Source organism: Geodermatophilus sp. SYSU D00814 (genome assembly GCF_054050055.1).
The window spans coordinates 1-163,388 of record NZ_JBJGYP010000009.1; the positions used below are offsets into that span (position 1 = coordinate 1).

A 163,388-nucleotide genomic window follows, 5' to 3' on the forward strand; every position below is an offset into this window, starting at 1 on the left:
CCCCCCCCCCCCCCCCCCCCCCCCCCCCCCCCCCCCCCCCCCCCCCCCCCCCCCCCCCCCCCCCCCCCCCCCCCCCCCCCCCCCCCCCCCCCCCCCACGGGTCTGGCGTGGTGCAGGTGTCAGGCGGCGGTGCCGCCGAACATCCGCCGCCAGCCGCGCCGGGTGCGCTGCCCGGGGTCCTCACCGGGCGCGGCGTCCTCGACGGCGGGTGCGCCGTCGGGGGCTCCGGGCACCGAGGGGACGGCGTCCATGCGGGCGGTCTCGCGGGCCTCGTCGAGCGAGCCGGGCCAGCCCAGCCCACCGCCGGTGGTGGTGTCCCCCGGCCAGCCCAGGCCGCTCTCGGTGCCCTCGTCGCCGCCGCCGTCGGTGGCGACGTCGCTGGCGGAGGCGTGCCGGGTGCCGGGTGCCGTCCCGTGGCGGGCGAGCGCCGCGGCGACGATGGGGTCGGTGCCGGCGTCGTCGGCCGCAGCGTGCCTACCCACAGCGGACCTCCGAGCGCGATCCCCCCGTGCGAGCGGTCATGGCGACAAGTGGAGCACGCGGGCGCCGCGTGCGGCGGACGTCTCCCCCTCGCGAGGGACGGGAGTGGCGTGCTGGGGCGGGTGGGACGCGATTCAGTTGACCCCGCCGTAGCTGTGCAGCCCGGTGGAGACCATGTTCACGTACAGCAGGTTGAACACCATGACGCCGAGGCCGACCACGTTGACCCACGCCGCCGGGCGGCCGCGCCAGCCGGCCGTGGTGCGGGCGTGCAGGTAGGCGGCGTAGACGACCCAGGCGATGAAGGCCCACGTCTCCTTGGGGTCCCACCCCCAGAAGCGGCCCCAGGCGCTCTCGGCCCAGATGGCGCCGGCGATGACGGCGAAGGTCCAGATCGGGAAGCCGAAGACCGCCGTGCGGTGCGCGACCCGGTCCAGCGTGGCCGCCGACGGCAGCCGGCCGAGCACCCCGCCGTCGGCGGCGCCGCCCCGGGCCTCGTACCGCGAGCGGACCAGGTACAGGACGCTGGCGATGCCGCTGACGAAGAAGATGCCGAAGCCGAGGATCGCCGTGGACACGTGCACGGCCAGCCAGCTCGAGCGCAGGGCGGCCACCAGCGGGCCGCTCTGGACGTAGAGGAACAGCCCGATCGCCACCATGCTGAGCACCACCGGGCCCAGCACGAACAGGCCCAGGTGCCGCAGGCCCGGCGAGCGCACCGCGAACACCAGGTAGGCCACGACGGCGACCAGCACCACCGCGGTGGCGAACTCGTACATGTTGCCCCAGGGCAGCCGGTCGGTGGCCAGCCCGCGGGCGACGAGGACGCCGGCGTGGGTGAGCGCGCCGACGGCGGTGAGCAGCACCGCCACCCGGCCCCAGCGGCGCACCGCCGGAGGGTCGGCGGGCGGCGCGTCGGGGCGGGACGGGCCGGCGGGGGCGCCGGTCGTGGTCGTGCCGGACGCGGCCGCGCCGACGAGCTCGTGCTCCCGGGCCGGACGGCGGCCGAAGGCCAGCTGCGCGCAGAACGCGACGACGGCCAGCGAGTAGAGACCGACGCTGGTCGAGAACAGGGTGTCCGACAGGGCGGACAGCTGGTCGGCACTCACGCGCGTGCGCCTCCGGTCTGCGGTGCGGCCCCGTCGGACGGCGGGGTGCGGGTCGGGGCACGGGCGGCGAGGACCGCCCGCAGGTCGTCGGTGAGGGCCGCGAACCGCGGCGCGCCGTCGCCGCTGCCGCGGGTGAGCGCACCGACGTCCAGCACGGTACCGCCGCCGGGACCGGCGGCGGCGCGGGCGAAGACGCGCTCGCGGCGCAGCAGCAGCATGCCGAGCAGGCCGGCCAGCACCGCGACCGCGGCGCCGAGCACCCACAGCTGGCCGGGGTCGTGGGAGACCTGCACCGCGGCGAACTCCGAGTAGCCGGTGAAGGCCACCGTCGTGCCGTCGGGCAGCGTCATCGACTCCCCGACCGACAGGTTGGCCCGGCCGACCTCGGCCAGCCGGCCGCGCTCGATCTGCGAGGCGTCGAGGGAGTACACCGACTGCGGCAGCCCGGAGTCCAGCCCGAGGTAGCCGCGGAAGGCCACGACGGCGACCTGCGGCGCCAGGGGGCGGGGGTCGATCGAGGTGAGGACCCCGGCCTGCACCAGGCCGGTGGGCGCGAAGAAGCCCTGCAGCGCGAGCTGGTCGTCGGCGCCGGCGCCGAGGTCGGGGAGCTTGAGCGCGCCCTCGCTGGCCATCGTCGACTGCTCGGTGGGCAGGAACGGCGCGGAGACGTCGTCGAAGGTGGTGCCGTCGGGCAGCGTCACGGTGAACCGCGGGCTGAAGCCGTGGCCGGTCACGTACACGCGGTCGCCGTCGACGCGCAGCGGGTCGTTGACGCCGATCGTCGTCGGCCGGCCCTCCTCGCCGGGGGCGCCGTAGGTGACGTCGGCGGTGAACGACGCGGCGGTGAGGTCCTGCTCGTACTCGGCGCGGAAGTCCTCGAGGCCGACGCACAGCGGGGAGAGGTCCCCGCTGTCGACCATCGCACCGGCGGAGTAGGTGTCGTACTGCTGGAACGCGTTGCAGAACCGCTGGCCCTCGGTGACCAGGATGCTGCCCTCGTAGCCCCACAGCTTGCCGCCGGCCAGCCCGAGCAGCAGGGCGACCAGCGCCAGGTGGAACACCAGGTTGCCGGTCTCCTTGAGCAGCCCCTTCTCGGCCGACAGCTCGGCGACCCCCTCGCGCTCGCGGCGCACGACGCGGAAGCGGCGCACCCGCAGCTCCTCCTCGACGGCGTCGAGCGCGGCGGCGGGCGGCAGCGGCGTGGGCAGCTGCGCGGCGTCGGGCAGCCGGGTCAGCCGGCGCGGGGCCGGCGGCGGCGGGGTGCGCAGCGCCCGGGCGTGCTCGAGCGCGCGGGGCAGCACGCAGCCGATGAGCGAGACGAACAGCAGCAGGTAGACCGCGGCGAACCACGGCGAGCTGAAGACGTCGAAGAGGTAGAGCCGGTCGAGCACCGGCGCGAGCGTGGGGTGGTCGGCGAAGTACTGCCCCACCGCGCTCTGCGACAGCGACCGCTGCGGCAGCAGCGAGCCGGGGATGGCGGCGAGCGCGAGCAGGAACAGCAGCACGATCGCCGTGCGCATGGCGGTCAGCCGGCGCCACTGGCGCAGCGCGAAGGCGCCCAGGCGGCGGGCGGCGGAGGGACGCGCGGGAGGCGTCGGCGGGGTCGGCGCGGCCTCGGGCCGCGGCGGGGCGGTCGTGGTCACAGCCCCTCCTCGCTGGCGCTCGCCGGAGCTGCACCCAGCCGTGCTCTGCACCCGTGTGACCTCGCGAGCTCGGTCACAGTGCGGACTCCCCCAGCCCGGTGACGGCCAGCCAGGAGCGCAGCCAGCCCATCATCTCCGTCCACGCGCCGGTGACCAGCAGCAGCCCGACGACCACGAGCACCGCGCCGCCGAAGCGGGTGACGGCGCGGGCGTGCCGGCGCAGGAACGCCGTCGCCCCGACCGCCCAGCGGGCGCCGAGGGCGACCAGCACGAACGGCACGCCCAGGCCCAGGCAGTAGGCGACCGACAGCAGCGCGCCGCGGCCGGCGGTCGCCTCGGTGTAGGCCAGCGAGTAGACCGCCGACAGCGTGGGGCCGAGGCACGGCGTCCAGCCCAGCCCGAAGACCACGCCGAGCAGCGGCGCGCCGGCCAGGCCCGCGGCGGGGCGCACCGACAGCCGCGCGGTGCGCTGCAGGAACGGCAGCTTCCCGAGGAACGCCAGGCCGACGACGATGACGACGACGCCCATGACGCGGGTGATGACGTCGTCGTACTGCACGAGCAGCCGGCCCAGCCCGCCGAACGCGGTGCCCACGGCGACGAAGACGGCGGTGAAGCCGAGGACGAACAGCAGCGCGCCGAGCACCATCCGCCCGCGGGGCGAGCGCTCGTCGGTGCGCACGGCGGTGGCCGTGGCTCCCGTGCCCGCGGGGGCCGGGGACGGGGCGCGGGTGCCGCTGCCCACCAGCCCGGTGACGTAGGACAGGTAGCCGGGCACCAGCGGGAGCACGCACGGCGAGGCGAAGCTGACCAGCCCGACCAGCGCGGCCACGGCGGCGGCCACCAGCAGCGGGCCGTCGGTGACCAGCGCGGCGAACTCCTGCCCCACCTCAGCCCTCCCCGAGCAGCGCGTCGAGCACGGCGCGCAGGTCGTCCTGCGCGACCGCCCCGGTGTAGACGGCGGCCACCCGGCCGTCGCGGTCCAGGACGATCGTGGACGGGATCGCGGTCGCGGGGTAGTCCCGGAAGGCGAGCGCGACCTCGCCGGCGGGGTCGTAGAGCGAGGGGAACTCGATGCCCTGGCTGTCGACGAAGGCCTGCGCGAACTGCTCGTCGGCCTCCTTGACGTTGAGCCCGAGGAAGGCCACGCCCTCGTCGCGGACCTCGGTGTAGACCTCCTGGAACTCCGGGGTCTCCACCCGGCAGGGCGGGCACCACGAGCCCCAGAAGTTCAGGACGGCGACCTGCCCGGCGAGCTCCTCGGAGGTCCAGTCCCCGCCGCCGAGCAGCGTGCCGCCGAAGTCGGGGGCCGCCGCCCGCTCGGCGGCCGGGATGACCTCACCGGCCGGGGTCGCGGCGACGAAGCGGTACTCGCCGCCGTTGGTGACGTCGGCCCGGCCCTCGCCGGTCGTGCAGCCGGTGAGGAGGGCGAGCGCCGCAGCTGCGGCGGGCAGCAGGCGCCTCATGCCCCGGGGACCGCGTCGGGGTCGGTGGCGCCGGCGGGCTCGGCGTAGTCGATGCGCGCGACCTTGTCGCCCTCGTAGGTCACCGACGTGACGCTGGCCAGCCCGCACTGCCGGCGGCGCGGGTCGTGGGTGTAGCGGCGGCCCTCCAGGTGCAGCCGCAGGGTCCAGATCGGCAGCTGGTGGCTGACGCAGACGGCGGCCGACCCGCGGGCGGCGTCGCGGGCGGCCTCGACGGCGGCGAGCATCCGGGCGGCGATCTCGACGTACGGCTCGCCCCACGAGGGCCGCACCGGGTTGCGCAGCCGCCACCAGTTCGCCGGCGACCGGAACACCCCGCGCCCGCCGGCGACCCGCAGGCCCTCGAAGGCGTTGCCCGCCTCGATCAGCCGCTCGTCGACGTCGACGGGCAGGTCCAGCGCCTCGGCGACGGGCGCGGCGGTCTGCCGGGCGCGCTCGAGCGGGCTGGACACCAGGAGGGTGACGCCGCGGCCGGTGAGCCACTCGGCGGCCCGCTGCGCCATGGTCTCCCCGGCGGTCGAGAGCCGGTAGCCGGGCAGCCGGCCGTAGAGCACCCCGTCGGGGTTGTGCACCTCGCCGTGGCGCAGCAGGTGGACGACGGTGGTCTCCATCAGGGCTGCAGCTCCTGGGCGTCCTTGGCGTCGGCGTCGGACGGGGCGTCGGCGCGGTCGGCGGCCGCGGCCGCGCGGGCGGCGGCGGGCAGCGCGTCGAGCACCCGCTCGAGCGCCTCGTCGTCGAGCGCGGCGTTGACGAACCACGACTCGAACGCCGACGGCGGCAGGTAGACGCCGCGGGCGAGCATCTCGTGGAAGAACGCGCGGTGGGCAGCGGTGTCCTGGGTGCGGGCGTCGTCGTAGTCGCGCACCCGGCGCTCGTCGGGCACGAAGAAGACCGAGAACATCGACCCGGCCTGCTGCACCCGGTGCGGCACGCCGGCGGCGAACAGCGCCGCGCTGGTGGCGCCGCGCAGGGTGACCGCCACCCGGTCGCAGCGGGCGTAGACGTCGTCGGTGCAGTGCCGCAGCGTGGTGAGCCCGGCGGCGACGGCGACGGGGTTCCCCGCCAGCGTGCCGGCCTGGTAGACGGGGCCGTTGGGCGCGAGCTGCTCCATGAGGTCGGCGCGCCCGCCGAAGGCCGCGGCCGGCAGCCCGCCGCCCATGACCTTGCCGAAGGTGAACAGGTCGGCGTCGACGGGGTCCAGGCCGTACCAGCCCGAGCGGGACACCCGGAAGCCGGTCATGACCTCGTCGAGCAGCAGCAGCGCGCCGTGCTCGGCGGTGATGCGGCGCAGCTGCGCGTTGAAGCCGTCCAGCGGCGGGACGACGCCCATGTTGCCCGGGGCGGCCTCGCTGACCACGACCGCGATGTCCGGACCGTGCTCGGCGAAGACGGCCTCGACGGCGGCGACGTCGTTGTACGGCAGCACGATCGTGTCGGCGGCGGCGCCGGTGGTGACGCCGGGGGTGTCGGGCAGGCCCAGGGTGGCCACGCCCGAGCCGGCGGAGGCCAGCAGCGCGTCGACGTGGCCGTGGTAGCACCCGGCGAACTTGACGACGATCCGGCGGCCGGTGGCGCCGCGGGCCAGCCGCACCGCCGAGAGCACCGCCTCGGTGCCGGAGTTCACCAGGCGCACCCGCTCGACGGGGGCGACGCGGGCGGCGATCTCCTCGGCCAGGTCCAGCTCGCCCTCGGTGGGGGTGCCGAAGGAGAACCCGCGGCGGGCGGCGGCGGTGACCGCCTCGACCACGGCCGGGTGGGCGTGGCCGAGGATCATCGGCCCCCACGAGGCCACCAGGTCCACGTAGCGGCGGCCGTCGGCGTCGGTGAGCCACGGGCCGGAGCCCTGCGCCATGAACCGCGGGGTGCCGCCGACGGCGCGGAAGGCGCGCACCGGCGAGTTGACCCCGCCCGGGGTGACGCGCTTCGCGCGGTCGAACAGGCCGGCGGAGACCGGTGCCGCGTAGTCGTACCGGGTGGTGTCCAGCGAGGTCACGGCCCCAGTGTCCCCCTGTCCCGGGACCGCCCGTCGGGCGCGTCGGGGTCGGCGGCCTGTGACGTGCCACTCGCCGGCACGGCGGCGGGCACGGCGGCGAGCAGCGCCCCGGTCAGCGCGGCGGGGTCGCGGGTCGGCACCAGGACGGTGCGCCCGTCGGTCAGCCGCAGCGGCAGCCCGGTGCGCCCGCGCGGCAGCGACCAGCCGCCGCCGAGCACCGGGGCGCCGGCGTCCACGCCCGCCGTCCCCTCGCGCACGGCGCGCAGGTGGGCGGCGTCGACGTCGGCCAGCGGCACCCGCTCGCGGCCCACGGTCAGCGCGCTGTCCGGTCCCCGGCCCCCGACGCGCACCGTCCACGCGCGGCGGGCGACCGAGCACAGCGCGGCGGCGACGCCGAGGACGACCACCACCGTGAGCGCCCAGACCGGCACCGGCAGGCCCGGGCCGGGCAGCAGGCCGTCGAGCAGGCCGAGGACGGCGAGCGCGGCGGCGGCAAGCCAGACCGGCCGCCGGCTGCCGCCGGGCTCGACGTAGCTCACCGGCGCAGCAGGCGCGCGGCCTCGACCGCCCAGTAGGTGAGCACCTGGCCGGCGCCGGCGCGGCGGATGGCGGTGAGGGTCTCCAGGATGGCGCGCTCGCGGTCGATCCAGCCGTTGCGGGCGGCCGCCTCGACCATCGCGTACTCGCCGCTGACCTGGTAGGCGCTGACCGGGACGTCGACGGCGTCGGCGACCCGCACCACGACGTCGAGGTAGGGCAGCGCCGGCTTGACCATGACGGCGTCGGCGCCCTCGGCGAGGTCCTGGGCCACCTCGCGCAGCGCCTCGTCGGCGTTGGGCGGGTCCATCTGGTAGGTCGAGCGGTCCCCGAACTGGGGCGCGCCCTCGGCCGCCTCGCGGAACGGGCCGTAGAAGCCCGAGGCGTACTTGGCGGCGTAGGCGAGGATCGGCGTCTCGGTGAACGCGCTGGAGTCCAGGGCCCGGCGGATCGCCGCGACCTGCCCGTCCATCATCCCGCTGGGGGCGATGACGTGGGCGCCGGCCTGGGCCTGCGCGATCGCCACCGCGGCGTAGCGGTCCAGCGTCGGGTCGTTGTCGACGACGCCGGCCGGCGTCACCAGCCCGCAGTGCCCGTGCGAGGTGTACTCGCACAGGCACAGGTCGGCGAGGAGCACCAGCTCGTCGCCGAGGTCCTCGCGCAGCCGGCGCAGCGCGACGTTGACGACCCCGTCGGCGGCGTCGGCCTGCGAGCCGATCTCGTCCTTCTCGGCCGGGACGCCGAACAGGATCAGCCCGCCGATGCCGGCCTCGGCCGCCTCGTGCGCGGCCTTGCGCAGCGAGTCCAGCGTGTGCTGCACGACGCCGGGCATCGAGCCGATGGGCACCGGCTCGTCGATGCCCTCCTTGACGAACACCGGCAGCACGAGGTCGGCCGGGGCCACCCGCGTCTGCGCGGTGAGCCGGCGCAGGGCGGGCGTCGACCGCAGCCGGCGCCCGCGCGCGAAGCCCGGGCTCGACCCGCCCTGCGCCGGGCTCACTGCCCGGCCTCGGCGCGCCGGGCCTCGGCGAACGCGGCCAGCGCGTCGACCAGCGGGGCGACGGCGGCCGTCTCGGGCTGCACGTCGACCCGCAGCCCGAACTCCTGGGCGGTGGCGGCGGTGGCCGGGCCGATCACCGCGACGACGGTCTTGGCGTGCGGCTTGCCGGCGATGCCGACCAGGTTGCGGACGGTGCTCGACGAGGTGAAGCACACCGCGTCGAACCCGCCGCCCTTGATCGCCTCGCGCACCGGCGCCGGCGGCGGCGCGGCCCGCACGGTGCGGTAGGCGGTGACGTCGTCGATCTCCCAGCCGCGCTCGACCAGGCCCGCGGCGAGGGTCTCGGTGGCGATGTCGGCGCGCGGCAGCAGCACCCGGTTGATCGGGTCGAGGACGTCGTCGTACTCGGGGAAGTCGGCCAGCAGGCCCTCGCTGGACTGCGCCCCGGTGGGCACCAGCTCGGGCACGATGCCGAAGGCGCGCACCGCGTCGGCGGTCTGCTCGCCGACGCAGGCGACCTTGACGCCGGCGAAGGCCCGCGCGTCCAGGCCCAGCTCGGCGAACTTCTCCCGGACGGCGCGCACGGCGTTGGCCGAGGTGAACACGATCCAGCCGTAGCGGCCGGTGACCAGACCCTTGATCGCGCGGTCCATCTGGGCGGCGCTGCGCGGCGGCTCGACGGCGATGGTCGGCACCTCGACCGGCACCGCGCCGTAGGCCCGCAGCCGCTCGCTCATCTCGCCGGCCTGGTCCTTGGTGCGGGGCACCAGCACCCGCCAGCCGAACAGCGGCCGGCTCTCCCACCAGGAGAGCTTGCCGCGCTTGTCGACGGCCGAGCCCACGGTGGCCACGACCGCACCGGTGAGGCCGCCGAGGTCGGCGGTCTTCTCGGCGACGGCGCCCAGCTTGGCGACGACGCTCTTCTGCCCGGTGCCCGAGCCGCCCGCGGTCACCACGACCGGGGTGCTGCCGGACAGCCCGCCCTCGACCAGCCGCGCGGCGGCGTCGGGGAGCTGCTCGGCGCCGGCCTGCAGCACCACGGGGGCGCCGAGCGTCGCAGCTGCGCCGGCGAGGGCCGGCAGGTCGACGTCGCCGTCGCGCAGGTCGGCGGTCAGCGAGGTGCCGCCGAGGGCGACGCCGGCGAACGCCGGGACGGCGGTCGACGGCGCGACGCCGGGGACCACGTCGAAGGGCACCGAGGTGCGGCCGACGGCGAGCACCTCCTTGACGGCGTGCTCGGCGGTGTAGGGGTCACCGGCGACCAGCCGGACGACGACGTCGCCGTTCTTGGCGGCGGCGACGGCGCCCTTGGCGACGTCGGCCGGCTCGCCGCTGACCGGGGTCGGGTCGACCTCCGGGCGGCCGTCGCGGACGGCGTCGACGAGGGCGGCGGGGACGTCCGGGTCGACGAGCACGACCGTGGCCTCGGCCAGTGCGGCCGTGGCCCGGGCGGTGAGCATGCCGGGGTCGCCGGGGCCGGCGCCGACGAAGACGACGCGGCCGGGGGTCTTGCGGAAGCGCGTCATCGCGAGCTCCTGGTCCTTTGCGGGTGTCGAGGCCCTCGGGAGGGCGTGTGCGGGGTCTGGGTGGGGGCCCGGCGGGTCACCGGGCGGCCGCCACGAGCGCGGCGGCGCCGCGGTCGAGCAGGTCGGCGGCGAGCTCGCGGCCGAGTCGTTCGGCGTCGCCGACCGGGCCGGTCACCACGCCGCGGACGCCGTCGCTGCCGTCGAGCGCGGTGACCGAGGCACGCAGGTACAGCTCGGGGCCGTCCTCGCCCTCGGCGAGCTCGGCGTGCGCGGCGACCGGGGCGCTGCACCCGGCCTCCAGCGCGGCCAGCGTGGTCCGCTCGGCGAGCACGGCGGCGCGGGTGCCGGGGTCGTCGAGCGCGGCCAGCAGCTTCAGGGTGCGCTCGTCGTCGGCGCGGCACTCGACGGCCAGCGCGCCCTGGGCGGGCGCGGGCAGCACCTGCAGCGGGTCGAGCACCTCGGTGACCACGTCGAGCCGGCCCAGCCGGGCCAGGCCCGCGCGGGCGAGGACGACGGCGTCGAGGTCGCCGGGGACCACGCGCGCCATGCGGGTGTCGACGTTGCCGCGGATCGGCACGACCTCCAGGCCCAGGCCGAGGGCGCGCAGCTGCGCGACGCGGCGCGGCGCGCCGGTGCCCACGCGGGCGCCGGGCGGCAGCTCGCCGAGGGTGAGCCGGTCGCGGGCGACCAGCGCGTCGCGCGGGTCCTCCCGCGGCGGGACGGCGGCGATCACCAGGCCGGGCTCGGGCGCGGTGGGCAGGTCCTTGTAGCTGTGCACCGCGACGTCGACGGTGCCCTCGAGCAGCGCCTGGCGGATCGCGGTGACGAACACGCCGGTGCCGCCGAGCTGCGCGATCGCCGCGGCGGAGCGGTCGCCCTCGGTGCTGATGTGCACCAGCTCGACCGGCACGCCGCTGGCGGCGGTGAGCGCGTCGGCGACGGTCTGCGACTGGGTGCGGGCCAGGCGGCTGGCCCGGGTGCCCAGCCGCAGCGTCGCGGTGGTCTGCGCGCTGGTCCGGGGGGTCACGGGGCACCCCCGGGGCGCAGCTCGTCGGGGTCGACGGCGACGGCCTCGGCCAGCCGCGGGCCGTCGGCGGGCACCTCGGCGTCCAGGCCCAGGCCGAACAGCGCGCGCAGGGCGTCGGCGTAGTCGACGCCGCCGGGGGTGCTGGCCAGCTCCTTGACCCGCACGGTCGGCTCGTGCAGCAGCTTGTCGACGACGCGGCGCACGGTGCGGGCGATCTCGTTGCGGGCGCGGGCGTCGAGGTCGGGCAGCCGGGCGGCCAGGCGCAGCAGCTCGGCGTCGACGACCTCGGCGGCCTGGCTGCGCAGCGCGGAGACGGTGGGCGCGACGGCGGCGGCCTGCCGCTCGGCGCGCAGCAGCGCGGTCTCGGCCTCGATGAGCGCGTGCGCGGCGTCGACGTCGTCGGCGGCGACCGGCCCGGTGCCCCCGGTGGCCGACCGCTCCCCCTGCAGCAGCGCGAGGTCGACGACGTGCACGCCGGGCAGCGCCGCCACGCCGGGGTCGACGTCGCGGGGCAGCGCGAGGTCGACGACGGCCAGCGGGCGCCCGGCGCGGCCGGTCATCGCCGCGGCGACGACGTCGGTGCCCACGACCAGGCCGGCGGCGCCGGTGCAGGTGACCACGACGTCGGCGTCGGCGATCGCCGAGCGCAGCTCGGCCATCTCGGCGGTGCCGCCGTCGACGGCGGCGGCCAGGCGGGCCGCGGACTCCGGGGAGCGGCTGGCGACGGTGACCAGCGCGCCGCGGCGCGACAGCGTGCTGGCGGCGAGCGCGCCCATGGAGCCGGCGCCGACGACGAGGGCCGGGCGGCCGGCGAGCGGGCCGACGCGGTCCTCGGCGTGGTCGAGCGAGACGGTGACCAGCGAGGCGCCGGCGCGGTCGATGCCGGTCTCGGAGTGGATGCGCTTGCCCACCCGCAGGGCGTGCTGGGCGACCGGGTGCAGCGACCGGCCGACGGTGCCCTCCTCCTGCGCGAGGGCGTAGGCCGCGCGCAGCTGGCCGAGCACCTGGGTCTCGCCGACGACCATCGAGTCCAGGCCCGCGGCCACGGTGAACAGGTGGGCGACGGCCTGGTCCTCGTAGTGCACGGTCACGTAGGGGGTGAGCTCCTCGACGCCGGCCCCGGACTGGCGGGCCAGCACGCGGCTGACCTCGGCGACGCCGCCGTGGAAGCGGTCGACCTCGGCGAAGACCTCGACCCGGTTGCAGGTGGCCAGGACCAGCGCCTCGCTGACGTGGTCGTTCCCGACGAGCTCGTGCAGCGCCTTGACCTGGTCGTCGCGGGTCATGGCGAACTGCTCGAGCAGCGCGACGGGCGCGGTGCGGTGGCTGATGCCGACGGCGAGCAGGCTCATGCCATCCCCCCGGCGGGGGCGAGGGCCTCCAGCGGGGCGCCGGGGACGGCGCCGCGCTGCTTGTCGAGGAAGGCCAGGACCTGCAGCTCGACGGAGAGGTCGACCTGGCGGACGTCGACCCCCGCCGGCGCGGTGAGCGTGACCGGCGCGAAGTTCAAGATGCTCCTCACCCCGGCGGCGGTGAGCCGGTCGGCGACGCCCTGGGCCACCTCGGCGGGGGTCGCGATGACCCCGATCGTCGCCCCGGTGGCGGTCACGACCTCCTCGAGCTCGGTCTCCGGCCGCACCGGCAGGCCGCCGATCCGCTGGCCCACCCGGGCCGGGGAGGCGTCGAAGAGGCCGACGAACTCGAAGCCGCGGGTGCCGAACCCGCCGTAGCCGGCCAGTGCCGCGCCGAGGTTGCCGATACCGACCAGGACGCACGCGTGGGCGGTCTCCATGCCGAGCACGGTCGCGATGCGGTCGCGCAGGGTGGCGACCTCGTAGCCGACGCCGCGGGTGCCGCAGGGGCCGAGGTGGGAGAGGTCCTTGCGCAGGCCGGCCGGGTTGACGCCGGCCGCCGAGGCCAGCTCGCCGGAGGAGACGGTGCCGCGACCGGTGTCGGCGAGGCCGCCGAGCACCCGCAGGTACACGGCCAGCCGGGCGACGGTGGCCTCCGGGATCCGGGGCCGCGACTGCATCACGGGCCTACTCCACAGCGGTCGCGCCCGGGCGACGGCGGGAGCCGAGGAGGGCGGGCGACATCGGGGATCCGGGCGGTCGGCCGCCCGGTGACCCCCACGGTAACCGCTTGTGAACGCGCGAACAAAGTCGCAGGCAGCCCGACGGGGCCCGGGCCTGCGCGGATGCGCGCCGCTGTGGCCGACACCATACGAGGACCCCGCGTCCCCCACGCCTCGCCGGCTCGGCGCGGGCCCCTGACGCGGGGCCGTTCCAGCCGGTCGCCGGGTGGATCAGCCGGTGCCGAGGTCGCGGCGCAGGCGGGGCACGTCGACGGTGAAGTAGGAGTGCTCGCGGCCGTCGAGCAGCACCACCGGCACCCGGTCGCCGTACTCGGCCTGCAGCTCCGGGTCGGCGTCGACGTCGACCTCACGGCTGGCGACGCCGGCCTCCGCGGCTAGCCGCGCCAGCGTCTCGGCCGCTGCGACGCACAGGTGGCAGCCGGCGCGGGTGAGCAGCTCCAGCCGCGGCGCCGGCTCAGCCACCGGACACCTCCGCCGGTCCGGCCCCGTCGAGGGTCAGGCCGAGCTCGCGCAGCCGCGCCCGGCTCACCTTGCCGGTCAGCGAGTGCGGCAGCGCCGGCCGGACCACCACCGACGAGGGCACCTTGTAGCGGGCCAGCGACGCGGCGGCGTGCGTGCGCAGCTCCGCGGTGTCCACCTCCGCGCCCGGGGCGGGCACCACGACGGCGACGACGGCGGCGCCGGTGCGCGGGTCGGGCACGCCGATGACCGCGCTCTCGGCGACGGCGGGGTGGGCGTCGAGGACCCGCTCCACCTCCGCCGGGTAGACGTTGAAGCCGTTGACCAGCACGAGGTCGCTGCGGCGGTCGAGCAGGTGCAGGTCGCCGTCGGCGTCGCGGTACGCGAGGTCGCCGGTGGCCAGCCAGCCGTCGGCGTCCGGCCCGTCCGCGCCGTCGGGCCAGAAGCCGGAGAAGAGGTTGGGGCCGCGCACCCACAGCTCCCCCGGCCCCTCGCCGGCGTCCCCGCCGCCACCGTCGCCGGTCTCTCGCAGCGCCACCTCGACGCCGGGCAGCGGGCCGCCGATGCACGCCGGCTTGGCCCGGCCGGTGGCCAGCGTGCTGGCCACGACGGGACCGGCCTCGGTGAGGCCGTAGCCCTCCCAGACCTGCAGGCCGGCACGGTCGCGCACCGCCCGCCAGGTCGCCTCCGGCAGCGGCGCGGCCCCGGAGGAGGCGGTGCGCACCGAGGCGAGGGCGCGGCGCAGGCCGGCGTCACCGCCCTCGGCGTCGGCGACGGCGAGCCAGGCCTGGTACAGCGGCGGCGCGCCGGGGACGGCGGTGACCCGCTCGCGCTCCACGACGGCGAGCGTGGCGCGCGGGTCGAAGGCCGGCACGAGCACCGCGCAGGCCCCGGTGGCCGCGACCAGGCCGAAGCCGGCGTTGAGGCCGTAGACGTGGAACAGCGGCAGGACCACCAGCACGCGGTCGTCGGGGCGCACCGGCGGCGGGTCCAGCGCCAGGCACTGCCGCTGGTTGGCCCGCAGGGCGCCGGCGGTGAGGATCGCGCCGCGGGGCCGGCCGGTGGTGCCGCTGGTGTAGGCGAGGAGGGCCGGCGCGGCGGGGTCGTCGTCGTCCGGGGGTGGCGGGCCGTCGGCCTCGGGTGGGCCGGCCACGACGGGCACCCCGGCCAGCGGCTCCCGGGCGGCGGCCGCCACGAGCAGCGCCGCGCCGGAGTCGCGCAGCACGTGCTCGAGCTCGGGGTCGGTGTAGGCGGTGTTGACGGGGACCACGACCAGGCCGGCGCGCAGCGCGCCGAGCGCCGCGCGCAGCCAGTCGACGCCGTTGGGCAGCTGCACGGCCACCCGGTCCCCGCGGGTGAGGCCGCGCGCGGCCAGGCCGGCCGCGGTCCGGTCGACGAGGGCGTCGAGCTCGGCCCAGGTGAGCCGGGTGCCGCCGTCGACCACGGCCGGGGCGTCGGGGCGGCCGACGGCCGCGGCGCGCACCAGCGCAGCGAGCCCCGTCGGGGCCGCGGCCCCGGCTCCGGAGTCCGGATCGGGCCCTGTCACGGGCACCTCCTGGCAGGTGGGCGGGTCCCCGCGATGCTGTCACCGCGGCTGCCGGCCCGCAGCACCCGCGACCGGCGGTCTCCCCCGCACGGGTGCGGATAGGGTCGGGCGGGCCGCCCGCGCGGCGGGCCACTGCGACCAGGGGGGTGCCCGTGCCGGGACTGCCGTTCCGGCGTCGTCGGGGCGAGGACGCCGGGGCGCCGTCGGAGGAGGAGATCCGCGCGCACGTCGCGGGTCTGGCGTCGGCCGCGGCCGCCGAGGTCGAGCCGGTGCCGGTCGTCGTCGCCGACCGCACCGCCGCCGCGTTCTTCGACGTCGACAACACGATGATGATGGGCGCCTCGCTGTTCTGGTTCGCCCGCGGCCTGGCCTCCCGCAAGTACCTGAGCTCCCGCGACATCGCGCGGTTCGCCTGGCAGCAGGCCAAGTTCCGCGTCGCCGGCAACGAGAGCGCCGGCGACATGCACAACATCCGCGAGAACGCGCTCGCCTTCGTCGCCGGCCGCGAGGTCGAGGAGATCACGCAGGCCGGCGAGGAGATCTACGACGAGCTCATGGCCGACCGGATCTGGTCGGGCACCCGCAACCTCGCCCAGCAGCACCTCGACGCCGGGCAGCGGGTGTGGCTGGTCACCGCGACCCCGGTGGAGCTGGCCCGGATCATCGCCCACCGGCTGGGGCTGACCGGGGCGCTGGGCACCGTGGCCGAGGTCGTCGACGGCCGCTACACCGGGCGGCTGGTCGGGGAGCTCATGCACGGGGAGGCGAAGGCCGAGGCGGTCCGGGCGCTGGCCGAGCGCGAGGGGCTGGACCTGTCGCGCTGCACCGCCTACAGCGACTCGGCCAACGACCTGCCGATGCTGTCCCTCACCGGCACGTCGATCGCCGTCAACCCCGACACCGAGCTGCGCGCCGTCGCCCGCTCGCGCGGGTGGACCGTCCGCGACTTCCGCACCGGCCGCAAGGCGGCGCGCATCGGCGTCCCGACGGTCGCCGCGGCCGCCCTGACCGGTGGGGTGGTCGGCGGCGCGGTCGCCCTCCGCCGTCGCAACTCCTGGCCGTGGTGAGCTGCTGGAACGGCCCTCGTCAGGGGCCCGCGCCGAGCGAGCGAGGCGTGGGGGGACGAGGGTCCTTCCTCAGCTGAAGACGGAGGAGCGCTGCAGCAGCAGCTGGTAGATCGACTGCTGGATGGTCTCGCGGACCTGGTCGGTCAGGTTGAACACCAGCATCGGGTCCTCGGCCGCCGCGGGCCCGTAGGACGCCGTCTCGATGGGGGTGCCGAAGGCGATGAGCCACTTCGACGGCAGCGGCACCAGCCCGAGCGGGCCCAGCGCGGGGAAGGTCGGCGTCACCGGGAAGTAGGGCAGTCCCAGCAGTCGGGCCAGCGTCCGCGCGTTGCCGATCATCGGGTAGATCTCCTCGGCGCCGACGATGGCGCACGGGACGATCGGCTTGCCGGTGCGCAGTGCCGCCGTGACGAAACCTCCGCGGCCGAACCGCTGCAGGGTGTACCGCTCGCGGAACGGCTTGCCGATCCCCTTGAACCCCTCGGGGAAGACGCCGACCAGCTCGTCACCGCACAGCAGCCGCTCGGCGTCCTCGGTGCAGGCCAGCGTGGCGCCGAACTTGCGGGCCAGGGAGCCGACGGCGGGCAGCTCGAAGACGAGGTCGGCACCGAGCAGCCGGAAGCGCCGCTGCGCCGGGTGGTCGTCGTGCAGCGCCACGGTGGTCATCAGCGCGTCGACCGGGACGGTGCCGGAGTGGTTGGCCACGACCAGCGCGCCGCCGGTGGTGGGCACGTTCTCCACGCCGTGGGTCTCCACCCGGAACCAGCGGGAGAACAGCGGGCGCAGCAGCGGCAGCAGCACGTGGTCGGTGAGGTCGGGGTCGAAGCCGAACTCGTCGGTCTCGTACTCGCCGGTCAGCCGGCGGCGGAGGAACTCCAGGCCACCGGCGACCTGTTCGTCCCAGCTCGGGTCGCCCGGCGGCGGGACGTGCGGCTGCTCGTCGTCGGGACGCAGCGGGATGACGCGCGCCTCAGGCATCGCGCACCGCCCGCAGTCCCGGCGAGGCCGGCGCCGGGCGCAGCCGGCCGTGCACGGTCGTGCCCACCGAGGAGGCGACCGAGCCGGCGCGGGAGACGACCTGCTGGGCCCGCGTGGTGGCGTCGGCGACCAGACCGGGCGGCACCACCGGGGGGACGGTGCGCGCGAAGTCGGCCAGGGCCTCGGCGGTGGTGTAGCGGGGCGCGTAGCCGAACTCGGTGCGCAGCACCGTGGTGTCGACGACGCGGCCGAAGTTGAGGAAGCGCATCTGCTCGGGTGAGTAGTCGACGCCGCCGAAGCGCCGGGTGAGCCGGCCCAGCGACCCCAGCGCCGGCGAGGGCACCGGCAGCTGCAGCCGCCCCAGCCGGCGGATGACCTGCGACAGCAGCAACGTGCCCTCTCCCCCGACGTTGACCGTTCCGGTGAACCCGCCGGTGGTGGCGCGGGTCAGCACGCCCAGGGCGTCGTCCTCGTGCAGCAGCTGGACGCGCGCGTCGTAGCCGAGCGCCGTGGGGACCACCGGCATGCGCAGGAACCCGGTCATCACCGAGTCGATGCCCGGGCCGATGAAGTTGGTGAACCGCAGGACGGCGACCCCGACGTCGGGACGGCGGCGCGAGAAGGACCGCACGTAGCCCTCGATGTCGAGGCTGTCCTTGGCGAAGCCGCCCGAGGGCACCCGGCGGGCCTGCATGGCCTCGGTGAAGACGGCCGGGTCGCGCGGCGAGGCGCCGTAGACGGCGCTGGTCGACTTGAGCACGAGCCGGCGCACCGACGGCGCCCGCTGGCAGGCGGCGAGGAGCTGCATCGTCCCGATGACGTTGAGCTCCTTCATCGGCCCCCGCCCGCCGGACCCGGCGGGGGTGGAGCTGATGTTCATGTGCACGACCGTGTCGACGGCCGCGGTGCTGATGACCTTGCCGATCAGCGGGTTGCGGATGTCGGCCCGCACGAACTCGGTGCGGCCGAGGCGGCGCAGCGACTCCGCCGACGGGGGGACGGTGTCGACCCCGATGACCCGGTCGATGGCCGGGTCGCGAGCGAGCTCGGCCGCCAGCGCACCACCGAGCCACCGGCTGACACCGGTGACCAGGACGACCGCGGGCGGCACGAGCCTCAGCTCACTTCTTGTTGCGACGCTGCACGCGGGTCTTCTTCAGCAGCTTGCGGTGCTTCTTCTTCGCCATCCGCTTGCGGCGCTTCTTGATGACCGAACCCATGTCCTGCTCCCGACGTCGTGGCCGCGGGGCGTCGGCCGGTGACCGCAGGGGTCGGAACCGGACGCCACGCGAGTGTGGATCAGCTCGTGTGCGACGGCTCCGGCCGGGGCCGGGGTTGTCGCTCGGCGCCCGAGCCTACCCGGCGCCCCCGCGGCGGCGTTGCCGCGGGAACCGGGCCGGACGGATCCCACCCGCGGAGCGGGATGGGGGCGTTGTCGCGCCGAGCGGGCCCCGGAGGGGTCCGCACCGGCATGGCGACGGGATGGAACGTCCTCGCTGCAGGGTCCCGCCGCGAGCCTGGTGACGAGATGGAACGGCCCGACCGCAGGGTCCCGCTGCGAGCTCGCGAGCAGTGGGGGGCGGTCGGGTCCTTCAATCAGGCGATGTCGGTGTAGGCGTCGCGCAGGTAGTCCTGGACGGCGCGCTCGGGCACGCGGAAGGAGCGGCCGACGCGGACGGCGGAGAGCTCGCCGGCGTGGACGAGGCGGTACACGGTCATCTTGGAGACGCGCATCATGCTGGCGACCTCGGCGACGGTCAGGAAGGTGACCGCGGCGCGCGGCTGGGGGACGACCGGGCGGCCGACCGGCACGGCGGCGGGGTGCTGGGGGCCCACGGGGCGGGCCACGGCGGCGGCCGGGATCGGGCGGGCCATCGGGCGCGGGCCGGGGACGGCCGGGCGGACGTAGGCGGCGGTGCTGCGCTGGGGCATGGTCATCTCAAGTCTCCGGACCTAGCACGAGTCGAGCGTCGGCTTCCCCACCGACTACGGGACTCACACGTGCTGATACAGAGAGTAGGGGGACCCGCGTGACAGAAGCGATGGAAGAAACGAACAGGCGGAACGGTCCGTCCTCGTCAGAACTACACCTGTGCAACTCGCTTCACAGCCGTGTCGGCGCGTCGACGGAGAGATGTGTCGACACGACTACGCAGCGTCCAACCTCGGTGGGCTGAGCGGAGGTAGGTTCACCGGCTCCCGTCTGCCCGGCCGAGTTCGACCGACCGCTGCGCCGCCGCCTCGATGGCCGCGATCAGCGCGGAGCGGACCGAGTGGCGCTCCAGCTCGCGGATGCCGGCGATCGTCGTCCCGCCGGGACTGCTGACGGCGTCGCGCAGCTGGGCCGGGTGCTCGCCGGACTCGCGCAGCATCACCGCCGCCCCCAGCGCCGTCTGCACGACCAGCTCGCTGGTCAACGCCCGGGGCAGGCCGAGGAGCACGCCGGCGTCGACCATCGCCTCCACCAGGTAGAAGAAGTAGGCCGGGCCGCTGCCCGACAGCGCCGTCACCGCGTCCTGCTGGTACTCCGGCACCCGCGCCACCCGGCCCACCGTCGACAGCAGCGCCTCGGCCTCGTCGAGCTCGGCGTCCCCGGCCGACGCCCCGGCCGACAGCACGCTCATCCCCTGGTCGACCAGCGCCGGGGTGTTGGGCATGACCCGCACGACCGGCACCCCCGGCGGCAGTGCCGCCTCGATCGCCGCGGTCGGGAAGCCGGCGGCGATGCTCACCACCAGGTGGCCGGGGTCGACCGACGGCGCGAGCTGCTGCAGCAGCCCCGGCAGGTCCTGCGGCTTGACCGCGAGCAGCAGCACCCGCGCCCGCGCGGCGGCCTCGGCGACGTCGACGACGTCGACGCCGTAGCGCGCGGCGAGCTCGGCGCCGCGCTCCGGGTGCCGTTCGGAGACGACGACGCCATCGGGACCCGACCGCCGCACCAGCCCGGCCAACAGCGCCTCGCCCATCTTGCCGCCGCCGAGGACCGCCAGACCCCGTCGCCCGTCCATCGCCCGCTCCCGCCTGTCGAGGTACCCGGTCCGGACCGTAGTGCTCGGGCGTGTGCTGCCCCGGGGGCACGGGTAGCCGCGCCCGCATGGCTGGAGAACTGGACGGGATGAAGGTGGCCGTGCTCGCGACCGACGGCGTCGAGCAGGTGGAGCTCGAGCGGCCGTGGCAGGCGCTGGAGGAGGCCGGTGCCGAGCCGGAGCTCGTGTCGCTGGAGGGCGGCACGATCACCGCCTACCAGCACATCGACGCGGGCGACCGCAAGAAGGTCGACACGACGGTCGGCGCCGCCGACCCCGACGGCTACGCCGCACTCGTCCTGCCCGGTGGTGTCATCAACGGCGACTTCGTCCGGGCCGACGCCGACGCCGTCGCGTTCGTGGCGGCGTTCTTCGAGGCGGGCAAGCCGGTGGCGGCGATCTGCCACGCGCCGTGGGTGCTCGTGGAGGCCGACGTGGTCCGGGGACGGCGGATGACCTCGTGGCCCTCGCTGCAGACCGACCTGCGCAACGCCGGCGCGACGTGGGTGGACGAGGAGGTCGTCGTCGACGGCGCCCTGGTGACCAGCCGCAACCCCGACGACCTCGACGCGTTCTGCGCCGCGCTCGTCGAGCGCTTCGCCCGGGCCACCGAGGACGACGCCGACGACGAGTGAGGCCGGGCGCCTCAGGTCGCGGCGAGCAGCCCGGCGGCCGGGGCGATGGTGAGCAGCGTCCCGGCGAAGACCAGCACCGCGATCAGCCGCGGGCCCGGCGACTCGCGGCCGGTGCGCCGTCGCCACGCCGCGACGCCGGCGACCAGGCCGGCGACGGCCAGCGGGGCGAGGACCACCGCCAGCTGGGGCAGCTGCTCCCAGACCACGGTGGACAGGAAGTAGGTGCCGACGCCGGCGGCGAGGGCGAGCACCAGCTCCCCGGCGAAGCGCAGCCACGCCAGCGCGCCCTCGCGCGCACCCAGGGGCTCGTCGAGGACCTGGGTCTCCCGGGCACGGGTGACCGGGATGGGCCCGGTGGCGGGGGCGGGCTCGTCGGCGCCGGGTACGCCGGGCTTGCGCGACGGGCGGATCCCCGGGATGGCCGCCGTCGAGGGCCCCTGCGGGCCGCGGCCGGCCGGGGACGGCGGCACGCGCCCGGTGTCACGTCCGGTGTCCCGGCCCGTGTCACGGCCCGTGTCACGGCCCGTGTCCCGTGCGGTCTCGCGGGCGGGGCGGGAGGTCTCGCGCGCGACGCGGCCGGTGTCGGAGACCCGCCCGGTGTCCGAGACCCGCCCGGTGTCGCTGGCGCGCCGTCCCGGGTTGGGCCGGTCGGCGTCGGTGTCCGGGTCGCGCTGGCGCTGCTTGATGGGGAGGTCGCCGGTGTCACCCCGCCGCCGTCGGGCGCTGCGCGGTGCCTCGATGCCGGCCTCGCGGAGGATGTCGGCCAGCGGCCGCCCGCCGGTCTCCGGCCCGGGCCCGGCACCGGGCTCCCGGCGGGGCACTGCCATCACGCGCCTCCCAAGGTGTCGAGCCGGCGGAGGATGACGCCCTCCCGCAGGGCCCACGGGCAGATCCGGACGGAGGGTAGATCCAGAGCCTGCATGGCGGCCTGCGCCACCACGGCACCGGCGGGCACCTGGTGGGCGCGGTCGGGCGACACGCCGCGCAGCTCGGCCAGCGCGCCGGACTCGATGCGGGACACGAAGCCGATGAGCTGGTCGAGCCCGTCGGCGCTGAGCTCGCGCGGCACCCGCATGCCCGCGGAGTAGGGCGCGGCGCCGGTGAGCCGGGCCAGCGTGCGGAAGGTCTTGCTGGTGGCCGCCACGAGGTCCGGCGGCCCGGCACCGTGGAGCTTCTTCACCGCCGGCCTGAGCACGTCGACGGCGTGCTCGCGCAGCGCGGTGAGCGCGGCGAGGTCGGGGCGGCCCCCGGTCGCGGCCTCGGGCAGGAACCGGCGGGTCATCCGGCCGGCGCCCAGCGGGAGCGACAGGGCCACGTCGGGGTCCTCGTCGGTGCCGGCGGCTAGCTCCAGCGAGCCGCCACCGATGTCGAGGACCAGCAGCCGGCCGGCGCTCCAGCCGTACCAGCGGCGCACGGCGAGGAAGGTCAGCCGGGCCTCCTCCTCGCCGCTGGTGACCTGCAGGTCGACGCCGGTCCGCTGGCGGACCCGGGCGAGCACCTCCATGCCGTTGCGTGCCTCGCGGATGGCCGAGGTGACCAGGGCGAGGACCTCGTCGCAGCCCTCCTCCTCCGCCTGGACGCACGCCTTCTGCACCGCCTTGACCAGGGCCTTCTCGCCCTCCTTGGACAGCACGTCGTCCGCGCCGACGTGCTCGGCCAGGCGCAGCAGCCAGCGGTCGTCGTGCTGGGCGGTGGGCTCGGCACCGCGGTGGGCGTTGACCACGAGCAGGTGGACCGTGTTCGAGCCGACGTCCAGCACCCCGAGCCGCATGCGCCCAGTCTGCCGGGCCGCCCGGCGGCCGGCCGACGCGGTCGCCGGCCGGTGCGGTGCGTGCACCCGTCGCTGTCCGCCGGCCGCCGGCACCACGACCCGTGCACGGCCCCCTCCGGAGGCTCGCGCCGAGCGGAGCGAGGCGTGAGAGGGAGGGGGTCCTTTCTCTAGCCTGGCGCCGTGGAGGACGTGCCGCCGGAGGTCGACCCGGACTTCGCCCGCGAGTGGGTGGAGTTCCCCGACCCGGCCGACCCGCGGCACCGGGTGCGTGCCGACCTGACCTGGCTGTCCTCGGCCTGGACCTGCGTGTTCGGCCGCGGCTGCGCGGGCGTCGTCCCGGGCCGTGCCGACGACGGCTGCTGCAGCCATGGCGCGTTCTTCAGCGACGAGGACGACCTCGCCCGGGTCACCGCCGCCGTCGCCGACCTCACCGACGAGGACTGGCAGCTCGCGCCGCTCGGGCGCGGCGCCTGGACCGAGGAGGACACCGCCGACGACGAGGGCGGCGTCCGCTCGCTGCGCACCCGGCTGGTCGACGGCGCGTGCGTGTTCCTCAACCGGCCCGGGTTCCCGGGCGGGACCGGCTGCGCGCTGCACCGGATGGCCGTGCGCGAGCAGCTGCACCCGCTCTACACCAAGCCCGACGTGTGCTGGCAGCTGCCGGTGCGCCGTGAGCAGGAGGAGGTCGAGCGGCCCGACGGCAGCACCGTGCTGGTGAGCACGATCGGCGAGTTCGACCGCCGCGGCTGGGGGCCCGGCGGCGCGGACCTGCACTGGTGGTGCACCGGGTCCCCCGCCGCCCACGTCTCCCCCGAGCCGCTGGTGGTGACCTACGCCGCGGAGCTGACCGCGCTGGTCGGGCCGGCCGCCTACGCCGAGCTGCGCCGGCTGACCGAGGCGCGCCTCGACCTGGGGCTCGTCGCGCCGCACCCGGCCAGCCCGGCACCGGTGCCGCTGACGCTGCAGCGGCGCCCGCCCGGCTCCTGACCGTCCTCCTCCGTCCGGGTGCGGCGGCCCCCGGACGTCACCCGGCGCCACTACCCTTCCCAGGACGACCGCGACGACCGGACGGCGAGGACAGTGAGGGACGGACAGGCGGCGCAGCCGGGCACGACCCGGTCGGGGTCGTCACCGAGCGGGCACCGCGCCGACAACGCGCTGCTCGCGCTGGTGCGGATCCCGGTGTTCCGCCGGCTGTGGGCGTCGATCGCCGTCTCCAGCCTCGGCGACTGGCTGGGCCTGCTGGCCACCACCGCGATGGCGCAGCAGCTCACCCGCGACCAGTCCACCGCGGTGCAGGGCGTGGCGATCTCCGGCGTCATCCTCACCCGGCTGCTGCCCGACCTGCTGCTCGGCCCGCTGGCCGGCGCGCTGGCCGACCGGCTCGACCGGCGCACCACCGTCGTCGTCGGTGAGCTGCTGGCCTGTGGCCTGTACCTGTCGATCGCGGTCAGCTACGAGCTGACCTGGCTCTACGTCGCCCAGTTCCTCGTCGAGGCCGTCGGGCTGTTCACCAACCCCGCCAAGCAGGCGATCTGGGTGGCGATCGTGCCGCGGGAGCGGCTCGCGGTGGCCAACCAGATCTCGCTGTTCAGCGTCTACGGCGCGGTCCCGGTGGCCTCGCTGCTGTTCGCGCTGCTGTCGACCGTGGCCCGGGTGTTCCCCGGCAGCGGGGAGGGCAGCGACGCGCGCACCGCGATCGTCATCGCCCTGGTGTTCAACTCCGTGAGTTTCGCGATCTCGGCGTGCACGGTGTTCCTGTCCCGCCGGCTCATCCCGCCCACGGCCACCGACCGCGCGGCGTCGACCAACGTGTTCTCCCTCGTCGTCGAGGGCGTCTCGTTCCTGCGCGGCCAGCCGCTCATGCGCGCGCTCTACGTCGGCGTCATCGGCGCGTTCGGCGCCGGCGGCCTCATCATCGGTGTCGCCCAGCTCTACATCGCCACGCTCGACGCCGGCGCGGCCGGGTACGGCGTGGTGTTCGGCATCGTCTTCACCGGCCTGGCGCTCGGCATGCTCACCGGCCCGCGGATCCTGCCCACGGTGCCGCGGCGGGCGCTGTTCGCCCGCTCGATCGGGCTGGCCGGCGTCGCGCTGCTGGCGATGTCGCTCCTGCAGGACTTCGTGCTGGCCACCGCGGCGGCCTTCCTCGTCGGCCTGTTCGCCGGGGTCTCCTGGATCATCGGCTACACGCTCATCGGCTTCGAGGTCGAGGACCGGCTGCGGGGGCGGGTGTTCGCCTTCGTCGTCTCCTCGGTGCGGATCGTGCTGCTGCTGTCCGTGGCCGTCGGCCCCGGCCTGGCCGGCCTGCTCGGCACGCACGAGCTGCGGGTGGGCGAGCTGGTGCTCACCCTCACCGGCCCCGGCCTGACCCTGCTCATCGGTGGTGTGCTCGCGCTGCTGGTCAGCGCCTACGCCGTCCGGCAGGTGGCACCGCGCGGCCGGTCGCACACCCGGCCGCGGGACATGCTGCGGCTGCTGTGGGGCAGCTCGGACATCCTCTCGGCCTCCTCCAGCGGCGTCGGGCTGTTCGTCGTGGTGGAGGGCGCCGACCGCGACCTCACCCGCCGCTACACCGCCGACCTCGCCCGCGTGCTGCGCGGGCACGGCCACCCCGTCGTCACCACCCACGAGCCCAGCGACACCGCGCTCGGGCGCCAGGTGCGCCAGCTGCTCTTCCCGCCGGCACCGGAAGCCGCCCCCGGGCAGGGGGTCACCGACGACGAGGGCCGCCCGGTGGCCGCCTACACCGCCGCGCTGCTGGCCGCCGCCGACCGCGCCGAGCACGTGGCCACGGTGATCCGCCCGGCCCTGCAGCGGCGCCAGGTCGTGGTGTGCACCCACTACGTCGACACCTCGATCGCCTTCCACGGCGCCGGGCAGGGCCTCGACGCCGACCGGATCACCCGCACGTCGCTGTGGGCCACCCGCGGCCTGCTGCCCGACCTCACCGTCGTGGTCGACTCCCCCGTCACCGCCGGCCCCGCCGGCGTCGACGCCGACGCGGTGCGCGCGGGGTTCCTCGCCCGGGCCGACGCCGCGCCCGACCGCTACGTCGTCGTCCCCGGGGAGCTGCTCGACACCGACACCCCGGCCGACGGCGACGGGCTGGTGTCGCCGGTGGTCAGGCGCCGGCTCGCCACGCTGATCGCCCAGCGCTACCCCGAGACCCCGCCCGGGGAGAGCGGGACGGGCACCGAGGGACCCGGTGACGGCGGCGACCCGCCGGTCGGCGCGGGCCGCACCGCTCCCGGGGGGAGCACCGGTCGCTCCGTAGGCTGACCGGCGTGACTGCCCCGGTGACCTCCGAGCCGGTGACGTGGACCGCCGAGGACACCGAGGAGGTCGACTGCTGCCTGTGCGGCGTGCGCGGCCGGCCGGTGCACGACCTCGCGCCCTTCGGCGTCGTCCGCTGCCCCTCGTGCGGGCTGGTGTTCGTCAGCCCCCGGCTGCGCCCGGAGGCGCTGCAGCGGCTCTACGACGACGTCGGCTACTTCGAGGGCGGGGTGTACGGGGACGCCGCCCAGCAGCCCCGCCGGCTCGACCCCGCCATGCTGCTGCAGCGCACCTGGACCGCCGGCCGGCTGGCGCTGCTCGACCGGGTCCGCGGCCGCGCCGCCGGTGGCCGGCTGCTGGAGGTCGGCGCCGGCTACGGGCTGTTCCTCGACGCCGCGCGGGCGGCCGGCTGGGACGCCAGCGGCGTCGAGCTGTCCCGCACCGGCGCCCGGCACGCCGTCGAGACCCTCGGCCTCGACGTCTTCTGCGGCCAGCTCGCCGACGCGCCGCTGACCCCGGGCTTCGACGTCGTGTGCGCGTGGGACACCGTCGAGCACGTGCCCGACCCGCTCGCCTTCTGGCGGACGGCGCGCTCACTGGTGGCCGACGACGGCGTCGTGCTGTTCTCCACGCCCTACGTGTCCTCGCTGCCCGCCCGGCTGCTGGGCACCCGCTGGTGGACGCTCAAGCCGGCCGAGCACATCTGGCACTTCACCCCGCGCACCCACGCGATGCTGCTGGCCCGCGCCGGTTTCGCGCTCACCCGGGTGGTGCGCAGCCCGCTCGCGCCGAGCAACGCCGGGCGGCTGGACTCGCTGGTCGGCGTCGCCCGTCCGATCCCGGTCGGCTGACCGGCCGGTCCTACGCCGCAGAGCCCTCCCCCGCCGGCACGGCGGCCGCGGCCCGGAACGTCTGCCGGTAGGCCCGCGGGGACACGCCCCGGCGGCGGGCGAACTGCTCGCGGAACCCTGCCGCCGTGCCGAAGCCGACCAGCCGGGCGATCTCCTCCACGGGGGCGTCGCTCTCCTCGAGCAGCGCCTCGGCCGCGGCCAGCCGCTGGGCCAGCAGCCAGGCGTGCGGCGTGGTCCCGGTCGTGGCCTTGAACCGGCGGGCGAAGCTGCGCGGGCTCATCAGCGCACGCCGGGCCAGCGCCTCGACGCTGATCTCCTCGGCCAGGTGCGCCCGCGCCCAGTCCAGGACGACGCCGAGCAGGTCGTCCTCGCACCGGGCGACCGGCTCGTCGATGTACTGCGCCTGCCCGCCGTCGCGGTGCGGCGGCACGACCATCTCGCGGGCCAGGGAGTTGGCCGCCGCGGCGCCCCACTCACGGCGGACGAGGTGCAGCAGCGCGTCGACGCCGCTCGCCGTCCCGGCGCCGGTGATGATCGTGCCCTCGTCGACGTAGAGGACCCGGGGGTCGACGTCGACGGCCGGGTACCGGGCGGCCAGCTCACCGGCGTAGCGCCAGTGCGTGGTGGCCCGCCGCCCGTCGAGCAGGCCGGCGGCCGCGACGACGAAGGCGCCGGTGCAGTGGCTGACGATCTGGCCGCCGCGGGCGTGCACGGCGCGCAGCGCGTCCAGGACCGACGCCGGGACGGGCTGGGACAGCTTCTCCCACGCGGTGACCAGGACGATGTCGGAGACGGCGAGCCGCTCGAGGCCGTGCTCGACGTAGAGCGCCAGGCCGGTGTCGGTGCGCACGACGCCGGGGCGGTCGGTGACCACCGCGAAGTCGAAGAGCGGCATGCCGAAGCGGCGCTGGTCGTAGCCGAACACCTCGGCGGCGACCCCGAGGCCGAAGGCGCCGAGGACACCGTCCCCGGCGAGCAGGCTGACGACGAGCGGGCGGTCGGATCCGGTCACACGCACAGCATGGCAGAAAAGACGCGCACTGTGTCGTTCCTGCCACTCGTCGGTTGACGGTCCACGGCGCAGGCTCGTCGCATGTTGCTGATCACCTGCCCCGTGACCCGGACCGACGAGCTGGTCGCCGACCGGCGCATCCGGTCGGTCACCAACCACCCGACGCACATCGCCCTGGGCGTGGAGTGCCCCTCCTGCGGGAGCGTGCACGTGTACCGGACCGGACGCCGCTGGGAGTCCCGGCCCGCTGCCGCCGCTCGACCTGCGCCGGAGCTCGCCCCCGCCTAGGATCGAACACATGAGCGAATCGAACGTCAACACCGGGCAGGCCGGCGACCCCACCGCGGAGAAGGACCCGTCGGACTGGGTGACCGGCGACGAGCCCGCCACCGGCGCCCAGAAGAGCTACCTGCACACGCTGGCCCGCCAGGCCGGCGAGGAGGTCCCGGAGGACCTCACCAAGGCCGACGCCTCCCGCAAGATCGACGAGCTGCAGGACGAGACCGGCCGGGGCGACTGACGCCCCGGCCTGGTGACGTGCTGGAACGGCCCCTCTGCAGGGTCCCGCCGCCAGCTTGCGAGTGGCGGGGCGCAGAGGGGTCCTCCTAGGTCTCGAGCTTGTAGCCGAGGCCGCGGACGGTCACCAGGTACTTCGGGTTCGCCGGGTCGGGCTCGATCTTGGCCCGCAGCCGCTTGACGTGGACGTCGAGGGTCTTGGTGTCGCCGACGTAGTCCGAGCCCCACACCCGGTCGATGAGCTGCCCGCGGGTCAGCACCCGGCCGGCGTTGCGCAGCAGCAGCTCGAGCAGGTCGAACTCCTTGAGCGGCAGCGCCACGGGCTCGCCGTCGACGGCGACCACGTGCCGCTCGACGTCCATCCGCACCGGGCCGGCCTCCAGCGCGCCGTCGGCCGGGGTCTCGACGTCGCCGCGGCGGCGCAGCACCGCCCGGATGCGGGCGACCAGCTCGCGCGCGGAGTAGGGCTTGGTGACGTAGTCGTCGGCGCCCAGTTCCAGGCCGACGACCTTGTCGACCTCGGAGTCCTTCGCGGTGAGCATGATGATCGGGACGTTGCTCCGGGAGCGCAGCGCCCGGCAGACCTCGGTGCCCGGCAGGCCGGGGAGCATGAGGTCGAGCAGGACGATGTCGGCCCCCGCGCGGTCGAACTCGGCGAGCGCCTCGGGCCCGGTGGCCGCGACGACCGCCTCGAACCCCTCCCGCCCGAGCATGTAGGACAGCGCGTCGGAGAAGGACTCCTCGTCCTCCACCACCAGCACGCGGGTCATCGGTGTCCTTCCTCCTGGAGTTGCCCGGCAGCGGCGTCGGCGGCTTCGGTGGTGTCGTGGCGGTCGGCGTGGTCCTCGACCGCCAGGGGGATGCGCAGGGTGAACGTGGAGCCGAGGCCCTCCTCGCTCCACACGCTGACCGAGCCGCCGTGGTTGCTGGCCACGTGCTTGACGATCGCCAGCCCCAGGCCCGTGCCGCCGGTGCTGCTCGCCCGGGACTGGTCGACGCGGTAGAAGCGCTCGAACACCCGCTCGCGGTCGGCCCGCGGGATGCCGATGCCACTGTCGGTCACGGCGATCTCGGCCGAGCCGCCGCGCGCCCGCGCCCCGACGGCGATCTTGGTGTTCTCCGGGCTGTAGGCGACGGCGTTGGCCAGCAGGTTGGTGACCGCCGTCGTCAGCTGTGACTCGACGCCGCGCACCACCAGCCCGCGCCGCCCGCCGACGGCGATCGTGATGCCCTTCGCGGCGGCGGCCAGGCCGGTGCGGTCCACGGCCTCGGCGATCACGGTGTCGACGTCGACCGGCACGAGCTCGGGCAGCGGCTCGGCGCCCTGCAGCCGGGACAGGTCGATCAGCTCGCGCACCAGCTTGGCCAGCCGGTCGGCCTCGTGCGCCATGCGGGCGGCGAAGCGCTGCACCGTCTCGGGGTCGTCGGCGGCGCCCTGCGTGGCCTCGGCGAGCAGGCCCAGCGCGCCCACCGGCGTCTTGAGCTCGTGGCCGACGTTGGCGACGAAGTCCCGGCGGACGGCCTCGACCCGGCGGGCCTCGGTGACGTCCTGCAGCACGAGCGCGACCGGGCCCGGCACGACGGTCGGGGCGGCGTCGAGGGAGATCCCGTGGGCGCCGACCAGCCGCGAGCCGCCGCCGACGATCTCGCCGGGCAGCGCGACGTCGGCCCGGCGGCTGCCGGCGGTGTGCACCTCGCGGACCAGCCCCTGCAGCGCCGGCACGAGCAGCCGCCGGTCGCGCACGACCCCCAGCGCCCGCGCGGTCGGGTTGGCGACGACGACGGCGTCGTCCTTGTCGAGGATGAGCACGGCGGGGTCCATGAGGTCCAGCAGCCGGCGGGCGAGCGCGGCCTCGCGCGCGGCGTCCCCGGGGTCGGCCTCGGCCGGCTCCGCGGCGGACCGCCGGCGGATCACCAGGGCGACGACGGCCCCGAGGACCGCGCCGGCGACGAGGCCGCCGAGGGCGGCCAGCAGGATCACGCCGCCGATGCTAGGCCGCACCCCCGGCCGGGCATCCCCCGTCTGAGTGGCGGCAGAGCCACTCAGGGCGATTGTTCACGCCCGGGTGCCCCCGCGTTCACCGGCCCGGACCTGCACCCTCCCGCGCACGACCTACCCTCGGGTGCAGGGCGGCGCACCGAGCAGACGGTGTCCGGACGGCGGGGGCCCGGCGTGCGGCCGGCCGACGAGGAGGACCCGTGCGCGAGCACTACCGCGAAGAGCTCGAGGACATCAACACCTGCCTGGTCGACATGGCGAACTCGGTCGGCTCGGCGATGAGCAAGGCGACCACCGCCCTGCTCGACGCCGACGTCGCCCTGGCCGACCTGGTGATCGCCGGCGACGAGCACGTCGACGCGGTGCGCGAGAGCATCGAGGAGCGCTGCTTCACCCTGCTCGCCCGCCAGCAGCCGGTGGCCACCGACCTGCGCACCATCACCACCGCGATGCGGATCGTCGCCGACCTCGAGCGCATGGGCGACCTCGCGGTGCACGTGGCCAAGCTGGCCCGGATGCGGTTCCCCGAGTCGGCGGTGCCGGCCGAGGTGCGGCCGATCTTCCTCGAGGCCGGCCACGTCGCGCAGAGCCTGGTGACCAAGACCGGCGCGGTGATCGCCAAGCTCGACGTGCGCGCGGCCACCGAGCTGGAGAGCGACGACGACCTGATGGACGCGCTACACCGGCAGCTGTTCACCGAGCTGCTGAGCCCGGGTTGGCCGCACGGCATGGAGTCGGCCATCGACATCACGCTGCTGGGCCGCTACTACGAGCGGTTCGCCGACCACGCCGTCAGCGTCGCCCGCCGGGTCGTCTACCTGGTCACCGGCGAGCGGGAGATGACCGCGGTATCGACCTGACGCCGGACACGACGAGGGCCTCCCCACCGGCGGTGGGGAGGCCCTCGTCGTGTCCGGCTACTTCTTGCCCTGGTTCCGGACCGCCTCGATCGCGGCCGCGGCGGCCTCGGGGTCGAGGTACTCCCCACCCGGCTTCACCGGCCGCAAGTCGGCGTCGAGGTCGTAGCGCAGCGGGACGCCGGTGGGGATGTTGAGCCCGACCACCTCGTCCTCGCCCATGCCGTCGAGGTGCTTGACCAGCGCCCGCAGGCTGTTGCCGTGCGCGGCCACCAGCACGGTGGCGCCGCTGCGCAGGTCCGGGACGATCGCGTCGTACCAGTACGGCAGCATCCGCACGACGACGTCGGCCAGGCACTCGGTGGCCGGGCGCACCTCCGGCGGGAGGAAGGCGTAGCGCGGGTCGCCGTCCTGGGAGAACTCGCTGCCCGGCTCGATGGGCGGGGGCGGGGTGCTGTAGGAGCGCCGCCACACCATGAACTGCTCCTCGCCGTACTCGGCAAGGGTGGCGGCCTTGTCCTTGCCCTGCAGCGCGCCGTAGTGCCGCTCGTTGAGCCGCCAGGAGCGGCGCACCGGGATCCACTGCCGGTCGGCGGCGGACAGCGCCAGCTCGGCGGTGGTGATGGCGCGCCGCAGCAGCGAGGTGTGCAGCACGTCGGGCAGCAGGCCGTGCTCGGCCAGCAGCTGCCCGCCGCGGGCGGCCTCGGCGCGGCCCTTCTCCGACAGCTCGACGTCGACCCAGCCGGTGAACAGGTTGGCCTTGTTCCACTCGCTCTCGCCGTGGCGCAGCAGCACGAGGGTCCCGGGGGCGGTCTCCGCAGACGTGGTCACGCGCCCATCCTGCCCGACGGCGTCCTCAGGCGGTCAGCAGCGGCCAGAGCACCCAGGTCTCGTAGAGGACGACGGGCAGCAGTCCGACCAGCAGCCAGGGACTGCGCACCCGCCGGGCCGCACCCCAGCGCAGCGCCGCCACCAGCGCCACGCTGCAGGCCGCCGCGATCCCCAGCCACAGCGCGGTCGCGGCGACGTCGACGACGACGAGCTGGGCGAGCACCAGCTGCACCGCGCACAGCAGCAGCGGGTAGACCAGGCCCGAGGCGGCCACCACGCCGATGAGCGCGCGACCGAGCCGCTCCTGCTGCGCGGGGGACTCCTGCACGCCGCCCACGCTAGGCCGACGACGGCGCCCGCGCGCCCGTCCGGCGGCCCGGCAGCCAGACGAGCACGACGACGGCGGCGACGGCCGAGGCGGTCGCGGTGCCGACGGCGGTCAGGTGCATGGCCGAGACGAAGGCCTCCCGGGCGGTGTCCTCCAGCCGCAGGGCCGCGGCGGCGGTGGCCTCGTCGCCGTCCGCCCGGGCCTGCGCCGCCGTCGTCCGGGCCGCCTCGAGGGTCGCCGCGATGGAGGTGCTGGCCTCGGCGCGGGCCGGCGCGGGCAGCACGTCGACGGCCCGCCCGACGTTCGCGGCGTAGGCGGTGGCCAGCAGCGAACCGAGGATGGCCACGCCGAGCGCGCCGCCGACCTGCCGGACGGTGTTGTTGACCGCGGCACCGGCACCGGCCTTCTCCCGGGGCACCACCGACATGATCGACTCGGTGGCCGGCGCCATGACCGCGCCCATGCCCAGGCCCTGCACGCTCAGCGCGGTGACCAGCAGCCACAGCGGCGCGGCCTCGTCGAGCAGCTGGAAGGCGAGGAACGACAGGGTGATGAGCACGAACCCCCCCGCGCAGACGGCCTTCGCGCCGAACCGCTCGGCCAGCCGGGAGCTGCGCGGCGCCATGAGCGCCATCCCGAGCGCGACCGGGATGAGCGCCGCCCCCGACTGCAGCGGGTCGTAGCCGCGGGCGCCCTGCAGGTAGTAGACGAGGTAGAACGTGGCGCCCATCAGCGCGAAGAAGTTCAGGCCCAGCGCGGCCGCCGCGGCCGAGAACGCGGGCAGCCGGAACAGCGAGACGTCCAGCGCCGGGTGCGACGAGCGCCGCTGCAGCCAGACGAACAGCACCAGGAGCAGCGCGCCGCCGACCAGCGGCACCAGCACCCCCGGCGTCGCCCAGCCCACCCCGGAGCCGGCGTGGATGATCCCGTAGACCAGGCCGGCCAGGGCGGCGATGGACAGCAGCACCCCGGGGACGTCGAGCCGGCCGGGGAACGGGTCCCGTGACTCGGGGACGAACGCGAGCGTCCCGGCGATGCCGAGCACGGCCACCGGGACCCCGATGAGGAAGATCGCGCCCCACCAGAACGTGGTGAGCACCGCGCCGCTGGCCAGCGGGCCGCCGGCGACGGCGAGCCCGGCGGTGGCCGCCCAGATGCCGATCGCCCGGCCGCGCTCCCCGGCCGGGAAGACGTTGGTGATGACGGCGAGGGTGGTCGGCTGCACGGCCGCGCCGCCGACCCCCATGACCGCCCGCCAGGCGATGAGCTCCAGCGGGCTGTCGGAGAACGCGGCGAGCACCGACCCCGCGGCGAAGACGCCCAGGCCGATCAGCAGCACCCGGCGGCGGCCGATCCGGTCGCCGATGACGCCCCAGGAGAACAGCAGGCCCGCGAAGACGACGATGTAGGCGTCCACGGCCCACTGCAGTTCGCCCTGCGTGGCGCCCAGCTCGCGCTGCAGCGTCGGGATGGCCACGTTGAGCGTCGTGTTGCCCGTGATCACCACGAGCAGGCAGACGGTCATCGTGGCCAGCACCCACCAGCGGCGGGCGTAGCCGGGGCGCTCCTCGGCGTCCGCGACCGTCCCGTCCCGCTCGGTGGCGGTCATCCCCCGCCGTCCGGGGGGTCCCCTCCCCCGTCGCCGGGCCGGTCGGCACGGCCGGCCTGCGCGAAGGCGGCGAACGCCTCGAGGTTGCGCAGGGACTCCCCGCGCCGGACCCGCCACTCCCACTCACGGCGGATCGACGTGCCGAACCCGATCTCCAGCAGCGTGTTGAACGAGTCGTCGGCGTAGCTGAGCACCGCGCCGAGCACCCGGTCGAGCTCCTCGGGGGTCACCGCCGCGTGCGGCAGCCGGCCGGTCAGGTACACGTCGCCGACCCGGTCGATGGACCAGGCGACGCCGTACATGCGGGCGTTGCGCTGCAGCAGGTGGGCCCACATCTGCTCACGGTTCTCGTCGGGCTGGCGGCAGACGAACGCCTCGACCCGCAGCGCGTGCTCGCCGACGACGAGCCCGCACACCGTCTTGAGCTTGTGCGTGCCGGGCAGCTCGACCACCCAGCGGCCCGGCGCCGGGTGCTCGTGCACCAGCTCGGCCTCGCGCAGCGTCCGGTCGATGACGGCGTCGAGCCGGGCCACCACGTCGGCGCGGGCCGGCCGCGCCCCGCCGTCCGTCCCGTCCTCGCTCACCAGGCCACCTGCGTCCCGAGCGGCAGCCCGACCACCGGCCGCAGCGCACGGCGGGCGGCGCCGGCCATCTCGGCGGCGGCCGAGGCGTAGGCCGCGACGAGGGCGTCGGCGGTGCGGTCCCAGGAGAAGTCCGCGGCGTGCCGGCGGGCGCCGGCGGCCAGCAGCGGGCGGCGGGCCAGCACGGCGCGGATGGCGGCGGCGTAGGCGGCCGGGTCGCGGCTGCCCACGAGCACCCCGGACACGCCGTCGCGCACCGCCGTCGGCAGGCCGCCGACCGCGGCGGCGACCACCGGCGTGCCGCACGCCTGCGCCTCCAGGGCGACGAGGCCGAAGGACTCGTTGTGGCTGGGGACGACGGCGACGTCGGCGGCCCGGTAGTACATCGCCAGCCGGTCCGGGGGCTGCGGCGGGAGGAAGCGCACCAGGTCGGCGATGCCGAGGGAGGCGGCCAGCTCCTCGAGCTGGCGCGGCGCCTCCAGGCCCGAGCCGCTGGGCGCCCCGACCACGTGCACCTGCAGCCGGGCGCGCAGGTCGGGGTCGTCCTCCAGCATCCGGGCGGCGGCGGCGAGCAGCAGGTCGGGCGCCTTGAGCGGCTGGATGCGGCCGACGAAGGTCAGCACGACGGCGTCGGCGGGGACGCCGAGCGCGCGGCGGGCGGCCGCGCGGTCGCCGGGGGTGAACCGGTCGAGGTCGACCCCGGGCGGGACGACGAGGGTGCGCCGCGGGTCGGCCCCGTAGTGCTCGACGAGCTGGCGCGCCTCCTCCTCCGTGTTGGCCACCAGCCGGTCGGCCTCGGCCACCACCTGCTCCTCGCCGATCACCCGCAGCCGCGGCTCGGGGTGGTCACCTGCGGCCAGCGCCGCGTTCTTGACCTTGGCGAGGGTGTGCGCGGTGTGGATGAGCGGCACGCTCCAGCGGTCGCGCGCCAGCCACCCGACCTGGCCGGAGAGCCAGTAGTGCGAGTGGACGACGTCGTAGTGCCCGGGCTCGTGCTGGGCCTCCTCGCGCAGCACGCCGGCGGTGAAGGCGCACAGCTGGGCCGGCAGCTCCTCCTTGCCCAGGCCCTCGAACGGGCCGGCGCTGACGTGCCGCACGGTGACGCCGGGGCTCATCTCCACGACCGGCGGCAGGTCGCTGGAGGTGGCCCGGGTGAACACGTCGACGGCGATGCCGCGGGCGGCCAGCCGGCGGGAGACCTCGACGATGTAGACGTTCATGCCGCCGGCGTCGCCGGCACCGGGCTGGTCGAGCGGGCTGGTGTGCACCGAGACCGTCGCCACCCGGCGCGGCGCACGGTGCGACAGGAGGCGGCGAGCAGGCACCCCGACCTCCCGCCTCGTCCCCGTCCCGGGCGCCGGTCTCGACACCCCTGTCGTCTTCCCATCCTGCAACAGCGACAGGATGACCACATGCCCGGTGTCACCGACGTCTCACCCTCCGGCCCGACCCCCTTCCCGGGAGCCGGGCGCACCGCCGTGGTCACCGGCGCCTCCAGCGGCATCGGCGCCGCGACGGCGGAGAGGCTGGCCGGCGAGGGCTTCGACGTCGTGGTGGGTGCCCGCCGGCAGGACCGGCTGACCGCGCTCGCCGAGCGGATCGGCGCCCGCGCGCTGCCGCTCGACGTCACCGACCCCGCCTCGGTCGAGGCGTTCGCCGCCGAGCTGCCGCGGGTCGACGTCCTGGTCAACAACGCCGGCGGGGCGTTCGACGCCAGGCCGGTGGCCGAGGCCGACCTCGACTCGTGGGCGCGCACCTACGACGTCAACGTGCTCGGCACGGTGCGACTGACCAAGGCGCTGCTGCCGGCGCTGCGCGCCTCGGGCGCCGGGGACGTGCTGTTCGTCGGCTCCACGGCCGGGCTGGTCAGCTACGAGGGTGGTGCGTCCTACACGGCGGCCAAGCACGGCGTGCACACGCTGGCCGAGACCCTGCGGCTGGAGCTCGTCGCCGAGCCGGTGCGCGTGGTGGTGATCGCGCCGGGGATGGTCCGGACCGAGGAGTTCTCGCTCATCCGCACCGGCAGCCAGGAGAAGGCCGACGCCGTCTACCGGGGCGTGCGCGAGCCGCTGGTGGCCGAGGACGTCGCCGACTGCATCGCCTGGGCGCTGACCCGGCCGCACCACGTCAACGTCGACCTGCTCGTCGTCCGCCCCCGCGCCCAGGCCGCCCAGCACAAGGTCCACCGCGAGGCCGACTGACCGCCGAGATCACGTGATCCCGACCCCGGGGAGGCGCTGACGCGTCGAGACCACGCGATCTCGACGGGGAGCCGCCTACAGCCGCTGGGGCTCGGGGACCAGCGTCACGCCGAAGCGGTCGTGGACGGCGGCCACGACCCGGTCGGCGAAGGCCATGAGCTCGGCCGCCGTCGCCCCGGGCTCGGTGGTCAGCGCCAGGCTGTGCCGCGACGACGTGCCGACCCGCCCGTCGCGCGTCCCGCGGCCGAAGCCCGCCGACTGCACCAGCCACGCGGCGCTGAGCTTGAGCATCCCGTCACCGGCCGGCCAGCTCGGGCAGCCGGGCACGGCCTGCTCGGCCGGGACGACGGGATTGGTGAAGAACGAGCCGGCGCTGCGGGTGTCGGGATCGGCCGGGTCGACGACCATCCCCTTGCCGCGGCGCAGGTCGAGCACCGCGGCGCGGACGTCGGCCAGCGGTGCCCGGCCGCCGAGGTCCACGCCCAGCCGCTTCGCCAGCTCGGCGTACCCCACCGGCCGTGACAGCGGTCCGGGGTCGAGGGCGAAGGAGACGGTGAGGACGACGAACCGGCCGGGCTCGCGCTTGAAGCGGCTGTCGCGGTAGCCGAAGTCGCACTCGTCGTTGGACAGCGTGCGCTCGGTCTTCTCGGCACGGTCGTAGACGCGCACCGCGGTGATCGTCTGGGCGACCTCCTGGCCGTAGGCGCCGACGTTCTGCACCGGCGTGGCGCCCGTGGAGCCGGGGATGCCCGAGAGCGCCTCCATCCCGGCCAGCTGCTCCTCGACGGTGCGCGCGACCAGGTCGTCCCAGTCCTCGCCGGCCTGCACCTCGAGGACGTCGCCGCGCCGCTCGACGCCGCGGCTGCGCACGGCCACGACGTCGCCGTCCCACCCCGCGTCGGGGGCGACGACGTTGGAGCCGCCGCCGAGGACGAGCAGCGGCCGGCCCGCCTCGTCGGCCTCGCGGACGGCGGCGACCAGGTCGGCGGCGTCGGTGACCTCGACCAGCCGCGCCACGGGCCCACCGACCCCGAGCGTGGTCAGGTCGGCGAGACGGGCATCGGAGCGGACGAGCACGATCCCACGGTAAACGGGCCCGGGCGGTGGCCCGGGGAGGCGGACTACCCTCGGGCCCGGTGAGCGAGGACGGCAGCGAGCACAAGCGCCGGGCGAGCCTCACCCCGCGCCGTGCCGGGCCGCGGCTGGCCGCCGGCCGCGCCCGGGCGCTGGGCCTGCCGACGCGCGGCACCACCAACGCCAACCGGCTGCGCCGGGTCGACCGCTGGATCCTCGCCACCCAGGTGCCGCGGCTGCGCGACGCCGCGCGCCCGCTCGTGGTCGACCTGGGCTACGGCTCGTCGGCCGTGACCACCCTCGAGCTGGCCGACCGCCTCGCGCCGGAGGTGCCCGGGCTGGAGGTCGTCGGGCTGGAGATCGACCCCGCCCGGGTGGCCGCCGTCGCCGAGCACCGCGACCCGCCGCGGGTGGACTTCCGGGTCGGCGGCTTCGAGCTCGCCGGGCTGCGGCCGGTGCTGGTGCGCGAGTTCAACGTGCTGCGCCAGTACGACGAGGCCTCCGCGGCCCGGGCGTGGGAGACCACCTGCGCGGCGCTGGGTCCCGGCGGCCTGCTGGTGGAGGGCACCTGCGACGAGTGGGGACGGCGGGCTAGCTGGGTCGCGCTCGACGCCGACGGGCCGCTGACCCTCACCCTCGCCGCGCGGGTCGCCGACCTCGACCGGCCCTCCGACCTCGCCGAGCGGCTGCCCAAGGCGCTGATCCACCACAACGTCCCGGGGCAGCCCGTGCACGACCTGCTGCGCGCCCTCGACGCCGCCTGGGCCGCCGCGGCCGGCCTGTCGACGTTCGGGCCGCGCCAGCGGTGGGTCGCCGCCGTCCAGACGCTCGCCGACGAGGGCTGGCCGCTGGTCGGCACGACCCGGCGCTGGCGGCACGGCGAGCTGACCGTCCGCTGGTCGGCGGTGGCGCCCCGGTGAGCCGCGGCGCCCGCCCGCCGGTGGTGCCGCCCGGCCCCACCGAGGTCGACGGCGGCACCGCGGAGCTGCTCGGTGACGCCGACCGCGACGGCTCGTGGGTGCTGGTGGTGGAGGGGACGCCGCAGTCCCACGTCGACCTCGACGACCCGGCGCACCTGGAGTTCGAGTACGTCCGCCGCATGGGCCACGTGCTCGACCTGGCCGCGCCCGAGGGCGAGCCGGTCGACGCGGTGCACCTCGGCGGCGGCGCGCTCACGCTGGCCCGCTACGTCGCGGTGACCCGGCCCGGCTCGCGGCAGCGGGTGGTCGAGGCCGACCAGCGGCTCACCGACCTGGTCCGCGCCCACCTGCCGCTGCCGCGGGGGGCGCAGGTCCGGGTGCGCGCCGCAGACGCCCGTGCCGGGCTCGCCGCCCTCCCGAGCGCGAGCGCCGACGTCGTCGTCAGCGACGTGTTCGCCGGGGCCCGGACGCCGGCGCACCTGACCACCGTCGAGTACGCGGCCGAGGCGCGGCGGGTGCTGCGGCCGGGCGGCGTGCTGACCGCCAACGTCGCCGACGGGCCGCCGCTGCGCTTCGCCCGCGGCCAGGTGGCCACCCTGCAGGCGGTGTTCGCGCACGTCTGCGTCCTCGCCGAGCCCGGCACCCTGCGCGGCCGGCGCTTCGGCAACCTGGTCACCGTGGCCTCCGACGCGCCGCTGCCGGTGGCCGCCCTGACCCGGCGCTGCGCGGGCGACCCGATGCCCGCCCGGGTGGTGGCCGACGACGACCTGGCCCGCTTCGTGGGCAACGCGCAGCCGGTGCCGGACGCGCAGGCGGTGGCCTCCCCGGAACCGCCTCCGGGTGTCTTCAGCCGCTGACCAGGGTGTTCCCCGATGCCCCGGGCTCCCGGCCGCGCCTAGGGTCGGGACATGACCTACCCCGCACCTGCTCCCCGCCGGCTCGCCCGGGACACCCGCAACCGGATGATCGCCGGCGTCTGTGCGGGCATCGCCCGCCGCTACGGCATCTCCACCGGCGCCCTGCGGCTGGCCTTCGTGGTCTCGTGCATCCTGCCCGGGCCGCAGTTCATCGCCTACCTGGTGCTGTGGGCGTTCATGCCGCGCGACGACCGGTACTGACCCGGCCGGCGCGTCACCAGCTGCTGTTGCCCCGCTGCACGCCGCGGACGGCCGGGCGCACGTCGACGAGGTAGACGACGGCGGCGATGACCGCGGGCAGGCCGAGGAACGTCATCGGCCCCTGCAGGTAGATGACCACCCCGGCCAGCGCGGTGATGCCCGCCCAGGCCGGCTTGGTGAGCTTGCCGGCGGCCACGTACCCCGCGGCCGGGCGGATCACGGCGTCGACGAACGCCCAGACGGTCAGCGCCAGCGTGGCGTAGTACAGCGCCAACAGCAGCATCCCGTCGAAGGACATGTCCCGGAGGGTACCCGCCCGCGGCGGTGGCGGGCTCGCTCCGACCGGGGGGACACCCCTGGGACGCGACAGGGCCCCGGAGCGCACACGTGCAGCTCCGGGGCCCTGGGTCGTGACCCTGGGTGCGGCCCTCCTGCGGGGTCCCGCCGCGAGCGTGCGAGCGGCGGGGGCAGGAGGGTCCTTCCTCAGTCGGTGGTCTTCTTGGTGGTGCGGGTGCGGGTCACGCGCGCCGAGGTGCCCTTGGCGGCCGACGAGCGGGCCGCGGGGGTGCGCTTGGCCGGCTTGCGGGCGGCCTTGGCGGTGGCCTCGTCGGCGGCCTCGACGGTCTCCTCGAGGGTGGCCTTCGCCTGCTCCGCGGTCTCCTCGACGGCGGCCTCGGCCTTGGCGGCGGCCTTGGTGGTGCGGGCGGCGGCCTTCTGGACGCGGGAGGTGATCTCGTCGGAGGCCTCGGTGACGGCCTCGGCGGCCTCCTCGATGACCTCCTCGACGGCGTCCTCGACGGTGTCGACGGCCTGCTCGGCGCGCACCACGAAGCGGCGGATGCCGGGCTGGCGGCGCAGCTCCTGCAGGACGTCGGCGCCGCGCTCGGCCAGCGCCTCGACGGTGCCGGCGGCCTGGGTGCGGGCCTGCTCGACGAGCCCGGTCACGGTGGTGACGACGGCGTCGGGACGGACGACGGTGACCAGCTGGCGGGCGCGGTCGGCGGCCTGCTCGGCGCGGGTGCGGGCCTCGCGGGTGGCCAGGTCGACCTGGACCTGGGCCTCGCCGGGGAGGGCCTCGGCGCGCGAGCGCAGCGTGGCGAGGACGGTGCGGGCCTGGGTGACGGCGAGGTCACCGGCGCCGACGGCGACCAGCAGCGGGGTGCGGCCGCGCTCGGCGACCTGCTCGAGGAGGTCGGTGGCGGTGGTCATGCGGTCTCCTTGGAGGGGTTCGGGTGGTCCCCGGGCGTGCGGCTCCGGGTGGCGTCCGCGGGCACGGGGGAAGCGGCGGCGTGCTCGCGGACGTAGGTCTCGTACAGCTCGAGCAGCACCGCCTTGTGCCGCTCGGAGAGCTGGTCGTCGGACCGGATGGCCGCGACCGTGTCGGGGTTGCCGGCGCGCCGGTCGAGGATGCCCGCCTGCTCGTAGAGCGTCTCGGCGGAGATCTGCAGACCCTTGGCGATGGCGGCGAGGATCTCCGCCGACGGCTTGCGCAGCCCCCGTTCCACCTGCGACAGGTAGGGGTTGCTCACCCCTGCCGTGCGGGCGAGCTCGCGCAGGGACACCCGGGCGGCGCTGCGCTGCTCCCGGATGTACTCCCCCACCTGCGAGCGCACGGTCGAGACCTGCTGGGCCTCGGCCGCGACGGTCTCCGCGACGCTGCCGGCGAGCTGGTCCACCTTCTCGCGGACCGACCTCACCTGACCGCTCACGAACTCGCCGGGGGTCTGCACGTACTCAACGGTAACCAGGGGTGCTAGCAGTTGCAAGCGCAGCTGCTAGCACCCTGCCGTGAGTCGCCTCACACCCGGCGTGTCGCCGTCACCCGGCCAGGACGACGGCCGGCCGGACCTCCCCGACGACGCCGTCGCCGCCGGTCACCGGGGTGGTCGCCCACGGGGCCAGCACCTCCTCGCCGACGCCGAGCCGGCGGAGCGCCGCGGCCAGCACCGGCGCCCGCCCGCGGTCACCGCCGTCGTCGAGCTTGACCGCCACCGCACCGCGGCCGGGCAGGGCGGCGACGTGCACGCCGTCGGCACCGCCCTTCACCAGCAGGCCGGGGACGGCGGTCATGAGGTCGGTGTCCTCCCGGCCGGTGCCGGCGACGTACCAGGGGTGGGCGCGGGCCGCGTCGGCCACCGCGCGCTCGGGGCCGCCCTGCGGGGCCTCGACCAGCGAGCCGACGCCGCGGGCCAGCCCGGTCAGCGACAGCCCGTGCTGCGGCGCGCCGCACCCGTCGACGACGACGGCGGCCACCGGCTCCCCGGCCGCGGCCGACAGCCGGGCCTCGATCGCCTGCTGCAGGGGGTGCTCGCGCTGCAGGTAGCCGTCGGTGGGCCAGCCCGCCGCGACGCAGGCGGCCAGCATCGCCGCGTGCTTGCCCGAGCAGTTCATCGCCAGCCGCTCGGGTGCCCGGTCCGCGACCAGCCAGGCCGCGCGGGTGGGCTCGTGCCCGGGCAGGGCGGCCGGGCAGCCGAGCGCCGAGGGGTCCAGGCCCGCGGCGGCGAGGATGCCCGCGGCGAGGTCGCGGTGGCCGTCCTCACCGAGGTGCGAGCCGGCCGCGATCGCGAGTTCCGGGCCGGAGCGGGGGCGCCAGCCGGCGGCCAGGTAGGTGGTGGCCTGCACGGGCTTGTTGGCCGACCGCGGGAGGACCGGACGGTCGACGTCGCCGGCCGACCAGGTCACCGCACCGTCGGGGCCGACGACGACGACGGCGCCGCGGTGCACCGACTCGAGGAATCCCGAGCGCCACACCTCGACGAGGACCGGGGCGTCGGGCCAGCCCGTCATCGGCCCTCGGCGGCGAGCAGCGCGGCGACGTCGGCCTCGCCGTTGCGGTACCGGCGGGCGAGCTCCCCGGCGAGGGTGTCCATGACCTGCTGCACGCCGCGGCGGCGCTCGGACAGCGACCCCTCGGCCGCGGCGAGCGCACGGGCGGCGCGCTCGAGGTCGGCGTCGGGCAGCCGGGCGACGTCGGACAGGTCGACGTCGGGGGTCAGGCCGTGCACCCACGACTCGTAGACGTCGGGCGAGGCCGGCTGCAGCGTCTGGTGCCGGCCGAGGCCGTGCGCCGGGCCGCGCCCCTTCTCGGCGAGGATCTCCGGCAGCAGGTCGACCAGCGAGCGGCCGTCGTGCTCGGCGCGGCGCTGCAGCTCGCGGCGGACGATGTCCAGCCGGCCCTGCAGCAGCCGCCGCGTGTAGGAGAGGTTGACCTCCTCCTGCTCGGCCCGGCGGCGCAGCTGCCGCACGTCGGACATGGGCCGCCGCTCGACGTCCCGGAGGAACGCGGGGTCGAGCAGCTCGTCGACGGCCGCGCCACCGGCGGGCGTCGGCTCGGGGCTCAGCGAGGTCACCGCCCGATGGTGGCAGACCGGACGGCCCGGACCCGGCCGCGGGCGGCCGCCCGGGTGTCGTCGACCGCGGCCGGGACGTCGTCGGGGTCGACGACGGCGCGCGAGCCGCCCACGGTGAGCTCGGCGTCGGGACCCACCGACTGCTTGACCAGCGCCAGCGCGACCACGCCGAGCTCGTGGTGGCGCACCACCGTGCCGGCCCGGCCCACGTCGCGGGCACCGGAGCGGACCGGCGCGCCGGGCGCGGGCAGCTCCTCGCTCACGCCGTCGAGGTGCAGCAGCACCAGCCGCCGCGGCGGGCGGCCGAGGTTGTGCACCCGGGCGACGGTCTCCTGCCCGCGGTAGCAGCCCTTCTCGAGGTGGACGGCGGTGGTGAGCCACTCCAGCTCGTTGGGGATGGTGCGGTGGTCGGTGTCCGCCCCCAGACGCGGGCGGCGGGCCTCCACGCGCAGCGCCTCGTACGCGTCCAGCCCGGCGGCACCGGCGCCCGCGGCGGTGAGCGCGTCGGCGGTCTCCACCAGCCCGGCGCGCGGCACGAGCAGGTCGAACGCGGTCGCGCCGCCGTCGCCCAGGGACGGCATCCGGCGCACCCAGCCACCACCCGGCAGCGCCGCGACGGCGTACGGCGCCTCGGGCGCGGGCAGTGCGGCGGCGCCGAGCACCTCCGGCGCCCGCGGGCCGACGAGGGACAGCAGCGCCCAGGCGTCGGTGACCAGCGCGGGCTCCACGCGCAGCATGAAGACCATCCGCTGCAGGAAGGCCAGCAGGGCGGCGCCGGTGCCGGCCTCGACGTCGGCCCAGGTGGTGCCGCCGAGCTCGGCGAGGACCAGGTGGTGCTCGACGTGGCCGTGCGGGGAGAGGACGAGCGCCTCGGTGCCGGTGCCGTCGGCCAGCCGCTCGAGGTGCTGGCTGGTCAGGCTGTGCAGCCAGGTCAGCCGGTCGGCGCCGGGGACGGTGAGCACGTCGCGGTCGCTGCGGTCGACCCAGCCGGCGCCCTCGGCGAGCAGCCGCTGCTCGCGCAGCGGGTCCCCGTAGTGGACGGCGACGGAGTGTGCGGCCACGGTCGCGCCCTCGGCGACGACCGCGCCCGCTCGCGCGGCCAGTGGTGAGGTGGTCATGCGTTCTCCGTCCCGGCTTCCCTGCACCGACGGCACGTCCCCGACAGCGCGACGTGCCCCACGTCCACGGTGAAACCCAGGTCGGCCGCCAGACGTTCCGCCGCGGCGTCGAGCAGGCCGGGGTCGGCGGAGGAGATCTCTCCGCACGAGGCGCAGACGACGTGCAGGTGCGGGTGCTCCGAGGAGTGGTAGACCGGCGCCCCCTTGCCCAGGTGGGTGTGCCAGACCAGTCCGAGCCGCTCGAGCAGCTCCAGCGTGCGGTAGACCGTCGAGGTGTCCGGCGCCGCGCCGCCGGGCCCGGCCTGCTCGCGCAGCCGCACGCCGATGGCCTCGGGGGTGGCGTGGTCGAGCTGGGAGACAGCGGCCAGCACCTGCTGGCGCTGCGGCGTCAGCCGCAGTCCGCGCGCCCTCAGCCGCTCGGCCAGCGGCGCCGTCCCGTGCTCGGATCCCACGGTGAGGAGCGTAGTTCCGGCCCGGCTACGCCACGGCGCTGCGGGAGCCGGCCAGCACGCGCTGCAGCGACTCCAGGTACCGCGGCGGGATGCCGTGCTCGCCGCGCGGGGGCAGGAACCGCGCCACCGTCGCGCCGGTGACCTCCGCGGCCGCGGCGGCCTCGGCGCCCAGCAGCCGCACCACCGGCGCGTCGCCCCAGGACCGGCTGGCGGCCAGGTGCGCCATCGCCGCGGCGCTCTCGGCGCGCTCCCCGACGCAGTCGAACGGCTTCTCCGTGGCCCACAGCCTCCGGAACCCGTCGGCCAGGGACACGTCGGCCAGCGGGTTGCCCCCGAACACCTCCTCCGCCTCCGCCGGGGTCAGGAACACGGCGAAGCAGAGGAAGGTGAACAGGCACTTGTCGCAGTGCAGGCACCAGCGCTGCTCGGCCTGCCCACCCAGGTGCCGCTGGGTGTAGGAGCGGTTGCAGCTGAGGATGTCCGCGCGCAGCGGCAGCGCGGCGACGGCGGCGACCGTCGCCAGCTCCGACAGCTGCCGGGTCAGGCTGAAGTATCCGGTGCCGAGCTCGGCGGCGGCCGCGGTGAACAGCCGCTCGAAGGCGAAGGACTTCGAGTACTGGTGGTTCACGCTGACGCCGTCGACGGTGAGCGTCTCCTCGTCGGCGGAGCGCTCGTTGGCGAACACGACGGGGTCGTGGCCGCCGAGGACGGCGACCAGCGTGGCGATCGCGGAGTTGATCGCGGTGACCGGGACGTGCCCGTTGAGGCCGCCCTGGGCGGTGCGCTCGGCCAGCAGGGGGTCGAGCCGGCGGCGGACCTCGAGCAGCGGCACGCCGGCGGCGCGGGCGACGTCGCGCTGCGCGCCGGTGGGGTTGACCGCCAGCGCCGTCCCGTCGGGGATGACGACGAGGGCCAGCGCGGAGTCCTTGCCACCACCGACGGGCAGCAGCGCGCCCCGGGTGCCGGGGGACGGCGCCGGGCCGGCCGGGCGGACCTCGACGTCGAAGGCCACGCGGTGCGGCACGGGCAGCCGGTTGACCGCGGCGAACTCGCCGAGGCCGTCGGTGTAGGCGGCCTGCGCGACGGCGGCCTGCGCGGCGGTGACCGGCCGCTCGACGACGACCCGGCCGGGGGCGGCGAGCTTGTAGTAGCTGGTGCCCATGACCAGGTGCACCAGGTCGAGGGCGCCGTCGAGCCGGTCGGCGTCGACCTCACCGCCGAGCAGCGCCGGGTCGAGGGTCAGCCGTTCGGTGAACTCGTCGTCGCCGAGCCGGTAGGTGAAGGCGGCCTCGCCGGTGGCGGGGTCCAGGGTCCGGCCGGCGACGACGAAGGCGCCGCCGCCGGGCCGGTCAGAGACGCTCGGCGCCGGCGTCGGCGAGGACGTGCTCATAGGTGGCTGCCAACTCCTCGAAGTCGCGGTAGCGGTTGTAGCTGGGGGCGCCGGGCGAGAGCAGCACGACCCCGCCCGGCGGGGTGCCGGCGATCGCCGCGGCCACCGCCTCGGCCAGCGACTGCGCCTCGGTGAGGCGCACCGCCGCCCCGGCGGCCTCCCGGCGGACGTCGTCGGCCAGCCGGGCCCCGGTGTCGGGGACGGTCACCACGGCGACCTCCTCCCGACGGGCCACCAACGTCGCGGCCAGGCCGGTGTAGTCCAGGCCGCGGTCCTGGCCGCCGGCGATGAGCGTGACCGGCCGGCCGGCCAGCGCGTCGAGCGCGGCCAGCACCGACACCGGGGTGGTGGAGAGCGTGTCGTCGACGAAGGTGACCCCGCCCAGGGTGGCCACCGGTGAGAGCCGGTGCGGCAGCGCCCGGAAGGCGGCGACCGCGTCGGTGACCGCTTCGGCGGCGGCGGCGAGGTCGAGGCCGAGCAGCGCGCAGGCGGCCAGCGCGACGGCGACGTTGCTGCGGTTGTGGGCGCCGGGCAGGTGCACCGGCTGCGCGCGCTCGGCCAGCCCCGGCGGCAGCACCTCGGCGGGGTCGACCAGCTGCGCGGGGTCGAGGTACCGCAGCGCCACCGGCCGGGCCTGCGCGCTGACCACCACCGACCGCTCGGGGCAGGCGGTGAAGACGCGCAGCTTGTCGCGGAAGTAGGTGGCCTCCCCGCCGTGCCAGTCCAGGTGCTCGGGCGCCAGCGAGGTCAGCGCGCCGCGGCCGGAGAAGTCCGGCACGGCGGCGGCCTGGTAGCTGGAGATCTCGACGACGAGGGTGCGGTCGCCCACGTCGGCCAGGACGTCGAGCAGCGGGGTGCCGATGTTGCCGGCGTGCACGGCCGGGCGGCGGGCGGCGGTGAGGACGGCGGCGGCCAGGGCGCTGGTGGTGCTCTTGCCCTTGGTGCCGGTGACGCAGAGCACCGGCACCCCCCGCGCCGCGGCCTCGGCCAGCGCCATCCCGGTGCCGGTGGTCACCACGGTGCGGTCGGCGAGCAGCCGGGCGTCCTCCCGGTAGGGGCTGATCCCCGGCGAGCGGACGACGACGTCGCAGCCGGCGAGGTCCGCGACGTCAGTGGTGGCGGTGACGCCCTCGGGCAGGGACGCCGGGTCGACCGGCCGGTTGTCGGCGACGAGGACGCCGGAGGCTCCGGCGGCCAGCGCGGCCCGCACGGCGGCGCGGCCCTCGCGGCCGTGGCCCCAGACCCCGACGCGCCGGCCGGCCAGCTCCGCCGGGCGGAGGGAACGCTCCCGCGGGGGCGGTGCCGGGCGGGGGTCCACGGCGACCACTCTACGGACCGGCCCCGTGCACGGACGGCGACGACGGGAGGCCGCCGCTAGGCTGTCCCCGGGTGTGCCGGGAAGTCTGGTCGGCGGTGTCGTACCCGACCCACCGCCCCGGAGCCGCCCCGTGACCGTCCCCTCCCGCCCGCACGGATCCACCCGCGTCCTCGCCCGCGGCTCGTGGGCCGAGACCAGCCGGATCGCGGACATCCTGCGCAAGGAGACCGTCGGCGGCGTCCTGCTGCTGATCGGCACCGTGATCGCGCTGGCCTGGGCCAACTCGCCGTGGTCGGCGGCCTACGAGGCGCTGCGCGACACGCGTGTCGGGCCGGCCTCGCTGCACCTGGACCTGACCCTGGGCACGTGGGCGGCCGACGGGCTGCTCGCGATCTTCTTCTTCGTCGCGGGGCTGGAGCTCAAGCGCGAGTTCGTGGCCGGTGACCTGCGCGACCCGCGGCGGGCGGCGCTGCCGGTGGCCGCCGCCGTCGGCGGGATGGCCGTGCCCGCGGTGATCTTCGTGCTCGTCAACCTGGGGGGCGGGGACGCCCTGCGCGGCTGGGCCATCCCGACGGCCACCGACATCGCCTTCGCCCTCGCCGTCCTGGCCGTGATCAGCACCCACCTGCCCAGCGCGCTGCGCACGTTCCTGCTCACCCTCGCGGTCGTCGACGACCTGCTGGCCATCACGATCATCGCGGTCTTCTACACGACGTCGCTGGCCGCGGGCTGGCTGGCGCTGGCCCTGCTGCCGCTGGGGGTCTTCGGCTTCCTCGTGCAGAAGCGGGTCCGCTCGTGGTGGCTGCTGCTGCCGCTGGCGGTGCTCACCTGGGTGTTCGTGCACGAGTCCGGCGTGCACGCCACGGTGGCCGGCGTCCTGCTCGCGTTCACCGTGCCGGTGGTCCGCAGCGAGGCGGCCGGCGGGCCCGGCGCGGGCCCCGGCCTGGCCGAGCACCTCGAGCACCGGTTCCGCCCGATCTCGGCCGGCGTCGCCGTCCCGGTGTTCGCCTTCTTCGCCGCCGGGGTCACCGTCGGCGGATTGTCGGGCCTGGTCGAGTCGCTCGGTGACCGGGTGACGCTCGGGATCGTCGCCGGCCTCGTCGTCGGCAAGCTGGTCGGCATCCTCGGGGCCAGCTGGCTGGTCACCCGGTTCACCCGGGCCGAGTTCGCCGACGACCTCGGCTGGCCCGACGTGGTGGGCCTGGCGCTGCTTGGCGGGATCGGCTTCACGGTGTCCCTGCTCATCGGCGAGCTGGCCTTCGGCGTCGGCAGCGAGCGCGACGAGCACGTCAAGGTCGGCGTGCTCATCGGCACCCTGCTGTCGGCCCTGCTGGCCACGGTCGTGCTGCGGCTGCGCAACCGCCGCTACCGGCAGATCTGGGAGCTGGAGCAGGTGGACGCCGACCACGACGACATCCCGGACGTCTACCAGCGCGGGCCCGACACGCCCGGCGGACCGGCGGCACGCGGCGGTTTCGCCGACGGCTGAGAAACGTCGTTGCCGACCCCGGAACCGCGTCGTACCGTCGAGGTACACGAGAGAGGAGGTGGTCCGTACTTTGCATGCTTATCGGACTCGTGAGGTGGCTGTCCGCTAGCCGCCGTCCAGATGGGCCGCCCGTTCGGAGTGGAATCCGAACGACGGCATGATCGCCCGTCCGTCGTACGGCGGCGAGCGAGAACCGGACAGTCACCCGACCCCCGGGCCGCCGACACTTGTCCAGTCGGCCCGCGAGCAGCCTCCCCTCGGGGACAGGCGCCGCGGAACAGCCCGGGGGTTGTCCGTTCCCCGGGGAGGGAGCCGCGCCCCGTGTCCATCGTCGGGCGCACCGCGCCGGCCGGCCGCTGGATCGCCGAGGCCGTGCGCCGGGCTCCCCCCGACACCGTCGCCGCGCTGCTGCCGGCCGGCTTCGCCGCGCACGCCCGGGTGTTCCACCCCGCCGTCCGCTACGAGGGCGACGACGACGTCCACGTCCGGTGGGACGAGGTCGCCGCGGCCAACGGCACCACCCCGCACCGGCTGATGCAGTGGCCCGGCATCACCGGCTCCTGGGAGTACCTCGCCGAGGCCGACCAGCCCGGGCTGTGGAACGACGCCCCCGCCGAGGGGCACCTGCCCGCGCACGTCGCCCGCGAGATCGCCGCCGTGCTGGCCGACCGGACCACCACCCCCGGCGAGTGCTGGTTCGGGTGGGACGACGGCGGCGCCGCCGACCTGCCGCGACTCCTGCTGCCCCGCGCCGACCTGCTGCTCGTGCCCGGCCCGGTGGAGCGCGCCGCGGCGAACTTCGCCCCGGAGCCGCGCGAGCAGAGCGCCGCGTTGTGGTGGCCGGCCGACCGCGCCTGGTGCGTCGTCACCGACCCGGCGCTGACCAGCACCTACGTCGGCGGCAGCGTGGCCGCCGTCGACGCGCTGCTGGCCAGCCGGCTCGAGGTCGCCCCCGCCCTGCCCGGCGACCCGGTCACCCCCGACAGCGACCCCGTCAACGTCGTCGACCGCGAGGCCTGAGCCGCGCGCTCAGGCCCGGGACGCCACCGGCGCACCGGCGGTCGCCGCGAGCACCTGTGGCCAGGGGGTGGCGGTCAGGCCGAAGGTCTCGGTCGTCGCGGTCGCGTCCAGGACGTACTCCTGGTCGAACTGGTGCCGGACGTCGACGACCTCGCGCATCATCGGCGAGAACACGCCGACGGCCGACAGCACCGGCCACGGGATGCCGCTCACCGGCACCGGCGGGACACCCATCGCGCCGGCCAGGTCGGCGAGCGCCTGGCGCTGCGAGCGCGGCGGGCTGCTCGGCACGTGCCACGCCCGGCCCAGCGCGCGCTCGTCGGTGCCGAGGACGGCCAGCGTGGCGGCGACGTCGGGCAGGTAGCTCCAGCTGCGCGGCACGTCGGGGTCGCCCACCACCCAGGCGCGACGGCCGCGGCGCAGCGTCGCCAGCTGGCGCACCAGGTGGGACTGCGCGGGCGGGACCTGCGGTCCCACGAAGTCGGCGGCGCGGGCCTCGGTCACCCGGGCGCGGCCGGCCTCGTGCGCGGCCAGCGCCTCCCGCCACATGGCCACCCGCACCCGACCCTTGGTGTCGGTGGCGGCCAGCGGGCTCTCCGGCGTCATGGGCCCGGTGGGGCGGCCGTAGCCGTAGAGGTTGGACATCGTCACCAGCACCGCGCCGGTGCGCTCGGCGGCGCTCAGCAGGGCGGCGGCGACCGGCGGCCAGTCGGTGGCCCAGCGGTGGTAGGGCGGGTTGACGGCGTTGTAGAGGGCGGCCGCGCCGGCGGCGGCCTCGGTCAGCGCCCCGGCGTCGGCGGCGTCGACCCGGCGGTGCTCGACGGCGTCGGTGGAGGTGCCGCCGCTGCGGGAGAGCACCCGCACCCGGTGCCCCCGGGCGGCCAGCAGCTCCGCCGTCGTCGTGCCCACCGGGCCCTTGCCCACGATCACGTGCAGTGCCATGACGGCTCCTCGTCCGGTCCGACGAGAGCGGTGCTCTCGTTCGAGAACGACGATCCCGCTCCGCCCGCGTGCTGTCAAGAGCAGTGCTCACACTTGCGTGCACCGCTCGCGAAGCGTCATCATCGGGACGTGCCCACCGCCCGCGAGCGCGTCCGCGCCGAGATCACCGCCGAGATCACCGAGGCCGCGCGCCGGCAGCTGGCCGAGGTGGGCGCCGCGGCGCTGTCGCTGCGCGCCGTCGCCCGGGAGGTGGGGATGGCCTCCTCGGCGGTGTACCGCTACTTCCCCAGCCGCGACGACCTGCTGACCCGGCTGATCATCGACGGGTACGACGCCGTGGGCGCCGCGGCCGAGGCCGCCGACGACCCCGCCGCCGCCCCGGAGCAGCGGTGGTCGGCCGTGTGCGCCGCGGTGCGCGACTGGGCGCGCACCCACCCGCACGAGTACGCGCTGCTCTACGGCTCGCCGGTGCCCGGCTACCACGCCCCCCGGGACACCGTGCCCGCGGCGTCGCGGGTCGGCGTCGTCCTCGGCCGCGTCCTCGGGGACGCCGCCCGCGCCGGGCTGCTCACCGGCGACGGCGGCCGCGAGCCCGGCCTGCTCGGCGACGCCGCCGTGGAGGTCCTGGGGCAGGACGCCCCCGGCATCGACGACGCCGTCCGGGTGCGCGCCCTGCTGGCCTACTGCGCGTTGTTCGGCACGGTCGGTTTCGAGCTGTTCGGCCAGCTGGTCGGGTCGGTCGAGGACGCCGACCGGTTCTTCGCCCGCGCGACGGCCGAGCTGGCCCACCTGGTCGGGATCGGCCCGCGGCCGGTCAGGACGGGTTGAGCCGCCAGAGGCGGTGGGTCCACGGGACGTCGTAGCCGAGCACGTAGGCGGTGTACGGGGCCAGCACCAGCGCCGACGTCCGGTCCCCCGCGACGGAGGCCTGCAGCAGGCCCAGCGGCACGAGGAACGCCAGGACCCCCAGGAAGCCGTTGCGGGTGCTCCGCCGGCCGAAGAAGGCCGCGTTCCACAGCTCGTTGCCGGCCAGGACGGCCATCGCCAGGCGGTACGAACGCCGGTCCCCGCGCCGCGCGGCCCGGTGCACGACGACGCCCATCACCAGGTAGTACGCGCCCCCGACCGCGTAGAACCCGGGCATCGGGAGCTGGGAGGCCGGGTGCCGGAGCCCGCGGAACCACCGGAGCGACTCGCGGCCGACGAGGGCGTTGCCGGCCACGGCCGCCCCGACGACGGGGAGCAGCGTCTCCTTCCCGGGCCCGCGCACGCCGCGACCCTAGAGCCGCGCCAGCTCGGCCTCGAGGTCGTCGAGGCCGAGCGAGCCCTGCGACAGCGCGGCCATGTGCCACGCCCTGAGGTCGAAGTCCGCCCCGCGGGCGCGCTGGGCGGCGGCCCGCCCGGCCAGCCAGGCCCGCTCCCCGAGCTTGTAGCTGATCGCCTGCCCGGGCAGCCCGAGGTAGCGGATCAGCTCGCTGTCGAGGAACGCCGGGTCGCTGCCCAGGTGGTCGCCGGCGAAGGCCCGCGCGAGCTCCGGCGTCCACGGCCGGCCGCGGTGCGCGGCCAGCGCACCCTCGGCGTCGTCGGGGACGGGCAGCCCGAGGTGCATGCCGATGTCGATGACCACCCGGATCGCGCGCAGCTGCTGGGCGTCGAGGTAGCCCATCCGCGCGCCCGGCTCGGTGAGGTACCCGAGCTCGTCCATGAGCCGCTCGGCGTAGAGCGCCCAGCCCTCGACGTTCGCGCTGACCGACCCCAGCGACGTCTGGTAGGTGGACAGGTCGCCGGCGACGTAGACCCACTGGGCCAGCTGCAGGTGGTGGCCGGGGACGCCCTCGTGGTACCAGATCGAGACCAGGTCCCACAGCGGGAAGCGCTCGCGGCCCAGCGTCGGCAGCCAGGTGCGGCCGGGCCGGGAGAAGTCCAGCGCGGGGCGGGTGTAGTACGGCGCCGCGGCGCTGCCCGGCGGCGCGATCATCGCCTCCACCCGGCGCACCGGCTCGGCGAGGTCGAAGTGCGTGCCGTCGAGCGCGGCGATCGCCTCGTCCATCATCGCCTGCAGCCGCTGCCGGATCGCCTCGACGCCCTCGACGGCCGGACCGTGCTCGTCGAGCCAGGCCATGGCCTCGCGCGGGGTCGACCCGGGGCGCAGCGCCTCGGCCTCCGCGCGCTGCTCGGCCAGGATCCGCCGGTGCTCGGCCCAGCCCCAGGCGTAGGCCTCCTCCAGCCCCTGGCCGGCGCCGAGGTCGGAGCCGTTCCAGCGCCGTGCGGCCAGCGCGTAGCGGTCGCGGCCCACCGCGTCGGGGGTGCCCTCGGCCTGCGGCAGGTAGGTGTCGCGGAGGAAGTCGCGGACCTCGGCCACCGCCGCGTCGGCCGAGCGGGCCGCGGCGTCGAGCTCGCCGCGCAGCGCGTCGGGGCCGCCGGCGGCGAGCCCGCCGAAGAACGGGCCGGTCAGCCACTCGTCGAGCTGCCCGACGACGGTGGACACCTGGCGCGGGGCGACCAGCAGCCCGCGCCGGGCGCCCTCGCGCAGCGTGTCGAGGTAGCCGCGGTAGGCCTCGGGGATGCGGGCCATGCGGCGGGCGACCACCGCCCAGTCGTCGTCGGTGGCCGTCGGCATGAGCAGGAACACCTGACGGACCGAGTGCACCGGGCTGAACAGGTTCGACAGCGCGCGGAAGCCCTCCCCGGCCTCGTGCGCGGCGAGCTCGGCGCCCAGCCGCTCGCGCAGCAGGCGGGCGCAGCGGCGCTCCACCGGGTCGTCGTCGAGGGAGGGGTCGGCGGCCAGGACGGCGTCGAGCCCGGCGAGGGTCCGCCGGGTGAGGTCGGCCTCGGCCGCCAGCCCCTCCGGGCTCAGGTCGGGCAGCCGGTCGTCGCCGGGCCGGGTGCCCAGCGACGTCGCGACGATCGGGTCGAGGTCGCAGACGGCGTCGACGTAGCCGTCGGCGACGCGGCGGGGCGTGTCGACCGACCCGCCCACCGGGACGCTCACCGCAGCCGCTCCAGCCGGGCCGACATCGTCGGCCGCAGCGGGGTCTGCGAGCCGGCCCGGTCGATCGCGTACATGAGCGCTCCCTCGACGATGCCGTAGAGCCGCACCGCGCGGGCGGCGTCCGGGGCGTCGGGCGTGCGGGCCACGACGTCGCTGGTCAGCTCCCAGCTCGTGGTGGTCCGCGCCCGCCCGACGTAGAGCTCGACCAGGCCGTCGGGGCTGGTCACCAGCAGCTCGACGTCGTCCTCGCCGCGGGGCCGCCAGAAGCCGGACTCCCGGACGGCGGGACCCTCGACCCGGCCGTCGTCGCCGATGAGCCAGGTGCGGGACTCGTAGGCGAGGAAGTCGCGGCCGTCGTGGGCGAAGCGGATCCACTGGCCGAAGCGCCGGTCGCCGTCGTCCCCGCCGGCCAGCACGCCCTCGCCGTGCCACTCCCCCAGCAGCGGCAGCACCGCCAGCAGGTCGTGGGCCACCTCCGGCCCGGAGCGGACGTCGACGGTGTCGGCGACGGGCAGGTCGGTCGGGCCGGTCACCGGCCGGCGTCCCGGGGAGGCATGCCCGCCACCGTAGCCGGGCGCCCGGTCAGCGGCCCCGCGCGCTGCGGCCCGGACGGGAGCGCTCGCGGCGGGGGCGCCCGCCCGGCCGGGCCAGCCGCCGGGCGGCCGCGAGGCAGGCGAGGCCGGCCAGCGCGGCGAGCGCGACGAGGACCCACGCGGCGACCACGGCGGCCACGGTAGGCGCGCCCGCGTGCTCCCGGCCGCCGGACCCGCCGGGACGGGCACGATGGGCCGGTGCCGTTCACCGGGAGCCACCCCGCCGCGGTGCTGCCCTTCCTGCCGACCGGGCTGCCGGCGTCCGCGCTCGTCGCCGGGAGCCTCGCGCCCGACCTGCCCTTCTACCTGCCCGGCCGGCCCGGCTGGCCGACGCACACCCCGCTCGCGGTGGTCACCCTCGACGTCGCCCTCGGTGCCGCGCTGTGGCTGGTGTGGCACGGCCTGCTGGCCGCGCCGGCACTGGCCGCCGCCCCCGCCGGGCTGCGCCGCCGGCTGACCGCGCGCCCGGGCCTGCGCGCCCGTCTCGGGTCGCCGCGGGCGGGCGCCGCGGTGCTCGCCGCGCTGGCGCTCGGCGCGGCCACCCACGTCGGCTGGGACCAGTTCACGCACTGGTGGGGGTGGGGCACCCGGCACGTGCCCGCACTGGGCGCACCGGTGGGGACCTTCGCCGGTGAGGACTGGTTCGGCTACGACGTCGCCCAGCACGTCAGCACGGTGCTGGGCGCGGCGGTCCTCGCCGGCTGGCTGGTCCTGTGGTGGCGCCGGACGCCGTCGCGGCCCGGCGACCTGCGCGGCACCGCCTGGGCGGTGTGGGCCGGGCTGCTCGCGCTGGGGGCCGCGGTGGGCGTCGGCGCCGCCGTCCGGGCGCCCGACGTGCTGCGGGCCGGCTTCGCGGGGGCGACGGCGGGCGGGGCGGCGATGGCCGTCGCGGCGGTGCTGGGCGCCGCCGCCTGGCACGCCGCCCGACACCGCGGCTGACGCCCGGGGAGGGTCCGGCACCCGCCGGGGCCGTGAGGCACGCTGGGGCGCAGGCACCCGCCGGACCAGCGGAGGAGGACGGCACCATCGACAGCCCAGGCGCTCCGCCGGACCTGCACGCGGTCGAGGCCGAGCTGGCCCGGACGGCGGCCCGCTACGAGCGGGTCCTGGCCAACGTCGCCGACGGCATCTACGGCCTCGACCGCGCCGGGCGGGTGGAGTTCGTCAACCCGGCCGCCGAGCGCATCACCGGCCGGCCCGCCGCCGATCAGCTGGGGCGCGACCAGCACGACCTGCTGCACGGCGCCCGCGCGGACGGCTCCCCGTACCCCCGCGAGGAGTGCCCGGTCTGGCAGGCGCTGGCCACCGGCCGGACGGTGTCGGCCGACGCGGAGGTGTTCTGGCGCGCCGACGGCACGGCGGTGCCGGTCGAGCTGATCGCCGTCCCCACGGTGGAGGACGACGAGGTGACCGGCGTCGTCGTCTCCTTCCGCGACCTCACCGACCGGCTGGCCGCCCTCCGGCAGGCCGAGGAGCTCCGACGGCTGGCCGAGCAGAACGCCGCCCAGCGGGCGCTGTCCGACCGGCTGCAGCAGGCGCTGCTCACCCCGCCGCCCGAGCCCGACCACCTGCACGTCGCCGTGCGCTACCGCCCGGCCGCCGACGGCGCCCAGGTCGGCGGCGACTGGTACGACGCCTTCCTGCAGCCCGACGGCGCCACGGTGCTCGTCATCGGCGACGTCGTCGGGCACGGCAGCGACGCGGCCGCCGCGATGGGGCAGCTGCGCGGGCTGCTGCGGGCACTGGCCTACGACGAGGAGCGGCCGCCCTCGGTGACGCTGGCGCGGGCCGAGCGGACCGCCCTCGGCCTGGCGGTGTGCACCCTGGCCACCGTGGTGCTCGCGCGCATCGAGCGGCACCCCGACGTCCCGGTCGCCGGCACCCGGGTGCTGCGGTGGAGCAACGCCGGGCACCTGCCGCCCCTGCTGCTCGACCCCGACGGCACGAGCCGGCTGCTGGCCACCCGGCCGGAGCTGGTGCTCGGCGTCGACCCGCACGCGCGGCGCACCGACGCGACGGCCGACATCCGCGACGGCCAGACGCTGCTGCTCTACACCGACGGCCTCGTCGAGCGCCGCGACAGCGACCTCGACGCCGGGCTGGCCGCGCTGCAGGAGGCGCTGCGCGACCTCGGGCGGGTCCCGCTGGAGGAGCTGTGCGACACGCTGCTGGCCCGGATGGTGCCCGCGCCCGGCGCCGACGACGTCGCGCTGGTCGCCGTCCGTGCGTACCCGGAGGACCGCCCGCGGCCGCCCGAGGCCGGCCCGAACCGGCTGCCGCCCGGCGTGCCCTGACCGGCGGCCCTCAGGTCCCGGCGCGCAGCCGCCCTCAGGCCTCCGGGCGCAGCAGCCGGAAGGCGTGGCCCCAGGTGCCGGTGCGCACCCCGTGGGCGACCCAGGCCATGCACATCGGCTCCAGCCACCGGCTCGCCTCGATGCCCCCGAGGTCGACGACGTCCCAGCCGGTGTCGCGCAGCAGGCCGGTGACCGTGGCCTTGGCCGCCTCGTCGTCGCCGCCGATGAACATCGTCGGCGGCCCGCCCGGCAGCTGCGGGTCGACCATCAGCGCGTTGCCGACGGTGTTGTAGGCCTTGACCACCCGGGCTCCGGGAGCCGCGCGCTGCACCTGCTCGCCGAGGGAGTCGGTGTGCCCGACGAACAGCCGCGGGGCGCCCCCGGAGGCGTCCAGCGGGTTGGTGGCGTCGACGAGCACCGCGCCGTCGAGCGCGTCGGCCAGGGAGCCGACCAGGTCGACGGCGGCGTCCCCCCGCACGGCCAGGACGACGAGGTCGGCACCCCGCACCGCGTCCTCGGGCCGGGCGACGGGCAGGTCGCCGACCGCCTCCTGCCGCGTGCCGACGACCACGTCGTGCCCGTGCCGGCCGTACCCGCGCGCCAGCGCCTGCCCGACCTGACCGCTGCCCAGGATGCCGATGCGCATGCCGCGCAGTGCACTCCCTGCGCACCGCGCGGGCAAGCCACCCGGACACGACCGCGCCCGCCCCGGCGGCTGCCAGGGCGGGCGCGGTCGCGGAACGGGCGGCTCCGTCGTCCTCCCGCACCGCCGGGCGTCCTCCCTCACCGCAGACCGTGAGGGAGGACGCGCCACGATCAGGTCACCTGATCGTGGCGCGGGCCCTCAGTCGAGGACGACCGTGGTCTCGGTCAGGCCGACCTCGGCGGAGACGACGCGCTCACCGCGGCCGACCGGGGCCAGCGAGCGCAGCTTCCACTTGCCCGGAGCGGCGAAGAAGCGGAACTCGCCCTCCGGGCTGGTGACCACCTCGGCGGTGAACTCGTCGGTGGCGTCGAGCAGCCGGACGTAGGCGCCGGGCACCGGGGCGCCGTCGAACCAGACCTGGCCCTGGATCACCGTCTGGGTGTCCAGGTCGATGCCGGCGAGCGCGCCGCCCTGCTTCGGGGCGCCGCACACGCTCAGGCCCCCTTCTCGATCGGGACGCCGACCAGCGAGCCGTACTCGGTCCACGAGCCGTCGTAGTTCTTGACGTTCTGCTGGCCGAGCAGCTCGCGCAGCACGAACCAGGTGTGGCTCGAGCGCTCGCCGATCCGGCAGTAGGCGATGGTGTCCTTGGACTCGTCGAGGCCGGCGGCGGCGTAGAGCTCGCGCAGCTCCTCGTCGCTCTTGAAGGTGCCGTCCTCGTTGGCCGCCTTGCTCCAGGGCACGTTCACCGCGGTGGGGATGTGGCCGGGGCGCTGCGCGCCCTCCTGCGGCAGGTGCGCGGGGGCGACCAGCTTGCCGGCGAACTCGTCGGGCGAGCGCACGTCGACCAGGTTCTGCTGGCCGATCGCGGCGATCACCTCGTCGCGGAAGGCGCGGATGGAGGTGTCGGCCTCCTGCGCCCGGTACTGGGTGGCGGGGCGCTCGACGGCGTCGGAGGACAGCGGTCGGCTGTCGAGCTCCCACTTCTTGCGGCCGCCGTCGAGGAGCTTGACCTGGTCGTGGCCGTAGAGCTTGAAGTACCAGTACGCGTAGGCGGCGAACCAGTTGTTGTTGCCGCCGTAGAGCACCACGGTGTCGTCGTTGCCGATGCCCTTGGCGCTCAGCAGCTGCTCGAACTGCTCGCGGTCGACGAAGTCGCGGCGCAGCGGGTCCTGCAGGTCCTTCTTCCAGTCCAGCTTGACCGCGCCCTCGATGTGGCCCTTGTCGTAGGCGCTGGTGTCCTCGTCGACCTCGACGAAGACGATTCCGGGCCGGCCGAGGTTGTCCTGGGCCCAGTCGGCGGTGACGAGCACGTCGTTGCGGCTCATGGGGGGTGTTCCTCCCTGTGGTGGGTGTGCGGCGGTCAGGCGGTGCGCGCCGGGCGGAGCCGGCGGACGGTCGGGAACGGCTCGCAGCCCGCGCGCACGACGACGGTGCGTGCGGGGCTCAGGAGCATGGGGATGGCTCTCCGGACGGCGGTCAGGGCACGTCTGGGCGGAGCAGGGCCGCCCTCAGGAGGCGCGACACAGGCAGCTGCCGACGCGGCACAGGTCCACTGTGCGGCGCGAGGTCAGCAGGGTGCCCACGTGACGAGGGTAACCGATCAGGACCGCGTGCCCGTGTGGGCGTCGACGAGGGCGGCGAGCTCCCGGGGGTGCGGGGCGCCGCTGCGGCGGCCCAGCAGGCGCCCCTCCCGGTCCAGGTAGAGCAGCGTCGGCGTGCGCCGGACGTCGAGCGCGCGGACGGCGTCGAGAGCGCTCTCGGCGTCGACGTCGAGGTGGGCCAGTCCCGGGCGGGTGGCCGCCAGGTGCTGCAGCCGGGCGCGGGTGGTCCGGCAGGGCCCGCAGAACGCCGTCGAGAACTGGACCACGGTCAGGTCGGCCTGGCCGGGTCGGAAGCCCAGCCCCTCGAGCACGGCGGGAGTCATCCCCCTGGCCAACCCGGCCGGTCCGGTGGGCATTCCTCAGGACACGCGCAGCACCGTGTCGGTGGCCTCGACGGCGACGTCGACCCCGTCATCGGCGGGGCGGACGCCGGTCAGCCGCAGACCGAAGGGCAGCGCGACGGGGTAGCGCAGGTCGAGCGCGTCGTCGGCCCGGTCGACGACGGCGTCGGGCACGTCGACGCCGGCCGCCGCGGCCTCCTCGACGTCGACGACGAGGTCCTGCCCGTCGAGCGACACCCGGCCGACGGCGGTGAGCGGCACCGTGTACCCGAGCACCTCGACGGTGCGGGTGACGCGCAGCCCGTCGCCCTCGCGCTGCAGGACGGTGCCGGCGCCGAGCCGCTCGGAGAGGAGGGCGTAGGACAGCGTCGCGGTCCCGTCGATCCGGTCGACGGGGACCTCCTGCACCGAGCCGGAGAGCACGTCCGACAGCGGTACGTGCACCCCGCGCAGCGTGACGTCGGCGTGCGTCCCCGCGGGCCGGCCGAGGTCCTCGGCGGTCAGGGAGATGCGGACGTCGTCGTAGGTGCCCGACACCGCCTGGGTGAGGAAGGGCCAGCCGGCGACGTCGACGTCGGGCGTCCCGGCGAGGTCGCCGCCGTCGCGCAGCGCGGCCGCGACCCGCTCCTCGGCGACGCCCTCGGCGATCGGGTCGGCGACCAGCCCGGCGACGAGCAGCAGCGCGACCAGCAGCGCCAGCAGGACGAGGAGGGTGCGCACGCCGATCAGACGACGGCCAGCGCCAGCAGCGCCGGCGCGCAGACGGCCAGCGGCAGCAGCCCCTCGACCGCCGCCCCCGCGACCGCGGGCACCCGGCGGCCGGCGTCGGCGAGCAGGAAGGAGGCCGCCGTGCCGGCGAGCGCGGCGACCAGGCCGAGGACCACGCCGGTGGTGATCCCGGAGAGGGCGTCGACGAGCGTGCCGGCGCCGCTGCCCAGCAGGGCCACCGCGACCGCGGCGCCCACCGCGGCGAGCAGCCCCGGCACACCGCGGGAGGCCTCCTCGGCGAGGGCGGGGTGCGGCAGCACGGCGTCGACCAGCAGGCCGGCGGCGAGGCCGGCCGCCACGACGAGCAGCGGCGCGGTGGCGGGGGTGTCGGCGTCCCCGGCCACGTCGGGCAGCAGGAGCAGCGCCAGCGCGCACGCCGACGCGACGAGCAGCGCCACCGAGCCGAGCGAGCCGACGACGTCGGTGCGCGGCGGGCGGCGCAGCATCTGGTGCACGACGGCGGCCAGCAGGGCCGGCCCGGCCACCGCCAGCAGCACGCCCGGGCCGGGGTCCTCGACGCCGACGACGAGCAGGTCGGCGGCGACAGCCGCCGCGACGGCCAGCGCCACCGCGCCCCGCGCCCCCGCCGGGGCCAGCGCGAGCGCCCATCCCAGGGCCAGCACGACCTGCAGCAGCAGCACCGCGCCGAGCCGGCCGTCGTCGCCGGCCACCTCCGGCGCCCAGACGACGGCCACGGCGGCGGCCGCCACGAGGACGGCCGCGACGACGTGCCGTCCGCGCGTGGCGGTGCCGCTGTCCAGCGCGGTGGTCACGTCGCCTCCTGCCCGCCGACGGCGGGTCCGCGCACCGGCCCCCGCTCGTCCCCGATCGTCGCAGACGGCCTCGGCGCGCCGCGCCGCACGAGCCGGGTGGCGCGGCGTGTCCGTCCCCCGCGCGGGTCGACGCGCTCGGGTGACCTCGGGGTCCGGCCCGCGCGCCTCGGTTATCCTGCGCACTCGGTCCGACAGCGCCGTCGACACCCTCCCCGAGGAGACGACATGCGACTCGTGCTCATGACGGCGGCGCGCCAGGCGACCACCGAGGTGCTGCCCGCCCTGGGGCTGCTCGGCCACCAGGTGCGCGTGGTGGCGCCGGAGCTGTCCAGCCTGCTCGACGGCGACTCCGGTGACGTCGTGCTCGTCGACGCCCGCCACGACCTGGTCCGCGCCCGCGCGCTGTGCGGGCTGCTGTCCTCCACCGGCGTGGCCTCCGCGCTGGTCGCCGTCCTCTCCGAGGGCGGGCTGGTCGCGCTGTCGGCCGACTGGGGCGTCGACGACGTCCTGCTCGACACCGCGGGCCCCGCCGAGGTCGACGCCCGGCTCCGGTGGGCGACCGCCCGCCGGCTGGCCGCGGCCACCCCGGTCGACGGCCCCGACGGCGGCGTGACCCAGGCCGGCGAGCTGGTCATCGACGAGCACAGCTACTCCGCCAGGCTGCGCGGCCGGCCGCTGGACCTCACCTACAAGGAGTTCGAGCTCCTCAAGTACCTCGCCCAGCACCCGGGCCGGGTGTTCTCCCGCGCCCAGCTGCTGCAGGAGATCTGGGGCTACGACTACTTCGGCGGCACCCGCACCGTCGACGTCCACGTCCGGCGGCTGCGCGCCAAGCTCGGCACCGAGCACGAGGCGCTGATCGGCACCGTCCGCAACGTGGGCTACAAGCTCGACCAGCAGGTCGCCGACGCCACCGCCGCCGCGGCGCGCGCCTCGGCCGAGCCCGCCGAGCCCCTCGCCGAGCCCCTCGCCGAGGGCTCCCGCCGCACCGCCCCCCTGCGCTGAGCACCGCCGCCGTCCGCGACACCGAGCGGCTCGCCCCCGCCGAGACCGCGGCGGTCCTCGCGCTGCTGCGGGCCGCGGCCGCCGCCGACGGCGTCCGCCCGCTGTCGGAGGAGGCCGAGCTCCGGCTGCAGCACGGCGGCCCGGCCGGTGGCCGGGACGTGCTGGCCACCGGCGCCGACGGCGCCCCCGTCGGCTACGCCCGCCTCGAGCTGGGGGGACCGGACGGCGAGGGCGACGCCGAGGCCGAGGTCGTCGTCGCCCCCGTCGCCCGCCGCCGGGGTACCGGGCGGGCGCTGCTGGCCCGGCTCGAGGAGCTCGCCGGGGACCGGCCGCTGCGGGTGTGGGCGCACGGCGACCTGCCCGCCGCGACCGCGCTGGCCACCGGCCGTGGCTACACCCGCGCGCGGGTGCTGCTGCAGATGCGCCGGCCGCTCACCGACGCCGACTCGGACCCGCGCCCGGCGCTGCCCGACGGCGTCGACGTCACCGCCTTCCGCCCCGGCCGCGACGAGCAGGCGTGGCTGCACGTCAACGCCCGGGCCTTCGCCACCCACCCCGAGCAGGGCTCCTGGACGGCCGATGACCTGCGGCTGCGCGAGGCCGAGCCCTGGTTCGACCCGGCGGGCTTCCTCCTGGCCTGGCGGGGCGACCGCGACGCGGGCGGCACGCTGCTCGGCTCGCACTGGACCAAGGTGCACCCGCCCGGCGACGCCGGCCCCGACCCGGTCGGCGAGGTCTACGTGCTCGGCATCGACCCGGACGCCCAGGGCCTGGGCCTCGGCCGCGCGCTGACCGACCTGGGGCTGGCCCACCTGCGCGGCCTCGGGCTGGAGCAGGTGCTGCTGTACGTGGAGGAGGACAACGTCCCCGCGGTCGCGCTCTACGAGCGCACCGGCTTCACGCGGCACGCCGTCGACGTCTCCTGGCGGCGCGTCCCCTGAGCCGCTGGCCGGTGGGCAACCGGCCCTTCCTCCCGCACCGGACGTGCCCGGCGCCACCCGAACCGCACGCGTTCACCTCCCGGACGTGGCGTCGCCCTCACCCGGTCGGGAAAGGCTCGGGCGGCGTTCACCGGCCGTTCACCGATCCACCCGGGACCGGCCACCTCGGCTGCCTACCGTCGCTGCCCGTCGGGTCCTCCCGTGCCCGGCGACCGGTCCGGTCCCCCCTTGCGAAAGGCACCGAGTTGAAGCTCAGCAGCAGGTCGCGCGCCGCCGTCCTCTCGACGACGCTGGCCGGCACTCTCGCGCTCGCCGCGTGCGGCGCGGCCAACGAGTCCGAGGGCGCGTCGGGCGGCAGTGGCGGCGGCAGCAGCGACTCCAGCGCCGCCGAGCTCAGCGGTGACCTCGTCGGCGCCGGCGCCAGCAGCCAGCAGGCGGCCATGGAGGCCTGGCAGGCCGGCTTCGAGGGCGAGCACCCCGGGGTGCAGTTCAGCTACGACCCGGTCGGCTCCGGCGGTGGCCGCGAGCAGTTCATCGCCGGGTCCACCGACTTCGCCGGCTCCGACGCCGCCCTCGACGACGAGGAGCTGGCCGGCGCGCAGGAGCGCTGCGGCGGCGGTGAGGTCTTCGAGCTGCCCAACTACATCTCGCCGATCGCGGTGGTCTTCAACCTCGAGGGCGTCGACGAGCTGGACCTCTCGCCGGCCACGATCGCGCGCATCTTCGCCGGCCAGATCACCACCTGGAACGACCCGGCCATCGCGCAGGAGAACCCCGACGTCCAGCTGCCGGACACGGCGATCACCCCGGTGCACCGCGGCGACGACTCCGGCACGACCGACAACTTCACCGACTACCTGTTCCAGACCGCCGGTGACGTGTGGACCTCCGAGCCCGACGGCGTGTGGCCGCTGCCCGGCGGCGAGGCGGCCAACGGCACCTCCGGCGTGGTCGAGGTCGTGACCAGCACCGCCGGCGCGGTCACCTACGCCGACGCCAGCCGCGCCGGCGAGCTCGGTGTCGTCAACGTCGGCGTCGGCAGCGAGTTCGTCGCCCCGTCCGCCGAGGCCGCCGCCGCCGTGGTCGAGAACTCCCCGGCCGTCGAGGGCCGCGGCGAGTACGACTTCGCCATCGAGGTCAACCGGCAGACCGAGGGGTCCGGCGAGTACCCGATCGTCCTGGTCAGCTACCACATCGGGTGCGTCCGGTACGACGACCAGTCGACCGCCGACAACGTGCAGGCCTTCATGTCCTACGTGATCAGCGAGGACGGCCAGCAGACCGCGGCGGAGAACGCCGGCAACGCCCCGATCTCCGACACACTGCGTGAGCAGGCGCAGACCGCGGTCGACGCGATCAACGCCGGCTGACCGGAGCACTCCCCGGTGGCCCGGGGCGTCGGTGACGCCCCGGGCCACCGCCCCGCCCGGAGACGGGCTCCCCCGCACTCCCGATCGACCCCGGAGCAACGGTGACCGCCACGAAGGCCCCCGCCCCATCCCCGTCGCCGCAGCGCGCCGTCCGCCGGCTGGGTGACCGCGTCTTCGCCGGCAGCGCCAAGGGCTCGGGCGTCTTCATCCTGCTCGTGCTCGCCGGCGTGGCCGCCTTCCTCATCAGCGAGGCGATCCCGGCGCTCACGGCCCCGGCGGAGTCGATCCCCGGCGGGGAGGGCCTGACCGGCTACGTCGCCCCGCTGATCGTCGGGACCCTGCTCGGCGCCGTCCTCGCGCTGCTGGTCGCCACACCGCTGGCGGTGGGCATCGCGCTCTACGTCACCTACTACGCGCCGCGGCGGATCGCCGCCACCATGGGTTACGTCATCGACCTGCTGGCGGCGATCCCGAGCGTCGTCTACGGGTTCTGGGGGCTCGCGGTCCTCGCGCCCGCCCTCGTCCCCTTCCACCGGTGGGCCGCCGACGACCTGGGCTGGCTGCCGTTCTTCGCCGGACCCGCCTCGGCCAGCGGCCGCACGATGCTCACCGTGGGCCTGGTGCTGGCCGTCATGATCCTGCCGATCATCTCGGCCATCGCCCGCGAGGTGTTCAGCCAGGCGCCGGCGCTGCACCGCGAGGCCGCCCTCGCCCTCGGCGCGACCCGCTGGGAGATGATCAAGATGGCCGTGCTGCCCTACGGCCGGTCCGGTGTCATCGCCGGCGCGATGCTCGGCCTGGGCCGCGCCCTCGGCGAGACGATGGCGGTCGCCATCGTGCTGTCGGGCGGCGCCGGCGCCACGCTGAACCTGATCGGCAGCTCCAACCCGTCGACGATCGCGTCGAACATCGCCCTGCGGTTCCCCGAAGCGACCGGCATCGACGTCAACACGCTGGTCGCCAGCGGCCTCGTGCTGTTCGTGATCACGCTCGCGGTCAACATGCTCGCCCGCTGGATCGTCAACCGGCGCGCCGACTTCTCCGGAGCCAACTGATGAGCACCGAGACCCAGTCCCCCGTCCGGGTCACCGGTGAGCCCGGGGCGCCCATCCGCGCGCGGCGCCGGCTGCCCCGCTCCGCGCCCCTGGGCCTCTACGCCGCCGGGGTCGCGCTCGGCGCCGCCCTGTCGGCCCTCACCGGCTTCAGCGTCGCCCTGACCGTCGTCTACGGCGCGGTCCTCGGCACGGTGGCCGTCTACGCCGGGTCCCGGGCCGTCGAGGGCACCCGCAAGGCCACCGACCGGCTGGTCACCGCCCTGGTCACCACCGCGTTCGCCATCGCGATGATCCCGCTGGTGTCGCTGGTCTACACCGTTCTCGAGAAGGGGCTGGCGCGGTTCGACGCCACCTTCTTCACCAACTCGATGTACCGGGTGGTCGGCGAGGGTGGCGGCGCCTACCACGCCATCCTCGGCACGCTGATCATCACCGGGCTGACCGCCGTCATCTCGGTGCCGATCGGGCTGCTGACGGCCGTCTACCTCGTCGAGTACGGCCGGGGCCGGCTCGCGCGGGCCATCACGTTCTTCGTCGACGTCATGACCGGCATCCCGTCGATCGTGGCCGGCCTGTTCGCCTTCGCCCTGTTCACGCTGCTGTTCGGCAACGACGTCCGGCTGGGCGTCATGGGCGCGGTCGCCCTGTCGGTGCTGATGATCCCGGTCGTCGTCCGCTCGTGCGAGGAGGTCCTCAAGCTCGTCCCCAACGAGCTGCGGGAGGCGAGCTACGCCCTCGGCGTCCCCAAGTGGCGGACGGTCGTGAAGGTGGTCCTGCCGACCGCCGTCGCGGGGCTGGGCACCGGCATCACGCTGGCCGTCGCCCGGGTCGTGGGCGAGACCGCGCCGCTGCTGGTGACGGTGGGTCTGGTCACCTCGACCAACCTCAACCCGTTCGACGGGCGCATGGCGACGCTGCCGGTGTTCGCCTACTACCAGCTGACCCAGCCCGGGACCGCCACCCAGGCCTTCCTGGACCGGGCCTGGACGGCGGCTCTCCTGCTCATCATCCTGGTCATGGCCCTCAACGTCGTGGCCCGCCTGATCAGCCGCTTCTTCGCCCCCAAGACCGGTCGCTGACCGGATCGATCCCGGAGGATCAACACGTGGCCAAGCGCATCGAGGTCTCCGACCTCAACATCTACTACGGCAACTTCCTCGCCGTGGAGGGTGTCAACGTCTCGATCGAGCCGCGCAGCATCACCGCACTGATCGGGCCCTCGGGCTGCGGCAAGTCCACCTTCCTGCGCTCGCTCAACCGGATGCACGAGGTCATCCCCGGCGCCCGTGTCGAGGGCAAGGTCGTCATGGACGGCCAGGACCTCTACAGCCCCGACGCCGACCCGGTCGACGTGCGCCGCCAGATCGGCATGGTCTTCCAGCGGCCCAACCCGTTCCCGACGATGTCGATCTACGACAACGTCATCGCGGGCAACCGGCTCAACAACCGGAAGATGAAGAAGCCCGAGAGCGACGAGCTCGTCGAGCGCTCGCTGCGCGGCGCCAACCTCTGGAACGAGGTCAAGGACCGCCTCGACCGGCCCGGCTCGAGCCTGTCCGGCGGTCAGCAGCAGCGGCTGTGCATCGCCCGCGCGATCGCCGTCGAGCCCGACGTGCTGCTCATGGACGAGCCGTGCTCCGCGCTGGACCCGATCTCCACGCTGGCCATCGAGGACCTCATGGCCGAGCTCAAGGACCGCTACACGATCGTGATCGTCACGCACAACATGCAGCAGGCGGCGCGGGTGAGCGAGTCCACCGGCTTCTTCAACCTCAACGGCGTGGGCCAGCCGGGCCGGCTCATCGAGTTCAACCCGACCGAGAAGATCTTCAGCAACCCCGACCAGAAGGCGACCGAGGACTACATCTCCGGTCGCTTCGGCTGAGCGAAGGACCCCCTCGCCCCCGGGCCGTCGCGAGTGCGCTCGCGGCGGCCCCGTCGTGTGTGCACACACCGCGCCCGGGACGCCCCGCGCACTGCGCTGTGTGCACAGGACGCGGGCGTCAGCTGCAGGAGGCGGGGCCCGTGGTGGTCGCCGGGTCGGCGGGCGGTGCCGTCGTCGCCGCGGCCTCCGCGGCCTCCGCGGCCGGGGCGGGCGCCGGGGCGACCACCTGGACGGGGACGACGCGGTCGTAGCCCGGGCCGATGACCAGCTGCACGGAGTCGCCGACGGCGTCGCTCTGCTGCAGCACCGCGCCGGGGACGGCGGCGGCCACCGTGCGCGCCGGCTCCAGTGCCGCCGGGCCGTGACGGACCACGGTCTCGTTCACCGTGCCGGTCTCGTTGCCCACCTGGCCGACGGTGAAGCCCTGCTGGCGCAACTGGTCGGCGACGGTGGAGGCGAGCCCGCGGGTGGCGGTGCCGTTGAGGACGTCGACGGTCACCGCGGCCGGCTCGACGGTGGGACCCTGCGGGCCGGGGGTCTCGGCCGGCGGCTCGGGCGCGGGCGCCGGCGTGGGCTCGGGGGCCGCGGCGGTGGCGGCGGCGATCGCCGGAGCGGCGAGCTCCTCGGGCACCCGGCTGTCCTCGATGACGCTGTCGAACAGCGAGCGGACACCGGGACCGTCGAGCACGACGTACGCCTGCTCGCTGCCCGCGGGGACGTGGCCCACCTGGGCGACCGGCAGGCCGGCGCGCTGCACGGCGTCGGCGTCGAGACCGCCCAGCGCCGTGGCCAGGGTGCGCAGGTCGCCCAGCGTCGTCTGCTCGTCGACGGTGAGGGCGTCGGCGGCCCGGGTGAGGAACCGGGTCAGCTCGACGGTGTCGGCCAGCGTGCCGGCGCTCACGGCCGCGCGCAGCGTCGCCGTCAGCAGCAGCTGGGTGCGCTCGGCCGCGGCGGCGCCGGTGACGTCGGACCCGGCGTCACCGGGGGTCAGGTAGCGGGTCGCGGTGTCCCCGGTCAGCCGCGAGGAGCCGGCCGGCAGCGGCCCGGCGGAGGCGGCGTCGGCCGGGCCGACGGCGGGCAGGCACACGCTCACCCCGCCGACGGCGTCGACCAGGGCCGGCAGCCGGCCGAGGTCGACGGCGAGGTAGTGGTCGACGCGCAGGCCCGACACCTGCTGGACGGCGCGGACCAGGCACGCCGGCCCGCCGTCGAGCAGCGCGGTGGCGAAGGCCTCGGTGACCGGCTCGCGGACGGTGCCGTCGCCGGTCCGGCACGCGGGGGTGTCGACCAGGGCGGTCGGCGGCACGCTGACGAGGACGGCGCTGTCCCCGCCGGCCGAGGCGTGCACGAGCAGGGTGGTCACCGACGCCGGCCCCTCGGTGCCGGGCAGGCCGGTGCCGACGACGAGGTAGGTGGTCGACCCCTCCTGCAGCTGCGGGGCGATCACCTCGGGCCCGTCGGGGGTCAGCGCGGCGACGCGGGCGATGCCCTGGTCGACGTAAACGTAGAGGCCTAGGTGGTAGGTCAGCGCGAGGCCGACGACCGCGGCCAGCGCCAGGCCCGCGCGGACCAGCCGGCGACGGAACGGGCTGCGCGGCGGCCGGGGTGCCGCGCCGCGGCGGGTGCTGCCGGCGCCGGACACCGCCGGGGCGTCCAGGCCCGGGATCGGCGGGACGGGCGCGGAGCGGTGCACACCACCGGGCAGCGGCGGCACGGGACCCGAGCGGTGCACGGCACCGGGCAGCGGCGGCACCGGGCCCGAGCGGTGCACACCGCTCGGCAGCGGCGGTACGGGTCCCGAGCGGTGCACGGCACCGGGCAGCGGCGGCACCGGGCCCGAGCGGTGGACCGCGCCGGGCAGCGGCGGCACCGGCTGGGACGGCTGCACGCCGTCGCCGGCCGGAGGCAGGGGCGGCACCGGCTGGGACCGCTGGACCCCGGCGGGGGCGGCGGGGACCGGCGGCAGGCCGCGGCGGGGGCCCGGGGTGTCGTCCACGGCGGGGCGGAGGTCGGGCTGCGGGACCGGTTGCGAGGCCGATTGCGCGGCGGGCGGGGGCACCGGCGGCTTCGGTCCGCGGTGCGGCGGCAGGGACTGGCCGGGCTCGAGTGGGATCGGCACCTCGCCGGTGCGGCGGGCCGCGCGCCGGCCCGTGGCGCTGCCGGACCGCGCGAGGAGCTGCTCGACCGTGATCGGTCCGGACGCGTCGGGCCCGCTGCTCCCGGCCCGGTCGTCCCGCCCCCGCTCGTCGCCCACCGGTGTCGACATCCCATCGTCGTCGTCCGTGTCACGTCGCCCGCGCGACGGCGGCCGATCATTGCGCCCCGTGCTCGCGCCAGCACTCCACGATACGGCCCACGGACTCCTGCGGGAGCCGACGCGCGGGAGGACCGCGGGCCGGATCCCCCCGGCGCGCACCCGGGCGGGTGGCGCCTCACGCCGCGGCAGGGCGGCGCGACCTGCGCGGACGTAGCGTCGGCGCGTGCGGCTGCCCTCGATCCCCGGTCCGTCCGACGTCCTCTCCGCCGTCGAGAGCCTGCGCGACGGCGTCGGCGAGGCGCTGGCCCTGCTGCCGCGGGTGACCGCGGCGGTGGGCCGCCTGGAGGGCCTGCTCGACCGCGTCGACCGGGCCGTCGGCCGCGTCGAGGACCTCGCCGAGCACGCCGACCGCGCCATCGCGGCCGTGGGCGCCACCCGGGAGCGGGCCGACGCCGAGATCGCGGCCGTGGACGCCACGCGGCGACGGGCGGACGCGGAGATCGCCGCCGTGGACGGGACGCGGCAGCGCGCCGACGGCGCGATCGATGCCGTCGGCGCCACCCGGCAGCGGGCGGACGACGCGATCACCGCGGTCGGCACCACCCAGCGCCGCGCCGACGAGGCCATCACCGCCGTGGAGAGCACGCAGAAGCGCGCGGACGACGCGATCACCGCCGTCGGCACCATCCAGCAGCGGGCCGACGACGCGATCACCGCGGTGGCCGGCACCCAGCAGCGAGCGGACGACGCGATCACCGCGGTGGCCGGCACCCAGCAGCGAGCCGACGACGCCATCACGACCGTGCGGCAGATCCAGCAGCGTGCCGACGACGCCATCTCCTCCGTGCGGCAGATCCAGCAACGCGCCGACGAGGCGGTGGAGGCAGCCCGCTCGACCACCGACCGCGCGGGCGACGCCGTCGAGCGGACCGAGGGCCTGGTCGGCCGGATCGACCCGCTGCTGGCCGGTTACGAGGAGCCGCTGGCCCGGCTGACGCCGGCGGTGCGCCGGCTGGCCGAGACGGTGGAGCCGCACGAGGTCGAGGCGCTGGTCGCGCTCGTCGACCGGCTGCCGACCCTCGTCGACTCGCTGGACCAGACGGTGATCCCCGTCCTGTCCTCGCTGGAGAGCGTCGGGACCGACGTGCACGACCTGGTCGACACCATGCAGGACCTGCGCCAGGTGGTGAAGGGCTTCCCCGGCTCGAAGCTGTTCCGCCGGCGCGGCGCCGAGGAGATCGCGGAGAACGAGGAGAACGACGAGGAGGCCCAGGAGCGGCTGAGCTCCTGAGCCTCCTCCTCGGCGGACCTGCCGGTCAGGTCTCGGTCGGGTACCCGAGCGCGCGGACGACGTCGCCGATGCGCTCGTAGCTCTCCCCCTCGGGCAGCCGCTGCAGCTCGATCACCACCACGTCGGGCGCCCGGTGGTCGAGCGCCGCCTCGACCAGGCCCGGCCCGTCGTTCGGGAAGTCGGCGCGCACGAGCCACCGCGCCAGCTCGGCGCGGGCGACCACGGCGTCCTCGGTCATGCCCACCGGGACCCCGCCGATCAGCGTCCCCTCGGGGTCGCCGTTCATGTCCGGCTCACCCTCGGCCACCGGCTCGACCTCGCGGAACTCCTCCGCGCGCGTCGCGTGGTTGCCCTTGAGCATCCCCTGGATCTCGTGCTCGATCTCCTCGTCGAGCCGCGGGTTGTGCTTGTTGCTGCGCGATGACGCCCCGGCGAAGCGGTCGTCGGTCTCGCTCACGGTGTCTCTCCTCTTCCGGTGCGGCTCACTTCTCGTGCAGGGCCGACGGCTTGTGCACCGCCGTCTTGCCGCTCTTGTCGCTCTCCACCTCGTACTGCGGGTCGTCGGCGCTGGCCTTCACCTTCCGGCCGCCGGCCTCGGTCTCCTCGGTGATCTTCTTCGTCACCGTGCCCTCGGTCGTGCTCCCGTGGCTGTTCCAGGTGACGTGGTCACCCTTCGTGAAGTCGTCGGCCATGTCCGTCCTCCGTCGGCGTCGGGTGGGTCCCTCCCCGGTGCCCCTCCCGTCCGGGGGGCACACATGGGCACCCGCACGCCCGCCGCGGATCCGGACCGGGATCCCGATCACCCCCCGGCGGAGGAGCGCCACCCGATCGGGCAGTGCCAACCGGCGTCCGATCACGTAGCGTTGCCGTCGACGGGGGCGTCCGGGTGAACCTGCTGCTGAGCGTCGAGCAGTGGTGACGCTCGGTGACATCCCTCCGTCCTCGATCGCCGGCCCGGTCGACCCCATTCCCCCGGGGTCGGCCGGGTCGGCCCCCACCGGCAGCCGGTGCCTACGCTCCCGTCGTGACTGCACCCGGGGACGCCCGCGCGGCCGACGTCCTCACCGTCGTCTCCGTCGCCGACCCCACGCCCTCGGTCCGCCGGGTCGTCCTCTCGGGCACCGCCGAGGCCGTGGCCGCCGCCGGGCCCACCGTCAACCTGCTGGTGCCACGCGTGGGCGACCCGGACCCCCGCTGGCCGGCCGTGGCGCGCGACGGGCGGGTCGTGTGGCCGGTCGGCGCCCACGGGGTGAGCCTGCGCAGCTACACCGCACGGCGGCAGGACCCGCGGCGCGGCGAGGTCGAGATCGACTTCGTCCTGCACGGCGACGGCCCCGCCGCCGCCTGGGCCGCCGCCGCGGCTCCGGGCGCGGTGCTGGGGGTGGCCGGCAGCGGCCCGCTCGGCGACCGGCCGGCCGGCACGCTGCTGCTGGCCGGGGACGAGACGGCGCTGCCGGCGATCAGCCGGATCCTCGCCGCGGCCGCTCCGGACGCCGTCGGCACCGCACTGCTCGAGGTGGCCGGGGCCGAGGAGGAGCAGCCGCTGGCCGCGCCGGCCGGCGTCGAGGTGCGCTGGCTGCACCGCGGCGGCACCCCGCCGGGGGAGGGCACGCTGCTGGCCGACGCCGTCGCCGCGCTCGGACGCCCCGCCGGGGACGACCTGTTCGCGTGGGTCGCCGCCGAGTCGGCCGCCGTCCGGGCGGTGCGCGGGGACCTGCGCGGCCGGTGGGGGCTGTCCCGGGCGCAGCACCACGCGATCGGCTACTGGCGGCGCGGCCGGGCCATGGCGCCGGCCGGCTGACGCAGGACGGACGACGTCCAGCGACCTCACAGGTACCCTCCAGGGCGGCCGCAGCAGCACCACGCACGGTGGGCACCATGACGACGGTGACCAGGCGTCCGACGGGAGATGTCGTGACGGGGACGCGCAGCGCTCGATCCTCGGCCCCGGAGGCGCGCCTCCTGGTGGTCGACGACGAGCCCAACATCCGCGAGCTGCTGTCGGCGAGCCTGCGCTACGCCGGGTTCGAGGTGGCCACGGCGTCCGACGGCCAGCAGGCGCTGGCGCTGGCCGCGTCGTTCCGTCCCGACCTGCTCGTCCTCGACGTGATGATGCCGGGGCTCGACGGCTTCGGGGTGGTGCGGCGGCTGCGCGAGAGCGGCCGGCACACCCCGGTGCTGTTCCTCACCGCCCGGGACGCGGCCGAGGACAAGGTCTCCGGCCTGACCCTCGGCGGTGACGACTACGTCACCAAACCCTTCAGCCTCGACGAGGTGCTCGCCCGCATCCGGGCGGTGCTGCGCCGCAGCACCGGCCAGCAGCGCGCCGCCGAGAGCCCCCGGCTGTCCTTCGCCGACATCGAGCTCGACGAGGAGTCGCACGAGGTCGTCAAGGCCGGCGAGGTGGTGAGCCTGTCGCCCACCGAGTTCAAGCTGCTGCGCTACCTGATGGCCAACGCCGGGCGGGTGCTGTCGAAGGCGCAGATCCTCGACCACGTGTGGAACTACGACTTCAACGGCGAGGCCAACGTCGTCGAGTCCTACATCTCCTACCTGCGGCGCAAGATCGACACGACCGAGCCCCGGCTGCTGCACACCATCCGCGGGGTCGGCTACACGCTGCGGCTGCCGCGCGGTTCGTGAGCCGACCCCCCGGCGCGACACCCTGGACCCGCGGCGGCCTCCGGCTGCCGCGGGTCCCGCTGCGCATCACGCTGGTGGTGCTGCTCCTGGCGCTGGTCACCCTCGCCCTGGTCGCCACCGGCCTGACGGCGACCTCGCTGCTCAAGCGCTACCTCGTCGACCAGCAGGACCAGGAGCTGCAGAGTGCGCTGCGCCAGGCGCGCGAGTCCGACGACGTCGTCGTCGCCTGCCTGCTCGGTGGGCAGCAGCGGCTGGTCACCTTCGGCAGCTACGTGGCCTGCGGGGTTCCCGGCGACGCGGAGCCGGTCGTCATCTACGGCCCGCTCGCCGACGGCGCCCTGCCCGACCTCGACGTCGCGCAGGTGATGGCGCTCGCCGACGCGGCCCACCACGCGCCGCGCGACAGCCCGGGCGGCCCGGCGGCGTACTCGGTCCGCTCGGTCGACGGGGACACCCTCTGGCGGGTCACCGCCGAGACGCTGCCCAACGGGCTGACCGTCGTCGTCGGCGGGGACCTCGACCGCGACGACCGGGTGATCGGCCGGCTGGTGACCATCGAGGTCGTCGTCGGCCTGGTGGTGCTGGCCGCCCTCGGCCTGGCCGGCTACTGGCTGGTGCGCAGCAGCCTGCGCCCGCTGGCCGCCGTGGAGCGGACCGCGCAGGCCATCGCCGCCGGCGACCTGTCGCAGCGGGTCCCCTCCGGGGACGGCCGCACCGAGGTGGGCCGGCTGCTGCAGGCCCTCAACGGCATGCTCGCCCGCATCGAGAGCGCCTTCCGCTCCCAGCAGGCCTCGGAGGAGCAGGCGCGCGCCTCCGAGGAGCGGATGCGCCGCTTCGTCGCCGACGCCAGCCACGAGCTGCGCACCCCGCTGACGTCGATCCGCGGCTTCGCCGAGCTCTACCGGCAGGGCGCCGCGGGCAGCCCCGAGGAGGTGGCGCGGCTGATGCAGCGGATCGAGAGCGAGGGCGCGCGGATGGGCCTGCTCGTCGAGGACCTGCTGCAGCTCGCCCGCCTGGACCAGCAGCGGCCGCTGTCGCTCACCCCGGTCGACCTCGCCGAGCTCGCCGGCGACGCCGTCCACGACGGCCGGGTGCTGCAGCCGGACCGGCCGCTGGCGCTGCACGTCGACGACGCGATGACCGAGGTGCCGGTGGTGCTCGGCGACGAGGCGCGGCTGCGCCAGGTGCTGGGCAACCTGGTGACCAACGCGCTGGCCCACACGCCGGAGACGGTGCCGGTGACCGTCTCGATCAGCGAGGACACCAGCGGTGGCGGGGACCGGGTGGTGCTGCGGGTCGCCGACGAGGGCCCGGGCATGGCGCCGGAGGACGCCGCGCGGGTGTTCGAGCGCTTCTACCGGGCCGACGCCTCCCGCAGCCGCGCCGCCGGCGGCACCGGCCTGGGGCTGTCCATCGTCGCGGCGCTGGTCGCCGCGCACGGCGGGGACGTCTCGCTGGACACCGCCCCCGGCCGGGGCGCGGTCTTCACCGTCCGGCTGCCCCGCTCGGGACCCGACCTCGGGACCGCCGGGGTCCCCGCCGAGGGCCCCGCGCCCGCGGACGTACCGTCCGCGGGTGACCACTGACGACGACGGCGCCCCCTACGACCTCGACCTGATGGCGGCCGTCACCGAGCTGGGCGACGCGCTGCGCGGCCTGGTGGAGGCCTCGGTGCGCACCACCGTCCCGGCCGCGGAGCTGCGCGCGGTCGCGGCCACGGCGCGCGCGGCCGGCGCCCGGCTGGCCGCCTCGACCCGGCCGGCCACCCAGTTGCCGGCGCTGGACGACCCGGTGCGGTTCCGCCGGGTCTACAACCCGGTCACCGGCGTCGGCAGCGCGCTGGCGCCCCCGCTGGTGCTGCGCGAGGAGCCCGGCGGTGTCGTCGGCGAGGTCTCCTTCGGCCTGACCCACGAGGGCCCGCCGGGCTACCTGCACGGCGGGATGAGCGGCCTGGTCATGGACCAGGTGCTCGGTGCGGCCACCATCCGCGCGGGCCTGTGGGGCATGACCGCGCGGCTCGAGCTCGACTACCGCCGTCCGGTCCCGCTGGGCACCCCGGTCGTGTGCCGCGGCCGGGTCACCGGGTCCGGCGGCCGCACGTCCGTCGTCACCGGCTCGATGGCGCTGGCCGCCGAGCCGGACCTGCCGCTGGTGGAGGCGCGGGCGGTGTTCGTGCTGCCCCGCGAGGAGCTGCGCGCCGCCTACTTCTCCGAGGTCACCGACGCCTCCGGCCGGCACGCCCCGCCGCAGCGGCCCACCGACGCGACCGCGCCCGCCCCGGGCGGCGACCGGTGAGGGACGTCGAGGTCGCCGCGGCCGCGGCGCGGGCGGCCGCCGGCGTGCTGGTGGGGCTGCGCGCCGGCGGGCTGACCGGCCGGGCGCTCGGCGACGCCGGGGACGCCGCGGCGCAGGAGGCGATCACCGCCGTGCTGGCGCGTCACCGGCCCGACGACGTCGTCTTCAGCGAGGAGGCCGCCGACGACCGCAGCCGCCTCGGGGCCGGGCGCGTCTGGATCGTCGACCCGCTCGACGGCACGCGCGAGTACGGCGAGACGGACCGATCCGACTTCGCCGTCCACGTGGCGCTGTGGGCGTCGGGTCGGCTGAGCGCGGCCGCCGTCGCGCTGCCCGCCGTCGACGAGGTGCTCCTCACCGACCCCGCTCCCCCGCCGCCCGCGGCGGCGCCCCGCCGGCCGCGGATCGCGGTCAGCCGGACGCGCCCGCCGGCGCAGGCCGCGGCCGCGGCGCGGGCGGTCGGCGGCGAGCTGGTGCCGCTGGGCTCGGCCGGGTGGAAGACGACGGCGGTGGTGCGCGGCGAGGTCGACGCCTACGTGCACGCCGGGGGCATGTACCAGTGGGACTCCGCCGCCCCGGTCGCCGTCGCGCAGGCCGCGGGGCTGACCGCCGTCCGGCTCGACGGGTCGCCGCTGCGCTACAACGAGCCCGACCCGTCGCTGCCCGACCTGCTGGTCTGCCGGCCGGAGCTGGCCGCCGACCTCCTGGCCGCGGTGGGCTGACCCGCGTGGCGGACACTGGCGGGGTGACGCTGACGACCGACCACCGGCTGACCCAGCTGCAGACGCTCGAGGCCGAGTCCATCCACGTCATCCGCGAGGTGGCCGCCGAGCTCGAGCGCCCGGTGCTGCTGTTCTCCGGCGGCAAGGACTCGATCGTCATGCTCGAGCTGGCCCGCAAGGCGTTCGCGCCGGCCCGCATCCCGTTCCCGGTGATGCACGTCGACACCGGCCTGAACTTCCCCGAGGTCCTCGAGTTCCGCGACCGGCGGGTGGCCGAGCTGGGCGTCGAGCTCGTCGTCGCCTCGGTGCCCGACGCGATGGCCCGCGGCCTGGTGCGCGAGGAGCCCAACGGCTCGCGCAACCGGATCCAGACGCCGGTGCTGCTCGAGGCGGTCGAGGAGCACGGCTTCACCGCGCTGTTCGGCGGGGCCCGCCGCGACGAGGACAAGGCCCGCGCCAAGGAGCGGGTGTTCTCCTTCCGCGACGAGTTCGGCCAGTGGGACCCGAAGAACCAGCGGCCGGAGCTGTGGGACCTCTACAACGGCCGGATCCACCTCGGTGAGTCGATCCGCGTCTTCCCGCTGTCGAACTGGACCGAGCTCGACGTCTGGCAGTACATCGCGCGCGAGTCCATCGCCATCCCGCCGCTGTACCTCGCGCGGGAACGGGAGGTCGTCGAGCGGCAGGGGATGCTCTACGCCGTCAACGAGTTCGTCCGCCCCCGCGCGGGCGAGCCGGTCTCCCGGGCCACCGTCCGCTACCGGACCGTGGGCGACGCCAACCTCACCGCCGCGGTGCGCTCGGAGGCCACGACGGTCGAGGAGGTCATCGCCGAGATCGCCGTGACCCGCATGACCGAGCGCGGCGCCACCCGCGGCGACGACCGGGTCAGCGACGCGGCGATGGAGGACCGGAAGAAGGAGGGCTACTTCTGAGCCGCCGGCGCCGGCGCCGGTAGCGCAGCAGGACGACGACGGTGACCGCGAGCAGCAGCAGCCCGGCCGGCCAGCCCACCGCCTCCGGCGCACCGACGCCGAGCGCCTCGGCCACGACGTAACCGACCGAGTACCCGGCCACCACGACCAGCAGCACCGGCACGAGGAACACGAGCCCGCCCACCGCCGCTCCTCCCCGGGGGGTCGGTGACCCCGCCGCCACCAGCGTCCCCGACGACGGCCCCGCGCGCCGCCGACCGCGGACCGCTGGGGAAGATGGAGCGCATGTCCGAGCAGTCCGTCGTCGACGTCCACTCCGCCGCCGCCGAGCAGGCGGCCGAGATCGCGACGGCGCGCCGGGACATCCTCCGCATCGCCACCGCCGGCTCGGTCGACGACGGCAAGAGCACCCTGATCGGCCGGCTGCTCTACGACAGCAAGGCCGTCTTCGAGGACCAGTACGCGGCGATCGAGCGGGCCAGCCGCGGCGACTACGTCGATCTCGCGCTGCTCACCGACGGCCTGCGCGCCGAGCGGGAGCAGGGCATCACCATCGACGTCGCCTACCGCTACTTCAGCACCCCGCGGCGCACGTTCATCCTCGCCGACACCCCCGGGCACGTGCAGTACACCCGCAACACGGTCACCGGCGCCTCGACGGCGGACCTGGCGATCGTGCTGGTCGACGCCCGCAAGGGCATCCAGGAGCAGAGCCGGCGGCACGCCTACCTCGCGGCGCTGCTGCGGGTGCCGCACCTGGTGGTCGCCGTCAACAAGATGGACCTGGTCGGGTGGTCGCAGGAGGCCTTCGAGGCGATCCGCGACGAGTTCCGCGCCTTCGCCGCTCGGCTCGACGTCCCCGACCTGACCGTCGTGCCGATCTCGGCGCTGCGCGGGGACAACGTCGTCACCCGCTCCGACGCCGCGCCCTGGTTCGGCGGCCCGGCGCTGCTGGAGCACCTGGAGTCGGTGGAGGTGGCCGGCGACCGCAACCTCACCGACGTCCGCTTCCCCGTCCAGTACGTGATCCGGCCGCAGTCGGACGCCTTCCACGACTACCGCGGCTACGCCGGCACGGTGGCCAGCGGCGTGCTGCGCCCCGGCGACGAGGTGCAGGTGCTGCCCGGCGGCCGGACGACGACGGTCGCGGCCATCGACGGCCCCCGCGGCCCGGTGGACGCCGCCTTCCCGCCCATGGCGGTCACCGTGCGGCTGGCCGACGACCTCGACGTCTCCCGCGGCGACCTGCTCTGCGCGCCGCAGGGCGCACCCGAGGTGACCCAGGACCTCGACGCACTGGTCTGCTGGATGGCCGACGCGCCGCTGCAGCCGCGGCAGCGGCTGGCGGTCAAGCACACCACCCGCAGCGTGCGGGCGGTGGTCAAGGAGGTCGTCCACCGGCTCGACGTCAACACCCTCGAGCACGAGGAGGAGGCCGGCGAGCTCGGCCTCAACGACATCGGCCGGGTGCGGCTGCGCACCACCCAGCCGCTGTTCGTCGACGACTACACGCACAACCGGGCCACCGGCCGGTTCATCCTGGTCGACGAGGCCACCAACGCCACCGTCGGCGCCGGGATGCTCGTCCCCCACTAGAGGGACCCCCGCGCCCCCCGCCGCTCGCACGCTCGCGGCGGGGCCCTGCACGGGGGCCGTTCCAGCACCTCACGTGCCGGCTGGGGAGCCGTCCACCTCGTCGCGCCAGCTGTGCACCGGCGTCCAGCCGAGCACCCGCCGGGCGCGCTCGCTGCTCATCAGGGCCTGGGTGCCCTCCACCGGGCCGCGCACCGGGACGCCGGGGAACTGCTCGGCGGCGAGCTCGGCGCTGGGCCGGCTCATGACGGTGTCGGCGTTGGCGATGACGAAGACCTCCGCGCCGCGGCCGGGGTGGTCCAGCGCGGCCAGCACCGCACCGGCGCCGTCCCGCGCGTCGATGTAGGACCACGCGTTCCACCGCCGCAGCGCCGGGTCGGCGTCGAAGGAGGGGAACTCCGCGTAGTCGGCGGGGTCCATGACGTTGGAGAAGCGCAGCCCGGTGATCGACAGCTCCGGCCGCCACCGGGCGAACTGCCGCGCCATCTCCTCCTCCAGCGTCTTCGACAGCGAGTAGGACGAGTTGGGGGTCGGCCCGCAGCCCTCGTCGAGGGGCAGGTAGGGCGGCGGGGTGTCGAACGGCAGTCCCAGCACCGTCTCGCTGGAGGCCCACACCACGGTGTCGATGCCGGCGACGCGGGCGGCGGCGAAGACGTTGTACGTCGTCGTCACGTTCGCCGCGAACAGCGTCGCGTCGGGCCGCAGGCCCGGGGCGGGGAGCGCCGCCAGGTGGACGACCGCGTCCGGGGCCGGCCACCGGTCGTCGACCCCGGTCAGCACGCCGACGGCCTGGCCGTAGTCGGTGAGGTCGGCCCGGGTCCAGGCGACGTCGGAGCGGCCGGGGTGCACGAGGTCCACGACCGACACCCGGTGACCGCGCTGCACGAGCAGCTCGACGACCGCGCGGCCGAGCTTGCCGCTGCCGCCGGTCACCAGGACGTGCCGGGGACGGCCGGCCCGCGGGTCGGGGGTCCCGGTCACCGGGGAGGCTCCCCGGCGGAGGAGGTGCTGCTGTGGGGGTTGATGGCGTTCCGATCCGAGCGTCGGTCCCGACCGCCGGCTCCGGCCGTCGGGTGCCCGGCGCGCGCCGGGCGGCGGTGGGGGACCCCGGCCGGAGGGCCGGGGCCGCCCCGTCCTACTGCTGGCTGTCGGCGTCCGGCGGCGCCGGGGCCTGGCTCGCGTCGCCGTCCCAGTCCTTGCCGGCCTGGTAGGCGTGCCCCGAGGCGCTGTCGGTCTGGTCGGCGACGGTCTGCGCCATCTCCTCGTCGGACAGGCCCTCGCCGGCGGCCTCGGTGTGGCTGCTGGGCTCGCTCATCGCGTCTCCTCCGTCGGGCGGCATCGGTCCCCCGGGCCCTCCCCGGTGCGCCCGCGCGCGAAACGCGGCGCCGGTCTCAGCCCTGCCCGGGCTGCAGGGAGAACCACACCCGCTTGCCGCCGTCGACGTCCTCGACGCCCCAGTCGTCGGCGATGGCGTCGACGATCTGCATGCCCCGGCCGCGGGGCTGGTCGCCGCGCAGCTCGCCGACGACCGGGCGCACGGCGCTGCCGTCGGCGACGGCGATGCGCAGCCAACCGTCGGAGTACTCGAGCTCCAGGGACAGCACGCTCTCCCCGCCCACGTGGTCGACGACGTTGGCCACCAGCTCGGTGACGAGCAGCTCCACGTCCGCGCCGTCCTGGGGTGCGTCCCAGGCGAGCAGCACCTCGCGGGCGAGGTGCCGGGCCACCGGGACGCTGCGCGCCGAGGGTGGGAGGTCCACCCGCGCGGTGAGTGTCGACATCGAGGTCTCCCTGGGCCGGGCACCGGGGGCCCTGATGCGTTGTGCACGACTGAAGCGGCCCGAGCCTGACAGGTCGGCGGACGGGTCGCAACGACCGCTTGCGCCGGAAGGGGACGTTGCGTGCCACGGGCACTGCGTGCAACGAGGGGTTCAACAAGATAGCGTGCAACCGACCCGGCGGGAGCCGACCGCCGGCGGAGACGGGGAGGACGACCCGTGACGGCAGGACCGCAGCCGGCACCGGACGAGCCGGTCGGTGATCCCGGGGCCGCGGAGGACACCGCCCTGCGGGCCCTCGAGGACCTCGTGCGCGCGATCGACCGCTGCGCCGCCGAGCTGCAGGAGGCGCGCACGCGCGCCGAGCTGCTGCTCTCCGAGCGGCGGGCGGGCCGGTCGTGGCTCGACATCGTCACGGCCGAGACCCGCCCGCTCGTCGTCGAGCGGGTCAGCACGGTGCTGTCCGGGCTGGCCGGCGCCGGCTCGGCGTGGCGCCGGGCGCAGGCCCGCGCGCTGCAGGACGAGCGGGTGAGCATCAACCGGATCGCCGCCCTCTACGGCGTGACCCGCCAGCGCATCTCCGCCCTGCTGCGCGAGTGACCCGCCGGGGCCTCAGGCGATCAGGGCGTCGATGGCCTTGTAGAGCCGCTGCTCGGACACCGGGCGCGGCGTGCCGATCTGCTGCGCGAACAGCCCCACCCGCAGCTCCTCGAGCATCCAGCGGATCCGCGCGACCGGGTCGTCGGGAGCCCCGGTGGGCGGCACCTGCCGGCGCAGCTGCTCGTACTCGGCCGTGACCGCGGCGACCTGGTCCATCCACAGCGCGTCGCGCGCGGCGTTGGCCGGCAGCTTCTCCAGCCGGTGGGCCATCGCCCGCAGGTAGCGCACCAGGTCGGGCAGCCGGCGGCGGCCGGCGTCGGCCACGAAGCCGCGGTGCAGCAGGCCGCCCATCTGGCGGCGCAGGTCGGCGATCGCCGCGTCGGGCACCCGGCGTCCCGGCGCGGCGCCGATCGCGACGGCGACCTCGCGGGCCTGGGTCAGCACCGCCTCCACGCGCCGGACGGCGTCCTGCGTGAGCGGCAGCAGCTGCTGGCGGGCCGTGGCGACCAGCGCGGTGAAGGCGGCCTCGTCGCGCGGCGGCCCACCGGCGGCGGCGACCAGCTCGTCGGCCGCGGCGTCGACGCAGTCGTCGACCAGCGCGGGGATCTCGCCGTCGGGGTTGAACTGCAGCGAGAGCCGGGTGCTCGGCGACATGCCCTTGACCACCTGCCGGGTCGGCGAGCCGGCCACCAGCACCAGCAGCCGGCGTGCGCCCCGCCAGGTCAGCCGGGTGGCCTCGGCCTCGGTGGCCACCACCCGGACGCCGGCGGTGGCGCCCTCGTCGACCAGCGCCGGGAAGGCGGTGACCACGTGCCCGCCGCGCCGGACCTCGACGGTGCGGGGCAGCTCCCCGATCGTCCAGGCGGTCAGCCCGGTGCGCTCCAGGTCGGAGGCCGCGCGGGCCAGGCTGGCCCGGGCCTGCGGCGCCACCTGGGCGCGCAGCCGCGGCAGCTCCTTGCCCGTCGCCAGCGCGCGGCCGGCGTCGTCCAGCACGCGGAAGGTCGCCCGCAGGTGGTCGGGCACCTGGGCCGGCTGCCAGGCGTCCGGCGGGACGACGACGCCCGCCGACCGCCGCAGCTCCCGCTCGAGCGCCGGCAGCAGCGGCTCGGTCGGCGCGATGCGCGGCAGCACCTCGCGGACCCGGTCGGGGATGGGCACCAGCGCGCGGCGCAGCTGCTTGGGCAGCGTCCGCAGCAGCGCGGTCACCAGCTCCTCGCGCAGGCCGGGCACGGTGAAGGCCAGCGACTCCCCCGACGTCTGCTCCGTGACGGTGTCGAGCACGGCCAGGGGGACGTCGACGGTCACGCCGTCCTGCGGCGTCCCGGGGGCGAAGGCGTAGGACAGGGGCAGGGTGAGGCCCTGGGTCAGGGGCACCTCGTCGGGGAAGTCCTCGACCCGCAGCTGCCCGGCCGCGGCCGCGTTGGTGAGCACCTCCGGCGTGAGGGTGAGCAGGTCCGGCGTCTCGTGCCGCGCCCGCTTCCACCAGCGGTCGAAGTGCCGGGTGGAGACGACGTCGGCCGGGACCCGCGCGTCGTAGAGCTCGAACAGCGTCTCGTCGTCGACGCGGATGTCCCGGCGGCGGGCCCGCTCCTCCAGCTCGGCCACCCGCTCCAGCGCGCGCTGGTTTTCCGCCCAGAAGCGGTGGTGCGTCGTCCACTCGCCCTGCACCAGCGCGTGCCGGATGAACAGCTCGCGGGACACGACCGGGTCGATGGAGCCGTACTGCACCCGCCGGCCGACGACGAGCGGGATGCCGTAGAGGGTGACCCGCTCGCTGGCCACGACCGAGCCCCGCTTGGCGTCCCACCGCGGCTCGGAGTACTCGCGCGTCACGAGGTGCCCGGCCAGCCGCTCGACGTCGTCGGGGTCGACGCGGGCCACGGTGCGGGCGAACAGCCGGCTGGTCTCCACCAGCTCGGCGGCGACCACCCACCGCGGCGGCTTCTTCGCCAGGGGGGTGCCGGGCGCGATGACGAAGCGGGCCCCGCGGGCGCCGAGGTACTCCCGCCCGCCCCGGCGCCGGTCGCCGTCCCGTCGCTGTGCTTCCTGCCCACCCCGCCGCCCCGACGGTCCCTCGAGCTGCAGGCCGACCTGGGACAGCAGACCGGCGAGCAGCGAGACGGAGATGCCGCGCTCGTCGGGCTCGGCGGCGAGGTCGCCGACGGTCATGCCCAGCCGCCGGGCGGTGCCGCGCAGCTGGCCGTGCAGGTCCTGCCACTCGCGGATGCGCAGGTAGTGGAGGAACTCGCGCTTGACGGTGCGGCGGAAGGCACTGCCCGAGAGCGCGTCCTGCTGCTCGGTCAGGTACCGCCAGAGGTTGAGCAGCGTGAGGAAGTCGGAGTGCTCGTCGGCGAACCGGGCGTGCGCCTGGTCGGCGGCCTGCTGGTGCTCGGCGGGGCGCTCGCGCGGGTCCTGGATGGTCAGGCCCGCGGCGATGACCAGCACCTCCTCCAGCACGCCGCGGCGGTCGGCCTCGACCACCATGCGGCCCAGCCGCGGGTCGAGCGGGAGCTGCGCGAGCGCCCGTCCGGTGTCGGTGAGCCGCCCGTCCTGCAGCGCCCCGAGCTCGTCGAGCAGGGCACGGCCGTCGGCGACGGCGCGGCGGTCGGGCGGGTCGACGAACGGGAAGTCCTCGACCGCGCCGAGGTCGAGCGCCGCCATCTGCAGCAGCACCGCGGCCAGGCTGGTCCGCAGGATCTCCGGGTCGGTGTACTCCGGGCGGGCGTCGAAGTCGTCCTCGGTGTAGAGCCGGATCGCGACGCCCTCGGCCACGCGGCCGCAGCGGCCCGAGCGCTGCCGCGCCGAGGCCTGGCTGATCGGCTCGATCGGCAGCCGCTGCACCTTGGTCCGCGCGCTGTAGCGGGAGATGCGGGCGGTGCCGGGGTCGACGACGTAGCGGATGCCCGGCACGGTCAGCGACGTCTCGGCGACGTTGGTGGCCAGCACGATGCGCCGCCCGGTGTGCGGCTGGAAGACGCGGTGCTGGTCGGCGGTCGACAGCCGGGAGTAGAGCGGCAGCACCTCGACGCCGGGGAAGCGCTCGGTGAGGCCGTCGGCGGCGTCGCGGATCTCCCGCTCGCCGGCCAGGAAGACCAGCACGTCGCCGGGGCCCTCCGCCGCCAGCTCCTCGACCGCGTCCCCGATCGCGGTGACCTGGTCGCGGTCGGGGTCGGCGTCCGGGTCGTCGGGGTCGACCACCGGCCGGTAGCGGATCTCGACCGGGTAGGTGCGGCCGCTGACCTCGACGACGGGGACCTCGGCGCCGTCGACACCGAAGTGCTTGGCGATCCGGTCGACGTCGATCGTGGCCGAGGTGATGACGACCTTGAGGTCGGGCCGCTGCGGCAGCAGCTGGGCGAGGTAGCCCAGCAGGAAGTCGATGGTGAGGCTCCGCTCGTGCGCCTCGTCGACGATGATCGTGTCGTACTGGCGCAGCAGCCGGTCGTGCGCGATCTCGGCCAGCAGCACGCCGTCGGTCATGAGCTTGACCAGCGTGCCGTCGCCGACCTGGTCGGTGAAGCGGACCTTCCAGCCCACTGCCCCGCCCAGAGGGGTGTCGAGCTCCTCCGCGATGCGCTCGGCCACCGTGCGGGCGGCGATCCGCCGGGGCTGGGTGTGCCCGATCCGGCCGCGGACGCCGCGGCCGAGCTCCAGGGCGATCTTGGGCAGCTGGGTGGTCTTGCCCGAGCCGGTCTCCCCGGCGACGACGACCACCTGGTGCTCGCGCAGCGCGGCGGCGATGTCGTCGCGGCGCGCGCTGACCGGCAGCGCCTCGGGGTAGGTGACCGCGGGGACGGCGGCCCGCCTGCGGGCGACGCGACCCTCGGCGGCCGCGACGTCGGCGGCGATCCGCTCCAGCGCCCGGGCGCGCGCGGCCTCGTCGCGGGTGCGGCGCAGCCCCTCGAGACGGCGGCCCAGCCGGTGCTCGTCCTCGAGGGTCAGCGCGGCCAGCCGGGACCGGAGGTCCGGGAGGGTCGCGGTCACGGCGGTGCTCGGCTTCCTTCCAGGGGGCGGGGAGCGGGACCGCTCCGCCGCCAGGATGGCATCGGGAAGGCCCGCGCCGTGCGGCGTCCGGGGCCAGGGAGGACAACGGCGGCGGGCGCGTCCCTGTTCCGCCGTCCGCGCCACCGGGTACCCGGCTCTCCACGCCGTCCGACCTGACCGCGTGCACCGTGCAACTGGTTGCATGCACGGCGCAACGGCTTGTACGGTGCACGTACAGCCCTCCTCCTGCCCGGAGCTCCCCGTGCCCGCTTCCCCGCCGGCCGCCGTCGGGACCACCGCCCCTCGTCGGGCGGCCGAGGTCCGCCGGCTCGCCGAGCAGTTCCCCCGCCTCATCCGGCTGGTCCACGCCTTCAAGTCGCTCCCGTCCGCGATCGACGGGCGCGAGCGCGCGGCGCTGGTGCTGCTCTTCCCGCTCACCCGCCTCGGGCCGCTGCGCCAGAGCGCCCTGGCCGAGGTCGTGCACGCCGACCCCTCCACGGTCAGCCGGCACGTCGCCTCGCTCGTCGAGCAGGGGCTGGTGCAGCGGGTGGCCGACGAGAACGACGGCCGCGCCTCCCTGCTCGTCGTCACCGACGCCGGGCACGCGGCCGTGGAGCGGCTGGCCGAGGAGCGCGCCGCCCAGCTCGGCACGATGCTCGCCGACTGGTCCGACACCGACCTCGCCACCCTCACCGGGCTGTTCGGGCGCCTGCTCGACGACCTCACGGCAGCGTTGCCGTCCGATCCCCGCTCCCCCTCCGCACCTCCCGTCCCGAGAGAGCAGTCATGAGCCAGACCACCGCCCGCCGGGCCGGCGGGCCCGGCGGCGCCCGCGCCGCGGCCGCACCGGACGCCTCCGGCGCCTTCACCCACCGGCAGATCCTCACGATCCTGTCCGGCCTCATGCTCGGCATGTTCCTGGCCGCGCTCGACCAGACCGTGGTCTCGACGGCCATCCGCACCATCGCCGACGACCTGCAGGGCTACGACCTGCAGGCCTGGGCGACGACGGCGTTCCTCATCACCTCGACGATCGCCACGCCGCTCTACGGCAAGCTCTCCGACATCTACGGCCGGCGGCCCTTCTACCTGTTCGCGATCGCCGTGTTCGCGATTGGCTCGGCCCTCTGCGGCATCGCCGACTCGATGTACCAGCTGGCCGCCTACCGCGCCGTCCAGGGCATCGGCGCCGGCGGCCTGATGTCGCTGGCGCTGGCCATCATCGCCGACGTCGTCCCGCCCCGGGAGCGCTCGAAGTACCAGGGCTACTTCATGGCGGTGTGGGGCACCTCGAGCGTGCTCGGCCCGGTCATCGGCGGGTTCCTCGCCGGGCAGGGGTCGATCCTCGGCCTCACCGGGTGGCGGTGGATCTTCTGGGTCAACGTGCCGCTCGCCGTCGCGGCCTTCGCCGTGGTCGTGCGGGTCCTGCACCTGCCGCACCAGCGGCGCGACCACCGCATCGACTGGCCGGGCGCGCTGGCGCTGGTCACGTTCCTCGTGCCGCTGCTCATCGTGGCCGAGCAGGGCCGCCTGTGGGGGTGGACCTCGGGCCGGGCGCTGAGCTGCTACGCCATCGGCGCGGTCGGCCTGGCCGCGTTCGTCCTGGCCGAGCGGGCCTACCGCGACGACGCGATCCTGCCGCTGCGGATGTTCGCCAACCGCACGTTCTCGGTGAGCAGCGCGTCGAGCATCGTGCTCGGTGCCGGCATGTTCGGCGGCATCCTGCTGCTCCCGCAGTACCTGCAGGTCGTCCACGGCTCGAGCCCGACGGTCGCGGGCCTGCAGATGCTGCCGCTCGTGCTGGGCATCATGACCGGCGCCATGACCTCCGGTCAGACGATCGCGCGGACCGGCAGGTACAAGGTCTTCCCGCTCGTCGGCGTCGTCCTCATGGTCGTCGCGCTCGTCGCGCTGTCCCTCGTGGTCGGGGCCGACACCTCGATCTGGACGCTGGCGCCCTTCATGCTGCTGCTCGGCGTGGGCCTCGGCTTCAACATGCAGCCGGTCATCCTCGCGGTGCAGAACGCGGTGTCGCCGCGGGAGATCGGCGTCGCCACCTCGTCGGTGACGTTCTTCCGGCAGATGGGCGGCACGATCGGGACGGCGGCGTTCCTGTCGATCCTGTTCACCCGGCTCGGGACGGAGATCCCCGACCAGATCCGGCAGGCGGCCCAGACCAGCCCCGAGGCGGCGCAGCAGGCGGCCGCGCTGCAGCAGGCCGGCGCCGACCAGGTGCTGTCCGACACGAGCGCGATCGACGCCTTCCCGGCGCTGGTCACGCCGTTCCGCGTCGGCTTCTCCAACACCCTCGACCTGGTGTTCATGGTCGCCGCCGCGGTCGTGGCGGTCGGCTTCGTCGTCCTGTGGTTCCTCCCGCAGCTCGAGCTGCGCACCCAGTCGGGGATCCAGGCGCAGCAGGCCGCGCAGCAGGCCGCGCAGCAGACCGCCGGCCCGGACGCCGGCCCCGGCGCGCAGGCCGTGCAGGCCGCGGGCGAGGCCGCGCCGACGTCGACGGCTCCCCCGGCCGGGCGCCCCGGCGACGCGGAGCCGGCCGGCCGGCACCGCGGCTGACACCCCGCACGACGACGAGGCCCCTCCCCGCACCGGGAGGGGCCTCGTCGTCGTTCCGGGCGTCGGGCGTCGGCTCGCACGTCCGGTGCCCGGGATCGTGCCCTTGCGCGGAAGTGCACGCCGTCGGACGGTGATCACCGACACGCTGGCGCCGACGAGCCGGTGATCGACCGGGCCGCCGCCCGCCGTCCCGAGGTCCGAGGCGTGCTGCTACCCGGGGCGGGACCCGGCCTATCGTGGGCCGGTCGGGCAGCGCGCCCGGCTCTCGCCGTCCTCGCCCGTGGAGGCTCCCGTGTCCTCGCTGATCCTGTCCCGCCGCGACCTGGAGTTCCTCCTGCACGAGTGGCTGGAGGTCGAGACGCTGACCAAGCGGCCGCGGTTCGCCGAGCACTCGCGCGAGACCTTCGACGCGGTCATGGAGCTCGCCGAGCAGATCGCCACCGAGCACTTCGCGCCGCACAACCGGACGGCCGACGAGAACGAGCCGCGGTTCGTCGACGGGCGGGTCGAGATGATCCCCGAGGTCGCGCGGGCGCTGGCGGTGTTCGTCGAGTCGGGGATCATGGCCGGCACCTTCGACGAGGAGTACGGCGGCATGCAGCTGCCGCAGACCGTCGGACAGGCGGCCTTCGCCTGGTTCAAGGCGGCCAACGTCGGCACGTCGAGCTACCCGTTCCTGACCATGGGCAACGCCCGCCTGCTGCTCGCGCACGGCTCGCAGGAGCAGAAGGACACCTGGGTCCGGCCGATGCTCGAGGGCCGCTGGTTCGGCACTATGGCGCTGTCGGAGCCGCAGGCCGGGTCCTCGCTCGCCGACATCACCACCCGCGCCGAGCCGCAGGACGACGGCACGTACCGGCTCGTCGGCAACAAGATGTGGATCTCGGCCGGAGACCACGAGCTGACCGAGAACATCGTCCACCTGGTGCTGGCCAAGATCCCCGGCGGCCCGCCCGGGGTGAAGGGCATCTCGCTGTTCGTGGTCCCGAAGTTCCTGGTCGCCGACGACGGGTCGATCGGCGAGCGCAACGACGTCGTCCTGGCCGGGCTCAACCACAAGATGGGCTACCGCGGGACGACGAACACGCTGCTCAACTTCGGCGAGGGCGTGCACACCCCGGGCGGCCGGGCCGGCGCCGTCGGGTACCTCGTGGGGGAGCCCCACAAGGGCCTGTCCTACATGTTCCACATGATGAACGAGGCCCGGATCGGCGTCGGGATGGGCGCGACCGTCCTCGGCTACACCGGCTACCTGCACGCGCTGGACTACGCCCGCACCCGCACCCAGGGCCGCCCCGCCACCGGCCGCGACCCGTCGTCGCCGATGGTGCGGCTGGTCGACCACCCCGACGTGCGCCGCATGCTGCTGGCCGCCAAGAGCTACGCGCAGGGCGGGCTGGCGCTGGGCCTGTACTGCGCGCGGCTGGTCGACGAGGAGCGGACCGCCGAGAGCCAGGAGGAGCGCGACCGCGCCCACCTGCTGCTGGACACGCTGACCCCGATCGCCAAGGCGTGGCCCTCGCAGTGGGGCCCGGTCGCCGACGACCTGGCCATCCAGGTGCACGGCGGCTACGGCTACACCCGCGACTACCCGGTCGAGCAGTTCTACCGGGACAACCGGCTCAACCCGATCCACGAGGGCACCAACGGCATCCAGGCCCTCGACCTGCTCGGCCGCAAGGTGACCGTGCAGGGCGGCGCCGGGCTCGCGCTGCTGGCCGAGACGATCCGGGCGACGACGGCGCGGGCGGCCGGGACGCCGTTCGCCGACCTCGCCGCCGACGTCGACACCGCGCTCACCCGGCTGGTCTCGGTCACCGGCACCCTGTGGGGCACCGGCGACGCGGCGCTGGCCCTGGCCAACGCCAGCGCCTACCTCGACGCGGCCGGCCACACCGTCGTCGGCTGGCTGTGGCTGGAGCAGGCGCTGGCCACCCGGGAGGAGACCAGCGACTTCCACGAGGGCAAGCGCGCCGCGGCCCGGTACTTCCAGCGCTGGGAGCTGCCGAAGGTGCACACCTGGCTGGACCTGCTGGAGTCGCTGGACCGCACGGTGCTCGACACCCCCGACGCCCACCTCTGACCACCCGGACGCGACCGCGCCCCGCTGCTCCTCGGCAGGAGCGGCGGGGCGCGGTCGCGTCTCGCGGGCGTCAGGCCGCCTGGGCCACCCCCACCGGCTCGACGGAGGCGCCGGTCACGGCGCTCTCCCGGCGGGCGCCGGCCGAGGCCGCAGCCCGCTGCTCGCGCTCGTAGCGTGCCGTCGTCGAGGCGCCCATCGCGATCACCAGTCCGGTCAGGACCAGGAACCCGACGACGGCGACTGCCGGCCACAGAACCATCTCGAACGTCCCCTTGCTCGTCTCGTCTCGTGCCACCGGGAGCGGACTCCCGCGACTCGTTCGTCGAGGACTGTGTCCCCAGCCGATCGCCGTCTCAATCGTCGGCACGCACTGTTCACCTGACCGTCGGTGACCGACTGCACGTCCGGGCAGCCCGACGGCCCGGCACGGTGCGGGCGGTGACCGCATGGTGTCATCGGGGGGTGTCCGCCGGAGCCGAGGCCGCGCCGCCCGGCACCGCCTCGCCTCCCCGCCCGACGCGTCCGGCGCTCCTGGTCCTCACCCTGTCACTCGGGGTGACGACGCTGTCGCTGCTGCAGAGCCTGGTCGTCCCCGTCCTCGGCCCGATCGGCGAGCAGCTCGGCGTCTCCCCCGCCGCGGCGGGCTGGGTGCTCACCGCGAACCTGCTGGCCGCCGCCGTGCTCACCCCGGTCCTCGGCCGGCTCGGCGACGTGCACGGCGAGCGCCCGGTCGTCCTGGGCATCCTCACCGCCGTCGCCGTCGGCACCCTGCTGGCGATCGTCACCCGCTCGCTGCCGCTGCTGCTGGTCGCCCGGGTGCTGCAGGGCTCCTCCTACGGCCTGTTCCCGCTGTCGATCAGCCTGCTGCGCCGCGAGCTCCCGCCCGAGCGGCTGAGCGTGGCGATGTCGATCGTCAGCAGCACCCTCGGCGTCGGCGGGGTCGTCGGCCTGGTGGCCGCCGGGCTGCTGACCGGTGACGGCGGGGACTACCACCGCCCGTTCTGGGTCGGCCTCGGCGTCACCCTCGTCTCCCTCGCCCTCGCCGCCGCCCTGCTGCCCCGCCGCCCGGCGACGGCGACCGGCGGCGTGGACTGGGCCGGCGCCGGACTGCTCGGGATCGGGCTGGTGCTCCTGCTGCTCCCGGTCTCGCAGGGCAACGCCTGGGGCTGGACCTCGCCGGCCACGCTCGGGTGCGCGGCCGGCGCCGTGGTCGTCCTCACCGGGTGGGTGCTGTTCCAGCGCCACCGCGCCGCCCCGCTGGTGCGCCCGGCCCTGCTGGCCGACCCGCGGATGCTGGTGCCCAACCTCGCCGGGCTGGCGACGGGCGTGGGCCTGTTCGTCTCCTTCCTCGTCGTCATGCAGTACGTGCAGACGCCGCCCGAGGCCGCCGGGTACGGGTTCGGCGCGCCGGTGCTCGAGGCGGCCGTCGTCTTCCTGCTGCCCGGCGGTGTGCTGGGCATCGCGCTCGCCCCGGTCGCCGGCCGGGTCGTCGACCGGGTCGGGCCGCTGCTCACCCTGCTCAGCGGGTCCCTCGCCGGCGTCGCCGGCTTCCTCGTGCTCGCCGTCGCGCGGGGCGAGCCGGCCGCGGTCGTCGTCGCCGGCCTGCTCACGCAGGCGTGGGTGACGGTGGCCTACGCCGCGCTGCCGACACTGGTGGTCTCGGCGGTGCGGCCGAGTGAGACCGGGGTGGCCAACGCGGTGAACTCCATCGCCCGCTCGGTGGGCCAGGCGATCGGCAGCACGGTCACCGTCGCGCTGCTCGGCGCCGCGGTCGACCCGGCCACCGGCTTCCCGCGGGCGTCGTCGTTCACCGTGGTGTCCCTCCTGGGCGCGGGAGCCGCCCTGGTGGTGGCGCTGGTCAGCCTGGCCGGGATGACCCGCACCCGGCGCGAGGACCGGGACGACGCCGACGGGACCGCCGACGTCGGCCGGGCCACGGCCTGCGCCGGTGAGTGGTCGCCGGTGTCCGGGCTGCGCTGAGCGGTCACGCGACGCGCCGGGCGTGATCACGCGGTGCATGGAACGGCACCGTCCGGGGAATCGATCACCCCGAACCACCCGCTCCCTGCCCCGGAGGACCACGATGGCCCGCCCCCACGGCTCCCGCGCCGCGAACACCGAGGCGTCGAAGCCGACGCGCTTCTCGGGCAACTCCGCCGGTGACCCCGCGCCGCACGACGACAAGATCAACTCGACGCGCTTCGACAACGCCCCGCGCGGGACCGACCGGAAGGCCACCTTCTTCGGCACGGTCAAGCGCACGGCGACGGAGTTCAGCGAGGACAACCTCACCGACTGGGCGGCGTCGCTGACCTACTACGGCGTCCTCGCGCTGTTCCCGGCGCTGATCGCGCTGACCTCGATCGTCGGGCTGCTCACCACCCCGCAGCAGCTCACCGACGCGCTGACCACCGTCGTCCCCGCCAGCGCCGCGGATCAGCTGGGCCCGGTCATCGAGCAGGTCGCGGGCAGCCAGAGCGCCGCCGGGTTCGGCCTGGTCCTCGGCCTCGCCGGCGCCGTCTGGTCGGCATCGGGCTACGTCGGCGCCTTCACCCGCGCGTCCAACGTCGTCTACGAGACGCCCGAGGGCCGCAAGTTCTGGAAGCTCAAGCCGCTGCAGCTGCTGGTCACCCTGATCGGCATCCTGTTCGCCGCCGTGATCGTGGCCATGCTGGTGCTCAGCGGCGGGGTCGTGGAGGCCATCGCCTCGGCCGTCGGGATCGGTGACACGGCCCTCACCGTGTGGAACGTCGCCAAGTGGCCGGTGATCCTGGTGATCCTGGCGCTGATGATCGCCGTCCTGTACTACTCGACGCCGAACGTCAAGCTGCGCGGCTTCAAGTGGGTGAGCCCGGGTGCCGGCGTCGCGATCCTCGTCGCGGTCCTCGCCTCCGCCGCCTTCGCCTTCTACGCGGCCAACTTCGGCAGCTACAACAAGACCTACGGCGCGCTGGCCGGCGTCGTCGTCTTCCTGATCTGGTTCTGGCTGATCAACCTGGCCCTGCTGTTCGGCATCGAGTTCGACGCCGAGATGGAGCGGACCAAGGAGCTCAAGGAGGGCGTGCCGGGCGCGGAGAAGGAGATCCAGCTCGACGCCCGCGCCGAGCCCAAGCCCCGCAACACCAACTAGGGGGCGGCCCCGCACACGACGGAGGCCCCCTCCCCGGCCGGGGAGGGGGCCTCCGTCGTGTGCTCAGCGGGAGGTGGGCGGCCGGTCGCCGCTGCGGGCCGGCGGGGTGCGCTCGACCAGGGCGGCGGCCACGGCCAGCCCCCGGCTGACCACCCGGCCGGCCGGGGCCACCACCGGCACCCGCCGGACGACGGCGTCGACGACGTCGCGACCGCGGTCGAGCAGCGACAGCGGCAGGCCCGACAGCGCGTTTCCCGGCGGACGGCGGGACACCGTCGGGTGCGGCCGGGTCGGCGACATGCGCCGGACCAGCGCCCACCGCCGCCCGAGACGGCGCAGCTCGGCGGCGTCCAGGCGCTCCTGCAGGCGCGGGAGGAGCACGTCCTCCTCGTCGCGGACGTCCTCGCGCAGCACGTCCGCCAGCCGGGTGAGGCGGGCCGGGCGCGCCGGGTCGTCGGGCCCGCCGGCCTCGAGCGCGGCGACGAGCTCGTTGACCTCCTGGTGCTCCTCCTCGATGCGCAGGGTGAGCTGCTCACCGTCGGGCAGCACCCGGCGCACCACCGGCCAGAGGACGGTCTCCTCGGCGAAGGCGTGGCTGAACACCAGCCGGTCGATCCGGGTGAGCACCTCCTCCTGCGCCGGGCCGGCGGTGCCCTGCAGGTCGTGCAGCAGCCGGTCGAGCTCGACGTGGTCGGCACGCTGGCGCACCAGCACGCTGCCGGGGCCGCCCAGCTCCTCGTCGGTCTGGTCGGCGATGGATCGGGGCACGGGGACCCTCCTCGGGGCGTCGTGCGGACGGAGCCGTCCGGACCTGCCCCCACGCGGCGCCGCGCACACCGGTTGCCCGGCCCGGCGAGGGGTAGGGCGAGCGCGCGGGACACCGCGGTCCCCGCTGCGAGGAGGGCAGTGCCATGGCCGACCGGCCCACCGTCACGTCGGACTTCTACGACCTCGAGGCCCTGCTCGACGAGCAGGACCGCGCGACGCTGCACCGCGTCCGGGCGTTCATGGACGAGCAGGTCGAGCCGATCATCAACGAGTACTGGACCCGCGCCCAGTTCCCCCGGCAGCTGATCCCCGCGATCGCCGAGCTGGGCATCGCCGGCGCGCAGTACTCCGGCTACGGCTGCCCCGGCCGCTCCTCGCTCTTCGACGGCATGGTGTCGATGGAACTGGGGCGCGGTGACCCGTCGGTGGCCACCTTCATGGGCGTCCACGGCGGCCTGGCCATGGGCACGCTGCACCTGTGCGCCTCCGACGAGCAGAAGGAGCGCTGGCTGCCGGCGATGGCCCGGATGGAGCTGATCGGCGCCTTCGGCCTCACCGAGCCCGACCACGGGTCCGACGTGGCCCGCGGCATCCAGACGACGGCCCGCCGCGACGGCGACGAGTGGGTGCTCGACGGGCAGAAGAAGTGGATCGGCAACGGCAGCTTCGCCGACCTGGTGGTCATCTGGGCGCGCGACGTCGAGACCGACCGAGTGCTCGGCTTCGTCGTCGAGACGCCGACGCCGGGGTTCAGCGCCGTCGACCTCGAGGACAAGATCGCGCTGCGCGCGGTGCAGAACGCACTGATCACCCTCGACGGCGTTCGGGTGCCGGAGGAGAACCGGCTGCAGAACGCCAACAGCTTCCGCGACACCGCCAACGTGCTGCGGGCCACCCGGGTGAGCGTGGCGTGGTCGGCGGTGGGCTGCTCGCGCGGCGCCTACGAGCACGCGCTGCGCTACGCGATGGAGCGCGACCAGTTCGGCCGGTCGATCACCTCCTTCCAGCTGGTGCAGGACCTGCTGTTCCGGATGCTCGGCAACATCACCGCCTCGGCGGCGCTGTGCGCCCGGGCCTCGCAGCTGCAGGACTGCGGCATGCTGAGGGACGAGCACGCCTCGATGGCCAAGGGCTACTCGACGATGCGGATGCGCGAGACCGTCGGCTGGGCCCGGGAGCTCATGGGCGGCAACGGGATCCTGCTGGAGAACCACGTCGGCCGGTTCGTCGCCGACGCCGAGGCGATCTACTCCTACGAGGGCACCCGCGAGGTCAACAGCCTCATCGTCGGCCGCGCCATCACCGGCACCAGCGCCATCGCCTAGCTGCTGGTGGCCCCGTCCGGAGGCTCGCCCCGAGCGTGCGAGGGGAGAGGGGGACGGGGTTCTTCCAGGTGGGGGGCAGGGAGGTCCCTCATCGGCCGACCCACCAGCGCTGCGCGGCCTCCCGCGGCGAGACGCCGTCGACGGCGACGGCGCGGTTGAGCCCGACCAGGTCCAGCGTGGTCAGCTGCGCGCTCACCGCGTCGAGCGCCGCGCGCAGCCGCCCGTCGACCACCGCGGTGCGCACGATCGGCACCACGTTCTCCCGCGGCTGCAGCGACCGGTCGTCACGGAGCAGCAGCAGCGAGGCGTCGGTCAGCCGCGCGTCGGTGGTCTCGAGCATGCCGACGTCGATCTGCCCGCTGAGCAGGGCCTCCACCGTGGCCGAGCGCGACGGCATGCTGCGGACCTCGGCGAACTCGATGCCGTAGACCTCCCGCAGCCCCGGCAGGCAGAACCGCCGCTCGGTGCACTCCGGCGGCCCGCCGAAGACCAGCTCGCGGGTCAGCGGGGCCAGCTGGGACAGCGTGGTCGTCCCGTGCTGCTCGGCCAGGCGGGTGAGGACGACGAACCCGTTCTGGTCCTCGGCCCGCGCGGCGGCGAGCACGGTCAGCCCGCGCGGGGCGAGCTCCTGTGCGAGGCCCTCGCGCAGCGGCGCCGGGTCGTCGTGCACCGAGCCGGAGCCGGACTCGGCGAAGTCCGAGGCGGTGCCGAGGTAGTCGACGACGAGGTCGACCACCCCCTGCTCCAGCGCCGGGAAGACGACCTCGCGCGGGCCGATCCCGTGCTGCACGGTCACCTCCACGCCCGCCCGGCGCAGCGCCTCGGCGTACACCTCGGCGAGCGTCTGGTTCTCGGGGAAGTCGTAGGAGGCGATCCGCACCCCCGGGTCCCCGGTCGGGCCGGCATCGGCGGGGGTGCCGCCGCAGCCGCACAGCACCGCGACGACGACGGCCACCACCGCGGCGACGGTGGACGGCGGGAACGGGCGACGGCGCATCGCGGGCCCTCCGGGCAGGAGGCGGCGCCCCGCGGCGGACCGACGCGGGGACGGCCACGCTAGTCGCGGACGGGACCAAGGTCGATGGTCCCGGACACGCATGAGGTGCAGCATCGTGCGGCATGGCGGCGACGGCACGGGTCCCTGCGACGCAGGCACCGGCGGCGACGGCGCCCGGGCCCGCCGCACAGCCACCGGCGGGCGGGCAGCTGCGGCGTCCCGAGCCGCCGCAGGTGCAGCGCGTGCACCGGCGCCGCCGCCCCTCCGGCGAGGCGCCCCCGCTGCCGCGGCACCTCAACGCGTCCGGAAAGTGGTGGCTGGCGCTCAGCGGCCTGGTGCTGGCGACCTGGGTCGTCGTGTTCGTCACCGGCAGCGTGGCCGCCTTCGACCTGGTCGACACGCGCATCCTGCAGGCGATCGCCACCATCCGCTCCCCCGGGCTGACCCGGGTGGCCGAGGTGGCCGGGGTCCTCGCCACCGGCCGGGCCATCCACCTTCTGTGGCTGGCCAACCTGCTCGTCCTGCTCGTCTTCCGCCGGTGGCGGCACCTGTTCGTCTGGCTCGGCGTCGGGCTGCTGGTCGTCAACACGGCGGCCACGGTGGCCGCCACGCTGCAGCGGCCCCGGCCCTACGAGGTGGAGGTGCTCGGCTACTGGTCGGGCTTCTCGATGCCCTCGGTGCCGATGACGGTCCTGGCGACCTTCCTGGTCAGCAGCCTGTACTCGCTGGTCCCCGCGGGCCGCCCCCGCGACGTCGGCAAGTGGGTGGTGTGGGGCCTGCTGCTGGTCACGGCCGCCTCGCGGCTCTACCTGGCCCAGGACCACCCCACCGACGTCCTCGCCGGCGTCGTCCTCGGCGTCGCCGCCCCGGTGGCCGCCTTCCGCCTGCTGACGCCCAACGAGGTCTACCCGGTCGTCTACCGGCGCGGCAGCCCGGCCCACCTCGACGTCACCGGCGCGCGCGGTGAGGCGATCGTGCGGGCGCTGCAGGACCAGCTGGGCCTGCTGGCCACGTCGGTGAAGCCCTTCGGCCTGGCCGGCTCGGGCGGCTCCACCCCGCTGAAGATCACCGTCAAGGCCGACGACGCCGCGGAGGAGGACGAGAGCTGCGTCTTCGGCAAGCTCTACGCCGTCACGCACCTGCGGTCCGACCGCTGGTTCAAGCTCGGCCGCACGCTGCTCTACGGCCGGCTCGAGGACGAGAAGCCGTACCACAGCGTGCGCCGGCTGGTGCAGTACGAGGACTACGTGCTGCACCTGCTCTCCGACGCCGGGCTGCCGGTGCCGCACCCGCTGGGCATCGTCGAGATCACCCCGGAGCGGGAGTACCTGCTCGTCGCCGAGTTCCTCCAAGGCGCGCGCGAGATCGGCGACCCCGACGTCCCCGTCGACGACGACGTCATCGACCAGGGGCTGGCCATCGTCCGCCGGCTGTGGGAGACCGGCCTCGCCCACCGCGACATCAAGCCGGCCAACCTGATGGTCCGCGACGGCACGGTGTTCCTCATCGACTCGGCGTTCGCCGAGGTGCGCCCCAGCCCGTGGCGGCAGGCGGTGGACCTGGCGAACATGCTGCTGGTCCTCGCGCTGCGCACCGACGCCGCGCGGGTCCTGGCCCGGGCGCGGCTGCAGTTCTCCGACGAGGAGATCGCCGAGGCCTTCGCCGCCACCCGCGGCCTGACCATGCCCTCCCAGCTGCGCCGGATGCTGCGCTCGCAGGGCCGCGACCTGCACGCGGACTTCGTGCGGCTGCTGCCCTACCGGCTGCCACCGGTGCGCATCCAGCGGTGGTCCTTCCGCCGCGTCGGGCTCACGCTGGTCAGCGTCCTGGCGGTCGTGCTGGCGCTCGCCGTGGGCCTGGACCTGCTCGGGTCACCGCTGTGAGCGCGCCCCGGCACCCCGCCGCCGCCGTCCTGCTCGCGGCCGCGCTGGCCACCGCCGGCTGCGGCAACGGGTCGACGAGCGTCAGCCACGAGGTGCCCGCCTGCAGCACCGGCGACGAGGACCACGCCGCCAACGGCGTCGTCCTCATGGCGCAGTCGGTGCCGACGGCGACCTGGGTGCCGTGCGTCGAGAGCGTGCCGGTGGGCTGGACGTTCGCCGGGCTCGACGCGCGCCGGGGCTCGGCCCGGTTCTGGCTGGACTCCGACCGGGACGGCGCACGCGCCATCGAGGTGCGGCTGACCGCCGACTGCGACACCCGCGGCGCCACCGAGATCCCCAGCGAGCGCGACGGCCTGCGCCGCTTCGAGCGGGTGACCCAGGTGACCCCGCAGTACCTCGGCCGGCGGCTCTACCTCTTCCCGGGCGGCTGCCTGACCATCGTCTTCACCCTCTCCGGCGACAACCGCGGCGAGCCGCTGGCCCTCGCCACCCAGAGCCTGGGCGTTGTCAGCCGCGAGCAGGTGGCCACCCAGGTGCACGAGGCCAGCAGGGAACGCCTGCACCTCGACCCGCCCGACGCCGACCCGCCCGAGGCCGGCCGCTCCGCCACCGACGACGGGAGGGACCCGCCGTGACCGCCGTCGCCCCCCAGGCCCCGCCCGCCCGGCCACCGCAGCGCAAGCCGCTGTGGCGCCGGGTGCTGACCCCGCTGCTGTCGGTGGCGCTGGCCGTCGCCGTCTTCGTCTGGTTCCTGCCGCAGTTCACCAGCCTGTCCGACGTCTGGGCGGCGGTGCGGAGCATGACCTGGGCCGAGGTGGCCCTGCTGGCGCTTGCCGCGGCGTGGAACCTCGCCACCTACCAGTTCGTGATGGTCACGACCATGCCGGGCCTGCGGCTGCGCGAGGCGACGGTGTCGACGCTGACCACCACCGCGGTGTCCAACACCGTCGTCGCCGGCGCGGCGCTGTCGCTGGGGCTGACCTACGGGATGAACTCCTCGTGGGGCTTCTCGCGCTCCCGGACGTCGGTGATGCTGCTGCTGTCGGGTCTGTGGAACAACTTCGCCAAGCTCGGCCTGCCGGTGCTCGCCCTCGCGCTGCTGGCCTTCACCTCTCCCCCGACCACCGGACGGCTGCTGGCCGGGCTGGCCGGGGTCGCCGGGCTGGTGGCGGCCGTGGTCGTGCTCGGCCTGCTCCTGCACAGCCGGGAGAGCGCGGCCCGCATCGGCCGGGGCATGGGCCGCGTGGCGTCCGCCGTCATCAGGCCCTTCGGCCGGCCACCGGTGCACGGCTGGGACCTGGCGACGACGAAGTTCCGCGACCGGACGGCGCTGCTGCTGCACGCCCGCTGGCACTGGCTGACGCTGACCACGGTGGTCAGCCACCTGTCGCTGTTCCTGGTGCTGGTGCTCTCCCTGCGCGCGGTGGGCGTGACCGCCGAGCAGGTGGGCGTCGTCGAGATCCTCGCCGTCTTCGCCTTCGCCCGGCTGCTCACCGCCATCCCGTTCACCCCGGGCGGGCTGGGCGTCGTCGAGCTCGCGCTGATCACGGGCCTGTCGGCGGCCGGCGGCGACCGGGCGCTGGTGGCCGCCGGGGTCCTGGTGTTCCGCGGGCTCACCTACGTGCTGCCCATCCCGCTGGGCCTGGGCACCTACGTCTTCTGGCGGACCAACCACTCCTGGCGCCGGGAGCCCAACTCCGCGCCGCGCACGGAGCTGGTCCCGGAGACGGTGTGACCGGGCCGGCGGCTCCCCGCCGGGCGCCCCTGCGGCGGGGCGGCGACGCCGTCCTGGGCGTCTCGGGCGCGCTGGTGCTGGTGCTGGCGGCACTGCCGATCGAGCGCACGCACGTGGGCGCGGCCGAGGCGGCGGTGTTCCGGGCGGTCAACGGGGTGGACGCGGTGCCGTTCCTGCTGGTCTGGCCGTTCATGCAGCTGGGCAACTTCCTGGTCGTGCCCGCGAGCGCGCTGGTCGCGGCCCTGCTGCGCAGGTGGCGGCTCGCCGCGGGGCTGCTCCTCGCCGGCGCCGGCACCTACCTGGCCGCCAAGGGCGTCAAGGACGTCGTCGTGCGGGGGCGGCCGGCCGGGCTGCTGGAGGACACCGTCCTGCGCGGGGCCGCCGCCCAGGGGCGCGGGTTCGTCTCCGGGCACGCCGCCGTCGTCGCCGCCGTGCTGACGGTGGCCTGGCCGTGGCTGGGCCCCCGCGCGCGGATCGCCGGGGTGGTCCTGGCGACCGGGGTGTGCCTGGCGCGGGTGTGGACCGGGGCGCACCTGCCGCTGGACGTCGTGGGCGGCGCGGGACTGGGCCTGCTCGTCGGCGGGCTGGTGCTGCTCCTCGTCGGCCGGCCGTCCTCCTGCCGGAGCCGGGCGGCTGTGCTTGAGTGAGTCGGGTCACAGGATCCGACGACCCCGAGGAGTCCCGATGACGAGCACCGCGCAGCGCCCCGACCGCGACACCGCCCGCCCGCGCCCGGCCGCGGCCGCCGACGGCAGCGCCGAGGAGCAGGCCGGCGACGCCGTCATGGGCCTGGACATGGTGCTCGTCGACGCCGCCCGCGGCCCGCTGCGGCGCATGGTCCCGCCGGTCCGCACGCTGGCCGCACTCGGCTCGGCGCTGGCCCGCCACCCCGACGCGGTGGCCCGGCGCGGCGGGGAGCTGGCGCGCGAGGTCGGGCGGATCGCGGTCGGCCGCTCGGAGATCGCCCCCAACCCCAAGGACCGCCGCTTCGCCGACCCGGCCTGGACCGGCAACCCCCTGTTCAAGCGGACGATGCAGGCGCACATCGCCGCGGCCCGCGCCGCGGCGGGCCTCGTCGACGACGTCGACCTCGACTGGCGCGACGACGAGCGGATCCGCTTCGCGCTGACCAACGTCGTCGACGCGCTCGCGCCCAGCAACGTCCCGTTCCTCAACCCGCTGGCCCTCAAGGCGGTCATCGACACCGGCGGCCGCAACGCCGTGTCGGGTCTGCGCCGGCTGGTCTCCGACGTCGCCACCGCGCCGCGGGTGCCCTCGATGGTCGAGCCCGACGCGTTCACCGTCGGTGAGGACCTCGCCGTCACCCCGGGCGCCGTCGTCCTGCGCACCGACGTGTTCGAGCTGATCCAGTACCGGCCGACGACGGAGACCGTCCGCGCCGTGCCGCTGGTGATCGTGCCCCCGACGATCAACAAGTACTACGTCACCGACCTCGCGCCCGGCCGCAGCATCGTCGAGCACTACGTCTCCGCCGGTCACCAGGTCTTCATGATGAGCTGGCGCAACCCCGACGCCCGGCACGCCGAGTGGGGCCTGGACACCTACGGCCAGGCGGTCCTCGACGCCGCCGACGCCGCCGAGCGGATCACCGGCAGCGACCGCACCGCGTTCCAGGGCTTCTGCTCCGGCGGGATCATCCTGGCGATGGTGCTGTCGCACCTGGCCGCCACCGGCCGGCTCGACCGGGTGGCCGCCGCCAGCTTCGCCGTCACCGTCCTCGACTGGGGCCGCGCCGGGACGATCGGGGCGCTCATGGACGAGCAGGCGGTGAAGGAGGCCACCGAGCGGTCGCGGAAGAAGGGCTACCTCGACGGCGCGATGCTGGCCGAGGTGTTCGCCTGGCTGCGGCCCAACGACCTGGTGTGGAACTACTGGGTCAACAACTACCTGCAGGGCCAGCCCCCACCGGCCTTCGACATCCTCTACTGGAACGCCGACACCACCCGGATGACCGCCGCGCTGCACCGCGACTTCATCGAGGTCGCCATCGGCAACCAGCTCACCGAGCCGGGCCGGGCGAGCATGCTCGGCACGCCGGTCGACCTCGGCACGGTCGACGTCGACACCTACGTCACCGCCGGCATCGCCGACCACCTGTGCCCCTGGCAGTCCTGCTACCGCACCACCCAGCTGCTCGGCGGCGACAGCCGGTTCGTGCTGTCCACCGCCGGCCACATCGCCTCGCTGGTCAACCCGCCGACCAACCCGAAGGCGTCCTTCCAGGTGGCCGACAAGACCCCGGCCGACCCGGAGGAGTGGCTGGCCTCGGCGCACAAGGAGAAGGGCTCGTGGTGGCCGGACTTCACCGCGTGGCTGGCCGAGCGCGCCGGCGAGGAGGTGCCGGCGCCCGAGGCGCTCGGGAGCGCCGACCTGCCGGTGCTGGGTGACGCGCCGGGGACGTATGTCTTCGACAAGTGAGCCGCGGCGGCGGCCGGGCCGGGAGACCGTCCGGGCGCTGACCGTGGGGGGCCGCACCCTGCGCGTGTCCGAGCGCGCCGGCGACGGCTCCCGTCCCCCGCTGGTGCTGATGAACGGCATCGGCGCCAGCCTCGAGGTGCTGCAGCCCTTCGTCGACGCGCTCGACCCGCGCCGCACCGTCGTCCGCTTCGACGTGCCCGGGGTGGGCGGCTCGCCCAAGCCGGTCGTCCCCTACGTGCTGGCCACGCTGACGCCGGTGGTCTCCGGCGTCCTGCACCGGCTCGGGCACCGCGGCGCCGTCGACGTGCTGGGGCTGTCGTGGGGCGGGGGGCTGGCGCAGCACTTCGCCGTCCAGCACCGCCGCCGCTGCCGCCGGCTGGTGCTCGCCGCCACCGGTACGGGGTCGCTGATGGTGCCGGCGCACCCGCGGGTGCTCTCGCACATGCTCACGCCGCGGCGGCACCGCGACCCCGGCTACGCCACCCGCGTGGCCGGGGAGCTCTACGGCGGCACGGTGCGGGACGACCCGGCACGGGCCGCGCGGGCCCTGCACGCGCACACCCGGGTGGGTCCGCGGCGCGGCTACTACTACCAGCTGGCCGCGAGCGCGGGCTGGAGCAGCCTGCCGTTCCTCTCCCTCATCCGGCAGCCGACCCTCGTGCTCGCCGGCGACGACGACCCGATCATCCCGCTGGTCAACGCCCGCATCCTGGCCCGCGGCATCCCGCGCGCGCGGCTGCACCTCTACGACGGCGGACACCTGGCGCTGGTCACCGAGGCCGACGAGCTGGCGCCGGTGGTCGACGCGTTCCTCGACGAGGACGACTGACCGCCTCGGGTCACGCTCGGGGTGACGCGGACCGCGGGGTTCGGGACGGCTGCCACTCCGAGGGGCACCCGCGGGGGTCGAGCCACCCTGTCGGTTGCTCGTCGCCCTCCCCGGTCCAGCACATCGCGCCGCTGACCTGCGAGAACTGTCGTACCCCGTGCGTAGGTTCGGAGTCGTGCAGGAGGTCGCGGACGTCGATTCGCCGGTGGCGGGTGACCTCCTCGACCTGCTCGCTTCCCGCCCGCCGGAGTTCCGTCGACTGCCGGTCGGCCTGCTCTCACGCGAGCAGAAGGCCGCCGAGCTGCAGCGGGTGGCCGCGCTCAAGGCGGTGACCGCCGCCTACGAGGCCGAGCTGGTCCTCGGCCTGGCCGACGACAGCCCCGATGACGACGACCCGCCGCCCGGTGCCCCCGGTGCCCGCCGCGGGTCGTGGAAGCCCGATGGCGAGCTGCCCGGTGTCTCGGAGTTCTTCACCGCCGAGCTGGCGCTGGTGCTCAACTGCGGCCGCGGTACCGCCAACCACCTGGCCACCCGCGCCTGGACCTACCGCGAACGCCTGCCCGCCACCTGGGCGGCACTGGCCGCGGGCAAGCTGGACGAGGCCCGCGCCAGGGCGCTGGTCGACGTGCTGCAGTACACCGCCCCGGCTCTCGCCCGCCGCATCGAGGCCGCCGTGCTGCCCGAGGCGGCACAGCTGACCGTCGGCAAGCTCAAGAAGCGCGCGCTGGAGTTACTGCTGGAGGCGGACTCCGACGCGGTCGACCAGCGGCGGAAGACCGCCGAACGACAGGCCGACGTGCGCGTCTACCCCTCGCCGACCGACGGGATGAGCACCCTCGCCGCCGACCTGCCCACCGACGTGGCCGCCGCCTGCCACGCGACCGTCGACGCACTCGCCCGGATGCTCAAGGCCGACGGCGACCCGCGGCCCATCGGGCAGCTGCGCACCGCCGTGTTCGCCGACCTGCTGCAGCGCCCCTGGCAGGCCGGGCCGGCGGTCACCGCGCACCTGCAGATCGTCGCCACCCTCGCCGCCCTGGCCGGGCGGTCGAGCCAGGCCGGGGAGGTGAACGGGCTGCCGATCACCGCCGCCCACCTGCGCGAACTGCTGCACCAGTTGGACGTCCTCGGCGTACAGGCGCCCGAGGGTGGGTCGGTGACCGTCTCACTCACCGAGGACGACGGGACGCTCCGGGCGACCGCGACGCTGAACCGGCTACGGAAGCTGGCCACCCGAGGCTGCCCTGATCATGCGGAGACCGAGTGCGACTGCCCGGTGCTCGACCGGCCGGCGGCCAGGAACGGCTACGCGCCGTCGGCGGCGCAGCAGGCGTTCGTGCGCACCCGCGACCGCACCTGCCGGATGCCGACCTGCGGGCAGCGGGTCGGCTGGGCCGATGCCGACCACGTCCTCCCACACGCCGAGGGCGGGTCCACCGACTGCGCCAACCTGTGCTGCCTGTGCCGCTCGCATCATCGCGTGAAGACCTTCGCCCGCGGCTGGCGCTTCGAGATGGCCGAGGACGGAACGCTCACCGTCACCACCCCGTCGGGCATCACCCGCATCACCCGGCCACCGGGACTGCGACCACCACCGCCGCCGGAACCCGAGCCACCGCCGGCAGACGAGCCGGCCGACCCGGACGACGACCCGCCGCCCTTCTGACGTGCACGGCGGGACCACCCGTGCGGCTCGCTGCGGTCTCCAGCAGGTCACGTCCGGTGGCCCGGTGCGGTCTCCCGGACAGGGAGGGTCAGGCCCCCATCGTGTCGTCCATCTGGATCAGCGGGCGGGCCGCCTCCCGGAGTGCACCGACCGCCTCACCGAAGGGCGCGGCCACCCCTGCCGGGATCGGTCCCAGGCCGGTGATGGGGACCAACTGGTCGTGACCGGGTTCCTCGTAGTGCAGCCAGAGGGCCTCGAAGTTGAGTGCGGGGACCCGGTAGAGCCGGAGCTCGGCCTCCCCTTCCTGCTGCTCGGAGACCTGCACCGCCGCGTCGAGCGCCCGGGCGAAGGGCTCCAGGTGCTGGGCGGAGGCCGACATCTGACGGATCCGGCCGTCCTCTCCCTCGTCCACGTCGTAGAACGCCTGGGGAAGACCGGCGGCCGTCTCGTAGACCCGGAGCCCGACCGCCGTCCCGGTGGCGTCCTGCTCGCCCGCGAGAGCGTCGAGCCCCACGACGAAGACGGGCTGCGCCAGGCCCAGGGACGGGGACGTGTCGGTGGCCGACTGCCGGGCCTGGTCCGGGGTCACGTCCGTCTTGAGCCTGAGCAGGGAACGGGCCTCCCAGATGCGCCGCATGACGGAGTCCTGCACCGGGATTCGCCTGATCGGCACCGTGGAGTACCTCTTCGTGAAGTAGGTGTGTGTCCAGGTTCCGCTGCCCTGGTAGTTCGTGGAGAAGTCCGCGACCGTGAGGTGCGACTTTCCGTAGATCGGGTCGTCGATGTCGACGTACTCCTGCCCCAGGACCGTGCTGTACCCGTAGATGCACATGAAGTGCCCGCCACCGCCGGACCAGCCGATCCGCGCTCCCACGGGGCGGCCCGCGTCGATCTCCGCGCGGACCACCGAGAAGGCGACCGGTCCGGTGATCCTGACGAAGTTGCGGGTCCGGGTGAGCGCCCGGTCGAGGTACCACGGCACGTTGCACGGCGTGGGTGCCGGTGATCCGCAGCAGTCGGTGCGCGCCAGTTCCGCGTTGGCCACCCGGCACTGCGTCCACGGACTCAGGAACCAGTAGAAGTGCGACACACTCCTCGACGTGGCCGCCCAGCACCAGTTGGACTCGGTCTGCGCCTGCATCGTGAAGTCCAGCTGCTTGGACCTGATCAGCCTCCCCGCGACGTCCAGCTCCCACAGGAGCGCTCGGTACGGCGTCGACGAGGCCGACACCAGTTCTGGGGCAGGCATGCGCGGTCCCTCCGCTCCCTGATCACCCGCCACGCGGGCGGGGACGGCTGAGCCCGGAACCTAGGGGCCGGGCGTCACCTGCGCGTCACCACGGGAGGAGCCGGCCGGGCGGGCGGCGACGACGACCGACGCCGTCAGAACCCGCAGCGGTCGCCGCCGTCGACGAAGCCCCGCCGGAAGGCGTCGACCAGCTCGAAGCCCGACAGCCCCGAGGGCGCCAGCACGGCGGGGTCGGTGCCGTACTGCAGCAGCGCCGTCACGGCCTCGTCGACGTCGCCCGGCGCGAGCCGCACGTCCTCGATCTCGCCGTCGAACGCCTCGCGGGTCAGCCAGCCGGTGGCGCACGCGGCGCCCGCGACCGCGGCCGGGCCGTCCACCGTCAGCCCGCGCTGGTCGCGCACCGCCAGCCCGTAGGGCAGACCGAGCAGCGCCGGCACCGCGAAGTCACCGACGTCGACGGCGGCGGGCTCGAGCAGGCCCGCTGCGTCGTAGCGCACCGACCCGTCGGCGGGGCAGTACTGCAGGTCGAGGTCCGCACCCCCGCAGGCGGCGCCGTCGGCGGCCCGCACGTCGGGCTCGGTCAGCCGGCCGCCGAGGGCGTCGGTACCGGGGAAGCCGGTGCCCAGCGCCTGCCGCCAGAACGCGTCGAGCACCTCGTCGGCGCCGGCCACCACCTCGGCGGCGGGCCGGTCGTCCTTGACGCGCGTCGGGTCGGACTCCTGCTGGGTGAACAGCCGCGACTCGTCGAAGGCGGCACAGACGCGCGCCCCGTCGGCGTAGCCCTCCTGGAACGCCGACAGCTGGTCGAACAGCGACCCGTGCGCGTCCTCGGCGTCCGGTGAGGTGCCGGGGGCGTCGCCGAAGTACAGGTAGCCGAGCAGGTAGGGGTCGAGTTCCGCGGGCCGGACGGCGACGTGCGCGCCGTTGCCGTCGACCACCCACCGCGTCCACGCGCCGGCGAAGCACTCCGCCTGGGTCTCGGCGACGATCGAGGGGGCGTCGAGCCCGGCGTCGGACTGGACGGCGTGGGCGATCTCGTGCGCCATGATCTCGGCGACCATGAACGGGCCGTACTCGTCGGCCAGGTCGGCCAGCCACGCCCGGTCGTAGACGACGGCGTCGTCGTCACCGCAGTAGTAGGCGTTCTCGGCCAGGTCGGCGACGTCGTCCGAGAAGCAGTCACCGCGGGGCAGGTCGGCGGGGTCGGTCTCGGCCGGGTCGATCGACCAGACGCCGCCGTCGAGCCCGTCGAAGTCGTCCCCGGAGAGCTGGGGGGCCACCTCCTCCCACCAGGTGAGCACGTCGGCGGCCGCGTTGCGGGCGACCCGGTCGGCCTCGTCCCCGGCCTCGGCCAGGTGCACCGGCAGGTCGGCGTCGGTGCGCGGCCCGCCGCCGGGCGGGGAGGCGACGCCGGCGACGACGGTGGTGCAGCCGGTCAGTCCCACGCCCGCGGCGAGCACCAGCCCGGCGGCGGAGTGCGGGACGCGCACGGCGGGCTCCCTCCGGGCGGTGGGCGGACGGCGCGGACGGCGTCCGCACGGGCGAGGCAGAGGGAGCCTTCCGCACGTCTGCGCCGCCAGGACGTGCAGGAAGCTCCCCGTGCCTCGGACGGGGCCCCGCTACACCGCCGACGGGTGAGACCGGATCGCGGTGACCAGCGGGCAGCCGGCCTCCCCGAACTCCTCGACGACGAACCCGAACTGCACCAGCAGCGCGGTCAGCGTCTGGTTCATCGTGCGCTGCACGGCGGTGTCCAGCGCGGCGCCGCGCACCTGCTGCACGGCCATCCGGTCGTGCTGGCGCCAGCTGACCAGGATCCCGCCGTACAGCGGCTCCGGGGTCAGGCACACCCCGCCCGCCGGCACCTCGCCGCGGTCGGCGCCCGAGCAGTCGTGCAGCGGCAGCCCCGCCTCGACCAGCGCCGCGGTCACCTCGACGACCAGCGTGGTCAGCGCGTCCTCGTCGGTGAGCAGCTCGTCCCAGTCGTCGGCGAGCCGGTCGAGCTGCTCCCCGAGCTCGGTGAGCCACGCCCGGTCCTGCACCGACGGGCGCCGGGCGACCGTGCCGTCCGTGCGCAGGGTGCCGTGGACGGCGCGGGCGTCGCCCTCGAGCCCGCAGGACACCGCCGTCCACTCGGCCTCGACCCGGTCGTCGAACGGGCCGGCCAGCGCCGCGGGGGCCGCCGGGTCGCTCTCGGTGTCGACGAGCCACCACGCCGCCGGCGTACCCGCGTCGGCGAGCCGCCGGCCCGCGGGGTGGGCGGACGGCGCGGGGTGCGGCGCGAGACCCACGGCGGTGCGGGCCTGCAGCGCCACCTCCGCGCCGTCCCCGGCCGGGCCCCCGGGGACCGGCACCGGGACGTCGGCGAGGACGGCGGCGACCTCACCGCCGGCGTCGGCGGGCAGCGGCGCGGGCGCCGGCTGCTGGGGACGCACGCGGTTGCGCTCGAACTCGTAGCGCGCGGTGGAGGCGCGGCCGAGCGCGACGACCACGCCGGCCATCGCGACGAACCCCAGGACCGCGACCAGGGGCCAGAGGAGGACCGGCTCGTTCACCAGGCGCACCAGGAGCGCTGCGGGCCGGAGCCCCAGTCGGCGGCCCGGCGGACCCAGGCCCGGACGACGGCGACGGCCTCGCGCGGGCTGCGCGCGGTGTCGGGTGCGCCGAGGGGTGCGCTGTCGGGGGCGTCGTCGGCCGGGTCGTCGGCGGCCTCGAGGCCCAGCAGGGTGACGAGGTCGGCGATGCCCAGCCCGTCCTCGCCGCGTGCGGCCGGGGCGAGCGGGGACGGTGCCGGTGGTGCGGGCGCGCTCACGATGGGTTCCTCCCGTGCGGACGTCCCGGCCGGGGAAGTGCCGGTGACGGGACGAGCATCGGGCCCGCGGGCCCCCGACACGGCCCGCCGGCGGCACCTGCGGCGGCGGCGTCACGTGATCGTTGTGTCCGCCCTGCTCAGGGGCCGGTCACCCGCCGTTGCGGGCACCGTCTTGTCGACTCGCCGTCGGCTCCCCCGCGTGGCGCGGTCCGCGAGCCGTGCGGTCGTCCCGGAGCGGCCACGGGAGGGGCGGCGTGTCGCGCGTCGTGCCGGCCCGGCCGAGCCTGCCACGGCCGGCGGGCGCGGGCGCACCGGCCCCGGGAACGCCACAGGGACGCCGTCGGTGTCGACGGCGTCCCTGTGGACGTGCGGTGTGGTCTGTGGGTGCGCCGGCCGCTCAGTCGGCGTAGCGGACGACGGAGCCGCCGGCGTCCCCGCCGAGCGGGGTGACCTCGAGGCCGCGCAGCCAGAGGACGTCGGCCAGCGCGCGGTTCATGACCGCCTGGATGGAGATGTCGGCGACCAGGCCGTGGACCTGCTCGACGCTCATCCGGTCGTGCTGCCGCCAGCCGACGACGACACCGTCGAGACCGGGCTCGGCGCTCACGCACGCGCCGCCGAGCGCGGTGCCGGAGCCGGTGGCGTCCCACAGCGGCAGGCCGGCCTCGGTGAGCGCCGCGGCGACCTCGACGACGAGGGTGGCCAGCGGGTCCTCGTCGGCGAGGGCGGCGTCCCAGTCCTCGGGCAGCCGGTCGAGCTGGTCGCCGAGGTGGGCCAGCCACGCCATCTCCTGCGGGGAGGGCCGGCGGTGCAGCCCGCCGTCGGGCCGGCGCAGCCCGTACACCGGGCGCAGGCTGGCGCCCTCGTCGACCGCGTGCCCGGCCGCGGCCCACGCCGCGCCGGCGCGGTCGGGGAAGGGACCGTCGACCAGCCGGCCGGACCCGAACCCGTCCTCGCTCACCAACCACCAGCCCAGGCGTGCCTCGCCGTCGAGCCGGACCTCACTGCTGCGCAGAACCACCGTGTCCACCGTTCGTCCCGTCCATGGGGCCGTCGAGGGGAAGTGCGACGGCGACCGCGACCACCGGGGGGAGGCGGTGCGGATGACAGGACGGTAGGGGCGCGGGACCGGTGTCCCACCGCCGCGGACGACCCGCGGGACACGGCGTTCCCGGATCGTTGCGAAGGCGCCGGCCCGGGCCGCTGACCTGCCTCTCCAACCGCCCACAAGTCGACCGTTCCGTGCCGGGCGGAGCGTGGGGATGTGCCGAAACCGCACGACGACCCCGGTTCGGCTCAACCCCCGGCGCGTCCCGGCGACCGCGACCCGGCGGGGCCGGGTGGACGGCGGGCGGGCCGCTGCGCAGGATGGCGCTGCGCGGCCGTACCGAGCGGTACCGGCCCGGGGGCACACGGGAGGCGGCGGGGATGGCAGTGGTGTCGACGGCGCGCAGCGGGGTCCGCTGGGCGGCGACGCACGGGGTGATGCGGCTGGCGATCCGGGCCCGGGCCCGCGCCGGCAACGCCGACGCCGAGGTGCTGCGCGACCCCGCCGTCCGGGAGGACCCGTTCGCGCACTACGAGCGGCTGCGCACCCCCGCCCCCCTGGTCGGCGGCGCGTTCTCCAAGGTCAGCGTCCACCACGCCGTCTGCACCGAGGTGCTGCGCAGCGGCGACTTCGGGCAGATCGGCGGGTCGCGCACCGAGGGCCTGCCGCCGGTGCTGCGGACGGCGCTCCGGCTGGCCGGCCCGCGGCCCAGCGTCGGGCCGATCGACCCGCCGTCGATGCTCGCCGTCGACCCGCCCGAGCACACCCGCTACCGCCGGCTGGTCAGCCGCGCCTTCAGCGCCCGCGCCGTCGCCCGGTTGCGGGAGCGCACCCGCGCCATCGCCGAGGAGCTGCTCGACGACCTCGAGAGCGAGGCGGGGGCCGGCGGGCAGGTCGACCTCGTCGCCCGCTACGCCAGCCTGCTGCCGGTCACCGTCATCTCCGAGGTGCTCGGCGTGCCGGTGTCGATGCGCGAGCAGTTCCTCACCTGGGCCGACGGCGCCACCCCGAGCCTGGACATGGGCCTGCGGTGGCGCACCTTCCGCGAGGTCGAGCGCAACCTCGCCGAGCTCGACGCCTGGTTCCGCGGTCACCTGCGGAGGCTGCGCCGCGATCCCGGGGACGACCTGCTGTCCGCGCTGGTCACGGCGGCCGACGACGACGGCGGCGCGCTCACCGAGCAGGAGCTCCTGGCCACCGCGGCGCTGGTGTTCGGCGCCGGCTTCGAGACCACGGTCAACCTGGTGAGCAACGGCGCGGCGCTGCTGTTCGCCTCCCCCGACCAGCGCCGCCTGCTGGCCGCGGACCCGTCGCTGTGGCCCAACGCCGTCGACGAGGTGCTGCGGGTGGAGTCGCCGGTGCAGCGGACCGGGCGGCGCGCGCTGCGCGACACCACGGTCGCCGGTGTCCCGGTCCGCGAGGGCGACCTGGTGATCCTGGTGCTGGCCGCGGCCAACCGCGACCCGCTGGTCTTCCCCGACCCGCACACCTTCGACGTCACCCGGCCCAACGCCCGTGACCACGTGGCGTTCTCCAGCGGCATCCACTTCTGCCTGGGCGCGGCGCTGGCGCGGATGGAGGGCGAGGTGGCGCTGCGGGCGCTGTTCGAGCGGTTCCCCGACCTCGCCCCCGCCGGCCCGTCGACCCGCCGAGGCACCGTCATCCTGCGCGGCCACGCCACGCTGCCGGTGGTCCTGGGCCCGGCCGCCCCGGCGCCGGCCCGCGGCCGCCCGCACGTCCCCGCCTGACACCGCGGGCCCGGCCCTCCCCGTCCCCGGCCGATCTGCGCGAGGATGCGGGCCGACGACGCCCGATCGGAGGACCGCCGTGACCGACAGCCAACCGCGGGTCGTCGACCACCCCGAGGCCTCCCGCTTCGAGGTGCTCGTGGACGGCGAGGTCGCCGGGTACGCCGAGTACCGGCGGACGCCGTCGGCGGTGTCGTTCACCCACACCGTGGTCGAGCCGGCGTTCGAGGGACGGGGGCTCGGGTCGGTGCTGGCCCGGGGTGCCCTCGACGCCGTCCGCGCCTCGGGAGCGCAGGTGCTCCCGTTCTGCCCGTTCATCCGCGCCTACGTCAGGCGCCACCCCGACTACCTCGACCTGGTCCCGGCCCGCCGCCGGGCCCAGTTCGGGCTGCCCACCGACCAGCCGGCCCCGGACCCCGAGGGAGCGCCCCGATGACCGAGACCCGCGACCTGCCGGCCCTGGAGGCCGAGCGCGCCCGCATCCGCGACGCGCACCTGCGGCCCGCCGGGCAGCGCCCGGCCTCCACCGCGCGCGGCCTGCACCACACGGCGCTGATCAGCAGCGACGTGGAACGGACGATCCGCTTCTACCAGGACGTCCTCGGGTTCCCCCTCACCGAGCTGATCGAGAACCGCGACTACCCCGGCTCCTCGCACTTCTTCTTCGACATCGGCAACGGCAACCTCGTCGCGTTCTTCGACTTCCCCGGCCTCGACGTGGGCCCCTACGCCGAGGTGCTCGGCGGGCTGCACCACATGGCGATCAGCGTCGAACCCGAGCGCTGGCAGGAGCTGGTGCAGCGGCTCACCGACGCCGGCGTGCCGCACGAGGTGCACAGCGGCGTCTCGGTCTACTTCCGCGACCCCGACGGCGCCCGCATCGAGCTCATCTCCGACCCGCTCGGCGAGATGTACGGCTCGACGGTGCTCTGACCCTCACACGGCGACCGGGGAGGGCGCGGGGACGGTCGGGAAGGACCGGTCGCCGAAGAGCACGAGGCGGGCCGCGGCGCGCCCCGGCGGCGTGCGCAGCAGGGTGAACGCCGCCGTCGCCGTCGCGGGCGTGCGCACCCGGGCCAGCCCGCGGCGCAGCGCGAGCCTGCCCCGGAACCGGGCGCGCAGGGCGGCCCCGTCGTAGTGCGCCAGCGCGTCGGGCCGCCCGGTGCGCAGCGCGTCGTCGAGGACGTCGACGGCGTGGTCCGACAGCCGCAGGCAGGGGTCGAGGCCGCCGGCGGTGAGCGGGGAGACCGCGCCCGCGGCGTCCCCGACCAGCAGCCCGTCGGCGCAGGAGATCCGGCGCAGCAGCCCGCCGACGGGGATCGGGCCCCCGCGCCGCTCGACGTCGTCGGCGAGGGCCAGCCCGGGCGCCACCCGCGGCGCCACCGCGCGGAAGCGGTCGAGGGCCCGGCGCAGGCCGTCGGGGAAGCGGTCGGCGTACCCGGCGACGCCCACGTGGGCGTGCCGGCCGTCGTCGACCACCCAGGCCAGGTAGCCGGGCGCGAGCGTCGGGTCGAGGACGCAGTGGAAGGCCGGCGGGCCCCCGCCGCCGGCGAGCGGGAAGACCTCCTCGGCGCCGACGAGCAGGTGGGTGTTGCGGTCGAGGCCGAGGTCGGCGGCCACCCGGGAGCGGGCCCCGTCGGCGCCGACGAGGAAGCGGGCGCGCACCCGGACGGGGCCGCCGGGGCCGGTGAGGAGGGCCGCGCCGTCGTGCCGGCCGGCGTACCGGGTGCCGAGGGCGGTGCGCACGCCCGCGTCGGCGGCGTCGCGGGCGGCGGCCTCGTACAGCGCGCCCATGTCGCCGACCCGGAACTCGTCGCGGTCGCTGTCGAGGACCACCGGGCGGTCGAGCCCCGGCGGGTGGAGCACCACGCGCCGGATCGGCGGGCCGAGGTGCTCGGCGGGCAGCGGGAAGTCGTCGAGCGTCTTGCGGACGAAGATGCCCGTGGTGCGGACGGCGCCGGCCAGCCGGGTCCGCCGGTCGACCAGCAGCACGTCGTGCCCGCGCCGGGCGAGCCGGGTGGCGGTGTGCAGCCCGGCCAGCCCGGCGCCGACCACCAGGACGTCGGCGTTCACCGGACGTCGTCCCGGACCGTGCGCAGCCAGCCCAGCACGAGCGCGCCGCCGGCCCAGGCCAGCAGCACGGTGACCGCGGCCCGCCGGGTGGTCCCCTGCCCGTCCTCGCCCAGCAGGAGGGAAACGGCGCCGGTGCCGGGCAGCGCCTCGGCCACCGCCGTCGCCCAGGTCCAGCCGGCGTTGCCCAGCAGCAGCGGGAGCACCAGCACGAGGAGGAACACGCCGACGAGCGCCCCGGCGGTGCTGCGCAGCAGCGCGCCGAGCCCGACCGCGAGCGCCGCGCCGGCCGCCACGACGAGCGCCACGGTGCCCAGCACCCGGACGCCGTCGGCGGCGGGCAGGTCGAGCCGACCGCCGGAGGCGAGGGCGGCCGTGCCGGCGGAGGCGGCGGCGAGGACGACGCCGAGGGCGGTCGCCGACAGCACCGCCACGGCCGCCCGTGCGGTGGACAGCACGCCGCGCCGCGGCGTCCACTGCAGGGTCGGCACGATCCCGCCGGTGCCGTGGTCGGCGGTCACGGCGGTGAGGGCCAGCCCGAGCAGGGCGAACTGCGCGGGCACCACCGCGGCCGCGGCCACCCGCCAGGCGGGCTCCTGCGTGGCGGTGGCGGGCTCCCCCGCCACCTCGGTGCCGACCAGCGCGCCGACGCCGAGCAGGACCACGGCGGCGGCCAGCAGGAACCACCAGCTCGTGCGCACCGTCCACAGGCGGGCCCACTCGGCGGCGCAGGTCCGCCCCAGGACGCGCGGGGTGGACACGGGACGGGCCCCCCGGGCCGGGACCGCCGTCACCGGGCCGCCCCGGCCGGCACCGGGTCGCTCCCGGCGTACTCCACGCTCCCTGCGGTCAGCGCCAGGTAGGCCTCTTCCAGCGACTGCCGCACCTCCGACAGGTGGTGCAGCGGGACACCGGCGGCCGCGGCGACCTCGCCGACGTCCTCGGCTCCGAGGCCCTCGACCCGCAGCTCGTGGGCGTCGACGCGCTCGACGGCCGCCCCGCGTGCGGCGAGCCCGGCCAGGAGGAGGTCCGGCCGGGCGCAGCGCACCCGGACCCGGCGGCTCCCCAGCCCGCGCAGGAGCTCCGCGGTCGTCGTGTCGGCGACGAGGCGGCCGCGGCCGACGACCACCAGCCGGTCGGCGGTCTGCTCCACCTCGCCGAGCAGGTGGCTGGAGACCAGCACGGTGCGGCCCTCGTCGGCCAGGCGGCGCAGCAGCCCGCGGATCCAGCGGACGCCGTCGAGGTCGAGACCGTTGACCGGCTCGTCGAACAGCAGCACGCCGGGGTCGCCCAGCAGCGCGGCGGCGATGCCGAGGCGCTGGCGCATGCCGAGGGAGTAGCCGCCGATCCGGCGGCGCGCCGCGGCGCCCAGCCCGGCCTGCTCGACCACCTCGTCGACGCGGCGCAGGGGGATGCCGTTGGTGCGGGCGGCCACGCGCAGGTGGGCGCGTCCGGTGCGCCCGGGGTGCACCGCGCCGGGGTCGAGCAGCGCGCCGACCTCGCGCAGCGGCTCGCCGAGCGTCGCGTACGGGCGCCCGCCGACCAGCGCCGACCCCGCCGTCGGCCGGTCCAGCCCGAGGACGGCCCGCATCGTCGTGGACTTGCCGGCGCCGTTGGGCCCGAGGAAGCCGGTGACCTTCCCCGGCTCGACGTCGAAGCTCAGGTCGTCGACGGCGAGGACCCGGCCGTAGCGCTTCGTGAGGCCGCGGACGGTGATCACCGGAGCGACTCCTGCGGCGACTGCGCGGCGTCCTGCTCGTCGGGGACCCACTCGAGCAGGTCGCCGGGCTGGCAGCCGAGCACCCGGCACATGGCCTCGAGGGTGCTGAAGCGGACCGCCTTGGCGCGGCCGTTCTTGAGCACGGCGACGTTGGCCGGGGTGAGCCCGACGCGCTCGGCGAACTCCCCCACACTCATCTTGCGGCGGGCCAGCTCGACGTCGATGCGGACGACGATGGGCATCAGATGACCGCTTCCATGTCGGTCCGCAGCGTGGTCGCCTGCCGCAGCAGGGCACGCATCACCACCATGAGCAGCCCCACCACGGCGCCCACGAGCAGCAGCACCAGCAGGATCGCGAACAGCGCCGCGTCGTCGCTGACCCCGTCGACGATGAAGTAGTACGTGCCGACGAAGGTCCCCAGGAGCCCTCCCCAGCCGGCGACCACCGCCCACACGATCCCGTTGACCCACGGCAGGGCCGCCTCGCTGAAGATGCGGTCCCGGGTGACCAGCGTCAGCAGCTGCCAGGTGCACACGACGACGGCCTGCACGCACAGCAGCGCGAGCACCGCCGCGGCGGTCATCGCCGACTGCACGAGCGACTGCTCCAGCGACGGGTCGGCCAGGTCCGGGACCATCCGCGGCACCGCCCACACCTGGGCGGCCAGCAGGGCTCCGAACACCACCACGAGCAGGACCCGGAGGGGCAGCACCACCCGGTGCACGATCGACATGCATCGACTCTCGGGGAGGATCTATCGAGAGTCAATAGCTCGCATGGGTGTGTCGCGTCCCCGGACGGCCTACCGTGCCGTCGTGCTCACCTCCCTGCGCCGGCCGTTCACCGAGGCCGAGGCGGCCGAGGTCGCGGACTGGGCCCACCCGCCGCCCTTCGACCTCCACGACTCCGGCCCCCGCTCCCCCGGGCTCTTCCTGGCCCGGGCCGCCGACGGCTCCGGCTACCACCCCGCCGTCGACCGGGACGGCCGGGTGCTCGCCTTCGCGGTGGTCGGACCCGAGGCGCGGGCGCGCGGTCAGGAGCCGGCGCCCGGGACCGTCGACGACGGCGGTGTGCGCCGCCGTCGCGACCGCGACCGATCCGGTTCCGGGCGGACCGGGGGCGCACTAGGGTCCCGCCGTGGACGGGACCCCGCCGCAGGTGCGCAGACCGTGGGTGCGGTGGGCGCTGGTCGCGGCCGCTCTCCTCGCCGCCCTCACGGTCGTCGTGGCGCTCGCGGCCGGCACCGACGAGGACGGCGCCGACCGGGCCACGGCGTCCTCGGCGGGCGGGAGCCCGTCGATCGCGCCGACGCCGTCCGGGGGCGAGGCCCCGCCCGGCGCGCAGGTCGGCGACGTCACCGAGGAGCTGCGGACCGCCGCCGGGGGCGCGGTGTGGGGTGCGGCCGTCGTCTCCGCCGAGCGGACCGAGCCCGACCGGGTCGAGATCCGGACGGCCATCACCGACCCCGGGAGCCCGGAGGCGCAGCAGGCGATCGCCGTGTGCGAGGGGGCGGTCGGCTGGCTGGAGGGGCAGGGCGTGACCGACCCGTACGTCGACGTGCAGGGGGCTGACGGCACCGGTCTGGTGCGCCACGGCGACCCGGCGGGGGCCGACGGGGAGTGCACCGCGTACTGAGCGATTTAGGGCAGGCTAACCTCACCGGGTGTTCACGAGCCTGCCGCGTCCCGCCCGCCTCGCCGTCCCCCTCGCCGTCCTGGTCCTGTCCGGGGGGCTGACCGCCTGCGGCGGCTCCGGGGACGACACCGCGTCCGCCGCCGGCCCGTCGTCCTCGTCGGGCGCCTTCCCGGTGACCATCGAGAACCGGTTCGGCACCACCGAGATCCCCGCGGAGCCGCAGCGCGTGGTCACCGTCGGCTTCAACGACCAGGACTTCGTGCTCGCCCTGGGCGTGACCCCGGTCGGCGAGCGCGAGCTGCTCGGCGACTACGACGCCACCGCCCGCCCATGGGCGCAGGACCTCCTCCCGGCGGAGGACATCCCGACCGTGGGCAGCGACGAGATCGACCTCGAGGCGGTCGCCGCCCTGGAGCCCGACCTGATCGTGGGCGTCTACTCCTTCATGGACCAGGCGGTCTACGACCAGCTGTCCGGGATCGCGCCGACGCTCGCGCAGACCGACGAGTACGCCGACGGCGCCACCCCGTGGCAGGAGCAGACCCTGCTCACCGGCCGGGCGCTCGGCCGGGAGGACGAGGCGCAGCAGCTCGTCGACGACGTCGAGGGCCGGTTCCGGCAGGCGGTCGAGGACAACCCCGACTTCGCCGGCAGCTCGGCCGCCGTGGACCTGACCGGCGTCGGGTCGGGCCACTACCTGCTCGGCGGGGACGACCTGCGCACCCAGTTCTTCACCGACCTCGGCTTCACCGTCCCCGGCACCAGCACCGACGTCAGCCAGGAGCGGCTGGACCTGCTGGAGGCCGACGTGCTGGCGGTGAACGGCTACGACCGGGACGACGCCGACGCCGACACGCTGCTGTCCGCCCTCGACGTGGTGACCGAGGACCGCACGGTGCTGCTCGGCGGCTACTCCGGCGACGTGTCCGCCGCCCTCGGCTTCGGCAGCCCGCTGTCGCTGCCCTACCTGCTCGACGAGGTCGTGCCGGCCCTGGCCGCTGCCGCCGACGGCGACCCGTCCACCGAGGTCCCGGCTCTGGGCTGAGCCGGTCGGCGCGGCCCGCTCGGTCCGCGCCGCGGAGCACCACGCGCTCACGGTGGGCCCCGTGGGGATCGAACCCACAACCCGCGGATTAAAAGTCCGCTGCTCTGCCAGTTGAGCTAGAGGCCCGGCGCCGTCGAGTCTCCCAGACCGGGGCGGCGGTCACCGGCGGGTCACAGCACGTCGAGGACCAGCAGCACGACGATCGTCAGCACCGCGGAGACGAGCAGGGACCCGAGACAGCCCAGCCGGTTCGAGAAGAAGAAGAACACCCGGCCGGGGTGCCCCCGCGGGCCGGATCGGAACCCTCCGTCGCCGTGGTCGCCACCCGGACGGGGAGGTGCACTCCTCCGGGGGATCGCCGCCCCCGTCGCCGACTACCTACGGTCACCACCAGTGCGGCGCCGGACGGCGGGCCGCACGCCAGACCCCGGTCCGGCCGCCCCGTTCCCCCCGGGCCGGCCGGACCGGTCCCATGTGAGGGCCGGTCAGCAGGCGGCCTCCGTCAGCGCGAACAGCGTGTCGCGCTGCGCCTGGTCCAGCGGCAGGTCCACGGTCACCTCGTCCTCGCCGTCGACCTGCACGCCGAGCACGAACAGGTACGGCTGCTTGGTCTCAGCCAGCGCGTGGGGGTCGCAGCGCGCCGTCGTGAACGTCAGCCCGACCTCGCGGCCGGCCTCCCCCTCGCCCAGCGTCACCGGCAGGGCGGCCTCGACGTCGTAGAGCACGTTGCCCTCGAGGCGGGTGAGGGTCACCGCGCGGTCGTCGTCGCCCCCGCGGTCCATCGCCAGCGTCCCGGTGACGGTGTCGCCCTCGAGGGCCAGGCCGGTCACGGTGACCCGGGCGACGGCGAGCACCGCGCGCGCGGCGCACGCGTCGGTGTGGATCCGGGTGAGGTCCGCGGCGGCCAGCGGCACGCGCAGCACCTCGGTGCGGCCGTCGGGACGGACGACGGTCAGCCGCGCGGCCGCGGGCTCGGCGGCGGTGTCGCACACCGCCTCCCCGAAGGGGGCAGGCAGGTCGACGGTGCGCCCGGGCGTGAACGCCGCGGTCACGGCCCGGTCGGGCAGCGGCGCGAACCCCGGCGAGTCGATCGCGACGGAGGTGACCGTGAACGGCTCGCTGCCGGTGTCGGTCACCCGCACCTGCACCTGGCCGCCGATCGCCACGTCGGTGCGCAGCTGCACGGCGACCGCCTCGATGCCGGTCACCGGCGGCACCGCCGGACCCGAGGACAGCGCGGCCGATGACGGAGCCGACGACGGAGCCGACGACGGCGATGACGACGGAGCGGTCGACGACGCCGCCGGGGCACCGCCGCACGCGGCACACAGCAGCACCGCCAGCGCGGTCGCCGTCCGCCTCATGCCGCGCAGGGTAGGCGGACGACGGGCCTCACTGGTGGCGCGAGGGCAGCCGCGCCAGCACGTGCCCGGCGTCCATCCGCACCTCGAGCTTCTCCTGCGGGTTGGCCGCCGGCCCGCGGCGGGGTTCGCCGTTGTCCAGGTCGAAGGCGGAGTCGTGCCACGGGCAGACGAGGCAGGCGTGCCCGCGCACCTCCTCGACGCTGCCCTCGTACAGCGGCCCGGACAGGTGCGAGCAGGCCCCGACGAAGACGTCGACGCGCCCTCCCCGGCGGACGGCGGCGAGCGGGACGGACACGCCGCTGCCGTTGCCGGTGCGCAGCGCCGGCCGGCCCTCGGGCAGGTCGTCGAGCGGGCCGAGGTCGATCCAGTCGGAGGTGAGCGCCCGGGCCGCGGTCGCCGCGTGCGAGGCGCCCGAGGACTGCGCGTAGGACATGTGCCCGCCGATGGCCGCCGAACCGCTGGCGACGCCGAGGCCGGCGTAGGACAGCGCCCGGCCCAGCGTGCCCCGGCCCTTGGCCCGGGCGACCAGCGAGCCGACGTAGAGCCCGAGCGCGACGGTGTTGGCCGCCGCGTGCAGCGCGCCCAGCCGCCGGACGCCGATCTCCTGCTCCGACCAGTCCGCCGCGCCCGACAGCGCGGCGGGCACCGACACCGCGACGCCGGTGCCGATGAGCACCGTGGCGGCCGGCCGCAGCGGCGGGATGGCGTCGAGCAGCCCGGCGGAGGCCCAGCTGCCCACCGGCACCTGCACGAGCACCGGGTGCAGCGGGTGGCCCAGCCAGGTGCCGTGGAGGACGTCCTTGAGCGCTCCCGGCTTCAGCACCGCCTGCACGGCCGAGCGGGCCGGCTCGATGACCCGGTCGAAGGTGCTCACGTCGGCGAGGCGGTCGAGGAAACCCATCAGGCTCATGCGCGGCTCCCTACCCCCGGCGCGCCGCCGTGATGCCGGGCGGGACGCGCCCGGGACCAGGCGGGACGCGCCCGGCGTGACGTGATCGACACGCCTCGGGGGGAGTGTCGGCGCGTATACCGCTGGCCCTCAGGGAACTGTCAGGGGCACCCTTCACCCTGACCGCACCAGACCACACACCGCCCGGACGAGGAGCGCCCGTGACCTGCCCGTCGTCGCTGCACCGTCCGGAGGCGGTCGGCGAGCTGGGCGCGCTGGTGCGCTCCGACCGGGTGGTCGGCCAGTTCTCGCGGTTCGTCTTCGTCGGCGGCGTCTCCAGCGCCGTCTACGCGCTCGTGTACTGGCTGCTCAACGGCCTGGGTGACGTCCCCGCCAACGTCGTCGGCTCGGTGCTGTCGTCGATGCTGGCCAACGAGATGCACCGGCGGATCAGCTTCCACGCCGGCCAGTACGTCGGCTTCTGGACCGCCCAGTGGGAGGGCGGCGCGCTGGCCGCGCTCGGCCTGGTCGCCACCAGCCTGGCGCTGAGCTGGTTCAACGCGGTGGCCGACGACCCCGCCGTCCTCACCGAGATCCTCGTCATCGGCCTGGTCACGGCCACCATCGGCACCCTGCGCTTCATCGCCCTGCGCTGGGTGTTCCGCCCTCGCCCCGCCTGATCCCCGCCTGCGCGTTTGACACGCGGGTGGATCGGGGCAGACTCCGTCCTGATGGTTGAACACGCAACCATCAATACCGGACCGTCCGGATACGCAGACAGGGGGAAACCCGTGGCCAGGATCGCCGTCGTCTACTACTCCTCCACCGGCAACGTGCACCAGCTCGCCTCCGCGCTGGCCGACGGAGCCCGGGAGGCCGGTGCGGAGGTCCGGCTCCGCCGGGTCCCCGAGCTGGCGCCCGAGGAGGCCATCGACTCCAACCCGCTGTGGCGCGCGCACGTCGACGCGACCGCCGGCGAGGTGCAGGAGGCCACCCCCGCCGACCTGGAGTGGGCCGACGGGTACGCCCTCGGCACGCCCACCCGCTTCGGGACGCCGGCCTCCCAGATGAAGCAGTTCATCGACACGCTCGGCGGGCTGTGGTTCACCGGCAAGCTCGCCGACAAGGGCGCGACCGCGTTCACCAGCGCGCAGAACGTCCACGGCGGCAACGAGACGACGATCCTCACGCTGTTCAACGTCTTCTCGCACTTCGGCGCCGTCATCGTCCCGCCGGGCTACACCGACCCGGTGCTGTTCGAGGCCGGCGGCAACCCGTACGGCGTGTCCAACGCCTCCGGCGGGAAGTCCGCGACGGTGACCGACGCCGAGCGGGCCGCGGCGCGCTACCAGGGCCGCCGGCTGGCCGAGGTGACGGCGAAGCTCGTCGCCTGAGCGGTGGGTCCCGCCGGGATCAGGTGACCTGATCGTGGGGCGTCCTCCCTCACCGTGCACCGCGAGGGAGGACGCGCTGCGGTGAGGGAGGACGCGCTGCGGTGCGGGAGGACGCGACGCGGTGCGGGAGGACGCCGGCGGCACCCCGTCCGGGTGAGCACGACGGGCGTCCGACGTGGCTAGCCTCGGCGGGATGACCGAGCCGACGTCGTCCGACCCGGGGCGCTGGCCGCGTCGCCGCCGGGCCGCCGTCCGCTGGGGGGTCCGGCTGGCGCTCGCCCTCGCCGGCGCCCTGCTCGGGGTGCTGCTCCTCGGCCGGGTCGAGGGGCCGCTGGGTCCGTTCGACGCCACGTTCGCGCTCACCCCGACCGGGGGCGGGGCCACCGTCGGAATCCCGCCGCTGGGCGCGCTCGACGTCGACGCCTTCGACGGGCCCTTCGGTCTCGACGTCCAGCTGACCCGGGTCGACGAGGCGCGGGTGCGGGCCCTGGTCGCCGACCCCGCCCGCCTCGACGGCCTGGTCGACCGGGTCAGCGCCGACCTGCAGGACGCCGTCGTCCGGCTGGCCTGGGTCTCGGCGGCCGCCGCCGTCGGGGGCGCCGCGCTCACCTCGCTGCTGGTCCTGCGGCGCCGGAAGGAGCCGCTGCTGGCGGCCGGGCTGTCGGTGGCCCTGCTGGCCGGGACCGCCGGGCTCGGGGCGGTGACGTGGCGGCCGGAGGCGCTGTCCACCCCCACCTACACCGGGCTCCTGGTCAACGCGACCAGCCTCATCGGCGACGCCCGCGACATCGTCGCCCGCTTCGATGCCTACCGGGCCTCCCTCGAGGACCTCGTCAGCAACGTCAGCACGCTGTACGCGACGATCTCCACCCTGCCCACCCCCACCCGCGACGACGACACCGTCGCGCTGCTGCACGTCTCCGACCTGCACCTCAACCCCGCCGGCTTCGACCTCGTGCGGCAGGTCGTCGACCAGTTCGACGTCGACGGCGTGCTCGACACCGGCGACATCACCGACTGGGGCAGCGAGCCGGAGAACCAGCTCATCTCCTCCATCGGACAGCTCGGCGTGCCCTACGTGTTCATCCGCGGCAACCACGACTCCGTGCTGACCGCCGGACTGGTCGCCGGGCAGCCGAACGCCACCGTCCTCGACGACTCCGCGACGACAGTGGCGGGGCTGACCGTCGTCGGGGCGCGCGACCCGCGCTTCACCCCGGACCAGACCGCCACCGGCGACACCCCGTCGCTGGAGCAGACCGGGGAGGACCTCGCGGAGCTGGCCGGGGAACTGCCCGACCCGCCGGCGATCGCGATGGTGCACGACCCCGAGCAGGCCACCCCGCTCGACGGCGTCGTCCCGCTGGTGCTGGCCGGGCACACCCACGAGCGCGAGGTCGAGACCCTCGACGAGGGCACGCTGCTCATGGTGCAGGGCTCGACCGGCGGCGCCGGCCTGCGCGCGCTGCAGGGCGAGTACCCCGAGCCGCTGACCTGCAGCGTCCTCTACCTCGACCCCGGCACCGGCGCGCTGGTCGCCTACGACGACATCACCCTCGGCGGGCTGGGCGAGACCGAGGTGACCATCGAGCGCACCGTCGTCCCGGAGACCGAGGCGACCGGCGGCGACGGCGGGACCGACGGCGTGACGGACGGCGCCGGCGACGGGGCCCCGGCCTCCCCGACCGGCTGACCCGCCCGTCCTACGCTCGCGGCCATGTCCCCCACGACCCGCACCCGCCTGGCCACCGGCCTCCTCGCCGGCGCGCTCGCGGTGGTCCCCCTCGCCGGCTGCTCCTTCACCTCGAACGGCTTCTCCTGCTCCGGCTCCTCCTGCACCGTCACGCTGGACGGCGAGGGCAGCGAGGTGGAGATCCTCGGCCAGACGGTGACCCTGGGCGGCGTCCAGGACGGCCGGGCCACGATCAGCGTCGGCGGCGCGAGCGTCTCCTGCGGCGAGGGCGAGAGCGTCACCGCCGGCCCGCTGGAGCTGGAGTGCACCAGCGTGACCGACGGCGGGGTCGAGCTGCGCGCCAGCCTCAACTAGGCGGGGTCGGCGACCTCGACCACCACGCGCGCCGGGTCCTGCAGCAGGTACACCCGGAACGGCGCCCGGGCACGGGTGCCCACGAAGGCCACCGTCGTGCCCTCGAAGGTGGCGTCGAAGACGACCTCGGTGACGTTGGCGGTGCCCTGACCCGGCAGCGGGTCGGGGCCGGCGAACTCCTCGACGCCGGTGTCGAACGGGTAGCCGGCGCCGGTGACGGTCACCTGCAGGACCGCCGCACCGGCCACCTCCACCGGCTCGCCGCTGCCCTGCGAGGCCGCGGCGTCGACGTAGCGGACGTCCCAGCCCGGCGTCCCGGTGCCGCCGACCTCGAGCACCACCCGGTCGAAGCCCTCGTGCCGCCCGGTGCGGACGTCGGTGACGGTGACCCGGGCGTCCGCGGAGGCCTCGGCGGTGTCGGGCGAGGCGTCGGCGGGGAACGGAGGGACGGCGGTGCCGCCGTCGCCGTCGTCCGGCGCGGTGGGCTCCGCGGTCTCCCGGGCGTCCGGCGCCGCGGACGCGGCCGCGGACGGGGCGCTCGACGAGGCGGCCGGCTCCGGCTCGCCGCCGCACCCGGTGACGAGCAGGCACGCGGTCAGGGCGGCGCAGACGGGCAGCGGGGCACGGCGGGTCACGCGGGGATCGTGACAGCCGGCCGGCCACGGTCCGGGGAGCGGCGCGCAGGACCCGACGCACCGCCGTCGGGGGTGGGTCCGGACCCCCGCCGGGGGCCGTGTATCGTTCTCCCTGCCCCCGGCGAACACGAGCCCCCATCGTCTAGCGGTCCAGGACGCCGCCCTTTCAAGGCGGTAGCACGGGTTCGAACCCCGTTGGGGGCACGCACCACACAGCAAGGCCCTGTAGCGCAGTTGGTTAGCGCGCCGCCCTGTCACGGCGGAGGTCGCGGGTTCGAGTCCCGTCAGGGTCGCTCTCCGGTGGAGACACCGGGAGGGGCAGGTAGCTCAGTCGGTACGAGCGCTCGCCTGAAAAGCGAGAGGTCGGCGGTTCGACCCCGCCCCTGCCCACACGTTCTCCCCCGCGGACGGTGCCCGGTGGTCGTCGAGCCCCGTGACCCCGCCCGCGATCCGGTCCTCGCCGCCCGCCTCCTCGAGGTCCAGCACGCCGCCTACGCCGTCGAGGCGCGGCTCATCGGCGACGACCGCATCCCCGCCCTGCACGAGGACCTGGCCGACCTGACCGCCGCCGGCCTGTGCTGGCTGGTCGCCCGCGACGGCGCGACGGTCCTCGGTGCCCTGGGCCGGCGGTGCACCGACCACGGCGTCGACGTCGACCGGCTCGTCGTCGACCCCGCCGCGGCCCGGCGCGGCACCGGCCGCGCGCTGGTGGCCGCCGCCCTCGCCGACGCCGCGGGGCGCCGGGTCACCGTCTCGACCGGCCGCGCCAACGTCCCGGCCCGCCGCCTCTACGCGCAGGCGGGCTTCCGCGAGACCGGCGAGCGGGAGGTGCTGCCGGGCCTGTGGGTGGTCGACGCCGTGCACGGCGGGTGACGCACGCACTCGGGGCGGACACGTCCGGATGCTGCCCGGCGAGGTCGAGGGAGCGACCGGGTCAGCTCGTCCGACTCACCGTGACGGAGTGCAGCAACTCCGCGCCAGAGGGCATGCTGGGGATCCCCGGCGGTTCCGCCACGTCCACGTTCTCGTCGACGTAGGCCTGGAGGAAGGCGGATGCCTCGCTGTCCGCGTAGTAGACGAGGAGCTTGTACTCCCCCACCTGGGCGAGGTCCACGTAGTCCGACACGGCCGACCACGAGCCGTCGTCCTGGATGGTCAGGATCTGCGTCGGCCAGTAGCGCGTCGTCGCCACAGGCCTCACCACGAGCCAGACGTCACGGTCGCCGCCGAGGTCGTCCGACTCCCCTTCGATGGTCTCGAGCTGCCCGGTGACCCTCTGGTCGTCGACGGGCGCGGTGATCTCGACGGTCGGCTCGGTGAGCTGCTCGTGGACCAGGGGTGCCACCGTGACGCCGATGGCGAGGAGCGCGAGGACCGCACTGGCCGCAGCGATCCTGTCCGACCGCTCCCAGGGCTTCGCAGAACTCATGCCACGGCTCCGATCGCCACCACGACCACGGGCGCCGACGGCGACCGGTCGGCATCCTGACCCGCCGGGACGTCTCAGGCGGGATGATCCGGCCGACACGCTGCGGCCCCTGTACGAGCGACACCAGGAGCAGTGCGCTGCACCAGGAGGCGACAGCCGCAACGGTCCGGGAGGACTAGACGCCGACCGCCCGGTCGGCGAGGACCTGCTCGTACACCTGCGCGTGCACCGCGCGGACCGCGGCGAGCTGGTCGGCCCGCCAGGACCGGTCGGCCGGCCGCGGCATCGGCCGGGTGAGCGCCGCCCCGACCGCGGCACCCAGCGACACCGGGTCGAAGCCGGCGTCCTCGTCGGTGCCGTAGACCACCACCTCGGACCACTGGTCGGCGAACCACCCGCAGCTCGGCGCGACCACCCGGGTGCCGACGTCGCGGCAGACCTCCAGGTCGCGCGAGTGGGTGCCGCAGTGCTCGGGCAGGACGGCGACGTGCAGCTCCTGCAGCTGCTGCGCCCAGCGGGCCGGGTCGCGGGTGACCACCTCCAACCCGTCGGCGCCGGCGAGCTCCGCACCGCCGGGCAGCTCCTGCCCCGGGTCGAGGAACACCCGCAGCCGGCCCCCGCCGGACACCGCGCCCGACAGCGCCGCGCGCACCAGCCCGGCGGCGTCGGGCACCGGCGTCCCCGCGGGGGCCGGCGCGAGCCCGACCAGGCCCCGCTCGGCGCCGGTGTGCGGGTCGGGCGCCGCCAGCGAGGGGTGCGCGACGACGATCGCCGTCCGCCCGAAGCGCTCGGCGATCTCGTCGGCGGCCCCGGGGGTCAGGGTGAAGACGACCTCGGCGGTGGCCAGCAGCGCGGCCAGGTGGGCCTCGTGGCGGTGCCGCGAGGGGTGCGCCGGGTCGCGCAGCTGGTGCACGGTGACGACCAGCGGCACGCCGGTGCGGCGCAGCGCCTCGGTCCAGCACACCACCTCGTCCTCGGGCAGGTGGCCGTAGCCGGTGTGCGCGTGCACGACGTCGACGCGGTGGGCCCACGCGGTCAGGTAGGCCGGGTCCAGCCAGGGGCTCGGGTCGTGGTCGGGGCCGACCCGCGCCGCGTTGTCCGGCAGCACGGCGTCGACGTAGGCGTCGGCGTGCGGGACCGTCGCCAGGCGCACCCGGGCCCGGGTCGCGGACGAGGGCAGGACGTGGACCACGCGGACGTGCACACCTCCTGCGGCCGAGCACTGCGACAGCAGGGCGGCGCTCCTCGATGAACTCCGGCGTTCCGGATACCCGAGGATGGTGCCGCACAACCGTGTGCGACCTCACTCGGTGGTGCGCGTCACTCGTCGGGGTGGGCGCTGCGCCCCTCGCGGGCGGCGGCGTAGGCCGGCGCCCGGAAGCGGGCCATCGGCCCGTCCGCGAGCAGGCCCGGCGGCGGGTTGCGGACGGCGTCGAAGCGCAGGTCGGGGTCCGGCTCCCCCACCGGGGAGCCGAGCACGAGACGGGCGAAGGGCGCCCACTCCCCCGATCCGCGGGCCACGAGCAGCCGGAACGCCGTCCCGGGCGCCCGCCGGAGGACCGGCCCGGGGTCGGAGTCGACGCGCGCCGGCCGCTCGGGGACGGCGGCCAGGCGCAGCGTCCCGGCGGCGGACCGGTACCCCATCATCGAGGAGTAGGCGGCCGCGGCGTCGACCCGCGGGACGGGGAGGTACCGGGTCCACCGGCCCCGGCCGGCGCTGGACAGCAGCAGGTCCACCGGCCGGTCGCCGGCGGGCAGGCGGACGGCCAGCCCCAGCAGGTCCGGCCACGGCACCGGCAGTCCCGCTCCCCGCGAGAGCCGGACGACGGCGGGCTCGCGAGCGGGACCGGTCAGCCACGGCACACCCCAGCCCGGCACCGCGCCGGTGCGCTCGACGACGGCGTCGAGCACGGCGCCGCGGGGGTGCATCGGCTTGCCGGCGCGCCGCCGGGCCAGGGTCCGCAGCGGCACCGCCGCCATCCGGCCGGCCAGCCGCGCCAGGTCCTCCACGGGCGCGTCCCTACCCGCCCGCCCCGACCGTGCACCTCCGCGGACGTGCACGACACGACACCCTGCGGGCGCGCCGACGGTGGGCAGGACCTGCCGGTGTCCGGTGGGATGTCCGTCGTTCCTTGCCCTGTGGTCCGGACCGGTCCGCTGCTTACCGTCAGTGCGTGCTCACGACGCTCCTGGTCATCGGCGGGGTCCTCCTCGGCCTCCTCGCGCTGCTCGCCCTGATCGTCAACCTGAGCGCCCGGCCCACGACCCGCACCGGCCGGCCCGCCGGCTGGGTCGCCGACGCCGGCCGGCCCCACCCCGACGCGTGGTCCCCGCTGACCAGCACGACCACCTCGGAGATCCCCACGGTCCGCTGACCGTCCCAGACCCGCCGTCCCGGCGGCTGCGGCCAGCGCGCCGCCGGGACGCGGCGGTGCGCCCGCTCAGCGCGGCACCGGCTCCCACGCGGCCTCCCGGCGCAGCACCGGCTTGAGCACCTTGCCGCCGGGGTTGCGCGGCAGCACCGCAGCACGGACGGACACGAACTGCGGCACCTTGAAGTCGGCCAGGTGCGCCCGCGCGTGGGCGAGCACCGCACCGACGTCGAGCTCGGTGCCCGGCAGCGGCACCACGACGGCGCCCACCTTCTCCCCCATCACCGGGTCGGGGACGCCGACCACCGCCACCTCGAACACGCCCGGCGCGGCGGCGAGGACGTTCTCGACCTCCACGCAGTACACGTTCTCCCCACCCCGGTTGATCATGTCCTTGGCGCGGTCGACGACGTAGGTGAGGCCCTCGTCGTCGATGCGGGCGAGGTCGCCGGAGTGCAGCCAGCCGTCCGCGAACGCCTCGGCCGTCGCCTCGGGCTTCCCCCAGTAGCCCTGCACGACGTTGGCGCCGCGGATGAGCAGCTCCCCGACGCCGGTCTCGGGGTCGGGGTCGGCCAGCCGCAGGTCGACCACCGGCGCCGGGAACCCGACCGAGTCGGCGTGCGCGTCGGCGTACTCGTGCGGCAGGAAGGTGGAGATCGACGAGGTCTCCGTCAGGCCGAAGCCGTTCCCGACCCGCGCGGCGGGGAACGCCCGCTGGATCCGCTGCACCAGGTCGGGGGCGATCGGCGCACCCCCGTAGGTGGTGTACCGGACACCGCTGACGTCGACGTCGGCGAAGCCGGCCGAGCTGATCGCCAGCCAGTACACCGCCGGCACTGAGGTGAGCACGGCGATCCGCTCCTCGGGGACCGCCCGCAGGAACCGCCCGACGTCGAAGGCCGGCATGACCACCGCCGCCGCGCCGCCCTCCAGCGCCACCAGCAGCTGGCTGTTGCAGCCGGTGACGTGGAACAGCGGCACGCTGATCAGGTTCCGCAGCGACGGGTCGTGCCCGGCCAGCCCCACCACCCGGCGGGCGTTCTCGGTGTTGGTCAGGAAGTTCTCGTGGCTGGTCATGGCGCCCTTGGGGAAGCCGGTGGTCCCCGAGGTGTAGAAGATCGCGGCGAGGTCCCCGAGCCCCAGCCCCTCCTCGGCGTGCGGCGCGCCGTCGGGCAGCGGGGTGCCGGGCGCCAGGACGACGCGGGCGCCGCTGTCCTCGACGACGTAGCGCGCCTCCTCCTCGGTGAAGCGGGTGTTCACCGGCACCGCCACGCCGCCGGCCAGCAGCGTGCCGAGGAAGCCCAGCACCCAGTCCGCGCCGTTGCCCAACCGGATCGCCACCCGGTCCCCGCGGCCGACGCCGGCCCCGCGCAGCCCGCCCGCGACCCGCGCGGCGCCGTCCCACAGCTGCCGGAAGGTCAGCCGCGGCCCGTCGAGCTCGACGACGGCCTCGCCGTCGGGGTCGCGCTCGACCGAGGCGCGCAGCATCGCCACGACCGACTCGGGCAGGCCGGTGTAGTGCCGTACTCCCGCGGCGTCGCGCTCGACGCCGCGGTCGTCGAAGGGCGCGGCGGGCATCAGTAGGGCTCGACGTTCTCGAAGTACCGGCGCGGGACGTCGACGAGCATCGTGGTGATCTGCTCCTCGGTCACCCCGTGCTCGCGCAGGTAGGGCAGCACGTCCTCGTGGATGTGCGTGTAGTGCCACTGGGGCAGCAGGTCCATCAGGCCCGGCGCCAGCCAGTCGATGTAGCAGGAGGCGTCCTGCGAGAGCACCATCTGGCCGGCGAAGCCGCGGCGGCACATCTCGACGACGATGTCGGCGCGCGCCTCGAACGTCGTGTCCAGGTTGATGCCGAACCGGTCCATGCCGAGCACGAAGCCGGCCTCGGCGAGCTCGGTGAGGTGGTCGGCGTCGGTGGTGTCGCCGCTGTGGCCGAGCACCACCCGCTGCGGGTCCACGCCCTCGTCGGTGAGCACGTCCCGGGCGGCGAGCCCCTGCCGGCTGCCCGGGTGGGTGTGCACGGTGATCGGGGTGCCGGTGGCGCGGTGGGCCTTGGCGACGGCGCGCATCACCCGCTCGACGCCGGGCGTCATGCCCTGGTGGTCGATGGCGCACTTCAGCAGGCCGGCTCGCACGCCGGTGCCGGCGATCCCGTTCTCGATGTCGCCGACGAACATGTCGACCATCGGGTCGGGCACCTCGGTGCCCAGCATCGGGTCGAGGGCAGGGCCGCGGTAGTGGAAGAAGAACGGGACGTCGTCGTAGGTGTAGCAGCCGGTGGCGACGACGATGTTGAGGTCGACCTGCTCGGCGATGCGCTGGATCCGCGGGATGTACCGGCCGAGCCCGATGACGGTGGGGTCGACGATGGTCCGGACGCCGGTGGCCGCCAGCTTGGTCAGCTTCTGGACGGCGTCGGCGACGCGCTCGTCCTCGCTGCCCCACTCGTCGGGGTAGTTCTGCTGCACGTCGGCGTTGAGCACGAAGACGTGCTCGTGCATGAGCGTCTGACCCAGCTCGGCGGTCTCGACGGCACCTCGGACGGTCTGGACCTGCGGCACGGGCACTCCTCGCTCTCGGGTCGCCCGGCGCCGGTGCCGGGCGGGCACCGGGACGTTAGCGGGCTGTGACCCGCGCCACGAGGGCACCGACGCCTCCCGTGCACTTCCGCGGAAGTGCCCGGGAGGCTCAGGCCATCAGCTCGGCGGCGCGCTCGCCGACCAGCACCGCCGTCGCGGCCGGGCCGCGGGTGGGCACCTCGGGCAGCACGGAGGTGTCGGCCACCCGCAGCCCCTCGAGGCCGCGCACCCGCAGGCGCTGGTCGACGACGGCGCCGGGGTCACCGTCGGGGCCCATCCGGGCGCTGCCGGCGAGGTGGACCGCCGTCGTCAGGGCGGCGGCGACCCACCCGTCGAGGGCGCGGTCGTCGGCGAGGACGTCCTCGCCCGGGTCGGGGCGGGCGGCGACCAGCGGCGCGAGCGCGCGGGTGCGCAGCAGGGCGTCGGCCAGGCGCACCGCCTCGCGCAGCCGCCTCCGGTCGGCCGCCGTCGCGAGGTAGCGGTGCTCGACGCGCGGCGCGGCGGTCGGGTCGGCGGAGGTCAGCGACAGCCGGCCGCGGCTCTCCTCCCGGTACAGCCCGACGCCGAGCGAGAGCGTGCGGGAGTCGCCACCGCTGCCGGGCACGACCCGGCCCCAGGGCTGCAGCCACGGGAGCACCTCGAGGTCGCCGGGCACGGGCGAGTCCGACGAGGTCGCGTTGAGCACGCCGTGCAGCGGCAGCGGCCAGTCCCCCTCCGGCAGGCCGTCGACCGGCACCCACGGCAGGTACACCAGCGGGTGGTCCGACAGCCCGGCGCCGACGCCGGGGACGTCGGCGACGACGTCGATCCCGTGCGCCCGCAGGTCGGCGGCGGGGCCGACGCCGGAGAGCAGCAGCAGCTGCGCGGAGCCGACGGCGCCCGCCGCGAGCACCACCTCCGCGGCGCGCACCGGCCCGGCGTCGGTGTCGACGCCCACGGCCCGGTCGCGCTCGACGAGGACCCGCCGCACCCGGACGCCGCCGCGCACGGTCAGCCGGGGGGACCCGCGCCGCGGGGAGAGGTAGGCCATCGCGGTGTTGACCCGCACCCCGCCGTCGACGGTGAGCGGGACCGGCCCGTAGCCGGGCGGGCCGCCGGCGTTCTTGTCCGGCTCCGCGGGCACACCGAGCTCGGCGGCCGCGGCGGCGAGCGCGTCGGCCAGCGGGGAGCTCGCCGTCGGCCGGGTGACCGGCAGCGGGCCGCCGGAGCCGTGCCCGGGCCGGTCGCCGTACTGCCGGTCGTCCTCGAGCCGGCACCAGGCCGGCAGCGTGGCGTCCAGGCTCCACAGGTCGTTGCCGGCGGCGGCCCAGCCGGCGTGGTCGGCCGGGGTGGCGCGGACGAAGTAGCCGCCGTTGACCGTGCTCGACCCGCCGACCACCCGCCCGCGGGGCAGCGGCGCCCGGCTGCCGGGGGTGAGCTCGGTGGTGAACGACCAGTTCGCCGGGTGCCTGGGGACGGCGGCGGCGAGGGTGGCGGCGTCGCGCAGGTCGGGCGGGAAGTCGGCGGGCCGGGGGTGGTCGGCGCCGGCCTCGAGCAGCAGCACCGACCGGCCGGCGTCGGCGAGGCGGGCGGCCAGCGCGCAGCCCGACGAGCCGGCCCCCACCACGACGACGTCCGCCTCGGGCGTCACAGGCCCAGGACCCCCGGCAGGTCCAGCCGGCGCACCTTGCCGGTCGAGGTGCGCGGCAGCTCGCCGAGCCGGTGCACGCTCTTGGGCCGCTTGGCCGGCGTGAGCCGCTGCCGCGCCCAGGCGCCGAGCTCGGCCGGGTCGGCGGCGCCCACGTAGGCGGCGACCACCCGCTGGCCCCACTCCTCGTCGGGGACGCCGACCACCGCGCTCTCGACGACGCCGGGGTGCGCGTCGAGGACGGCCTCCACCTCGGCCGGGTACACGTTCACCCCACCCGAGATGACCAGGTCCTCGCGGCGGCCGTCGAGCCACACGGTGCCGTCGGGGTCGACCCGGCCGAGGTCACCCACGGTCACCCGGTCGCCGCGCCAGGCCGCCGCCGTCTTCTCCGGCGCCCGCCAGTACTCGAAGCGCGCCCAGCGCGGCACGGCGCACCACAGCTGCCCGCGCTCGTCGGTCTCCAGCCGCCGGCCGGGGCGGGCCCGCCCGACGCTGCCGGGGTGGGCGAGCCAGTCCTCCGGCGCGCAGACGGTGAACTGCGCCTCCGTGGAGCCGTAGAACTCCCAGACGCTGCCCGCGGGCGCCGCGGCCAGCACCGCCCGCTTCAGCGGCTCCGGGCAGGGCGCGCCGGCGTGCACCAGCCGGCGGAAGGACGACCAGTCGACGTCGTCGCGCGCCACCAGCCGGCGCAGGTGGGTGGGGACGCAGAACGTCGTCGTCGGGGCGTGCCCGGAGATCGCCGCGGCGGCACGGTCGGCGTCGAACGGTCCGGGCAGCAGCACCTCGCCGCCGGCCAGGAGCGTGTGCACGGCGAAGCGCAGCGGGGCGGAGTGGTGCAGCGGGGAGAGGACCAGGTGCCGGTCGGCGGCGGTGAACCCCCACAGGTCGATCTCCTCGGCGGCCAGCGCGCGGGCGTCGCCGTCGTCCAGGACGCCGGACCAGACGCCCTTCCGCCGGCCGGTGGTGCCGGAGGTGTAGTGGACCGGGCGGGCCAGCGGCACGTCGGCCAGGGCGGCCCGGTCGGTGCCGGTGAGCAGCCGGTGCGGCTCGGCACCGACGTCGAGGGCCGGGTCGGCGTCGGCGGCCAGGGCGGCCCGCTCGGCCGCCGGCAGCGCCGGGTCGAGCACCACCGGCACGACCCCGGTGCGCAGCGCGCCCAGGACCACGGCCAGCAGCGCCGGCGACGACGCGGCCGACACCAGCAGCCGGTCGCCGCGCCGCAGGCCGGCCGACCGCAGCGCCGCCGCGGCGCGCTGCTGGTCGCGCTCGCTGTCGGCGGCCCGGACGACCGCGGTCACGGCAGCGACACGCGGTCGCCGTCGACCACCACGTGCCCCTCGGCGGCGAGCTTGGCCAGCGTCGCGCGGGTGGACTGCGCCGCCGCCGGCCACAGCGCCTGCGGCACCTCGGCGTAGACGTCGGCCACGAGCGCGTCGACCGTGCCCGCCCCCCGGACCAGCGCCGCCAGCAGCTGCCCCTCCCGGAACGCGCGGTGCGCCAGGTAGTAGTCGAGGACGGCCCCCGGGTCCTCGGTCAGCTCGGGCCCGTGCCCGCAGTACAGCGCGCTGGGGCCGAGGTCGTGCACCCGGCGCAGCGACTCCAGGTAGGCCACGACGTCGCCCTCGGGGTGGGTGACCACCGAGGTGCCGCGGCCGAGCACGTGGTCACCGACCAGCACCGCCCCGGACTCCAGCCGGAAGGCCAGGTGGTCGGGGGTGTGCCCGGGCGTGGGGACGACGCCGAGCACCGTGCCGGCCAGCCGCAGCCGCTCGCCGGGCCCGAGCACGCGGCCACCCGGCCCGGCCACCGCGGCGTCGGCGGCCGCCACCTGCGCGCCGAACCGGGCGCCCCAGGGCTGCGCGGCCTCGGCGTGGTCGCCGTGGTGGTGGGTGACGAGGACGGCGACGCAGCGGGCGTCCCTGACCGCCAGGGCCTCCTCCACCGCGGCCAGGTGGGCGGGGTCGTCGGGCCCGGGGTCGACCAGGACGGCCTGCCCGCTGCCGGGCTCCCCCACCAGGTAGGTGTTCGTGCCGTCGAGGGTCATGCCCGACGGGTTGGGTGCCAGCACCCGGGTGACGAGCGGCTCGAGCACCGCCGTCCGGGGCAGGGCGCCGGGGGCGGGGAGGTCCCACGTGACACGGGGGTCGGACGGGGCGCGCACGTGCGGCACGGTAGCCGCGTCCCGGGGCGGGCCGCCCGGGCGGCGGCTAGCCTCGCCCCATGCGCTCCCTGACCTCCCGGTTCCGTCCTGCGCTGGTCGCCGCGGCCGCCGCCGTCCTGCTCACCTCGTGCAGCGGCGGTGGGTCCGAGAGCGAGGAGGCCGCCGAGTCCACCAGCGCCGACACCAGCTCGAGCGCGTCGTCGTCCTCGTCGAGCGAGACGAGCAGCTCCACGCCCGCCCCGACCACCAGCGACGACCCCGCCGTCGCCCAGTTCTGCAGCCAGGCCGCCTCGTTCAACGAGCTCGGCAACCAGCTCGGCAGCGCCACCCCCGAGCAGCTGCCCGGGCTGCTGCAGCAGGCGGCCGACGCCTTCGACGCCGTCCAGCCGCCGGCGGAGATCGCCACCTCCTGGCAGGCCGTGGGCGACGCCGTCCAGACCTTCGCCGACCAGGCCGGCACCATCGACGTCAGCACCCCCGACGGCCAGGCCCAGCTGCAGACCGCCGCCCAGGAGTTCGTCGGCGTCGCCAACGGCCCCGACGGCACCGCCGTCCAGCAGTTCACGCAGGCCAACTGCACCGCCGCGGCCCCCACCAGCTGACCCACCACGACGACGGCCCGTCCCCCACGTGCGGGGGACGGGCCGTCGTCGTCTCGGGGGCGTCAGCAGCCGCCGATGCTCACCCCGCGGGCGCGCAGCCACGGCACGGGGTCGACCTGGCCGCCGTACATGGCTCCCGACGGGTGGACCTCGAAGTGCAGGTGCGGGCCGGTGGACTGGCCGCGGTTGCCGACCTCGGCGATCAGCTCGCCCGCGCGCACCCGCTCACCGGTGCGCACGTACTCGGTGTTGACGTGGCCGTAGACGGTGACCGCGCCGTCGTCGCCGCGGATGTAGACGGCCAGGCCGAAGCCCGTGGCCGGACCGGTGCGGGCGACGACGCCCGAGGCGGCGGCGTAGATCGGCGTCCCGATCGGGGCGGCGATGTCGACGCCGCCGTGCAGCACCCCCCAGCGCACGCCGTAGCAGCTCGACGTGCGCCCCGAGGTCGGCTTGACGTACCCCGAGCCGCTGGCGGCCGGGGCGGTGGTGGCCGCGCCCGACGACGCGGGCGCCGCGGATCCCGAGGAGGCCGGGGCGGCCGCGGCGGCGCGGGCCGCCGCGGCGGCAGCGGCCGCCTCCTCGGCGGCGCGGGCGGCCGCGGCACGGGCGGCGGCCTCCTCGGCGTCCTTCTGGCGCTGCCACTCGGCGTAGGCGTCCCGGGCGCCCTGCAGCTCCAGCAGCCGGATCTGGGCGTCCTGGAGCTGCTGGTCGAGGGCGGCCTTGTTCGCCTCGGCGGCCTGCACCGCGCCCTGCTGCGCGGCGACCTGCGCGTCGGCCTCCGCCTTGGCGGCGGCCGCCTGCTCCTCGGCGGCGGCCATCTGGTCGCGGGTGTCCCGGGCCGCGGACTCGGCGTTGGCCTGCCGGACGCGCGCGATCTCCAGCTCCTCGAGGGCGTCGACCTGGATGTCGCCGACGTAGTCGAGCAGCGCGGCCCGCTGCACCAGCTCGCCGGGGCCGGCGGAGTCCAGCAGCGCGGCGGCGGTGGTGAGCGTGGTCCCGTTCATGTAGCTGTCGTGGGCGAACCCGCCGATCCGGGCGACCGCGGCGTCCACGGCGGCGGCCGCCGCCTCGAGGTCGGCGGCGGCCTGGTCGGCGGCGGCCTGGGCGAGCTGCAGCGCCTCCTCGGCGGCCAGGTAGGCGGTGCCGGCGGCCTCGGCCTGCACGCCCAACCGCTCGAGCTCGCTCTGGGCGAGCGCGACCTCCGCCTGCAGCCGGCCGACCTCGGCCGCGGCGGCCTCCTGCGTGGCCTCCGCGTCGGCGATCTCCCCGTCGGTCGGGTTCGGCGGCGGGGGCGGCACGGCCAGCGCCGGACCGGCGGTCGCGAGGAGGACCGCACCGGTGAGCAGACCGGCCAGCACGGCGCGGACCGGCCGGCGGTTCCTGCGGGCCGTGGCCGCCCGACCGGGGGGTCGGCGGCCGGATCGGCTCTGCAGCATCGAGCGCTCCCTGGGGGAAGAGGGGGGCGGTTGGCCGGGCCAGAGTCGCACCGGCCACCACGCGTCACGGGGGCAACACGCGGCACTGGCGTCACACCGTGACCCCGCCGCAGGGTCACCGCCTTCCGTCACACCACTTGTCGACACGACCGCGCGGCTCCTTGAGCGTCTCCCGGCCACTGAGTCCGGCGTCACGTCCGGCGGCGGCCGGGTTCTAGGCTCGGCGGTCGTGGACGTCCTCGCTTCCGGTGCCGAACAGGTGGTCTTCTGCTCCGACCCGGGCTCCGGCCTGCGGGCGGTGATCGCGATCCACTCCACGGCCCTGGGGCCCGCCCTCGGCGGCACGCGTTTCCACCCCTACGCCACCGAGGAGGAAGCGGTCGCCGACGCGCTGCGGCTGGCCCGGGCCATGTCGTACAAGAACAGCCTGGCCGGGCTCGACCTCGGCGGCGGCAAGGCCGTCGTCATCGGCGACCCGCACACCGACAAGACCGAGCCGCTGCTGCGCGCCTACGGCCGGTTCGTCGAGGCCCTGGGCGGCCGGTACCTGACCGCCTGCGACGTCGGCACCACCAACGCCGACCTCGACGTGGTGGCCCGGGAGACGCGCTTCGCCCACGGCCGCTCGGAGGTCCACGGCGGCTGCGGCGACTCCTCGGTGCTCACCGCGTTCGGCGTCTTCCAGGGCATGCGCGCGGCCGCGCAGCACCGCTGGGGCACCTCGTCGCTGGCCGGCCGCACGGTCGCCGTCGCCGGCGTCGGCAAGGTGGGCAGCTGGCTGGTCGACCGGCTGGTGACCGACGGCGCCGACGTGGTGGTCACCGACGTCGACACGGCCGCCGTCGAGCGGGTGCTGGCCCGCCACCCCGGCGTCGACGCCGTCTCCGACACCGAGACGCTGGTGCGCACTCCGGCCGACGTCTACGCCCCCTGCGCGCTCGGCGGCGCCCTCGACGACGAGACCGTGGCCGTGCTGTCGGCCGAGGTGGTCTGCGGCGGCGCCAACAACCAGCTGGCGCACGAGGGCATCGCCGAGCAGCTGACCAAGCGCGGGATCCTCTACGCCCCCGACTACCTGGTCAACGCCGGCGGCGTCATCCAGGTCGAGGACGAGCGGCACGGCTTCTCCTTCGCCCGTGCCGAGGCCAAGGCCGCCGGCATCTACGACGTCGCCCTGCGGGTGTTCGAGGCGGCCGCCGCCGAGGGGGTCTCGCCGGCCGTGGCGGCCGACCGGCTGGCCGAGGAGCGCATCCGCTCGGTGGGCCGGCTGGCCACCATCCGGCTGCCCCGCTGACAGGGAGAGGGGGCGGGCGTCGCCGCCCGCCCCCTCTCGGGGTCATGCCGTCAGGTCACGCGCAGTGGACGTCGACGAAGTAGGTCGCCGACTTCCGCACGTTGTTACCGACCTTGACCGTCACCGTCACCGTGCCGTTCTGCGGGGTGTAGGTGACCCCGTCCGGGCCGTGCGCGTCGACGATCGTGCAGCCGGCCTGGTCGGAGACCACGATCGTGTGGGTCCCCGGCTCGGCGGCCTCGACGTGCGCCTCGTGGAACGCGAGGAGGGCCGGGGCGTACTCGGAGAACTTGACGTTGCTCGCCCCGAGGGTGTCGAACCACGTCACCGCCAGACCGTCGATGTAGCCGGCCTGCCCGTGCCGCGAGAAGCGCGTGTCGATCTCGATCGGCACGTCGTTGCGGACCTTGAAGTTGTCCGTCTTGCTGTAGCGCGGGACGAAGCAGTTCTTGTTGCCCGGCGCCGTGCAGTCGAGCAGCTCGGTCGGGCTGACCCACACCTTGTAGACGCCGCCGTTGTTGGGGGTGTCGAGGTACGGGAACAGCTGCACCGTGAGGCCGCCGTCCTCGGTCGAGGCGCCTGTCACGTGGGCACACGCACCGCTCGGGGTCACGCTGGTGATGACGCCGCTCTCGTCCACGGTGAACTGCCGGCACGAGACGGGGTCGGTGGACAGCAGCGTCTTCCCGGACGGGTCGGTCACCTGGAAGCTGTACGTGCCCGCGGGCAGCCCGGCGGCGTCGTCGGGCGCGTTGACGCCCGGCCCGCCGTTGAGGTAGACGTCCTCCTTGGCCGCGTAGATGTTCAGGTTCACGGGGTTCCCGCTGGCGTCCGTGGTGAAGATGGCCCCGGACAGCGGCGCCGTGGGCGCCGCCTGGGCGGGTGCGGCGAGGGCGAACAGGGCAGCGGCACACCCCAGGGTGAGCGCAACGGCCCGTGGTGATCGACGTGACATCGCCGTCCTCCGATCGACTCGGCGCCGGCCCGGCAGGGCCGTCCTCCGGACGAGGACCCCCGGTGCTGCCGCCTGACCGGCCACGGAAAGCTAGTGCTGTGACGTGCACCACAGCCGCGTCGCCGACCTCGTGGGCGGACCGGCTGTGTGTCGCCGCCTCTCGGGGGTCCCGGACGCACGGACCGTCACAGCCGGCCTGACTACCGCGTGCCCGGTACCACGACCCCGTCGGGGGACGGCAGGGGGACGACCCGTGCCCGCGTCCGTCTCGTGTCGTAGTCTTGGTCAAGACACAGTCACTCAGTCGGGGTCGCCACGCGGGCCGTCCAGCCCGTGAGCTGGGCTCCCGTTCTCCGTTACGAGGGGGTCGAGCCGATGGGGCGCGGCCGAGCGAAGGCCAAGCAGACACGCGTGGCCCGTGAGCTCAAGTACAGCTCACCCAACACCGACCTCTCCGCGCTGCAGCGCGAGCTGGCCGGTTCACCGTCGACGTACACCGCTCCGGCGGCCAAGGACGACGACGAGGACGACGACGAGTACACCGACCGGTGGGCCGACGACGCCGACGACGACGACTGGGCGGCCAGTCGCTGACGGTCGGCTCCCCGCCGGCTCGGCCCCGGTCCAGAGGCTCGCCCCGAGCTCGCGAGGGGTGAGGGGGACCGGGGTCCTTCGTCAGCGGTAGCTGCCCACCAGGCGTGCGCCGGTGTCGCCGACGCCCACGGTGCCGGCGACCCACGCCGGCACGCCGCGGGCGGTGAGCAACCCGACCGCGGCGTCGGCCGCCTCGGCCGCGACGACGGCGACCATGCCGACGCCGCAGTTGAACGCCCGCTCGGACTCCGCGCGCGGCACGCCGTGCTCCTCGAGCAGCGCCACCGCCGCGGGCAGCGCCCAGGTGCCGCGGTCGAGCACGGCCGCCAGCCCGTCGGGCACCACCCGCGCGGTGTTGCCGGCCAGCCCGCCCCCGGTGACGTGCGCGAACGCGTGCACGCCCTCGACGCCGAGCTCGGTGACGAGCGCCAGGCAGTCCAGGGCGTAGATGCGGGTGGGCTCGAGCAGCACGTCGCCCAGCGGGCGGTCGAGTCCCGCGGGCGTGGCGGCGAGGTCCAGACCGGCGGCCGACACCACCCGGCGCACCAGCGAGTAGCCGTTGGAGTGGAAGCCGCTGGCGGCCATCGCGACCACCACGTCGCCCTCGCGGACCCGCTCGGGGCCCAGCACGGCGTCGGCCTCCACGACGCCGACCGCGGTGGCGGCCAGGTCGTACTCGTCGGCGTGCATCAGGTCGCCGTGCTCGGCGGTCTCCCCGCCGACCAGCGCGGCCCCGGCCTGCTCGCAGCCGGCCGCGATGCCGGTGACGATCGCGGCCACCCGCTCGGGCACGACCCGGCCGACGGCCACGTAGTCCTGCAGGAACAGCGGTTCCGCGCCGCAGGCCACCAGGTCGTCGACGACCATCGCGACCAGGTCGATGCCCACGGTGTCGTGCCGGTCCAGCCGCCGCGCGAGCGCGATCTTGGTGCCGACGCCGTCGGTGGACGAGGCGATCAGCGGCCGCCGGTAGCGGGCGGTGTCCAGCGCGAACAGGCCGGCGAAGCCGCCCAGGCCGCCCACGACCTCCGGACGGCGGGTCCGCTCGACCGCGGTCCGCATGAGGGTGACCGCCCGCTCACCGGCGTCGATGTCGACGCCGGACGCCGCGTAGGTGAACTCCCCCGCGCTCACGGACGACCGCTCACGGACGGGTCAGGGCGTCGTCGGCACCGCCGGACACCGTGGGGCTGCCGGCCTGCCGGCCGGTCCAGCCGCTGACCGAGCGGGCGTCGTCGACCCGGCGGCCGATGCCCTCCAGCACGTGCTTGCCCAGCACCCCGGCCTCACCGAGCGGGATCGGGTAGTCGCCGCTGAAGCAGGCGGTGCACAGCCGGGTGGCCGGCTGCTCGGTGGCGGCGACCAGCCCCTGCTCGGAGACGTAGCCGAGGGAGTCGGCGTTGATGGAGGCGCGCACGCCGTCGACGTCGAGGCCGTTGGCCACCAGCTCGGCGCGGCTGGCGAAGTCGATGCCGTAGAAGCACGGCCACTTCACCGGCGGGCTGGAGATCCGCACGTGCACCTCGACCGCCCCGGCCTCGCGCAGCATGCGGATCAGCGCGCGCTGGGTGTTGCCCCGCACGATCGAGTCGTCGACGACGACCAGCCGCTTGCCGCGGATGACGTCGCGCAGCGGGTTGAGCTTGAGCCGGATGCCCAGCTGCCGGATGGTCTGCGACGGCTGGATGAAGGTGCGCCCGACGTAGGAGTTCTTGACCAGGCCCAGGCCGTAGGGGATGCCGCTGGCCTCGGCGTACCCGACCGCGGCCGGGGTGCCCGACTCCGGCACCGGGATGACCAGGTCGGCGTCGGCCGGGTGCTCCCGGGCCAGCCGGCGGCCGATCTCCACGCGGGCGGCGTGCACGCTGCGGCCGCCGATCGTGGTGTCGGGACGGGCGAGGTAGACGTACTCGAAGACGCAGCCCTTGGGCTCGGCGGCGGCGAAGTGCTGGCTTCGCAGCCCGTTCTCGTCGATGGCGAGCAGCTCGCCGGGCTCGACCTCGCGGACGACGGAGGCACCCACGATGTCCAGCGCCGCGGTCTCGCTGGCCACGACCCAGCCGCGCTCGAGCCGGCCGAGCACGAGCGGGCGCACGCCCTGCGGGTCGCGCGCGGCGTAGAGGGTGTCCTCGTCCATGAAGGTGAGGCTGAACGCGCCGCGCAGCTGCGGGAGCACCTCCATGGCCGCGGCCTCGACGCTCATGTCCGGCCGGGCGGCGATCAGCGAGGTGACCAGGTCGGAGTCGGTGCTCGCGGTGAACGCGCCGGGGACGCCGGCGTCGGCGGCCCGGCTGGCGAGCTCGGCGGTGTTGACCAGGTTGCCGTTGTGGCACAGCGCCAGGCCGGTGCCGGCGTCGGTGGTGCGGAACGTCGGCTGGGCGTTCTCCCAGGTGGAGGACCCGGTGGTGGAGTACCGGGTGTGGCCGACGGCGAGGTGGCCGCGCAGGCTGCCCAGCGTCGCCTCGTCGAACACCTGGCTGACCAGCCCGAGGTCCTTGTAGACGACGACCGACGCGCCGTCGGAGACCGCGATGCCGGCCGCCTCCTGCCCGCGGTGCTGGAGCGCGTACAGGCCGAAGTAGGCCAGCTTCGCGACCTCCTCCCCCGGCGCCCAGACACCGAAGACGCCGCAGGCGTCCTGGGGACCGGGAGCGGAGGGATCGAGGGCGTGCGTCAGCCGTCCGTCACCGCGAGGCACCCCCCGAGCCTACGCGGCGACGGCGTGCCACCCGCCGACCGCGCCGTGACCGTCACCACGGCGGCGTGAGATCGGGCCGGCCCGGAGGCCGGTGGAACCCCGGGCGGGGTCCGGCGCGTTGACCGTCGGCACGCACTGGAGAGGATCCGAGCATGAGCAGCGACCGGCCCGACCCGCAGGAGTTCCTCGAGATGGCGCAGCGGATGCTGCGCGGGTTGTTCGACCAGCCGCGCGGGGGTGAGGACCCCTGGGCGCGAGCGACCGAGCGGGGCTCGGCCCCGTGGGAGCGCCACCGCGAGCCCAGCCCCGGTGAGCGACGCGAGAACCTCACGTTCGCCCTCGCCACCCGCGCCGTCGAGGCGCTGGAGGACCTCGCGCTCAACGTCGCGGCGATCCGCCAGCGCCTGGAGCGGTCCTCGGCCCAGGACGAGTCGTCGGCCCGGGACGACCGGCCCGGCGAGGACGGCGCGAAGCGGGACGCCGGTCCCGCCTGACCACCGTCCTACCGGACGGTGCCGATCTCGGCGGAGATGCGGGTGTCCTCGCCGTGCCCGGTGTGCACGACGGTGTCGCCGTGCAGGGTCAGCAGCTTGGCGCGGATCGACCGCACGATCGTCGGGTGGTCGCTGAACGAGCGGCCGGTGGCGCCCGGCCCGCCGGAGAAGAGCGTGTCCCCGGTGAACACCGCGGCCAGGTCGGGCGCGTGCAGGCAGGTGCTGCCCGGCGAGTGACCGGGGGTGTGCAGCGCGGTCAGGCCCGTGCCGGCCACCCGGAACCGGGTGCCCTCGGCGAGCGCCTCGTCGGGGCGGGCCTGGGGGTGCACCACGTCCCACAGCATCGTGTCGGCGGGGTGGAACCAGATCGGCGCGCCGGTGGCCTCCCGCAGGTCGACGGCGGCGGTGATGTGGTCGTTGTGCCCGTGGGTGAGCACGATCGCCGTCACCCGCCGCCCGCCGATGGCCTCGACGATCGGCTCGGCGCGGTGCGGGGCGTCGATGACGAGCACCTCGTCGTCGTCGCCGACGAGCCAGACGTTGTTGTCGACGTCGAAGTCCTGCCCGTCGAGGCTGAACACCCCGGAGACGACGGTCTTCTCGATGCGGACGGCCATCAGAGCACGACCACGGAACGCAGCACGTCGCCCCTGTGCATCTTCTCGAACGCGGCCTCGACGTCCTCGAGGCCGACCGTCTCGGTGACGAAGTCGGCCAGCGGGAAGCGGCCCTGCCGGTAGAGGTCGGCCAGCAGCGGGAAGTCGCGGCTGGGCAGGCAGTCGCCGTACCAGGAGGACTTCAGCGCCCCGCCGCGGCCGAACAGCTCGATCATCGGCAGGGTCAGCTGCATGTCCGGCGTCGGCACCCCGACCAGCACGACGCGGCCGGCCAGGTCGCGGGCGTAGAAGGCCTGGGTGAACACCTCCGGGCGGCCCACGGCGTCGATGGCGACGTCGACGCCGAACCCGTTCGTGACGCCCTTGATCGCCTCGACCGGGTCGGTGGTGCGGGAGTTGACGGTGTGGGTGGCGCCGAACGCCTCCGCCCACGCCAGCTTCCGGTCGTCGACGTCGACGGCCACGATCGTCGTCGCCCCGGCCAGCTTCGCCCCGGCGATGGCGGCGTCCCCGACGCCGCCGCAGCCGAAGACCGCGACGCTCTCGCCGCGCTGCACGCCGCCGGTGTGGATCGCGGCGCCGACGCCGGCCATCACGCCGCAGCCGAGCAGCCCGGCGGCGGTGGCCGGGGTGGCGGGGTCGACCTTCGTGCACTGCCCGGAGTACACCAGCGTCTTCTCCGCGAAGGCGCCGATGCCCAGCGCCGGCGACAGCGCGGTGCCGTCGGCCAGCGTCATCTGCTGGGCGGCGTTGTGCGTGTCGAAGCAGTACTGGAGTTGCCCCTTGAGGCAGGCGCGGCACTGCCCGCAGACGGCCCGCCAGTTCAGGACCACGAAGTCGCCGACGGCGACGTTGGTGACGCCCTCGCCGACGGCGGAGACGACGCCGGCGGCCTCGTGGCCGAGCAGGAACGGGTACTCGTCGTTGATGCCGCCCTCGCGGTAGTGCAGGTCGGTGTGGCACACCCCGCAGGCCTGCACGTCGACGACGGCCTCCCCGGGCCCGGGATCGGGCACGACGATCGTCTCGACGGTCACGGGAGCACCCTTGCTGCGGGCGACCACGCCCCTCACCTCGTAGGCCATGCGCTGACCCTACGGGCGCCGCTCCCGCTGGTCAGGACCCGCTCGACGCGCGGGTTCCGGGACACCGACGTAGCGTTCTCGACTGGTCAGGACCCGTGCGGGGGCCGGCCGTGCCGACCGAGCGGAGGTCACCGTGGCGCTACCCGGCTTCCTGCGGCGAGAGCGCATCGTCGCCCGACCCGGCTTCAACCGCTGGCTCATCCCGCCGGCGGCCCTGGCGGTGCACCTGTGCATCGGTCAGGCGTACGCCACGAGCGTCTACAAGACCGCCCTCGTCGAGCACTTCGAGACGACCCAGACGGCGATCGGCATCGTCTTCTCCATCGCCATCGTCATGCTCGGCCTGTCGGCCGCGCTGTTCGGGACGTGGGTCGACCGCAACGGGCCGCGCGCGGCGATGTTCACCGCGGCCTGCTTCTGGGTCACCGGCTTCCTCGTCGGCGGGCTCGGGATCGCCACCGGCCAGCTGTGGCTGCTCTACCTCGGCTACGGCGTCATCGGCGGCATCGGTCTGGGCATCGGCTACATCTCGCCGGTCTCCACGCTGATCAAGTGGTTCCCCGACCGCCCGGGTCTGGCCACCGGCATGGCGATCATGGGCTTCGGCGGCGGTGCGCTCATCGCCTCGCCGCTGTCCCGGCAGCTGATGAGCTGGTACGACCCGGGCTACGACGGCACCGCCGGCACGGTCCCCGACGGCAGCGCCGTCGCCGCGCTCTTCTTCACCTTCGCCGCCGTCTACCTGGTCTTCATGATGTTCGGCGCCTTCATCGTCCGGGTGCCCGCCGAGGGCTGGAAGCCGGCCGGCTTCGACCCGTCCACGGTCAAGCAGAAGGCGCTGGTCACCACGGAGAGCGTCTCGGCCCGCAACGCCGTCAAGACGCCGCAGTTCTGGCTGCTGTGGACCGTGCTGTTCTGCAACGTCACCGCGGGCATCGGCATCCTCGAGCAGGCCGCGCCGATGATCCAGGACTTCTTCCGCTCCGGGGACACCTCGACGGTCGCCGCCACCGCCGCGGCCGGCTTCGTCGGCGTCCTGTCGCTGTTCAACATGGCGGGCCGGTTCGTGTGGTCCTCGACGTCGGACTACATCGGCCGCAAGCCGATCTACATGGTCTACCTGGGCGTCGGCCTGCTGCTCTACGTCGCGCTGGCCACCATCGGCAGCAGCGCCACCTGGGTGTTCGTGCTGCTCGCCGCGGTGATCATCTCCTTCTACGGCGGCGGGTTCGCCACCATCCCGGCCTACCTGCGCGACCTGTTCGGCACCTACCAGGTGGGCGCCATCCACGGCCGGCTGCTCACCGCCTGGTCGGCCGCCGGGATCGCCGGTCCGCTGATCGTCAACAGCGTCCTCGACACCCAGGGCGAGCCCGGCAGCCTGGTGGCGGCCAACTACCGGCCGGCGCTGTTCATCATGGTCGGCCTGCTCGCCGTCGGGTTCGTCGCCAACCTGCTGGTGCGCCCGGTGGCCAGCAAGTGGCACGAGCCGCGCCACGACGCCGCCCCGGCCACCACCGCGACCCGCGAACGGAGCGCCACCCGATGAGCACGTCGATCTCGAACGAGCAGTCCGCCAACGGGCAGCAGCCCGTGCACACGCCCACCGGGCTGATCGCGTTCGCGTGGACGCTGGTCGGCGTCCCGCTGGCCTACGGCCTGTACCAGACGGTGAAGACGGCACTCACCCTCTTCACCGGCTGACCCCGCCGGCCACTGCCGCGGAAGGCCACGGATCAGGACCGGCGCAGGGGCGGCAGGGGCAGGTGCGCTGACAGATCGGCGCGGTTGCCGCTGGCGCTGACCCGCCCGTCGGCGACGGCCTCGGCCCAGCCCAGCTCGCCGGTGGCCAGCCGCAGCCAGGTGGCCGCGTCGGTCTCGACGACGTTCGGTGGGGTGCCGCGGGTGTGCCGCGGCCCGGGCACCAGCTGGACGGCGACGTGCGGCGGCACTCGCAGCTCCACCGAACGGCCGGGGACCTGCTGGGCCAGCCATCGGGCGCTGGTCTTCACCGCCGCGCCCAGCAGCGGCCGCGACGGCTGCTCGGCCTCCCCGGTCAGCCACGGGCGGACCGCGTCGACGGCGGCGCGCAGCTCGTCGGCGGGGATCGGCTGCTGCGCCGGCATCAGCTGGTCGGGACGGCGCCCGCCGGCACCGTGCCCACGGTGGCCTCGGGCGTGCCGAACAGCGCGGGCAGGGTGGCCGTCCAGGCGGCGCGCAGCTCGGCCAGCGGGAGCTCGGCGACGCCGTCGACGGTGAGCGCGTCCCCGCCGGTGGTGCCGAGCTCGGTCACGGCCACCCCGGCCCACTCGGCGGTGGTGCGCACCGCCTCGGGGTCGGTCGTGGTGACGGCGGCCCGGGCGCCGGACTCGCTGAACAGCGCGGTGAAGGGGTCGTCCCCCAGGCGCAGCGTCGCGCCGGCGCCGTACCGCAGCGCCGACTCCGCGAGCGCCTGCGCGAGGCCGCCGTCGGCGAGGTCGTGGGCGGAGGTGAGCAGCCCCTCGCGGGCCAGCGCGCCGAGCAGCTCGCCGAGCACCCGCTCGGCCTCCAGGTCGACGGCCGGTGGCCGCCCGCCGAGGTGGCCGTGGACGACGCTCGCCCAGGCCGACCCGCCGAACTCCGGCCGGGTCTCGCCGAGCAGCAGCACCGTCTCGCCGTCGGCCCGCCAGCCGGTGGGCACCCGGGTGCGGACGTCGTCGTGCACGCCGAGGACGCCGATGACCGGCGTCGGGTTGATCGCGACGTCGCCGGTCTGGTTGTAGAGGCTCACGTTGCCGCCGGTGACCGGCAGCCCCAGGTCGCGGCAGGCGTCGGCCAGGCCGCGGACGGCCTCGGCGAACTGCCACATGACCTCGGGCTCCTCCGGGGAGCCGAAGTTCAGGCAGTTGGTGACCGCCAGCGGCCGGGCGCCGCTGACGGCGACGTTGCGGTAGGCCTCGGCCAGGTTCAGCTGCGCGCCGGCGTAGGGGTCCAGGCGGGCGAAGCGGGCGTTGCCGTCGAGGCTCAGCGCGATGCCGCGGTGGGTGTCCTCGTCGATGCGGACCACCCCGGCGTCGTCGGGCTGGGCGAGCACGGTGTTGCCGCGGACGTAGCGGTCGTACTGCTCGGTGACCCAGGTCTTGTCCGCGCCGTCGGGGCTGGCGACGACGGCGAGCCAGTGCGCGGCCAGCTCCTCGGGCGTCTGCGGGCGGGGCAGCGCGGCGGGGTCGTCGGCCCGCAGGTCGTCGAGGTCGGCGGGGCGCTGCATCGGCCGCTCGTACACCGGGCCCTCGTGGGCGACGGTGCGCGGCGGGACGTCGACGATCCGCTCGCCGTGCCAGTCGACGGTGAGCCGGTCGCCGTCGGTCACCTCACCGATGACGGTGGCCAGCACGTCCCACTTCCGGCAGACCGCGAGGAACTGCTCGACCTTGCCCGGCTCGACGATCGCGCACATGCGCTCCTGCGACTCGCTCATCAGGATCTCGGCCGGCGTCAGGGTGCTGTCGCGCAGCGGGACGCGGTCGAGGTCGACGTGCATGCCGCCGGTGCCGGCGCTGGCCAGCTCCGACGTCGCGCAGGACAGCCCGGCGCCGCCGAGGTCCTGGATGCCGGTGACCAGGTCGGCGGCGAAGATCTCCAGGCACGCCTCGATGAGCAGCTTCTCGGTGAACGGGTCGCCGACCTGCACGCTCGGCCGCTTGGCCGGGCCCTGCTCGTCGAAGGTCTCGCTGGCCAGCACGCTCACGCCGCCGATGCCGTCGCCGCCGGTGCGGGCGCCGAAGAGGACGACCTTGTTGCCCACGCCCTCGGCCTTGGCCAGCCGCACGTCCTCGTGCCGCATGACGCCGACGCACAGCGCGTTGACCAGCGGGTTGCCGGTGTAGCAGTCGTCGAAGAGCAGCTCGCCGCCGATGTTGGGCAGGCCCAGGCAGTTGCCGTAGCCGCCGACCCCGGCGATGACGCCGGGCAGCACGCGGGCGGTGTCGGGGGCGTCGGCGCGACCGAACCGCAGCGAGTCCATGACGGCGACCGGTCGGGCGCCCATGGTGAGGATGTCGCGGACGATGCCGCCGACGCCGGTGGCCGCGCCCTGGTAGGGCTCGACGTAGCTCGGGTGGTTGTGCGACTCGACCTTGAAGGTGACGGCGTAGCCGTCGCCGACGTCGACCACGCCGGCGTTCTCGCCGATGCCGACGAGCAGGTGCTCACCGCGCGGCAGGTCACCGAAGCGGCGCAGGTGCACCTTCGAGCTCTTGTAGGAGCAGTGCTCGCTCCACATGACCGAGTACATGGCCAGCTCGGCGGTGGTGGGCCGGCGGCCCAGGATGTCGCGGATGCGCGCGTACTCGTCGCTCTTGAGGCCCAGCTCGGCCCAGGGCTGCTCGTCGTCGGGGGTCTTCGCGGCGACCTCGACCGTGTCGACGCTCATGCGCCCACGACCGACTGCAGCACGCTGGTGAAGAAGGGCAGCCCGTCGGTGGAGGGCCCGGTGAGCTCCTCGACGGCGTGCTCGGGGTGGGGCATCAGCCCGACCACCCGGCCGTCGGCGCTGGTGACCCCGGCGATGTCGCGGAGGCTGCCGTTGGGGTTGCCACCGACGTAGCGGACGGCGACCCGGCCCTCGCCCTCGAGCCGCTCGAGGTCGGCCGGTGCGGCGACGTAGCGGCCCTCGCCGTTCTTGACCGGGACGACGATCTCCTGGCCGGGCGCGTAGGCCTGCGTCCAGGCGGTGTCGGCCCGCTCGATGCGCAGCCGCTGGTCGCGGTTGCGGAAGTGCAGGTGGCTGTTGCGGGTGAGCGCGCCGGGCAGCAGGCCCGCCTCGCACAGCACCTGGAAGCCGTTGCAGATGCCGAGCACCGGGAGGCCGTCCCGGGCGGCCTGCACGACGTCCTGCACCAGCGGCGACCGGGCGGCGATGGCGCCGGCGCGCAGATAGTCGCCGTAGGAGAAGCCGCCGGGCAGGACGACGGCGTCGACGTCCCGCAGGTCGTGGTCGGCGTGCCAGAGGACGACCGGCTCGGCGCCGGCGAGACGCACCGCGCGGGCGGCGTCGACGTCGTCGAGGGAGCCCGGGAAGGTGATGACCCCGATGCGCACGGCTCAGGCCCCCGGCAGGTGCAGCTCGACGTCCTCGATGACCGGGTTGGCCAGCAGCGTCTCGGCGATCTGCTCGAGCTCGGCCCGGTCGGGGGTGCCCTCGACGTCGAGGACGAAGTGCTTGCCCTGGCGGACCCCGGTGACCTGCGTGTGGCCGAGGCGGCCGAGTGCGCCGAGCACCGCCTGCCCCTGCGGGTCGGAGATCTCGGGCTTGAGGACGACGTCCACGACCACCTGAGGCACGGCTCCCGAGCGTACCGGGGCCCGCGCGGTGGCCGAGATCGGCGCTGTCGTGGCCATCAGCGCTCGATGGCCACGAGACCGCCGATCTCGTCAGCGCAGCGCCCGGCGGATCTCCGCGATCACCTCGTCCGGGCGCCCGAGGACGTCGGCCGAGGTGAAGCGGAGCACGGTCCAGCCGGCCGCGACCAGGCGGTTCTGCCGGCGCACGTCCCCGACGAAGACGTCGCGGTCGCGGTGGACGTCGCCGTCGAACTCGACGATCACCCGCCGGTCGGGCCAGGCCAGGTCCGCGCGGCCGAGCTGCCGTCCGGCGCCGTCGCGGACGACGTGCTGCAGGACCGGGTCGGGCAGACCCGCGGCGTGCACCAGCCACCGCAGCACCGACTCCATCGGGGACTCCGCGCGCGGGTCGGCGACCGGCAGGACGGCGCGGGCGCGGGCCGACCCGCGGCCGGTCGGCCGTCGGGCCAGCTGGCGCTCGAGGTCGGCCCGCGACACCCAGCGGTCGAGGAACTGGTCGGTCACGGCGAGCAGGGCCGGCGGCTGCAGCACGCCGGCGAGGTCGCGCCACGTCCGCTCCGGCGTGGTGACGGGCATCGCGCCACGCCGGGTCACGTCCGCCGCCGGCAGGGGCGTCCTGTGCACCCGGCGGTCGCGGCGGCTCCCCGACCGGGAGCTCATCGGGACGGTCACGTCGACCCGCCGGTCGGAGCGGTCCTGCAGCGGGACCTCGACGTCCCAGAGGACCGCGGCGGTGGTGTGACTGGCCGCGGCTCCGGGCGGCGCGGTCAGCAGGACGGCGGCGAGCCGGGAGCGCACCTCGCCGGACATCGCACGCGGCAGGTAGGTGTCGCGGGAGAGGCGCTCGACGTCGGCGTGTCGCAGCTGCCAGTCGCGGACGCCGGCGTCGAGCGCCTGCGCCCGGGTCGCGGGCCCGGTGAGACGGGATCGGACACGACGGGTCGGCACCCGCGCACTCTGGCGCGAACGGCACGCGTCCCGCTCCCGTCGTCCACAGGCCCCTCCCGCGAGATCGGCGGTCTCGTGGCGATCAGCGGCTGATGGCAACGAGACCGCCGATCTCGCGGTGAGAGGTCAGGCGACGACGAGGCGCCAGACGGCGTCGGGGTCCTCCCAGTGCGCGTTGTGGCCGGCGCCCTCGATCAGCACCGCGCCGGGGTCGATCCGCCGCATCGCGGGCAGACCCACCATCGGGTCCGCCGAGCCGGCCGCCAGCCGCAGCGGCGCCCGCGCGCGGGACAGCACCTCCTCGACCGGCGGGCCGACGGCGCCGAACGCGCGCGGGTCGAGAGCCGGCGTCCAGCCGCCGTCGACCTCCCGGACGCCGGCGGCGGCCACCTCGGAGGACGGGTCCACGAGCCCGGTCAGCCCGGCCAGCCGCAGGTGCCGCTCGACCGCCTCCTCCCGCGTGGCGAACACCTGCGGGGGACGGGAGGCGAGACGGCGGGCGCCGGCCTCCTCCTCGGGCGTCCACTCGATCTTGACGCCGACGGCGACCACCCGGTCCACCTCGACGCCGTACCAGCCGCCGGCGAGCACCGCGCCGACGACGCCGCCGAAGGAGTGCCCGAGCACGGTGACCCGCTCGGCGCCGGAGGCCACCGCCACCGCGGCCACGTCGGCGGCGTGGACCGCGTACCCGTAGGGCGGCTCCGCGAGGGAGGCCCCGTGCCCGCGCAGGTCCGGCACCGCCCAGGAGCCGGGCCAGGAGCGCTCGACCAGCGGCAGCAGCCGGTCCCACACCGCGCCGGTGGCCCCCAGCCCGTGCAGCAGGAGCAGCAGGTCGCCGCCCGACCCTCCCGAGCGGTAGCTGGTACCGGCGCGCGTCGAGGACACGTCAGCGGAAGGTAGTGCCCGTGAGCTGCTCGTAGGCGGCGACGTATCGCTCCCGCGTGGCGGCGACGACGTCGTCGGGCAGCGCGGGCGGGGGCGAGACGCGGTCCCAGCCCGAGGAGGTCAGCCAGTCGCGGACGTACTGCTTGTCGAACGACGGCTGCGGCGAGCCCGGCGACCACGACGCCGCCGGCCAGAAGCGGGACGAGTCGGGCGTGAGCACCTCGTCGCCGAGCACCAGCCCCCCGTCGTCGGCCAGCCCGAACTCGACCTTCGTGTCGGCCAGCAGGATCCCCGCACCCGCGGCGATCTCGGCGCCGCGGCGGTACAGCGCCAGCGTCAGCTCGCGCAGCTCCGCGGCCCGGGCGGCGCCCACCAGCGACTCGACGCGCGCGAAGTCGATCGCCTCGTCGTGCTCGCCGGCGGCGGCCTTGGTCGACGGCGTGAACACCGGCTCGGGCAGCCGCGACCCCTCGACCAGCCCCGGGGGCAGCGGCACGTCGCGGATCGAGCCGGTGCGCGTGTACTCCGCCGTCCCCGAGCCGGCCAGGTAGCCGCGGGCCACGCACTCCACCGGCAGCATCTCCAGCCGCCGCACCAGCACCGCCCGGCCGGCCACGGCGGCCGGCACGTCGGTGGCCGACAGCAGGTGGTGGGCGGCGCCGAACGCGTCGAGCACCGGGGCGAGCTGCTCGAACCACCAGACCGACAGCTGGGTGAGCACCCGCCCCTTGTCCGGGATCGGCGTCGGCAGCACGTGGTCGTAGGCCGAGATCCGGTCGGAGGCCACGAGCAGCAGCCGCCCCGGCCCGGCGTCGTAGACCTCGCGGACCTTGCCGCGCGCGACGAGGGGCAGGTCGAGGGTCACGACAGCGCGGCCAGCCGGTCGAACAGCGGGCCGAGGTTGCGCACGTAGCCCTCGGGCCGGCAGATCTCGTCCAGCCGCGCCTCGTCGAGGGCGACCCCGGAGGCGGCCGCGCGGGACCGCAGCGTCTCCCGGAACGGCGTGCCGCCGTTCCACGTCTCCATGGCCGCGCCCTGCACCAGGGCGTAGGCGTCCTCCCGCGACAGCCCCGACTCGACGAGCTCCAGCAGGACGGCGGAGGTGTAGATCAGCCCGCCGGTGAGGTCGAGGTTGGCCCGCATCCGGTCGGCGTCGACGACGAGGCCCTCCACCAGGCCGGTGGTCAGGTGCAGCAGGTAGTCGGTGGTGATGGCGGCGTCGGGGAGGAAGACCCGCTCGGTGGAGGAGTGCGAGATGTCGCGCTCGTGCCACAGCGGGATGCCCTCCATCACCGGGACGACGGCAGCGCGCACCACCCGCGCGAGCCCGGCGATCCGCTCCGAGCGGATCGGGTTCTTCTTGTGCGGCATCGCGCTGGAGCCCTTCTGGCCGGAGCCGAAGGCCTCCGACAGCTCCCGCACCTCGGTGCGCTGCCCGTGCCGCACCTCCAGCGCGACCGCCTCGCACACCGTGGCGATCACCGCGAGCGCCGCGACCCACTCGCTGATCGAGTCGCGGATGACCACCTGGGTCGAGGCGTCGGCCGGCCGCAGGTCCAGCGCCTGGGCGACGGCGACCTCGACCGACGGGTCGATGAGCGAGTACGTGCCGACGGCGCCGGAGATCGCGACGACGCCGACGCGCTCGCGGGCCGCGCGCAGCCGGTCGCGGGAGCGGGCCGCGGCGAAGGCGAGGTCGGCGACCCGGTGCCCCCACACGACCGGCTCGGCGTGCACGCCGTGGGTGCGGCCGACCCGGAGCGTCGCGCGGTGCGCCAGGCCGTGGTCGCGCAGCGCCGCCACCAGCCGGTCGGCCTTGGCCAGCAGCACGTCGGTGGCCTCGGTCAGCTGCACGGCCAGCGCGGTGTCGAGCAGGTCCGACGACGTCATGCCGTGGTGCACGTACGCCGCGGCCGACCGCGGCTCGGTGTTGTCGGCCCACGCGGTGAGGAAGGCGATGACGTCGTGCTGCGTCGTCTCCTCGATCTCCGCCACGCGGGCCGGGGTCGGGGGCGGGGCGTCGCGCACCGGCTGCACCACCTCCGCCGGCACCCGCCCCGCGGCCGCGTGCGCCTCGAGCACCAGCGTCTCCACCCGGCACCAGAGCTCGTACTTGTGCTCGTCGCTCCAGACCCGGCCCATCTCGGGGAGCGTGTAGCGGTCGATCACGCGGGTACCGCCCGCACCCGGTCGGTTCGTCCACGGTCAGGTCGTCGCAGCACGGGGGCATCCTCCCGCAGGGCTAGCGTGATCGCGTACGGCCCCCACTCCCGCGGAAGGACCTGGCGATGCTGCGACGGGCCACCCACCTGGTCGCCCGGGCGCGCGAGCGCATCCGGACCGCGAGCGAGCGCGACCCGTACACCTGGTCCCCGCGCGACGACGACCGGGCGATCCTGGTGCACGACACCGGCACCGACGCCGTCCCCGACGAGTGCCCGCCCGACGGCGACCCGCCGCTGGGCAGCCCCGAGCCCGGCGCCCCCGACCTCGACGGGCCGCTGGCCCCCGGCGGGGTGAGCGGTCCGCCCGAGGGGGGCCGGCCGCACCGGCCCGCCGAGCGCACCCGGCGGCTGCTCGGGCCCGGGTACGACCCGCCGCACGGTGACGCCGCGGTGCCCAGCGGCCTGCGCACGGCGGCCGCGTGGTCGTGGCGGCTGATCGCCGTCCTGGCCGGCCTGTACGTCCTGCTGTACGTGGCCTCCCACGTCGCCGTCGTCCTCGTCCCGGTGATGGTCGGGCTGCTGCTGGCGGCCCTGTTCCAGCCCGGTGCGGCCGCGTTGATCCGGCACGGCTGGCCACGGTCGCTCGCCGCCACCCTCATGCTGCTGGTCGGGCTGGGAGTGGTGGCCGGGATCATCACGATGGTCGTCCAGCAGGTGACCGCCGGCTTCACCGACCTCGCCGACCAGGTCACCGAGGGGCTCGACCAGATCCGCGACTTCGTCGTCGAGACCTTCCCGGTCACCCAGCGGCAGATCGACGAGGCGCTGACCCAGGTGCAGGACTTCTTCACCACCAACCAGGAGACGCTCGCCAGCGGGGCGCTCACCACGGCCGCCACGGTCGGCGAGGTGTTCACCGGCATCGTCCTGACGCTGTTCACGCTGTTCTTCTTCCTCAAGGACGGCCGGTCCATCTGGCTGTGGCTGGTGGGCCTGTTCCCGCGCGACTCGCGCCCCTACCTCGACGAGGCCGCTCGCCGCTCGTGGCGCACGCTGATCTCCTACGTCCGCGCCACCGTCGTCGTCGCGGCCTTCGACGCCGTCGGCATCGGCATCGGCCTGGCGATCCTGGGCGTCCCGCTGGTGGTCCCGCTGGCCGCGCTGGTCTTCCTGGGCGCGTTCATCCCGCTCATCGGGTCGTTCCTCGCCGGCACCATCGCGGTGCTCGTGGCGCTGGTCTCCGTCGGCCTGGTGAAGGCCCTGATCGCCCTGGCGATCGTCATCCTGGTCATGCAGATCGAGGCGCACCTGCTGCAGCCGCTGCTGCTGGGCAGGGCCGTGCACGTGCACCCACTGGCCGTCGTGCTGGCGATCGCAGCCGGAGTGCTCCTGGCGGGCATCTTCGGCGCGCTGATCGCGGTCCCGCTGGTGGCCTGCGCCAACGTGGCCGGCACCTACCTGTCGCGTCGGCACGAGGGGCCGCGCCCGCCCGAGCCGCGCCCGGAGCGGGCCCGCCCGGCGGTGGGCGTCCGCTGAGGCGGGGCGCGCCGGGATCAGGTGACCTGATCGTCGGGCGTCCTCCCGGACGGTGGGACGTGAGGGAGGACGCTGCGGAGTGCGGGTGGACGCGCTGCGGTGATGGAGGACGGGCCGGCGGCTACGGGAGCGTGATCCGGCCCTCGACGGCGGCCAGCGCGATGTCGGTGCGCCAGTGCGCGCCGGCCAGCCGGACGGCGGCCACCCGTTCGTAGGCGCCCTGCCGGGCGGCGGCGAGGTCGGGCCCGGTCGCGGTCACCGCGAGCACCCGCCCGCCGGCCGAGCGGACCGTGCCCCCGGCGTCCACGGCGGTGCCGGCGTGCAGCACGCCCTCGCCGTCGGCACCGGTCACCGGGCCACCGGTGCGGGGGGCCTCCGGATAGCCGGGCGCGGCGACGACGACGGTGACCGCGGCACCGGACCGCCAGCGCAGCGGCGGGTGGTCGGCGAGCGTGCCGGTGGCCGCGGCGTGCAGCAGCCCGCCCAGCGGCGTCTCCAGCAGCGGCAGCACGACCTGGGTCTCGGGGTCGCCGAAGCGGGCGTTGAACTCCACCACCCGCACGCCCCGGGAGGTCAGCGCCAGCCCGGCGTAGAGCAGGCCGCAGAACGGCTCGCCGCGGCGGCGCATCTCGTCGACCGTCGGCTGCAACACCGTTGACAGCACCTCGTCGACCAGCCCGGGCGGGGCCCACGGCAGCGGCGCGTACGCGCCCATCCCGCCGGTGTTGGGGCCCGCGTCGCCGTCGTCGCGGCGCTTGGCGTCCTGCGCGGGCAGCAGCGGCAGCACCGTCGTCCCGTCGGTGACGGCGAACAGAGACACCTCCGGGCCGTCGAGGAACTCCTCGACCAGCACCGCACCCCCGGCGTCGAGCACGCGGTGGCCGTGGGCGACGGCGGCGTCCCGGTCGGTGGTGACGACGACGCCCTTGCCGGCCGCCAGCCCGTCGTCCTTGACCACGTACGGCGCCCCGGCCCCGAGATGCAGGGCCTCGTCGAGCGCGGTCTCCAACTCCGCCGGCCCGCCGACCGGCCACGCGCGGGCGGTGGGCACGCCGGCGGCGGCCATCACGTGCTTGGCGAAGGACTTGCTGCCCTCGATCTGCGCGGCCTGCGCCGACGGTCCGAAGCACGCGATCCCGGCGTCGCGGACGGCGTCGGCGGCGCCGGCGACCAGGGGCACCTCGGGGCCGACGACGACGAGGTCGGCGCGCCAGCCGGTGGCCAGCGCCGCCACCGCCACCGGGTCGGCGACGTCGAGCGGCGCGGCCTCGGCGACCCGCGCGGTGCCGGCGTTGCCGGGGGCGCAGGCCAGCGCGGTGACCGCGGGATCGGACGACAGAGCGACGCACAGGGCGTGCTCCCGGGCTCCGGAGCCGACGACGAGCACGCGCACGGACGGCGACCCTACCGACGGAGGGCGCTCCCCTGCCCGGGACGGCCCTCCCGGTGGCACGCTCGGAGGTGGGGGGTGCCCCCGCACGACCGGCCGAGGGGATGGGCCGATGTCCTCGTCGTGGAGGGTGCCGGGACACCGGCCGGCGACACCGCTCCGGCTCCTGGCCGCGGGCGTGGCGGGGTGCCTGCTCGGCGGCTGCACCGCCACGGGCGGTGGTCGGGACACCGCCGGTTCCCCGGCGACGGGGCCGGACTGGCGGGCAGCCAGCTACCGCGTGACGTGCGACGGGATCGTCCCGGACGGCATCCCGGTCACGCTGACCGGCGGGACCGCGCGGGTGTCCGCCGACGGGAGCCGGCCCCCGTACTACGACCACTACGAGGTCCGGTGGGTGACCTCGGCCCGGGGGGACGTCGACGGGGACGGCGAGCCGGATGCTGTCGTGCTGCTGCAGTGTTCGCCGCAGCCGTCCAACGGCGTCGTCGAGGAGGTCCAGGTGTTCGCCGCGTCCGGCGAGCGGCTGGGCCTGCTGCCCAGTCCCCGCACCCTGCGCGAGGCGACGAGCCTGCCGCCGCTCTACGACCCGGCCGGGTTGTCGGTCCGGGACGGCGACATCGTCGCCGCCATGGAGGCCTACGCGCCGGAGGACTCCCACGCCAGCGGCCCGTCGATCCCGATCACCGTGCGCTGGCACTGGGACGGGCAGGGGTTCGTCCGCGTCTCCTGACCCGGACGTATCAGCCACGGAGCGCGACCTCCCCGAGGCTCACCGCACCCTGTTCGGCTGCGAGCGGTACGCGCGGTGCAGCGCGCGGACGCGGGCGTGCTCGGCGGCGCGGGCGCGGGCGTCGGCGCGCAGCTCCTGCCGGCGGGCCTCGGCCTGCAGCTTGCGCCAGCCCAGCAGCCGGGCGGGGTCGAGCCGGCCGTCGTCGATGGCGGCGGCGACCGCGCAGCCGGGCTCGGTGCGGTGCTCGCAGTCGCGGAACCGGCACTGCGCCGCCAGCTCGGCGACGTCGGCATAGGCGGTGTCGACGCCCTCGTCGTCGTAGAGGCCCAGCTCCCGCATGCCGGGGGTGTCGACGAGCAGCCCGCCGCCGGGCAGCAGGTGCAGCTCGCGGGAGGTGGTGGTGTGCCGGCCGCGGCCGTCGGCCTCCCGGACGTCGCGCGTCGGCGCCACCTCGGCGCCGGCCAGCGCGTTGGCCAGGGAGGACTTCCCCACCCCCGAGGGCCCGACCATGGCCGCGGTGCGGCCCTCGCCCAGCAGCGCCCGCAGCGCGTCGAGTCCCTCGCCGGTGTGCGCGCTGACGGCGAGCACGTCGACGCCGATCGCGTCCTCGGCCACCGCGGCCACCGCGGCCGGGACGTCGTCGCACAGGTCGGCCTTGGTGAGCACGACGACCGGCGTCGCCCCGCTCGCCCACGCGACGGCGAGGTAGCGCTCCACCCGCCGCGCCCGCGTCGGCCCGGCCAGCGCGTCGACGACGAGCACCAGGTCGAGGTTGGCGGCCACCACCTGCCCGGCGGAGGTGCGCCCCGCGACGGTGCGGGTGAACGCCGAGCGCCGCGGCAGCACGGCGACGGCGAGCTCCCCGCGCAGCGCCACCCAGTCGCCCACGGCCGGGGAGGCGACGCCGTCGGGGTCGTGCAGCGCCGCGGCGGGGTGCACCCGCCGCTCGCCGTCGGCGGTGAGGACGGTGAGCCGGCCGCGGTCGACGCGGGTCACCCGACCGGGTGACGTCCCGGGGGGCAGGTGGTCCGCTCGGTCGGCCGACCAGCCGATCCTCGAGAGATGCATCACGCGGCGGATGGTCCCGCGCAGGTCAGCGCGGTGTCCTCCCATTTCTCGGCGACGCGCCAGCCGGCGTTCGCCATCCCGACACCTCGCTCGGGTGTTGTGGACGGCATGCACGCGACCGAGTCGCTCGCGACTCCCGCAGCTGCCCGGACCCCGCGCCCCGTCGTCGTCGGCCACCGCGGCGCCTGCGCGTACCGGCCGGAGCACACCACCGCGAGCTACGAGCTCGCGATCGACATGGGCGCCGACCTCATCGAGCCCGACATCGTCGTCTCGAGGGACGGGGCGCTGGTGGTGCGGCACGAGAACGAGCTCTCGCGCACCACCGACGTCGCCACCCGGCCGGAGTTCGCCGACCGCCGCACCACCCGGCGGGTCGGTCGCAAGCGGCGCACCGGCTGGTTCGCCGAGGACTTCACGCTCGCCGAGCTGCGCACGCTGCGCGCCGTCGAGCGCCACCCCGACCTGCGCCCGCTCAACACCGCCTACGACGGCCGCTTCGGCGTGCTCACCCTCGAGGAGGTCGTGGAGCTGGCCCGCCACCGGTCGACGCCGCAGCGGCAGGTGCGGGTGCTGGCCGAGCTGAAGAAGCCGACCTGGTCGGCCGAGCGGGGCCAGCCGATGACCGAGCTGGTCGCCGCCGAGCTGCGCCGCCTCGACGCCGCCTGCCCCGACGGGACCGTGGTCGTGCAGTCCTTCGACGCCGCGGCGCTGCGCCGGCTGCGCGCCGACCTCGGCGACGACGGCCCGACGATGGTCCAGCTGGTCGACACCACGGCCGCCGACGAGCACCTGCTGACCAACGCCGGCCTGCGCGCGGTGTCCACCTACGCCCAGGGCATCGCGCCCAGCGTCGACCACCTCCTGCTGCGCGACGCCGAGGGGGCGCTGCGCGGGGTCTCCGACCTGGTCCGCCGGGCGCACGCGGCGAACCTGCGGGTGGTGCCCTGGACGCTGGCCGCGGAGAACGCGTTCCTGCCGCGCCAGCTGCGCAGCAGCGAGGACCCCGCCGCCGGCGGTGACGTCCGGTCCGCCGCCCGGCTGCTGCTCGCGCTCGGGGTCGACGGCGTCATCACCGACAACCCCGACGTCGTCGTCGCCGCCCGCGCGGAGCTGGACTCGGAGGCCACCCAGCCGCTGCGGGCCCTGACCGCCTGACGCCCGGGACGCCCGGGACGGCTCGCCGATGATCAGGTGACCTGATCGTGCGGCGTCCTCCCTCACGGTGGGACGTGCGGGAGGACGCCCGACGATCAGGTCACCTGATCGTGGCGGCTCAGTCGAGTAGGTCGTGCACGACGACGTTCTCGTCGCGCCCGGGACCCACCCCGATCACGCTGATCCGCGCCCCCGAGAGCTCCTCCAGCCGGCGCACGTAGGCCTGCGCGTTGGCCGGCAGCTCGTCGAAGGACCGGCAGTGCCGGATGTCCTCGAACCAGCCCGGCATGTCCTCGTAGACCGGGGTGGCGTGGTGGAAGCCGGTCTGCGTCATCGGCATCTCCTCGTGCCGGACGCCGTCGACGTCGTAGGCGACGCAGATCGGCACCGTCTCCAGGCCCGAGAGCACGTCGAGCTTGGTGAGGAAGTAGTCGGTGATCCCGTTGACCCGGCTGGCGTACCGGGCGACGACGGCGTCGAACCAGCCGCAGCGCCGGTCGCGGCCGGTGGTGACGCCGACCTCGCCGCCGACCTTGCGCAGGTGCTCGCCGTTGGCGTCGAACAGCTCCGTCGGGAACGGGCCCGAGCCCACCCGGGTCGTGTACGCCTTGAGGATGCCGACCACGCGGGAGATGCGGGTGGGGCCGATCCCGCTGCCGGTGGCCGCCCCGCCCGCGGTCGGGTTCGACGACGTCACGAACGGATAGGTGCCGTGGTCGACGTCGAGCAGGGTGCCCTGCGAGCCCTCCAGCAGCACCCACTCGCCGGCGTCGAGCGCGTTCGCCAGCAGCAGGCGGGTGTCGGCGATGCGGTCCCGCAGCTGCTCGGCGTAGCCGGCGTACTCCTCGACCACGTCGTCGACGTCGATGGCCTTGCGGTTGTAGACCTTGACCAGCACCTGGTTCTTCTCGACCAGGGTGCCCTCGAGCTTCTGCCGCAGGATCGACAGGTCGAGCAGGTCGGCCACCCGGATGCCGGTGCGGGCCACCTTGTCGCCGTAGGCGGGGCCGATGCCGCGGCCGGTGGTGCCGATCTTGCGCTTGCCGAGGAACCGCTCGGTGACGCGGTCCAGCGCCCGGTGGTGCGGCATGATCAGGTGCGCGTCGGCCGAGATCACCAGCCGGGAGGTGTCCACGCCGCGCTCCTCGAGCCCGGCGAGCTCCCCGATGAGCACCTGCGGGTCGACGACGACGCCGTTGCCGATCACCGGGGTGCACCCGGGCGTGAGGATGCCCGACGGGATCAGGTGCAGGGCGTAGCGCTCGCCGTCGGGGGTGATGACGGTGTGCCCGGCGTTGTTGCCCCCCTGGTAGCGGACCACGTAGGGCACCCGGCCCCCGAGGAGGTCGGTGGCCTTGCCCTTGCCCTCGTCGCCCCACTGGGCGCCGATCAGCACGACTGCCGGCATCTCGCTGTCGTCCCCCTCAGGACTCGTCACCGGCGGTGGACCGGCTGGCAGGTGGCAGGGTATCGGCATGTCCCTCGTCGAGTTCGACCTGCGCGGTCTCGCGCCCGGGCAGGAGCCCGGGCGCGCCGCCGTCTCGGGCGCGGCCGACGCCGGTGCGCTGCTCGTGCGCGGGCCGGTCCCGGCGCTGTCGGCGGTGCTCGCCGCGCTGCACAGGGCCGGCCGGACCGCCGAGGTGCCGGTGTCCTGGGAGCCGGCCGAGGACCCCTCCTCCCGGGGGCTGGCCCGCGACCTGGGGATCGGCACGGGGAGGGAGCGGGAGCTGTCGCTGGTGCGCGACGACCACGGCGGGGTGCTGCTGCACCACGGGCGCTACGAGGCCGCCGAGCGCGGGCGCCTGCCACTGGCCGCGCGACTGGGCGTGCAGGCCCACCACGACGACGCCCGGGTCGCCGACGGGACGGTCGCCCGCATCGACGTGCGGCCCGACTGGGGCGCGGTCGACACGATCCGCGTCGTCGTCTCCCCGCAGCTCATGCGCCCGCCGCGGCGCAGCACCGGCCGGGCGCTGCAGCTGGCCAGCGACCCCGCGCAGGTCACCCGCGACGGCGTCGTGTTCCCGCGGCCGGTGACGCGGTGGACCTGGTACGCCGACGACCGCGTCCGCTGGCGGCTGCGTCCCTGACGGCCCCCGCTCCCCGGGGCAGGCCGGGTCGCCGTCGTGGACACTGGGAGGGCCCCAGCCCGAGGAGGCCCCGCTGCGCCCCTGTCCGGTGACCCGGTGACCGTCGACCGGCTGCCCTTCACACGGGTCGCACCGCCGCGCCGGCGGGTCGTCGACCGCGTCCTCGCCCGGCCCAGCACCGCCGCCGTGCTCGGCCTCGCCGTCGTCGTCGTGGTCTTCGGGGTGCGGGTGCCCGAGCTGCTCACCCCGGAGGGGCTCGCCGGCGTCCTCGACGCGGCGGCGCTGCTGGGCATCGGCGGGGTCATGGTGGCGCTGCTGCTGGTGGGCGGCCACTTCGACGTGTCGATCGGCACGGTCACCGTGGGGAGCGCCACCCTCACCGGGGTGCTCGCCGGGCCGATGGAGTGGGGCATCTGGCCGGCGCTGGCCGTCTCGCTGGCCGCCTCGCTGGCCGTGGGGCTGGCCAACGGCTGGCTGGTCGTGCGCACCGGGCTGCCGAGCTTCCTGGTCACCCTGGCCACGGCGCTGGTGGTGCAGGGCACGACGGTGTCGGCGCTGCCGCTGGTGGCCGGGGCCCCCCGCATCACCGGCCTGGACCAGGCGCCGGGGTGGTCGTCGGCGTCGGCGCTGTTCGGGTCGACGGTGGAGGTCGGCGGCGGCGTGTTCCCGGTCGCGCTGCTGTGGTGGCTCGCCGTCACCGCCCTCGCGGGCTGGCTGCTGTGGCGCACCCGTTTCGGCAACGACGTGCTGGCGATGGGCGGGTCCCGGCGGGCGGCGCGCGAGCTCGGCGTGCCGGTCCGGCGCACGACGCTGGTCCTCTTCCTGCTCACCGCCGCCGCGGGCTGGCTGGTGGGCACGCTGGCCCTGGTGCCGGTGGCCAGCGTCGCGGCGACGCCGTCGCTGGCCACCGCGATCGACTTCGTCGTCGTGGCCGTGATCGGCGGCTGCCTGCTCACCGGCGGCTACGGCTCGATGGCCGGTGCGGCGGTGGGCGCGCTGCTGTACGCCGTCGCCCGCCGCGGGGTGGAGCTGTCGGGCTGGGACCCGCGCTGGTCGCAGGTCCTGCTCGGCGTGCTGCTGCTGGTCGCGCTGCTGGTCGGAGGGGTGGTGCGCGGCCGGCTGCGGGCCGCGCCGCGGTCATGAGCACGGGCGTGAGCGCGCCCCCGGTCCTGGAGCTGCGCCGGCTGTCGGTCCGTTACGGCGGGGTGCCCGCGCTCGACCGGGTCGACGTCGCCCTCGACGGCGGCCGGATCACCTGCGTCCTCGGGGAGAACGGCTCCGGGAAGTCGACGCTGGTGGCGGTGCTGTCGGGGCTGCGCCGGCACGACGACGGCGACCTGCTCCTCGACGGCGCCCCGGTGCGCTTCCGCGGCCCGCGGGACGCGCGCGGGGCCGGCATCGCCACGGTGTGGCAGGACCTCGCCGTCGCGCCGCTGCTGTCGGTGTGGCGCAACCTGTGTCTGGGCGCCGAGCCCACCCGCGGGCGGTGGCCGCTGCGCCGCCTCGACGTCGACGCCGCCCGCGAGACCACCGTGCGGGCGCTCGAGCGCGTCGGCGTCACCGGCGTCGACCCCGACCAGCCGGTCAACTCCCTGCAGCCCGGCGCCCGGCAGAGCCTCGCCATCGCCCGCGCGGTCCACTACGGCGCCCGGGCGCTGGTGCTCGACGAGCCCACCGAGCCGATGACCATCGCGCAGCACACGCTGGTCGGGCAGGCGGTGCTCGGTGCGCGGGCGCGCGGTCTCGCCGTCGTCCTGGTGACGCACAACCCGCGCTACGCCCACCTGGTCGGGGACCGGTTCCTGCTGCTGGCGCGCGGCCAGGTGGCCGGCGACCTCACCCGCGCCGACGTCGACGCCGACGACCTCACCCGGCTCATGGCCGGCGGCGAGCAGCTCACCGCCCTGACCACCCGGCTGCAGGAGCTGCACCCGGAGCTCGGCGAGCGCTGACCTCCGTGGGGGGGGGGGGGCGGGGGGGGGGGGGGGGGGGGGGGGGGGGGGGGGGGGGGGGGGGGGGGGGGGGGGGGGCGGGGCGAG

Annotated in this window: 168 protein-coding genes and 4 tRNA genes; 71 read left to right on the forward strand and 101 right to left on the reverse strand. The window is 75.9% G+C overall.

Going from position 1 to position 163,388, the window contains the following annotated elements; all coding sequences use genetic code 11:
- Window positions 1–119 precede the first annotated feature (119 nt).
- The 15 genes from ACI780_RS08475 to ACI780_RS08545 all read right to left on the reverse strand — a co-directional run bounded on the left by ACI780_RS08475 (window position 120) and on the right by ACI780_RS08545 (window position 14,899).
- Window positions 120–482, reverse strand: coding sequence for a hypothetical protein (locus ACI780_RS08475; protein ID WP_457002167.1), 363 nt, complete (start codon window positions 480–482; stop codon window positions 120–122).
- 132 nt (window positions 483–614) lie between these two features.
- Entirely contained in the window at window positions 615–1,589 is a 975-nt protein-coding gene (gene ccsB, locus ACI780_RS08480; protein ID WP_457002169.1) for a c-type cytochrome biogenesis protein CcsB, read from the reverse strand.
- A complete protein-coding gene (resB, locus tag ACI780_RS08485) occupies window positions 1,586–3,232 on the reverse strand; it encodes a cytochrome c biogenesis protein ResB (protein WP_457002171.1) in 1,647 nt (548 codons plus the stop codon). The genes ccsB and resB overlap by 4 nt, the downstream gene beginning before the upstream one ends.
- Window positions 3,233–3,305: 73 nt before the next feature.
- Window positions 3,306–4,121 carry a cytochrome c biogenesis CcdA family protein gene (locus ACI780_RS08490; protein WP_457002173.1) on the reverse strand — a complete coding sequence of 272 codons (816 nt, stop codon included), beginning with the start codon at window positions 4,119–4,121 and terminating at the stop codon, window positions 3,306–3,308.
- 1 nt (window position 4,122) lies between these two features.
- Window positions 4,123–4,698 carry a TlpA family protein disulfide reductase gene (locus ACI780_RS08495; RefSeq protein ID WP_456869290.1) on the reverse strand — a complete coding sequence of 192 codons (576 nt, stop codon included), beginning with the start codon at window positions 4,696–4,698 and terminating at the stop codon, window positions 4,123–4,125.
- On the reverse strand, window positions 4,695–5,327 hold the full coding sequence (locus tag ACI780_RS08500; protein WP_456869291.1) for a histidine phosphatase family protein: 633 nt from the start codon (window positions 5,325–5,327) through the stop codon (window positions 4,695–4,697). The genes ACI780_RS08495 and ACI780_RS08500 overlap by 4 nt, the downstream gene beginning before the upstream one ends.
- The gene (gene hemL, locus ACI780_RS08505) at window positions 5,327–6,709 is read right to left on the reverse strand and encodes a glutamate-1-semialdehyde 2,1-aminomutase (RefSeq protein WP_457002176.1); all 1,383 of its coding nucleotides are present in this window, start codon (window positions 6,707–6,709) and stop codon (window positions 5,327–5,329) included. The genes ACI780_RS08500 and hemL overlap by 1 nt, the downstream gene beginning before the upstream one ends.
- On the reverse strand, window positions 6,706–7,248 hold the full coding sequence (locus tag ACI780_RS08510) for a hypothetical protein (RefSeq protein WP_457002178.1): 543 nt from the start codon (window positions 7,246–7,248) through the stop codon (window positions 6,706–6,708). The genes hemL and ACI780_RS08510 overlap by 4 nt, the downstream gene beginning before the upstream one ends.
- A complete protein-coding gene (gene hemB, locus ACI780_RS08515) occupies window positions 7,245–8,246 on the reverse strand; it encodes a porphobilinogen synthase (protein WP_457002180.1) in 1,002 nt (333 codons plus the stop codon). Before hemB ends, ACI780_RS08510 begins: the two co-directional genes overlap by 4 nt.
- Window positions 8,243–9,772 carry a uroporphyrinogen-III synthase gene (locus ACI780_RS08520; RefSeq protein WP_456869295.1) on the reverse strand — a complete coding sequence of 510 codons (1,530 nt, stop codon included), beginning with the start codon at window positions 9,770–9,772 and terminating at the stop codon, window positions 8,243–8,245. The genes hemB and ACI780_RS08520 overlap by 4 nt, the downstream gene beginning before the upstream one ends.
- Window positions 9,773–9,848: 76 nt before the next feature.
- Window positions 9,849–10,799, reverse strand: a complete 951-nt coding sequence (gene hemC / locus ACI780_RS08525) for a hydroxymethylbilane synthase (RefSeq protein WP_457002182.1) — start codon at window positions 10,797–10,799, stop codon at window positions 9,849–9,851.
- Complete coding sequence (locus tag ACI780_RS08530) at window positions 10,796–12,151, reverse strand: glutamyl-tRNA reductase (RefSeq protein WP_456869297.1); 1,356 nt, start codon at window positions 12,149–12,151, stop codon at window positions 10,796–10,798. Before ACI780_RS08530 ends, hemC begins: the two co-directional genes overlap by 4 nt.
- Window positions 12,148–12,831, reverse strand: a complete 684-nt coding sequence (locus ACI780_RS08535) for a redox-sensing transcriptional repressor Rex (protein WP_456869298.1) — start codon at window positions 12,829–12,831, stop codon at window positions 12,148–12,150. The genes ACI780_RS08530 and ACI780_RS08535 overlap by 4 nt, the downstream gene beginning before the upstream one ends.
- Before the next feature lie 273 nt (window positions 12,832–13,104).
- Window positions 13,105–13,356, reverse strand: a complete 252-nt coding sequence (locus ACI780_RS08540) for a glutaredoxin family protein (RefSeq protein ID WP_457002185.1) — start codon at window positions 13,354–13,356, stop codon at window positions 13,105–13,107.
- Window positions 13,349–14,899: a class I adenylate-forming enzyme family protein gene (locus ACI780_RS08545; RefSeq protein WP_456869300.1), complete on the reverse strand. Its 1,551-nt coding sequence runs from the start codon at window positions 14,897–14,899 to the stop codon at window positions 13,349–13,351. Before ACI780_RS08545 ends, ACI780_RS08540 begins: the two co-directional genes overlap by 8 nt.
- Window positions 14,900–15,051: 152 nt before the next feature.
- Here ACI780_RS08545 and ACI780_RS08550 point away from each other — a divergent pair, with 152 nt between their 5' ends.
- A complete protein-coding gene (locus ACI780_RS08550) occupies window positions 15,052–15,966 on the forward strand; it encodes an HAD family hydrolase (RefSeq protein WP_456869301.1) in 915 nt (304 codons plus the stop codon).
- A 69-nt stretch (window positions 15,967–16,035) separates the two neighbouring features.
- Here the strand turns inward: ACI780_RS08550 and ACI780_RS08555 are convergent, their stop codons facing one another.
- The 5 genes from ACI780_RS08555 to proC form a co-directional block, all read right to left on the reverse strand.
- Window positions 16,036–16,944 carry a lysophospholipid acyltransferase family protein gene (locus ACI780_RS08555; protein WP_457002187.1) on the reverse strand — a complete coding sequence of 303 codons (909 nt, stop codon included), beginning with the start codon at window positions 16,942–16,944 and terminating at the stop codon, window positions 16,036–16,038.
- Window positions 16,937–18,055, reverse strand: a complete 1,119-nt coding sequence (locus ACI780_RS08560; RefSeq protein WP_457002189.1) for an NAD-dependent epimerase/dehydratase family protein — start codon at window positions 18,053–18,055, stop codon at window positions 16,937–16,939. Before ACI780_RS08560 ends, ACI780_RS08555 begins: the two co-directional genes overlap by 8 nt.
- A gap of 10 nt (window positions 18,056–18,065) precedes the next feature.
- Window positions 18,066–18,164, reverse strand: coding sequence for a 30S ribosomal protein bS22 (locus ACI780_RS08565; protein ID WP_012854759.1), 99 nt, complete (start codon window positions 18,162–18,164; stop codon window positions 18,066–18,068).
- A 376-nt stretch (window positions 18,165–18,540) separates the two neighbouring features.
- Window positions 18,541–18,882 (reverse strand): helix-turn-helix domain-containing protein, encoded by a 342-nt coding sequence (locus ACI780_RS08570; RefSeq protein ID WP_245816896.1) that lies wholly within the window; start codon window positions 18,880–18,882, stop codon window positions 18,541–18,543.
- 251 nt (window positions 18,883–19,133) lie between these two features.
- The gene (proC, locus tag ACI780_RS08575) at window positions 19,134–19,952 is read right to left on the reverse strand and encodes a pyrroline-5-carboxylate reductase (protein ID WP_457002191.1); all 819 of its coding nucleotides are present in this window, start codon (window positions 19,950–19,952) and stop codon (window positions 19,134–19,136) included.
- Between the two features lie 86 nt (window positions 19,953–20,038).
- On the opposite strand from proC, the gene ACI780_RS08580 reads away from it, so the two are divergent.
- The gene (locus ACI780_RS08580) at window positions 20,039–20,605 is read left to right on the forward strand and encodes a type 1 glutamine amidotransferase domain-containing protein (protein WP_457002193.1); all 567 of its coding nucleotides are present in this window, start codon (window positions 20,039–20,041) and stop codon (window positions 20,603–20,605) included.
- 11 nt (window positions 20,606–20,616) lie between these two features.
- On the opposite strand, the gene ACI780_RS08585 is transcribed toward ACI780_RS08580, so the two are convergent.
- Together ACI780_RS08585 and ACI780_RS08590 are read right to left on the reverse strand one after the other, a co-directional pair.
- The gene (locus ACI780_RS08585; protein WP_457002195.1) at window positions 20,617–21,432 is read right to left on the reverse strand and encodes a hypothetical protein; all 816 of its coding nucleotides are present in this window, start codon (window positions 21,430–21,432) and stop codon (window positions 20,617–20,619) included.
- Window positions 21,432–22,376 (reverse strand): Ppx/GppA phosphatase family protein, encoded by a 945-nt coding sequence (locus ACI780_RS08590; RefSeq protein ID WP_457002197.1) that lies wholly within the window; start codon window positions 22,374–22,376, stop codon window positions 21,432–21,434. The genes ACI780_RS08585 and ACI780_RS08590 overlap by 1 nt, the downstream gene beginning before the upstream one ends.
- A gap of 180 nt (window positions 22,377–22,556) precedes the next feature.
- Here ACI780_RS08590 and ACI780_RS08595 point away from each other — a divergent pair, with 180 nt between their 5' ends.
- The 3 genes from ACI780_RS08595 to ACI780_RS08605 all read left to right on the forward strand — a co-directional run bounded on the left by ACI780_RS08595 (window position 22,557) and on the right by ACI780_RS08605 (window position 26,503).
- Window positions 22,557–23,363 (forward strand): hypothetical protein, encoded by an 807-nt coding sequence (locus ACI780_RS08595; protein WP_457002199.1) that lies wholly within the window; start codon window positions 22,557–22,559, stop codon window positions 23,361–23,363.
- Window positions 23,364–23,456: 93 nt separating this feature from the next.
- Window positions 23,457–25,658 (forward strand): bifunctional MFS transporter/dTMP kinase, encoded by a 2,202-nt coding sequence (locus ACI780_RS08600; protein ID WP_456869309.1) that lies wholly within the window; start codon window positions 23,457–23,459, stop codon window positions 25,656–25,658.
- A 5-nt stretch (window positions 25,659–25,663) separates the two neighbouring features.
- Window positions 25,664–26,503, forward strand: a complete 840-nt coding sequence (locus ACI780_RS08605) for a class I SAM-dependent methyltransferase (protein ID WP_456869310.1) — start codon at window positions 25,664–25,666, stop codon at window positions 26,501–26,503.
- A 10-nt stretch (window positions 26,504–26,513) separates the two neighbouring features.
- Here ACI780_RS08605 and ACI780_RS08610 read toward each other — a convergent pair whose 3' ends face one another.
- Window positions 26,514–27,515, reverse strand: a complete 1,002-nt coding sequence (locus ACI780_RS08610) for a helix-turn-helix domain-containing protein (RefSeq protein ID WP_456869311.1) — start codon at window positions 27,513–27,515, stop codon at window positions 26,514–26,516.
- A gap of 81 nt (window positions 27,516–27,596) precedes the next feature.
- On the opposite strand from ACI780_RS08610, the gene ACI780_RS08615 reads away from it, so the two are divergent.
- Both ACI780_RS08615 and ACI780_RS08620 read left to right on the forward strand, forming a co-directional pair.
- Window positions 27,597–27,803 carry a hypothetical protein gene (locus ACI780_RS08615; protein ID WP_456869312.1) on the forward strand — a complete coding sequence of 69 codons (207 nt, stop codon included), beginning with the start codon at window positions 27,597–27,599 and terminating at the stop codon, window positions 27,801–27,803.
- A gap of 10 nt (window positions 27,804–27,813) precedes the next feature.
- Window positions 27,814–28,035 carry a DUF3072 domain-containing protein gene (locus ACI780_RS08620; protein ID WP_089402033.1) on the forward strand — a complete coding sequence of 74 codons (222 nt, stop codon included), beginning with the start codon at window positions 27,814–27,816 and terminating at the stop codon, window positions 28,033–28,035.
- Between the two features lie 85 nt (window positions 28,036–28,120).
- On the opposite strand, the gene ACI780_RS08625 is transcribed toward ACI780_RS08620, so the two are convergent.
- Complete coding sequence (locus ACI780_RS08625) at window positions 28,121–28,801, reverse strand: winged helix-turn-helix domain-containing protein (RefSeq protein ID WP_456869313.1); 681 nt, start codon at window positions 28,799–28,801, stop codon at window positions 28,121–28,123.
- Window positions 28,798–30,003 carry a sensor histidine kinase gene (locus tag ACI780_RS08630; protein ID WP_457002398.1) on the reverse strand — a complete coding sequence of 402 codons (1,206 nt, stop codon included), beginning with the start codon at window positions 30,001–30,003 and terminating at the stop codon, window positions 28,798–28,800. Before ACI780_RS08630 ends, ACI780_RS08625 begins: the two co-directional genes overlap by 4 nt.
- Before the next feature lie 227 nt (window positions 30,004–30,230).
- Here ACI780_RS08630 and phoU point away from each other — a divergent pair, with 227 nt between their 5' ends.
- Window positions 30,231–30,890 carry a phosphate signaling complex protein PhoU gene (gene phoU, locus ACI780_RS08635; RefSeq protein ID WP_456869314.1) on the forward strand — a complete coding sequence of 220 codons (660 nt, stop codon included), beginning with the start codon at window positions 30,231–30,233 and terminating at the stop codon, window positions 30,888–30,890.
- 57 nt (window positions 30,891–30,947) lie between these two features.
- On the opposite strand, the gene ACI780_RS08640 is transcribed toward phoU, so the two are convergent.
- Genes ACI780_RS08640 through mshA form a run of 5 tightly spaced genes read right to left on the reverse strand, consistent with a single transcriptional unit; the run spans window position 30,948 to window position 35,519 of the window.
- Window positions 30,948–31,718 carry a phosphoglyceromutase gene (locus tag ACI780_RS08640; protein WP_457002204.1) on the reverse strand — a complete coding sequence of 257 codons (771 nt, stop codon included), beginning with the start codon at window positions 31,716–31,718 and terminating at the stop codon, window positions 30,948–30,950.
- 25 nt (window positions 31,719–31,743) lie between these two features.
- Window positions 31,744–32,046 carry a hypothetical protein gene (locus tag ACI780_RS08645; RefSeq protein WP_456869316.1) on the reverse strand — a complete coding sequence of 101 codons (303 nt, stop codon included), beginning with the start codon at window positions 32,044–32,046 and terminating at the stop codon, window positions 31,744–31,746.
- A 10-nt stretch (window positions 32,047–32,056) separates the two neighbouring features.
- Complete coding sequence (locus tag ACI780_RS08650; RefSeq protein WP_457002206.1) at window positions 32,057–33,655, reverse strand: MFS transporter; 1,599 nt, start codon at window positions 33,653–33,655, stop codon at window positions 32,057–32,059.
- Window positions 33,652–34,239, reverse strand: coding sequence for a YbjN domain-containing protein (locus ACI780_RS08655; protein WP_456869318.1), 588 nt, complete (start codon window positions 34,237–34,239; stop codon window positions 33,652–33,654). Before ACI780_RS08655 ends, ACI780_RS08650 begins: the two co-directional genes overlap by 4 nt.
- Window positions 34,236–35,519 carry a D-inositol-3-phosphate glycosyltransferase gene (mshA, locus tag ACI780_RS08660; protein WP_456869319.1) on the reverse strand — a complete coding sequence of 428 codons (1,284 nt, stop codon included), beginning with the start codon at window positions 35,517–35,519 and terminating at the stop codon, window positions 34,236–34,238. Before mshA ends, ACI780_RS08655 begins: the two co-directional genes overlap by 4 nt.
- Window positions 35,520–35,648: 129 nt before the next feature.
- Between mshA and ACI780_RS08665 the strand changes: the two genes are divergently transcribed.
- Window positions 35,649–36,437, forward strand: a complete 789-nt coding sequence (locus ACI780_RS08665) for an SDR family oxidoreductase (RefSeq protein ID WP_457002209.1) — start codon at window positions 35,649–35,651, stop codon at window positions 36,435–36,437.
- A 75-nt stretch (window positions 36,438–36,512) separates the two neighbouring features.
- On the opposite strand, the gene ACI780_RS08670 is transcribed toward ACI780_RS08665, so the two are convergent.
- Window positions 36,513–37,514, reverse strand: a complete 1,002-nt coding sequence (locus tag ACI780_RS08670) for a UDP-N-acetylmuramate dehydrogenase (RefSeq protein ID WP_457002211.1) — start codon at window positions 37,512–37,514, stop codon at window positions 36,513–36,515.
- Between the two features lie 59 nt (window positions 37,515–37,573).
- Between ACI780_RS08670 and ACI780_RS08675 the strand changes: the two genes are divergently transcribed.
- The 3 genes from ACI780_RS08675 to ACI780_RS08685 are packed head-to-tail and all read left to right on the forward strand — an operon-like array spanning window position 37,574 to window position 39,549.
- The gene (locus ACI780_RS08675; RefSeq protein ID WP_456869322.1) at window positions 37,574–38,431 is read left to right on the forward strand and encodes a class I SAM-dependent methyltransferase; all 858 of its coding nucleotides are present in this window, start codon (window positions 37,574–37,576) and stop codon (window positions 38,429–38,431) included.
- Window positions 38,428–39,288 (forward strand): spermidine synthase, encoded by an 861-nt coding sequence (locus ACI780_RS08680; protein WP_457002213.1) that lies wholly within the window; start codon window positions 38,428–38,430, stop codon window positions 39,286–39,288. Before ACI780_RS08675 ends, ACI780_RS08680 begins: the two co-directional genes overlap by 4 nt.
- A 51-nt stretch (window positions 39,289–39,339) precedes the next feature.
- Window positions 39,340–39,549, forward strand: coding sequence for a PspC domain-containing protein (locus tag ACI780_RS08685; protein ID WP_456869324.1), 210 nt, complete (start codon window positions 39,340–39,342; stop codon window positions 39,547–39,549).
- A gap of 13 nt (window positions 39,550–39,562) precedes the next feature.
- On the opposite strand, the gene ACI780_RS08690 is transcribed toward ACI780_RS08685, so the two are convergent.
- The 9 genes from ACI780_RS08690 to murD all read right to left on the reverse strand — a co-directional run bounded on the left by ACI780_RS08690 (window position 39,563) and on the right by murD (window position 47,177).
- Window positions 39,563–39,847: a DUF2516 family protein gene (locus tag ACI780_RS08690; RefSeq protein WP_456869325.1), complete on the reverse strand. Its 285-nt coding sequence runs from the start codon at window positions 39,845–39,847 to the stop codon at window positions 39,563–39,565.
- Between the two features lie 185 nt (window positions 39,848–40,032).
- Window positions 40,033–40,758: a hypothetical protein gene (locus ACI780_RS08695; protein WP_456869326.1), complete on the reverse strand. Its 726-nt coding sequence runs from the start codon at window positions 40,756–40,758 to the stop codon at window positions 40,033–40,035.
- Complete coding sequence (locus ACI780_RS08700) at window positions 40,755–41,279, reverse strand: helix-turn-helix domain-containing protein (RefSeq protein ID WP_456869327.1); 525 nt, start codon at window positions 41,277–41,279, stop codon at window positions 40,755–40,757. The genes ACI780_RS08695 and ACI780_RS08700 overlap by 4 nt, the downstream gene beginning before the upstream one ends.
- 88 nt (window positions 41,280–41,367) lie before the next feature.
- Complete coding sequence (locus tag ACI780_RS08705; protein ID WP_457002217.1) at window positions 41,368–42,336, reverse strand: asparaginase; 969 nt, start codon at window positions 42,334–42,336, stop codon at window positions 41,368–41,370.
- Complete coding sequence (locus tag ACI780_RS08710; RefSeq protein ID WP_456869329.1) at window positions 42,333–42,899, reverse strand: RsiG family protein; 567 nt, start codon at window positions 42,897–42,899, stop codon at window positions 42,333–42,335. The genes ACI780_RS08705 and ACI780_RS08710 overlap by 4 nt, the downstream gene beginning before the upstream one ends.
- Window positions 42,896–44,017 (reverse strand): CAF17-like 4Fe-4S cluster assembly/insertion protein YgfZ, encoded by a 1,122-nt coding sequence (gene ygfZ / locus ACI780_RS08715; RefSeq protein WP_457002219.1) that lies wholly within the window; start codon window positions 44,015–44,017, stop codon window positions 42,896–42,898. The genes ACI780_RS08710 and ygfZ overlap by 4 nt, the downstream gene beginning before the upstream one ends.
- Window positions 44,014–44,469, reverse strand: a complete 456-nt coding sequence (locus tag ACI780_RS08720) for a Fur family transcriptional regulator (protein WP_457002221.1) — start codon at window positions 44,467–44,469, stop codon at window positions 44,014–44,016. Before ACI780_RS08720 ends, ygfZ begins: the two co-directional genes overlap by 4 nt.
- 25 nt (window positions 44,470–44,494) lie before the next feature.
- A complete protein-coding gene (locus ACI780_RS08725) occupies window positions 44,495–45,859 on the reverse strand; it encodes a hypothetical protein (RefSeq protein WP_456869332.1) in 1,365 nt (454 codons plus the stop codon).
- Window positions 45,819–47,177 carry a UDP-N-acetylmuramoyl-L-alanine--D-glutamate ligase gene (murD, locus tag ACI780_RS08730; RefSeq protein WP_457002223.1) on the reverse strand — a complete coding sequence of 453 codons (1,359 nt, stop codon included), beginning with the start codon at window positions 47,175–47,177 and terminating at the stop codon, window positions 45,819–45,821. The genes ACI780_RS08725 and murD overlap by 41 nt, the downstream gene beginning before the upstream one ends.
- A 130-nt stretch (window positions 47,178–47,307) precedes the next feature.
- Between murD and nhaA the strand changes: the two genes are divergently transcribed.
- Together nhaA and ACI780_RS08740 are read left to right on the forward strand one after the other, a co-directional pair.
- On the forward strand, window positions 47,308–48,666 hold the full coding sequence (gene nhaA, locus ACI780_RS08735) for a Na+/H+ antiporter NhaA (RefSeq protein ID WP_457002225.1): 1,359 nt from the start codon (window positions 47,308–47,310) through the stop codon (window positions 48,664–48,666).
- 321 nt (window positions 48,667–48,987) lie between these two features.
- Window positions 48,988–49,686, forward strand: coding sequence for a hypothetical protein (locus ACI780_RS08740; RefSeq protein ID WP_456869335.1), 699 nt, complete (start codon window positions 48,988–48,990; stop codon window positions 49,684–49,686).
- A gap of 9 nt (window positions 49,687–49,695) precedes the next feature.
- Here the strand turns inward: ACI780_RS08740 and ACI780_RS08745 are convergent, their stop codons facing one another.
- A complete protein-coding gene (locus tag ACI780_RS08745) occupies window positions 49,696–50,628 on the reverse strand; it encodes an NAD-dependent epimerase/dehydratase family protein (protein ID WP_456869336.1) in 933 nt (310 codons plus the stop codon).
- 129 nt (window positions 50,629–50,757) lie between these two features.
- Here ACI780_RS08745 and ACI780_RS08750 point away from each other — a divergent pair, with 129 nt between their 5' ends.
- Window positions 50,758–51,456, forward strand: coding sequence for a TetR/AcrR family transcriptional regulator (locus tag ACI780_RS08750; protein WP_456869337.1), 699 nt, complete (start codon window positions 50,758–50,760; stop codon window positions 51,454–51,456).
- Here the strand turns inward: ACI780_RS08750 and ACI780_RS08755 are convergent.
- The 4 genes from ACI780_RS08755 to ACI780_RS08770 are packed head-to-tail and all read right to left on the reverse strand — an operon-like array spanning window position 51,443 to window position 54,343.
- Window positions 51,443–51,898: a TspO/MBR family protein gene (locus ACI780_RS08755; protein ID WP_457002228.1), complete on the reverse strand. Its 456-nt coding sequence runs from the start codon at window positions 51,896–51,898 to the stop codon at window positions 51,443–51,445. The genes ACI780_RS08750 and ACI780_RS08755 overlap by 14 nt on opposite strands.
- 9 nt (window positions 51,899–51,907) lie before the next feature.
- The gene (locus ACI780_RS08760; RefSeq protein WP_457002230.1) at window positions 51,908–53,620 is read right to left on the reverse strand and encodes a DUF885 domain-containing protein; all 1,713 of its coding nucleotides are present in this window, start codon (window positions 53,618–53,620) and stop codon (window positions 51,908–51,910) included.
- On the reverse strand, window positions 53,617–54,153 hold the full coding sequence (locus tag ACI780_RS08765) for an FABP family protein (protein WP_456869340.1): 537 nt from the start codon (window positions 54,151–54,153) through the stop codon (window positions 53,617–53,619). The genes ACI780_RS08760 and ACI780_RS08765 overlap by 4 nt, the downstream gene beginning before the upstream one ends.
- Before the next feature lie 49 nt (window positions 54,154–54,202).
- Window positions 54,203–54,343 (reverse strand): hypothetical protein, encoded by a 141-nt coding sequence (locus ACI780_RS08770; protein ID WP_456869341.1) that lies wholly within the window; start codon window positions 54,341–54,343, stop codon window positions 54,203–54,205.
- Window positions 54,344–54,411: 68 nt separating this feature from the next.
- Here ACI780_RS08770 and ACI780_RS08775 point away from each other — a divergent pair, with 68 nt between their 5' ends.
- Both ACI780_RS08775 and ACI780_RS08780 read left to right on the forward strand, forming a co-directional pair.
- Window positions 54,412–55,152: a DUF4184 family protein gene (locus tag ACI780_RS08775; RefSeq protein ID WP_457002232.1), complete on the forward strand. Its 741-nt coding sequence runs from the start codon at window positions 54,412–54,414 to the stop codon at window positions 55,150–55,152.
- Between the two features lie 32 nt (window positions 55,153–55,184).
- Complete coding sequence (locus ACI780_RS08780) at window positions 55,185–56,507, forward strand: PP2C family protein-serine/threonine phosphatase (protein WP_457002234.1); 1,323 nt, start codon at window positions 55,185–55,187, stop codon at window positions 56,505–56,507.
- Window positions 56,508–56,541: 34 nt separating this feature from the next.
- Here the strand turns inward: ACI780_RS08780 and ACI780_RS08785 are convergent, their stop codons facing one another.
- From ACI780_RS08785 to ACI780_RS08810, 6 genes are all read right to left on the reverse strand, one after another.
- Window positions 56,542–57,153 carry an NADPH-dependent F420 reductase gene (locus ACI780_RS08785; RefSeq protein WP_457002236.1) on the reverse strand — a complete coding sequence of 204 codons (612 nt, stop codon included), beginning with the start codon at window positions 57,151–57,153 and terminating at the stop codon, window positions 56,542–56,544.
- A 198-nt stretch (window positions 57,154–57,351) separates the two neighbouring features.
- On the reverse strand, window positions 57,352–57,645 hold the full coding sequence (locus ACI780_RS08790; RefSeq protein WP_089402006.1) for a DUF1416 domain-containing protein: 294 nt from the start codon (window positions 57,643–57,645) through the stop codon (window positions 57,352–57,354).
- 2 nt (window positions 57,646–57,647) lie between these two features.
- A complete protein-coding gene (locus ACI780_RS08795) occupies window positions 57,648–58,481 on the reverse strand; it encodes a sulfurtransferase (protein ID WP_457002239.1) in 834 nt (277 codons plus the stop codon).
- Between the two features lie 275 nt (window positions 58,482–58,756).
- Window positions 58,757–59,080, reverse strand: coding sequence for a thioredoxin family protein (locus tag ACI780_RS08800; RefSeq protein ID WP_457002241.1), 324 nt, complete (start codon window positions 59,078–59,080; stop codon window positions 58,757–58,759).
- A 36-nt stretch (window positions 59,081–59,116) separates the two neighbouring features.
- Window positions 59,117–59,818: an LmeA family phospholipid-binding protein gene (locus ACI780_RS08805; RefSeq protein WP_457002243.1), complete on the reverse strand. Its 702-nt coding sequence runs from the start codon at window positions 59,816–59,818 to the stop codon at window positions 59,117–59,119.
- Window positions 59,819–59,823: 5 nt separating this feature from the next.
- Window positions 59,824–60,639, reverse strand: coding sequence for a hypothetical protein (locus ACI780_RS08810; RefSeq protein ID WP_456869348.1), 816 nt, complete (start codon window positions 60,637–60,639; stop codon window positions 59,824–59,826).
- A 225-nt stretch (window positions 60,640–60,864) separates the two neighbouring features.
- On the opposite strand from ACI780_RS08810, the gene ACI780_RS08815 reads away from it, so the two are divergent.
- From ACI780_RS08815 to pstB, 6 genes are all read left to right on the forward strand, one after another.
- Window positions 60,865–61,644 carry a winged helix-turn-helix domain-containing protein gene (locus tag ACI780_RS08815; RefSeq protein WP_457002246.1) on the forward strand — a complete coding sequence of 260 codons (780 nt, stop codon included), beginning with the start codon at window positions 60,865–60,867 and terminating at the stop codon, window positions 61,642–61,644.
- On the forward strand, window positions 61,641–62,585 hold the full coding sequence (mshD, locus tag ACI780_RS08820; protein ID WP_457002400.1) for a mycothiol synthase: 945 nt from the start codon (window positions 61,641–61,643) through the stop codon (window positions 62,583–62,585). The genes ACI780_RS08815 and mshD overlap by 4 nt, the downstream gene beginning before the upstream one ends.
- A gap of 245 nt (window positions 62,586–62,830) precedes the next feature.
- On the forward strand, window positions 62,831–63,955 hold the full coding sequence (gene pstS / locus ACI780_RS08825; protein WP_456869350.1) for a phosphate ABC transporter substrate-binding protein PstS: 1,125 nt from the start codon (window positions 62,831–62,833) through the stop codon (window positions 63,953–63,955).
- A gap of 101 nt (window positions 63,956–64,056) precedes the next feature.
- Complete coding sequence (gene pstC, locus ACI780_RS08830; RefSeq protein WP_457002248.1) at window positions 64,057–65,010, forward strand: phosphate ABC transporter permease subunit PstC; 954 nt, start codon at window positions 64,057–64,059, stop codon at window positions 65,008–65,010.
- Entirely contained in the window at window positions 65,010–66,089 is a 1,080-nt protein-coding gene (gene pstA / locus ACI780_RS08835) for a phosphate ABC transporter permease PstA (protein ID WP_456869352.1), read from the forward strand. Before pstC ends, pstA begins: the two co-directional genes overlap by 1 nt.
- A 26-nt stretch (window positions 66,090–66,115) precedes the next feature.
- On the forward strand, window positions 66,116–66,895 hold the full coding sequence (gene pstB, locus ACI780_RS08840) for a phosphate ABC transporter ATP-binding protein PstB (protein ID WP_457002250.1): 780 nt from the start codon (window positions 66,116–66,118) through the stop codon (window positions 66,893–66,895).
- 118 nt (window positions 66,896–67,013) lie between these two features.
- Here pstB and ACI780_RS08845 read toward each other — a convergent pair whose 3' ends face one another.
- Window positions 67,014–68,891, reverse strand: a complete 1,878-nt coding sequence (locus tag ACI780_RS08845) for a LytR C-terminal domain-containing protein (protein WP_457002252.1) — start codon at window positions 68,889–68,891, stop codon at window positions 67,014–67,016.
- A gap of 484 nt (window positions 68,892–69,375) precedes the next feature.
- Here ACI780_RS08845 and ACI780_RS08850 point away from each other — a divergent pair, with 484 nt between their 5' ends.
- On the forward strand, window positions 69,376–70,443 hold the full coding sequence (locus tag ACI780_RS08850) for a hypothetical protein (protein ID WP_457002254.1): 1,068 nt from the start codon (window positions 69,376–69,378) through the stop codon (window positions 70,441–70,443).
- Window positions 70,444–70,468: 25 nt separating this feature from the next.
- On the opposite strand, the gene ACI780_RS08855 is transcribed toward ACI780_RS08850, so the two are convergent.
- Both ACI780_RS08855 and ACI780_RS08860 read right to left on the reverse strand, forming a co-directional pair.
- The gene (locus tag ACI780_RS08855; protein ID WP_457002256.1) at window positions 70,469–70,900 is read right to left on the reverse strand and encodes a DUF2795 domain-containing protein; all 432 of its coding nucleotides are present in this window, start codon (window positions 70,898–70,900) and stop codon (window positions 70,469–70,471) included.
- Window positions 70,901–70,925: 25 nt separating this feature from the next.
- Window positions 70,926–71,135 (reverse strand): DUF2945 domain-containing protein, encoded by a 210-nt coding sequence (locus ACI780_RS08860; RefSeq protein WP_456869357.1) that lies wholly within the window; start codon window positions 71,133–71,135, stop codon window positions 70,926–70,928.
- A 332-nt stretch (window positions 71,136–71,467) separates the two neighbouring features.
- On the opposite strand from ACI780_RS08860, the gene ACI780_RS08865 reads away from it, so the two are divergent.
- The 6 genes from ACI780_RS08865 (at window position 71,468) to cysD (ending at window position 77,038) form a co-directional block, all read left to right on the forward strand.
- The gene (locus ACI780_RS08865) at window positions 71,468–72,244 is read left to right on the forward strand and encodes a siderophore-interacting protein (protein ID WP_457002259.1); all 777 of its coding nucleotides are present in this window, start codon (window positions 71,468–71,470) and stop codon (window positions 72,242–72,244) included.
- Window positions 72,245–72,357: 113 nt separating this feature from the next.
- Complete coding sequence (locus tag ACI780_RS08870; RefSeq protein WP_089401992.1) at window positions 72,358–73,086, forward strand: response regulator transcription factor; 729 nt, start codon at window positions 72,358–72,360, stop codon at window positions 73,084–73,086.
- Window positions 73,083–74,672 (forward strand): sensor histidine kinase, encoded by a 1,590-nt coding sequence (locus tag ACI780_RS08875; protein WP_457002261.1) that lies wholly within the window; start codon window positions 73,083–73,085, stop codon window positions 74,670–74,672. Before ACI780_RS08870 ends, ACI780_RS08875 begins: the two co-directional genes overlap by 4 nt.
- Window positions 74,662–75,381 (forward strand): PaaI family thioesterase, encoded by a 720-nt coding sequence (locus ACI780_RS08880; RefSeq protein ID WP_457002263.1) that lies wholly within the window; start codon window positions 74,662–74,664, stop codon window positions 75,379–75,381. The genes ACI780_RS08875 and ACI780_RS08880 overlap by 11 nt, the downstream gene beginning before the upstream one ends.
- Window positions 75,378–76,103, forward strand: a complete 726-nt coding sequence (locus ACI780_RS08885; RefSeq protein WP_457002265.1) for an inositol monophosphatase family protein — start codon at window positions 75,378–75,380, stop codon at window positions 76,101–76,103. The genes ACI780_RS08880 and ACI780_RS08885 overlap by 4 nt, the downstream gene beginning before the upstream one ends.
- Window positions 76,104–76,126: 23 nt before the next feature.
- Window positions 76,127–77,038: a sulfate adenylyltransferase subunit CysD gene (gene cysD, locus ACI780_RS08890; RefSeq protein ID WP_457002267.1), complete on the forward strand. Its 912-nt coding sequence runs from the start codon at window positions 76,127–76,129 to the stop codon at window positions 77,036–77,038.
- Here the strand turns inward: cysD and ACI780_RS08895 are convergent.
- Window positions 76,992–77,222 carry a hypothetical protein gene (locus ACI780_RS08895; protein WP_089401987.1) on the reverse strand — a complete coding sequence of 77 codons (231 nt, stop codon included), beginning with the start codon at window positions 77,220–77,222 and terminating at the stop codon, window positions 76,992–76,994. The two genes, cysD and ACI780_RS08895, sit on opposite strands and share 47 nt — an antisense overlap.
- 101 nt (window positions 77,223–77,323) lie before the next feature.
- On the opposite strand from ACI780_RS08895, the gene ACI780_RS08900 reads away from it, so the two are divergent.
- On the forward strand, window positions 77,324–78,634 hold the full coding sequence (locus tag ACI780_RS08900) for a sulfate adenylyltransferase subunit 1 (RefSeq protein ID WP_457002269.1): 1,311 nt from the start codon (window positions 77,324–77,326) through the stop codon (window positions 78,632–78,634).
- A gap of 69 nt (window positions 78,635–78,703) precedes the next feature.
- On the opposite strand, the gene ACI780_RS08905 is transcribed toward ACI780_RS08900, so the two are convergent.
- The 3 genes from ACI780_RS08905 to ACI780_RS08915 form a co-directional block, all read right to left on the reverse strand.
- Window positions 78,704–79,516, reverse strand: a complete 813-nt coding sequence (locus tag ACI780_RS08905; protein WP_457002402.1) for an NAD-dependent epimerase/dehydratase family protein — start codon at window positions 79,514–79,516, stop codon at window positions 78,704–78,706.
- Window positions 79,517–79,766: 250 nt separating this feature from the next.
- Window positions 79,767–79,946, reverse strand: coding sequence for a hypothetical protein (locus tag ACI780_RS08910; RefSeq protein WP_456869364.1), 180 nt, complete (start codon window positions 79,944–79,946; stop codon window positions 79,767–79,769).
- Between the two features lie 76 nt (window positions 79,947–80,022).
- Window positions 80,023–80,412 (reverse strand): ATP-binding protein, encoded by a 390-nt coding sequence (locus ACI780_RS08915; protein ID WP_457002271.1) that lies wholly within the window; start codon window positions 80,410–80,412, stop codon window positions 80,023–80,025.
- Between the two features lie 216 nt (window positions 80,413–80,628).
- Here ACI780_RS08915 and ACI780_RS08920 point away from each other — a divergent pair, with 216 nt between their 5' ends.
- Window positions 80,629–81,009, forward strand: coding sequence for a hypothetical protein (locus tag ACI780_RS08920; protein WP_456869366.1), 381 nt, complete (start codon window positions 80,629–80,631; stop codon window positions 81,007–81,009).
- Window positions 81,010–81,021: 12 nt separating this feature from the next.
- Here ACI780_RS08920 and hrpA read toward each other — a convergent pair whose 3' ends face one another.
- Entirely contained in the window at window positions 81,022–84,993 is a 3,972-nt protein-coding gene (hrpA, locus tag ACI780_RS08925; RefSeq protein WP_457002273.1) for an ATP-dependent RNA helicase HrpA, read from the reverse strand.
- Window positions 84,994–85,255: 262 nt separating this feature from the next.
- Here hrpA and ACI780_RS08930 point away from each other — a divergent pair, with 262 nt between their 5' ends.
- From ACI780_RS08930 to ACI780_RS08940, 3 genes are all read left to right on the forward strand, one after another.
- On the forward strand, window positions 85,256–85,783 hold the full coding sequence (locus ACI780_RS08930; protein WP_456869368.1) for a MarR family winged helix-turn-helix transcriptional regulator: 528 nt from the start codon (window positions 85,256–85,258) through the stop codon (window positions 85,781–85,783).
- Window positions 85,780–87,564: an MDR family MFS transporter gene (locus ACI780_RS08935; RefSeq protein ID WP_457002275.1), complete on the forward strand. Its 1,785-nt coding sequence runs from the start codon at window positions 85,780–85,782 to the stop codon at window positions 87,562–87,564. The genes ACI780_RS08930 and ACI780_RS08935 overlap by 4 nt, the downstream gene beginning before the upstream one ends.
- Window positions 87,565–87,856: 292 nt before the next feature.
- Window positions 87,857–89,647 carry an acyl-CoA dehydrogenase gene (locus ACI780_RS08940; protein ID WP_456869370.1) on the forward strand — a complete coding sequence of 597 codons (1,791 nt, stop codon included), beginning with the start codon at window positions 87,857–87,859 and terminating at the stop codon, window positions 89,645–89,647.
- Window positions 89,648–89,717: 70 nt separating this feature from the next.
- On the opposite strand, the gene ACI780_RS08945 is transcribed toward ACI780_RS08940, so the two are convergent.
- On the reverse strand, window positions 89,718–89,942 hold the full coding sequence (locus tag ACI780_RS08945; protein ID WP_457002278.1) for a hypothetical protein: 225 nt from the start codon (window positions 89,940–89,942) through the stop codon (window positions 89,718–89,720).
- Window positions 89,943–90,202: 260 nt separating this feature from the next.
- Between ACI780_RS08945 and ACI780_RS08950 the strand changes: the two genes are divergently transcribed.
- Window positions 90,203–91,627: an MFS transporter gene (locus tag ACI780_RS08950; RefSeq protein WP_457002280.1), complete on the forward strand. Its 1,425-nt coding sequence runs from the start codon at window positions 90,203–90,205 to the stop codon at window positions 91,625–91,627.
- Between the two features lie 103 nt (window positions 91,628–91,730).
- On the forward strand, window positions 91,731–92,777 hold the full coding sequence (locus ACI780_RS08955; RefSeq protein WP_457002282.1) for a YihY/virulence factor BrkB family protein: 1,047 nt from the start codon (window positions 91,731–91,733) through the stop codon (window positions 92,775–92,777).
- Between the two features lie 63 nt (window positions 92,778–92,840).
- Here ACI780_RS08955 and ACI780_RS08960 read toward each other — a convergent pair whose 3' ends face one another.
- The gene (locus ACI780_RS08960; RefSeq protein WP_457002284.1) at window positions 92,841–93,545 is read right to left on the reverse strand and encodes a hemerythrin domain-containing protein; all 705 of its coding nucleotides are present in this window, start codon (window positions 93,543–93,545) and stop codon (window positions 92,841–92,843) included.
- 143 nt (window positions 93,546–93,688) lie between these two features.
- On the opposite strand from ACI780_RS08960, the gene ACI780_RS08965 reads away from it, so the two are divergent.
- Complete coding sequence (locus ACI780_RS08965) at window positions 93,689–94,870, forward strand: acyl-CoA dehydrogenase family protein (protein ID WP_456869375.1); 1,182 nt, start codon at window positions 93,689–93,691, stop codon at window positions 94,868–94,870.
- An 88-nt stretch (window positions 94,871–94,958) separates the two neighbouring features.
- Here the strand turns inward: ACI780_RS08965 and ACI780_RS08970 are convergent, their stop codons facing one another.
- Complete coding sequence (locus ACI780_RS08970; protein WP_456869376.1) at window positions 94,959–95,867, reverse strand: ABC transporter substrate-binding protein; 909 nt, start codon at window positions 95,865–95,867, stop codon at window positions 94,959–94,961.
- 122 nt (window positions 95,868–95,989) lie between these two features.
- Between ACI780_RS08970 and ACI780_RS08975 the strand changes: the two genes are divergently transcribed.
- The 7 genes from ACI780_RS08975 (at window position 95,990) to ACI780_RS09005 (ending at window position 104,419) form a co-directional block, all read left to right on the forward strand.
- The gene (locus ACI780_RS08975; protein WP_456869377.1) at window positions 95,990–97,750 is read left to right on the forward strand and encodes a phosphatase PAP2 family protein; all 1,761 of its coding nucleotides are present in this window, start codon (window positions 95,990–95,992) and stop codon (window positions 97,748–97,750) included.
- Window positions 97,747–98,385: a hypothetical protein gene (locus ACI780_RS08980; protein WP_457002287.1), complete on the forward strand. Its 639-nt coding sequence runs from the start codon at window positions 97,747–97,749 to the stop codon at window positions 98,383–98,385. The genes ACI780_RS08975 and ACI780_RS08980 overlap by 4 nt, the downstream gene beginning before the upstream one ends.
- On the forward strand, window positions 98,382–99,485 hold the full coding sequence (locus tag ACI780_RS08985; protein ID WP_457002289.1) for a lysylphosphatidylglycerol synthase transmembrane domain-containing protein: 1,104 nt from the start codon (window positions 98,382–98,384) through the stop codon (window positions 99,483–99,485). Before ACI780_RS08980 ends, ACI780_RS08985 begins: the two co-directional genes overlap by 4 nt.
- On the forward strand, window positions 99,482–100,132 hold the full coding sequence (locus ACI780_RS08990; RefSeq protein ID WP_456869380.1) for a phosphatase PAP2 family protein: 651 nt from the start codon (window positions 99,482–99,484) through the stop codon (window positions 100,130–100,132). Before ACI780_RS08985 ends, ACI780_RS08990 begins: the two co-directional genes overlap by 4 nt.
- A 37-nt stretch (window positions 100,133–100,169) precedes the next feature.
- Window positions 100,170–101,924, forward strand: coding sequence for a PHA/PHB synthase family protein (locus tag ACI780_RS08995; RefSeq protein ID WP_456869381.1), 1,755 nt, complete (start codon window positions 100,170–100,172; stop codon window positions 101,922–101,924).
- The gene (phaZ, locus tag ACI780_RS09000) at window positions 101,908–102,753 is read left to right on the forward strand and encodes a poly(3-hydroxyalkanoate) depolymerase (RefSeq protein ID WP_457002292.1); all 846 of its coding nucleotides are present in this window, start codon (window positions 101,908–101,910) and stop codon (window positions 102,751–102,753) included. Before ACI780_RS08995 ends, phaZ begins: the two co-directional genes overlap by 17 nt.
- Window positions 102,754–102,928: 175 nt before the next feature.
- On the forward strand, window positions 102,929–104,419 hold the full coding sequence (locus ACI780_RS09005; RefSeq protein ID WP_457002294.1) for a DUF222 domain-containing protein: 1,491 nt from the start codon (window positions 102,929–102,931) through the stop codon (window positions 104,417–104,419).
- 88 nt (window positions 104,420–104,507) lie between these two features.
- Here the strand turns inward: ACI780_RS09005 and ACI780_RS09010 are convergent, their stop codons facing one another.
- The 5 genes from ACI780_RS09010 to ACI780_RS09030 form a co-directional block, all read right to left on the reverse strand.
- Complete coding sequence (locus ACI780_RS09010) at window positions 104,508–105,668, reverse strand: papain-like cysteine protease family protein (RefSeq protein WP_457002296.1); 1,161 nt, start codon at window positions 105,666–105,668, stop codon at window positions 104,508–104,510.
- Window positions 105,669–105,802: 134 nt separating this feature from the next.
- Complete coding sequence (locus ACI780_RS09015) at window positions 105,803–107,158, reverse strand: neutral zinc metallopeptidase (RefSeq protein ID WP_457002298.1); 1,356 nt, start codon at window positions 107,156–107,158, stop codon at window positions 105,803–105,805.
- Between the two features lie 129 nt (window positions 107,159–107,287).
- A complete protein-coding gene (locus ACI780_RS09020) occupies window positions 107,288–108,223 on the reverse strand; it encodes a hypothetical protein (RefSeq protein ID WP_457002300.1) in 936 nt (311 codons plus the stop codon).
- Complete coding sequence (locus tag ACI780_RS09025) at window positions 108,220–108,480, reverse strand: hypothetical protein (RefSeq protein ID WP_457002302.1); 261 nt, start codon at window positions 108,478–108,480, stop codon at window positions 108,220–108,222. The genes ACI780_RS09020 and ACI780_RS09025 overlap by 4 nt, the downstream gene beginning before the upstream one ends.
- A gap of 397 nt (window positions 108,481–108,877) precedes the next feature.
- Window positions 108,878–109,510 (reverse strand): hypothetical protein, encoded by a 633-nt coding sequence (locus ACI780_RS09030; protein ID WP_457002304.1) that lies wholly within the window; start codon window positions 109,508–109,510, stop codon window positions 108,878–108,880.
- Between the two features lie 398 nt (window positions 109,511–109,908).
- Between ACI780_RS09030 and ACI780_RS09035 the strand changes: the two genes are divergently transcribed.
- The 3 genes from ACI780_RS09035 (at window position 109,909) to ACI780_RS09045 (ending at window position 112,209) form a co-directional block, all read left to right on the forward strand.
- Entirely contained in the window at window positions 109,909–111,276 is a 1,368-nt protein-coding gene (locus ACI780_RS09035) for a cytochrome P450 (RefSeq protein ID WP_457002306.1), read from the forward strand.
- A gap of 79 nt (window positions 111,277–111,355) precedes the next feature.
- On the forward strand, window positions 111,356–111,712 hold the full coding sequence (locus ACI780_RS09040; RefSeq protein WP_457002308.1) for a GNAT family N-acetyltransferase: 357 nt from the start codon (window positions 111,356–111,358) through the stop codon (window positions 111,710–111,712).
- A complete protein-coding gene (locus ACI780_RS09045) occupies window positions 111,709–112,209 on the forward strand; it encodes a VOC family protein (protein ID WP_457002310.1) in 501 nt (166 codons plus the stop codon). The genes ACI780_RS09040 and ACI780_RS09045 overlap by 4 nt, the downstream gene beginning before the upstream one ends.
- Before the next feature lie 3 nt (window positions 112,210–112,212).
- On the opposite strand, the gene ACI780_RS09050 is transcribed toward ACI780_RS09045, so the two are convergent.
- From ACI780_RS09050 to ACI780_RS09070, 5 genes are read right to left on the reverse strand one after another with little or no spacing between them, the layout of a single operon-like run.
- A complete protein-coding gene (locus ACI780_RS09050; protein ID WP_457002312.1) occupies window positions 112,213–113,349 on the reverse strand; it encodes an FAD-dependent oxidoreductase in 1,137 nt (378 codons plus the stop codon).
- Window positions 113,346–114,107, reverse strand: coding sequence for a hypothetical protein (locus tag ACI780_RS09055; RefSeq protein ID WP_457002314.1), 762 nt, complete (start codon window positions 114,105–114,107; stop codon window positions 113,346–113,348). Before ACI780_RS09055 ends, ACI780_RS09050 begins: the two co-directional genes overlap by 4 nt.
- A gap of 29 nt (window positions 114,108–114,136) precedes the next feature.
- Window positions 114,137–115,066 carry an ABC transporter ATP-binding protein gene (locus tag ACI780_RS09060; protein WP_457002316.1) on the reverse strand — a complete coding sequence of 310 codons (930 nt, stop codon included), beginning with the start codon at window positions 115,064–115,066 and terminating at the stop codon, window positions 114,137–114,139.
- Window positions 115,063–115,308, reverse strand: coding sequence for a helix-turn-helix domain-containing protein (locus tag ACI780_RS09065; RefSeq protein ID WP_457002318.1), 246 nt, complete (start codon window positions 115,306–115,308; stop codon window positions 115,063–115,065). Before ACI780_RS09065 ends, ACI780_RS09060 begins: the two co-directional genes overlap by 4 nt.
- Window positions 115,308–115,802, reverse strand: a complete 495-nt coding sequence (locus ACI780_RS09070) for a DUF2975 domain-containing protein (protein ID WP_456869396.1) — start codon at window positions 115,800–115,802, stop codon at window positions 115,308–115,310. Before ACI780_RS09070 ends, ACI780_RS09065 begins: the two co-directional genes overlap by 1 nt.
- A gap of 404 nt (window positions 115,803–116,206) precedes the next feature.
- Here ACI780_RS09070 and ACI780_RS09075 point away from each other — a divergent pair, with 404 nt between their 5' ends.
- Both ACI780_RS09075 and ACI780_RS09080 read left to right on the forward strand, forming a co-directional pair.
- Window positions 116,207–116,704, forward strand: a complete 498-nt coding sequence (locus ACI780_RS09075) for a hypothetical protein (protein WP_457002320.1) — start codon at window positions 116,207–116,209, stop codon at window positions 116,702–116,704.
- A gap of 28 nt (window positions 116,705–116,732) precedes the next feature.
- Window positions 116,733–117,749, forward strand: coding sequence for an ABC transporter substrate-binding protein (locus ACI780_RS09080; protein WP_457002322.1), 1,017 nt, complete (start codon window positions 116,733–116,735; stop codon window positions 117,747–117,749).
- Window positions 117,750–117,802: 53 nt separating this feature from the next.
- On the opposite strand, the gene ACI780_RS09085 is transcribed toward ACI780_RS09080, so the two are convergent.
- From ACI780_RS09085 to ACI780_RS09095, 3 genes are all read right to left on the reverse strand, one after another.
- Window positions 117,803–117,875: transfer RNA gene (locus ACI780_RS09085), tRNA-Lys, on the reverse strand.
- Window positions 117,876–118,234: 359 nt separating this feature from the next.
- A complete protein-coding gene (locus ACI780_RS09090; protein WP_457002324.1) occupies window positions 118,235–119,113 on the reverse strand; it encodes a hypothetical protein in 879 nt (292 codons plus the stop codon).
- 28 nt (window positions 119,114–119,141) lie between these two features.
- Entirely contained in the window at window positions 119,142–120,023 is an 882-nt protein-coding gene (locus ACI780_RS09095; protein WP_457002326.1) for a Rieske 2Fe-2S domain-containing protein, read from the reverse strand.
- A gap of 200 nt (window positions 120,024–120,223) precedes the next feature.
- On the opposite strand from ACI780_RS09095, the gene ACI780_RS09100 reads away from it, so the two are divergent.
- The 4 genes from ACI780_RS09100 to ACI780_RS09115 all read left to right on the forward strand — a co-directional run bounded on the left by ACI780_RS09100 (window position 120,224) and on the right by ACI780_RS09115 (window position 123,443).
- Window positions 120,224–120,682, forward strand: coding sequence for a GtrA family protein (locus ACI780_RS09100; RefSeq protein ID WP_457002328.1), 459 nt, complete (start codon window positions 120,224–120,226; stop codon window positions 120,680–120,682).
- 111 nt (window positions 120,683–120,793) lie between these two features.
- Window positions 120,794–121,396, forward strand: a complete 603-nt coding sequence (gene wrbA / locus ACI780_RS09105) for an NAD(P)H:quinone oxidoreductase (protein WP_456869403.1) — start codon at window positions 120,794–120,796, stop codon at window positions 121,394–121,396.
- Window positions 121,397–121,589: 193 nt separating this feature from the next.
- Window positions 121,590–123,089 carry a metallophosphoesterase family protein gene (locus tag ACI780_RS09110; protein WP_457002331.1) on the forward strand — a complete coding sequence of 500 codons (1,500 nt, stop codon included), beginning with the start codon at window positions 121,590–121,592 and terminating at the stop codon, window positions 123,087–123,089.
- A gap of 24 nt (window positions 123,090–123,113) precedes the next feature.
- Window positions 123,114–123,443: a hypothetical protein gene (locus tag ACI780_RS09115; RefSeq protein WP_457002333.1), complete on the forward strand. Its 330-nt coding sequence runs from the start codon at window positions 123,114–123,116 to the stop codon at window positions 123,441–123,443.
- Here the strand turns inward: ACI780_RS09115 and ACI780_RS09120 are convergent.
- Window positions 123,440–124,078 (reverse strand): AMIN-like domain-containing (lipo)protein, encoded by a 639-nt coding sequence (locus ACI780_RS09120; protein ID WP_457002335.1) that lies wholly within the window; start codon window positions 124,076–124,078, stop codon window positions 123,440–123,442. The genes ACI780_RS09115 and ACI780_RS09120 overlap by 4 nt on opposite strands.
- 131 nt (window positions 124,079–124,209) lie before the next feature.
- Here ACI780_RS09120 and ACI780_RS09125 point away from each other — a divergent pair.
- From ACI780_RS09125 to ACI780_RS09140, 4 genes are all read left to right on the forward strand, one after another.
- A tRNA-Glu gene (locus ACI780_RS09125) sits at window positions 124,210–124,282 on the forward strand.
- A gap of 15 nt (window positions 124,283–124,297) precedes the next feature.
- Window positions 124,298–124,371, forward strand: a tRNA-Asp gene (locus ACI780_RS09130).
- Between the two features lie 23 nt (window positions 124,372–124,394).
- Window positions 124,395–124,468: transfer RNA gene (locus tag ACI780_RS09135), tRNA-Phe, on the forward strand.
- A gap of 27 nt (window positions 124,469–124,495) precedes the next feature.
- Window positions 124,496–124,951 (forward strand): GNAT family N-acetyltransferase, encoded by a 456-nt coding sequence (locus ACI780_RS09140; RefSeq protein WP_457002337.1) that lies wholly within the window; start codon window positions 124,496–124,498, stop codon window positions 124,949–124,951.
- A gap of 61 nt (window positions 124,952–125,012) precedes the next feature.
- Here ACI780_RS09140 and ACI780_RS09145 read toward each other — a convergent pair whose 3' ends face one another.
- The 3 genes from ACI780_RS09145 to ACI780_RS09155 all read right to left on the reverse strand — a co-directional run bounded on the left by ACI780_RS09145 (window position 125,013) and on the right by ACI780_RS09155 (window position 127,517).
- Window positions 125,013–125,507 (reverse strand): hypothetical protein, encoded by a 495-nt coding sequence (locus ACI780_RS09145; RefSeq protein WP_457002339.1) that lies wholly within the window; start codon window positions 125,505–125,507, stop codon window positions 125,013–125,015.
- 175 nt (window positions 125,508–125,682) lie between these two features.
- A complete protein-coding gene (locus ACI780_RS09150; protein WP_457002341.1) occupies window positions 125,683–126,798 on the reverse strand; it encodes a glycosyltransferase in 1,116 nt (371 codons plus the stop codon).
- A gap of 29 nt (window positions 126,799–126,827) precedes the next feature.
- The gene (locus ACI780_RS09155) at window positions 126,828–127,517 is read right to left on the reverse strand and encodes a phosphodiesterase (RefSeq protein ID WP_457002343.1); all 690 of its coding nucleotides are present in this window, start codon (window positions 127,515–127,517) and stop codon (window positions 126,828–126,830) included.
- Between the two features lie 164 nt (window positions 127,518–127,681).
- Here ACI780_RS09155 and ACI780_RS09160 point away from each other — a divergent pair, with 164 nt between their 5' ends.
- The gene (locus ACI780_RS09160; RefSeq protein WP_089401909.1) at window positions 127,682–127,882 is read left to right on the forward strand and encodes a hypothetical protein; all 201 of its coding nucleotides are present in this window, start codon (window positions 127,682–127,684) and stop codon (window positions 127,880–127,882) included.
- 66 nt (window positions 127,883–127,948) lie between these two features.
- Here the strand turns inward: ACI780_RS09160 and ACI780_RS09165 are convergent, their stop codons facing one another.
- The 5 genes from ACI780_RS09165 to ACI780_RS09185 all read right to left on the reverse strand — a co-directional run bounded on the left by ACI780_RS09165 (window position 127,949) and on the right by ACI780_RS09185 (window position 134,252).
- Window positions 127,949–129,457: a class I adenylate-forming enzyme family protein gene (locus ACI780_RS09165; protein ID WP_457002346.1), complete on the reverse strand. Its 1,509-nt coding sequence runs from the start codon at window positions 129,455–129,457 to the stop codon at window positions 127,949–127,951.
- The gene (locus ACI780_RS09170; RefSeq protein ID WP_457002348.1) at window positions 129,457–130,443 is read right to left on the reverse strand and encodes a phosphotriesterase family protein; all 987 of its coding nucleotides are present in this window, start codon (window positions 130,441–130,443) and stop codon (window positions 129,457–129,459) included. The genes ACI780_RS09165 and ACI780_RS09170 overlap by 1 nt, the downstream gene beginning before the upstream one ends.
- A gap of 127 nt (window positions 130,444–130,570) precedes the next feature.
- On the reverse strand, window positions 130,571–132,091 hold the full coding sequence (gene mftG, locus ACI780_RS09175) for a mycofactocin dehydrogenase MftG (protein ID WP_457002350.1): 1,521 nt from the start codon (window positions 132,089–132,091) through the stop codon (window positions 130,571–130,573).
- Window positions 132,088–133,389, reverse strand: coding sequence for a class I adenylate-forming enzyme family protein (locus tag ACI780_RS09180; protein ID WP_457002352.1), 1,302 nt, complete (start codon window positions 133,387–133,389; stop codon window positions 132,088–132,090). Before ACI780_RS09180 ends, mftG begins: the two co-directional genes overlap by 4 nt.
- A complete protein-coding gene (locus ACI780_RS09185; protein WP_457002354.1) occupies window positions 133,386–134,252 on the reverse strand; it encodes an MBL fold metallo-hydrolase in 867 nt (288 codons plus the stop codon). Before ACI780_RS09185 ends, ACI780_RS09180 begins: the two co-directional genes overlap by 4 nt.
- 59 nt (window positions 134,253–134,311) lie before the next feature.
- Between ACI780_RS09185 and ACI780_RS09190 the strand changes: the two genes are divergently transcribed.
- Window positions 134,312–134,854 carry a hypothetical protein gene (locus ACI780_RS09190; protein ID WP_456869417.1) on the forward strand — a complete coding sequence of 181 codons (543 nt, stop codon included), beginning with the start codon at window positions 134,312–134,314 and terminating at the stop codon, window positions 134,852–134,854.
- Between the two features lie 62 nt (window positions 134,855–134,916).
- Here ACI780_RS09190 and ACI780_RS09195 read toward each other — a convergent pair whose 3' ends face one another.
- Window positions 134,917–136,293: a M23 family metallopeptidase gene (locus ACI780_RS09195; RefSeq protein ID WP_457002357.1), complete on the reverse strand. Its 1,377-nt coding sequence runs from the start codon at window positions 136,291–136,293 to the stop codon at window positions 134,917–134,919.
- 229 nt (window positions 136,294–136,522) lie between these two features.
- Between ACI780_RS09195 and ACI780_RS09200 the strand changes: the two genes are divergently transcribed.
- On the forward strand, window positions 136,523–137,587 hold the full coding sequence (locus ACI780_RS09200) for a Glu/Leu/Phe/Val family dehydrogenase (protein WP_457002359.1): 1,065 nt from the start codon (window positions 136,523–136,525) through the stop codon (window positions 137,585–137,587).
- Window positions 137,588–137,642: 55 nt separating this feature from the next.
- Here ACI780_RS09200 and ACI780_RS09205 read toward each other — a convergent pair whose 3' ends face one another.
- The gene (locus ACI780_RS09205; protein WP_457002361.1) at window positions 137,643–138,401 is read right to left on the reverse strand and encodes a hypothetical protein; all 759 of its coding nucleotides are present in this window, start codon (window positions 138,399–138,401) and stop codon (window positions 137,643–137,645) included.
- A 516-nt stretch (window positions 138,402–138,917) separates the two neighbouring features.
- Here ACI780_RS09205 and ACI780_RS09210 point away from each other — a divergent pair.
- On the forward strand, window positions 138,918–139,136 hold the full coding sequence (locus tag ACI780_RS09210; protein WP_075013130.1) for a DUF3073 domain-containing protein: 219 nt from the start codon (window positions 138,918–138,920) through the stop codon (window positions 139,134–139,136).
- Between the two features lie 81 nt (window positions 139,137–139,217).
- Here the strand turns inward: ACI780_RS09210 and purM are convergent, their stop codons facing one another.
- Window positions 139,218–140,270 carry a phosphoribosylformylglycinamidine cyclo-ligase gene (gene purM, locus ACI780_RS09215; protein ID WP_457002363.1) on the reverse strand — a complete coding sequence of 351 codons (1,053 nt, stop codon included), beginning with the start codon at window positions 140,268–140,270 and terminating at the stop codon, window positions 139,218–139,220.
- A gap of 10 nt (window positions 140,271–140,280) precedes the next feature.
- On the reverse strand, window positions 140,281–141,834 hold the full coding sequence (gene purF / locus ACI780_RS09220) for an amidophosphoribosyltransferase (RefSeq protein ID WP_456869422.1): 1,554 nt from the start codon (window positions 141,832–141,834) through the stop codon (window positions 140,281–140,283).
- A gap of 152 nt (window positions 141,835–141,986) precedes the next feature.
- Here purF and ACI780_RS09225 point away from each other — a divergent pair, with 152 nt between their 5' ends.
- On the forward strand, window positions 141,987–142,328 hold the full coding sequence (locus ACI780_RS09225) for a hypothetical protein (RefSeq protein WP_456869423.1): 342 nt from the start codon (window positions 141,987–141,989) through the stop codon (window positions 142,326–142,328).
- 8 nt (window positions 142,329–142,336) lie between these two features.
- On the opposite strand, the gene ACI780_RS09230 is transcribed toward ACI780_RS09225, so the two are convergent.
- Together ACI780_RS09230 and ACI780_RS09235 are read right to left on the reverse strand one after the other, a co-directional pair.
- On the reverse strand, window positions 142,337–142,945 hold the full coding sequence (locus ACI780_RS09230) for an MBL fold metallo-hydrolase (RefSeq protein ID WP_457002365.1): 609 nt from the start codon (window positions 142,943–142,945) through the stop codon (window positions 142,337–142,339).
- Window positions 142,945–144,030 (reverse strand): S-(hydroxymethyl)mycothiol dehydrogenase, encoded by a 1,086-nt coding sequence (locus ACI780_RS09235; protein ID WP_457002367.1) that lies wholly within the window; start codon window positions 144,028–144,030, stop codon window positions 142,945–142,947. The genes ACI780_RS09230 and ACI780_RS09235 overlap by 1 nt, the downstream gene beginning before the upstream one ends.
- Before the next feature lie 133 nt (window positions 144,031–144,163).
- Here ACI780_RS09235 and ACI780_RS09240 point away from each other — a divergent pair, with 133 nt between their 5' ends.
- A complete protein-coding gene (locus ACI780_RS09240; protein WP_457002369.1) occupies window positions 144,164–145,579 on the forward strand; it encodes an OFA family MFS transporter in 1,416 nt (471 codons plus the stop codon).
- Complete coding sequence (locus ACI780_RS09245) at window positions 145,576–145,734, forward strand: MFS transporter small subunit (protein ID WP_457002371.1); 159 nt, start codon at window positions 145,576–145,578, stop codon at window positions 145,732–145,734. The genes ACI780_RS09240 and ACI780_RS09245 overlap by 4 nt, the downstream gene beginning before the upstream one ends.
- 32 nt (window positions 145,735–145,766) lie before the next feature.
- On the opposite strand, the gene ACI780_RS09250 is transcribed toward ACI780_RS09245, so the two are convergent.
- From ACI780_RS09250 to purB, 8 genes are all read right to left on the reverse strand, one after another.
- Window positions 145,767–146,156, reverse strand: a complete 390-nt coding sequence (locus tag ACI780_RS09250) for a sterol carrier family protein (protein ID WP_456873125.1) — start codon at window positions 146,154–146,156, stop codon at window positions 145,767–145,769.
- Window positions 146,156–148,441: a phosphoribosylformylglycinamidine synthase subunit PurL gene (purL, locus tag ACI780_RS09255; RefSeq protein ID WP_457002374.1), complete on the reverse strand. Its 2,286-nt coding sequence runs from the start codon at window positions 148,439–148,441 to the stop codon at window positions 146,156–146,158. The genes ACI780_RS09250 and purL overlap by 1 nt, the downstream gene beginning before the upstream one ends.
- The gene (purQ, locus tag ACI780_RS09260) at window positions 148,438–149,109 is read right to left on the reverse strand and encodes a phosphoribosylformylglycinamidine synthase subunit PurQ (RefSeq protein ID WP_457002376.1); all 672 of its coding nucleotides are present in this window, start codon (window positions 149,107–149,109) and stop codon (window positions 148,438–148,440) included. The genes purL and purQ overlap by 4 nt, the downstream gene beginning before the upstream one ends.
- 3 nt (window positions 149,110–149,112) lie before the next feature.
- On the reverse strand, window positions 149,113–149,352 hold the full coding sequence (purS, locus tag ACI780_RS09265; protein ID WP_457002378.1) for a phosphoribosylformylglycinamidine synthase subunit PurS: 240 nt from the start codon (window positions 149,350–149,352) through the stop codon (window positions 149,113–149,115).
- Window positions 149,353–149,442: 90 nt separating this feature from the next.
- Entirely contained in the window at window positions 149,443–150,321 is an 879-nt protein-coding gene (locus tag ACI780_RS09270; RefSeq protein WP_457002380.1) for a DUF559 domain-containing protein, read from the reverse strand.
- Between the two features lie 126 nt (window positions 150,322–150,447).
- On the reverse strand, window positions 150,448–151,209 hold the full coding sequence (locus ACI780_RS09275; RefSeq protein ID WP_457002382.1) for an alpha/beta fold hydrolase: 762 nt from the start codon (window positions 151,207–151,209) through the stop codon (window positions 150,448–150,450).
- A 1-nt stretch (window position 151,210) separates the two neighbouring features.
- Window positions 151,211–152,074: a phosphoribosylaminoimidazolesuccinocarboxamide synthase gene (locus ACI780_RS09280; RefSeq protein ID WP_456873131.1), complete on the reverse strand. Its 864-nt coding sequence runs from the start codon at window positions 152,072–152,074 to the stop codon at window positions 151,211–151,213.
- Entirely contained in the window at window positions 152,071–153,378 is a 1,308-nt protein-coding gene (gene purB, locus ACI780_RS09285) for an adenylosuccinate lyase (protein WP_457002384.1), read from the reverse strand. Before purB ends, ACI780_RS09280 begins: the two co-directional genes overlap by 4 nt.
- A gap of 119 nt (window positions 153,379–153,497) precedes the next feature.
- On the opposite strand from purB, the gene ACI780_RS09290 reads away from it, so the two are divergent.
- Window positions 153,498–154,910: an AI-2E family transporter gene (locus tag ACI780_RS09290; RefSeq protein ID WP_456873133.1), complete on the forward strand. Its 1,413-nt coding sequence runs from the start codon at window positions 153,498–153,500 to the stop codon at window positions 154,908–154,910.
- Window positions 154,911–155,031: 121 nt separating this feature from the next.
- Here the strand turns inward: ACI780_RS09290 and purD are convergent, their stop codons facing one another.
- Entirely contained in the window at window positions 155,032–156,303 is a 1,272-nt protein-coding gene (gene purD, locus ACI780_RS09295) for a phosphoribosylamine--glycine ligase (protein ID WP_457002387.1), read from the reverse strand.
- Between the two features lie 277 nt (window positions 156,304–156,580).
- On the opposite strand from purD, the gene ACI780_RS09300 reads away from it, so the two are divergent.
- Window positions 156,581–157,033, forward strand: coding sequence for a hypothetical protein (locus ACI780_RS09300; RefSeq protein WP_456870002.1), 453 nt, complete (start codon window positions 156,581–156,583; stop codon window positions 157,031–157,033).
- Window positions 157,034–157,072: 39 nt separating this feature from the next.
- Here ACI780_RS09300 and rsgA read toward each other — a convergent pair whose 3' ends face one another.
- Window positions 157,073–158,029, reverse strand: coding sequence for a ribosome small subunit-dependent GTPase A (gene rsgA, locus ACI780_RS09305; RefSeq protein ID WP_456870001.1), 957 nt, complete (start codon window positions 158,027–158,029; stop codon window positions 157,073–157,075).
- Window positions 158,030–158,209: 180 nt separating this feature from the next.
- Between rsgA and ACI780_RS09310 the strand changes: the two genes are divergently transcribed.
- Window positions 158,210–159,259 carry a glycerophosphodiester phosphodiesterase family protein gene (locus ACI780_RS09310; protein ID WP_457002390.1) on the forward strand — a complete coding sequence of 350 codons (1,050 nt, stop codon included), beginning with the start codon at window positions 158,210–158,212 and terminating at the stop codon, window positions 159,257–159,259.
- Window positions 159,260–159,377: 118 nt separating this feature from the next.
- Here ACI780_RS09310 and ACI780_RS09315 read toward each other — a convergent pair whose 3' ends face one another.
- Complete coding sequence (locus ACI780_RS09315) at window positions 159,378–160,667, reverse strand: adenylosuccinate synthase (RefSeq protein ID WP_457002392.1); 1,290 nt, start codon at window positions 160,665–160,667, stop codon at window positions 159,378–159,380.
- Between the two features lie 67 nt (window positions 160,668–160,734).
- Between ACI780_RS09315 and ACI780_RS09320 the strand changes: the two genes are divergently transcribed.
- From ACI780_RS09320 to ACI780_RS09330, 3 genes are all read left to right on the forward strand, one after another.
- Window positions 160,735–161,349 carry a hypothetical protein gene (locus ACI780_RS09320; RefSeq protein ID WP_457002394.1) on the forward strand — a complete coding sequence of 205 codons (615 nt, stop codon included), beginning with the start codon at window positions 160,735–160,737 and terminating at the stop codon, window positions 161,347–161,349.
- Between the two features lie 96 nt (window positions 161,350–161,445).
- Entirely contained in the window at window positions 161,446–162,492 is a 1,047-nt protein-coding gene (locus ACI780_RS09325; RefSeq protein ID WP_456869997.1) for an ABC transporter permease, read from the forward strand.
- Between the two features lie 8 nt (window positions 162,493–162,500).
- Entirely contained in the window at window positions 162,501–163,301 is an 801-nt protein-coding gene (locus ACI780_RS09330; RefSeq protein WP_457002396.1) for an ATP-binding cassette domain-containing protein, read from the forward strand.
- The last annotated feature ends 87 nt before the right edge of the window (window positions 163,302–163,388 follow it).

Excerpts from the sequence above, each read along its gene's own strand:
- ACI780_RS08495 (WP_456869290.1), bottom strand. The coding sequence starts at position 4,698 with ATGAGGCGCCTGCTGCCCGCCGCAGCTGCGGCGCTCGCCCTCCTCACC.
- ACI780_RS08500 (WP_456869291.1), bottom strand. The coding sequence starts at position 5,327 with ATGGAGACCACCGTCGTCCACCTGCTGCGCCACGGCGAGGTGCACAAC.
- ACI780_RS08520 (WP_456869295.1), bottom strand. The coding sequence starts at position 9,772 with ATGACGCGCTTCCGCAAGACCCCCGGCCGCGTCGTCTTCGTCGGCGCC.
- ACI780_RS08530 (WP_456869297.1), bottom strand. The coding sequence starts at position 12,151 with ATGAGCCTGCTCGCCGTCGGCATCAGCCACCGCACCGCGCCCGTCGCG.
- ACI780_RS08535 (WP_456869298.1), bottom strand. The coding sequence starts at position 12,831 with ATGCAGTCGCGGCCCCGGATCCCGGAGGCCACCGTCGCCCGGCTGGCC.
- ACI780_RS08555 (WP_457002187.1), bottom strand. The coding sequence starts at position 16,944 with ATGCCTGAGGCGCGCGTCATCCCGCTGCGTCCCGACGACGAGCAGCCG.
- ACI780_RS08565 (WP_012854759.1), bottom strand. The coding sequence starts at position 18,164 with ATGGGTTCGGTCATCAAGAAGCGCCGCAAGCGGATGGCGAAGAAGAAG.
- ACI780_RS08570 (WP_245816896.1), bottom strand. The coding sequence starts at position 18,882 with ATGACCATGCCCCAGCGCAGCACCGCCGCCTACGTCCGCCCGGCCGTC.
- proC (WP_457002191.1), bottom strand. The coding sequence starts at position 19,952 with ATGGACGGGCGACGGGGTCTGGCGGTCCTCGGCGGCGGCAAGATGGGC.
- ACI780_RS08580 (WP_457002193.1), top strand. The coding sequence starts at position 20,039 with ATGGCTGGAGAACTGGACGGGATGAAGGTGGCCGTGCTCGCGACCGAC.
- ACI780_RS08585 (WP_457002195.1), bottom strand. The coding sequence starts at position 21,432 with ATGGCAGTGCCCCGCCGGGAGCCCGGTGCCGGGCCCGGGCCGGAGACC.
- ACI780_RS08590 (WP_457002197.1), bottom strand. The coding sequence starts at position 22,376 with ATGCGGCTCGGGGTGCTGGACGTCGGCTCGAACACGGTCCACCTGCTC.
- ACI780_RS08615 (WP_456869312.1), top strand. The coding sequence starts at position 27,597 with ATGTTGCTGATCACCTGCCCCGTGACCCGGACCGACGAGCTGGTCGCC.
- ACI780_RS08620 (WP_089402033.1), top strand. The coding sequence starts at position 27,814 with ATGAGCGAATCGAACGTCAACACCGGGCAGGCCGGCGACCCCACCGCG.
- ACI780_RS08625 (WP_456869313.1), bottom strand. The coding sequence starts at position 28,801 with ATGACCCGCGTGCTGGTGGTGGAGGACGAGGAGTCCTTCTCCGACGCG.
- ACI780_RS08650 (WP_457002206.1), bottom strand. The coding sequence starts at position 33,655 with ATGACCGCCACCGAGCGGGACGGGACGGTCGCGGACGCCGAGGAGCGC.
- ACI780_RS08665 (WP_457002209.1), top strand. The coding sequence starts at position 35,649 with ATGCCCGGTGTCACCGACGTCTCACCCTCCGGCCCGACCCCCTTCCCG.
- ACI780_RS08685 (WP_456869324.1), top strand. The coding sequence starts at position 39,340 with ATGACCTACCCCGCACCTGCTCCCCGCCGGCTCGCCCGGGACACCCGC.
- ACI780_RS08690 (WP_456869325.1), bottom strand. The coding sequence starts at position 39,847 with ATGTCCTTCGACGGGATGCTGCTGTTGGCGCTGTACTACGCCACGCTG.
- ACI780_RS08695 (WP_456869326.1), bottom strand. The coding sequence starts at position 40,758 with ATGACCACCGCCACCGACCTCCTCGAGCAGGTCGCCGAGCGCGGCCGC.
- ACI780_RS08705 (WP_457002217.1), bottom strand. The coding sequence starts at position 42,336 with ATGACGGGCTGGCCCGACGCCCCGGTCCTCGTCGAGGTGTGGCGCTCG.
- ygfZ (WP_457002219.1), bottom strand. The coding sequence starts at position 44,017 with ATGACCACCTCACCACTGGCCGCGCGAGCGGGCGCGGTCGTCGCCGAG.
- ACI780_RS08725 (WP_456869332.1), bottom strand. The coding sequence starts at position 45,859 with ATGAGCACGTCCTCGCCGACGCCGGCGCCGAGCGTCTCTGACCGGCCC.
- ACI780_RS08745 (WP_456869336.1), bottom strand. The coding sequence starts at position 50,628 with ATGGCACTGCACGTGATCGTGGGCAAGGGCCCGGTGGGCACGACGACG.
- ACI780_RS08785 (WP_457002236.1), bottom strand. The coding sequence starts at position 57,153 with ATGCGCATCGGCATCCTGGGCAGCGGTCAGGTCGGGCAGGCGCTGGCG.
- ACI780_RS08795 (WP_457002239.1), bottom strand. The coding sequence starts at position 58,481 with ATGAGCCGCAACGACGTGCTCGTCACCGCCGACTGGGCCCAGGACAAC.
- ACI780_RS08800 (WP_457002241.1), bottom strand. The coding sequence starts at position 59,080 with ATGACTCCCGCCGTGCTCGAGGGGCTGGGCTTCCGACCCGGCCAGGCC.
- ACI780_RS08815 (WP_457002246.1), top strand. The coding sequence starts at position 60,865 with ATGCGACTCGTGCTCATGACGGCGGCGCGCCAGGCGACCACCGAGGTG.
- pstA (WP_456869352.1), top strand. The coding sequence starts at position 65,010 with ATGAGCACCGAGACCCAGTCCCCCGTCCGGGTCACCGGTGAGCCCGGG.
- ACI780_RS08860 (WP_456869357.1), bottom strand. The coding sequence starts at position 71,135 with ATGGCCGACGACTTCACGAAGGGTGACCACGTCACCTGGAACAGCCAC.
- ACI780_RS08900 (WP_457002269.1), top strand. The coding sequence starts at position 77,324 with ATGTCCGAGCAGTCCGTCGTCGACGTCCACTCCGCCGCCGCCGAGCAG.
- ACI780_RS08910 (WP_456869364.1), bottom strand. The coding sequence starts at position 79,946 with ATGAGCGAGCCCAGCAGCCACACCGAGGCCGCCGGCGAGGGCCTGTCC.
- ACI780_RS08915 (WP_457002271.1), bottom strand. The coding sequence starts at position 80,412 with ATGTCGACACTCACCGCGCGGGTGGACCTCCCACCCTCGGCGCGCAGC.
- ACI780_RS08935 (WP_457002275.1), top strand. The coding sequence starts at position 85,780 with ATGAGCCAGACCACCGCCCGCCGGGCCGGCGGGCCCGGCGGCGCCCGC.
- ACI780_RS08955 (WP_457002282.1), top strand. The coding sequence starts at position 91,731 with ATGGCCCGCCCCCACGGCTCCCGCGCCGCGAACACCGAGGCGTCGAAG.
- ACI780_RS08965 (WP_456869375.1), top strand. The coding sequence starts at position 93,689 with ATGGCCGACCGGCCCACCGTCACGTCGGACTTCTACGACCTCGAGGCC.
- ACI780_RS08970 (WP_456869376.1), bottom strand. The coding sequence starts at position 95,867 with ATGCGCCGTCGCCCGTTCCCGCCGTCCACCGTCGCCGCGGTGGTGGCC.
- ACI780_RS08975 (WP_456869377.1), top strand. The coding sequence starts at position 95,990 with ATGGCGGCGACGGCACGGGTCCCTGCGACGCAGGCACCGGCGGCGACG.
- ACI780_RS08995 (WP_456869381.1), top strand. The coding sequence starts at position 100,170 with ATGACGAGCACCGCGCAGCGCCCCGACCGCGACACCGCCCGCCCGCGC.
- phaZ (WP_457002292.1), top strand. The coding sequence starts at position 101,908 with ATGTCTTCGACAAGTGAGCCGCGGCGGCGGCCGGGCCGGGAGACCGTC.
- ACI780_RS09010 (WP_457002296.1), bottom strand. The coding sequence starts at position 105,668 with ATGCCTGCCCCAGAACTGGTGTCGGCCTCGTCGACGCCGTACCGAGCG.
- ACI780_RS09035 (WP_457002306.1), top strand. The coding sequence starts at position 109,909 with ATGGCAGTGGTGTCGACGGCGCGCAGCGGGGTCCGCTGGGCGGCGACG.
- ACI780_RS09045 (WP_457002310.1), top strand. The coding sequence starts at position 111,709 with ATGACCGAGACCCGCGACCTGCCGGCCCTGGAGGCCGAGCGCGCCCGC.
- ACI780_RS09065 (WP_457002318.1), bottom strand. The coding sequence starts at position 115,308 with ATGCCCATCGTCGTCCGCATCGACGTCGAGCTGGCCCGCCGCAAGATG.
- ACI780_RS09070 (WP_456869396.1), bottom strand. The coding sequence starts at position 115,802 with ATGTCGATCGTGCACCGGGTGGTGCTGCCCCTCCGGGTCCTGCTCGTG.
- ACI780_RS09090 (WP_457002324.1), bottom strand. The coding sequence starts at position 119,113 with ATGAGGCGGACGGCGACCGCGCTGGCGGTGCTGCTGTGTGCCGCGTGC.
- ACI780_RS09095 (WP_457002326.1), bottom strand. The coding sequence starts at position 120,023 with ATGAGCCTGATGGGTTTCCTCGACCGCCTCGCCGACGTGAGCACCTTC.
- ACI780_RS09110 (WP_457002331.1), top strand. The coding sequence starts at position 121,590 with ATGACCGAGCCGACGTCGTCCGACCCGGGGCGCTGGCCGCGTCGCCGC.
- ACI780_RS09115 (WP_457002333.1), top strand. The coding sequence starts at position 123,114 with ATGTCCCCCACGACCCGCACCCGCCTGGCCACCGGCCTCCTCGCCGGC.
- ACI780_RS09145 (WP_457002339.1), bottom strand. The coding sequence starts at position 125,507 with ATGAGTTCTGCGAAGCCCTGGGAGCGGTCGGACAGGATCGCTGCGGCC.
- ACI780_RS09165 (WP_457002346.1), bottom strand. The coding sequence starts at position 129,457 with ATGCCCGCCGCGCCCTTCGACGACCGCGGCGTCGAGCGCGACGCCGCG.
- ACI780_RS09190 (WP_456869417.1), top strand. The coding sequence starts at position 134,312 with ATGCGCTCCCTGACCTCCCGGTTCCGTCCTGCGCTGGTCGCCGCGGCC.
- ACI780_RS09195 (WP_457002357.1), bottom strand. The coding sequence starts at position 136,293 with ATGCTGCAGAGCCGATCCGGCCGCCGACCCCCCGGTCGGGCGGCCACG.
- ACI780_RS09210 (WP_075013130.1), top strand. The coding sequence starts at position 138,918 with ATGGGGCGCGGCCGAGCGAAGGCCAAGCAGACACGCGTGGCCCGTGAG.
- ACI780_RS09225 (WP_456869423.1), top strand. The coding sequence starts at position 141,987 with ATGAGCAGCGACCGGCCCGACCCGCAGGAGTTCCTCGAGATGGCGCAG.
- ACI780_RS09230 (WP_457002365.1), bottom strand. The coding sequence starts at position 142,945 with ATGGCCGTCCGCATCGAGAAGACCGTCGTCTCCGGGGTGTTCAGCCTC.
- ACI780_RS09235 (WP_457002367.1), bottom strand. The coding sequence starts at position 144,030 with ATGGCCTACGAGGTGAGGGGCGTGGTCGCCCGCAGCAAGGGTGCTCCC.
- ACI780_RS09245 (WP_457002371.1), top strand. The coding sequence starts at position 145,576 with ATGAGCACGTCGATCTCGAACGAGCAGTCCGCCAACGGGCAGCAGCCC.
- ACI780_RS09250 (WP_456873125.1), bottom strand. The coding sequence starts at position 146,156 with ATGCCGGCGCAGCAGCCGATCCCCGCCGACGAGCTGCGCGCCGCCGTC.
- purL (WP_457002374.1), bottom strand. The coding sequence starts at position 148,441 with ATGAGCGTCGACACGGTCGAGGTCGCCGCGAAGACCCCCGACGACGAG.
- ACI780_RS09290 (WP_456873133.1), top strand. The coding sequence starts at position 153,498 with ATGCTGCGACGGGCCACCCACCTGGTCGCCCGGGCGCGCGAGCGCATC.
- ACI780_RS09310 (WP_457002390.1), top strand. The coding sequence starts at position 158,210 with ATGCACGCGACCGAGTCGCTCGCGACTCCCGCAGCTGCCCGGACCCCG.
- ACI780_RS09315 (WP_457002392.1), bottom strand. The coding sequence starts at position 160,667 with ATGCCGGCAGTCGTGCTGATCGGCGCCCAGTGGGGCGACGAGGGCAAG.
- ACI780_RS09320 (WP_457002394.1), top strand. The coding sequence starts at position 160,735 with ATGTCCCTCGTCGAGTTCGACCTGCGCGGTCTCGCGCCCGGGCAGGAG.